This is a genomic window from Brevundimonas sp. (assembly GCF_029945885.1).
Lineage (GTDB): Bacteria > Pseudomonadota > Alphaproteobacteria > Caulobacterales > Caulobacteraceae > Brevundimonas.
The window spans coordinates 57,672-284,468 of the sequence record NZ_JAQSDK010000037.1; the positions used below are offsets into that span (position 1 = coordinate 57,672).

Here is a 226,797-nt window from a genome sequence, read left to right on the forward strand (position 1 = left end):
GCCGCGGATCAGTTCGGAAAAGAACTCGCCGTACAGGTCGGGCAGAATCACACCGACCGTCTGGGTGCGGCTGGTCGACAGACTGCGTGCGCCGCTGTGAGGGACGTATTCCAGCGCTGTCGTCGCCTCAAGCACCCGGGCCCGGGTGGCATCGGAAACCGGGTCCGCTCCGTTCAGAACGCGCGAAACCGAAGCCACGGACACGCCCGCGCGCTCGGCCACATCACGGATCGTGGCGGCCTTCACGGACACAGGTCCGCGCAATGAAAAGCGTCGCCGGCTGGCGTCAATGTCATCCTCCCGAACAGTGAAGGCAGTGCCGGCCCCCTTGTCGGAGATCCGTCCACCAAAACCGTGTAACCGATTACATGACACACTAGCCACAGGCCCTGCAAGTGCCGTAGTTTCGCCACACGGAGGCGGGTCTTACGTGATTTCCACCCTTCGTTGATCCGTTCCGCCACCGCCCAATGTCCGCCGCAGATTATGTTCGAGGCCCTCCACATGACCGCCAAGTATCAGTTTCCAGACAACTTTCTGTGGGGCGCGGCCACAGCGGCCTATCAGATCGAGGGCTCATCCATGGCCGACGGAGCCGGGGCGTCCATCTGGGACCGATTCAGCCACACACCGGGCATGATGAAAGATGGCGACACCGGAGACGTCGCCTGCGACCACTACAATCGCTGGCGCGAAGACATCGAGGTGATGAAGCAGCTCAAGCTGCAGGCCTACCGGTTCAGTGTCTCGTGGAGCCGGGTCATGCCGGACGGTCGCGGGGCCGTGAACGCCAAGGGCCTCGACTTCTATGACCGTTTGGTCGACGGCCTGCTCGAGGCCGGAATCGAACCCCTGTGCACCCTCTACCACTGGGACCTGCCGGCCGCCCTGGATGACCGTGGTGGCTGGCTGAACCCCGACATCGCCGACTGGTTCGCCGACTACGGCCAGGTGTTGTTCGACAAGCTGGACGGCCGGGTGAAGAAATGGGCGACGCTGAACGAGCCCTGGGTCGTGGTCGACGGCGGCTATCTGCACGGGGCCCTGGCACCGGGCCACAAGAGCGCCTTCGAGGCCGTGATCGCCTCGCACAATCTGTTGCGCAGCCACGGCGCGGCGGTGAAACGCTACCGCGAGGTCGGCCAGCACGAGATCGGCCTGGTCGTGAATATCGAGCCGAAATACCCGTCCAGTGACCGCCCCGAGGACGAGGCCGCGCGGATGCGGGCCGACGCCCAGATGAACCGCCAGTACCTCGATCCCGTCTTCAAGAAACGCTACCCCGTCGAACTGGCCGAAGTCTTCGGCGAGGCCTGGAAGGAATGGCCGGCAGAGGATTTCGACCTGATCGCCCAGCCGATCGATTTCGTCGGACTCAACTGGTACACGCGCTCGGTTCCGAAGAACGACCCCGACGCCTGGCCGGTTCGCGCCACGCCAGTCAAACAGGTCCAGCACGCCCACACCGAAACCGGCTGGGAGGTCTATCCGCCGGCCCTGACCGATACCCTGGTGTGGATGAAGGACACCTACGGCGACACACCGATCTACATCACCGAAAACGGCTCGGCCTGGTATGATCCGCCCCACGCCATCAACGGCCGCGTCCAGGATCCGCTACGGGCCGATTATCTGCAAAATCACCTGAAGGCCGTGCATGACGCCATCGGCAAGGGTGTCGATGTCCGCGGCTATATGGCCTGGTCCCTGCTGGACAATCTGGAATGGTCGCTGGGGTATTCGAAGCGGTTCGGTATTACCCATGTGAATTTCCTGACCCAGGAACGCACGATCAAGGACTCCGGCCGGCTCTACGCCGAGATCATCGCCTCCAACGGCAGCATCCTGGACACCCTGCCCCGGCCCTGACAGCCGGGGAGCCCGGCGCGGCCTACAGGTCGCGCCAGGCCCCGCCCGCCTGCCCGGACCAGGCGGTGGCGTGATAAACACCACGCGCGATGGCCCGGGCCAGGGTATCGGCGGCGACCGCCCCGATCCGGGCCACCTCCAGCTGGCGCATGGTGCCTTCGGGCAGGCCACGTTGCCCCGTCGACAGCACGAAGACGATGTCCCCGTCGAACGGCGAATGCGACGGGCGGATGGCCCGGCCCATCCCGTCCTGGGCCATGATGGCGATACGCTGGCATTCGACCCGTGTCAGGGTCACATCGGTGGCGACGCAGGCGATGGTGGTGTTCTCACGCGGGCGGGCGGCCACCTTGGCCAGGCCCCAGTCCTCAGCCGCGGCCGCCAGACCCGACGCTCCCAGACCGCCGAACTCGTCACCGATCTCGTAGGGGGCGGCCCAGAATGTCTTGCCGCCCGGAGCCACAACCGAGCCCACGCTGTTGACGGCGACGATGGCCCCGACCGTGGCCCCGCCCGTCATCAGGGTCGAGGCCGATCCGGTTCCGCCCTTCAGCGCCCCGGCCGTCGCGCCATAGCCGGCCCCGGTCGTGCCGAGGGCGAATTCGCTCCCGGCAGCCTCCGCCGCGGCAACAGCCAGCGCCCGGTAGGGCGGTTCGGTGCCCCAGGCCTTGTCGCCGCCGTTGGCGAGATCATAGAGACAGGCCGACGGCACGATCGGCGACAACGGCACGCCCGGGGCGGCCCCCATGCCGAACCCCCGCCCCTGCGCCCCCAGCCAGGCCGTGACCCCGTCGGCCGCCGCCAGGCCATAGACCGAGCCCCCGGACAGGACGACAGCATCCAGCTGCTGCACCAGGTTTTCGGGCTTCAAGGCATCGGTCTCACGGCTGGCCGGTCCGCCGCCGCGAACGTCGACCGCCGCAGTCGCCGGCGTGTCGGCCAGGATCACGGTCACGCCGGTGCGAACGGTCGGGGATTGAGCCTGGCCGACCCTCAGCCCGGGGACGTCGGTGATCAGATTCCGGGGGCCGGTCCGACCGCCCCCGTCAACCGGCTGCAGCGGGCTTCGGGCCGAGGCCCCGCCGCCGGCGGCCAGACTACCGAGGAGGCCGATCGAGCCCAGAACGGTTCTGCGGTTCATCACAAGGTCTCCACGGTGGGCAGGACACCATCCTGCGAACGGTCGGGAGCCAGACTATCGCGCAACAGGCGCGGCGTCGCGGCCAGAAGCGCGCGGGTGCGGGCGTGGGCCGGATTGGCAAAGATGTCCGCGGTCGCGCCCGACTCGACGATGCGCCCATTCTCCATCACCAGAACCCGGTCGCTGATTGCACGCACCATGGCCATATCGTGGGTAGCAAACAGATAGGACAGGCCCAGTCGGTCGGACAGGTCAGCCAGGAGCGCCAGAATCTGCGCCCGGGTCGACACATCCAGGGCGGACACCGCCTCGTCCAGCACCACAATCTCCGGACGGGTGATCAGGGCCCGCGCCAGCGCAATCCGCTGCCGCTGGCCACCGGAAAATTCATGCGGATGGCGATCCGCGTCGGGCGCGGCCAGCCCCACCTGTTCCAGCATCGCCTCAACGCGCCGGCGCCCTTCGCCCGCATCAGGCTGAACCTCCAGCAGGTGAAAATTCTCCGAGACCAGTTGTTCGACCCGCCACCGGGGATCGAAACTGCCATAGGGGTCCTGAAACACCATCTGGATGTGGCGACGCAGCCGCTTCTGTTCGCTTCGGCGGGCTCCGGTGAATGGCTCGCCCATAACCCGGACGGAGCCGGACGTCGGCCGGTCCAGCGCCAGAACGGTCCGCAGCAGGGTCGACTTGCCACAGCCTGACCCGCCGACCAGACCGACGCTCTCGCCGGCCCGGACGATGAGGCTGACATCATCCACGGCCCGGGTCGGCGGCGCTCGGCGAAACAGGCGCATGCTTCCCGGATAGTCGCGCACGATCCCGTCCACCTGCAGAACCGGCGGGCCCTCTCCCGCCCGAGCCTGTCGGCGCGGCAGATGAACGGCGTCCGCCAGAAGCCGTTGCGAGCGCGGATGGGCCATGCCGCTGGCGATCCGTCCGACCGGAGCCTGTTCGACGATCTCACAGGCGTCCATCACCGCGACCCGGTCCGCCGTATCGGCAACGACGGCCAGGTCATGGCTGATCAGGATCAGCGCCATGCCGTCCTCACGGACCAGCCGTTTCAGAAGGTCCAGGATCCGGGACTGGGTCGTGACGTCCAGAGAGGTGCTCGGCTCGTCGGCGATCAGCAGTCTGGGGGTCAGGGCAATGGCGACAGCGATGGCGACCCTCTGGCGCTGTCCGCCCGACAGCTCATGGGGATACCGGGTAAGCGGAAAGCGGTCTTCGGGAAGGTCGACCCGTGCCAGGGTGCGACGGGCCACCTCCAGCGCCTCGCGCTGGCTGACGGCGGTATGGAGCCGCACCGTCTCGGCCACCTGGTCGCCGATGGTCATCAGCGGGTTCAGGGCCGTCATCGGCTCCTGAAAGACGATGCCGATATCCCGCCCCCGGATCGCCTGCATGGCGGTATCGTCCGTAAGCGGCAGAGGCTGACCCTTCAGATCGATCGAGCCGCTGACCGTAGCCCCCTCGGGCAACAGGCCCATGATCGCCAGGGCGGTCATCGACTTGCCACAGCCGGACACACCGACGAGGCCGAGAATTTCTCCCGGCTCGATGGTCAAGGACAGGGCGGTCAGGATCGGCTTCCCGTCGATCGCCACGTTGAGCCGGTCAATCGCCAGAACACTCATTGCGAGCGCCCCTGCCGAAGGCGCGGATCCAGCCGCTCACCCAGACCGTCCCCGGCCAGGCTCAGGCCCAGGACGATGGTGACGACGGCCAGCCCCGGGAAGACGGCCAGCCAGGGCGCGAAACCGATCATCGTCTGCGCCTCGCTCAGCATCCGGCCCCAGCTGGGCATCGGCGGCTGGGCTCCCAGACCGACATAGGACAGGCCCGCCTCGGCCACGATACCAAGGGCGAACTGGATCGCGGCCTGGACCACCAGCAGGCTCAACAGATTGGGCAGGATGTGCTGCATCGAGATCAGGGTCCGCGACTTGCCCGCCGTCTGTGCCGCCAGAACATAGTCCCGGGTCCACAGGCTAAGGGCGGCACCGCGGGTGACCCGGGCAAAGACCGGGATGTTGAAAATGCCGATGGCAATGATCGCATTGATCGCTCCCGGCCCCGACACCGCCGTGATCATCACCGCCACCAACAGGGCCGGAAAGGCGAAGATCAGGTCGTTGACCCGCATCACGGCCTCATCGATCAAACCGCGTCGTGCCGCTGACAGCAGACCCAGCGGGACACCGAAACCGGCCCCGACGCCGACAGCCACCAGCGCCACCACCAGCGAGTTTCGGGACCCGGCCATGATCATCGACAGCACGTCGCGCCCGAAATGGTCGGTGCCCATCCAGTGCACCGGCGACGGCGGCTGCAGCCGGTCGGCGATCCGGATGGCCTCCACGTCCCACGGCGTCCACACCAGCGAGATCAGGGCCACAGCCACGATCAGCCCGGTCAGAGCGAGACCGACCACCAGCGCGGGTGACAGCCGCGATGCCGTCCGCCCTGGCCGGGTCATCAGGGGCGGACTCATGAGCGGCGTCCCCGCAGGCGTGGATCCACGGCCAGATAGGCCAGATCGATCAGGAAACCGACCGCGACCACGGCGAAGACCAGAACCATGACCGCCGCCTGCACCACGATCAGGTCGCGTTGGGTGATGGCCTGGAAGACCAGCCGCCCCAGCCCGGGCAGGGCAAAGACGTTCTCGATGATGATCCCGCCGGCCAGCAGGAAGGGAAACTGCAGCCCGAGAATGGTCAGCAGCGGGATCGCGGCATTGCGCAGTGCATGCCGCCACAGCGCCTGCGACCGGCTGAGCCCCTTGGCCCGTGCGGTGCGGACATAGTCACCGCCCATTGTCTCCAGCAGAGCGCTGCGCAGTACCCGCATCAGGATGGCAGCCTGCGGCACGGCCAGGGCGATCGCCGGAAGGATCAGGGCCTTCAGCGCGGGCCAGGCCCCCGCCTGCCAGCCCGGAAACCCGCCTGCGGGAAACCAGCCCAGCCCGACCGAAAGCCCGAGAATGAGCAGCATGCCGATCCAGAAATTGGGGATGGCGACCCCGACCTGACCGAGACCGCTGAAAATGACGTCGGCAGGCCGCCCTCGATACAGGGCCGCCGTCACCGCCATCGGAACTGCGACCGCCAGGGACAGGACCGTGGCCATCAGCGCCAGCGGCCCGGAGACCTGCAGCCGCTCCAGGATCAACTGCCCGACCGGGACCCGATAGGTGTAGCTGAGACCGAAGCGGCCGCTCAAAAGATCGCCGACCCAGCCGAAATAGCGGGCCAGGGCCGGGCCTTGAAGGCCCATCTGCTCGCGCAGGGCGGCGACGGCTTCCGGACTGGCGTTCAGCCCCATCATATACGCGGCGGGATCGCCGGGCAGAACCTGAAGCAGGACGAACACAACCACCGTGGCGGCCAGCAACGTCAGCGCATGCCCCCCCAGACGGCGGGCCAGATGACCGATCCCGACGCGGCTGGCGACGACGATCAGCAGGCCCAGGCCGGCGACCAGGACCATCGCCCCCCACGGCAGGCCCCGGCCCTGACGCCGCTCGCCAATGCCGGTTCCGGTCTTCGTCGCTCCCTCGAATCCGGCCCCCGCCACGACGTTGGCCGCGATCGGGGCATTGACCCAGAGTCCGTCGAGGTCTGCCTTCCAGATGCCGATCCGCGCCGACTGCAACAGGAAGCCGTTGACCGAGTCCGTTGCGATCCTGCGCTGCACAGCCCCCAGCAAGACCAGACGCGTGCGGTCGTCCGGGGCCGCGTTCAGCTGCGCCAGCAGGGCATCAAATCCAGCGTCGGCATAGCCGAAATAATAGTCCTTCCGGCCGTAGATATCGAAATCCATCGGTTCAACGTGCTCGACGATCGTCAGGTCGAAGGCATGGCGTTTGAACACCTGGTCCAGCCATTGAGCCCATTCCAGATTTTCGATCTTCACCCGGATCCCGACCTCGGCGAGCTGCGCCGCCAGCACCTCGCCGCCGCGCCGGGCATAGGGCCGCGGCGGCAGCCGCAGGGTCGTGCTGAAACCATCCGGATAGCCCGCCTCGGCGAGCAGCGCCCGGGCCCGCGCCGGATCGTGGGGATACAGGCCGGTCAGATCGAGATAACCGGGATCCTGACGTGTATAATGACTACCAATCGGCTGGCCGAAACCGAACATGGCCCCGTCGATGAGGGCCTGGCGGTCGATGGCATAGGCGATGGCCCGTCGCACCCGCACATCGTTGAACGGGGCGACCCGGTTGTTGATGCCAAGGATGACCTTTCCTTCCGAGGCCCCGATGACCACCCGGAAGCGAGGGTCGGTACGGAACTGGCTGACATTCTCGGGCGCCGGATAGTTGGGGAAGGCGTCAAGGTCGCCGGCGCTCATCGCCGCGAAGGCCGCGGTCGGATCGCTGATGAAGCGGAACACCACGGTCTTCAGGCGCGGGGCCGGCCCCCAATAGGTATCGTTCCGCGTCAGGGTCAGGGCATTGCCACGCTGCCAGTTGTCGAAGCGGAACGGACCGGTACCCACCGGTCGGGTGGCATTGGTGGCCGCTGACTCCGGGGCCACGATCACCGCATCCCCCCAGCCCAGCAGATAGGGCAGAGCACTGACCGGCCGGTCCAGCGTGATTCTGACGGTCAGGGGGTCGACCACCGTCACCGTGCGAATCGGCTGGAACAGGCCCGCCTGGGCATTGGCCGACCCGGGCGCGAGCATGCGGTCCAGCGAGAATTTCACGTCCTGCGCATCGAAGGTCGAGCCGTCGTGAAACCGCACCCCGGACCGCAGGTGGAAAACCCAGACCAGACCGTCGGGGGCTACCGTCCAGGACTCGGCCAGGGCCGGAGCTACGGTGCCGTTCTGCGAGATACGGGTCAGACCCTCAAAGACATTGCCGTAGACCACCTCGTCGACGGCAGCCGCCGCCCCGGCCGTCGGGTCGAGGTTGGGCGGTTCCAGCGGCAGGCCCAGCACCAGACGGTCGCGACCGGAATCGGGCCCGGCGTGCACAGGCCCGCCCATCGCCGCCGTCAGGGCGAGCGTCAGGGCCAGAATGAAGGCGCGCACCGGCCCGGGAATCCCGGGGCGTCGAATCGGGACGTTTCTGGAATTCATCCCGACCCTTCCTGACCTTCGACGGGCAACGGCGACCGGCGGCCGGCGTCAGTACTGATAGCCGAGGCGAATACCATAGGTCCGCGGACGACCGGGCTGGGCGATGTCGGCGCTGGTGAAGAAATTGCGCGTCAGATCGTACTCCTGATCGAACAGGTTACGGACAAAGCCGGTCACCGACCACCGTCCCACCGCCGGCGACACCGTCAGGCTGGCATTGGCCAGCCAGTAGGCCGGTACGTCGTAGCGCACGCCCAGCCAGGACGGATAGTCGTCCCGATAGCTGTAGTTGGCCTCAGCGGTCAGGTCGAAACCCTCCACGCCCCAGTCATAGGCGGCCGCGCCCCCGTAGCTGACGGCCGGAAACGGGATGTCCCGACCCGATTTGTCGACATAGACGGCCGTGCCCGCCGTGCGCGAGGCCGGCACATCGAGATCGAAGAAGTCGGTGTATTCGCCGTGCTTGTAGCTGAGCGACTGGCTGATCCTGAGGTTCGGCAGCGGCCGCCACACGCCCTCGAGTTCGGCACCATAGATGCGGGAGGCCGGCACATTGACGAACAGACCTACCGGTCCATTGGCACCGTAGACGGCCGACAGCACCTGCTGGTCCGTATAGTCATAGAGATAGGCGGCCCCGTTGATCTGCAACGACCGGCTCGGGTCGGCCTTGAAGCCGAGCTCATAGGCCAGGAGAATTTCCGGCCGGAACGGCTGGATCGCGCTGCTCTGGCCCGTGTTGTAGGTGGTGAAGCCCCCCGACTTGGCCCCGCGACTGAACGAGCCGTAGATCAGCAGGTCGTGGCTGGGCGCATATTCCAGGGCAACCTTGCCGGTCAGCGGTGTCATCCGGGTCGAGACCGAGGTCGGCGGCAGGGCCACCGCCCCGCCGAAGGCCGCGCCGAAACCCTGAAGGTCGCGGCTCTCGTCCTCATAGCGCAGGCCGCCGATCAGCTTGACCGTGTCGGAGAGCTGATACTCGGCCTGACCGAAGGCGCTGATCGACTCGACCTGCTGACGGTAGGTGACCTGGCCGTATGTGCCGTAGATGTCGATGAAGTCCGACGAATAGCGCTCGTCCAGATCCTGTTTCGAATAATAGACGCCGGCGACCCAGCTCAACGGACCGGCAGCATCCGACGCCAGACGCATTTCCTGGGAGAAGACCTTCACATCGGAGCCGAAGAAGGTGTCGGCCTCGACCGATGCCGACGAATCCCAGTCGCCGTATTCGCTGCGGTCCAGGGTCTCGTAGCTGGTGATGCCGGTCAGGCTGACGCCGTCCAGTTCCAGGACAGCCCTGATCGAGCTGCCCCAGGAGGAGTTGTCCCGACCCGGCCTGGCGTCGAGGCTGCGCCCGATCTCGGCAGCAAAGCGCGGCGACAGGCCCCAGCCGGTTGCCGCATGGTCGCGGTCGGCCGGAATGGTGACGCTGCCGGCCCCGCCGCCGCGGGTGACCAGCGGGTTCAGCAGATACAGGGCCTGGTTCTCGGAGCGGTCAACGCCGGCGTGAAGGTCCAGGGTCAGGTCCAGACGGTCGCCCGCCTGATAGGCCAGCAGGCCGCGCACGGCGCTGCGGTTGGCATCGCCGATCGATTCCCCGGTGTCGCGGTTATACTGCCAGGCCCCGCCCTGTTCGGTGGTCGCGGCCAACCGCCCCTGCAGCCGGTCCCCCAGCGGCCCCGAGACGAACCCTTCGACGCGCAGGGCGTCGAAGCGACTGTATTCAGCGGTCATGCCGAGAGCGGGCACGGCCGTGGGCTGCCGCGTGACAACGCTGATGGCCCCGCCGGTGGTATTGCGGCCGTACAGGGTGCCCTGGGGCCCGCGCAGCACCTCGACACGGTCGATGTCGAAAATCAGCCCCTGGGTCATGACCGGCACCGGATAGGCGACCTCGTTCACATAGACGCCGACGGTGGGCGAATTGTTCGAAGCATAGTCCTGGAAGCCGACGCCGCGCAGGCGGAACTGGGCCGCGCCACCGCCGAAGGCCGGTTCGATCTCGAGATTCGGGGTCGCCGTCTGTAGCGCATTGATATTGGTGATGCCGCGGTCGGTCAGGTCGGCACCGGACAGGACACTCAGCGCGATGCCGACGTCCTGGGCCGCCTGCTCGCGGCGCTGGGCGGTAACGATCACGTCGGAGACCGTGGACGCGCCGGGCTCAACGCCGGCCGTCGACGGGCTCTGGGCCGTCGCTCCGGTCGATGCCGACAGGGCCAGAAGGCTGACGGAGGCCGTCAGGAATACATGTCGCATGGTCACTCAAATCCAATTGAACAGCCCGGGCGGCTCTTCCCGCCGGTTCCTGTTCATTCATTGCTCTGTATCGGGCCCGTCACCGGCCATGGCAGCAGTCAAAGGGCGATCATCCGGAGTCGGATCAGGCCGGTTTGGACAGCAGAGGCCGCGCGGCCAATTCCATAGCGGGCAGGACACCCGGGTTATGTACGTCGGTCACGGCGGCCGCATTGCCCAGGCCGTGGACCGCCTCTTCCCCTGGGGCTCGAGGCTGCCAGCGCGTTCAATCAGATATCATCCTTATAGAGACCCGAAATCGGGAGTCCAACCGGGTAACCGGCCTTCCGACAGGATGGGAGGCACAGCAACCCGGAGGCCGGTCACCGGCCTGGACGAGCAGAAAAACGGCCCGTTGTGATCCGGACGCCTGCCAATGTGTTGTAGTTACGCGTGCCCCCTTCCCGCCCGTTTCGACCGGAGCCCCTGTTCATGCCGTCGCTGAAGCCGTCCTATCCGCTCTATCTGGCCAACCGGGCGATGACGCCGAACCAGGACCTGGTCGTCACTGACAAATTCACCGGCAAACCCGCCACCCGCGTCGCCCTGGCCGATCCGGCCATAATCGACGAGGCCATCGCCGCTGCCGTGCGGGCCACCGGCCCCATGGCCGCCATGGCCGCCTATGAGCGACAGGCGGTTCTCAGCCACTGTGTGACGCGGTTCCAGGAGCGGGCCGATGAACTGGCCCATGCCCTGTGTATCGAGGCGGGCAAGCCGATCCGCGACTCGCGTGGTGAGGTGACCCGGCTGATCGACACCTTCCGCATCGCCGCCGAGGAATCGGTTCGTATGACCGGCGAGGTCCAGCCCCTCGACATCTCGGCCCGGGCCAAGGGGTACCAGGGTATGTGGAAACGGGTGCCGATCGGTCCCTGCTCCTTCATCTCGCCGTTCAACTTCCCGCTCAACCTGGCCGCCCACAAGATCGCCCCGGCCATCGCCGTCGGCTGCCCCTTTGTGATGAAACCCGCCTCGCGCACACCACTGGGGGCCATCATCATCGGCGAGATCCTGGCCGAGACGGACCTGCCGGAAGGGGCCTTCTCGATCCTGCCGGCCAGCCGCGACGGGGCCGATCTGTTCACCACCGACGACCGGCTCAAACTGTTGTCCTTCACCGGTTCGCCCGAGGTGGGCTGGGCCCTCAAGGCAAAGTCCGGCAAGAAGAAGGTGGTGCTGGAACTGGGCGGCAACGCCGCCGTCATCGTCGATCGTGACAGCGATCTGGAAGACGCCGCCGAACGCATCATCTTCGGGGCCTTCTACCAGTCGGGCCAGTCCTGCATCGGGGTCCAGCGGATCCTGATCCATGAGGACATCTATGCGCCGCTGCGCGACCTGCTGGTGACGAAGGCCCGCGCCCTGGTCGCCGGAGACCCGCGCGAGGAGACCACCTTCATCGGTCCGATGATCGACGAATCCGAAGCCTCCCGGCTGGAAGGCTGGGTCAACGAGGCCCTGGCCGCGGGCGCGACCCTGCTGTGTGGCGGCGACCGCAAGGGGGCCATGCTGCAGGCGACCCTGATGGAGGGCGTCCCGCGCGGCCAGAAGGTTCGCGACGAGGAGGCCTTCGGCCCGGTGGCCATCCTGTCGTCCTTCTCCGATTTCGAGGCCGCCCTCGACGAGGTCAACGATTCCCGCTTTGGCCTGCAGGCCGGCATCTTTACCCGCGACATCCACAAGGCCATGGCCGCCTGGGACCGGCTGGAGGTCGGCGGTGTACTGATCGGCGACGTGCCCAGCTATCGCGTCGACAACATGCCCTATGGGGGGGTCAAGGACTCGGGCCTCGGTCGCGAAGGGGTCAAGTTCGCGATGGAGGACATGACCGAGATCCGCAATCTCGTGATCCGTCACCGACCGATCTAGCCGCCGGGCAAAACAGCCCGTTGCGGCCCTTAACGGCCGCACGGAGATAGCGACTGATACGCTTCCGATCCGGATGTGTATGAATCGGATCCTGTTCGCCGATCTCCCGGAACACCCGCAATGTCGACGCGCCTGCTACTCGTCTTCGTCCCGGATGAGGACATTCCGATCGCCCGGGAACTGGCGCGGCGCTGCGCCAGCCGGATCTGGGTGCGACCGGCCGAAGGGGAAATGGAAAGCCTGGCCTGTGTGGTTCAGGCCCGCTACGTCGAGCGGCTGGTCGATGCGCTGGAGCGGGAACTGGGGGAGCGACCCGGCTTCTGCACCATTATCCTGCCGACCGAGGCGGTCATTCCACCCCTCTATGAAACGGCCGCTACCGCCCATCCCCGGTCCGGAAACGATCGTCCCCCGAGTCGACTCGAGTCCTTCTTCAGTCGCGACCGGCTGAGCACCGAGGAGATGTATGACGACGTCGAGGAGACGGTACGAATTCGCTACAGCTTCCTGTTTACCGTGTTGATCTCGGCCCTGATCGCCGGCCTGGGTATGCGCAGCGGACAGACCGCGATCGTGATCGGGGCCATGGTCATCGCCCCCTTCCTCGGACCCTCGATCGGCATGGCCATGGCGGCGACCATCGGCGACCACAGGCTGGGCCGGAGATCCAGCCTTGCCCTGGCCTTCGGCGCGATCGCCTGTGTGACCTTCATGGCCCTGATCGGCCGCTTCATCACCATCGACCCGACCGTACCGGAACTGTTGAGCCGCACCCGGGTCAACCCTGCCGATGTCGTCCTGGCCCTGGCCAGTGGCGGGGCCGGGGTGATCGCTTTCAGCAAGGGCTCTTCCTCGTCCCTTATCGGCGTGATGATCGCGGTGGCCCTGGTGCCGCCGCTGGCGGCCGCCGGGCTGCTGTTCGGCTCGGGACACGGCCATCTCGCGCTGGGGGCCCTGATCCTGTTCGCCACCAACCTGGTCTGCATCAATGTCGCGGGGATATTGACCTTCCTGTTCCAGGGCCTGGCCCCGCGGAACTGGCGCGTGACCGCCGGCACCCTGATGGTCTGGGTGCTGCTGCTGGTCGCCCTGATGGGCCTGACCCTGCCCCGGTTCCTCGCCTGAACCCGACCGGTCAGCCGCCCTGGGGCTGAGGCCGGTTCTGCATGGCACCGGTCATCGGGATGAAGAAGACGCCGACATCGCGGCGCGAATGGACCCGCCCCTGGTCGTCCTTGGTATAGACGTACAGCACCTGACCGCGCCGGAAGGGCTGACCGATCGGGATGATCAGCTTGCCGCCCGGCTTGAGCTGGCGGAACAGTTCGGGCGGCGCGTATTGGGCGACGCAGGTCAGCATGATCGTATCAAAGCCGCCTTCGACCTCGGGCCAGCCGAAATAGCCGTCGCCGACGCGACCGTGCACATTGTCGTAGCCGAGCGGCGCGAAGATCCTGCCGACGGCCTGGCCGATCGGTTCGATGATCTCGATCGTGTAGGCGTCGCGAACCACCCGGGACAGAAGTGACGACTGGAACCCTGAGCCCGTGCCGATTTCCAGCGTGACATCGGTCGGTTTCGGGGCCGCAAGCTGGGTCATATAGGCCTGTCCCAGATAGTCGCTGAGCACGCTGCCGTGCCCGATGGCCCAGGGCTTGGGATTGCTCTCATAGGCATTGAAGGCGGTCGAGGCCGACTGGGCGTAGGCGTAGTGGAAATAGTCGCGCGGCACGCTCTCGAAGGCGGCCATGACCGCCGGGTCGGCCGAGCCGAACTTGCCCTCCAGATAGCTGTGTATCCGGGCCATGGCCGCGGGTTTGCGCGCCTGGATCTCGGCGAACTGCGCCGCCGTGATGGCTTGCGGACGATGCGAGCCGGCCATGGCCTCGCCGAACGCCTCGTAGGTCCAGGGGCGTTGCGGCGCACGAACGCCCGTCGCTACCGTGCCCTGAACGACCGGTGCCACAGGGGAGGGAGTAGCCCCCGCGGCGGCCGCCGGTGCCGCCGTACTGCCGGTCGCCGTCGGATTCATCCGGGCCTGGATCCGGTCGAGGCTCGCCCGGTCGCATCCGGCCAGCGGGGCCACGGCGAGACCCGCAGCGGCCGTGAGAAGCGTGCGTCGATCAAGGGTCATACGGACTGTTCCTGAAGGGAAATAGGATCGGGCTGGGGTCGCGCGGCATCGCCGGGCACCGGTTTCCGCGAGCCGGGCGGCAGGACCAGAAAGGCCAGGACATAGAGGCCGGCGGCGGCCCACAACAGGGACGAGAAGCCGATGTCCCGGCTCATCAGGTTGGCCAGGGGGGTGGCAACGACCGAAAAGGCACCGTTCAAACCCCAGGCCCAGGGCAGCATCCGTCCGTCCCCGACCTGGATCAGGCCAAGCGGGAACGGCAGGCCAAGCGCCAGGGAAACCGGGGCCGCGGCCAGGACGACAAGCCCGGCTCGCAGCCACCACGGCTGGTCCAGGGTGCGCATCACGAAATCCCCGGATCCGGCCAGCATTGCAGCGATCCACGCGATCACCACGATCAGACCCATCAGGGAAGCGACCTTGGGCATGTCCCCCAACCGTCCGGCGATCATACTGCCCAGCCCCGAGAAGATGAGCATGGACGTCAGCACCAGGCCGAAGGCCGACGAATAGTCGTTCAGATAGAAGGCGGCCCGGTCGATCAGCATGATCTCGATCAGCAGGAAGCCGAGGCCGAGGGCCGGAAAATACAGGATGGGCCACAGCCGGCGGGGCTCGGGCGCGCCGCCGGTCCGCCGCCGGAACAGGGCCGGGGCCAGCAACACCAGCAGGGCGATGATGATGGCCTGGCCGAGGACGGCGATATTCACCAGTCCCCCGATCTCGGCCTGGGGCAGGACCTCCAGCCGACGGACCAGGGTGTCGAGCTGCTCCAGCTTCAGGGACGCATAGAAGGCCGGCCGGTCGAGGGTCGCGGGCCGGATGTGGAAGGCTCCGGCCGAGGCCGGTAGCTGCCCGTTCAGGACCGTGCCCGCCTCATTGGCGATCGCGTCATTGGGCCCGTCCGAGGTGATCCGGCCACTGGCGAAGGAGACGGACGGCAGGTCGTTGAACAGGCCGGGCCGAGCCGCCGCGACGTCCATGCCGGGGACATAGGAAACATCGAACGACCGGATATCGCAGAAGGTCTTCAAGGCAACGACGTCCGACGGGGACCAGGGGGTCGGCGACACCAGTATCCGCGCGTTCCAGGCGGATCGATAGACCATCACATGGCTGGCCGGATCGGTGATCCCCGTGGCCAGCAGGGCCTGCCGCGCCGTGCTCAGCACCCTGAGGGAATAGACAGGAAAATCGCGGATCGAAACGGATATCGAGACCATACCCCCCGGCTTCAGCGCCGCGAGATAGGCTTGCAGCGCCTCGACCGTCAGGCCCGTGACATTGGCCGGGGCGGCATCGATGAAGTCAGCCGAAAGATCGATGATGTCATAGGCGGCGGGTCCCGCTCGCCAGGCCGCGGCGATCGGACCACCGTCCAGCAGCCGGACGCGGCTGTCCTGCGCCAGGGCAGGCGACCCGGCCAGGCCATGCACCAGCGCCTGATGCAGGACCGGCTCGCTCTCGACGCCGTCGACATGGCGCGCCCCCAGGGCCAGGGCCTCGGCCACCCGGTAGCCACCGGACAGGCCGACCGCCAGCACATCCGCATCGGGTCGCATCAGATAGGGGGCGGCGCTCAGGGCGCTGGGCGCATAGCCGGCATCCAGCGGTCCCGGCCTGGGCAGGGCGGCGATCCGGTTGCCGTCGCGATACAGGCCCCAGGTCTCCGGCGGCCCCGACACCCCCATCATGGCGGCATTGTTCGAGACGTCGGCATCGACCCGCTCGGTGAAATTCTCGAGCAGCAGATAGTGGCCACGCGGCTGGCGGCTTTCATGGACCACGCGGGCTCCGGGCGTGTTCAGCGGCGCATAGACCGCCTTGAACTCCGAGATCAGCGGGGCGGGTCCGAGGAACAGGATCGCCTCCCCCGCCACCAGGGCGGCCCCGGCCAGACCGGCCCCCAGCCAGTTCAGTCGTCCGGGCTGAAACAGCGTCGCCAGCGCCAGCGGTACCAGCAGGATCGGTGCCAGCAGAAAGGGGTGGACCACGAACATCAGGCCCAGCGCCAGGGCCGACCCCAGCCCGGCCCCGATCAGGTCATAGCCATAGACCCGCCCGATCTCGCGCGCGTTCATCACGAACATCAGCGCGATATAGAGGCCCGCCAAAAAGAAGAACGGCAGCAGGGCCGCATAATAGAGACCGATATTGCGCAGCTGATCCGGCCAGGTCGTCGGGTTCTGCAACTGCAGCGGATTGAACGGATTGGCGGTGATCAGCTGGTAGCCAACCGCCGCCGCGATCACCATCGCCGCCGGCAACAGGGTCCGCAGCAACACCCCGTGCTTCTGCACCGCGTCCCGGAACAGGGCCACCACCACGCCGCTCAGCGCGAAGCCCGCCATGACGATGGAGATGATCCAGTAGCCATACTCCGACCATTTCGCGACGGCGAAATAACGGGTCAGGGCGTTTTCGAAACCGACCACGCCCATGGCGATCAGAAACAGCGGAATCAGCGCCGCCCGGCTGTCCCTGCCGACGCCGCTCATGCCGGCACCTCCCAGCGGGCACGCTGGTCGAGAAAGTCGGTCAGCAGGGCATTGAACCGGTCAGGGTCATCAACGAACAGGGCGTGGCCGGCCTGTTCGAAGACCGCCATCCGGGCATCGGCATGCGTCGCCACCAGGGTCTCACCCTGGGCCCGCCAGCGGGGCCGCACCACATAGAGCACCGGCCGGTCCGTACTGTGCAGGGCAGCGCGCCAGAAGCGGCGCGGCACGTCATAGCGCAGCAGGGCCTGTTCCTGGGTCGGGCTCATATGCAGGGCATCCGCCGTCAGCCGCGCCCGGTAGTCCGCCCCCGGATCATGGGCGAACAGACCGGCGACAAAGGCCGCGCGACGAGTCGCCCGGCCGGCGGGATCAATCCGGGCGGGATCAGGCCGGCGACCGGGGCGCGCCGTGGGGGCGGGCTCCTCGCCGATGGAGTTGTCGATCAGCACCAGACCGGCAAGCTGCCCGTCGCCCTCGGCCGCGAGCATCGCCAGGCTGTCGAGAACACCGAGGGACCACCCCACCAGAACAACGCGATCCGTCCCCGACCGGTCGATCAGTTCGGCAATGTCGCGGCCCCGCCTCTGATAGGCGTAGCCATAGGGCGCGACCTCGCTCTGCCCCTGACCGCGCGGGTCGAGCGCCATCACATGAAAGCGCGTCTCGAGGGCCGCGATCTGGTGATCAAAGATCCATGCCGGCATCGTCCAGCCCGGCACGAAGACCACGGTCCGACCGTCCGCCGGGCCCGCCTCAAGATAGTGCAGCCGCGCGCCGTCCGAGGTGAGGAAGCTGCGGCTGTCTGCGGCCTGCCCGGTGCCCCCCGACACCAGACAGGCCGACAGCGCAAGAACGATTCCCCACAGGGGCATCCCGCCTCGTTCCCGCGAACTCATGGTTAACAAATACCTACCCCCGGCAGAGCCTCATCTGGCCCGGCGAACGGTGTATTGTCGACCGGCTTCCCCGGTGACGCGAGCGGACGATCAGGTCGCGCTGCCCCAGCGCTTCAGCGCCGGGCCGATACTGCCGCCCTGCACCACCACCGAGAACAGCACCACCATATAGGTCGCGGCCACCAGCACATCCTTCATCGGACCGGGCGGCAGGGACAGGGCCAGGGCGATCGAGATACCGCCACGCAGCCCGCCCCAGACCATGACCGGAAAGGCCAGTTTGAACGGCAGCAGGCTGCGCCAGAACAGCAACGGCACGCCGACGGACAGGGCCCGGGCCAGCAGCACCAGCGGTATGGTCAGCAGCCCCAGCCCCAGCAGACCAAGACGTTCGGCCAGCACCACGGCCTCGAGCCCGATCAGCAGGAACAGGACGGCGTTCAGTATCTCATCGACCAGCACCCAGAATTTCAGCAGATAGTCGCGGGTGTTGTCGCTCATCGCATAGCTGACGCCCTGGTTGCCGATGACCAGGCCGGCGACGGCCATGGCGACCGGGCCGCTGATGTGCAGGGCGTGGGCCAGGGAATAGCCGCCCATGACGACGGCCAGGGTGATCAGCACCTCAACCGAATATTCGTCGATCGCCTTCATCGCCCGATAGGCGACCCAGCCCACGGCCAGACCCAGGGCAGCGCCGCCGAGCGCCTCGACCAGGAACAGTTCCCCGGCGTGGATCAGGGAGAGTCCCTCGCCGCTGACGGCCGCCGCCAGCAGGATCGAGAAGACCACGACCCCGACCCCGTCGTTGAACAGGCTCTCGCCCGCGACCGTGGCCTGCAGCCGGGGCGGCACCTTGGTGGTCTTCAGCACCGACATGACCGCGACCGGATCGGTCGGGCTGATCAGGGCCCCGAACACGAAACACCAGGCCAGGGGCACGTCGATACCGACCAGCCGCGTCAGGGCCGCAAAGCCGGCCCCGACCAGCAGGGTCGAGAGCACGACCCCGAAGGTGCTGAGGATGCCGATCTGCCAGCTGCCGCGCTTCAGCTGGGCGAGGTCGACATGCATGGCCCCGGCGAACAGCAGGAACGACAGCATGCCGTTCATCAGGGTCTCGTGGAAATCGATATCGCCGAGGAATTCGCTGACCGATTCCGACAGCCGGCTCTGCGGCAGGACGGCGTCGATGGCGATGACGGCGATCGAGGCCAGGGCCCCCATCACCGTCAGGGCGACCGTCGTCGGCAGCTTCAGATAGCGATGATTGAGCCAGCCCAGGGTGGCCGACAGCACGATCAGTATGGCGGCGGCGTCGAACGGCGACAGGGCGCTGATCATGGGGTCTCCTGGAGGGGCGGGCCGGGTCCGGTACGAAGGCATAGCCCGCGTCTCCGGCCACGGCCAAGGCCATTCCGTGGCCACGTCCGCTGCGCTGCGGCAAAACCGGTCCGGTCGACGCAATTCGCATTGGACGACGGCGGGCCGGGCGCCCTAGGCTGAAACCCTCCCGCCATGAAATACATCAGCACCCGGGGCCAGGCGCCCACCGTCGATTTCGCCCAGGCGATGCTGTCCGGTCTTGCACCGGACGGCGGCCTGTATGTGCCCGAGACCTGGCCTGCGGCTGAGCCCGCCCTGGCCCGTCCGGGCATCCCCTATGCGACCGTCGCCCGGTCGGTGCTGACCACCTTTGCCGGGATGTCCCTTTCTGCCGGAGCGATCGATAGGGCGGTGACGCGGCTGGTCGAGCGCTTCCGCCACGAGGCGGTGACGCCGCTGGTTCAGCTGGATGCCAATCTGTGGCTGCTGGAGCTGTTCCACGGCCCGACAGCGGCGTTCAAGGACCTGGCCATGCAGCTGGCGGCCTCGCTGATGGACGCGGCCCTGGCCGGATCCGACAGCCGGCTGACCCTGGTCACGGCCACCAGCGGCGACACTGGAGCCGCGGCCGTGCGGGCCTTCGCCGGGGCCGAGCGCATCCGCCTGATCGTGCTGCACCCCGAAGGCCGGGTCTCGCCGGTCCAGCGGCTGCAGATGACCACGGTCGCGGCCGACAACATCACCAATCTGGCGGTACGCGGCGATTTCGACGACTGCCAGCGGCTGGTGAAGGGGCTGCTGACCGACGAGGGGCTGCGCGCACGCGGGGCGCTGAGCTCGGTCAATTCGATCAACTGGGCCCGGCTGGCGGGGCAGATCCCCTACTATGTGACGGCCGGGGCCGCCCTGGCCGGACCGGCTCCGCGCTTCGTGGTCCCGACCGGCAATTTCGGCGATGCCTTCGCCGGCTGGGCCGCGCGCCGCATGGGGGCGAATGTCGGCGGGCTGGTGGCGGCGGTGAACAGCAATGACGCCCTGGCCCGGGTGCTGACCGACGGGGTCTACAGCCGCCGCACCACGGTCGAGACCCACAGCGTCAGCATGGACGTGCAGGCCCCGTCCAATTTCGAACGGCTGGTGTTCGAGGCCACGGATCGCGACACCGACCGGACCCGCGCCCTGTTCGAAACCTTTGCCCGCGAGGGCACGGTGACCCTGGACGACGCCCTGCTGGCGCGGCTGCGGGCCGAGGTCTCGGCCGTTACGGTCAGCGAGGCCGAGACCCGGGCGGAGATCGCCCATGCCTGGTCGGCGTACGGCCAGGTGATCTGCCCGCATACGGCGGTGGCCGTGGCGGCGGCGCGACGGCTGGATCCGGCGGACGGACCCGTAGTGGCCCTGGCGACCGCCCATCCGGCCAAATTCCCCGCCGTGGTCGGCGAGGCCCTCGGCTTCGATCCTGTTCGGCCGGCGGTGCTGCAGGGGCTGGAGGGGCGACCCGAACACTATCGCAAGGTCGAGCCCACGCTTGCCGCTGTGCTGGCCATGCTCGACTGACGTTCCGAGGTCCCGCCTGTGCTGCCGGCTCACGAGAAACAGTCCCGGAGGGGCAGGCATCGGCGGGAAAAGGTCAAAAACCTCGCAGGATTTTCCGCCGGGATCCGCCGCATCCTGAGCCGGACGCCGCGCTGAAAAGCCTGATTGTCAAAGACCGGGCGGCAGGACCATCGATGCAGACCAGCCGTTGCCGGTCATTGTAACCTGCAACAGAATCCCGGCGGATTGTTCCGGAAGGCCGGTCGGACAAACCGGGCCGGGCGTCCCGCCTTTGTCCTCCCCCGACCCGGGATTATCTGTCCCCGGAGTCCTCCCTCAGACGGCGGCGGCGGCCACCGGGCGATCGGCCGCGCGCCAGTAGTCGAGACGGCGCAGGAAGGGGGCCGGGTCCTTGGCGGTGACCAGGGCGTCGGGCGCGGCCAGCAGCCGGTCGTGCAGCCGGGTCAGGGAGAACCGCACCACGGCCCGTGCGCCCAGATCCGGCAGGGCTGCCCGTTCGGCGCGGCTCAGGGGGCGGACGGATTCATAGCCGGCCAGGAAGGCGGCCAGGGCGGCCGGATCGGCCCTGCCCGAGGCGTCAAAGCCCCAGGCGTTGAGGGCGATGGCCAGGTCGTAGGCCAGGGTGTCGATACAGGCGAAATAGAAGTCGATGACGCCGCTGATCTCGCCGTTCAGGAACAGGACGTTGTCGGGAAAATAGTCGCCGTGGATCGGACCTTCGGGAAGGGCCTCCAGCGGTCGCCGGGCCATGTCGGCCAGTTCCTGTTCGAGACGCTCAAGCCGGTGCCGGTCCTCGCCTTCGGCGACCGGGGCGCAACGCTCGGCCAGCTCACGCCAGACCGCCGGACCGACCGGATTGATCCGCTGCCCGCCGTAGTCGGCCGAAGTCAGATGCAGGCCGGCCAGGGCGCGGCCGGCCGTGCGCTGATCGTCGAGGTCGGGGGTCCGGAGCCAGTCGCCCTCGCGCCATTCGATGATCGCCGCCGGACGGCCGTTCAGATAGCCGGTCCAGGCCCGCTCACGGTCGGGCATGGGTCGGGGGGCCGGATAGCCGCGACCGGCCAGATGGGCGGTCAGTCCGAGACAGAACGGCAGGGCGTCGGCGCGGGTGCGATATTCGAACAGGGTCAGGACGAAACGTCCGGCCGTGGTCTCCAGCCGGTAGTTGGTGTTCTCGACCCCCTCGGCAATCGGGGTCAGGCTGAGGAGTTCGCCCAGATCATAGGCCTGCAGATAGAGGCGGGCCTCGGCCTCGGAGACGGGGGTGAACACCGCCATGCGTCAAATACCCATCTGGCGGGCGCGGGCCCGCACGAGGTCGGCCACGTCGGCCAGCAGGCTTTCGCTCGTCGCCCAGCGACCCGCGCCGCGTCCGCGACAGGTCCAGATTGAGCCGTCCTCGCCATAGACCTTCAAGGCATTGCCCTCCCCGCGCAGGGACAGGAAGAGCGGATCAGACCCGTCGGCGTCAAGCCGAACCTCGGCCGCCAGTTCGCCGACGGCCCGGCGGCAGGATCCGATCTGCCGGGCTCCGGTCGGCGGTCGGTGATCGGCGACGAGGGCGGCGCGCGGGATGGCCGCATCGTCCGGAGCGGAACCGAAGGCTTCGAACGCCAGCAGCCGGATCTTGGCGGCCGCATCGTGGCCCTCGACGTCCGACGACGGATCCTCCTCGGCGAAACCGGCATCGCGGGCCTCGGTCAGGGCCTCGTCGAACGAGGCCCCGGCGTCGATCCGTTCCAGCATGAAGTTGACGGTGCCGTTCAGCACCGCCTCAAACCCGGTGACCGGACCGGCCGCCAGGGCCGCGCGCAGGGTCTCGATCATCGGCGCGCCACCGCCGACGGCCGCGGAATAGCAGAGGTGCGCCCCATGGGCCGCGGCCAGGGCCCTGAGCCCGGCGGGGTCCCGGCTGATGGCCTGTTTGTTGGCGCTGACCACGTCGATGCCCCGCTCCAGGGCCGCCCGGATCAGGGCGTGGCCGGCGTCGGCCTCGGACAGGATTTCCAGCACCATGTCCGGTCTGGCGGCGAGCAGCACCGCCGGATCAGCGGTGAACCGGTCGGCGATCACGGCAAAATCGATGCCGGGCACATCGCGAACCCGGTCCGGGGACCGAACCAGCACCCCGGTCACCTCGAAGCGCGGGTCCGGCAGCAACCGGCTGAGTACCCCCGCCCCGACCACGCCGCAGCCGGCGACCGCGACCCGGATGGGGGCCAGGGCCGTGGCCGGGACCGGCGGTTCGTAGCGGGCACCGATCCGCGTCGGACGAACACCACCGAGGCCGGCGATCTCGATTTCGACGCCGCGTTCCTCGCCCATGTCGATGGCGTCCAGCTGGACCAGCACCCCGCCGACCTCGCGCGCCACCGACCAGGAGGCGTGGCTGAAGCGCAGCGGTACCCCGGCCGCGCCGGACGGATCGCGGTCGTAGAGGCCATCGACATCCTTGACGAGGCGAACGTGATCCAGCCCCAGTTCAGCGGCGACGAACAGGGCCGTCAGATCAGACCCGCCTCGCCCGAGCAGGGCCGTGCGCCCATTCTCGAGCAAGGCCCCGAAGCCTGGCACGATCACGGCCTCGTGGACCTCCAGGGCGCGCAGCAGGGCAGCGGTGTCGAGGCTTTCCGGATGGGCGTGCTGGCTGGGCCCCGAAGCGCGGATGCCCAGTTCGCGCACCGACAGGGAGACGGCGTCGATGCCGATCCGGTCGCAGGCGATGGCGGTGAAGGCCGCCGCCGCCTCCTCGCCCTGGGCGACATAGGCGGGCAGCAGACCGTTGTCGTGATCGAGGCCGAGGGCGCGCGCCTCGGCCAGCAGCCGGTCGGTCTGGCCGGCGAAGGCCGAGACCACGGCCACGACCCGGCGGCCGGCCCGCACATGGCGATAGATCTCGGAGGCGACAGCCGGGGCCTGGGCCGGACCGCGCAGGACGGAACTGCCGAATTTGAGCACCACGACATCCTCGACGGCGGGACATCGTTCGGGCGCGAGGGCCGCGGGTTCAGGACGGGCAAGGACGGCGAGATGGGGCATGGCAGGGGTCCGGTCGGTCTGGGGAGGAAGGGAGCCGGGACAAGAAAAAACCCCGCCCGGGGATCCGGGCGGGGTTGGGTCTGAGCGGCTTGAAGTGAATGCGCGCTAGCCTGTCCCCGCCCTGGGCGTGGTCATGGTGATCATGGTGATGGTCATACCGAAGCCGCTGCGGGTCACACGACCGCACGCGCCCGAACGGGCGATGACGGCGCGGGCGGTGATCGGGGCGAAGGGCACGGGGCAAGGGTCCGGAAGCGGTATGAGACCGTAACGCTGCCCCCGCCAAACCCGAACCGTCAAGGGTCGACCGCACGAATATCGCCGCGCCAGTGCCATTCGCGTGTCGCAGGTGGTCATTTTTGTCACCCTCGCCCCCTTCGTCGGTCGGTTTGCCCTAGGCCCAATGCATCTGCACACGATGGGCCGCGGCCCAGTGAATGGCCCTGATGGCGTCGATGATGGCCCGGGCCGCGGCGCGGGTTCCCAGTTCACCGCCCAGGTCGGCGGTGGTCGCCCCCGCCGCCAGCACGGCCGCCACGGCCGCCTCGATCGAGTCCGCCTCGTCCTCCAGCTTCAGGCTGTGGCGCAGCATCAGGGCGGCCGACAGGACGGTACCGACCGGATTGGCCAGGTCCTGGCCGGCGATGTCGGGGGCCGAGCCGTGGATCGGCTCGAACAGGCCGGGCCCACCGGCCCCCAGCGAGGCCGAGGGCAGCAGGCCGATCGATCCGCCCAGCACCGAAATCTCGTCCGACAGGATGTCGCCGAACATGTTCTCGGTCAGGATGACGTCATAGTCGCGCGGCTTGCGGATCAGATGCATGGCCATGGAGTCGACCAGGGCGTGTTCCAGCGTGACCTGGGGGAATTCCTCGGCATGGATGCGGGTGACCACCTCGCGCCACAGCCGGCTGGTCTCCATCACATTGGCCTTGTCGACCGAGGTCACCTTGCCGCGCCGCTGCAGGGCGGTCTGGAAGGCGGCGCGGGCCACGCGCTCGATCTCGCCGACCGTATAGATACACAGGTCCGAGGCCATGGTGTCGGTGCGGGTCTTCTCGCCGAAATAGATACCGCCGGTCAGCTCACGGAAGACGATCAGGTCGACGCCCTCGACGATCTCGCGCTTCAGCGGCGAGCGGTGGGCCATGACCGGCGAGACCTGCAGCGGGCGCAGGTTGGCGTACAGGCCCATGGCCTTGCGCAGCCCCAGCAGCCCCTCCTCCGGCCGGCGCTTGCCGCCGTCCCACTGCGGACCACCGACGGCCCCCAGCAGCACGGCGTCGGCGGCGATACAGGCGTCGCGGGTCGCCTCGGGCAGGGGATCGCCGGTCGCGTCGATGGCGGCCCCGCCGATCAGATGTTCGGCGAAGTTGAAGGTGTGGCCGTAGAAGTCGCCGATCACGGTCAGGACCTCGACCGCGGCGGCGGTGACCTCGGGGCCGACGCCGTCACCGGGCAGGACGACGATGTTGAAGCGGCTGGGGGTGGTCATGCGACAGGTTCCGATACGGACTGATGTTCAAAGGCTTCGATGGCGGCCAGGTGTTTCTGCAGCCAGCCGAGGGGGTCGACGCCGTCCAGCAGGCACTGGCGGGCGAAGGGTTCGACGGTGAAGGGCACGGCCGCGTGGTTGCCGCGACGCAGCTCGCCGGCCTCGAGATCGAGGGTCACCGGCTGGTCCGGATTGGCGGCCAGATCCTCCCAGGTCGCGGCATCGACCTCGACCGGCAGCAGGCCGTTCTTCAGGGCGTTGGAGGTGAAGATGTCGGCGATACCGGTCGAGATCACCGCGCGGAAGCCATAGTCCAGCAGGGCCCAGGGGGCGTGTTCGCGCGAGGACCCACAGCCGAAATTGGCCCCGGCGACGAGGATACGCTGCTCGCTCGGATCGATGCGGTTCAACACCGCCTCGGGCCGCGGCGTGCCGTCGGTCTCATAGCGCCAGTCGTGAAAGGCATGGACGCCCAGCCCCTCGCGCGAGGTGGTGGTCAGGAAGCGTGCCGGGATGATCTGGTCGGTGTCGATATTGGTCTGGCTGAGCACCAGGGTGCGCGAGGTCAGGACCTTGAACGGATCAGACATTCTGGGCTCCTAACGGCGCGCGCGCGGCGCTCGCCTGCTTGAAGATGGCCGTCTCCTGCAGATAGACGCGCGGGTCGGTCAGGACTCCGGCGACGGCGCTGGCCGCCGCGGTGGCCGGGCTGGCCAGGATGGTGCGGGCCCCCTTGCCCTGACGGCCCTCGAAATTGCGGTTCGAGGTCGAGATGGCCAACTGGCCCGCGCCGACGACGTCACCGTTCATGGCGATACACATCGAACAGCCGGGAATGCGCCATTCGGCCCCGGCCGCGATGAAGACCGTGTCCAGACCCTCGGCCTCGGCCTCGCGGCGCACGGCCTCGGAACCGGGCACGACCAGCATGCGCACGCCCGGCTTGATCCGGCGGCCGCGCAGGACGGCGGCGGCGGCGCGCAGGTCCGGCAGGCGGCCGTTGGTGCAGCTGCCGATGAAGACGACATTGACCGGCTGGGTCGTGGTCGCCTCACCGGCGGTGAAGCCCATATAGGCCAGGGCCTTGCGGTCACTGTCCGAGCCGGGCTGCGGCACGGGCGATCCGATCGGTGCCCCGGCATCCGGCGTGGTGCCCCAGGTGGCCATAGGGGTGATGGCCGCCCCGTCCAGCCGGACCTCCCTGTCGAATACCGCGCCGGGGTCCGAGGCCAGGGTCAGCCAGTCGGCGGCCGCAGTCTCATAGGCTGCGCCTTCCGGCACATGGCGGCGACCGCGCAGCCATTCGATAGTGGTGGCGTCGGGGGCGATCATCCCGGCCCGGGCCCCGGCCTCGATCGACATGTTGCACAGGGTCATCCGCCCTTCCATGTCGAGGCCGCGCACCGCCTCGCCGGCATATTCGATGACGAAGCCGGTGCCGCCGCCGAAGCCGAGGGCGGCGATGACGGCCAGGGCCACATCCTTGCCCGAGACCCCGCGCTGCAGCGTTCCGTCGACCGTCACCCGCAGGGCCTTGGGCTTGCGCTGCATCAGACACTGGGTCGCCAGCACATGGCCGACCTCGGAGGTGCCGATGCCGAAGGCCAGCGCCCCGAAGGCCCCGTGGGTGGCCGTGTGGCTGTCGCCGCAGACCACGGTCATGCCCGGCCGGGTCAGGCCCAGTTCGGGGCCCATCACATGGACCACGCCGCGGTCATCACTGTCCCAACCGGCCAGAACGATGCCGTGACGGGCACAGTTCTGTTCCAGCCGGTGGACCTGGGCCTCGGCCTGGGCAGTCACATAGGGGCGGCTTCCGTCGGCCCCGGCCGGCAGGGTCGGGGTGGAATGGTCGAGGGTGGCGAAGGTCCGGTCGGGACGCCGCACCGTCAGGCCGCGCGCCTCGATGTCACTGAAGGCCTGGGGGCTGGTGACCTCATGGACCAGATGCAGGTCGACATAGAGGACGCCGGGCGTGGCCGGGGTCTCGGCCGCGACCTGATGGCGGTTCCAGACCTTGTCGAACAGGGTTTCAGGCCGGCTCATGCTGGCGCTCCCTGGCGGTCGGGGCCGGGGCGGCGAGGCTTTCCAGCCAGCCGAACCGGTCGGGTGTGGCCCCGGTGAACAGGCCCCGGAAGGCGGCGTTGAGGCCCCGGGTGACCGGACCGGGGCCGTTGGCGCGGGTGGCGATGCCGTCGATGGAACGCACCGGGGTGATCTCGGCCGCCGTGCCGGTCATGAAGACCTCGTCGGCGACATAGAGGGCCTCGCGCGGCAGGGTCTGTTCGACCACCTCGATCCCCTCGGCCCGGGCCAGTTTCAGCACGGTGTCGCGGGTGATGCCCATCAGGATGGACGAGGCCGCCGACGGGGTCAGGATGCGGCCGTCCTTGACGATGAACAGGTTCTCGCCGGCCCCTTCGGACAGGCGACCGTCGGTGCCCAGGGCGATGCCTTCGCCGAAACCGTTGGTGCGGGCCTCGCGGCCGATCAGATAGCTGGACAGATAGTTGCCGCCCGCCTTGGCCCCCGAGGGCACGGTATTCGGCGCGATGCGGGCCCAGCTGGAGACGCAGGCGTCGACGCCGTTCTCCAGCGCGTCCTCGCCCAGATAGGCCCCCCAGGGAAAGGCGGCGATGGCGACGTCGACGTTCATGGCACCCGGGGCCGGGGTCACACCCATGCCGCAGGACCCGAGGAAGGCGATCGGCCGCAGATAGGCGCTCTGCAGGCCGTTCGCCCGCACCACCGCCCCGCAGGCGGCGACCAGTTCGGCCTCGGTGAACGGCAGGGGGAAATGATACATCCGCGCGCTGTCGAACAGGCGGCGGATATGGTCGGTCAGGCGGAAGCCGCGCGGACCGTCCGGGGTGTCATAGACGCGGATGCCCTCGAACACCGAGGTGCCGTAGTGCAGGGCGTGGCTCATCACGTGAATCTTCGCGTCGGCCCAGGGCGTCAATTCGCCGTTGATCCAGATACTCTCAGCCAACGGCGGCATAGGCACGGTCCTCGTGATGGGCGGCGGGGCGCGAGGCCTCGACGATGGCCAGCAATTCCTGGTCGTTGATCTCGCCGATCTGGTCGGCGCGGTGTTTGAAGGCAGCGAAGGCACCGGCCAGATGCGGCCCGGCCAGCGGATGACCCAGGACCTCGGCGCGCTTGGCGAGGGCGTGACGGCCGGAGTGTTTGCCCAGCACGAAGAAGCTGCCCTCGAAGCCGACGTCCTCGGGTCGCATGATCTCATAGGTCCGGGCATCGGCCATCATGCCGTGCTGGTGAATGCCGGCCTCGTGGGCAAAGGCGTTGATGCCGACGATGGCCTTGTTGCGGACCACCGGCGTGTGGGTGACCTCGCTCAGCAGGCGGCTGGTGCGAACCAGCTGGGTGGCGTCGACCCCGGTGGTGACGCCGAAATGGTCGGCGCGGGTGCGCAGGGCCATCACCACCTCCTCGATCGAGGCATTGCCGGCCCGTTCGCCGATACCGTTGATGGCCCCCTCGAACTGACGCGCCCCGGCCTCGATGGCGGACAGGGTATTGGCCACGGCCAGTCCCAGGTCGTCATGGCAGTGGGCCGAAAACACCACGTCGGGAAAGCGCGGCCGCAGGGCGGCGATCAGGTCGGCGAAGCGGACGGTGACCTCGCCCGGCGTGGCATAGCCGACGGTGTCGGGCACATTCAGGGTCCCGGCCCCGGCCTCGGCGGCCGCCGACAGCACCTCGGCCAGGAAGGCCGGTTCGGTGCGGAAGGCGTCCTCGGCCGAGAATTCGACGTCGTCGAACCGGCTGCGGGCATAGGCGACCGCCCGGATCACCGCCGCCAGAACCTCGTCGGTGCTCATGCGCAATTTGGCCGAGCGATGGATCGGGCTGGTGCCCAGGAAGACATGGCAGCGGCGCGACGGCGCACTACGCAGGGCGCGCCAGGCGGCGTCGACATCGGCCTCGGACGAGCGGGCCAGCGAGCAGAAGGTGGGGCCCTCGACCTCACCGACGACGCGGCGCACGGCCTCCTCGTCACCGGGCGAGGCGGCGGCGAAACCGGCCTCGACCACATCGACCTTCAGGGCCGCCAGCACATGGCCCAGCCGCACCTTGTCGTCGGCCGACATGGAGAAGCCCGGGGCCTGTTCGCCGTCGCGCATCGTGGTGTCGAAGACGATGACGCGATCGGCGGCCCGGCCGGCTACGGCGGGTTCAGGGGATCCGGTCATGCCGCGACCTCGGTCTGGAAGGCCTGGACCGGGCACGCCGCGGCAACCCGGGTCGCCCCGATCATGCGGTCGATCTGCCGCCCCAGGATCTCGACGCAACGCCCGGAATCCCGCCCGCGAACCTGCAACTGCAGGCGGCGCATGGGCCCCTCGCCCGCCAGGGTCATGCCGTCGATATGAAAGCCGCGGCGCTCAACGAGACCGATCAGACGCTGCAGCGAACCATCGGCGTGGTCGATCTGGATATGCAGGGTGTCGGTCATCAGATTTCACCTTCAAAATTCATCGTGCCATGCATCATCTCGGCATTGCTGCGACCCGGAGGCACCAGCGGCCAGACGTTGGCCCCGGGGTCGATCAGGACGTGGGCGAGGCAGGGCCCGGGGGCGGCCAGCAGGCGCTGGATCCCGGCCGAGACGTCTTCGCGGCGGTCGATCCGGAAGGCCTCGATGCCGAAGGCCTGGGCCACGGCGACGAAGTCCGGATTGTCGGACAGGTCGACCTCGGAATAGTTCTGGTCGAAGAACAGCTCCTGCCACTGGCGCACCAGGCCCAGGGAGCTGTTGTCCAGCAGGACGATCTTCAGGGCGACGCCGTAGCGGCGCAGGGTCGCCAGCTCCTGGATGTTCATCATGAAGCTGCCGTCGCCGGAGACGGTGACGACGTGAGCCCCGGGATTGGCCATCTTGGCCCCCAGTCCGGCCGGCAGGCCGTAGCCCATCGCCCCCAGACCGCCCGAGCTCAGGTGCGCCTGCGGTCGCGAGAAGGCGCAGTGCTGGGCCACCCACATCTGGTGCTGGCCGACGTCGCAGGCGGCGATGAAGTCGTCCCCGGCGGCCAGCGACAGTTCGTTCAGCAGGGCCGGGGCATAGACCCCCTCGCCTGGTGCGTCGTAGCGGAAGGCGTGGCGACGGGCGTTGGAGGCGCAGCGGATCACCCAGGGGTCGATGGCCAGCGGGGCCGTGGCCATCCGCGCGGCCAGGGTCTCGATGCCTTCGCGCATCGGACCGACCACGGCGACATGGGCCGCCCGCAGCTTGCCGACCTCGGCCGGGTCGATGTCGAAATGGACGACCCGGGCGTGGGGGGCGAACTCGGTCAGCTTGCCGGTGGCCCGGTCATCGAAGCGCGCGCCCAGGACGATCAGCAGGTCGCTGTCCTGGACCGCCTCATTGGCGGCGCGGGTGCCGTGCATCCCCAGCATGCCCAGAAAGCCCGGCGCGTCCGTACGGATCGAGCCCAGGGCGTTCAGGGTTGAAACCGACGGGATGCCGGTGCGATCAGCGAACGCACGCAGGGCCTCGACCGCCCCGGCGATCTTCACCCCGCCACCGATATAGATCAGCGGCCGTTCGGCGGCGCGGATCATCGTCTCGGCGTCGGCGATGGCCGCGACGTCCAGCGGCGTGATGTCGTTCGGCGTGTTGAAGCCGAAATCACCAGACGTCAGGCCGACCTGGATATCCTTGGGCAGGTCGACCAGAACCGGCCCGGGCCGACCCGAGCGGGCGACATGGAAGGCTTCCTCGATCACGGCCGGAATATCGGCCGGATCACGGACGATCCAGCTGTGTTTCACCAGCGGCAGGGTGACACCCAGGATGTCGATTTCCTGGAAGGCGTCCGTGCCCATGACGGCGGTCGAGACATTGCCGGTGATACAGACCAGGGGCACGGAATCCATCATCGCATTGGCGATACCGGTGACCAGGTTGGTGGCCCCCGGTCCCGAGGTCGCCAGACAGACGCCCGGCTTGCCGGTGACCCGGGCCCAGGCGTCGGCGGCGAAGGCGGCCCCCTGTTCGTGACGGACCAGGATGTGCTTCAGCTTCGAGCCGGTCAGGGCGTCATAGACCGGCATGATGGCACCGCCCGGATAGCCGAACACCACATCAACCCCCAGCCGCTCCAGGGTGGAGACGAGCAGCTGCGCCCCGCTGCGGGGAGCGGGGGTCGTTGCGGCTTGCAGGGCGGGCGCGGCGGCGCTCATCATCTTGGTCCGGTCAACTCTCTGATCAGGCCGCTTCAGCGGCCTTGGGGGCGTGCAGCCAGGCCATGCGCTCGCGCAGGCCCGCGCCGACGATCTCGATGGGATGGTCGCTGTCGGCCTTGACCAGGGCGTCGTAGGTGCCCTTGCCGGCCTCATTCTCGGCGATCCATTCGCGGGCGAACTGGCCCGACTGGATCTCGCCCAGGATCTCCTTCATCCGGGCGCGGGTCTCGTCGTTGATCACGCGCGGGCCGGAGGCGACCGAGCCCCATTTGGCGGTCTCGGAAATGAATTCGTTCATCTTGGTGATGCCGCCCTCGTAGAACAGGTCGACGATCAGCTTCAGCTCGTGCAGGCATTCGAAATAGGCGATCTCGGGCTGGTAGCCGGCCTCGACCAGGGTGGTGAATCCGCCCATGACCAGCTCCTTGGCCCCGCCGCACAGGACCGCCTGTTCGCCGAACAGGTCGGTCTCGGTCTCTTCCCTGAAGCTGGTTTCCAACAGGCCGCCGGTCGCGCCGCCGATACCTTTGGCATAGCCCATGGCCCGGTCGCGGGCCTTGCCGGTGGCGTCCTGGCCAACGGCGAACAGGGCCGGAACGCCGCGACCGCGCGCGAACTCGCGGCGCACCAGATCACCCGGCCCCTTGGGGGCGACCAGGATGACGTCCATGTCCTCGCGCGGGGTGACGCGGTCGTACAGGATCGAGAATCCGTGGGCGAACAGGATGGCAGAACCTGGCTTGGCGTTCGGGGCGATCACGTCGCGATAGATATCGGCCTGGGCCATGTCCGGCGTCAGGATGGCGATGATGTCGGCACCCTTGACGGCCTCGGCCGGCTCGGCCGTGGCGATGCCGTCGGCGGTGGCGTTCTTCCAGCCCTTGCCGCCGTGACGAACGCCGGCGATCACGTCGTGACCGCTGTCCTTCAGGTTCTGCGCATGGGCCCGGCCCTGGGAGCCGTAGCCGATCACGGCGATGCGCTGGCCGGCGATGGCCCCGGGGCGGATGTCGGCGTTCGTATAGATCTGCATGTCAGGCGTCCTCATGGGCTTTGGTGTCGACCGGCATCGGGGTGTCCCGGGTCTGGGCCGGCGGTGGATTGGGAATGGTGACGGCCCCCTGGGCGGCCGAGGCGACCGAGGCGGCGTATTTGGCGAAGACGCCGTGTGCCGGGCGGGCACGGTTGGGGGCGAAGCCCGCCCGGCGGACCTCCAGATCGGCGCTGACGTCGATCCGGCGGTTGGTGACGTCGACCGTGATCCTGTCGCCATCGCGAACCAGGGCGATGGGACCGCCGACGGCGGCCTCGGGCGACACATGGCCGACGACGAAGCCGTAGCTGGCCCCGGAGAAGCGACCGTCGGTGATCAGGGCGACATCGTTGATGCCGCGCCCCTTCAGGGCAGCGGTGACCTGCAGCATTTCCCGCATCCCGGGACCGCCGCGCGGGCCCTCGTAGCGGATGACGATGACATCGCCCTCGCCGACCGACCCGTCCTGGACGGCGTGGAAGGCGTCCTCCTCGGAGTCGAACACACAGGCCGGACCCTCGAAGCGATCGACAGCGTGACCTGTCAGCTTGATGACCGCGCCGTCAGGGGCCAGGTCCCCGTAGATGACGGCAAAGGAGCCGCGCGGACTGACCGGGGCGGCCATCGGCGTCACGACCTGCTGGCCAGGGGCCTCTTCCGCCTCGGCGGCCTCGGCGAACAGGCTGCGGCCGCTGACGGTCGGGGCGTTGTGGATCTTGCCCGCCGCGGCCAGCCGCTGGGTCACCAGACGGGTGCCGCCGGCCGCGTACAGATGGCTGGCCAGGAAGCGGCCGCCCGGCTTCAGGTCGCAGATGACCGGGGTGGCCTCGCAGGCGGCGTTGCAGTCCTCGACCCCGAACGCGACCCCGGCCTCGGCGGCGATGGCGGTCAGATGCAGCACGGCATTGGTCGAGCCCCCGCTGGCCGAGACGGCGGCGGCGGCGTTCTGCAGCGAGCGGCGGGTGATATATTTGCAGGCATGGTCGCCGGCGAAGACGCGTTCGACCACCAGCCGGCCGCAGCGCTCGCCCTCGGCCGCCTTGCCCGGATCGACCGCGGGGACGTCATTGGCCCCCATCGGCGACAGGCCCATGACTGACAGGGCCATGGCCATGGTGTTGGCCGTGAACTGGCCGCCGCAGGCCCCGGCCCCGGGACAGGCGGCGCTCTCGACCGCCTTCAGACCGGCATCGTCCAAAGCGCCGGCGGCATGGGCCCCGATGGCCTCGAACACCTCCTGGATCGAGAACTCGCGCTCGCCGATCCGGCCGGGCATGATCGTGCCGCCGTAATAGACGAGGCCGGGGATATCCATCCGGGCCAGGGCCATGGCCGCCGCCGGAATGGTCTTGTCGCAGCCGACGATACAGATGACGCCGTCCAGCTGATGGCCCTCGATGGCCAGTTCGATCGAGTCGGCGATGACCTCGCGGCTGATCAGGGAGGCCTTCATTCCCTTGGTACCCATCGAGATGCCGTCGGTGACGACGATGGTGTTGAAATCGACCGGCCAGCCGCCTGCGGCGATGATGCCGGCGCGCACGTCTACGGCCAGCCGGTCCAGATGCATGTTGCACGGGGTGACCGTCGACCAGGTGTTGACGATACCGATCATCGGCTTGTCGAAATCAGCATCCGCCATGCCGGCGGCGCGCAGATAGCTGCGCGCCGCGGCCCGGCTGGGGCCGCGCGTGACGGCATGGCTGCGCCAGTCGGGCCGCGCGCTGTTCGGGGTGAAATCTTGCGTCATTGGGTCAGGTCGGTTCCGGTAGAAGTCCGGACCGCACGCATAAAAAACCCCGCTTCCTTGTCAGGAAGCGGGGGCTGCGAGCGATCCAGTCAGGTCTGGTCTCAGGTCGCGTTCAGCCACACCGCTCCGGAGAGCAGTACAAGGGTGAGCCCAAGAATAAGGGTGTGCAGGACCATGACCGTCTCGTCGGCGCGCGACAGCGCGACCGCCCCGGGGGCGGTCCTGCGATCAGCGATACGGGCGGCGTCGGTCAAGGGAGGGTTCCTGTCTGGTGATTCACTTAACCAGACTTTGCCGCGCCGCACAACAGGAATGGGATGATTTATGCCGTTAGACACCAAATAGAGCGCCGCACGGCAATATTTTGTCTCGCCAAAACGGGCCGTTCAGCGAGCGCCGGAAGCCGGAGCCAGGGCCCCCTCGACGGCGAGGGTCGCATCGGCATTCTCGACCACGGCCAGGCGGATGGTCTCGATCCCGTGGCTGGCCCTGAGGTCGGCGAGCCAGCCGAACAGGGCAGCGCTGGAGGCCGAGGACGCGCGGAATCCCAGGTCGCCGGAGGCGTCCATGGCCGTGGTCAGCGTGAGCCCGGCAGCCTCGGCGGTTTCGACAACGACAGGCTGGATGCCGGCGGGCGAGGTGACGACGACGGCCTCCGGGCTCGCCAGAAGGCGCACACCCGCCTCGACCCGAACCCGGTCGGATATCGCCTGCAGGCGGTGGTCGGCCGCGGCCGCGCGCCAGGTCCAGGCCGGACGCACCACACCCAGCCACAGCAACAGAGCCAGAAGGATGACCAGCATCACGGCCAGCAGCCCCTGTTCGCGACGGGTGCGTCCGTCCCACCACGGGCGAAGGGGAAGATGGAAGGCGGTCATGCCGGAGCTCCGATCAGGATTTCGCTGACGACGCGGCCGCCGTCGTCGACGGTGCTGGTATCGTCCAGTCGCATGCCGGCTGCAGCCATGGCGGCGCGCAGACTGTCCAGGTCCTGATAGGCCGGATAGCTGACGGTGGCGCGTACCCCGGTCTCGGGGTCGGCGACGAAACTATCGAGTTCGGCCCCCTCGACGCCCTCGACGGCGGTGAACAGGGCGGCGGCGGCGGCGGTAAGTCCGCCGGGCGGTGCCGCGACCTCGAGGCGACGGTTGATCTCGGCCACCGGATCGGTGCTCGCGGCCAGGTCCGGCAGGCGGGTGCGGATCAGGTCCCGGGTTCCAGCCTCGATCCGGCGGGCGGCCAGATCATCGCGGGCCGCCGTTGCCAGGGTCAGGACCAGGGGCGAGATCAGCAGCACCGCCGCCAGCAGTGCCGCCCGACGCCAGCCGCCGGCCCCCCGGCTCCCGTCGCGATCGACCCCCGCCAGAAGGTTGACCGGCGGATTGAGGGCGGCGGCGACCAGGGCGCGCTCGAGCGCGGGCTCGCTCTCGATCGGCTCGACCCGCCGGTCCCCCCGGACCAGGTCGAGCAGGTCCGGCTGGACGGCGACGGCGAACCGGTGGCCGCGCAGGGCCAGGCTGGGCCCGAAGGCGACCATGCTCAGGGCGTCATCGGCGGCGGGAACCGGCAGGGTCATCATGTCCGGAACCAGGACATCGGCACGGACTCCGAGGGCATCGAGATAGTCGGTCCAGGCCGACAGCAGGGCCTGGTTGACGACCAGGACCAGACGCGGCTCGCCGGCGGGTCCCGGGGGGGCGAGGGTGACGGACAGACGGTCGGCCGGAGCGGCGAGGCTGTCGCGCAGGGCCCAGAGGGCGGCGGCCCGTACCTGGGCGGGCCCGCCGGACGGCAGGTCGAGCCAGCGCGCCATTACATCGGTGCCCGGAACCACGGCGACGGTGTGAAGGGTCGGCGGGATCGCGGCGGCGTCCGGCAGCAGATGGCCGCGTTCGTGCACCGTGCCGCCGGCGTCGACGACCAGATAGGGGGCCGGCTCATTGCCGAGCGCGGGGATGAGGATCAGGCGGGTCAGGCTCATTCGTCGAGGGTCCAGCGTTGGATCACGGTCACCACCTCGCCCGAGGGACGGGCGTACAGGAGGGCCGTGCGAACCGCGTGTATGCCGCCATAGTCGACATCGACGCGCAGATTGAAGAAGCGGGTCAGGACGCCGACCTGCTCGACGGCCGCCGACGACGGGGTCACGCCGGACAGGGCCGACTGGCGCCAGAAGGCCGTGGCGTCGGTCCAGCCGTCGCGCGGACGGGCGAGGATGGCCGCGCGGGCCATGGCCGGGCTGATCCGCCCCTCCCCCAGCATTTCCAGCAGCGGAGCCTGGTCGACGGTCAGGGTATTCACATTGAGGACCGAGGGGCGGGTGGTCGGCAGGGCACACACCAGGGGCCGCAGCCGGCGGTAGAGGTCGGCATCGACGCCACGCACCGCGCGCAGCTCGCTGACCTCGGCCAGCATCACCCCGCCGGTGCGGTAGGGAACGGCCAGACCGGCATAGGCCCCGTCCTCGGCTCCGAGGGGGCCGGTGGTGGCGTCGGCGTCGAGCCAGTCGACCAGGGCGGCGGCGACGGGCCGCATCCGGCTTTCGGGCACGCCGACCGCCTGACCGAGGGCGACGAGACGGGCGGCCTGGTCGGGATTGGCGATCAGGTCCTCGCCAACCCCGTCGACGACGCTGTTCAGGTTGAAACAGGCCTGGCCGTCGCGGACCACGGCACTGAGGGTCCCGGCCTCGATCGGAAAACTCAGGATACGACCGTTCCACTGGGGATCGAGCGGCGTGCGCACCGGATCGGCCTGCAGCAGGCGGGTCACCTGGCGGCGGGCCAGCAGCTCGGCCCCGGCGGCGTACCAGCGGGCCTGGCTGCCGGTCTCGGCATTGGCCGCCCGGCGGACCGAGAACCGCACATCGTCCAGCACGGCCACAGCGATCACCGACATCACGGCGACCAGCAGCAGGACGGTCAGCAGGGCCATGCCCTCGCGGCGCGCGCGCGACCGGACGCGGCCGCTCATCGTCCACTCCCGACCAGGAAGATCTGGCTGACCGGGCCATAGCCGTCGAGCGTCATCGTCACCCGCACCGCGTCCGGCAGCGGCCGTTCAGCGGTGGTGATGAAGCCGGGCGCGTCCTGGCCGTTCTGGATGAAGGCGACGCTGAGGTCGCTCACCCCGCGATACAGGATCTGCGGCACACCGGCCCGGGCCCCGTCCAGGCGGGGCGAGACGCGACGCTCGAGACGCCCGTCCACGAGACTGTATTCGACCCGCTGCAGTGAGGCCCGCGCCTGTTGCCCCGGATTGCTCCAGCCGGCGCGCGTCAGGACCAGCACCGGCTCTCCGGGCACCAGGGCCCCGCTGATCGGTTGCGGGCGGGGGCGGCCGGTCGGGCCACGGGTGCGGCGCGCCGTGGCCTGGCCGAGATCGGCCTGCAGCAGGGCGCGGGTGCGCTGGAAGGCGGCGGTGCGGTCCGAGGCCGCCCGTATGGCGAAGCGATTGTCGATTGACAGGCTGAGCACCGCCGCCCCGGCGGCGGCGATCAGGGCAAAGATCAGCAGGGCGACCAGCACCTCGACCAGGGTGAAGCCGGGACGACGGGCGCGCATCAGCCGCGGGTCCGGAACAGGGTGCGGTCCGAGACCTGTCCCTCGTCGGTCGAGACCCGGACCTCGATCCGCTGCAGGCCGGGATCGTCGGTTCCGGTGACCACCCGGGTCCAGCGCCAGGTGCGACCGGCCATCCCGGTCTCACCCGCGGTCTCACCGTCGGCCAGCCCCGGGGCGATCACCGCCTCGATACCGACATTCTCGGCCACCACCCCGGCCAGGGTCCGGGTTTCGACCCGGGCGGCAGAGCGGGTGTTCTCGCCTGACAGGTTCAGCAGGGCCAGGGCCGCCAGGCTGAACACGGCCAGGGCGACGAGCACCTCGACCAGGGTGAAGCCGGGCCGGTCAGTCATGGATCACGACCTCGCCGGCCCCGTCGACCGTGACCACCACCGCGCGATCGGCACGACTGAGCGTGATCCGGGCCGGATCGGCGATACCGGTTGGATCGAACACCACCCGCACCGGGGTCATGCCCGCTGTCATGGTCGTACCGTCCCGCCAGGTCTCATCCCGAAACGGTCCCTCCGTCAGCGGCGACCAGTGCAGGCCGTCATAGGTCGAGAACTGATAGCCGGCGGCATCGGCCTCGACCGCCACGACCCGATTGGCCAGCACGGCCTCCTCGCGGGCGCGGGTCAGGCGGGCGGCGAACCGTTCCGCCTCGGCCCCGACCGGCGGCCGGGGATCGGGCACGGTCAGCATGACCGCCCCCGCCGCCAGACCGATGATGGCCACCGTCATCATCAGCTCAACGAGGGTGAAGCCGGCTCTTGTTTGGGCGCTATCGCGCCGCGCGCGGCGCGGCGCTGCATGAGCGCGATTGGTGCGCAGGCCCTCCCCCGCCGGTGGGCCCGGATTGGCACCCAGCGCGCTCAGGCAGCGAACCGCCGCGCGGCGAGCGCCAGCGCCCCAAAGACCCTCAATTCTGCCAGTTGCCGAGATCCGCGTCATTGTCCTCGCCCCCCTCCTTGCCGTCCGCCCCGTAGGAGAAGACGTCGAACTGACCGCCGTGGGCGCTCTGGCGCCGGTACTGGTAGGGATTGCCCCAGGGGTCCTCGGGCAGGCGCCGGACATAGCCACCCTGACGATAGCGTTCGGGCCGGGTCAGGCCGGCGGGTGCGGCGACGAGGGCCTGCAGGCCCTGGCGGTCGTCGGGGAAGACCAGATTGTCGAGACGATAGGTTTCCAGCGCCTGTTCCAGGGTCGAGATGTCGGCCCGGGCCTTGCCGACCATGGCCTTGTCCTGGCTGGGCAGGACATTCAGCGCCACGACGGTGGCCAGCAGGCCGATGATGACGATGACCACCATCAACTCGACCAGGGTGAAACCTTCTCGCCTCTGGGTCCTGACGTTCGCCGCGCGGCGGCTCACGGCTTGAGGACACGGTTGGGCGCTAGCGCTCGCGACGCGGTCGCGCGCTGCTTGAGCCCCATTCCGGGTGCGAACCCGTCGCGTCGAACGCAGGGAGGCACGTCCGGCGACGAGGCGGGCCGCCCTGACGCCGTGGGCCGCCACGCGGCGAACGATTGAGCTGAATGACATCACGTTGCTCCTCACCCCATCGCCAGGGTGTTGATCTGAAGAATGGGCAGCAGGATCGACAGGACGATCAGGGCGACCACCCCGCCCATGACCACGATGATCGCCGGCTCCAGCAGGCTGAGCATCACGGCGGTGAAGGTGGCGAACTCGCGGTCCAGATAGTCGGAAGCGCGTTCGAGCATCGGCTCCAGCCGACCGCTGCTCTCGCCCGAGGCGGTCATGTAGACGAGGATCGAGGGGAAGACATCGGCGCGGCGCATGGCCGCCGACAACCCGCCGCCCTCGCGCACGGCGTCGGCCATGGTCTCGGTCGCCTGGCGCAGGGCCCGGTTCGACACCGTGCGGGCCGTGATGGTCAGCCCCTCCAGAACCGGCAGGCCGGCCGCGATCATCGTCGCCAGGGTCCGGGCCATCTTCGCGCCGTGCAGGTCGCGCGTCAGACGGCCGACCAGCGGGAGGTTCAACAGCAGGGTGTCGGCCTTCAGCCGCGTCTTGGGATCGCGCAGGGCGGCGGCGGCGGCCAGACCGCCCAGCACCAGAACCACGGCCAGCAGCCAGCCCCAGTTCCGCATCAGGTCCGACAGGCCGATCACCAGCCGGGTCAGCAGCGGCAGGGTCTGGTGCATGCTGTCGAACTGGTCGACCACCTTGGGCACGACGAAGGTCATCAGGGCCCCGATCACCCCCAGGGCCACCACGGCGAGGACGATCGGATAGACCAGGGCGGTGACCACCTTGCCGCGCACCTGTTCATCGCGCTCAAGGCCGTCAGCCAGACGTTCGAGGATGGGGGCCAGGGCCCCCGAGGTCTCGCCGGCCGAGACCATGGCGCAGTACAGGGGCGGAAAGGCCGGCCCCTGGCGGGACATGGCCTCGGACAGGCGACGGCCTTCCATCACCCCCGCATGGACGGCGTTGAGAATGGCCCGGACCCGGGGACTGTCCGCCTGCAGGGCTATGGTGCGCAGCGCCTCCTCGATCGGGGCGACCGAGACGAGCGTAGCCAGTTGCCGGGTGGTCAGGGCCAGGGCCTTGGCGCTGAGGCGGCCGGGACGCAGGGCCAGTTCGGCGCGCTGGGCCGCGCCGCGCGCGGGAGTGATCTCGAGCGGCATCAGGCGCCGACGATCCAGCAACCCCCGCGCCGCGGCCTCGTCGGCGGCGGTCAGCACGCCGGACACCGTCCGCCCCGAGGCGTCGGCGGCGACATAGTCGAACGCCGCCATCAGGCCGGCACCCCGAGCCGGAGCGGCGCGGGCGCGTCCGGCACCTCGGCCGTCTCCTGCCGCGTGACCCGCACCGCCTCCTCGACCGAGGTGACGCCGTCCAGCACCAGGGTCCGGGCGCTGTGGGACAGGGTGTCGGCCTTGTCGAAGGCGACGGCGGCAATGGCCTGTTCATCCGCCTCGGCCGCGATCAGGCGGCGGATGCGGTCATCGACGCGGATGGCCTCATACAGGCCGACCCGGCCGACATAGCCGGTCTGGTTGCAACGGGCACAGCCGTGCGGCCGCCAGACGGTCGCGCCAACAGGGACCCCGACCATTCGGGCGGTGGCCGCGTCGGCGGGCTCGGGCCGACGGCAATCACCACACAGCCGTCGCACCAGCCGCTGGGCCACGATCAGCCGCAGGGTCGAGGCCAGCAGGAAGGGTTCGACCCCCATGTCGCGCAGCCGGGTCACGGCCCCGACGGCGTCATTGGTGTGGACGGTCGACAGCACCAGATGGCCGGTGAGGGCGGCCTGGACCGCGATGCGGGCCGTCTCGACGTCGCGGATCTCGCCGACCATGACCACGTCCGGATCCTGACGCAGGATGGCGCGCAGGCCGGCGGCGAAAGTCATGCCGACCCTGGTGTTGACCTGGGTCTGGCCGACGCCGTCGATCGCATATTCGACCGGGTCCTCGACCGTCAGGATATTGCGGGTGGCGTCGTTCAGCAGCGACAGGCCGGCATAGAGGCTGGTGGTCTTGCCCGAACCGGTCGGGCCGGTGACGAGGATGATGCCGTTCGGTTCGGACAGGGCGGCGCGGAAGGCGTCGAGCACGCCGGGGGCCATGCCCAGCTGCTCCAGCTTCAGGTCGGCCTGGTCCTTGTCGAGAATACGCAGCACCACCCGCTCGCCGGCGCGCGACGGCAGGGTCGAGACCCGCACGTCCAGCGACTTGCCACCGAGCGCCAGGGAGATACGGCCGTCCTGGGGAACCCGTTTCTCGGCGATGTCGAGGCGCGCCATGACCTTGATGCGCGACACCAGCAGCGGGGTGATACGCGGGTTGAGGCTCAGGGCCTCGCGCAGCACGCCGTCGACCCGCATACGCACGGTCAGGGCCCGGTCGAAGGGCTCAAGATGGATGTCCGAGGCCCCGGCGCGGACCGCCTCGGCGATGATGCCGTTGATCAGCCGGATCACCGGCGCGTCGTCGGCGGTGTCGAGCAGGTCGGCGGCGGCGGGCATGTCGTCGATCAGGCTGTCCAGACCGGACGGCATATCCAGATCGCCATCGCCGCCGGTCGCGTTCAGATGGTCGCCGGCATAGACCTCGGACAGGTGGCGATCGAACGCGGCCTGGCTGAGATGTTCGACGGTCAGCGGCCGCCCGAGCGCGCGCCGGGTCTCGACCAGGGCCCCCGCGTCGGCCCCGTCCCGCAGCCCGACCCGGGCCACCTCGCCGGCGTCCAGCAGCACGACGCCGTGTCGCTTGGCGAAGCCATAGGGCAGGGTTGGATTGACGAGGACGATCATGGTCTCAGTCCTGCGGCACGGGGGCGGCCACCGAGGACAGGGGCGTACCGTCGACAACGCCCGCTGGTGCGGTCACGGCCCGATCCGGAGCGACCGGGGGCTGGGTGCGCATATAGTCGCGCAGCATCTCGTCGAGGCTGGCCTCCTGGTCCGGCAGGGCGCTCTGCTGCTGCCGGCGCATATAGCCCCAGCGGTCGGCCGTCAGGGCCTGGGCGTCATCCGGGCTGCGGATGATGGTCGGGCGGATGAAGACCATCAGATTGGTGCGCCCGCGCTGGTGGCTGCTGGAGCGGAACAGCCCCCCGATGCCGGGCAGGTCGCCGAGCCCGGGCACCTTGTCGACCGAGAGCCTGTCGTTCTGGTCCAGCAGGCCGCCGGCCACGGCGATGTCGCCGTCGTCGACCACCAGGGTGGTTTCCAGTTCGCGCTTGTTCAGGACCAGATCATTGGCGCTGCCGCTGAGGATACCGTTGATGCTGGACACCTCCTGACGCAGGAACAGGGTGATCGAGCCGCCGGCATTGATCTGGGGCCGGACCACCAGCTTGACGCCGATGTCCTGGCGCTGGGTCGTACGGAAGGGGTTGGAGTTGCCGTCCAGCAGGGCCTCGCCGGTCGTGATCGGCACCTCCTGCCCGACGAGGATCGTGGCCTCCTCATTGTCGAGGGTCATCAGCGACGGGGTCTGCAGCAGGTTGGAGCCGGCATCCGTCTTGGCGGCATTGATGATGAAGCCGAACAGGCCGTTGCCGAGGCTGCCACCGCCGCCGCCGACGAAACCGTTGGCCCCCAGCAGGCTGTTGACCGCGAGACTCTGCAACTGTTCGCGCAGCGGATCATCGCTGGCCAGGGTGGTGGCCGCGGCCCCGCCGGCGACCGGCAGCAGGGGGGTGGCACTGTTGGAATAGTTGGTCAGGCCGATCGGGCTGCCGTCCTGGCCGGCCAGCAGCCACTGGACCCCCAGCTCGCGCACGGCGGTGTCGGACAGTTCGACGACGATGGCCTCGATGAGCACCTGCTGGCGGCGCTGATCCAGCTGCCGGATGACCTCGGCCAGCATGCGCTGGGTGTCGGCCGAGGCCGAGACCACCAGGGCATTGGCCCCGGGGAAACGGGCAATGGTGGCGCGCTGGCCGGGAACCGGATCAGCCGTGACGGCGGTGACCGGGGTCGCGACCTCGCCCCCCGGCGTGGCATGGGCGCTGGCGGCGGTGACCGGCTGGCCGACGATCTGCTGCAGCACGGGCAACAGCTGTTCGGCATTGGCATGCTGCAGGAAGATGACCTTGACGTCGTCGGCCGAGCGGGCCCGCTGGTCCAGGTCCTCGACCAGCGGACGCACGCGGGCTACCGCGGCCGGATCGCCGCGCAGGATGATGGAGTTGGAGCTGTCGACCGGCGTCACCGACACCATGCCCTGCCCCGGCTGGCCGCCGGGCGGGGCCAGCACCGACTGCAGGACGGCAGCGATCTCGCGGGCCGAGGAATTCTCGAGGGTGATGACCTCATAGCTGGCGCGATCGACATCGATTCGGCCGATCAGGGCGCGGATGCGCACCAGGTTGTCGGCGAAGTCCGCGACCACCAGGCTGTTGCCAGCCGGGTTGGGCAGGACCTGCCCCTGGGCCCCGACCAGCGGGCGGATGGTCTCGGCGGCAGAGGCGGCGTCGATGTTGCGCAGCTGGAAGACCTCGGTCGAGAACCGCTCATTGCCGACCGTCGACGGTCCCTGGGCTGCGCCCCCTGCCGGACTGATGCGATAGGCCCCCGAGCCGGTCGGGGTGACCACCAGGCCGTTGGCCCTCAGGGTCGACAGGAAGACCTCGAACAGTTCGGTGCGGCCCAGTGGCCGGTCGCTGGTCACGGTCACCGTGCCGCTGACGGCGGGGTCGACGATAAAGGTGCGGCCGGTGGTACGGGCCACGTCCTGGATAAAGGCGCGGATGTCAGCCCCCTGGACATTCAGGGTCTGGCGTCCGGCGGTCTGGGCCAGGACGCTGGCGGGGGCCATCAGGGCCGGTCCGGCGAGGGTCAGGGCCAGGACCGCGGAGACGGCGCATCGGGTCAATCGGTTCACGGGCCGGTCCTTATGGTCGTCGTCTGCACCGCCCCGTCCCGTTCGAAACGGATGCGGGCACTGGTGGCGCTGGAAAGCTGGCGGCGGAGGGTGGCGAGCTGGGCCGGGCCGGTCAGGTCGGTGTCATTGACGGACAGGATCACGTCCCCGGGCTGGAGGCCGGCGGCGGCGAGGGCCGAACGATCAGCCCCCTCGGCAATGGTGAAGCCATTCATGCCCAGCCCCTGCAGCCGGGGCCGCAAGGCCCCCATCAGCGGGCCGGGGTCGACGATCGGCCCGGTCGGGGCGACGACGGCGGTCGGGGTCGGGCTCACGACCTGGGGGCCCGGCGGCGGCGGCGGCGGCGGAGCGGCCCCCATCGGGGCCTCGGCGAAGTCCAGACGGGTGACCGAGGCACCACGCGCGAGGGTGACATGGTCCGGCCCCACGGACTGCAGGATCAGCCCAGGCTCGACCGGCTCGCCGAGACCGACCGAGATCTGATGGCCGTCGGCGAAACCGATGATGGCTGAGCCGCCCCCCGGCCCGCCGGCGCGGACCCCGAACAGCCGCATCTGACTGCTGCCGGCGGCGGTATCCTCAGCCAGGCTGCTGCGGCCGCCGGTGCGGAAGAAGGCGTCGAAACGCTGGAAGATGGAGACGTCGACGGCCGTGGCGGGCACGGCGACGACGGCGGCCGGCACGGCCGGACCGGGCTGGACCAGGGTCCAGACCAGTCGCCCGGACTGGACCAGCAGGGCCAGGGCCAGGGTCAGTTCAAGCGCTGTCCGCAGCTGCCGCGGGCGCGTACGGAGCGCACCCGATACCTGTCCCGCCGATAAATTGAGAGTGCGAAGAAAGCCGATCAAGGTGAACACGCCCGACACGACCCCAGGGGCCAGGGACGCTCTTAGACCAATCGTCCGGACCCGGCCTCACGGCCGCATGACACCCCGGACAAACTAAGAAGACAGTCCATCCGTTCACGGAGTAAACCGCTCAAAACCGGGGGCCGGTCGCTGGGACCGACCCCCGGCAGAGAGGGATCAGAAGCGGGCGGTCAGGCTGACCGAGGCGCTGGATCCGAGGTCGTAGTTGTTGATCAGGATCTTGTTGCCCAGCTCCTGATATTCGTCGAACCCGGTCTGCAGCAGGTTGCGCAGTTCGAGCGCGAAACCGAAGTCGCGGTCCATCGCGGTGAAATCCTTGCGATAGACGAAGTCGAGGAAGACACCCGGGTCTTGGATGTAGTCAGGCTCGCGGCTGCCCGCAGCCCCGGCACCCCGCGCCGTGATCCGTTCGCTGACGTAGTTGACGATGATCGTCGCCTGCGAGCGGGCCGTGTCGTCTTCCCAACCGAACTGGGCGTTGACCACATGTTCGGACTGGCCCTGGAGCCGGCTTCCGTCCGCGATGAAGAAGGACGCCTGTTCCGGCGTGCCGGCTCCACCCAGCGACAGGACGGTGTCGGCGACCCCAACCCGAACCTCGGAGTCCGACCATGTGTAGTTGGCCTGGATCAACCAGCGCTTGTTGGCGATGAAGGGCGACGGCGAGTCGATGAACTCGAAGAATTTCTTGAACTCGACCTCGGCTCCGAAAATCGTGGCCTGGGGCGCGTTCAGGAAGCTCTGCTGACGCTGGTTGCCGACGTCGGTGATGATCGACTCCACCGGCTTGTCGAGATCCTTGTAGAACAGACCCGCCGTCACATACTGCTGACGCGCGAAATACCATTCGTAGCGGGCATCGATGTTCAGGATCTCGGTGTCCACCAGATAGGGGTTGCCGATGAAGGTCCTGTCGCTGTCAGGATCCGTATAGGACTGGGGTGCCAGTTCGCGGAACTGGGGACGACCAATGGTCTGGGAGATGCCGAACCGGGCCTGCTGATCCTCGGCGAAATTCCAGGTCGCCGTAAACGACGGCAGATAGTACTGCTCCTCGATCCGGGTCGCCTGGTACGGCGCGGAGCCGCCGAACACGTCGCGCGGAACAACAGTCTGCTCGCCGTCCTCGAAGCGCAGACCGACCGTGGTCCGCACCAGCGGGACGATTTCGGCGTCGACCATCGCATAGAGGGCGTTGACCTTCAGGCTGGCGTCATAGGCGCTGGCCCCGTTGCCGCCGGTGACTTCTCGCAATTCCAGCGTCGTCGGGTTGATGTTGAAGTCCGAAAACAAATAGTCGACCCGCGATTCCCGCTGATCCACACTCAGGGAACCGACGGCCGCGAACTGCAGGTCGCGGCGTTCGGCGTCGCGGGTGTTGTCGAGGATGGCGAAGCCGGCGCTGAATACCGCTTCACGGAAATCCGACAGCGGCAGCGTATAGCTGACGTCCGCCCCGCCCGACAGGACGTCGTCGTTCAACTCACTGAACGAGATCAGATTGCCCTGGACGTTATGGATGAAGTTACCGCCGGCATCGACGCCATAGACGAAGCGGCTCTCATACGGCGCATCGCGCGAGGTCGTCGCGTAGGAGGCGCGCCAGTCGACCTGCAGGTCGCCATCCATCAGGGTGTGCGAGCCGGCCAGCTGGGTGGTGAACAGCTGACGGACAAACCATTCCGTATGGTCGTCGCGCACGACCGCGCCACCGGCGTCGAAGTCGGTACCGGCGCGCGAACGGGCTTCCTTGGTCGTGTTGCGAACGTAGAAATTCGTCCACTTCAGTTCGTTGTTTTCGCCCGAAATGGACAGGCCACCGAGGAAGTTCAGCTGGATGTCATTGCTGGTCGAATCCACGACCTTGTCGCTGACCGGAACCAGGACGGCCCCGGAAAACTGGCCTTCCTGCTGCACGGCCTGGCGGGTGTCCCAGCTGTTGCTGTAGCTGGCCACGCCGATCACACCGAGCGTGCCCAGACCGGTCTCATAGGCGTTGCCGCCCGAAACCTTGAAGCCGAGATCGGCGGGAATGGTGTCGCGCTGGAGCAGGCGCAGCGGCGCGTTGACCAGGGAATGCCCCATCTGCTGCAGTTCGGTGGCGGTGTAGTTGGCCCCGTTGATCTGCTCGCCCGAGGCGAAGGCGGCGGCGATCGAATCCGGCACATCGCGGGTGCCGTCGTCGAAGCCGGTGAAGTCGGTGCGCGATCCGAAATAGATCAGGCCGTCCTTGCCGGTCGTTTCCGTATTGCCGCCGGTCGAGGCCTCGATGTTGAGGAAGGGCGAGTTGGGTGCGTCGACGGTGCGCAGATCGATCACGCCACCGCCGAACTCGCCGGGCAGGTTGGCGGACCAGGTCTTCTGGACGGTGACACCGTCAAGGATGCTGGACGGGAACAGGTCCAGCGGCACGACCCGCTGCAGCGGCTCCGGACTGGGCAGGGGCGACCCGTTCAGCAGGGCCGACGAATAGCGTTCACCGAGACCGCGGACATAGACGAAACGGCCCTCGACCACGGACAGGCCGGTCACGCGCGTCAGGGCGGCGGCGGCGTTGCTGTCGCCCGTCCTCTGCAGGTCTTCATTGGTCAGGAAGGCCGCAACCTCGGAACTCTCGCGATTGGGCTCGGGGATGTAACGGCCGAGAACGACCACCTCATCGACAGTGGATGTCTGGTCTATCGGGGCCTCGGCCGCGGGAACCGCGTCCTGGGGCTGGGTCTGGGTCTGGGCCATGGCCGTGGCGGGCGCGATCAGCGCACTGCTGGCCAGAAGGACCCCGCTCAGGGTGAGGTAGGATTTGATCATGATCTGCGCCTTGAAGGGGTCAACGGGAAACGTGAAGGTCGGCGGCGGCCCCGAAGGGCCGCCGCCGTGCTCCCGTAATCAGCAGGTCTTTCCGGCGGTCAGGCCGCAGGTCCAGCCCTGGTACCAGGTGTCGGCGGCGTTCTGGACGGCACCGATATAGGTGGTCAGGACAAAGCCACCGTGGACGGCCGGCGCGTTAACCGGGGTGACTGCCGTCTCGTTGGCACCGTTAATGAAGGTCAGCACCGTATTGGTGAGGGTCACGCCCGTGGCCGGGGCCGTCAGGGTCGAGGTTCCCGCGGCGGTGTTGTTCGTGCCCGCCGTGAAGACGGTGGTGGAGGCCGCGACATTCGCCGGACGGTAGGAGATGCCGCAGGACATGAAGACCGAGTTGAACGTCGGGAAGCTGGTCAGGGTGTCGGCGTCGTTGATGGCCAGGCAACCCGAGGCCGAACCGGCGACGTTGGTGAAGACCGAGTTGATCACGGTCGGCTTGGTGCCGGTGTCGAAATGGGCGACCGTGTGGGCGTCCGTCGGCGAGTTGCGACCGACCAGGGTCCAGTTGGCGATCTTCGGCTGCGAGATGTAGCGCGAGGCCAGCGGCGTGGCCGCCGGAGCCGACGAGAACTCGAAGCCGGCGCTGCGGCTGGTGGAGTTCGGGGCCCGCTGGGTGACGATGCCGAACTGGGCACCCCCGCGCCAGCCGGTGTCGGTGTCCAGGCCGTCGTCGTCAGCACCGTTGATAACGATATGCTTCAGATTGACGAAGCCGCCGAAGATCTCGATGCCGTCGTCGGAGCTGTTGTAGGACTGGACATATTCAATGGTGGTGCCCGAGCCGACGCCGGCCAGGGTCAGAGCCTGGAGCTCGTTGCCGGTCGAGATCTCAAAGCCCGAATATTTGATCTGGACATACTTCAGGCGGCCCGAGCTGTCGGTCGGGGTGTTGCCGCCGAAGAAGGCGCTCGTGCCCTCGACCTGGCCGGTGCAGGTGACCGGGGCGGTCAGCTGGCAGTTGGCCTGCGGTGCGCGGCCGGCGAGAACGATGCCGCCCCACTGGCCCTGGGATTCCAGGGTGGTGGTGCCTTCGACGTTCTGCCGGCTGGTGAAGATGATCGGGGTGGTCGAGGTGCCCTCGGCGAACAGCTGCGAGCCACGGTTGACCAGCAGGTAGTCGCCGCCGCTCGAAGCGAAGACGGTGACGCCCGGCTCGACGGTCAGGATGCCCTGGGCGCTGCCGGCCAACGGCGCAGCCGGGTCGATACCGCGATCGGTGCCGACCTCGGTACGACCGCTGATCGAATAGATGGTGCCGGCCCGCAGCGGTACCGTCAGGTTGCCGAGGATCTGCTGCGGCAGCTGGCACACCCGCAGGGTGTTCGAGGCGATGGTGCCGACATTGGAGAAGCCGGTCGGGCAATCGACCGCCGCCGTTCCGGTGCCGCCACCGGTGCCGCCACCGGTGCCGCCACCGGTGCCGGTGCCGAAATCACCCTCGCCGGGCGAGGCAACCTCGGCGGACCCGCAGGCCGCAACAGTCAGGGCGCAGGCGGAAACCGCGAGCAGGGTTTTCAGTTTGAAGCCGGTCATCGTTTTCCACCGTGTTCTGGTCAAAGGAACTCACGACAGGTGGGACCGGAACGCTCGGTCCCGATCACGACGACATTCGCCCCCGCCCGTCCACGGCCTCACTAGAAGGCGGATGTGACATCGCAGCCGCCGAAAGGTGACGGTTCCGGCGCGCTTGTGTGAAGTTGTTTTCGCGGTTCGATGAAACACCATCCTGATACGGCGCAACCGTCATGAAACGGCGACGCCTGCCTGTCACCGGGGCCGGTTCAGGCCTTGCCTTGCCCGGCACCGCCGCCTAAGCGCGACCGACGAAAGGGCCGCCTGTGACGCCAGCGATCTCTGCATTCCTTCTCGGTGGGCTGGGTCTCATCTTCGGCAGTTTCATCGGCCTGGTCAGCCTGCGCCTGCCGCGCGGCGAAGGGATCGTGGCCGGACGGTCGCGCTGCGGCGGCTGTGGTCGTCCCCTGCCCCCGTGGCGTCTGGTTCCGCTGGTCAGCTGGCTGATCGCGCGCGGACGCTGCCAGGATTGCGGCGCGCCCATCCCGATCCGCTATCCGCTGATCGAGGCCGGATGTGGCCTGATCGGCATCGGCGCTGCGCTCAGCCAGCCGGACCTGACCACGGCGGCGATCACCGCCCTGCTGGGATGGCAGCTGCTGCTGATCGCCATCATCGACGGCGAGAATTTCTGGCTTCCCGATCAGGTGACGCTGCCGCTTCTGGTCAGCGGACTGGCCGCCCGTCTCTGGCTGGATCCGACGGGCTGGAGCGAACCTGTGATCGGGATCCTGGCCGGGTTCGGGGTCCTGTGGACTGTGGGGGCCGTCTATCGACGGCTGCGCCATCGCGAGGGCCTCGGCGGCGGCGATCCGATCCTGCTGGCCGCAGGCGGGGCCTGGGTCGGCTGGATCGGCCTGCCCAGTGTGTTGATCTGGGCCTCGGTCGGCGGCCTCAGCGTCGTCGTGGCGGGACTGCTGACCGGTCGCCGGATCGCCGGGACCGACCGGATGCCGTTCGGCGTCTATCTGACCATCGGCATCGCCCTGACCTGGCTGCTGGGTCCGCTGGGCCTGCGCGGCTGATCAGGCCGCGACGCGGGCCGCGACGCGGGCCAGGGTGCGGGCGGCCGTGGGGACGACCTCCCCGGTCAGGCCGCGGCCGATCCAGACCTGCAGATTGCGGGCGGCCACCACATCCCGTCCGTCCGAGCGCTCCCCGCCGAGGATGCTCTCGGCCAGGACCTCGGCGATCAGGACCGCCTCATGATCATTGCGCGGGCGATGTTCGAGGATCAGCTGTTCGGCGCGGTCATAGGCATCGTCGCCGGCACCCGGGTCTTCGGCATCGGCGAGATCCAGCCACAGGCGCGAGGCGGATTCAAAGCTCATCAGGGACATGGGGACGCTCCGTGGAAAGCCGGTCGGCGACCGGGATGAACTGGGACGGTGAAGGGGCGGGGTGAACCCGGCTCAGGCGAGCGAGCGGGTCCGCCACAGCTGGTACCGGCGGGCCATCGGGGCTTCGACCGCCCCCGCAACCAGGGCCAGCAGGATACCGGCGCTGATCAACCAGCGCAGCGTCACATAGGCGCGCCACAGGATGGAGGCGTCCAGCATGGCCGCAAAATGGGACAGGAAGCCCAGCAGGGCGAAGGCCGCCGCCGCCCGGACCCACCAGCGCGACCAGCGAAGGGCCAGCTGATAGAAGGCGGCGAACAGAAGCCCGTCGGCGGTCATCACCCCCCAGGTCACCCGGCCCCAGAAATACTGGTCGACCAGGCCACTGGCCACGAAATTGGCGAGGACCAGCAGGACGCCCGTGCGTTCGGGCCGGTCGCCACGCCACCAGACCAGACCGCAGATGACGTAGGTGATGCCCCAGTAGATCGCCTGAGCCGGCGTCTCGACCAGGGGCAGGATGTCTAGAAGCATGTGACAGTGGTCGGCGCATGCGACATCTCCGTCAAGCGACCCGGTGCAGCCGCTGGGGAAGCAGCGGCACATCGCCGTCGTCCGGCGGCGGCTTGGTCTCGGGGCCACCCCGGCAGTCGGTCCAGTCGATCCGCATGGCCCGGGCATCGCGGGTCAGGTTCCGGTGAGCCCGGACCAGCCGGTCGCGGCCCCGGGTGATCAGCGGCAGGGCAGCCATCACATCGGCCAGGGCAACCTGACCGACGACCGCGCTGATGCCGTGCTGAAGCCGCCCCCGAACCATGATCGCGCCAAGGTCGCACAGGGCGGCGACCGCGAGATCAACCGCGCGTTCCGCCGCATAGAGGCTGTCTGCGAGTTCGCGCCCGAACTGATCCTGATCCATGCTTCCGGCCTCCTGCGCCGGACGGGTCCGGCCGATACAAGGTCGGTGGCTCGGCCGCCTAAAGCAGACGGTAGCCGAACAGCAGGAGGAAGATCAGGATCACCAGTGCCCCCAGAACCGCGAAGGCCCCGATAATGGCCGACGTGTTCACACCGCCCGACGGGGGCGGCCGATAGAAGCCCGGCGGCTGATCCGGAACGTCTCCGGCACCGACCGGTCCAGCTGGACGCAAGGCCGGCCGATCCGCCATCGGGGGCGACACCCATAGGGGATTTTCCCCTAGCCTGACGCGGGCCGCCCGGCGGGAGCTGACGCCGAGGCGACGCATCGATTCCGAGATGTGCAGACTGACGGTCTTGGGCGAAATACCAAGGACGCGGGCCATCTCCTTGTCCGTCATATTGGCCGACAGACGCAGACATTCCTCCTGGCGCGGCGTCAGCGGCGATCGGCGGTCATCGTTCGACAGATCCCCGGTGTCCCCGACCGCCGGCTCCTCACCGGACAGTCCCGCCTCATACGACATTGCGCCAGCTCCCCCTGCCAGGCCGCCGCGTCCGCAGCCGGACCCGGCGCGTTGCGCCCGCCCCGACCATATATGAGTTCTTCCTTCCAGGTTGAGTCCCTGTTTGGCCGGTTGTCGTCCTGTCGGGAAAGCCGGTCAGGCCCGCTTCTGGGCCACGGCAACCTGGGTCTGCCGCGGCGATATCCGCGAAAACTGCAGCACAGACTGCGGCCAGCTCTCGAGCAATCGCCGGGCGAGCGGCGAGCGGGTCGCGGCGGCATGGGCCTCGACCAGGGCCCGCAGCCGGGCCGCGGCGGCCCCGACGACGGGGCCGGCCGCGACCGATTCGTCGTTCAGCCGGGCGTCGATCGGCGTGCCGGCGTGGAGGACAAAGGCCTCCCCCCCCGACATGCCGGCCCCGAAATTCCAGCCGATCCGGCCCAGGACCGCCACGGTGCCGCCGGTCATATATTCGCAGCCATGGGCACCACAGCCCTCGACCACGGCCGTGACACCGGAGTTGCGAACGGCAAAACGTTCACCGGCCGCCCCGGCCGCGAACAGGGTGCCCGAGGTGCCGCCGTACAGGCAGGTATTGCCGATCAGGGCTTCGCCCTCGACCCAGGCGGGCGGGCGCACGACGATGGTGGCACCGGACAGGCCCTTGCCGACATAGTCATTGGCCTCGCCGTCAAGTTCGATGCGCAGCCCCTTCATCCCCCAGGCGGCCAGCGACTGACCCGCTGCCCCGCGCAGGTTCAGGGTCAGCAGCCCCTCGGGCAGGCTGTCGCCGAACCGGCGCACGATATGGGACGACATACGGGTGCCGATGGCCCGCTGGGTGTTCCGCACCGCATAGGTCAGCTGCATCTTCTCGCGCCGATCGAGGAAGGGGGCGGCGTCCAGTTCGATGCGGGCGTCCAGCGAATCGGCCACGGCGTTGCGGGGGGCGGTGGCCGGGCGGCCGTTACCGGACTCGCCGACCCGGACCAGCAGCGGATTCAGGTCGAGGTCGTCCAGATGGGCCCCGCCGCGCGAGACCTGACGCAGCAGGTCGGTGCGACCGACGGCCTCGTCCAGCGAGCGCAGGCCGAGCGAGGCCAGGATCTCGCGGGTTTCCTCGGCGATGAAGCTGAACAGATTGACCACCTTCTCGGCCGTGCCGGTGAACAGGGCGCGCAGCCGCTCATCCTGGACGCAGACGCCGACCGGGCAGGTGTTGGAGTGGCACTGCCGCACCATCAGACAGCCGACCGCGACCAGGCTGGCGGTGCCGATACCGAACTCCTCGGCCCCCAGCAGGGCCCCGATGACCACGTCGCGACCGGTGCGGATGCCGCCGTCGGTGCGCAGCCGCACATGGCCACGCAATCCGTTGAGGCTGAGCACCTGATGGGCCTCGGACAGGCCGGTTTCCCACGGCATGCCCGCGTGTTTGATCGAGCCCAGGGTCGAGGCCCCGGTGCCGCCGTTGTGGCCGGAAATCAGGATGACATCGGCCTTGGCCTTGGCCACGCCGGCGGCCACCGCGCCGATGCCGGACGACGACACCAGTTTGACCGTCACCCGGGCGTCCGGATTGATCTGTTTCAGATCGTAGATCAGCTGGGCCAGATCCTCGATCGAATAGACGTCGTGGTGCGGCGGCGGCGAGATCAGGGCGACGCCGGGCGTCGAATGGCGCATCCGGGCGATGAATTCGGTGACCTTGAAGGCCGGCAGCTGACCGCCCTCGCCGGGCTTGGCTCCCTGGGCCACCTTGATCTCGATCTCGCGGCACTGGTTCAGATATTCGGCGGTGACGCCGAACCGGCCCGAGGCGATCTGTTTGATGGCGCTGTTGGGATTGTCGCCGTTCGGACGGGCCTTGTAGCGCTCCGGATCCTCGCCGCCCTCGCCCGAGACCGACCGGGCCCCAATGCGGTTCATCGCGATATTCAGGGTCTCGTGTGCCTCGGGCGACAGGGCCCCCAGCGACATGCCCGGCGTCAGGAACCGCTTGCGCAGCTCATTGACGCTCTCGACCTCCTCCATCGGGATCGGTGTCGCCTCGCGGAAGTCCAGCAGATCGCGCAGGGCGGTCGAGGGGATCTCGCGCGTACGGCGGCTGTAGGCCTTGTAGCGTTTGTAGTCGCCGCGCGTGGTGGCGTCCTGCAGCCGGTGAATCTGTTCGGCGTCCCAGCCGTGGGTCTCCTCCCCGGCCCGGATACGATGCGCCCCGCCGATCCGGAGACGGGGGGCCGGGGCGGCGAAGCCGCGCGCCGTCTTGCGCACGGCCTGGGCCTCGATCCCCGCCAGGCCGATGCCCGAGATCCGCGACGTCATGCCGGGGAAGAATTCAGCGGCCAGGGCCCGCGACAGGCCCAGGGCCTCGAACTCACAGGCCCCGCGATAGGCGGAAATGACGGAGATGCCCTTCTTGGCCAGGATCTTCATCAGTCCGGCCTCGGTCGCCGCCTTGTGGTTCAGACAGGCCTCACGCAACGACAGTCCGGGATAGCGGCCCCCGTCCAGACGTTCGAGGAAGCTTTCCTGCGCCAGCCAGGCGTTGACCGCCGTGGCCCCGCACCCGACCAGGACGGCGAAGGCATGGGCGTCGATGGCCTCGGCCGACCGCACGACAATCGAGACGACGGCACGCAGTCCCGCATCCACCAGCCGCGAATGCACCGCCGCCGTGGCCAGGATCATCGGGATCAACGGTCGCCCGGGTCCGGCCGCCACATCAGTCAGCACGACCAGGGCCGAGCCGCCGCGGACCGCGGCCACGGCCTCGTCGCGGATCCGGTCCAGCGCCGCCTTCAGGGTCTGTCCGGCCGGAACCCCGGCCGCCGGCACCGCGAAGGTGCAGTCGATCTCGGTGGTCGCGCCGGCCCCGACGACATCGAGCATCCGCTCGTACATGCCGGTGGTCAGGACCGGACTGTCGAGCACGAAGACCCGGGTCTGGGTCTCGTCCTGGGCCAGGATGTTGCCGAGGTTCTTGAACCGGGTGCGCAGACTCATGGCCCCGGCTTCACGCAGGGGATCGATCGGCGGATTGGTGACCTGGGCGAAGGCCTGGCGGAAATAGTGGCTGAAGGGCCGATCCTGGGTCGACAGCACCGCCGGCGGCGTATCGTCGCCCATCGAGGCGACAGGCTCCTTGCCCGAACCCGCCATCGGATCCAGCACGGTGTCGATATCTTCCTGGGTCCAGCCCACGGCCGCCTGGAACCGGGTCAGGGCCTCGCCCGTCAGTCGGCGGGGCTCATCCCCCGGACCGACCAGGGGATCAAGCTGCACCATGTTCGACAGCCAGTCGCGATACGGCAGGGCCGCCGCCAGCCGGTCGATGGTCTCGGCCTCATCGTAGAAGCGCCCGGCCTCGAGATCGATCGAGATCATCCGCCCCGGTCCGATGTGCAGCCGCCGGGCGATCCGTTCGTCATCGATGCCCGCCATACCGACCTCGGAACCGCAGATCAGCAGGCCGTCGACGGTCTCGGCCGCCCGCAGCGGACGCAGGCCGTTGCGGTCCTTGCCGGCGACGACCCAGCGGCCGTCGGTGGCGCAGATGGCGGCCGGTCCGTCCCAAGGCTCCATCACGGCATTGCAATAGGCATAGAGCGCCCGGTGATCATCGGAGATCACCCCGTCGACCGGGGCCTCGGGCATCAGCAGGGCCTTGACCATCGGGGCCGGACGCCCGGCACGGACCAGCACCTCAAAGACATTGTCCAGCGCGGCCGAGTCCGAACCACTGGACTGGATCACCGGCTTGACCGTCGCGTCATCGGCCCCGAAGGCCTCGGCCGTCATGCCGATCTCATGGCTGCGCATCCAGTTGGCATTGCCGCGCAGGGTGTTGATCTCGCCGTTGTGGGCCAGCATGCGGAACGGCTGGGCCAGCCGCCATTCGGGGAAGGTGTTGGTCGAATAGCGCTGGTGGAACAGGGCGACATTGGCCTCGACCCGCGGGTCGGTCAGGTCGGCGTAGAAATCGCCCAGGGCCTCGGCCAGCATCATGCCCTTGTAGATGACCGACCGGGCCGACAGGGAGCAGATGTAGAAGTCCGTCAGGCCGCGCACCTGGGTGCGTTTCTCGATGCGTCGCCGCAGGATGTAGAGGGCACGTTCAAGGGCTTCGCCGTCCAGCCCCTCGGGCGGACTGACCATGATCTGTTCGATCTCGGGACGGGTCGCGGCAGCGCGTTCGCCCAGGACCTCGGCCCGGTGCGGCACCTGGCGCCAGCCGTACAGATAGAAGCCGGCCGTCAGGACCTCGCTCTCGACAATGGTCCGGGCCCGCTCCTGGGCTCCCAGGTCGATACGCGGCAGGAAGACCATGCCGACGACAATCGGTCCCGGTCGGGGAGTCTGGCCCGCGTCGCGGACCTGTTGTTCGAAGAAGGCGCGCGGCAGGCCGATCAGGATGCCGGCCCCGTCGCCCGACTTGCCGTCCGCGTCGACCGCGCCGCGATGCCAGACCGCCTTCAGCGCCTTCAGCGCCAGTTCGACGACTTCCCGGCGGGGCTGGCCGTCGATCGCGGCCACCAGGCCGACGCCACAGGCATCGCGCTCGGACGCCGGATCATAGGCCTGGGCGTCGATCAGGCGCTGGCGCTCGGCCAGATAGTGTTGAGGATCGAAGGTCATGCCGCAGCCTGCTTCCGGCTGGTCAGCCATGTATCGATTTCCGCCGCGGCGTCCTGACCGTCGCGGACGGCCCAGACCACCAGCGACGCGCCCCGCACGATGTCGCCAGCGGCGAAGACGCCTTCGACAGTCGTCGCCTTGGTGGCCCCTGCCGTCCAGATCGTGCGCCAGTCGGTGACGGCCAGGTCCGGGGCCGAGAACCGGGCGGGAATGTCCTCGGCGTCAAAGCCCAGGGCCTCGATGACCATGTCCGCGGACAGGTCGAACTCACCGCCGGGCACCGGCTCGACACTCCAGCGCCCGTCGCCCCCCTGCACGGCCAGGGCCATGCGATTGGCCCGCACGCCGGTCACGCGACCGGCGTCGCCGAGCACGGCCCGGGGTGCGGCCAGCCATTCAAAGACCACGCCCTCTTCCTCGGCATTGGTCACCTCGCGGGCGCTGCCGGGCATGTTTTCGCGGTCGCGGCGATACAGGCAGGTGACCGAGGTCGCACCCTGGCGCACGGCCGTGCGCACACAGTCCATGGCCGTGTCCCCGCCGCCAATCACAACCACCCGTTTGCCCCCCGCATTGAGCGAACCGTCATCAAAGGCCGGAACAGCGTCACCCAGCCCCTTGCGGTTGGAGGCGATCAGATAGTCGAGTGCCGCCGTGACTCCGCCCGAGCCACAGCCGGGCACGGACAGGCGTTTGGCCTGGTAGACGCCGGTGGCGATCAGGACGGCGTCATGGCTCCCGCGCAGGTCGGCGAATTCCATGTCGGTGCCGATCTCGACCCCGAGCCGGAACTGGACCCCGCCCTCGACCAGCCGGTCGACGCGCCGCTGCACCACCGGCTTCTCCAGTTTGAAGCCGGGGATCCCGTAGGTCAGCAGGCCGCCGGCCCGATCATGACGGTCATAGACGGTGACTCCATAGCCGGCGCTGCGCAGCCGGTCGGCGGCGGCCAGACCGGCCGGTCCCGCGCCGACAATACCGACCGACAATCCGCGCTCGACGAGCGGCCGTACCGGCGTGACCCAGCCGTTCTCGAAGGCCAGGTCGCCCAGATATTTCTCGACCGAACCGATGGTCACGGTCTCCCAACCCGCCTGTTCCAGGGTGCAGGCCCCCTCGCACAGCCGGTCCTGCGGGCAGATGCGGCCACAGATCTCGGGCATGGTGCTGGTGGCCTCGGCCTGGTGCCAGGCCTCCTGTTCCCGCCCCTCGGCGGCCAGCCGCAACCAGTCGGGGATGTTGTTCTCCAGCGGGCAGCCCGACTGGCAGAAGGGGACGCCGCACTGGGCGCAGCGACTGGACTGCCCCTGGGCCGCGGCCTCCTGGAAGGCCGCATAGATCTCGCCGAAATCGCCCACGCGCTGCGCCGCCGGAACCTTGGCCGGCCCGGCATGGGCAACCACGACAAATTTCTGGTTGGCGTCGGCCAAGATCGACAATCCTACTGCAGTGCAAGGAAGGACCCTAGGCGACCTGAGCCAATCGCACAACAATTGTGCCAATTTTGCGCGTCACAATCCGAATACGGCAAGATTATTGCTGATTCTTGACGCGACCCCCTTGCCAAGCTCGCAAATGCGTTAAACATTTCGCAACTGCGAGATAACCAAGGGGGACCTCCACATGACCAAGATCTGGAACAGGCTACCGGGCATTGTCGCCCTCTGCCTTCTCACCGCCGCGCTGTTTGCGGCCGGGGGTGCCTTCGCCGCACCCAACAGCGCCGCCGTCGTCGCCGCCATGGAAACCGCCTCTCCAACGACCGCAGCACCCGCTGCGGTCGTTTCTGATTCTGCCGTCGAAACTCCCGTCGAGGCGGAGGTCGTGGCACCGTCGCCCGCCGAGGACGAGGGCGCTCCGACACTGCTGGCGCATCAGGCTCCGCTGGAGCTGGACGCCGCCGGCACAGCCTGGCTGGGGACATCGACGGCGCTGGTGCTGCTGATGACCCTGCCGGGCCTGGCCCTGTTCTACGGCGGCATGGTCCGGCGCAAGAACGTCATCGCCACCATCACCCAGTCGGTCGGCGTCTTCGCCGTGGTCTGTCTGGTCTGGTTCATCGCCGGCTATTCAATCGCCTTCGGGGCCAATCCGTCAGCGGAGCTCCAGCCCTATGTCGGCGGACTGGACATGCTGTTCCTGAACGGGGTGACGCTGGAAACGGCCAACGGCCTGCTGCCGGGCATTCCTGAATTCCTGTTCGTCGCCTTCCAGATGACCTTCGCCATCATCACCCCGGCGCTGATCACCGGGGCCTTTGCCGAGCGGTTCAAATATTCGGCCCTGTTGCTGTTCACGGCCCTCTGGTCGCTGCTGGTCTATGCGCCGATCTGCCACTGGGTCTGGGGCGGCGGCTTCCTCGGGGCCGCGGGCGTGCTGGATTTCGCCGGTGGTGCCGTCGTGCACGTCAACTCCGGTGTCGCGGGTCTGGTCTGCGCCCTGTTCCTGGGCAGCCGCAAAGGCTACGGTGTCGACACCATCACCGCCCACAATCCGGTGCTGACGATGATCGGGGCCTCGCTGCTGCTGGTCGGCTGGATCGGCTTCAACGCCGGCTCGGCCGGGGCTGCCGACGGCCTGATGGCCGTGGCCCTGCTGAACACCATCCTGGCCGCCGCCGCCGCCGCCCTGACCTGGAAGATCATCGAGTTCATCGAGAAGAAGAAGATGTCGCTGATCGGCATGTTGTCCGGTGTCGTCGCCGGTCTGGTGGCCATCACGCCGGCCGCCGGTTTCGTCGATCCCAAGGGGGCGGTGATCATCGGCCTGATCGCCGGTCCGGTCTGCTACATCGCCTCGATCTGGATCAAGAAACTGCTGCGCTATGACGACAGCCTGGACGCCTTCGGCATCCACGGCGCGGGCGGTCTGGCCGGGGCGCTTCTGACCGGGGTCTTCGCCACGACGATGATCAACGGGGCGTCGGAAGGGGCTCATGTCGCCACCCAGGCCCTCGGCCTGGCCTGGACCATCGCCTACAGCGCCGGCGGCACCTTCGTGATCCTGCTGATCTGCAAGTTCACGACCGGACTGCGGGTCACCGAGTCCCAGGAGGACGAAGGCCTCGACTCCCACCTGCACGGCGAGGTTCTCGACCACGCCTGATCCGAATTGCCCGGGCGGGGGCCTCCCCCCTCACCCGGGCAAACGCGGCACCTGCCGCACACGACCGTTTCAACCGACTTCAACCAAGACGAGGGGATCATCCAATGCGTATCTATCTTGCGAGTGCAGCCGCCGCCGCCCTGCTGCTGGCCGCCGGCGCGGCCTCGGCCCAGAGTGCCGAGGTTGCGTTCAACGCCACCGTCACCAGCGACTATGTGTTCCGCGGCTTCAGCCAGACGGATGAGGATCCGGCCTTCCAGCTGGGGGCCGACCTGACCGCCGGTGCCCTCTATGCCGGGGCCTGGGCGTCCAACGTCGATTTCGGCGATGACACCAAGGCCGAGTTCGACATCTACGGCGGTGTTCGCGGCGAAGCGGCCGGCTATGAATGGGACCTCGGCCTGGTCGGCTATTTCTACGCCGACGCGCCGTCCGGGGCCGACTATGACTACCTTGAGGTCAAGGCCGCCGCCTCCCGCGCGATCGGCCCGGCGACCCTGGGTCTGGCCGTCTACTACTCCCCCGACTTCTTCGGCGTCGACGAGACCGCCACCTATGTCGAACTGAACGGCGAATGGGCCGTGACCGACAAGATCAGCCTGTCCGGAGCCGTGGGTGAACAGTATCTGGACGTCAATGACGACTATGCGACCTGGAACCTGGGTGTCGGCTATGCGCTGAACGACGCCCTCGGCGTCGACCTTCGCTACCACGACACCGACGTGGACGGCGTGCTGTCGGAATCACGCTTCGTGGCCAGCCTTTCGCTGGGCTTCTAGACTCATTCCGGCCGGGGACGGCCGCCCGCGCAGGCGGGCGGCACGTCCTCAGTCCGGACCGTGACCGTGGCCGCCGCTTTCCGAACTGGCGGCTTCGGCACTCCAGGCCTCGCCGTCACTGCCCTCGAACCAGAAGGGGGCGCGCGGCAGCGACCGGCGACCGACCTCGTCCATACGGGCGTCATAGACCCGGCCATTGGCGACCGTATAGGCGATGGCCGTGGTGTTGCGCAGGCTGTCCAGCGGGTTGGCGTCCAGCACCACCATGTCAGCCAGCTTGCCGACCTCCAGCGAGCCGATGTCGCGATCCATGCCCAGGGCCCTGGCCCCGTTCAATGTGCCGAAGCGCAGGGCCTCCATCGGCGTTGAACCGCCCTGCTCCATCATCCACATCTCCCAGTGGGCGGCCAGGCCCTCGCGCTGGCCGTGGGCCCCCAGTTCGACATTGACGCCCTCGCGCGACAGCCGGGTCGCCTCGCGGGCGATGGCAATGTGGTTCAGTTCGTTTTCGGGCACCTGGACCGGGCGACGCGCCCGGCTGTCCAGCACCCGCCGCGGCACATATTGCTGCAGGCGGGCGTCGTCCCAGACCGGCGTGGTCTCGTACCAGTAGTTCTCGCCCCAGCTGCCGCCATAGGCCACGACCAGGGTCGGGGTGTAGGACACCTCGGTCTGACGCCACAGCTGGTGGACGTCGTCATACAGATTGGCCAGCGGGATCGAGTGTTCGATGGTCGTATGGCCGTCCACGATCATCGACATATTGTGCTGGAACAGCGAGCCGCCCTCGGGGACGACCATCATGCCCAGTTCGCGCGCGGCCGCGATGACCTGCTGGCGCTGGTCGCGGCGCGGCTGGTTGTAGCTCTTGACGCTGACGGCCCCGACGGCCTGCATGCGACGCAGGTTGGACAGGGCGTCGTCGAGGCTGTCGACCTGGGCCGTGAAGGCGGTCCGGGCCCCGTACAGGATGGTGCCGGTCGAGAAGATCCGCGGGGCCACGATGCGACCCGCCTTGGCCAGTTCGCTGTGGGCGAAGATCTCGCTGGTGTCGTTCGACGGATCGTGGATCGTCGTCACGCCAAAGGCCAGCGACGCATAGTCGATACGGCTCTGCTGCGGGATGATCTCGTCCGATCCCATCGAGCCGTGCCAGTGGGCGTCGACGATCCCGGGGATGATGGTCTTGCCGCTCATGTCCATGACCACCGCATCGGCGGGCACGGTGACCGAGCCGCGCGGTCCGATCGACTCGATACGATTGCCGTTGACGACGACCACCCCGTCCTCGATCACCTGCTCACCGTTCATCGTGATCAGGCGGGCCCCGGTCAGGGCCACCCGACCCGTGGGTCGGCCATAGTCGGCGGTGAAGCTGATATTGATCCCGGCCTCGGCCGGTTTCGGCAGGGTCTCGGGTGCCCCGTCGACGAAGGTGAAGGTCTGGTCGAGGTCGCGGGTGAACAGCTCGGGGCCCATCGACCACTGCAGACGACCGGAATCGCCCGACCAGTGCAGCCACTCGCCGGCGTCGCGGGTCACCCGGGTCTGCGGCAGGGCCTTGCCGTCGGCGCTCAGGCTGACCGGTCGGCCAGTGGCGACGAAGGGGGCGACATAGGCGTTGAACCGTTCGGTCCAGGCGATCCAGTGCTCGTCCGGCGACAGCACGAATTCGGCCGCATATTCGGACGTCAGATGGGTCCGTTCGTCGTGGCCGGTCAGGTCGACCGACTTGAACGCCCGGTTCTCGCCCTCGCGGCCGGTGAAGAAGATCCGGTCATTGGTCGCGCCGAACCGGGGGGTGACGCCGTCGTCCGTGACGAAGGTCGCCTCGCCGCCCGCCGTCGGAATCCGGTAGATGCCGGGGTTCTGGCTCCACAGGGCCGTGGTCAGATAGCCGTCGCTGGTGCTGCGATAGGCGATGGTGCGGCCGTCGGGCGAGAAGGTCGGCTCCAGATAGTGACCCGGCTGGCGGGTGACGACCCGGCCGGTGCCGCCCGAGGCCGGCACGACACGGACCGTGCCCAGATCGCCGTCGCTCCAGGTCGTGTAGACGATCGACCGGCCATCACGGGACCAGGACGGATACAGTTCAAAATGATCGGACTGGCGCGTCAGCCGGCGCGGCGTGCCGGTGGGCAGATCGCGGATCCACAGACTGCCGAGCGCCTCGTAGACGACCTTGCTGCCGTCGGGCGAGGTGGTGGCCCAGCGGATCATCTTCACATCGAAGCGGTCGGGCGCGACCTCGACCGGGAAACGCACGACGTCCTCGACCCGGCGCGTGTCGGCGACGTGGAAGGGAATCTCGGTGACCGCTTTCGAGGCCACGTCGACGCGGTGAATCTTGCCACCGGCCCAGAAGACGATGGCGGTGTTGTCCGGGGTCCAGCTGATGGCCGGATAGACGCCGTGAATGGCCCAGGTCTCCTGCAGGTCCCGATCCAGGCCATCATAGACCGGCGTCTCGCGGCCGGACTCGAGGTCCTTGACATAGAGGACGGACTGGCCGCGAACCCGGCGGATGAAGGCCAGCGAACGCCCGTCCGGCGACGGGGTCGGCCGGATCGAACCGCCCGGGCCCGAGACAAATTCATTGATCTCGCCGGTGTTCCGGTCGAGTCGCTGGATCACATAGATCTGGCCGTTCGGATCCTTGCTGTAGTCAAAGGTCTGGCCCGGCGTGGTGTCGTCGCTGAAATAGAGATACTGGCCGTCGGGCGAGAAGGCGGGCTCCCCGGTGTCCTTCTGCTGGGTGCGGCGCTCGGTCAGTTGCACCCCGCCACCGCCCGAACGGTGGTACATCCACATCTCGCCGGCCCCGAGCGAGCGGCCCGAGGTGAAATGTTTGCGGGCCACGATGAACTGCCCGTCCGGCGACCAGTCGGGCTGGTTCAGCAGGCGGAAGTCCTCGTCGCTGACCTGGGTCGGGTTCGACCCGTCACGGTTCATCACCCAGATGTTGTCGCCACCGCCGCGGTCCGAGGTGAAGGCGATCTGGCGACCGTCCGGCGAATATTTGGGCTGCATGTCCCAGGCGACGCCGCTGGCGATGACGCGGGCCTCGCCGCCGGCGATCGGCATCACATAGATGTCGCCCAGCAGGTCAAAGACGATTTCGCGGCCGTCGGGGCTGACGTCGAGCGACATCCAGGTGCCCTCGGTGACGTCCAGCGGGATGTCGCGCGACGGTCCCGCGGGGTTCTGCACATCCCATTTCGGCGTCTCCGCGGCCTCGGCCGCCACCGCCGCGTCAGCGGTCGCCACCGGAGCGGGCACCGGCATCGGGTCGAGGGCCGGCGCGGGCTGCGGCGGGGTCTGGGCCAGGGCCGGCGCGGCAAACACCAGCACGGCAACAGTCGTCAGCAAGGAACGTTTCATCAGCCCACCCCCGGAGCCCCGCCAATTTCGGGACCCGGACATCTAGCCGGTTGCGTCCCGGTTTGGCGACCCCGAATGACGGCCCGCCTGCGTTCGCCGACGCGCCTCTCCGGAGGGGATTGACGGCGGCGCGGTCCTTCGCCAACGTAATGGCACTCATCAAGACCGGCTGAGGGATAGGCCCTTTGACGCCGGGGCAACCTGCGCGTGGCTACCCGCCGCGCGAGATGGTGCCAACTCCTGCGGGGTTCTCCGGAGCCGCGAGAGATGAGTGAAGCGAAGACCCCGCCACAGGTGGGGTCCGACGTCTTCACGGGTCTGTCACTGCATGAGTCTCGATGACCGAGACCTGGAGTGACCCGTGCCGACCCCATCCCCGACGCCCCGCAACACCACCCACGGCCGTGATGTCCACGCCGTCATTCCGGCCGACTTCCGACTGGAGTCCGGCGAGCGTCTGCTGACCGGACGGGTCCAGGGGCGGCTCCACGGTCCGGACAATGGTCCGCTGGTCGCCGTTTCAGGCGGCATTTCCAGCGGCCGGTTTCCGTCGCTGGACGCGGCGGGCGAACCGGGCTGGTGGCCCTGGGTAGTCTGTCGCGGTGGCCCGGTCGACCTGGAGACCACCCGGGTTCTGGCCTTCGACTTCCTGCCCGGCGACGGCGAGACAATCGTGACCATTACCGCGACCGATCAGGCACGTCTGCTGGCCCTGCTGCTGGACGGGATCGGCGAGCCCCGCCTCGATGCCTTTGTCGGAGCCTCCTACGGCGGGGTCGTGGCCCTGGCCTTCGCCGCCGCCTTTCCGGACCGGATCGGGCGGCTGGTGGTGATCTCCGCCGCCCACCGAACCCATCCGATGGCCACAGCCTGGCGGGGACTGCAGCGCCGGATCCTCAGCTTCGCCCGCAAGGCCGGGCAGGAGGCGGAGGGGATCGCCCTGGCCCGTGAACTGGCCATGACCTCCTACCGGACACCCGAGGAATTCGGCCTGCGCTTCGCCTCGACCGCGCCGGCGGCGGCGGGCGAGTCCTACCCGGTGTGCGAGTATCTGACCGCGCGCGGCGCGGCCTACAGCCGTACCATGGGTGTGGATCGCTGGATCAGCCTGTCGGACTCCCTGGACCGTCATGAGGTGGCCCCCGAGCGGATCCTCGCCCCCCTCACCCTGGTCGGATTCACCTCGGACCGTCTGGTGCCGATCGACGACCTGCGTGATCTGGCCGCCCGGGTCCCGAGCCTGGCGCAGTTCGTCGAGGCCCCCTCGATCTTCGGCCATGACGGCTTTCTCAAGGAGCGTGAGCTGATCGGCCGCGCCCTGACCGACGCCCTCCTCCCCCTGTCCGCCCGGTACCGTGAGATCGCCGCATGACCTGTCCCCCCGCCCAGCATCCCGCCACCCTGGCCGCGCGCCACGGTGTCAACGCCGACAGCGCCCACGGGGCCGTGATGCCGCCGCTCTATCTGTCGAGCAATTTCAGCTTCGACGGCCTCGATGGCAAGCGCCGCTATGACTATACGCGCTCGGGCAACCCGACCCGCGACGTCCTGGCCGAGACCCTGGCCGAACTGGAGGGCGGGGCCGGGGCCGTCATTACCGCAACCGGCATGGCTGCGGTCGACCTGGCCCTGTGTTCACTGGAACCCGGCGACCTGTTGATCGCCCCGCACGACTGTTACGGCGGTACCCACCGACTGCTGACGGCCCGGGCCCGGCGCAATCATTTCAGCGTGGAATTCGTGGACCAGGGGGACGTCGCCGCCTTTGACGCAGCCCTGATCCGGCGGCCGAAACTGATCCTGATCGAGACCCCCTCCAACCCGCTGATGCGCATCGTCGATGTCGCTGACCTGTGCCGACGTGCCCATGCGGTCGGGGCCAGGGTCGCCGTCGACAACACCTTCCTGTCCCCGGCCCTGCAGCAGCCGATCGCGCTCGGTGCCGATCTGGTGATCCACTCGACCACCAAATATATCAACGGCCATTCGGACGTGGTCGGCGGGGCCGTGATCGCCGCCGACCAGGCCGATCATGAACAGCTGGCCTGGTGGGCCAACTGCCTCGGCGTCACCGGGTCGCCGTTCGACGCCTATATGACGCTGCGCGGGGTGCGCACCCTGTTCGCCCGCATCGAGCGCCAGCAGCAGACCGCCCAGCAGGTGGCCGAATGGCTGGTGCGCCAGCCTGCGGTGCGGGTCGTCCACTATCCCGGCATGGCCAGCCATCCCGGCCATGCCATCGCCGCCCGGCAGCAGGCCGGCTTCGGGGCCATGCTGAGCTTCGAGCTGCACGGCGGGCTCGATGCCGTCCGCAGCTTCGTTGACGGCCTGGCGGTCTTCACCCTGGCGGAATCCCTGGGCGGCGTGGAAAGCCTGGTCGCCCACCCCGGGCTGATGACCCATGCGGCGATGACGCCCGAGGCGCGCCGGACGGCGGGAATTACTGACGGCCTGCTGCGCCTGTCGATCGGACTGGAGCATGGCGATGATCTGGTGGCCGACCTGGCGCGCGCCCTCGAGGCGGTGCCGGCGGCAGCAGAGGCGGCCTGAGCCTGACTCCCGTCAGGGCCGGGTCCCGGACAGGTCCGGCCCCGGCCGCATGATCCTGTCGAGACGAGGCTTCAAGGTCTTCATCACGACGAAGGCCACAGAGACGCCGATGAAATCGGCGAGAAAGTCTCCCCAGCTGGCATCGCGTCCGGTGCCCCCCTGGATCAGTTCGACCAGTCCGCCGATGACGAGCGCCATCAGGCAGGACAGCAGCACGGTGCCGCGCCAGATCAGGACCTCGATACAGCCCGCGATCAGGAAGAAGGCGGCCACATGGGCCAGTTTGTCGGACACCCGGGCCGTCTGCTCGATTTCGAGGACAGGGCCCAGCATCAGGGACAGGAGCACCACGATCACGGCGGCGGCGATCAGTCTGATAGCGGTCTTCATCGGTCATCCTCGCTGGGTGTATCCGTCCTAGCAGGCCCGCCCCGTCCTGCCACCCGGGTAACGCAGGGCGGATACACAACCTCTGATTACATTCAATGACGCGGACGTTATACAGGGGGGCCGGCGCGGGTTCCTTTCTCCCGTCCCCGACCCGAAAGGAGTTGCCGTTGTCGGTTCCTGAAAGCTAAGGCGTTGTCGTGGCTCTCTATCCTGTAATCATGTGCGGCGGCGCGGGGACCCGGTTGTGGCCGGCGTCCAGGCCGTCCCGGCCGAAACAATTCCTGTCCCTGACGGGTAGCCGCTCGCTGTTTCAGGACACGGTTTCCCGGGTTGTGCCGCTTGTGCAGACCGGCGGCGAACTGATTGTGGTCGCAGGCGTCGCCCACCGGCACTGGATCGCCGAACAGCTGGACGAACTCGGTGTGACGGCCCGGATTCTTCTGGAACCCGACGGGCGGGGATCGGCCGCAGCCATGGCCGCGGCAGCCATCCGGATCCACGCGCTGGATCCTGACGGCATCGCGGCCTTTGTGGCCTCCGATCACCATATTCCCGATCATGCCGCCTTCCGGGCCGCCCTGATCCAGGCCGTTGACGGCGCACGCGACGGGCGCATCGTCACCCTGGGCGTACGCCCGACCAGCCCCTCCGAAGCCTATGGCTATATCAAGCCCGCCGGCCGCGGCCTGTCTGCGGTCGAGGCCTTTGTCGAAAAGCCCGACGCGCCGACCGCCGCCCGCCACATCGAGAATGGCTATCTTTGGAACAGCGGCAATTTCATCGCCGCAGCGCGGACGCTGATCGCCGAGATGCAGGCCCTGGCCCCCGAGGTCGAGCGCGCGGCCCGGGCTGCGGTCCCCACCGATCCCGGGGCGTTTCGCCAGACCCTGACGGAGGCCTTCCTCGCCGCCCCCGACATTTCGATCGACTATGCGGTGATGGAGAAGACCCGGCTCGCTTCCGTTCTGGAAGTGGATTTCGCCTGGTCCGACCTCGGTGCCTGGGATGCGATCTTTGCCGCGGGAACCGGCAATTCCGGCGACCACGTGCTGGAGGACTCCTCAGACTGCCTGATCCGGGCGGCCGAGGGCACGCTGGTCGCTGCCGTGGGCGTCAGCAACCTGGCCATCATCGTCGAGGCTGACGCCGTTCTGGTCTGCGATCTATCCAGGGCCCAGGCGGTCAAGCCGCTGGTCGACACCCTGCGCAGCCGTGCGCCCCGACATCTGGACTTCCCGACCGCCCCCCCGGAAGCCCTGGCCCCGGGCGGTCGCCGGTTCGCCGACTGGCTGCGTCTGCGCGCCCTGCCCACCTGGTCGACCCTGGGCCAGACCGGCAACGGCCTGTTCGTCGAGGCCCTGTCGCTTGACGGTCGGGACACAGGCCGTCCGCACCGGGCCCGGGTCCAGGCCCGTCAGATCTTCGTCTATGCGGAAGCTGGGCGGCTGGGCTGGATCGGTCCCTGGCAGCGTATCGTCTCCACCGCGCTTGCCCGCATCCAGGCGGACTACCTGCGTGACGACGGCCTGAGCCGGACCCTGATCTCGGCCAGTGGCGCCGCACTCGACGACACCCCCAGACTCTATGATCAGGCCTTTGTCCTGCTGGCCCTCGCCACGGTGCATGCCGCGGGTCACGAGGATGCGGCGCTGGAAGACACCGCCGTGCGCCTGCGCGAGGCCCTGCTGCGGCAGGTCCTGCCAAACGGCGGCTTCGCCGAGGCCGGCGACCACCCCTACCAGGCCAATGCCCATATGCATCTGCTCGAAGCCTGCCTGGCCTGGGAGTCGGCCGGCGGCGACCCGGGCTGGTCGACCCTGGCGGACGATCTGGTGGCGCTGGCCCTGGACGCCTTCATCGCTCCGGACGGCGGCTTTCTGCGCGAATTCTTCCGCGCCGACTGGACCCCGGCCGAGGGTGAGGACGGGACCCTGGTGGAACCCGGCCATCAGTTCGAATGGGCATGGCTTCTGACCCGCTACGGTCAAGGCCGCGGCGATGCGCGCGCCCTCACCGCCGCATCCGACCTCTATGCCGCCGGGCGGCGGGGCGTGACTGACCGGCCCGAGATCGTCATCGACGCCCTGAACGCCGACGGTTCGGTGCGCAGCCGGCAGGCGCGGCTGTGGCCCCAGACCGAATGGCTGAAGGCGGCCCTGATCCTGGCGGAAACCGCAGAGCCGGACACGCGGGCCATCCTGCTTGAGGACGCGGCTACGGCCCTGCGGGCGCTGTGGCTATATCTGACGCCCGACGGCCTGTGGCACGACAAACATCTGCCCGGCGGCGGCTTTGTCCCGGAACCGGCCCCGGCCAGTTCCCTCTATCATATCATGGCGGGCTTCCAGCAGCTGGCGGCGTCCTGGCCGGCGCTGGTGAGCAACGGCGGCGCGCCGCTGTCGCTGGACTAGGCCGGACGGTTCAGGCCGGAACCGGAGCCGTCCAGGGACGCACCACGATCTCGCCATCGGCTCGTTGCACGGCCTGCAGGAAACCGTGCCCCAGCCCCTCGAGCCGCACCGCAGTCAGGACGCCGGACTCATAGGCCCGGGTGTCGATCCCTATGCGACGGTGATCGATATAGGGTTCGTCGGCCGGCGTATGACCGTGCACGACCATACGCTCGAACCGTGCCTCGCTGTTGAGAAAGGACCCGCGAACCCACATCAGGTCGTGGTCGGCCTGGTCGTCCAGCGCCACGCCTGGACGGGCCCCGGCATGGGCGAAGAAATAGCCGCCGATAGTGACGCTGTATTTCAGGGACTCAAGGAAGGTTCGCTGGCCCGTCGTCAGTCGGTGGGCGAGGTCGGAGGACAGTGCAGCCCAGCCCTCGGGGCGATGTTTGAGCACGGGAACCTTGAGGCCGAACGACTCCAGGGCCTGGGCCCCGCCGTAATCGCACCAGGCCGCACCGACGGTGGAGTCCTCGAGGAACTCCAGCATCTTGTCCTCATGATTGCCCATGAGAAAATGCGTTTCGAACGCCGGATCGTCGGCCAGGACCACCAGCCGGTCGATCACGCCACAGGACTGGGCCCCCCGGTCGATATAGTCACCGAGGAAGACCAGAACCGGTCGATGTCCATCGTCCGGCGTGTCGCTGTCGATGATGGCCGACAGCAGCCGGTCCAGAAGATCCAGCCGCCCGTGGATGTCACCGATCGCCCAGACCACCGTGCCCGCGGGCACACCGGCGGGAACCGGCAGGGGCGCGGCCGGGACCGCCTTGGGCGCACGATTGAACAGACGACGAAGCATGCCGGTCTCATGCACGACAGGGAGGCCGCTGTTCAACCAAAGTTTACGCTGCGTTGCCTCCGCTCCTGCAATAGCGGAAGCCGAAGCCTGTCACGGATCAGGATGAAGACTGGAATTCGACGACCGGCTGGTGTCCCCTGCCCGCGAGTCCAAACCGTGAGGTCCAGTATGAGCGATTCCGAACTCTATCCCGTCCCCGCCGGCTGGGCCGCGCGCGCCCACATGGACCGGGCCGGCTATGAGACGGCCCGGATCGCCGCCCGTGAGACCCCCGACGCCTTCTGGGCCGAACAGGCGAAACGGCTGGACTGGATCACCCCGCCGACGGTCATCAAGGACGTCTCGTTCAACAAGGCAGACTTCCGCATCCGCTGGTTCGCCGACGGGGTGCTGAACGTGGCCTGGAACTGTATCGACCGGCACCTGGCTGCGCGCGGTGACCAGACCGCCATCCTGTGGGAGGGCGATGATCCGGCATGGTCAGGCGGCATGACCTATCGCGAGCTGCACCGCGAGGTCAGCCACATGGCCAATGTGCTCAAGGCGCTCGGTGTGGTGAAGGGCGACCGGGTCACCCTGTATCTGCCGATGATCCCCGCCGCCGCCGTGGCCATGCTGGCCTGCGCCCGCATCGGGGCCGTCCATTCGGTGGTGTTCGGCGGTTTCTCGCCCGACAGCCTGGCCGGGCGGATCGAGGACTGCGGCTCGAAGATCGTCATCACCGCCGACGAGGGATTGCGCGCCGGCAAGCGCATCCCGCTGAAGGCCAATGTCGACGCGGCGCTGGAGAAGGTCAGCGTCGACACCGTTCTGGTCCTGACCCACACCCGGGCCGAGGTGCCGATCGTGGCCGGTCGCGACGTGCGCTATGACGACATCCGCCAGACGGTCGGCGACGACTGTCCGTGCGAGCCGATGAATGCCGAGGACCCGCTGTTCATCCTCTATACCTCGGGCTCGACCGGCAAACCCAAGGGCGTGCTGCACACCACGGGCGGCTATCTGTTCTGGGCCGCCTGGACCCATGAGCTGGTGTTCGACTACCGCCCCGGCGAGGTCTTCTGGTGCACGGCCGACGTCGGCTGGGTCACCGGCCACACCTATGTGGTCTATGGGGCCCTGGCCAATGCCGCCACGACCCTGATGTTCGAGGGCGTGCCCAACTATCCCGACAACGGCCGCTTCTGGCAGGTGGTCGACAAACACCAGGTCGAGATCTTCTACACCGCCCCCACCGCCCTGCGCGCCCTGATGCGAGACGGCGACGCCCCGGTGAAGGCCTCGTCCCGCAAGAGTCTGCGCCTGCTCGGCACGGTCGGCGAACCGATCAACCCCGAGGCCTGGCGCTGGTATCATGAGGTGGTCGGCGACGGGAAACTGCCGATCATCGACACCTGGTGGCAGACCGAGACCGGCGGAGCCCTGATCGCCCCCCTGCCCGGCGCGACAGACCTCAAGCCCGGCTCGGCCACCAAACCCCTGCCCGGGGTCGCGCTGGAACTGGTCGATGCCGAGGGTCTGGTTCTGGACGGGGCCGCCAGCGGCAACCTGTGCATCACCGACAGCTGGCCCGGCCAGATGCGCACTGTCTGGGGCGACCACGAACGCTTCTTCGACACCTATTTCAGCACCTATCCGGGCAAATATTTCACCGGCGACGGCTGTCGTCGCGACGCGGACGGCTACTACTGGATCACCGGCCGGGTCGACGATGTGATCAATGTCTCGGGCCACCGGATGGGTACGGCCGAGGTCGAGAGCGCCCTGGTGCTGCACCCGCATGTGGCCGAGGCCGCCGTGGTCGGCTTCCCCCACGACATCAAGGGCCAGGGCATCTACGCCTATGTGACCCTGAACGCCGGGATCGAGCCGCACGACGACCTGAAACGCGCCCTGGTCGCCCACGTCCGCAAGGAGATCGGCCCGATCGCCGCCCCCGACGCCATCCACTGGGCCCCGGGCCTGCCCAAGACCCGCTCGGGCAAGATCATGCGGCGGATATTGCGCAAGATCGCCGAGGGCGAGGTCGACAGCCTGGGGGATACGTCAACGCTGGCGGATCCGGGTGTGGTGGAGGCGCTGGTCAAGGGACGGGGCTGAGCAGCAACGGCCCGGCGGCGGCAGGGGCATGGATATTGCCCCGAAACCTCGCATCGTGACAGCGTCTTCAAAGCAGACCGACTAGCGTTACTTGATCGCGGCAGTATCTGACGCCCTCGGGCAGAACGACCGTTTCCGCACACCACCACCGGACCCGCCTAGACTTTTTTGGTGAATAGTGTAGCACCCCGCTAAAATAAATTCGGCGAACTATGTCCCTAAAATTTGTCTGGATACTCTCAGGCCTGGCATTGCTGGCAGCCCTTTGGCTCGTTGGCGGGCTTGTCTATTTTCGTGACATTCCCTACGGGGCCGTTCCTATTGAGGAGCAGATCAATCTTGCCGTGATGGCCGCCCTGTCCAGTGCAACGGCCATTCGGGCCGCGACCGTCCGGGGCTCCGCCGAGGACAAGCTGAACCAGGTGATCATCACCGGGGTCGTGCTGTTCGGAACCTACGCCCTGATCATACTGATGGGCCGCTACTTCTTTTCACGCCTGGTACTGTCCACGGCCATTCCCTCCACGTTGTTGCTCAGCGTGCTGATCATCTGGCTGCGCCATCGCAGCGGCGGGGTCTCGGTGGCCGTCATCGCCCCGCTGGTTAAGCCCCGCGAGAGCAAGGTCGACGGGGCCGTCGTCCTGCACAATCCGGACTCCGATTTCCGGTCGTTTGATCTGCTGCTGGTCGACCTGCACGAACCGGTGAGCGGTGAATGGGCGCGGGCCCTGTCACGGGCCATGCTGTCGGGCTGCCGGGTCCGTCACATCCAGGACCATCTCGAGGAATTGAGCGGGGCGGTTTCGATCAAGGATTTCGAACTCGAGCACCTGCCGTCGACCAATCAGGAATCCTACATCGAGATCAAGCGGCTGATGGATATCGCCGGGGTCATCGTCCTGACGCCCCTCGCCCTTGTCCTGATCGCCCTGGCCTCGCTGGCCATCGTCGTCACCAGCGGATGGCCCGTCTTCTTCATCCAGCAGCGGGTCGGCCTGGGTGGCCGCCCGTTCCGCATGTGGAAGCTGCGCACGATGCGCCCCTGTGCTGACGGGGCCAAACATGCCGCCGCGGTGCCGGGGGATAATCGCATCACCTGGATCGGCGGCATCCTGCGCCGGACCCGGATCGATGAACTGCCGCAGCTGTGGAATGTGCTGAAGGGTGAGATGAGTCTGATCGGCCCGAGACCCGAGGCTCATGCCTTTCACAACGACTATACGGAAGTGCATCCCAAATTCGCCTACCGCTGCCTGGTCCGCCCGGGCATCACGGGCTGGGCCCAGGTCAATGTCCCGCCGTCGGCCAATGCCGACGAGGCGCTGACGAAATTGCGATACGATCTCTATTATGTGAAACGTCAGTCGATCGGTCTGGACCTGCGGATCGCGCTGCGAACCGTCTGGACCATCACCCATGGATCCGGCGTGCGCTAGGGCGTCCGATCCACCCGCCGCCTCCGGTCCTCACACCGCCACGCCTGAACCAGACGGACTCCCCATGCGATATCTCATCACCGGCACGGCCGGATTCATCGGTTTCCATCTGGCACGTCGACTTCTGTCCGACGGGCACGAGGTCGTCGGCGTCGACAATTTCTCCACCTACTATGACGTGGCCCTGAAGGAGGCGCGCAACGCCATCCTGGAGACGCACGGTGACGCCTTCCGCGTCTACCGTATCGACCTGGAAGATGCCGCTGCCCTGGACAAGGCCTGGGGCGAGGCCCGCCCGGACGTGGTCATCCACCTCGCCGCCCAGGCCGGCGTCCGCTACAGCATCGACCACCCCGAGACCTATGTGTCGTCGAACCTGATCGGCACCTTCAACGTGCTGGAAGCCGCCCGGAAATATCAGCCCAGACACCTGATGGCCGCCTCAACCAGTTCAGCCTATGGGGCCAATACCGAAATGCCGTTCCGGGAATCCGACCGGGCCGTCCATCCGCTGACCCTCTATGCGGCGACCAAGGGGGCGACCGAGCTGATGGGACACAGCTACGCCAACCTGTTTCGCATCCCGACGACCTTCTTCCGCTTCTTCACCGTCTACGGTCCGTGGGGCCGGCCGGACATGGCCCTGTTCAAATTCGCCAGGGCGATCCTCGATGATGAGCCGATCGACGTCTATGGCAACGGCGACATGTCGCGCGACTTCACCTTCGTCAGCGACCTCGTCGAAAGCATTGTCCGACTGTCCGCCACCATTCCGGGCGACACGCCGGTTGAGGGCGACAGCCTGTCTCCGGTGGCCCCCTATCGCCTGGTCAATATCGGCGGCGGCACGCCCAGCAGCCTGATGGACTATATCGGCGAGCTGGAGCGGACGCTGGGGCGCGAGGCGAAGAAGAATTTCCTGCCGATGCAGGATGGTGATGTGCGTTCGACCGTCGCCGCCCCCGACCTGCTGGTGGCCCTGACGGGCTACAAGCCGGCCACACCGATCTCGGTCGGGGTTCCGGCCTTCGTCGAATGGTATCTCGACCATCGCGGCCGGTGACCCGCTGATGGGCGCGGCACCGCAGAGGACGATCCTGTTTCTCGGCGCCGACGCCGCCTATCTCCATGCCTTCCGCGGTCCGTTGATGCGATGGTTCCAGGCCAGGGGCTACAGGGTCGTGGCTGTCGCCGCCGTCCTCGACGGGTTCGATCCCGCCGTGTTCGCCGCCGGCGGCGTGACCTTTCATGCCTGGCCCCTGAAGAAGGCCTCGCTCGATCCGATCGGCGACCTGACCCCGTTGATGACCCTGTGGCGCGTCCTGCGGCGCGAGCAGCCCGACCTGCTGTTCGCCCACACGATCAAGCCGGTCATCTATGGGGTGATCCTGAGCGCCCTGGCCGGGGTCAAACGCCGCAGCGTGATGATCCCGGGCCTCGGCTATGCCTTTACCGAAGGGACCGGGCTGAAACGCCGCCTGGTCGGCTGGCTCGCCCGCCACGGCTACCGGACCGCCCTGGCGCGCGCCCATATGGCCATCTTCCAGAACCCCGACGATGTCGCGGCCCTGCGGCAAACGGGTGCCCTGCCGGCGGCGACCCCGACCGGACTGGTCAACGGGTCGGGTGTCGACATGGATCACTACGTCCCGGGCCCATGGCCGGACGGTCCGCCGCGCTTTCTGATGGTCGCCCGACTGTTGAGGGACAAGGGCGTGGTGGAGTTCATCGAGGCGGCCCGTCACGTGCGACGCCGCCTGCCCGACGCCCGCTTCGTGCTGGTCGGCGGCACGGATCCCAATCCCGCCGCCATCGCCCAGGCGGAGATCGACGCCTGGGTGGCCGAAGGCCTGATCGAGGCCCCGGGCCAGACCGGCGATCCCCGGCCCTACTATGCGGACTGCCATGTGTTCGTCCTGCCCTCCTACCGGGAAGGCACGCCCCGGACCAATCTGGAGGCGATGGCCATGGCCCGGCCGATCATCACCACCGACGTGCCCGGCTGCCGGCAGACGGTCATCCACGGTGAGAACGGCCTGATGGTCCCCGCCCGGGACGGACGCGCCCTCGGCGAGGCCATGCTGGCCCTGGCCGGGGATATGGAAGCGGCACGACGGATGGGGCTGGCGGGTCTGCGGATGTGCCGGGAACGGTTCGAACTCGCCGCGGTCACCGCCGAAACGGGCGCGCTGATTATAGGAAATCAGCTCCCTAACTCGTAGGTCAGCGTCAAATGCGGATCTCCGCGACCGCGATAACTCGTTTTTCATTAAGTCTTTCGAGCACACACCATCCTGCGATCTGGATGGGCGAACCCGCCGAAAACCGGCCGTCTTCAACTCGATCACCGCTTGCCAACATACTCTTGGCGGACATTCTGAATGCCGGTTTACGCTGATGACAGCACCGCTGAACGTAGCTTGGCGGCAAAACGCCTAGCCAATTCCAAATTCACTCAGGCCGATTTCGAGTACTGGGCTACTTTGTATAAATCGCCTCAATGCTCGACCCTAGACCTAGGCCGATGAGAGCTCCATTGACTGCCTTCTTGGCCAGAACAAGCCCCGGGTTGCCTGCGACAGCGGCCTGCACGCGATCAGACCCGGCCTCCGCTGACAAACTCTCTCCAATGCCGCGCTTCTGAAGCGCCTGCAGAATTCGAAAAGGGCTGACCCCCTGGGCTTTAAGGCTGGCTCGACTCAGGCCCACATTTTTCATCGCTTGATCAATATGTCGCGGCGTCCAATAGGTAATATGCTCCGGAAACAATATCATACCCCAGTCCTGCCCAAGCAACCTTCGCTCGAGTGAGTCAAAATTTGGCGTCGTCACATACAAAGCGCCGCCCGGACGAAGCAAATTCGCTATATTTGCAAGTACAGGAATTGGATTATTGATGTGCTCAATGACTTCCGTAAATATTACGACATCAAAACTTTCAGCAGGAAGATCCGGGAATAAACCACCCTCATGAGCCTTAATCCCTTTTGATCGCAAATATCTAAGGCGCTCTTCATTGAATTCAGTCGCGTGAGGCTCGAAGCCAAGCTCTCCAAGCTGAAGCAGCAAACGCCCTGCACCAGCCGCGACATCCACTACTCGTCCCAATTTTAGATAAGGCGCAAGCCTGTTCGCAACGGCTCGTTCATTGGCACGATTGACTTCGGTCTGACGGGCGTCCTCCGCTGCGTAGTCATAGCCCTCGCCGTATACCGCTTCATACTCTTCAGCTGTCGGAATACGCTCGGAGAAGTTAAACCCGCAGGCCTCACATCGCACGATATGATCGCGAACGAACGCGGGAAGCCGGCGAAAACTGGCGGCTGCGCAGAGTGGGCAGGCATCGAGCAGTAGCTGTGCTTGGGACATTCCTCCCGGATAGCCGGTGTGAAATCGTGTGGCTAGAGTAACTTTATGCTCGATTTATCCTGGACACGGTCTGGAGGGTCTTGGGTTCTGATGAAATTCCCTCTGCGAGATGATGGCTGCATCGACGAGCTTGGCCTTGCAGGTAAACTCCCGATCCGGCGCACGCGGCGATTGACGATGGGCATTCTATGGAGCGACAACAATACAGGCCCTCAATGAACCTTACCAATGAGCTGATATAAAAGCACTTTCCATAAATGGACATCTTGCAACCGGCACCACGCAGGACCTGTCGTCAGTCGTGACTATCGCCACCGGCGCAACGACGGGAATAGAAGGACTTTGGACGCAATGTCACGACCACGCGCCTGACCACTACTGCCCGACGGCCTTCGGGCCGGCTCACCGCCGGCCACCCTGACCCCGCTGGAGCCTCTGTCAGTCGATCGACCGCAACCAGACCTGGAGCATCAGCACCGACCAGAGTGAGGTCGACCAGTCATGGCGACCGGCGAGATGCTCCCGCCAGCGCATCCGCACCGGAACCGGATCCAGCAGGTCACTGTCCCTGAGGCTCTGCTCTGACAGCAGGTCCTCGGCCCAGTCGCGCAGTTCGTGCCGCAGCCACTTCCCGACCGGGATACCGAACCCGGCCTTGGGCCGTTCGATCAATTCCGGCGGCACGTGCTGGTACAGGATACGCCGGAGAATATTCTTGCTCGGTCGTCCCGTCGCGCCCCGGTCCGGGATCCGCCAGGCCGATGCCACCAGGCGGTGATCCAGCATCGGCACCCGGGTCTCCAGACCGACACTCATCGCCGCCCGGTCCACCTTGCACAGGATGTCGGCCGGCAGATAGGAGGTCGCGTCCCAGTAGAGCATGGACTCGAACGCCCCCGGCGACAGGCCGGGATCTTCCGGCTGGGCCCGGCGGTCGTCCAGGCCGCCGGCACCGGGGACGATCGCCTTCACGGCCGCCCACTCGTCCAGATACAGGAAATAGACGTCTTCCAGGGAATTGCAGGTCTTCAGCAGGTGGGCCAGCTTGGCGGCCGGATTGCCCGCCGCCCGACGCTGTGACCGCACCCCGTGCAGTGCCAGATTGGCCAGGCCGGACGGCATCGCGTCCAGAAGCCCGCCCGCCGCGTGCCGCAGGGGGGCGGGGATCGCTGACAGACGGTTCCATCGCCCGAACGCCCCCGCATAGCGGTCATAGCCGCCGAACAGTTCGTCGCCGCCGTCTCCGGACAGGGACACGGTCACACTCTGCCGCGCCAGGTTCGAGACGATCGCCGTCGGGATCTGCGAGGAATCGGCGAACGGCTCGGAATAGATCTGCGGCAGGCGGCTGATCGTGTCGACGACATCAGCCGGCCGGATGATCAACTCCTGATGCTCGGTTCCCAGATGGTCCGCGACGGCCCGCGCAAAGCGGGACTCATCCATGGCCTGGTCCTCGAAGCCGATGGTGAAGGTCTTTACCCGACTGCCGACCACCTGGCTCATCAGGGCGACCACGGTCGAGGAATCGACCCCGCCGGACAGAAAGGCCCCGACCGGGACGTCCGCCACCGACTGCAGGCGAAGGGCGTCCACCAGGTTTTCCTGGATGGTTTCGAACGCCTGCTCCTCGTCGTCGAACGGATTGCGGCGTCCCGCCTCCGCCACCTCGGCCAGCGACCAGAAGCGCTCCAGCTTCATCCCCGGTCCCGTCGTCGGGGCGAAAGGCGCGCTGGCCGGACGGTGCTCCAGCACCCCGGCGTTGACCGTCATCATGCAGCCGGGCTGCAATTTGTAGATGTCGCGAAAGATCGAATACGGCGGCGACAGATAGTTGCGGCGCAGATACAGGGCCACCGCGTCCCGGTCGATCCGTTTCTCGAAACCGGGATGGCGGCGCAGGGCGTGGATCTCGGACCCGAAGACGAGGTCGCCGCCGATCCAGCCATAGTAGAGCGGCTTTTCGCCGAGACGATCACGGACCAGGGTCAGCTGGCGATCCTGCCGGTCCCACAGGGCGATGACGAACATGCCGACGGCCCTGGCCAGGGTAGCCTTTACGCCCCAGCGCGCGAAGGCCGCCAGCAGGGTCTCGGTATCCGACCGCCCCTGCCAGGGGATGGTCCCCGTGCTTTCGAGTTCCCTGCGGATCTCGAGATGATTGTAGATTTCACCGTTGAAGCTCAGCTGATAGCGGCCGCAGTGCGAGGCCATGGGCTGGGCCCCGGCCGGCGAGAGCTCGAGGACCGCCAGACGCCGGTGGCCGAGACCGATCCCTGCGTCGGAATCGATCCAGACCCCTTCGGCATCGGGACCGCGATGTTCCAGGCTGTTCGCCATGGACCGGACCAGGCGCTCGTCAACGGGCCGCGCGCTGAGAATGCCGACAACACCGCACATCTGGGAAGGCTACCGGAATTCTTCAGGGGAAGGGACGCGCACCGAAGAAACTTCGATTCCTGAATCGAAGGCCAGCCTCCTCAAGCGCACGAATCCCGTACAACAAGTTTTTTGACTTGGCAATTCGGCAATTTTCTTTCCCTACACCCCTGTTATTGAAGATATATTGCGGAGATCGCCCAAGTAAAAGTTGTGGCGACCTAGCGGACATCACGTCAACCCCGGGTTCCGCAGGCGACCCAATACGGCACGCCAACGCTGAACCGCACATCCACCAGGCCGGCATCGGCCATCATGGCGGCAATCCGGGCGCGACTGAAGCGTTGCTCAAGGCGGGTCCCGAAGCGGTCGAGGGCATCGGTCTTCATGCTGTAGAAGCTGTTGTGACGATAGGCGCTCAGCGGCAATCCCTCGACACGGATCCCCAGCCGTTCGGCCAGGGCCGCTCCGCGAGCCAGGGGCCAGTAGACGAGGACGGCGATTCCGGTGGTGACCGCCCGGCGCAATCCGAACGGAAGGCGCGAGATGACGACCCGGCCCAGGTCAGTGACGCGCCAGAGCGCGCGGAACCAGCCGGGACGATTGTCGAAGGCATAGTAGACATAGACCAGCAACGGCGCCCCCGGCTTCAGCTTGCGAACGCAGTCACGCATCGCCGCCGCCGCATCGGGAATGTGGTGCAGGACCCCGAGCGCGTAGCCCAGCGCCCTGAACCGCAGCCAAGATCAAACCCCTCCGCCGTGGCCGGCAGGGCGTCGAACGGAAATATCGAAAAATAGCGATCAAACATCGCCTGCCATTCCGGCTCGCCCAGCTCCGTCTGATCGTAGGCGTCCCATTCCTCGCCGAAGGCCGCGACGGTTTTCGGGTCGATATTCCCGGGTCGACCAGGCCCCTCCCCGCACGGCTGAACACTGCGGGCCTGATCTGGATCCGCAGGTCTGCGGGTCCACACGGCCCTAGGTGAATCCGTCAAGGTCAGACAACTGGTTGAGCGAAATCAGATCGAGGTCAGTCGCGACCGGGAGGGCCTCGACCGGCAGGCCTGCCGCAGACAGGTGGCGGACAATATACAGAAAGCCATGCTCGAGACCGCGCCCGCCAAGCCGGTCCGGCAGGGGTTGCCGTAACAGGTCGAACACGGGTGCCTTGTCGAACACGAACACGCCGATATCCCGCTCACCGACCGTCGGCTCGAGTCCGGCCTCACGGGTTTCAACCAGGTCGGTCACCCGCCCCGCCGGATCACGCGTGACCCTTGTATAGGCCCGGTCGACACAACGGGTCGGGAAGGCCAGCGTCGCCCCGCCTTCGGCGGCCCGCACCGTGGCGGCCAGGGTCTCCGGCTGGATGAATGGCAGATCGCCCCAGATCAGGATCAGCCGATCGACCTCCGAGGCTCCCGGCGCGGTATCGAATCTCAAAACCGCATCGCCCATACCGCGGGGCTCGTCCTGCTCGATCAGATTGGCCCGCCGTCCGGCCCCGGACAGGCAGGCCTCGATCAGCGGCCGCCCCGACGGACTCACCACCACAGTCGGTTCCGGATCATAGGGGGCCAGCAGGTCGAGAATCCGCAACAGGATGGGTCGTCCCTGCACCGGATGAAGCGTTTTGGGATAGGGCAGGCCGGCGCGGGTGCCCGCCCCGGCCGCCACGACCAGCGCCTTGCATCTAGACATGAAGATCATCCCCGACCTGTCCGCGGAAACCACGCGCGATCGCCTTCCACAACACCCGTCGTTGCGCGCCGACGGTCATGGAAAACAGGCTCTTCCAGCCGCTGCGTGCCCGAAGCCGCGCCAGGCCCACTCCGACGGTCAGGATGCTCCTGAGCAGCGGTTTGTTGAAATACAGCCGGTTCAGGATGAGGGTATTCTTCACATAGTAGTAGAGCCGGAATTCGTTGATCGGCCGCCGCGTGACGTCCGGGTGGTAGTGTTTCGCGTCCAGGTGGGACACGACCGGCCCCCAGGCGGACAGCCGCATGAAATAGTCGACCTCGTCGCCAAAGAAGAAATAGCGGGTCTCGACATTGCCCACGGCCCGCGCCGCGACACAGGATACCAGCGCCCCGTTGAACAGATGGGCGAACGGATAGATGCCGTCCTTCGCCTGCGCCTGCAGCCCGGCCAGGGTGGGGGTCTTGCGTGGCCAGGCGAAGATCGCCGGCTGCCCGTCCCGGTCCAGCCGCGGAAAGGGAAAGACGAAATGGGTCGGACGATCCTCCTGCAGGACCACCGAAGAAATGCAGGCCCTGTCCGGGGTAAGGTTGTCGGCAAGAATCGCCAGCGCACCGGGGTCCGGACAACCGTCATCATCCATGAGCCAGACCGCGTCGAACCCGTTCTCGAGCGCATGGGCGATGGCGCGGCTCCAGCCTCCGGCGGAGCCGACATTGTCCTGGGTCAGGACATCGACGTTCCGGGCGGCGAGGCGCGCGACGGTGTCGTCGGTGCTGCCGTTGTTGATCACCAGCAGGGCGTCGACCGGCCGGGATTGCGCACGAACGCCGTCGACACACCGCTCCAGCAGGTCGATCCGGTTGTAGGTGACGATACAGGCCAGGACTTTCAGGCGACCGTCTCCTTCAGCGAGCGAACCAGGGCAGGCCAGGCGCAGACCGCGAGGGCGTCCGCATCCAGGGCCACGCCCTGCGCTTCCGGGTCAATGCGGATCGCGTCGATCCCCGCCGCGCGGGCCGAGGCCAGTCCGCTGGGGGAGTCTTCGAAGATCAGGGCGTCGACGGGGGTGACCCCCGCCAGGTCCAGCACCCGCAGGAAGGGCTCCGGCTCCGGCTTGCCGCGCGTGACATCCTCGCCGCAGACGACCGGATCGAACCTGTCCGCCAGGGCCATGGTGCGCAGCGACTGGTTCACCGTGCCCCTGGATCCTGATGAGCAGACAGCCAAACGGGCCCAGGAAACCGAATCCAGGAAGGCGACCAGTCCCGGAAAGGGTGACAGGTCCCGCGACAGGATCTCACGGGCGATCACCCGCTTGCGCCGGGCAAGGTCGTCCATCACCACCGCGTCGAGTTGCGTCTGGTTGGCGGCAACGATCCGGGCCAGGGCCGCCTCGGTGGTCATTCCGGCGATGTCGGCATAGCGGAACGCCAGACCCAGCGGGTCGAGAACCTCGGCAAAGGCCCGCTCATGGGCGGTGCCGGTATCAGCCAGGGTGCCGTCCAGATCGAAGATCAACAGCCGCCGCGAACGCAGGGATTGCGCCAGCCCTGCAGGCGTCATCGGCTGAAGCCGCCTTCATCATACAGGGCCAGGATGGTGCCGGTGACCCGACTGCCGTCGTGTTTGCCTGGCGACGCCTCGGACTCGAAGGCGTCGACGATGCGGCGCACGGGGATGTCGGCGAAACGGTCGACGTCATCCTCGACATAGCTCTCGTCGGCCTTCAGGCGGCTCTTGTTGATGAGCACGGCGGAGAAGAGATCGCGCATCGGATAGTCCCGGCTGTCCGGCCGGCACAGATGGCGGTGCGCGCCGAGAATATAGTCCGACGACAGGTAGCTGGGGGTCTCGTAATCAGCCCCGATATTGGTCACGAACACCTTCAGAGCCGTACGGTTGGCCGCGATGGTCTCGGCCACGCCCCGGGACATATAGGTCGGATACAGGGAACTGTGCTGGGTGCCGGCGGAATAGATGATGATATCCGCCTGCTGCAGCGCCAGGACGACGCCGGGCGAGGCCATCACCGCGGTGTGGTGACGGTCCAGGAAATGCTTTTTCTCATCCAGCGACAGGCGTTCGAACGCGGTGCGGTCCAGGGTTCCATCGAGCAGATAGAGGCCGTCGATCCGGACATTCGATCGCAGTTCGACAATCTCGGCCTCCGAGTAGAGCATTTCGCCATTGGCGCGCAGCGCCGTCAGCCACTTGTTCTCGACGCTGTTGGGCAGGACGGTGCCGCGCAGGCGGAACAGTCGATCGAAGGCCCGGGTCGTGACCTCCATATCCCGGCCACAGGCGAGAAAGGCACCGGCGTAAAGACAGTTCATCAGGGCGCAGTCGCCGAACTCGAACGTCAGTCCCCGTGCCTTCTGGATGACCTCCAGGCCGTCGACGAACTCGCCCACGAATCGCTGCAGCGCGCTGCGCACCGCGCCACTCTCGATCTCGATACCGGCGATCGTGTCCCCGCCGGTCGCGAACCGGCGCATATCGGCCAGGCAGGCGGCCGCATCCTGGCCGACCGGGTAGCGGTAGGCGAACAGGGCCTGGCTGGCGTCCCGGTGCGGGTCGTCCACGGGCAGCATCAGTTCCTGCACCTTGCGCAGGTCCGACGGGCCGAGCATGTCGAACACGCGGCGGATTTCCCCGGTCGACTTTCCGTCGTCATAGGCATTGACGACCGAGGTGACCGACAGCCCCTGACGATCCAGCAGCGCCGGGATCAGCGAGGCGGCCCCGCGACCTCCATTGATGACGACAACGTTCAACATCGCTCAATTCCACCCAGGATCGCCGTCTGCAGACGAACGTGACAACAGGCCGGATCGGGCCATGATTCCCGAGCGTTGACGCGCATAGCGACAAGGGCGGAATTGGTCAGTCGCGACGACGACGTCCCGGACCCTCACTGCACACGCCACGCTCGTCAGACGCTCGCCGGCACCTCACCGAGGGCATCATAGACAGCCTGATAGCGTTTCACACCCTCTTCCAGAGAGTAACCCCAACTCGCATCCCTGATCCTGCCGTCTTCGCGGCCGTCGCGCCGTTCCAGGACCGAGACAAGCGCCGCCCGGAGCGTCGCCGGCTCGAAATCCTCGACCACCACCGAGCCGTTGGCATCCGGCGACAACAGGATGTCCAGATCACCGACTCCCGTGTTGGCGACAACCGGCACATTGCAGGCCAGAAGCTCCGCCAGCTTGGTCGGCGAACACCCTTCCTTGTGCACAGGATTGATGAAGACCACCGACAGGCTGGCCAGCGCGATATAGGCCGGCACGTCGTCGCGTCCCGAGTTGGCAAACCGGATGCTGTCGGCGGGCAGGCCGGCGGCCGTGGCGGCATCCCGGACCAGCGGCTCACCGTTGTTGGAGAGGAACAGCATCACCGCATCCGGCCGAAGCGCCCGCAGCTGACCGAACAGGGCGATCATCCGGTTCAGCAGATAGTCCGGACCCAGACTTCCGAGGTAGAGCAGGACCGTGCTCCCGGCCGGCATGGCCAGTCCGGTGCGCAGGACCGCGGACCGGGCCGTCACGGCCTCGTCGACCCGAAAATGCGCGAAATCCGCGCAACAGGGGATCACGGTATAGACATTGTGGCCGCGTGCGGCGGTTTCAGGATAGCGCGCCTGCAGCAGCTCAACGGCTCGCCGGGTCAGGGCGACGATCTGATCGGACTGCCGGATCAGGCCGGGCTCGAACCGCTTGAGAATTCGATACACCCAGGGGAAGCGTCCCCGGTCGATGCGGACGTCAAGCCAGAAGTCGCGGAAATCCAGCAGCAGGCGGGCCCCGAACCGGTGCTTGAGCCTTTGACCGACGAACCCGGCCAGATGTCCGCGGCAATGGAGGACGGACACCGGTTCCCGGCGCACGATCTGCCCGGCCGCCCGGTAGAGCAGCCACAGGACCCAGGCCGTCGAGATGACCGGCGGCCGGTTGTAATAGGGCACGATGGTCCAGCGCACCCCGGCCTGGTCGAACAGAGTCCGGTAGCGTGAGATCAATGCCTCCCGGCCCGGCTTTTCGGCACTCAGGACATGGATGTCATGACCCAGGTCCGCGAGCCCCAGGATGTAGGGCGCGAGTTGCGACTGACCAATGTGGTCAGTGATGCCGTCCTGGGTGATGTGAAGTACCGTCATTCACTCTCGTCTCGTCAGCGGGGGAACGGGCGCTTTCAGGCGCGAGGTTCGGGAAAGAGCAGATCAAGATAGCGGGCCGCCGCGATGGCGGGGGTGAAGTCGCCTGCGCGTCGGATCCGGCTTTCGCGATCCCCGGGGGCGTCCAGGGTGCTGATCATCGCCGCGGCCAGCGCCTCGGCGTCGCCGCACGGACACAGGGTGCCGAACCGGCCATGGTCGAGGATTTCGGCGGGGCCGCTGGGACAGTCGGTGCTGACCACGGGCAGTCCGTGCCCGAGCGCCTCGACCACCACATTGCCGAACCCCTCATAGTCGGACGAGAGCACGAACAGGTCAGCCGACTGGTACCAGGGGGCCGGGTCCGCCTGGAAACCCGCCAGGGTCACGCGATCCGTCAGCCCTTCAGACGCGATCAGGGCCTCGATCTCCGCCTGCATCGGCCCCTGGCCCAGCAGGACCAGATGGGCATCGCGCTGCCGGACCAGGCGAGCGAAGGCCCGGATCAACAGCAGGGGATTTTTCTGCGGCTTGAAGGAGCCCACGGACAGAATTCGCGATCGATCCGCCGGGCCCCAGTCCGGTCGCGGCGCGGTCTCGTCCGCCGCGCCGGGGCGGTGCACGCTGATCGGGTTGTAGATGACGTCGAACCGGTCGCGCGCCAGACCCGAAAGCCGGGCCGTATCATCGGCCACCCCGCTGGAAACGGCGACGCGACTGTCCGCCCACGGATAGCCCAGCCACAGGCTGGCCCGCATCACCATCCGATGCACAGGGCCGCGGCAGGCGTAGGCATTGGACAGGGTGATATGGTCGGTCAGCATCAGCCGCGGCCGTGTGCCGCTCATCAGCCTGGCCAGAACGGCATAGATGGTGAGCGGCCACATGAAGGCGACCAGGGCGTCGGGTCGGGCATCGCGAAAATAGCGGACCAGGGCCGGGAGGGTCTGAACCAGCCGTCGGGTCTTGAGGTCGACGACCGTGAAGGGGTGCGCCTCATCAATCAGGTCTCCGCTCGCCCACGCCAGGACGATATCGACCTCATGGCCCCGGTCGACCAGGGCCCCGGCCAGATCCAGCGCGACGCGCTCGGCCCCGCCGCCCCCCAGCGAGGGCAGGAAGAGGGCAAGATGACGACCCGACCCCGGTTTCGTGACCGGGGCAGCCGGCAAGAGCTGGGATTCAGGCAAGGCAAACGACTCCAGGTGAGGATGGGGTCCGCGAACAGACCCGATCCGGTCCGGACCGCCGCCCCCGCAGGTGCCGCCGTGCACGCTCGACCACCTCAGCCACGCGCGCGCAGAAGCCCGGGCAGTCGAACCAGCGAAAAGAGCGACAGATCAAATCCCTGACGAAAAGCATAGATGTTCATTATGACACCCCGGATGACATTGCCCATCAAATAGGCGAACGCCGCGCCGATGGCACCGACCCGGGGCACCAGGACGGCAGCCACGGCAATGCTGCAGACCACGGAAATCAAATAGCTGATGGCCACGATTCGTTCCCGGCCGATCATGGTCATCACCATGGCACTGGGACCAAAGAGACCGGCGACCAGCTGGGCCAGGCAAAGCACGATCAGCAGGGGCTGGGCCGCCGCAAACTCGGCACCGAAGAAGGTTCCGAGCGCCCAATGCCCAAAGACGGCAAACACCAGGACCACCCCCCCGGCACCGGCCGACATAAACACGGCTGCGCCGGTGACCAACAGTTGCAGCTGACGCCGGTCACCGCGCGCATAGAATTTGGCGACGAACGGTGAGATCACGAGATTGATCAGTGAAATCGGTGCCGTTGCCAGCGCCATGCTGGACAGGGCGACCCGGTACAGGCCGGCGTCGCTGGTCGTCGCCAGAGCCGCGACCAGCAAGACGCCATAGGTACCGTCCAGCTGACGCATGCCCTCGGTGAACATCATGGGCATGGCCGCGCGGAACCAGGCCTTGGGGCTGGAGCGGGACGGTCCCTTGCGAACCGCGGCCGGCAGCCGAAGCCAGATCAGAACCATGGTCACCGCCACGATGACGAAGACGGCGGCAGCCTGAAGACCCAGCGCCAGGGCCGGCGTCAGGGCCGTATGGGTCAGAAGCGGAACCAGAAACAAGACCAGCAGGAACAGGGCCGGCCGAAACAGGACCTCGACCGCCTGACCGAGAACCGTCCGTTCAAACCCCCGCAACCAGGCCCCGACCTGGGCACTGAAGGCAAACAGCGGCAGCAGCAGCAGCGCGATCAGCAGGGACCGGTGCAGACCCGGTGACAGCTGTCCCGGCCAGGCGGTGATCACGATCGCCGCAAGGATTCCCACGCAGACGGAACAGATCAGGGTCGTGGCCGAAAACGTTCTGAGGATTCCGCTCAACCGCGGCATATCGTTTGTGGCGTTAGCGGCCGCCACCTCGCGGGTTGTCAGATTGATCAAGCCGAACTGAGCCGGCACGCCGAGCAGGGTCACCACGGCCACGGCCACGCCATAAACCCCGTACCCTTCGGCCCCCAGATGGCGCGCGAGCTGGACCCCGATCAGGAAGGTCAGACAGGTTCCCACCAACCACAGCAGGCCGCTGCCAAAGGTCGCCCTCAACAGACTGCGTGCCGCCGATGCCGAGGTCAGCGAAAGGATGCGGCCCAGAGGTTTGGCAAAGACAGATACCCTCATGCGAGGCCGCGCCGGCCAACGCGTACACATTGGCCCCGGCCACCGACTGACCGCCGGGAGTCTGCCGGAAGGACCGCCGCCGCCCCCACCGCCGCTGGCACGCGATCATGGCTGGATTTCCGGCGATACACGGCAGTTACCGGACCGGTTCGCTCAGCGGGCCGAAGTCGGTGTTCCGGTTGATAGCGATCCGGTTGCGGCCATCCAGGCTGGTGACGTCAAAGCCCATGGCCTTCAGATGGTCAGGAACCTCGGGACTGCTATCCAGCTGTTCGAACAGGATCACCTTTACCTTCTGCAGGGCGGATCCAGCGCCGCGAAGGGCAGCAAGTTCCGCGCCTTCTATATCGATCTTAAGGACGGCTACCGTGGGCAGGTCCGCCAGAACATCAGCGAGAGTCGTGGTCTCCACCTGAACCTGACGCCCGCCGCCCTGCGTCGAAGCCAGGGCGATGGTGGCCTGTCCGAAATGCCCGTCCCGGACTGTCGCCTCAACATGGAGTCCCGCACGATCAGCCAGCGCACGTTCGATGACGGTCGCATTTTCCACGCCGTTCAACGCCAGATGTTCACGCAGGGCCACAGCGGTATCAGGCATCATCTCCACAGCGACAATACGTCCTGCCGCGCCGATACGGCGCACCGCGGCCACGGTGAAGAATCCAATGTTGGCGCCTGCATCCACGACAACATCTCCCGCACAGAGGTGCCGGTCCAGTGCCTCGAGGACCCGGAATTCTCGACGCGGCACTACGTGGTAGAGGTCGTCGGACCGGGCGCGAAGACGAAAAATCCCGATCCCCTCGACCTTGGCCGTCAAATCCGAAAGCAGGATTGGATCACACCAAACGTCGAGGTCACGGGCCGAATTGCGGAGCGCGGCGCGGCATGAGGCATTAAGGGCGCGCTGATCTGCGGCTGTCAGGCCCCGCACCGATGTCATGACCCAGGCCCAGGTCATCAGTCGCTGCACATAGGTCAGGGCGCGTCTCAGGGCCGTCCGCAACGGCCGCGGCGTCATCTTTTTGACGAAGGACCGGACGGTCACGATGATGAAATCCCTGGAGCTACGGCGTGGCCGGACGGCGGGGTTCTTCTAGGCGAAAGCTCATGGCCACCACAACATTTCTCTCCGGCACCAGACGGCGTCGACCAGGCCGGTTTCATTCCGGCGCGATGTGCGGCGTCCGGCCCTTCGCCTGATGAAACCGCTGCCGCAGATAGCGGCGCAGGTCGGCGGTGTGGCGCTCGGTCAACTGGGCGAAGAGCCAGGCGACCGCCAGAATCAGGATGATGATACCGACATAGCTGGCGATACCGACGGGATCCGTGGGCCGGAAACCCTCGCGATATCCGGCGATATTGGTCACGGAGCCGAGGACGGCGGTCGCAAAGATCAGGACCGGAAAATGCACGAGGTAGAGGCTGTAGGAAAAGTCGGCCATGAATTTGTTGAACGGTGCGAGCCATTCGAACACGACGATACGGCGCCCTCGCATCGACAGCAGGACCCAGCCGAACAGGATGGCGGTGACGTATTCCGTCGTCATGCGTAGCGCCAGATCGGCGTCAATCGCGGCGTCCTGGAAACGGCAGATGGCCAGCCAGAGGACGAGGGCAATCGTTGCCGAAACCGGCCGGGACAGACGCGGTGCATAGATCATCGCCACGGCCAGGCCGACCAGCCATTGGCCCAGATAGCTGACGAACATCCCGCCGAGCGCCGCGACCGCGACCAGGGCAAGGGCCAGACTGACGTAGCGGGTGCGTCCGCGCGCGATCGCGCCGGTCAGACAAAGACCGAACACCATGTAGAACCAGAACTCGGTTGAAAGCGTCCAGAGCGGCTGATTACTGCCCAGAACCGGCGTAAAATAGTATTGCAGCATGGTAATGTTGCCCAACACCACGCCACCGCTCAACAGGTCCTGAAACGCCAGGCCATGACTCTTGGCGATGACCATCGGATGGGTGCCGTCGTAGAGGCCCGTACCGCCGAAATAGTGCACCCCGATCCAGTCAAGACCGAAGGTCAGGGCCAGGGCCGGCAGGAAGGCGATGAACAGACGGGCGATGCGATCAATCGCATAGCCGCCCGACTCGAATCGCCCGTCCGCCGCCCGCGCCATCGACAGGCCGCCGACCAGGAATCCGGACAGGACAAAGAAGACCAGAACCGCCTGGGCATGGAATCCGGTGAGCCAGAACCAGGCCTGGACCCAGGGCCTCTGATCGCCGGCCGCGAGCTCGCCATAGCCGATGATCAACGGGTTTCGCGCATGGGCGAGCATGACCATCATCGCCGCCAGCCAACGCGCCATATCCACAAACGAGATCAACGTCGGCTCGCGCAGGGCCTTGGCTGTCTGGCGGGCGTCGATAATTTTGGAGGGCATCCCAGGCATTTCCCGTTGTCCGGCTTCGGTTCGCACCTTGGCATATCCGGAATGGGCGAGGAATGCGGATGAACCCGCCGGATTACCGGAACGAGGGGAGGTCCTGGCTGACCGGACGCCCGTTTGCGGCGGAAGTTGTGGCCCGGGCCGGCCTCTGGCCATTGTCTCCCGCGCCATTGGCGGCTACCGCAGGACAGAGCCTCAGGCGCGGGCACAGTCCCGCCGACCGGAGGGCCTGCATACGGAGACCGACCGACAACATGGCCCTCTACTGGATACTGTTGTTCCTCTGCGGCCTGTTCGCCCTGGTGGAGCATTCGCGGCCGCCCGCGCTGCGCAACATGATCGATGCGCCGTGGATCCTGATGATGGTGGTGGTCGCCTGCATGATCGGCCTGCGCTGGGAGACCGGCGGAGACTGGTTCGCCTATGTGGCCATGGTCGACAGCCTGAGCTGGACCAACCTCGAATACGCGCTTTCCAGACCTGATCCCGGATTCGGCCTCCTGACCTATTTTGCCGCCAACGGCGGGGGCGGCATGACTACCGTGACGATGTTCAGCGGAATCGCCATGGCCGTCGGCCTGACCGTCTTCTGTCGCAACCAGCCCCGGCCCTGGCTCGCCCTCACCGCCGCCTTCCCCTATATGATCGTGGTTCTGGGCATGGGCTATATCCGCCAGGGCATCGCCCTGTCGTTCATCATGATCGGCCTGATTGTCCTGCAACGCAGTTCGGTTCTGCGTTATGTGATGGTGATCGCCGTCGGGGCCGCCTTCCACTCCTCGGCAGCCCTGTTCGTGCCGATCGCGGCCCTCGCCCAGGCCAGGAACCGCCTCTGGACAATGGTCTGGGTCGGTATCTCCGCCGGGGCCGCCTTCTTCCTGTTCCTGCGCGAACAGGCCGACACCTTCATCACCAACTATGTCGAGGCCGAGTACAATTCGACCGGGGCACTGGTTCGGGTCCTGATGACCGTGCTGGCCGCCGGGGCCTTCCTGCTGTTTCGCCCGCGCTTCCAGCTCGACGAGCGGGAACGGACGCTCTGGACCTGGCTGTCGGTCATCGCCCTGGCCTTCCCGGTCCTGCTGGTTGTCCTGCCGTCCTCGACGGCCGTCGACCGGATCGCCCTCTACTGGTTGCCGCTGCAGCTGTTTGTCTTCTCGCGCCTGCCCGACGCCCTGGCCCCGGACATCAAGACCCAGCGGCTGATCACCCTCGCCATCTTCATCGCCTATGCCGTGACCTTCTATGTCTGGATCAATTTCGCAGACAACGCCTTCGGCTGGGTTCCGTACAAGTTCAAACCCCTGATGGAGACCTTTTACTGATGTGTGGCCTCGCCGGCTTTTTCAGCCCGCGTGGGATGGAACCGGGGGCCGAGGCCCGGCTGGTGAGCATGCGCGACGCCCTCGCCCATCGCGGTCCCGACGACGCCACCGCCTGGATCGACGAGGCCGCCGGCATCGCCCTGGGCCATCGGCGCCTGTCGATCCTCGACCTGAGCCAGGCCGGAGCCCAGCCGATGGCCTCGGCCAACGGGCGCTGGATGATCGCCTACAATGGGGAACTCTATAATCACCGGGCCCTGCGGGCCGAGCTGGAAGCCGCGGTCGGGACCATCGCCTGGCGTGGCCATTCCGATACCGAGGTCCTGATCGAGGCCATCGCCCACTGGGGCGTGGAGGCGGTTCTGCCGCGCCTGAACGGCATGTTCGCCATGGCCCTGTGGGACCGCCGCGACCGTCGCCTGACCCTGGCGCGCGACCCGTTCGGCGAGAAACCGCTCTACTACGGCTGGGTGGGCGCGAGCCTGGTGTTCGGCTCGGAACTCAAGGCCCTGAGGGTGGTACCCGGCTTCGACCATGCCCTGGACCCGGAAGGGCTGGCGGGATTCGTCCGCAATGGCGTCACCCCCGGCCACCGCTCGATCTACCGGTCCATCGGCAAGGTCGCGCCCGGGACTTCGATAAGCGTCTCCATCGACGCGGTTCCCGGTGCCGACATCGTCAGCGTGCCGTTCTGGTGTGCCGGGACCGCCGCGGACAGGGCCCGCGCCAATCCGTTCACGGGCGACCGGAATGCGGCGGCGGCGGCGCTCGACGAACTGTTGCGCGATGCCGTCAGCCTGCGCATGGAGGCCGACGTTCCGCTCGGGGCGATGCTGTCCGGGGGCATCGACAGCACCCTGGTCACGGCCCTGATGCAGGCGCGGAGCGACCGGCCGGTCCAGACCTTTACCATCGGCTTCAGGGAGTCGGGCTATGATGAGGCCGTCCACGCCCGGGCCATCGCCAGCCATCTGGGTACCGACCATCACGAGCTCTATCTGGACGCCGATGCCGCGCTGGATGTCGTGCCGGGCTTGCCGGCCATCTATGACGAGCCGTTCGCCGACAGCTCGCAGATTCCGACCCTTCTGGTTGCCCGGCTGGCGCGCCGGTCGGTCACCGTGGCCCTGTCCGGCGACGGCGGCGACGAACTGTTCGGTGGCTATAACCGCTATTTCTACGGGGCCCGGGTCGCCGGTACGATCGAGACGCTGCCCCTCGGGCTGCGTCGGCTGGCTGCCGCCGGCCTGACCCTGGTCCCGCCGTCGTTCTGGGATGACCTCGCCGGTGTCATGCGGATGCCGCGCGGTGCACGGACGGGGGAGAAGCTGCACAAGCTGGCCGGTGTGATCGGCGCGGCCGATCGGCCGGCCTTTCATCAGGCCCTGCTGTCAATCTGGCCGGACGCGGCCCATGTGCTGACTCAGCCGGGGGCGTTCGGGATCAACGTTGATTCCGGGGCCGGGCTGCTGGCCCAGGATTTCGCCGCCGGGGCCATGCTCCATGACACCCTGCATTACCTGCCCGACGACATCCTGACCAAGGTGGACCGGGCCACGATGAGCGTCAGCCTGGAAGGCCGCGTGCCCCTGCTCGACACCCGGGTTTTCGACTTCGCCTGGAGCCTGCCGATGGCCATGAAGGTCCAGGGCAACCAGGGCAAGCTGGTGCTCAAGGACGTGCTGGACCGCTATGTGCCGCGGGCCATGATGGAACGCCCCAAACAGGGCTTCGCCGTCCCGGTGGGCCAATGGTTGCGGACCCGGTTGCGCGATTGGGGCGAGGCCCTGCTCGACCCCCGGCGGCTGCGCGACGAGGGCATCTTCGACGTCCGGACCGTCCGGCAGGCCTGGGACGAGCACCAGAGCGGCCGCCGCAATCATGACGCCCGGCTCTGGACGGTGCTGATGTTCCAGGCCTGGCGCGACGAACAGGGGCGCTGAGGCCGGTCAGCCCGCCTCAGTCCCCCGGAATCCGGAATATGCCGTGGAACCGGTTGCCGAAGGTCATCCCGGCAAAGGCGCGGCCACCCAAGGCGATCGCGAGCGCGGCGACGGCCCCCTTGAGCGCGCCGCCTCCGACATAGGGCCACCCCATCTCGCTGATCTGCCAGTGAAGACATTCCAGGCCCGGCGCGGCGCGATCGATCATCAGCCTCTGCTGGCGGGCATCGACCCGGATAAGGTGGGTGGGCACACCCTCACCCACATGGTCCGGTCTCAAAACCCGCTTGAGCCGGCCGAAGGCCCGCGCGGTCCAGTAGACCGGACTGGGATTCTGCTCCAGCGGCCCCTCGATCGACAGCAGTCCGCCCGGCTTGATGAAGGGCAACAACGCCCGCAGCGTCTCGACCGGGGCCGGAAGATGTTCAAGCACGTCGCCGAAATGGATGGCGTCAAATGATGCCGGAGCGAAACTGGTCGCGAATTCAGCGACCGATACAGCCTTGCAGCCCGCCCGCTCGCCCGCATAGCGGGCGGCCTCCGGATCAAAGTCCACACCGCTTGGCGTCAATCCGGCCCGTCCCAGAGACGTCAGCAGGGCCCCCAGACCGCAGCCGTAATCGAGCACCGCCGCCCCCTCGGGCAGGAACTGTTTCAGCAGGGCGGCCGACCGGTCATAGTTCGGCGACTCACAGTCGAGGTAATGGGGGTCGTGGTAGGCTGACTTCTCGTACATCCGGCTGAACGTCGCATCGTCGGGAACCGGGTCGACGAAGACGCTGGCGCACGCGCCGCAACGGACATAGTCGAACGTCTGATCGTGAAACCGGATCGCATAGGGGAAGGCCACGCGCCCGTCGTGCGCAGCGCAAATCGGACAGGCCCGCCAGTCGCGATCATTCATCATCGGAATCGTCCCGGTTGCCAGTCTCCGTCTGCACCGAGACCGGATTTCTCGAAGAAGTATAATGAAATTGGCAGCCAACCCAAGTAGATCCAGGAACGGCAGACCGCGTATTGGAACGACCGAAATAATCCTGGCCGGATCACTCGCCGGACGTCTGCTGGTCAGCACCCTGGCGGAGCGCTGGTATGACCGGCCGGTGCGTCGTGTGCTGGATCAATGGACACGGTGGCGAACGCCCGCCGGCGGCTGACCGGCGTGCGAACGTCCGGCCTCAGGCCCGGACCACCCGCTCCATGTCCGCACCCGCCCGCACACAGGCGTTGCGGGTATCGATCACCAGCCGGGCGGTGCGCGCCAGGGCCGGATAGTCGACGCCGTCATGGTCGGTGGAAATCAGGACCGCGTCATAGGCGGCGATCGCCTCGAGGTTCCAGGCCACCCCCTCACGGAAATTGAGGGTCGGATGCTCACGGGTATTGTCGATCTGGGCCACGTGCGGATCGTAGAAATCGGCCTTGCCGCCGCGGGCCTCGATCAACTCCATCAGACGCAGCGACGGGCTCTCGCGGATATCCTCAATGTTCTTCTTGTAGGCGACGCCCAGAACCAGAATGCGTGCGCCGTTCAGACCGCGGCTGAAGCGACGGTCCAGCGCCTCGGCCATGACGGCGATGACCCGGTCCGGCATCGCCGAATTGATCTCGCCGGCCAGTTCGATGAAACGGGTGTGCTGATTATATTCCCGCGCCTTCCAGGTCAGGTAGAAGGGATCGATCGGGATGCAGTGCCCGCCCAGTCCCGGCCCCGGATAGAAGGGCATGAAGCCGAACGGCTTGGTCTTGGCGGCATCGATCACCTCCCAGATGTCGACGTCCATGGCCTCGAACACGACCTTCAGCTCGTTGACGAGGGCGATGTTCACGGCACGGAAGATGTTCTCGGTGATCTTGACCGCCTCGGCCGTCGCCGAGGACGACACCGGCACCGTGTGCGGCAGCGCCAGTCCGTAGAGGGTCGTCGCGATCTCCCGCGACGCCGGGTCATCGGCACCGACCACCTTGGGAATGCGGGCCGTCGAGAAATCGGGATTGCCCGGATCCTCGCGCTCCGGCGAATAGGCGATGAAGAAGTCGACGCCGGCCTTGAGACCGGTTGCCTCGAGCGCCGGGGTCATCACCTCGGTCGTCGTGCCGGGATAGGTGGTCGATTCGAGAATCACGATCTGGCCGCGGCGCAGGCAGCGGGCGATCATCTCGGTCGTCGACACCACATAGCTCAGGTCCGGCTCGAGATGACGGGTCAGAGGCGTCGGCACACAGATGAGCAGGGCGTCGGGCTCACCCAGCCGGGCCATGTCCGAGGTCGCCTCGAGCAGTCCGGCCGACTGCAGGGCCGCGACGCGCTCTCCGGCCACGTGTTTGATATAGCTGCGGCCGCCGTTCAGATCATCGGTCTTGGCCTGGTCGAGGTCGAATCCGAGAATTCGGCAACCGGCCTCACCGAAGGCGATCGCGAGCGGCAGACCGACGTAACCCATGCCGACGATGCCGATGGTGGCCGCGTTCGACTGGAGACGGGAAAGCAGCGTCGAATGGGCGGAACTGGTCATCGAATCCATCAATCAGCAGGCCGGTCCCCACGGTCCGACGTTGCGGTGGCCTATACAACCCGTTGACGTTTTCTCACAACCCACCCCCCTGGCGTCGCTCACCGGGATCCGAACAGGCGGGCACGCGTGCCGATTGCGTTGCCAAAGAAGAGGCCGTCTACCCCAGACAGTACCCTGTCGCGCAGACCGCAATGGTATTGACCCGGCGCATCAGCATCCGCAAGAATAGGCGACCGACGCTTGGCCTCTGTCGGTCGGGAGTCCGACACATCGGAACTCCGCCCCAAGAACCGCCCCCCGGCTGTGACTGACTACAGGATGATCTCGTTCATGCGCATCGTTTCGCTCTTGATTTCGGCTGTCGTTTTGACCGGCTGCGCGTCGAACGGATTGGGTTCGGGCCCTTCGTCTTTCGTCGATCCGATACAGCTGCAGGCGGCACAGGCCGTCCAGGTCGACCAGAATGCCAGGATCGGGTCCGGCGATTCCCTGCGGATCTCCGTCTTCCGCGTTCCTGAATTGTCGTTCGACAGTCTGAATGTCGATGCCGCAGGGAACATTGAAATGCCCCTGATCGGCACCCTGGCGGCCGAAGGGCGGTCTGCTCCGGAACTGGCGGAAGTGATCCAGACCGGGCTGGCGGCCCGCTATCTGCAGAACCCGCGCGTCACCGTCTCGGTAATCCAGTCCGCCAGCCAGAAGATCACGGTCGACGGTGCCGTCGGCAATCCCGGTGTCTATGTGATGCAGGGCCGGACGACCCTGCTCCAGGCCATCGCCATGGCCGAGGGGGCGAACCGCTCCGCCAACCTGGGTCGGGTTGCGGTGTTCCGCACCGTCGACAACCAGAGGATGGCGGCGCTGTTCGATGTCACGGCCATCCGTCGCGGGGAAGTCGAGGATCCGATCGTTTTGGGGCAGGACGTGGTCATCGTCGACACATCCCGTTTGAGCGCCGCCTTCCAGGACTTCCTGATGGCGGCACCGGCCTTCGCCCTGTTCCGGGCGTTCTAGCCTGGCTGTTCCTGAAATCCGGACTTCAGGATTCCTGCCCATCATACGGGAACCCGCGCCCCGGCTTCGAGTCGGGGCCAACCGGGCCAGAATGACCGGATAGCGCCAATGAATGGATTTGCCCCCGCCTCGACGACCTGCCATCAAACCGCTTCCCGGAACTGCGAACGGCCTCGATCGCTGTGCCCGGTTGCGGTAACTCTCACTGGTGACGACCGGATTTGCGGCTCGCATCGAACCGACTGAAATTGGGATTCACCACGTGGCCAACGGAAAGCCTTTGAAGAACAACGCATCATCTTTCGGCTGGTCGCTGTCCGATCGCGGATTCGGCCCGGTCAGTGAACCTCACAGCGCGGCGGGATCGGCGGAGACGGATTCGCTCGCCTCCGGGTTTGATCTGGCGACCTACTGGCGTCTGGCCGTCAAATGGCGATTGCTGATCCTGATTCTGACGGCGGCCTGCCTGGCCATCGGGCTGGCCGTCACCATGCTGACGCCGCCGATCTATCGGGCCTCGTCGGTCATCCAGATCGACCGTGAGACCCCCCAGGTTTTCCGGGACGGCGTCCCGACCGGCGACCGTGGCGGGTCCAGCCTGGAGTTCCTCTCGACCCAGTACGGCCTTCTGCACAGCCGCTCCCTCGCAGAACGGGTGGTCAACAGCCTCGACCTGGCCAATTCAGACACCTTCCTTGAACAGATGGGGCAACCGGCCGCGAAATCCGCCGGTGCCGACACGCCGGACGCAGTCAACCGCCGTCGCGACCGGGCGACCCGGATCGTCATGGCCAATCTGGACGTCGCGCCGGTCTCCAACTCGCGACTGGTTCGGGTCAGCTTCAAGAGTCCCTCGCCCCAGCTGTCTGCCCAGCTGGCCAATGCCATCTCGGAGAATTTCATCCAGGCGAACCTGGATCACAAATTCGAGTCGTCCGCCTATGTCCGCGAGTTTCTCGAAAAGCAGATCGAGGAGACCAAGCAGAAGCTGGAGGACACAGAGCGTGAACTGGTCGCCTACGCTTCCGGTCAGCAGATCATCAACATTACCGAGCCGAACAGCGACACCCAGGGGCAGTCCCTGACCACGACCAATCTGATCGCCCTGAACAATTCCCTGGTCGAGGCTCGCAGCCGGCGCGTGTCCGCCGAGGAAAAATGGCGTCAGGCCCAGTCCGCCGCCGTGATGAGCATCCCCGAAGTCGTCGACAGCGCCCCGATCCAGACCATGATCGCCGAACGGGCGCGTCTGGACGGCCAGTACCGGGAACAGCTGGAAATCTACAAGCCGGACTATCCGGCGATGCAGCAGTTGCGGGCGCAGATCGACGGAATCGACCGCCAGATCGCCTCGCTCGGCTCGAACATCAAACAGTCGATCCGCAACCAGTTTGTGATCGCCGCGAATGAGGAGCGCTCGCTGCAGGCCCAGGTGGACGGTCTGACCGGAAACGTGCTCGACCTGCGTCAGCGCAGCATCCAGTACAACATTCTGCAACGCGAGCTGGACACCAGCCGCGAGCTCTATGACGGTCTGCTGCAGCGCTACAAGGAAGTCGGCGTCACCGGCGGCGTCACGACCAACAACATCGCCATTATCGACCGCGCCCAGGCTCCCGGCCGGCCGTCCAGCCCCAACCTGCTGATCAACCTCGCGATCGCCCTGTTCGTCGGCCTCGGCCTGGGGGCGCTCTCGGCCTTCATCCTGGAAGCCCTGGATGAATCCCTGGCCACGCCGGAAGACGTCGAGACCAAGGTCGGCGTCCCGGTCCTGGGCGTGATTCCAAAACTCGGCGACGGCATCAATCCGATTGTGGCTCTGGACGATATCCGATCCGGCTTCTCCGAGGCCTATTATGCCCTGAGAACAGCCCTGCAGTTTTCAACCCCGCAGGGCGCGCCGGCCAGCATCCTGATCACCAGCTCCCGCCCCGGCGAGGGCAAGTCCACCACGGCCTTCGCCGTGGCGCATAACCTGGCCCGGGTCGGGCGCAGGGTCCTGCTCGTGGACGGCGATCTGCGACGCCCGTCCCTGCACCGGGTCGTCGGCGGTACCAACAACGTCGGGGTCAGCAATTTCCTTTCCGGCTCTGATGGTCTGGCGGACAAGGTGCAGCCCACCTCCCATCCCAACCTCGCGTTCATCGCCTGTGGCCCGATTCCGCCGAACCCGGCCGAACTCTGGGGCGGGGACCGGGCAACCGCCTTTGTCCAGGAAGCCCTGACCCAGTTTGACCATGTCATCATCGACGGGCCGCCCGTGCTGGGCTTCGCCGACGCGCCGATCCTCGCGGCCCAGGTGACCGGCTTCCTGTTTGTCGCCGAATCCCGCGGGGCGCGCCGCAGCCAGGTTCGGGGCGCGCTGCGGCGACTGGCCAGCGGCCACGCCCGTCTGCTGGGCGTCGTCCTGACCAAGTTCAACGCCCGCGCCGCGACAAGCTACGGCGGTTATGACTACGCCTACGACTATGATTACGCAGCAGATTCCACGGCCCGTCCCGGCGACAAGGGCCGGCGAGCCCCCCGTTGAGTCTGGCCGGCACAGTGCCCACCGCCCGCCCCGGCGGACGGGTCGGGCGCTATCTGCCGGTCCTCGTCGGGGCCCTGGCGGTCTGGCTGGGCTGGCAGATGGTCGTGCAGCTTCTCGTCGACCGGGCACCGGCGGAGATCGCCCTGCGCATAGCGCCGACCTCCCCGACCGCCCTCGCCCGGGCGGCGGAGGCCGAGCTGGCCGCCGGCCGCCTCGACAATGCGGCCTCCCTGGCCAGTAGCGGTCTGCGAAGCGACCCGTTCAATTTTCAGTCCCTGAAGGTGGCCGGCCTGACCCGGGACAAGGCCGGCGACACGGCGGGAGCCGACGCCCTGCTGACCCTGGCCGGAAACTGGAGCCTCCGCGACAGTGAGGTCCACGCCTGGCTGGTCAACCAGAGACTGAAGCGGGCCGACTATGCGTCGGCCTTTGCCCACGCCGGGACGCTGTTGCGCCGCCGGGTCGAATACACGGATCCGATCTTCGAGCTGTTTGAAACCGCCTATGTGGAGGATGCGCGCGCGCGCGCGCCCCTGCTGAAGAGGCTGGAAGCCCGCCCGCCCTGGCGGGGGCGGTTCCTGCAGACCCTGGCCCAGTCGGATCGCGGCAGCACTGTGATGCTCTCGATCGCGGCCTCGCTGAAGACGTCGGCCGCGTCACTGAGCGATGAGGAACTGGGGGTCCAGTACCGTACGGCCCTGGCCCGGCAGAAGCTTGCATTGATCCACCAGCTTCGAACCCTCGTGAACCGCCCGGCCCTGTCCGAGCCGGTCTTCGACGGCCACTTTACCGGGCGGAGCGGAATCACGCCTTTCGTCTGGACCTTCACCCAGGACAAGGGCCAGCGGATCAGCCTGTCGGCCGCAGACACCGATCGACCCTCCGCGCTGCGCGTTGAGTACGAAGGGTTCGGACCGGTCACCTTTGCCAGCCAGATGCTGACGCTTGATCCCGGTGCCTACACCCTTGCCGTCGACTATCGCCTCGAACCGGGGACCTCCACCTCCCGCGCCACATGGCAGGTTCGCTGTCTCGAGAGCGGCGAGCTGGTCACCAACCGCCCGGTCGCCGATTCGCCGGGCCAGACGCCGGGCCGTGTCGAGAGTCATTTCGTCGTTCCGGCAACGGGCTGCGCGGTCCAGTGGATCCGGCTGGTCACGACGCCCGGGGATCGCAGAATCGCCCTGTCAGCCTCGTTCCACGGGGTGGTAATCACTCCGGATTCCTGATCTGGTGGTGTTGGGGGATTGATGCAATCTCTGCGATTGTCGCGGCCCGAAACCGACTTGCCTCCGCAACCTCTCTGGGCTACGATCATTTCAGTTATACGGCTTTTCTGAAGCTGCCACTCGATAAGGGGATTTTCATGCGTAAAACTATCGCCGCAGTTTCACTCGGCCTGATGCTGGTCGCCGGCCAGGCGGCCGCTGCCAACTCCAACACTGCCGCTGCCCGCGTGGGCGACCGGGTCGGTGCCCAAGCCGGTGAATCCAGCGAATTCGTTGGCATCCCGCTTCCGGTTCTGCTCATCGGTACGGCTGTGATCATCGGTGTGATTTCGGTCGCCTCGAACGACGATTCGTCGGTTAGCCCGTAGGATTTGGGACCGAACGACGTAGCCATTTAGTGGTCGCCGTTCGTTTTCGAGATTTTGTACGACATTGGAACACCACAGCCTTCGCTGTGGTGTTCTTTGTCGTGGCGGCCTTCCTGTTCGGTGGGGCCAGCCAGCTGAACCAGTTGCGGCTCATGGTCGTGGAACTGGCCGCCCTGCCGGTTCTGGTTCTTGCCGCCGGCCACTACACCGACAGCGCGATATTCAAACGGCACGGCTTCCTGCTGGGACTACTGGCCGCAACCCTTGCCCTGCCGCTGATCCAGAGCGCGCCCCTGCCCCCCGGCCTGTGGTCGGGCCTGCCGGGTCGCGAGCCCATGGTGCAGGCCCTGACGGTGTCCGGTACGCCCCAGGGCTGGACCGCCCTGTCGATGACGCCGGAACTCACCTGGCGCGCCTTCCTTGCCCTCATTCCGCCGACGGCCATCCTGCTGTTCACCCTCGGCGCTGACGGCCGCCGACGCGACGGGCTTGTGACCCTGCTTGTCCTCGGTGCCCTCGCCAGCCTCGGCCTGGGGTTCGTCCAGATGATCGAGGGGTCCGGCCGCCTGTATCTGTGGTCCCACGAAGGCATGCGAACCATGGCCGGCTTCTTCTCCAACCGGAACCATCTCGCCACCCTGTGCCTGGTCGCCCTGCCGTTCGCGGCGACCCTGATCACCACAGCCGTACGGCGGGGTGAGCCGTTTCAGCGCCCGCGCTTCTGGCTTGGCGTCGTCTTTGTCCCGCTTGGCCTGATCGGCCTGGCCGCGATCCAGTCCCGAGCCGGCATCGCCCTGGCCCTGCCGGTTCTGGCGGCGACGCTGCTGGGGGCCTGGATTGCGGACGGTCGCCGTCGACCGAACCGGACGGTGACCATTTTGGCGGCGGTCATCGGCCTGCTGGTCGTCGTCATCGCCGTGATCGCGGCCCCGCCCATCATCGCCCGCTTTTCCGAAGCGGGATCCTATGACGCCCGCCTCCTGGCCTGGGGAGTCGTCAGCGAGGCGGCCCGGACCTATCTTCCTCTCGGCAGCGGAATCGGGTCCTTCGATGCGATCTATCGCTCGGTCGAGCCGCTCGCGACCCTCGACCCGCTGTATTTCAACCACGCCCACAACGAATTCCTCGAGATGTGGCTGGAGACGGGCTGGCCGGGGGCCGCTCTCCTGATCGCCTTCCTGGTCTGGTTCGGGCGGCGCAGCGTTCAGGCCTGGCGGGCCCCGGCCAATGATTCGCGCGATCTTCAGCGCGCCGCGTCCATCGCCGTGCTCGCCATGGTGCTGCATTCCGGCGTCGACTATCCGCTGCGGACCGAGACCATGGCGGTTCTGTTTGCCCTGTGTTGCGCGCTGCTCGAATTTGCCGGCCAGAATGTCGCCGCCGACGAGAACCCGGGCCGCAAACGTCGTCGGATTCGCGTCCGGACCGGTCGAACCCGCAGGCCGGTTTCCCTGGAAGATCGTCCGCGCCCGGCACGCCTCGGGACTTGACGCGCGAACCCGAACACTGAGCCATACTCGTCTGGACGAATCCCGTCGGCCCCGAGGTGGCTCCCGCCATGTTTGATGACAAGTCCATCCTGATCACCGGTGGATCCGGCTCGTTCGGCAAGATGTACATCCGCGCCATTCTCGCCCGGTTCAAGCCACGGCGACTGATCGTCTATTCGCGCGACGAGCTGAAACAGTTCGAGATGCAGCACGAGTTCACCGACCCGTGCATGCGCTTCTTCCTCGGTGATGTGCGCGACCGCGAGCGGTTGATCCAGGCGACGCGCGGTGTCGACTTCATCATCCACGCGGCGGCCATGAAACAGGTGCCGGCGTCCGAGTACAATCCGACCGAATGTATCCGCACCAACATCAGCGGGGCCGAGAACGTCATCGCCGCCGCCCTGGCCAATGACGTCGACCGGGTCATTGCCCTGTCGACCGACAAGGCCGCCAATCCGATCAATCTGTACGGCGCGACCAAGCTGGTGTCGGACAAATTGTTCGTCGCCGCCAACAACATGGCCGGCAGCCACAAGACCCGGTTTGCCGTCGTGCGCTACGGCAATGTCGTGGGCTCGCGCGGCTCGGTCCTGCCCTTCTTCCAGAAGCTGATCGCCGAAGGGGCCGCCTCCCTGCCGATCACCGACCCGCGCATGACGCGGTTCTGGATTTCCCTGGATCAGGGGGTCAAATTCGTCCTGACCAATTTCCAGCGGATGCAGGGTGGCGAGATCTTCATTCCCAAGATTCCGTCGGTCCGGATCGTCGATCTGGCCGAGGCCCTGGCCCCCGGCATGGCCACCCATGTGGTCGGCATCCGTCCGGGTGAGAAACTGCATGAGATCATGTGTCCGGGCGACGATTCCCACCTGACCTATGATTTCGCCGACCACTATGTGATCGCTCCGACCATCCGCTTCCACAATGTCGAGAGCGATTTCGCCCACAATGCGATGGGCGAGACCGGCGAGCGGGTCGAACCAGGCTTTGAATACAACTCGGGTTCCAACCCGCATTTCCTGTCGGTCGAGGAAACCCGGGCCTTCAACCGGTTCGCCGAAGCCTGAGCCCTACTCCACCAGGCCCCAGCGCATCGGCGTGCCGCGGGCGGCGTCGCGCGTGACCTTGCGGCCCAGCAGCTCGGCATAGTGGCGCGGGTGCAGGCCGTCGCCGGGCCGGACCGAGCGCAGGCTCCGGGCGGTCAGCACGTCTCCGGCCTTCACATCCTCGGCGATGAACAGCGAGCGGCCGAAGCGGCGATTGATCGCCGCCTGACCGGTCGGGCCGAACTGCATCGTGCCGAGGGCGGATTCGGCCACCCGCAGATGGCGCACCAGGGTCGCGAACTCGTCCGGGGTCAGGGAGAAGCTGGCGTCAGGGCCGCCGATGGCCCGGTCGAGAATGAAATGCTTCTCGACCACCCGCGCGCCCAGGGCCACGGCGGCGATGGCCACGACATCGCCCGTGGTGTGGTCCGACAGGCCGACGCGAACCCCGAAGGTCTCGGCCAGCTTCGGCAGGGTCACCAGATTGGCGTCGGCCGGATCGGCCGGATAGGCCGAGGTGCAGGTCAGCAGGGTGATGTCGTCATTGCCGACCCGGCGACAGGCGGCCACCGCCTCCTCGATCTCGGCCAGGCCGGCGATGCCGGTCGAGATGATCATCGGCCGACCCCGGGCCGCCGCATATTCGATCAGCGGGATGTCGACGATCTCGAACGAGGCGATCTTGTAGATCGGCACATCCATGGCCGCGAGGAAGTCGACAGCGGTGAAGTCGAACGGCGAGGAGAAGAAGACCAGGCCGTTGCGTTCGGCCTCGGCCTGGATCGGCGCATGCCATTCCCACGGCAGATACGCCTCACGATACAGGGCGTGCAGGGTGGTGCCGTCCCACAGGGTGCCGTCCCGGATCTGGAAACAGTCGCTGTCGCAGTCGAGGGTGATGGTGTCGGCGGTATAGGTCTGGACCTTGATCGCATCGGCCCCGGCCGCCGCCGCCGCCCGCACCGTCGCGAGGCAGGTGTCCAGCGAACCGCCGTGATTGGCCGACAGTTCGGCGACGATGAAGACCCGGTCGGGAAAGGTGAAGCTCATGCGGGCGGGCCTTCGAATACGGTGGCCATCAGGGCCGGGCGGTCCTCGGCCCAGCTGTCGGCGAACCGGGCCAGCAGGACCACGTCCTGCAACTGATCGTCCTTCAGCGCGTGTCGCACAAGACGGCCCTCCTCGACGAAGCCGAAGCGTTTGTGCAGGCGGACGACGGCCGCGTTGAAGGCGAAGACCTCGCAGCACAGCTTGCCGATGCCGAGATCACCGAACACCTGGTCGAGCGCCAGCAGTTCCATCGCCGCGCCCGAGCCGCGCGGCGCGTCGGCCTCGCCCAGGTAGAAGGCCCAGCTGCAGCGGTCATTGCGCCGGTCGATCCCGGTGAAGGAGACAAAGCCCATGGGCCGTCCCTGGTATTCATAGATCCGGTAGGCGGCCGCCGGGTTCGACAGGCTGCCGGCGAACCAGCGGGCGTGTTCGTCGGCCGCGATCAGATGGTCGCTGTACATGTTGGCGCGCACCCGGTCCTGGTTGCGCCAGGCCAGGGTGCGGGCTTCGTCCTCCGGTCCAAGGGGACGCAGGCGACAATCCTCGAAACGCAGTCCCGAGGACCGGGGTGTGCGTGGGGTTTCGGTCATGATCCGCCCTTCCTGGACCGGGTCTGGAGCCGCTCGAACAGCCGCCGCACCCCCTGCCCGTCCATGGTCGCCTCGGCCCGGTCGGTGATCGTGCGCCGGATCCGGGGGTCGCGCAGCCGGTCCAGACCGGCCCGTATCCGCCGGTCCCGGTCCACAGCGTCCCAACGCCCGGCATCGACGAAGCCACACAGGTCGGGCCAGTGGTCGAGATTGGGCTGCTGGTTGTCGGCGACGCCCAGCAGAACCGTCGGCACGCCGCAGCGGGCCAGTTCAAACGTCGTGGTTCCGGCGGCGCTGACGGCGAGGTCGGCCTCGAGCATCAGCGCGGCCATGGTCTGGTCCGACAGCCCGCGATGCACGACTACGCCCGGTCGCGGCGAGGGGCTGGCGTCGCCGGTGACCCAGTCGATCCGCGCCCCGGGGAAGGCATCCGCGACCTGGCCGACGATCGCCGCGCCCACATCATCAAGGTCGCTGCCGCCGAGGGTGACAAGGATGCGTTCGACCACCGGCCGGACCGGCCCCCGCAGAGCCACGCTCCAGAAGGCGGGGCGCAGTGGCTGCCACGACGGTCCGGTCAGCCATTCGGCACCGTCCGGCCGCAGGGGAGCCGGGTCCAGCGCCGGATGGACGACAAAGCCGCGCGGATAGGTCAGGCGCTGCAGATCGTCGATGAAGACCGGCGTCGTGGCCTGGTCGGCGATGGCGGCGACCACGGCGGGGCTCACCGTATAGGAATCGACAATGGCCACGTCCGGCCGCAGGTCCGGCAGGCTGGCGGGCTCGTCCTGCCACGGGCCGATCCGCACCTCGCCACAGTCCGCGGTCATGGCGGTCGCCCGCTCGTCACCGTCCAGCATCCATAATACGCGCCCGCCCTGCGCCATCCGGTAGCGGGCATAGGCGCTGCAGCGGCTGACATGGCCGAGCCCGCGCGCGCGCCCGCCCTCGGTGAAGATGACGAGCAGGCCCGGGCGGCTCATGCGCGGCTGTCCGGCACGCGTCCCAGCATCGCGAATTTCAGCTCGGCCAGACGCCAGTCGGTCGGGGTGTCGATGTCCTGGACCTCGGTCTCATCGACCTCGAAACTGCCGGCCCGGCCCGAGAAGGTCGGGGTCTTCGCCAGACAGGCCGCCGCGCTCATCCAGTAGAACTGGCCGGCGTCGTGATAGGCGGGCTCCAGGTCCTGGGACCGGCTGGCATAGTGTTCGGGAGCCAGCATGGCGGTATGGCCCGCCGCGTCGCGGCGCAGGGCGCGCTGGATCGGCGAGCCGAACCGCACCACCGGGAAGACGCTGTCGAAATCCCCGGACCGGAACAGTTGATGCCCGTGCTTCAGGCCCTCGGGGGTCACCAGGGCCGCGGTCGCCAGCAGGCAGCAGACGGTGTCGAAGCTCTGGCCCCGATCGCGATAGGTGGCGACCACCTCGGCCAGTACATCCAGCAGGGGGCTGTGGTCATCGGCGGTCGCCGGACTGCGCAGGAAGGGCACCTCGGCCCCGGCCGTGCGGGCGGCGTCGGCGATCTCGTCGTCGTCGGTCGAGACCATGATGGTATCGAACAGGCCGCTGTCGCGCGCGGCGGCAATCGGCCAGGCCAGGATCGGGCGACCGGCGAAGTCACGGATATTCTTGCGCGGGATGCGTTGGCTGCCGCCCCGGGCCGGGATGACGGCCAGCACGCTCACACCAGGCCCCGGACGGCGGTGATGACCTGTTCGACGTCGTCATCGCTCATGGCCGGAAACAGGGGCAGGCTGAGGGCACGGTCGTAATAGGCTTCCGCCGCCGGATACTGCCCAGCCGCCGTGCCGAAGCTCTGGCGGTACCAGGGCTGGAGATGGACGGGGATGTAGTGGACCTGGGTGCCCACCCCCTGGGCCAGCAGGGTGGCCATGACCTGGGGCCGGGTCCGGCCGATGGCGTCGAAATCGATCTGGACCACATACAGATGCTGGCAGACCGACTGGCCGGGCGTCTCCGGGGGACGGACCAGCCAGTTGAGACCGGCGAAGGCCTGATGGTAGCGGGCGACGATCGCCTGGCGGCGGGCCATGAAGTGATCGAGTTTGCGCAGCTGGCTGGCCCCCAGGGCCGCCTGGATCTCGGTCATCCGGTAGTTGAAGCCCAGGGCCTGCTGTTCGTACCACCAGGGACCGGGATTGTCGGCCAGCCGGGCGGGGTCGCGGGTGATGCCGTGCGAGCGCAACATCAGCAGCCGCTGATACAGGGCCTCGTCATTGGTGGTGATCGCCCCGCCTTCGCCGGCGGTGATGGTCTTGACCGGATGAAAGGAGAAGACGGTCGCGTCGGAATGGCGGCAGTTCCCGACCCGGCCGCCGCCGACATATTCGGAGCCGATGGCGTGGGAGGCGTCCTCGATGATGCGGATGTCCCGATCCGCGGCCATGGCCTGGAAGGCCGGCATGTCGGCGGGCAGGCCGGCGAAATGGACCGGGGCGATCAGCCGGGTCTGCGGCGTCAGGGCCGCCCGTGTGGCGGTCGGCGACAGGTTCAGCGTCGCCGGATCGATATCGGCGAAGACGGGGGTCAGGCCGACATAGGCCATGGCGTTCGAGGTGGCGACGAAGGTGTTGGGCGTGGTGATCCCCTCGCCCGCCTCCATCTCCAGCCCGGCCATGGCGATGTGCAGGGCCGCCGTGCCGTTGGCGACGGCGACGCAGTATTTCGCTCCGACATGGGCGGCCAGATCGGCCTCGAAGGCCGCCGTGGCCGGGCCCTGGGTCAGCAGGGGCGAACGCAGCACCGCCAGGACCGCCGCCTCGTCCTCGGCGTCGATCGACTGGCGGCCATAGGGGATGACCCTCACGGGCGGGGCTTCAGGCGGCATGACGTTGCGCGACCTCGGCCGACAGGGCGGTGGCGATCCGGTCCATGACCTCGGCCCATGCGCCGAGCACCGTAGTGCGGAACACCTCGACGGTCGGATAGCAGAGATAGCCGTTCGGGCCGAAGCCGGACCAGGCCTCGCCGGTCGAGGTCATCCAGACCGGGGCCCCGCAGGCGGCGGCGATATTGGTCGTGGCCGTCGCCGGGCCGATCACCAGGTCGAGCGCCGCGCACAGGGCGGCCAGGTCATCCAGATCGTCCTTCAGGTCGATGCCGGGCGGGGTCCAGATCTCGAGACCGGCGGCGCGGGCGGCCTCAAGCTCGGCGGTGGCGTCGCCATACTGCAGATTGACGAAACGCACCCCCGGGACGCTGAGCACCGGCCGCCACATCTCGAACGGCGAATAGACCCGCACGCGGGCCCCCTTCATGATCAGGCTCTTCCACAGCACGCCGACGTTCAGGCCCGGACCGGCCCCGGCCAGAACGGCGCGCCAGTGCGCGACCCGGTCGGAGTCGGGTGTCAGGAACCCCGGCGTCGTCGGGAAGGCCTCGGCCCGGGTGCGGAACTGGCGGAACAGGCTGGCCATCGGCGACCAAAGGTCGATGGCCGGGACCGGATCGGGCAGGTCGGCGGCCCGGTACAGCCGTCCCAGATGCCGCACACTGCGGTGCCGCACCACCCGGGCCTGCGGATAGCTGCGCTGGAACAGGGGCACCAGCCGGTGCTCGACGGCCAGGATCAGGGTGCCGTCCGGCCCCAGCGCCTCGGTCACATCAGCCAGAAGATTGGCGAACAGGATCTCGTCGCCCAGCCCCTGTTCGCCATAGACCAGCAACGTCCGCCCCTTGAGGTCGTCGCCCGGTGCCCAGCGTTCGCCACCGGGGGCAAAGGTGACGGCATCAGCCAGGGCCAGGTCGAGGCGGGCCTCATAGGTCTCGAAGGCCTGGTCCAGCTGGCCGACGGCCATCTGGGTCAGGGCCTTGGCCATCTTCATCGTGGCGATTTCGGTGGGAGCGGTGACCCCGGTCAGGGCCTCGTCGATGTCGGCGATGGCCAGCAGGGGCTCGCCCAGCCCCATGCGGACATTGGCCCGGTTGTAGCGCGCCTTGTAGAAGTCCGGCGCCAGCCGCAGCGCCTCGTCATAGAACGGCAGGGACTGGGCCGCGTCGCCTCGCTCGCTCAGCACCGTGCCGAGGGAGTTCCACAGGATCGGCTCGGCCGGATTCCCCCCCAGGGCATCCCGCAACAGGTTGATGGCCTCGTCATAGCGGTTCTGGTCGCGCAGGGCGCAGGCCAGGTTGTTGGTTGCCTCCACGTTTCCGGGGTGGCTGGCCAGATAGCGGCTCAGCAGTTTCTCCGCGATCTCCAGATAGCCGAGGCGATGCGCCAGCCGGCCCAGGTCGAACGCCACCATGGTCTCGTCGGCGGACAGCCGCACCGCCGCCTCATAGGCCGAAAAGGCCTGGGCCAGGTCGCCGCCCTTTTCCTGGGCGATGGCCAGGATATGCCAGGACAGGCCGTTGCGCTCATCCAGTTTCAAAGCCTTCAGCGCCAGCTGCGAGGCCTCGCCATAGGTCTCGGCCGCGATCGCCTTCAACGCGGCCTGAAGCAGCAGGACGATGCGCGACGAGGCCGGGGTCTTTCCGGTCTTCTTGCCGGCGGCCCGGCGCGCCGGGCGGGAGGCCCGCGACAGCCGGGACAGGGCTTCCGGCGAGGCCGAGTCGCCGACCAGGCCGTCCAGTGTGGGCCGTCCCGGGTCCGCGGCCGGCATGATTGGCGGGACGCTCATACCCGGCCCTTTCTGTGAGTCATCGGATTCACGTTCGCCACAGTATCATTAACGCCCCCTTTCGGCGGTCACCCCTGCGTCGGCGGGGGTTTCGCGCCGGGTCGGATCGGCCTCGACCGGAATGACCGCCGCCGCGGGATTGAGCGCCGCTGTCCCGGTCATGAAACCGTTGGGACTCAGGGTGTCCTCGTCTGCGGTCATCAGACCGGCCGCGCGGGCAATGTCAGCGATGAAATTGATGCAGTTCCGGCGCCACAGGCTGTAGGTCGAGCCCTCCGGGCTGCTCCAGTGCGCGATGCGCGCCATCACGGCCTCATACACCGCATCACTGAGCCTCAGCGTCAGATAGGCGCGGCCCTCGGACAGATAGAGGGCGTCGGGCCGTTCGACGACGCCAGCCCCGGAGAACAGCAGCAGCTGGGGCCCCGGAAATTTCGCCGTAAAACCGACGGCCTCATCGACAACCTCGCCAGTGGCATCGACCGTTCCCGTCAGGGTCACATAGGCATGAGGAAACAGCAGCCAGCCGCCGCGAATCTTGTTGCCGCTGTGGGCATAGAAGGTGACCGTGACCGCTGCCGTCGCGGGAGACCCCGCCAGCACGAAGGTCAGACACATCGCCACCAGAATTGTCAGTCGACGCATCACATCCCTCGACTTGCAGCTTCCGAACGGACGTACAGGCTATCAGCCTATCGTCGGCGGAGCAGCCGGAAGCGGCGACGGCCTCAGAAAAACAACGATCCTTGCAGCGCCAGGCCGGTTCCGCCCCGGAAGGCCCGGCCACCAGGGGCGTAACAGGGGCAATGATATTGTGCTCCGCACAATGAGGCAGCACGATCCATCCATAAACAGACTGGATTTTGAGCAATACATCAGCGTCAGCGGTCATATTGCACCGCACACGAAATGAATTGCCTGTACCGGCACCATGGTCTTTCATGGCCGACGTGGTGACGTCCCTCGTGCGGATTGGCCGCCACTCCTGCTCCTCACACCGGGTCCGCAGCCATGATTCGATCGAAACTCACCCCCGTCCTGACAGCGCTCGGCCTGGCCGGACTGGCCGGCCAGGCCGTGGCGGCGGTGCCGGCCCCGCTGCTGGCGCATCAGGCCCCGCTGGTGATTGACGGGGCGGCGACGGCCTGGATCCTGACCTCGACCGCCCTGGTGCTGCTGATGACCCTGCCGGGTCTGGCCCTGTTCTACGGCGGCATGGTCCGGCGCAAGAACGTCATCGCCACCATCGCCCATTCAACGGCCGCCCTGGCCATCGTCACCGTGCTCTGGTTCATCGTCGGCTACAGCCTGTCGTTCGGCACCGGCCCGGCCGCGATCAACGGTCTGGTCGGCGGGCTGCAGGCGGCCTTCCTCAACGGCGTGCGGATCGACACGGCCCACAGCCTGGCCCCGGCCCTGCCCGAATTCCTGTGGATCGCCTACCAGTTGACCTTCGCCATCATCACCCCGGCCCTGATCGCCGGGGCCTTTGCCGAGCGGATGAAATTCTCGGCCTCCCTGCTGTTCTTCGGCCTGTGGCACCTGATCGTCTATGCCCCGATCTGCCATCAGGTCTGGGGTGGCGGCTATCTGGGCGGACTGGGCGTGCTCGACTTCGCCGGCGGGGCCGTCGTGCACGTCAATGCCGGAGTCGCCGGTCTGGTCTGCGCCCTGGTGCTGGGCCCCCGCCACGGTTTCGGTCGCGACAACATGGCCCCGCACAACCTCGCCTATACGGCCATCGGCACGGGCCTGCTGTTCGTCGGCTGGCTGGGCTTCAATGCCGGTTCGGCCTGGGCCGCGGACGGAATCGCCGCCGTCGCTGCCCTGAACACCATCGTCGCCGCCGCGGCGGCCGCCCTGGGCTGGATGGCCGTCGAGTGGATCGAGCGCAAACGCCCCACCCTGCTGGGCCTGCTGTCCGGCCTGGTCGGTGGCCTGGTCGGAATCACCCCGGCGGCCGGTCTGGTCGACCCCAAGGGGGCGCTGATCATCGGCCTGATCTCGGGCCCGGCCTGCTATTTCGGCGCGGTCTGGCTCAAGCGTCTTTTCAGATATGACGACAGCCTCGACGCCTTCGGCATCCATGGGCTGGGCGGCATCGTCGGGGCCCTGCTGACCGGCCTGCTGGCGACCACGGCCATCAATCCGGCCGCCGCCGGAGCCAGTGTGCTGAAACAGGCGATCGGCCTGGCGGCGGTGATCGGCTGGAGCGCCGTCGGCACCTTCATCGTGCTGATGGTCTGCAAATACACCACCGGCCTGCGGGTGACCAAGGAGTCCGAGATCGAGGGTCTGGACTATGCCGAACACGGCGAGACCATTCACGGCTGAGCTCACGACCTCTGTGTCGCCGTGTCGACGGCTCTGGACAGGCCGTCCGCGCAGTAGTCTCGTAGGAGACTTACGGCCGCACGTCAGGGCCGCATCCGGATCCGAGGCAGGCCCCATGTCGACCCATCCCACCGGCTCTGACCAGTCGGGCACCGACGGCATCACCACGGTCGATCATCCCCTGGTCCAGCACAAGCTGACCCTGATGCGGAAGACCGACACCTCGACCGCCCAGTTCCGGCGGCTGCTGCACGAGATCTCGATCCTGCTCTGCTATGAGGTCACCCGCGACCTGCCGCTGGAACCGGTCGCGATCGAGACCCCGGTCGAGGCCACAACGGGGCAGCAGCTGAAGGGCAGGAAGCTGGTCTTCGTGCCGATCCTGCGCGCCGGCCTCGGACTGGTCGAGGGCATGCTGGAGATGGTTCCCGGTGCCCGTGTCGCTCACATCGGCCTGTACCGTGACCCCGCAACCCTGCAGCCGGTGGAATACTATTTCCGCGCGCCCGAGGACGTGGCCGAGCGACTGTGCATCGTCATCGATCCAATGCTGGCCACCGGCAATACGGCGGTCGCGGCCATCGACCGGCTCAAGGCGCGCGGTGTGACGCAACTGCGCTTCGTCTGTCTGGTCGCCTCGCCGGAGGGGCTGGAACGACTGCGGGCCTGCCATCCCGACGTGCCGATCTGGACGGCGGCGGTGGACCGCAGGCTGAACGACCATGGCTATATCCTGCCCGGACTGGGTGACGCAGGCGACAGGCTGTTCGGCACTCGCTAGGATCAGACCATGCGGAAAACGAGCCTGAACGGAGCGGCGGCCGGAGCGATGATTGTCGCGCTCGGCCTTGGTGCCGTCGCCTGTTCGACACCGGCCCCCGGCGGCGGCTCCGCCCTGTCGCCCAGCGATTCCCCCGCCGCGCGGCTCGAGGCGCTGGTGGCCCTGGACCGGCGTGTCGCCGCCGTCGGCTACCGCCTGACCACGGCCAGTGTCGACCTGTGCGCGTCGCGCCGCGACGTGGCCGGCTGGTCCCTGCACGCGGCCAACCAGTACAGCGACGCCCTGCGCCCCGTGGCCGAGGCCCGGTTCGGGCTCGACGGTGACCTGCCCGGCGTCCTGGCCGTCGCCGACGAGAGTCCGGCGGCACGGGCGGGGCTGAGCGCCGGCGACCTGCTGGTCCGGGTCAACGGCGAGGACCTCGAGGCGGGCCACGGTTCCGGGCCACCGTCCCATGACGGACTGGCGGCCAATCTGGCCCGTCTGGATCAGGCCCTGGCCGCGGGGCCGGTGCGGCTGGAGGTTCGTCGTGGCTCCACATTGCGGACCGTGGCCCTGCAACCCATCCAGGCCTGCAGCAGCTTTTTCCAGGTCGATCCGTCCGACGAATACAATGCCCGCGCCGACGGCCGGGGTGTCTTCATCAGCTCGACGATGGCCGCCTATGCCACCGATGATGACGACCTGGCCCTGATCCTGGGGCATGAGCTGGCGCACAATGTGCTGCAGCACCACCCGTCGCCCGAGCCCCTGGGCGACCCGGATCCGGTGCCGGAAACCGCCCTGGCTCGCGGCAATCACTGGACGCAGGAACGCGACGCCGACCGGGTCGGCCTGTATCTGATGGCCCGGGCCGGATTCGACACCGACCGGGCCCCCGGCTTCCTGCGGCGCTTCGGGGCAGACAGCTGGCGCGTCCGCTATGCCCAGATCGGCCACGCCTCGGCCGAGGCCCGCGCCCGGGCGCTGGAAGAGACCAATGCCGAAATCGCCGCCCAGCGCGCGGCTGGCCAGACCCTGCGCCCCTGAGGCCCGGCCGGACAGACTGCGGCGGTGAGCCCTAGTCGGTTGCGGGGCGGACGTTGTCGTCGGACTCGCGATCGATCCATCTGTTGTAGGGATCGACCCCGGCGTAGGTCGGCCGGGTCGCGGTCACGAAGCGGAAGGTCTGGGTCCCGCTGCGCAGCGGCCGGCGCTGCATCAGCAGCACATTGGCCGGTTCAAAGCCGGGCTTGCCCGGTTCGGCACTGAACAGACCGATGTCGAAGGTCTCGCTCAGCGGGGCCTCGGTCTCGACGCCCTGGCCGTCGGCGTACAGTTTGCGCGCCTCGACCACCAGGGTCACGTCCCAGCGACCGTCCGGACGTTCCGCCACCGTGGCCGAGGTCGCCTTGACATCATACAGGGTGATCTTCTCGAACAGGTCGGTGATCAGGGCCTGTTTGTCGGCCGGAGCCTCGGCCCGAAGGGCGGCGACCAGGTCCAGCGACCGGGGATAGGGCGCGGATTTGAAGGCATGGTCCGCGATCAGGCGGCGCAGCGCGCGATTGACCGCGTCCTCGCCGATCTGGTCGCGCAGCAGATACATGACCAGTCCGCCCTTCTGGTAGTGGATATACTGCTGGTTCTCGACCCGCTGCAGCGGCAGTTCTTCCAGCCGCTCCATGCCGCGCGAGCGCAGGTAGCGATCCAGTTCCAGCTTGAGGAAGTTCCGGATCTGGTCCGGGCCGTACATCTTCTCCATCACCATCAGGGCGGAGTACTGGGCCAGGGTCTCGGACAGCAGGGTCGACCCCTGCTGGGCCGAGCCGATCACCTGATGGGCCCACCATTGGTGCGCGAACTCGTGGGCCCCGATGTAGGTCACATAGTCGACCTTGGACGGGTCGGAGAGGTCGGCGATGAAGCCCAGCCCCTCACTCCAGGCGAAGGTGTTGGGGAAGGACTGGGCGTAGCCGGCATAGTCCGGATATTCGACGATCCGCGCCTGACGGAACTGGTAGGGGCCGAAGGCCGGCTGGAAATAGTCGAGCGACTGTTCGAGCGCGGTCATCATGCGATCGACATTGTGGGCACTGGGGTCGTGGTAGATTTCAAAGGTCACGCCGTCGTGCACCTGACGGGTCACCTCATAGCGGGCCGACTGGACCGAGAAGAACATCAGGATCGGGGCTTCGGTGACGAACCGGGCTGTCCGCCGGTCGCCACTGACCGAATCCGACACCCGGTAGCCGGGGGCCACCGCGATCTGGTCGGCCTCGGTCGTCACCGTGATGTCGGCATTGACCCAGTCCGCACCGATGTAGTTCTTCGACTGCGCGGACAGGTCTTCGAGCTTGGGCATGCGCAGTTCGGCCGGCAGGCCGTGCTTGCGCCGCTTGGCCCGGTCCTGCAGCAGGTTGTTGCGGTCCATGCCGATCGTGGGGGCGAATTCGCCGTTGGTGACGAAGGTGCCATTGTCGACCAGTCGGGTGGTGTTGCCGCTGTTCCTGAAGCCCCGCTGTTCCTTCAGCGTCTCGAAGGTGACCGTGCGGCTCTCGCCGGGCTGCATCGGGGTGGCGAACTGATAGATCCGGTACTGGAAATCCGGCCAGTCCCGGTCAGGCTTCGCGCCCTCGACGTCCAGCCGCACCATGTCGAGATCCTCGTCCCAGCGCAGGTGGATTTCGTTGAGCGGGGCGGCGGTCGTGTTGGTGATCACATAGGTGCCGCGCGTCGTCAGGCGCGGCGCGTGCGGATACAGGTCCAGCACCAGGGTAACGTCGGTGATGGCGGGCTGCGGCGTGTTCTCGAAGCCCAGCAGGGTTTTCTCATAGTTGACCATTCGCAGCTCGCGCGCGTCGCGGCTTTGGTAGTCATTCCAGACATTGGTGTTGACGAAGATGAAGGTCCCGAGGGCGACGAAGGCCACCAGGGCGGCCCCGCCGATCAGGCCCGCCGGCCCGGCCAGGCGCCGCGGCAGACGGCGCAGGCGCGGCAGCAGCCGGGTCTCCGTGCCCCGCCGCCACAGGCCGTAGGTGATGACCATCAGGAAAAGGGCGAAGGCGGACCAGTAGGCGTTGCCCCAGGCGGCGAAGGCGGCGAAATCGCCACGACCGTTCATGTCCGACAGCGGCACGCCGACGGTCTGGCCGTAGCGGTACAGCATGTGGTCGAAGCCGAGATTGCCCAGGACCAGGGTCGAGATCAGATAGACGACCATGACGGCCCAGCCGACGAATTTGTTGGGCGACAGGGCCTGAATGAAGATGGCCAGCACCGACAGCAGGATGAAATAGGTCGCGCCGGGCAGGACGTACCAGACAAGGTATTTGCCGAAATCATAGTCCGTGTAGCCCTTGATGGTCTGGACCAGCACGCCGGCCACCACCCCGACCAGCAGGGTCGAGATCAGGACCAGGGCCAGGGCCAGGGTCTTGGGCACCAGGAAGGTCCAGTCCGGAGTCGCCGTCGCGTCGATGATCTCGTGGACCTTGCGCTCACGATCGCGCCAGACCAGCTCGCCGGAATAGTAGATGGCGACGATGATCGCGATCAGGCCGAAGGCCCCGGTCACGGCCGTGATCACCACCCGCGTCACCAGCAGGACCGGCGTGCCGAAGATTTCGCCGGTGAACAGCAGGGTGATGATGCCGAAGGCCAGGGCCAGGGCGATCAACACCAGATAGGCCGGGCTGCGGAAGATCAGCGCCATCTCGAAGCGCGTGCGCGACAGCAGCTGGGCCAGGCCGCTGGCGAAGCCGTAACGGGGCTGCGGCAGGGCACCGGTCGGGACCGGCCCGGACTTCGTGGCGGGCGTGTCGGCCAGGGCGCGCAGCTTGTCGGCCTTGCCGGCCTTGGCCCCACGGATTGCGGGCCGGTACAGCAGCCAGGCCGAGGCCAGTATCAGGAAGGCCACGCCGGTCCACAGCAGCCGGTTGCCCAGCAGCACCCCGTCCAGAGGGGCGAGCAGCGTGTTCTTCTCGGCGACGGTCCAGTATTTGGTGACGAGGCCGAAGGCGGTGCCGCCGAACGGTTCGGCCCAGGCCGCCACGCCTTCCCACTCGGGCTTGTCGCCGACCACCGTCTCGGCGATCAGATACAGGATGAAGACCCCGACCACGCCGACATAGGTGGCCATCATCGAGCGCGTGACCGTGGCCAGGGCGAAGAACAGGGCCGAGGTCAGCAGCAGGCCCGGCAAGGCCAGGACCAGATAGGCATAGACATAGTCGACCGGCCGGAAGGCCCCGAGGGTTTCGGGATCGACCCACGGCATCAGGGTGCCGATCAGATTGCCCAGGCCGACGCTGGTGAAACACAGGGCCACGGCGGCGAAGGCCCCGAGGAAGCGGCCGTACAGATAGTCAAATTTGGACACACGGGTGGCGTGGATCAGCGGACCGAACCCGGTCGTTGTGTCCCGCACCACGACATTGGCGACGATGGCGGTCGAGGCCAGCATGAAGAAGATGGTGAAGACCAGATGGGCCATGGCCAGGGCGTAGGGGGCGTTCTTGTGAACATTGCCTCCGCCGCCCAGACTGATGTTTTCAGTAGCCACCGCGCCGAAGGCCAGCAGGCCGAAGACGATGGCAATCACCCAGAAGGCCGGCTGGCGCAGCTGGTAGCGGAACTCGAAGGCGGCGATCTTTGCAAACATGCGCCCGGCCTCAGGCTGCGTGACGCGCGGTATTGACGGACGCCATATAGACGTCTTCCAGCCCGCCCGGGGCCGGTTCGAATCCGTCGCCGGGATGGGCGTCCGACAGGACGTGGATCACCGTCTGGCCAGCGAACAGCCGGGTGGAGATGATATTGTAGGCGGAGCCGTGGCCCTCGAGTTCCGACTTGTCGATGACCTTGCGCCAGACGCGGCCGTTCAGGCTCTGCATCAGTTCGACCGGCGCGCCCTCCAGCTGAATCTTGCCACCGGCCAGGACCGCCATGCGCGGACACAGGTCCGAGACGTCCTCGACGATATGGGTCGACAGGATGATGACGACGTTCTCGCCGATCTCGGCCAGCAGGTTGAGGAAACGGTTGCGCTCTTCCGGATCCAGCCCGGCGGTCGGTTCGTCGACGATGATCAGTTCGGGGTTGCCGATCAGGGCCTGGGCGATGCCGAAGCGCTGGCGCATGCCGCCGGAAAAGCCCGCCAGGGCCTTCTTGCGCACCGACCACAGATTGGTCTGGTTCAGCAGGGACTCGACCGTCTCCTTGCGTTCACGCGCGCCGGCGATGCCCTTCAGCACCGCCATATGGTTCAGCATGTCGTAGCAGGACACGCGCGGGTAGACGCCGAAGTCCTGGGGCAGATAGCCCAGCACCCGGCGCAGTTTCTCGGGCTCGGCGATCACATCGATGTCGCCGAAGCGGATGCTGCCGGACGTCGGCGTCTGCAGGGTGGCGATCGAACGCATCAGCGTCGACTTGCCGGCCCCGTTCGGGCCGAGCAGGCCGAACATCCCCTTGGGAACGATCAGGCTGACGTCGTCCAGCGCCCTTGTGCCGTTGCCATACACATGGGTCAGGTTCTGGATGGTCAGCATGGCGTCCCCCTTGATATCCGCCCAAGCCTCGCGCGGCTGGCCCCGCAGGGCAAGTTACGGCTGGGACAGGTTCGATCCCGGGAGCCACCGGATCAGAACATGGCGGCGCGGATCATCCGGTATTCCGTGCCGTCGGCACCGACCCCGGTCCAGGCGTCCGGCGTCTCCGGCGCGAAGCTGATCAACGTCGCGCCGGCGGCGTCGACCAGGACGAAACCGGTCGGCGTTCTGCGCCAGTAATGGGCCCGGTTCGCGGCCTTCAGCTCGCAGGTCGCCATCACGACGGCGTGCCCGTCAGCGCGCGAGTCTTCACGCAGGGCCAGTCGGCACAGGCCGGACGCGGCCGCATCAACCGGGCGAATTTCCCAAAGGCCGATCGCGGGGGTCGCATCAGGAGCCGGGTGGGAAATCGGCATCGCATCGTTCCGGGCCTGACAGGCCGTGGCCAGGGTGAGGGCAAGGATCGCGGCGGCGACCGCGGGGACCGGGAACAGGCTCGACATCTGGCGTCTCCGTTTCGCCCCGCCCCCTTATCGCCCCCCGCAGGACCAGCGGGCAAGGCCGGCCAGGCCCCCCCGGGACAGAATCGTCTGTTCCGGCGCGCGCCATGACGATACAGTGTCCGCCTGTCCGTCGTGCAGATGTCGCCAGAAACGCCGCGTGTTCAAGAACCTGCTTCCCAGCCGCCCCGGCACTGAACCCCTCGCCGAGGCGCTGATCGCCTGCCGCACCCATTTCATCTGGGCCGCCGTGTTCAGCGCCCTGGTCAATCTGCTGTACCTGACCCCGACCCTGTACATGCTGCAGGTCTATGACCGGGTGGTGCCGACCGGCGGGCTGATGACCCTGGTCTTCGTCACCGGCGTGGTGATCTTCGCCCTGGCCACCCTGGCCGGTCTGGACTGGCTGAGGGCACGGTTGCTGCTGCGCGCCGGGCTCAGGCTGGACCGGATGCTGGCGGGCAAGGTGCTGGCCCGGGTCGTCGACCTGCAGACCAAGGCTCCCAACACCCAGGCCCTGCGCGAATTCGACAATGTGCGCGGGGCCCTGAGCGGTCAGGGCATGCTGGCGGTGCTGGATGCGCCGTGGACACCGATCTATCTGGCGGCCTGTTTCCTGCTGCACCCGGCCCTGGGTCTGCTGACCCTGGTCGGGGGCCTGCTACTGTTCGCCCTGGCCTGGCTGAATGAACGCGACAGCCGTCCGCGTCTGGCCAGGGCGATCCAGTCCAGCAACACCGCCTATGCCGCCCAGGAGAATATCGCCGGACAGACCGAGGTCGTGCGGGCGCTCGGCATGCGTCAGGCCAGTATCAATCGCCAGATCGAACAGCGCCGTCTGGCCACCGCCGGCCAGGCTGACGCCCAGTTCGCCGGGGGCCGCTACAGCGGGGCGATCAAATTCCTGCGGCTGACGCTGCAGTCCCTGTCGCTGGGCCTGGCGGCCTTCCTTGCCGTGCGCGGCCAGATCTCGGCCGGCGCGATCATCGCCGCCTCGGTCCTGCTGAGCCGGGCCGTGGCCCCGGTCGAGCTGCTGGTCGGGGCCTGGCCCGGCCTGATCCAGGCCCGGACCAGCTGGAAGGCGCTGAACGATCTGTTCGCCGGCACCGCGTCGCGGGACCTGCCGCGCACCACCCTGCCCCCGCCGGCCGGGGCCCTGTCGGTCGAGGGGATCACCGTACAATTCCCTGGCAGCGACGCCCCGCAGCTGCGCGCCGCCAGTTTCAAACTCAGTCCCGGCCAGACCCTGGGCGTGGTCGGGGCCAGCGGCTCGGGCAAGACCACCCTGGCCCGGGTCATCGCCGGGGCGCTGAAACCGGCCTCGGGCACGGTGCGGCTGGACGGGGCCGAATACGACGCCCGCGACGGCGACGACCTGGCCCGCTACATCGGCTATCTGCCCCAGGTCCCCAGCCTGTTCGCCGGCTCGATCAAGGACAATATCTCGCGCTTTGCCATCGCCGCCGGTGCCCCGGTCGAGTCCGTCGATCGCGGAGCGGTGGCGGCCGCCATGGCCGCCGGGGCCCACGAGATGATCCAGCGCCTGCCGCACGGCTATGACACGGTGCTGGGCCCGTTCGGCCAGGGGCTGTCGACCGGCCAGGCCCAGCGCATCGCCCTGGCCCGGGCCCTGTATGGCGATCCGGTTCTGCTGGTGCTGGACGAGCCCAATTCCAATCTCGACCAGGACGGGGAGTCGGCCCTGATGTCGGCCATCCTCGCCGCAGCCGCGCGCGGGGCCGCCGTGGTCATCATCGCCCATCGCGCCGGGGTTCTGGCCCGGGTCGACCGACTGCTGCTGATGCGCGACGGGGTGGTGCAGACCGAAGGGCCGCGTGAGGCAGTGCTCGAGACGATGCGGGCGGCCGTCCGTCCGGCCGAGGCGGTCAAGCAATGACCGGCGCACCGCCCCCCGCCGGCGCCGTGCCGATGCCGGTCCTGCCGGCACCGGTTCTGCCGCCGCCGGTCACCGACGCACCGCGCCGGGAACTGATCATCGGCGGCGTCATCATCGTCGCCTTCTTCGTTCTGTTTCTCGGCTGGGCCGCCTTCGTGCCGCTGGACGCCGGAGCCTATGCCCAGGGCCAGGTGGCCGTGTCTGGCAATCGCCAGGCCGTGCAGCATCGCGAGGGCGGGGTCGTCAGCGCCCTGCATGTGGTCGAGGGCGATACCGTGCGCCAGGGTCAGGTCCTGGTCGAGGTCTCGAGTGGCGAACTGGTCGCCAATGAGCGCGGCCTGACCGGTCAGGTCCTGGCCCTGCTGGCCCAGCGTTCGCGGCTCATCGCCGAGCGCGACCGCGCCCGCGCCATCGCCACCCCGGCCGAATTCGCCGGCCTGCCACCCGCCGACCAGGCCCTGGCCGAGGAGGCCCTGCGCCTGCAACGCCAGCAGTTCAGTGCCCGCCGCAGCGGCCGCTCCACCGAGAGCGGTGTGCTGCAGCAGCGTATCGAACAGCTGAATCAGCAGATGGAAGGTCTGCAGCGGCAGATCGAATCCAATGTCGAGCAGCGTCGCCTGATCGCCGAGGAACTGGCGGGTATCCGCTCACTCGCGGCCCAGGGCTATGCGCCGATGACCCGGGTGCGGGCGCTGGAACGGACCGAGGCGGCGCTGGACGGCGAGCTGGGCTCGCTGCGGGCCCAGGTGGCCCGGGCCCGCGAACAGGTCGGCGAGACCCGGCTGCAGATGCTGTCGGTCTCGACCGGGCTGAACGAGGACGTGGCCGAACAGCTGCGCACCATCGAGGTGCAGCTGAACGAACTGCGGCCGCGCCTGACCGAATACCGGGCCCAGATCGCCCGCAACCAGATCCGCGCGCCCGTGTCGGGCCAGGTCATGGGCCTGACCATCTTTACGCCGGGTGGGGTGATCCAGCCGGGCCAGACCCTGATGGATATCGTCCCGGCCGACGCCTCCCAGATCATCGTCGCCCGGATCCAGCCGACCGACGTCGACAATCTGAAGGTCGGTCAGGACACGGAGGTCAAATTCCCCGGCCTGCGCGAGGGCAATCCGCCGATCGTGCACGGGCGGGTCACGCGGATCTCGGGCGACAGCTTCACCGACGAGACCGACGGCAGCCGCTATTTCCGGGCCGAGATCGTGGTCCCCGCCGACCAGCTGGAACGGCTGGGCCGGCTGGGTCGCACCATCCGTCCGGGCAGCCCGGTCGAGGTCGTGGTCCTGCTGCGCAAGCGCACGGCGCTGGGCTATCTGATCGAACCCCTGACCAACAACCTGTGGCGCTCGGGCAGCGAACAGTAGGGTCTCAGCCTGGGGCCCTGACCCCGACTTTGGCCCTGGCGCGGAAGGCGTGCAGCACGGGTTCGGTATAGCCGTTGGGCTGGGCCTCGCCCTCGAACACCAGGGCCCGGGCCGCCTGGAAGGCGAGGCTGGCCTCGGGGTCCGGGGCCATCGGCCGATACAGGGGATCGCCGGCGTTCTGGGCATCGACCCGGGCCGCCATCCGCCGCAGCGCGGCCTCGACCTGTTCGGCGGTGCAGACCCCGTGCAACAGCCAGTTGGCCATATGCTGGGAGGAAATCCGCAACGTCGCGCGGTCCTCCATCAGACCGACGTCATGGATGTCGGGCACCTTGGAACAGCCGACGCCCTGATCGATCCAGCGCACCACATAGCCGAGGATACCCTGGGCGTTGTTGTCCAGCTCGTCGGTGATGTCCTGTTCCGACCAATTGGCCCCCTCGGCCAGCGGCGGGGTCAGCAGGCCGTCGAGACCGGGCACCGGCTGTTTCGCGACCTCGGCCTGGACCGCGAACACATCGACCGCATGATAGTGCAGCGCATGCAGGGTGGCCGCCGTCGGTGACGGGGTCCAGGCGGTATTGGCCCCGGTCTTGGGATGGCCGATCTTCTGCTCCAGCATCTCGGCCATGCGGTCGGGCGCGGCCCACATCCCCTTGCCGATCTGGGCCCGGCCGGACAGGCCGCAGGCCAGGCCGATGGCGACGTTGCGCGCCTCATAGGCGGTGATCCAGGCGCTGGTCTTCATCGCCGCCTTGCGCACCACCGGACCGGCCTGCATCGCCGTGTGGATCTCGTCGCCGGTGCGGTCGAGGAAGCCGGTGTTGATGAAGGCGATCCGGCCCTTCACCGCATGGATACAGGCGGCCAGATTGGCCGAGGTGCGACGCTCCTCGTCCATCACCCCGACCTTGATCGTGTGCCGCGCCAGACCCAGCAGGTCCTCGACCGCATCGAACAGCCGGTCGGTGAAGGCGCACTCCTCCGGCCCGTGCATCTTGGGTTTGACGATATAGACCGAGCCGGCGCGGCTGTTGCGGAACCGCCCCTGCCCCTTCAGGTCATGCAGGGCGATCAAACTGGTGACGATGGCGTCGAGGATGCCTTCGGGGGCGTCCGATCCGTCGGCCAGCCGCAGCGCCGGCGTCGTCATCAGATGGCCGACGTTGCGCACGAACAGCAGGGCCCGCCCCGGCAGGGTCAGGGTCGCGCCGTTGGGCGCGACATAGGCCCGGTCGGCTTCAAGCGTCCGGGTCAGGCTCTTGCCGCCCTTGTCGAATTGGGCCGACAGCTCGCCGGTCATCAGACCCAGCCAGTTGCGATAGGCGGCGACCTTGTCCTCCGCGTCGACGGCGGCGATCGAGTCCTCCAGATCGACGATGGTCGACAGGGCCGACTCCAGCACCACATCAGCCATGCCCGCCGGATCGGTCGCGCCGATCGGGTGGCTGCGGTCGATGACCAGTTCGATATGCAGGCCGTTGTGGCGCAGCAGGACGTATGTCGGGGCCTCGGCCGGGCCGGTGAAGCCGACGAACTGTTCGGGCCGGGCCAGGGCCGGCGACAGATTGCCGTTGATGATGCGCCAGCCGGTGACATCCGAATGCGACCCGGTCGCCATCGGCACAGCCTCGTCGAGGAAGGTCCGGGCCCGGGCCACGACCCGCGCGCCGCGCGCCGGATCATAGGGGCCGGGAGCCGGCAGGTCGCCGAGGGCGTCGGTGCCGTACAGGGCGTCATACAGACTGCCCCAGCGGGCATTGGCGGCATTCAGCAGGAAGCGGGCGTTCAGCACCGGCACGACCAGCTGCGGTCCGGCCATGCGCGCGATCTCGTCGTCGACCCGGGCGGTCGAGACGGCGAAGGGGGCCGGCTCGGTCACCAGATAGCCGATCTCGCGCAGGAAGGTCTCGGTCGCCAACGGATCATGGGGCTGGCCACGGCGGGACCGGTGCCAGGTGTCGATACGGGTCTGCAGCCCGTCGCGCACGGCCAGCAGGCTGCGGTTCTCGGGGGCGAAGCGGGCAAAGACAGCGGCGACGCCGGTCCAGAAGACGTCGGGTGCAAGATCCAGCCCGGGCAGAACATCGTCCTCGATCAGGGCGACCAGTTCCGGGGCGACTTCAAGGCCGGCGCGGGGTTCAAAAACGGACATCAGCGGCGTCTCCGGCGGCGATGCTGCAGTGCATCATCCAGACCTTGTAACATCCCGTGATCACGCAGGGGAAGTCGACCCCTTCCGGCCCAGAATTCGTGCGGCATAGGGGCCCAGGGCCGAGCCGCCGTCGTCATTGACGGATTCGACCGGGCTCCAGCCGGGGTCCGGCGTCCAGTCGACAGCGGCTCCGGTCGGGTTGAAGGCGCACAGCAGCCGGTCCTCGCCCGTGCCGCGCTCGAATACGATCAGGCCGTCCGGAACGCCGGCGACCATGTGCAACGCCCCTGTCTGCAGGACCGGGCGACTGCGGCGCAGGGCGATCAGCCGCCGGGTCAGGGCCAGGGTCGACGCCGGGTGGTCCGTCTGGCTGGCCACGGACAGCGGCAGGTGGCGGGCATCGACCGGCAGCCAGGGCTCGACGGTCGAGAAGCCGGCCCAGGGAGCCAGGTCGCGCCACGGCATCGGGGTACGCGCCCCGTCGCGGCCCAGGGTCTTCGGCCAGTTGGCAATGGCCTCGGGATCGACCAGCCGGTCGAACGGCACATCGCCCTGGGGCAGGCCCAGCTCCTCGCCCTGATAGAGAAAGACGGTGCCGCGCAGACTGACCAGCAGCAGCAGGGTCAGGGCCGCCATGGCCGCGCGATCGGACTCGGGAGCCCAGCGCGACACGGCGCGCGGCGCGTCATGGTTGGAGAAGGCCCAGGCCGGCCAGCCCTCGCCCGGCGCGCCGGTCCAGCGCCCCAGGGTCGTCGCGACCAGTTCGGGGGTCAGATGCGGGGCATAGAGGAATTCAAAGCCGTAGGAGGTGTTCAGCCGGGCCTGCCCTTCGGTCAGGAGGTGACGCTCCAGATCGACATCATCCCCGCCGACCTCGGCCACAGTGAAGCGGCCGCCATAACTGTCGGTCAGGGCCCGGATCCGTTCAGCGAAGGGGATGATGCCGGGCTGGGACTGGTTGTGAACCTTCAGCTGGAAGTCCAGCGGCCGGGTGCGCGGCCCCGGCGGGGCCGGCGGATTGTCGGTCAGGGCCGGATCGTGCGGCGCGAAATTGAACGCATCTAGCCGGAACCCGTCGACGCCCCGGTCCAGCCAGAAGCGCGCCACCGCCAGCAGGGCATCCTGCACCGCCGGCAGGTCGAGGTTCAGCTGCGGCTGCTCGGCCAGGAAATTGTGCAGATAGTACTGGCCGCGCCGCGCGTCCCAGGTCCAGGCCGGGCCACCGAACACCGACTGCCAGTTCGACGGCGGCGTGCCGTCCGGCTTCGCGTCCGCCCAGACATACCAGTCGGCCCGGGCATTGGTGCGGTTGGCGCGGCTCTCGGCAAACCAGGCATGACGGTCCGACGTATGGCAATAGACCTGGTCGATGATGACCTTCAGCCCCAGACCGTGGGCCCGGGCGATCAGGGCGTCGAAATCTTCCAGCGTGCCGAACACCGGATCGACGCCGCAATAGTCGGAGACGTCATAGCCGAAGTCAGCCATCGGCGACGGGAAGAAGGGCGACAGCCAGACCGCGTCCACGCCCAGCGAGGCGACATGGTCCAGATGGGCCATCACCCCCGGCAGATCCCCGACCCCGTCGCCGTTGCTGTCGGCGAAACTGCGCGGATAGATCTGGTAGATGACCCAGCCGCGCCAGTCGTCGCTCAGGCCCATATCCGCGCTCCGTGATCCCGTGTCCTTCTGTTCTAGACCGGGTTCGTCCGCCTTGTCCTGCACGACTGATGTTGATCGCCCCGGCGCTTGGGCCCCCCTCCGCCTTGACTTCGCCGCAGTCGTGGGCCATTTGCGCTGCGTCGCACAATTGCGATTACCGGTGCGCTCCAGCGCGTGTGGGTCTTCTTCCCTTACGAAGACCTGACTGTAGCAGCGGCCGGCCCTCAAGATTCATTCGCTGCCCGGACACGCGGGGCGGCGCCCGATCCACCCCGCCGGCCTCATCCAGAGGCTCGTTCGGGACTGGCGGTGCGCGGCCTTTTCGGCGTTGAGCCATGGCTGTTGCGCGTCGCCGCACGCGAAAGAAACCATTTTGACCACCCCTACATTTGAATCCTTCGGCCTCAACAAGGCGCTGCTCCAGGCGCTGGCAACCGAGGGCTATGTCACCCCCACCCCGATCCAGGCCCAGGCCATTCCCGACGTCATGCTGGGCAAGGACCTGCTGGGCATCGCCCAGACCGGCACCGGCAAGACGGCTGCCTTCGCCCTGCCGATCCTGCATCGCCTGGCCGAGAACCGCGTCGCCCCGCTGCCGCGCACCACGCGCTGCCTGATCCTGTCGCCGACGCGTGAACTGGCCAGCCAGATCGCCGAGAGCTTCAAGAGCTATGGCAAGCATCTGGGCTTCAAGGTCGCCGTCGTGTTCGGCGGCGTGAAATACGGCCCGCAGGAACGCGCCATCCAGGCCGGTCTCGACGTGCTGGTCGCCACCCCCGGCCGTCTGCTGGACCATATGCAGCAGAAGACCCTGGACCTGTCCTCGACCGAGATCTTCGTGCTCGACGAGGCCGACCAGATGCTGGACCTCGGCTTCGTCAAGCCGATCCGCCAGATCGTCAGCCGCATCCCGACCAAGCGCCAGAACCTGTTCTTCTCGGCCACCATGCCGAACGAGATCGGCAAGCTGGCCGGTGAGCTGCTCAAGGATCCGGTCAAGGTGTCGGTGACGCCCCAGGCCACCACGGTGCAGCGCATCAACCAGTCGGTCATCCACGTCGAACAGGGCCGCAAGCGCGCCCTGCTGACCGAGATGTTCGCCGACGACAACTATACGCGCTGCCTGGTCTTCACCAAGACCAAGCACGGGGCCGACAAGGTCGCCGCCTATCTGGAAGCCGGCGGCGTCCAGGCCGGGGCCATCCACGGCAACAAGAGCCAGCCGCAACGTGAACGCACCCTGGCGGCCTTCAAGGCCGGCAAGCTGCGCGTGCTGGTCGCCACCGACATCGCCGCCCGCGGCATCGACGTCGACGGCGTCTCGCACGTCGTGAATTTCGAACTGCCCTTCGTGCCGGAAGCCTATGTCCACCGCATCGGCCGGACGGCCCGTGCCGGGGCTGACGGCTCGGCCATCAGCTTCGTCGCCGGTGACGAGATGAAGCTGCTGCGCGACATCGAGAAGGTCACGCGCCAGAAGATCCCGGCCACCGACCGTCGCAACGACAAGTCGCTGGGCCTGCTGGACCAGTCGATCATGGCCGCCGGCGTCGGCACCAAGGCGACCATGCCCGACCGCGAGGATCGTCCGCGTGGCGAGGGCCGTGGCCGTGGCCGCAATCCGCACCGCGACGGCGTCAAGCCCGAGGGTGGCGGCCAGCCGCATCGCCAGCGCAAGCCGGCCCCGGGCCGCGACGCCCGTCCTGCCCCAGAGCGTCCGGCCTTTGATCCGATGGCGCGCGAGCGTCCCCGCTCGACCGGCAACAACGACCCGCGCGCCGCCGTGGCCGCCAAGCCCGAGGGTGAACTGAAGCGTCGTCCGCGCAGCCGCCGCCCGTCCAACGGCGGCAAGGGCTACGTCGCCCGCGCCTAGAAATCGGTTCAGGCGGCGGCGGTAATACCCGCCGCCGTCAGATCCGCCAGAAGACCCGAAGCCGCCGCATCCACGGCGGCTTCGTCACGTCCGCGGATCACCAGATTGGTGCCGACCTCGCCGACCGATCCGTGGCCGAACGGATAGCTGCCGAAACTGACCGCGCGCGTCGCCAGGGAGGCGGCGGTCAGGATCTCGGCGATATCGCCCTCGCCGACGCCACTGACCTTCAGGGTGCGGACATGGACCACGGCCCCGGTGCGCAGGCGCGGGGCCACGTCCTCAAGCATGGCGGTCATGATCCTGGGCACCCCGGCCATCACGAAGACATTGCCGATCTGGAAGCCGGGCGCGTCGGTGACCGGATTGGCGATCAGCGTCCCGCCTTCGGGGATCCGCGCCATGCGCCGCCGCGCCGCATTGAAGTCCGCTGCGCCATAGCGCCGCTCCAGGATGGCGACCGCCTCCGGATGTTCCGGCAGGGCCACGCCGAAGGCCCGGGCCACGCAGTCGGCGGTGATGTCATCATGGGTCGGGCCGATACCGCCGGTGGTGAAGACATAGTCGTGCCCGGCGCGCAGGGCGTTCAGGGCCTCGATGATCTGGTCCGCCCGGTCGCCGACCGTGCGCGCCTCCAGCAGGTCGATGCCCAGCGCCGCCAGAAAGCGGGCGATGGTGTTCAGGTTGGTGTCGCGGGTGCGGCCGGACAGGATCTCGTCCCCGATGATCAGGACGGCGGCGGTGGGGGCTGGAAGGGTCATGACCGATCCCTAGCCGCCCTTGCCGCATCCGTCATCCAATCCCATCTCTGGGACACGCCCTTTGGGCCCCGCCTCGAAAAAGACCGGCGTTCCGTGCTAGGCTCCAATTTGAGAGACCACCCGCCGGTATGCTCCTGCCCTGCCCCCTTCCCGAGACCCGATGATGTACGAAACGCCCGATCTTGATCCCGACGCCTATCTGCGCTCCAGCACCATCCGCCTCCACGATGAGGAAGGGTTCGAGGGTATGCGCAAGGCCGGGCGTCTGGTCGCCGAGGCGCTCGACATGATCACGCCCTTCGTCCAGCCCGGCGTCACCACCGGCGAGATCGACGACCGGATCCGCGAGTTCACCCTCGACCACGGGGCCCTGCCCGCCTGCCTCGGCTACAAGGGCTATACGAAGACCGTCTGCACCTCGATCAACCACGTCGTCTGCCACGGCATTCCCGGTGACAAGGTCCTGAAGGACGGCGACATCGTCAACATCGATCACACCGTCATCGTCGACGGCTGGCACGGCGATTCCAGCCGCATGTATCCGGTCGGCGAGATCAACGCCCGCGCCCGCAAGCTGATCGACGTCACCTATGAGGGCATCGAACTGGGTCTGGCCCAGGTCAAGCCGGGCAATACCTTCGGCGACATCGGCTATGCGATCCAGCGCCACGTCGAGGCCGCCCGGATGAGCGTGGTCCGCGACTTCTGCGGTCACGGCATCGGCCGGGTGTTCCACGACAATCCCAACGTCCTGCACTATGGCCGCAAGGGCGAGGGCGCGACGCTGAAGCCGGGCATGTTCTTCACCATCGAGCCGATGGTGAACCTGGGCAAGCCGGCGGTGAAGGTCCTGTCCGACGGCTGGACCGCCGTGACCCGCGACAAGTCGCTGTCGTCCCAGTGCGAGCACAGCATCGGCGTCACCGAGACCGGACTGGAGATCTTCAGCGCCAGTCCCATGGGTATCTTCCGACCCAAATTCGACTGATCCGGCTGGACGTTCGCCTTCTGTTCTGACATCGTTCCGGCCATTGAGCCGGAGGCCGCCATGTCCAGCGTGCTGCCCTTTCCGATCGCTTCCCCGCGGGGCCCCGATGCGGTGGCCCGGTCCGCGCGCGCACGAAAACCCCACCATACCGGCCACCGCGAACGTCTGCGTCAGCGCGCCCGCGACGCCGGACTGACCGCCCTGCCCGACTATGAGCTGCTGGAGCTGTTCCTGTTCCGCAGCCTGCCGCGCGGCGACGTCAAGCCGATCGCCAAGGCCCTGCTGGCCCGGTTCGGTTCCCTGGCGGCGGTGCTGGCCGCCCCGGTCGAGGCCATCGTCACCGTCAAGATCGAGGACAGTCGCGGCAAGGGCACCGGCCTCGGGGTCGAGACCGCCCTCGACCTGACCGCCCTGCACGAGGTGACCCGTCGCATCGCCCGCGAAGAACCGGCGAAACGGCCGGTGATCTCGTCCTGGACCGCGCTGCTGGCCTATGTCCGCCTGGCCCTGCAGCACGAGCCGCGCGAACAGTTCCGGGTCCTGTATCTGGACAACCGCAACCAGCTGATCCTCGACGAACTCCAGAATCGGGGCACGGTCGATCACGCCCCGGCCTATCCCCGCGAAGTGGTGCGCCGGGCTCTGGAACTGTCGGCCAGGGCCATGATCCTCGTGCACAACCATCCGTCGGGCGACCCGACCCCGTCGCGGGCCGATATCGAGATGACCCGCCAGGTCGTCGAGGCTGCCCGGGTTCTCGGCCTGGAGGTCCACGACCATCTGGTCGTCGGCCGCGACGGCGTGGCCAGCTTCAAACAGCTGGGGTTGATGTGAGCGGCACCCTCAACACTCATGCGCACGAAAGTACGCCAATAATGTAGACTCTCGGGATTTTTGGGCGCATATTTATGCGCATTAAGAGGCGCTCGTCTCAATGCTGGAAGTCAACCGCGCCAGGATCGTTCGGCGTCTGTCGAAAGAAGGGTGGACCCACGAAGGCGGCAAGAAACATGATGCCTATACCCATCCGGACTTCGATTATCCGGTGATCGTGCCACGGCACAGGGACCTGTCACCGGGCGTCGCCCGGGCCATTGCGAGGGTAGCGGGCTGGTAGCCCGTCGCCATTGAATCACATCACGGGAAGACCGGATTTTCCGGTCATCAGAGACCCATTCATGAGCCGATATACAGTTTTGATCGATGGAAACGCAGGGAACTACGGCGTCATCTTTCCAGACCTTCCAGGCTGCACCGCCATGGGAAAAACGATCGATGAAGCGCTCAACAACGCCGTGGAATCCCTGCGCCAGTGGGCTGAAATCGCCAGCGCCCGGGGCAAGGTGATTCCCGAACCCCGCTCGCCCGACGCGATCCGGGCCGATGCGCAGTTTGCTGAGGATTTTGCGACCGGTGCTACGCTTGGCAACGTAACCCTTGTCCGCAAACTTGGACGGACGGTGAAGGCCAATCTGTCGCTCGATTCCGGCATCCTCGCGGAGATCGACGCGACAGCGGGCCGTCTGGGCATTTCCCGGTCCGCAATGGTTGAGAAACTGGCCGAGGAAAGACTTCCCGCATTCGCCTGACGGGCGTGCCGTCCGCCGTCCGCCGTCCGTCCAGTCCCGAGCCACCGCCCCATGACCGTCCTGACCACCGAACGCCTGATCCTGAGCCCGGTCGCCGTGTCCGACTACGACGACCTGTGCGCGCTGTGGGCCAACCCGACCTTCACCCAGTACATCATGGGCCAGGGGCTTTCGGCCGAGGATGTCTGGTTCCGCCTGCTGCGCGACCTGGGACACTGGCAGGCCAAGGGCTACGGCAACTGGTCCGTCCGGCTCCGGGACGGCGGGGCCTATGTCGGCAGCGTCGGCGTGCTCGACTATCATCGGGACCTGGACCCGCCCTTTGATGCGCCCGAACTGGGCTGGGGGGTCGCCCCGGCCTTCCAGGGTCAGGGCTATGCGGCCGAGGCCCTGACGGCCGCCCTGGCCTGGGTCGATGACGAACTGAACGCCCCGCGCACCGTCTGCATGATCTCGCCGGACAATGCGGCCTCGCACCGGCTGGCGGCGCGCGTCGGCTACCGCCCCTATGCCGAGGGGGCCTACAAGGGGGGAACCGTCCAGCTGCTGGACCGGCGCGCGACCCGAGGGTCGACGTAGCGCCGCATTAAGGTTTTCGGTTCATCATCCTGCGCGAACGCTCCGGAGCCCAAGCCCACCATGCCCATGCCCGTCGAAAGCCTGCACGCGCATCTGGCCGAAGCCTTTCCCGGCGCCGAGATCGTCATCGACGATCTGGCCGGTGACGGGGACCATTATCGCGCCCGTATCGTCTCGACCGCCTTCGCCGGACTGCCCCGCGTGCGCCAGCACCAGCTGGTCTATGCCGCGCTCAAGGGCAAGATGGGCGGCGAACTGCATGCGCTGGCGCTCGAAACAGCCGCACCCGCGGCCGGAGACGCCTGATGCGGTACCGCCCCTTCGGACCGACCGGGGCCGCGGTCTCGGCCCTGACCCTCAGCCTCGGCCGTGACAATATCGCGCGGGGCCCGGCGGCCGCCTGTGATCTGATCTATGCGGCGCTGGAAGCGGGCATCAACAGCTATCGCCTCGAGACAGCCGACCCGGTCCTGGCCGAGGTCGTCGGCCAGGCCCTGCAACACATCGACCGCAAGCTGGTGACCGTCAGCCTGGCCCTGGGCCGGGGCGACGGACGCCGCGGTTCGGACCGCGACTTCACCGCCGAAGGCATGACCGCCTCGATCGACCGCGCCCTGAACGTATCCCGCCTGGGCTGGATCGACATGGTGCTGCTGGAAGAACCGGCCGACGACGAACTGCCGCAGAGCTCGCTGAACGCCCTGAAGGCCCTGCGCGCCACCAACCGGGTGCGGCTGCTGGGCGTGGCCGGGGACGGCGAGGTGATGGACGCCTATGTCTCGACCGGGGCGTTCGACGTGCTGGTCACCCCGTTCCACCTGAATTCGGGCTGGCAGGTTCGCTCCCGCGTTCGGGCCGCGCGCGAGCGCGACATGGCCATCTTCGCCTACGGCTATTTCCCCTCGGAACTGGACACGGAAAAGAAGGCGGCCACCCTGGACCAGCCGGTCAGGAAGGGCCTGTTCGGCCTTGGCGGTGGCGGACGCTCCAAACAGGATCCGCTGGCCGGAGCCGGAACCTTCGCCTTCCTGCACCGCACCCCCAACTGGAGCGCCGAGGCCATCTGCCTGGCCCATGGGCTGACCGATCCGTCGATCTGCAGCATCCTGATCCAGGCCAATGACGCCGAACGGCTGAACGCCCTGGCCCTGGTGCCCGAACGCGACATGCCGCCCGGCCTGGCCGCCCAGATCGAGATGGCGCGGGTCGCCGGTGCCGGCTCCGCCGCCGCCTGAATCGCCGCCGCCGCGCCGGTCACGATCGCACGACCGTCGGCCACTGCCCTTGACCCCCGGGTCCGGCATCCCTAGCTGACGGGCCTCAGTGAAAGGCCATTCCGTGACTGATCAAACGACCGCGACCCCGACCGACCCGATCCACGCCTTCATCGCGGGGACGGTGGCCGAACATGACGTGGTGCTGTTCATGAAGGGCACGCCCGACGCGCCGCGCTGCGGCTTCTCCTCGCTGGCGGTGCAGATCCTCGACCACCTGGGTGCGCCCTTCGTCGGCGTCGATGTGCTGCAGGACGCCGGACTGCGCGACGGCATCAAGGCCTTCACCGACTGGCCGACCATTCCCCAGCTGTATGTGAAGGGCGAGTTCGTCGGCGGTTCGGACATTGTGCGCGAGATGTTCGAAGCCGGCGAACTGATGACCCTGATGACCGAGAAGGGCGTCCCCCTGGGCGAAGCCTGATGGCCCGCGCGCCGCTCGCGCCGCGCGCCGATCGCGAGATCTTCACCATCCCGCTGGACATCCGGCCCGAGCACATCGACGACAACGGCCATGTGAACAATGTCGTCTATGTCGGCTGGCTGCAGGATGCGGGCATGGCCCACTGGAACGCCCGCTTCCCGGCCGCCGATCGGGCACGCTGGTCCTGGGTCGCCCTGCGCCACGAGATCGACTATCTGCGCGGCCTGCTGCCCGACTCCACGGCCACGGCCCGGACCTGGGTCGGTGACCCCCAGGGCCCGCGCTTCAACCGCTATGTGCGGATCGAGGACGGCGAGGGCCGGCTGTGCGCCCAGGGCGTGTCGGAATGGTGCCTGGTCGAGGCCGCGACCCTGCGGCCGACCCGGATTCCGGCCGAAATGCTGCCCACCTTCGAACGGCGTCAGGACGGAACCGTCCCGGACGCGACCGCATCCGGACCGGACTTTCGGTAAACGCGTCCGCGACTACAGCCGCAGCGGATTGGCGACGTGCGCCGCCTCGCCGGAGGTCAGCCCCAGTTCCGCATAGGTCCAGCTCAGCTCGACGCCGTCGGGCACGATGGCCTTGCACGGGTCCGGACGGGTGCGGGTCAGGGTGATGTCGACCGGCGTGCCCTCGGCGACCGAGACGGCGAAGTCGGCGGCCGTGGTGCAGCCGTTGGACTCGACCTGCGCGATCAGACGGCCGTCGGCGAAACGGACCGCCCGCAGGGTTTCGGCGGGGCCGGTGGTGGTGATCGCGGTGCCGGATTCCATCCGCACCATCGTGGTCTCGCCGGAGTCGTCGGCATAGATGACGCAACCGGTCAGCAGCGGCAGACAGGCCGCCGCCGCGACAAGGGCCCGCCTCATTCCGGAACGTCGGCGGGCGCGGTCTGGACGACGCGGGTGACCGGCTTGTCGGTGGCGATGATGATGCAGCCCGAAAGCAGCGGGGCTGTGATGGCGAGGGCGAGGATGAGACGCAACATGGCGGTGGCTCCAGAATGGCAAAAGCGTAGCCTTTGATGCCTTCGCGCCAGCGGGATGACACGTGAATAATTGGACAGGCTGATCTTGATCCAAATCGCAACCGGCATAGATGCGGTTCCGCCCCGCCGAAGGATCTGCCCATGAGTCCGCTGTTCTCGCCCTACGCCCTCGGCCCCCTGCCCCTCGCCAACCGGATCGTCATCGCCCCGATGTGCCAGTATTCGGCGATCGACGGCGTGCCCCAACCCTGGCACTGGCAGCATCTGGGCCGACTGGCGATTTCGGGCGCGGCGGCGGTGATCGTCGAGGCCACCGGGGTCGAGGCCGCGGGCCGCATTACCCCGGGCGACACCGGGCTCTGGAACGATGTTCAGGAGGCCGCCTTCGCCGGCCTGCTGGCCGACATCCGCACCTATGCCGACACCCCGATCGGCATCCAGCTGGCCCATGCCGGACGCAAGGCCTCGACCACCCCGCCCTGGGTCGACCGCGGCCGGGCCCTGACCGCCGCCGAAGGGGCCTGGCCGACGGTGGCCCCGTCAGCCGTCGCCTTCCGCGAGGACTGGCATACACCGACGGAACTGGATGAGGCCGGAATGGACCGGATCGTCGACGCCTTCGTCCAGGCCGCCGGTCGCGCCGACCGCGCCGGCTTCGACCTGGTCGAGCTGCACGCGGCCCATGGCTATCTGCTCAGTGAATTCCTGTCGCCCCTGTCGAACCACCGCACGGACGCCTTTGGCGGCTCGGCCGAGAACCGGATGCGGTTCCCGCTGCGGGTGGCCGAGGCCCTGCGCCAGGCCTGGCCGCGCACCAGGGCCCTGGGCGCGCGCTTCAACGGCTCCGACTGGGTCGAGGGCGGCGTGGCCCTCGAGGAGGTTCAGGCCTTCAGCCAGCGGCTTACCGCCATGGGCTATGACTATCTGCACCTGTCCAGCGGCGGCAATGTCGCCAGCGCGCAGATTCCCGGTGATCAACCCGGTTACCAGCTGCCCTTCGCCGAGGCCGTCAAGGTGGCGGTGCCGGAGACGACGGTGATGGCCGTGGGCATGATCGTGACGCCGCAGCAGGCCGAGGCGGTGATCACCTCAGGTCAGGCCGATCTGGTGGCCATCGCCCGGGCCGCGCTCGACGATCCGCACTGGGCGCATCACGCCGCCGTCGCCCTGGGCGAGCCCGAACAGCTGCCCGATCCCTATGCCCGGGCATCAGACAAGGCCTGGCCGGGTTACGGTCTGGCGCACGGGTCGACTCAGGTCGGCGGCCGCTCGTAGGAGTTGCCGACCCGGACGTCGGTTCCGGGCGGCAGGCCCATCTCCTCGAAGGTCCAGCGCACCTCAACCCCGCCGGGGACCGGCGCGTCACAGTCGTCCTCGCTGACGCGCCACAGGGTGATGGTGGCGGCACCGCGATACTGGCTGACCACGGGCATCAGATCGTCACGGGTGGTGCAGCCGTTGGACCCGACCCAGAACACCGCCTGACCCTGGCCGATGGCCGCGGCCTGGACCGACTCCTGGGTGCCGGGCACCGAGACGGCGGCCGGGCCGGGCCCGCCACCGGGCAGCATGGACTGGATACTGGCACAGCCGGTCAGCAGCGCGCCGGTCGCCGTCAGCGCCAGCAGCTTCCTGATCTCCCGCGCGCCCATGCCCATCCTCATTACAAGCTTCCCTTGCGTCATCGCTCAATTCGCGCCCGGGCGCATCCGTAAACTGACCGCCCCGCCGGATGATCCCCATATCCGGACCAGACGGAAACGACCGCAATGAGAAAAGGCCCCGGATCGCTCCGGGGCCTTTGAAGTCTCTGCACGGCGGACCGCGCGGCAGCCGAACTTACGAAGAGTAGTATTCGACGACCATGTTGGGTTCCATCTTGACCGGGAACGGCACGTCGGCCAGCTCCGGCACGCGCACGACGCGGGCCGAGAAGCCACGGTCGCCCAGCTCGATGTAATCCGGCACGTCCCGCTCCGACGACTGCTGGGCTTCAAGCACCAGCGCCATGTTGCGCGACTTTTCCTTGACCTCGACGACGTCGCCGATCTTCAGGCTGTAGGAGGCGATGTTGACCTTCTTGCCGTTGACCGTGACGTGACCGTGGTTGACGAACTGGCGCGCAGCCCACGGGGTCGGGACGAATTTGGCGCGATAGACGGTGGCGTCCAGACGGGCCTCCAGCAGACCGATCAGGGTCTCGGCGGTGTTACCCTTCCGGCGGGCGGCTTCGTCATAGGTCTTGCGGAACTGCTTCTCGGTCAGGTTGGCGTAGTAGCCTTTCAGCTTCTGCTTCGCCTTCAGCTGCAGACCGAAGTCCGAAACCTTCTGCTTGCGACGCTGGCCGTGCTGGCCGGGACCGTAGGCGCGCTTGTTGACCGGAGACTTGGCGCGACCCCACAGGTTTTCACCCATGGCACGGTCGATCTTGTATTTGGCGCTGTGGCGCTTGGACATAGTGTTCTCATCAACATGATGCGGCCCGGCGCTTCCGAGATTGGAAGCACGATCTCAACGGCGGTCCACGCATCGTCCGTAGTCAATTCGCGCGCAGGACGGGGTCCGGCGCGGGAAAGCGGGGCTTATGCCGGTCCGGCCGCCCCGGGTCAAGCCGGAGTCAGGCTTCCGGCACCCAGATGAAGCCGTCGCCCTCGCGCTTGATGTGGCCCAGGCCCGGGAAGGGGAAGTGGACGGCATACAGACGCAGGTTCTGCGACGCCGCCCGCTGCAGCAGGGCCTGGCGGCTGGCGATGGCGATCGTGGAGTCCCCGTCGAAGGCAATCGGCCATTCGGGACGCTGCACCGAAATCACCGAATGATGCATGGCGTCGCCGATATAGAGCAGCCGCTCGTCGCCGGAGGCGATCTCGAACCCGGTATGGCCCGCGGTGTGACCGGGGATGTCCACGGCCGTGATGTTCGGAGCCACGACCTCGCCCGGGGTGAAGGTCTTGACCCGGGGCGTGATGGCCCGGACCAGGGGCGCCATGGCCGGGTCCCCCTTCAGGGCCGTCCATTCCGCGGCGCTGATACGGATCGTGGCCGCGGGGAAGCGCAGCGCCCCGGCGACGTCGACCAGACCCCCGACATGGTCACCGTGGCCGTGCGAGATCAGGATGTCGGTGACCTGGCCCGGCTCGACCCCGGCCGAGGCCAGGGACTGCAGCAGCTTGCCTTCGGTGCCCATGGCCCCGCCCGCCCCGGTGTCGATCAGCACCGTATGGTCGCCGTCGCGCACCAGAAGCGGGTCGATGAACAGATGGATCGGATCGGCCGGCAGGGCGGCGGCGGTCAGGACAGCCGACACATCTTCCGGCGTGTGTCCCATGCCGAAGGTCTGGTTGTCGTTGCGGACGTCCAGCTCTCCGTCCTTCAGCGCCACCGCCTCGAGGGCACCGATCCGGAAATTGTAAATGTCAGCGACGGCCGGGACGCTCGGCGCGGCGGTCGCGGCCGCATCGGACTTGCTGTCTCCGGCCGGCGAGCAACCGGCCAGAACGGCGGCGAGGATCAGGCTCGCGGTGGCGAGTTTGGCATTGAAGGTCATGGGCGAAGTCCGACTGCGGGAGGATCTGCGGTGACGCTGAGATAGGGCGGTGCGCCGGGGGCACCAGACCGTCGGAAGGTGAAATTTTTCCGACGGTCCGGCCACGCGGGATCAGGCGGCGGCGAAGCGCGCGTTGACCGTGTTCCAGTTCACCACGGTCCAGAAGGCCTTGAGGAATTCGGGCCGGCGGTTCTGGTATTTCAGATAATAGGCGTGTTCCCAGACATCATTGACCAGCAGGGGCGTGCCCTTGTCCGGCGCGATGTCCATCAGCGAATTGTCCTGGTTCGGCGTGTTGATGATCTTCAGCTTGCCGTCCTGCACGATCAGCCAGGCCCAGCCCGAGCCGAACTGGGTCGCGCCGGCGCTTTCGAAGGCGGCCTTGAAGGCGTCCATGCCGCCCAGGTCGCGGTCGATGGCGGTGGCCAGCGCGGCCGACGGCGCGCCGGCCTCGGCGGTCGGGGCCATGCCGTCCCAGTAGAAATTGTGGTTCCAGTAGCCGCCGCCGTGGTTGCGGATGGCCTTGGGCAGGGTCGAGATGATGGCGAACAGTTCTTCCATCGTCTTGCCCTGGGCCCCGGGCTCGGCGTCCACGGCCTTGTTCAGGTTGTCGGTATAGGCCTGATGGTGTTTGTCGTGATGGATATGGAGGGTCTCCTTGTCGATCACGGGCTCCAGCGCGTCATAGGCATAGGGCAGCGGGGGCAGGGTGAAGGCCATGAAAAGGCTCCTTGAAGATCCGGACGGGGGACGCCTCATCTAGGAAGGCCTCCGGCCAAACCCAAGGCGGGACGGGTAGATTCGTTCCGGAATTGCCCCGGCCGGACCGGTTCAGGCCTGCGGCAGATTGGCCTTCAGACAGGCGCGCACCTGACGGCGCAGCTCGCCCGGCGACGAGGCCATGTCGATGCCCTCGGCCTCCAGCACCGCCTTGACCGCCGCGTCCAGCCCGTTGGGCAGGGCGGCGATGACCTTCACCTCGGCCCTGGGATGCAGGCACAGGCCCAGCTCCACGCACAGGGCCGAGAACATCGGGGTGTAGTCGGGGGCCGCTTCGGGGGTGGTGGTCATCAGCGGGCGGCCTCCAGCCGCCGGGCGTGAAACGCCACATGGTCGGCGATGAAGCTGGCCATGAAGAAATAGGAATGGTCGTAGCCGGGCTGCATCCGCAGGGTCAGGGTCTGGCCGACCGCGTCTGCCGCCGCCTGTAGCAGCTCCGGCTGCAATTGCTCGACCAGAAACGGATCGGCGTCGCCCTGGTCGATCAGGATGTCGTCAAAACAGCCCTCGCCCACCCCGGCCTCGATCAGGCGCGCCGCGTCATGGGCGTCCCACACGGTCCGGTCCGGACCCAGATAGGCGGTGAAGGCCTTTTCGCCCCACGGGCACCGCGTCGGCGAGGCGATCGGCGCGAAGGCCGACACCGACCGGAACAGGTGCGGATGCCGCAGCGCCAGGGTCAGGGCCCCGTGCCCGCCCATCGAATGGCCGCTGATCCCGCGCACCTTCGTGGTCGGGAACGCCGCGTCGATCAGCCCGATCAACTCGCCGGTGACATAGGATTCCATGCGGAAATGCTCCGCCCACGGCGTCTCGGTCGCGTCGACATAGAAGCCGGCCCCCTGCCCCAGGTCATAGGCCGGGTCGTCGGCCACCCCCTCACCGCGCGGCGAGGTATCGGGGGCGACGATGATCAGACCGTGCTCGGCCGCCGCGCGATAGGCCCCGGCCTTGGTGGTGAAATTGTCCTCGGTGCAGGTCAGGCCCGACAGCCAGATCAGCACTGGAAACGGCCCCGCCCCCGGCGGCACGAACACCGACAGGGTCATGGCCGTGCCGGTCACGGCGCTGTCGTGCGTCAGATAGCGCAGAGTGCCGCCATGGACGATGTGGGTCTTGGTAGTTTGCATCGATCGATCCTTGTCCCCTCTCCCGGCGGGAGAGGGGGGGGCCCGCCGCGCAGCGGTGGGAGGGTGAGGGCTTACGATGGGACCGGGGTCGCACCGTACCCCCTCACCCCTGCCCCTCTCCCCATGGGAGAGGGGTTTTACAGGTCACCCCACCCGGTGCAGGGCGCAGATCTTGTTGCCGGACGGGTCGCGCAGATAGGCGAGGTTCAGGGTGCCGAACGGGCCCACGCGCGGGCCGGGCGGGTCCTCAATGGCCGTGCCGCCGGCGGCGATCCCGGCGGCCTGGAAGGCGGCGACCGCCTCAAGGTCCGCGGCGGCGAAGCCGATGGTGCCGCCATTGGCGTGGCAGGCGGGTTCCCCGTCGATCGGCTTGCCGACGGCAAAGGCCCCGCGCGGCGTCCGCCACCAGTAGCGGCCCTTCGGGTCCGGGCCACTGGCCGGGTCGATGCCCAGCGCGCCGAGCGCCGCATCATAGAATTGGCGCGACGCCTCGATGTCATTCGCGCCGACGGTCACGTGGGTGAACATGGCTTTCCTTCCCTCTGTTTCAGGGTAGTTTTTTTAAACAACGAACTCGACAAGGCAAGCCTCAGAACACCACCACGCTGCGGATGCTCTCGCCCGCATGCATCAGGTCGAAGGCCTTGTTGATGTCTTCCAGCGGCATCGTGTGGGTGATCATCGGATCGATCTCGATCTTGCCGTCCATATACCAGTCGACGATCTTCGGCGTATCCGTCCGCCCGCGCGCGCCGCCGAAGGCCGAGCCGCGCCAGACGCGGCCGGTCACCAGCTGGAACGGGCGGGTCGAAATCTCCTTGCCGGCCTCGGCCACGCCGATGACGATGCTCTCGCCCCAGCCGCGGTGGCAGGCCTCCAGCGCCTGGCGCATCACCGTGGTGTTGCCGGTGCAGTCGAAGGTGTAGTCGGCCCCGCCGCCGGTCAGCTCGACCAGATGGGCGACCACGTCGCTGACCTCTTTCGGATTGACGAAATGGGTCATGCCGAATTTGCGGCCCCACGCCTCCTTGTCCGGATTGACGTCGACGCCGATGATCATGTCGGCCCCGACCATCTTCAGCCCCTGCAGCACATTCAGGCCGATCCCACCCAGACCGAACACCACGCAGTTGGCCCCCGGCTCCACCTTCGCCGTATTGACCACCGCGCCCACGCCCGTGGTCACGCCGCAGCCGACGTAGCAGGCCTTGTCGAACGGCGCGTCCTTGCGGATCTTCGCCACCGCGATCTCGGGCAGGACGGTGAAGTTCGAGAAGGTCGAACAGCCCATATAGTGGTGGATCGCCTGGCCCTTGTAGCTGAACCGGCTGGTGCCGTCGGGCATCAGCCCCTTGCCCTGCGTGCCGCGGATGGCAGTGCAGAGGTTGGTCTTGCGGCTGAGGCAGGACTTACACTGGCGGCATTCCGGCGTGTACAGCGGGATCACATGATCGCCGACCTCGACCGAGGTCACACCCGGTCCGACCTCGACCACCACCCCCGCGCCCTCGTGACCGAGGATGCTCGGGAAGATCCCCTCCGAGTCCAGCCCGTCCAGCGTATAGGCGTCGGTGTGGCAGATGCCGGTGGCCATGATCTGGACCAGCACCTCCCCGGCGCGCGGCCCCTCCAGATCGACCTCGACAATTTCCAGCGGACGTTTGGCCTCGAAGGCGACGGCGGCGCGGGTTTTCATGGGCGGGCTCCTCTGGCGTTCCCGCTCTTCTAGGCCAGACCCGGGATGCTATGAAACCGCATGGGTCACAGAAATCTCGTCATCCTGACCGGCGCGGGCATCTCGGCCGAGTCCGGCGTGCCGACCTTCCGCGCCGACGACGGCCTGTGGATGGGGCACCGGATCGCGGACGTGGCCACGCCCGAGGGGTTCGCCCGCGACCCGGCCCGGGTCCAGGCCTTCTACAACGACCGCCGCCGCCAGTTGCCGACCGTGCACCCGAACGCCGCCCATCAGGCCCTGGCCGATCTGGCCGCGCGCTGGGACGGCGCGATCCTGCTGGTCACCCAGAATGTCGACGACCTGCATGACCGGGCCCATGCCGCGATCCCGCCCCGGCCGGGGTTCGGTCTGATCCATATGCACGGCGAACTGCTGAAGGCGGCCTGTACCGTTACCGGCCGGGTCTGCGACTGGCCCGGCGATCTGGCCGCCGACGAGCCGTCACCGCATCACCCCCAGGGTCGGTTGCGCCCGCACATCGTCTGGTTCGGCGAAATGCCGCTGCAGATGGACCGGATCGAGACGGCCCTGGACCGCTGCGACCTGTTCGTCTCGATCGGGACCTCGGGCGCGGTGTTTCCGGCGGCGGGCTTTGTGCAGTTGGCGCGTCAGGCCGGCGCTCGGACGGTGGAGCTCAACCTTGAACCGACCCAGGGCGCGCGCCTGTTCGACGAGGGACACTATGGGCCCGCGACCGAGGTGGTGCCGGCCTTCGTGCAATCTCTGACCCGCTAGTTCCAATATCCCGTTCATCCCCGCGAAGGCGGGGACCCAGTCCTTACGCGAGGCACACTGCGAGGGATGAGCGTCTGCGTGAAACCGGCAACGCCGGATCGCCCAAAACACTGGGTCCCCGCCTTCGCGGGGATGAACAGATTTAGGGGGTCTCCGCCTTCTTCGCCGCCAGCTTGGCCAGCACCCGGCCGCGGCCCTTCGACAGGGCGGTGATCACGCCGCGGAAGGTCGCCGCCTCCTGATCCGTAAAGCTGGCACGACCCAGCATGACGCGCAGGTTCTGCACCATCGACGGCCGTTTCTCCGGCGGGTGGAAGAAGCCGCCGGCGTCCAGCTCCCGCTCCAGATGTTCGTACATCCCCAGCAGGGTTTCGCCGGTGGCCGGGGGCTCGCCCTCGCGGAAGCGCGGCGGCGGGGCATCGAGGATCAGGGTGCGCCACTCATAGGCATTGATGGCCACGGCCTGGGCCAGATTCAGACTCTGGTGGCGCGGATCGATCGGGATGGTGACAATGCCCTGGCACAGGGCGATGTCGCTGGTCTCCAGCCCGGCCCGCTCGCCGCCGAACAACAGGCCGATGCCCAGGCCCGAGGCGCGGTCGTCGTACAGCACCCGGGCCGTCTCGCGCGGGGTGCGCACCGGCTGGCGGGTGCCGCGCGACCGGGCCGTGGCGGCATAGACGGTATTCAGGTCGGCCACGGCCCCGGCCACGCTGTCGAAGACCTTGATGCCGTCCAGCACCCAGTCGGCCCCCGAGGCCATGGCCCAGGCCCGTTCCTGCGGCCAGCCGTCACGCGGCTGGACCAGACGCAGGTCGGTCAGGCCGAAATTGGCCATAACCCGCGCCACCGCGCCGATGTTCTCGGCCATCTGCGACTTGTCGAGGATGACGACGGGGGGAAGGGGATCGGACATGGGGCCTGACTAGCCCTTCGCCCATTTCGGGGGAAGGGTCGGCAAACCTGCGCCGCCGGATCAGTCCTCGCCGATCATCGACAGCCACGGATCGGCCGTGCCGGCCTCGACCTCGGCCACCTTGACCGTGGGCCAGCCGATCGAGTCATCGGCGGCGTCGCGCCAGGCCAGGACGGTCAGGTCACGCAGCTCGGCCGCGCCCGCCGCCAGCCGCGCGGTGGCGAAGGCCCCGCCGCGCGCGTCGCTGTCGACGAAGGCCCCGGCCTTCTCCAGCCGGTAGAAGGGGATGACCTCGGCCAGCGAGGTTTTCAGATAGGCGGGCACGCGCTGACGCAGGTCGGCATCGTCCAGTCGCGGCGCGGCCATGGCCGCCTCGACCGCGTCGAAGCGCACGGTGCGACGCACGAAGGCCCCCTCGAAGGTGCCGTGGGTCTGGCGCGAGTCGGTGAAGCCCTCGGGGTTCGGATAGCGGCCCCAGCCATTGTAGTGGATCGAGGTGTGCAGCGGCTGCGCCCCGTCGCCGACATAGTGGGACAGATAGCCCAGATCGCGCAGGATCAGCGCTTCGCGCCGCAGCCGGTCGGCCCGGTACCAGGCGCGCCGGGCCGGATCCTGTTCACGGGCCTCGGCCGCGTTCAGCACCCGCCAGGTGGCGAAGTCGCGCACCAGCTGCTGATAGCCGTCCCAGATGGCATAGGGCAGATAGCCCGCGTCATTGACGTCATGACCGGCGGCGATCAGGACCGCGTCATATTCGGATTTCAGGACCGGCAGGGCATCGATCGACGGCCCGCGTCCGTCCATCACATGGCCGGCCTCATCCATGTCGACGAAATGGGCGGTGTCGCGTTCGCGGTCATGGGGCTGGCCGCCGCCCTTGGTGCGGTCCGGCTCGCGCGACAGCTCGCCGACCTCGGCCACGGCCCCGGGCGTGCGCAGGAAGGCGGGCAGTTCGGCCGGCAGGGCGCGCACGGCGGCCATACCGACCATCCGGTGGCCGCTGCTGCCCCAGGCCGAAACCATGGCGGGCGTCGCCACGATGGCGGCGCCCAGGGTCAGGGCGGACAGGGCGAGGGCAATACGCTTCATCGGAAGGCTCCGGTCAGGACGACTGCGGTCGGGGTAAATCCGCGCCGCCGTCCCGTCCAGCGGATTGTTGTCGCAGCTTGACGTCGGGCGGTCACGCGGGCGAGGGATCGGCGGACATCCCGGAGATTGCCATGTTCCCGCGCCGCCTCATAATCGCCGCTGCTGCCCTGGCGCTGGTCGCCGCCCCGGCCCGGGCCCAGACGGCCCCGATCACCGTCGATCCGGCCTGGGTCGCGGCCCATCAGGCCTTCCTCGCCGGCGATGCCCTGCGCGGTCGCGGCAGCGCCACCCATGACGAGACCGTGGCCGCCGCCTATGTCGCGGCCCAGTTCCAGGGCTTCGGCCTGCAGCCGGCCCCCGGCATGGACGGCTTTACCCAGACCGCCGCCGTCATCCGCACTACGCCGTCGGGCAATGCCAGCCTCAGCATCGGCGGCGTGACCTTGTCGCAACGGGACGGACTGGGTCTGCTGTCGGGCGGTGCCACGGCGATGCGCGACCGGGTCGAGGTGGCCACCGGCGATGATCCCGCCGCCCTGCCGACAGCCGGGATCGTGATGATCGCCCCGCCCGAAGGTCCGGCCGTCGGCAGCTGGATCAATGCCGCCTTCGGCAAGGGCAGCCGACTGGTGATCCTGCGTGAGACCGCGACCCTGGGCGAGGCCGTGTCCCGGGCATCGCCCGGTCGGCCGGGCTTTGCCCTGGCCGGTGCCGAGCCGCGCTCCTCCCGCACCCTGGTGGTGGTCCCCGCCGCCATCTACGACCGGATGACCGCCATGGCCGGCACCGGCGCGGTCTGGGAGCCGGGCCCGGCGCAGGTCGAGGAGACCGTGACCACCAATGCCGTCGGCTGGCTGCCCGGTACGGATCCCGACGCCGGGGTCATCCTGATCGCTGCCCATCTGGATCACCTGGGCGTCCGGGCCGACGGCACCATCATGCACGGGGCCAATGACGACGCCTCGGGCACCACCGCCGTGCTGGAACTGGCCCGCGCCCTGTCCTCCGGTGAACCGCACCGGCGCGGCATCCTGTTCGTTGCCTATGGCAGCGAGGAGATCGGGGGTCTCGGGTCGAGCTGGTTCGGCGATCATCCCCCCGTGCCCCTGAGCGAGATCGTCGCCAATCTGGCGATCGAGATGATCGGAGCCCAGGACCCGCGGATGCCGGCCGGGGTGATGATGATGACCGGCTTCGACCGCTCCAATTTCGGCGCGGCCCTGCGCGACCAGGGGGCATTGATCGCGCCGGACCTCTATCCCGAGCAGAATTTCTTCGAACGGTCCGACAACTACCAGCTGGCCCTGCGCGGCGTGGTCGCGCACACCATCTCGGGCTGGGCCGTGACCCCGACCTATCATTCGGTCGAGGACACCAACGCCAATCTGGACATCCCCTTCATGACCCGGGCGATCCAGTCCCTGGTGGAGCCGCTGCGCTGGCTGGCCTCCAGCGACTTCGTCCCCGAGTGGGCCCCGGGCGGCCGGCCCGAGCAGCGCTAGGGACTCAGATCCAGGCCGCGATCGCCTCCAGCGGCTTCTTGTCCAGGGCCGCGACCGGCACGGTGGCATCAGCCGCCGGATGGCCCGCCACCAGCAGCAGGAAGGGCTTGTCCCCGGCCGGGCGGCCGCAGATCCCGGCCAGGAAGCTCATCGGGGCCGGGGTATGGGTCAGGGTCGCCAGACCGGCCTCGTGCAGGGCGGCGATCAGCAGGCCGGTGGCGATGCCGACGCTCTCGGTGACATAGTAGTTCTTCCTGTCGTCGCCCGGCCTGGGCCCGCCGCGCTTCTGGCCGAAGATGGCGATCAGCACCGGGGCGACCTCGAGGAAGCCCTTGTCCGGATCGGTGCCCAGCGGGGCCAGGGCGTCCAGCCATTCCTGCGGGGCCTTGTCGTTATAGAATTCCCGCTCCTCGGCCTCGGCCGCGGCGCGGATCCGGGCCCGGGCTTCGGGACTGTCGATGACGCTGAAGAACCACGGCTGGTGATTGGCCCCCGACGGAGCCGAGCCGGCGGTCAGCAGGGCCTGTTCGACCACGGCCCGCGGCACCGGCCGGTCGGAGAAGTCGCGCACCGTGCGCCGTGCCGCCATCAGGGCGCGAAAGGCCGAGACCCGCGCCAGACTGGTGGCGTCGTCCATCGCCACATAGCCGCTCAGGGGGACACAGGGATGGTCACGCATCGGTCAGGCTCCGCTGTGGACAGACTGTCTCGGCCGACGGCCTTGTCCGGGATTTGCCACAATTCGCATTGAAAAGCACCGCGTCGGTGCCGGTCGCCGAAGTTCTCGTGAGTCGGCTCATGCCGGAAACTGCCGCTGCCTTCGCCCTGATCCTGGCGCTGATGTTCCCCGTCTCGGGCGAACCGGCTCCCTATGAATCAGTGGTCGCCGCGGAAGCGGCGGCAGCGGAAACGACGTCCGGCGTCGAACTGGACGCCGAACAGATCGAGCTGATGGCCGGTGACCCCGACTGGCGCGCCTCGGCGCGGCTCTATCATGCCGGTGGTGGCGGGGCGACGGGCAACGATTCCCTCGGCTGCCGCCCGATCCCGATGCGCACCGTGGCCGTCGATCCGCGCGTCATTCCGCGCCGCACCCGGCTGTTCATCCGCGAGACCGTGGGCCTGCGCCTGGCCGACGGCACCGTCCATGATGGCTACTGGTATGCCTCCGACACCGGCGGCGCGATCAAGGGAGCCAAGGTCGACCTGTACACGGGCCACGGACGCGCCTCGATGCAGCCGGCCATGGGCCTGAACATGCGCACCCTGTCGATCGCCGAGGCCGGCCGTTTCGACGGCTGCCCGCCCGCCTGGGACAGTGCCTCAAACTAGAATTTCCGCCGGCCGCTGACCGTTTCGAAGAACAGCCGCCAGTCGCCCATCAGGCTCCACAGCGGATACTGGAAGGTGGCCGGGCGGTTCTTCTCGAAGAAGAAATGGCCGACCCAGGCGAAGCCGTAACCGACCAGCGGCATGGCCAGCAACCACCAGGCATTGGCCGTGACGATGGCCGTGACGAACACAGCAATGACCAGGGCCGTGCCCACCACGTGGATCCGCCGGCAGGTCCGGTTCGAATGCTGGTGCACATAGTAGGGATAGAAGGCGGTGAACGACGTGTAGCGCTCACCGGGCGCGGGCTGGCTCATACCGATGCGACCTCCTGGACCTTGGCCTTCCTGTGGCCGAAGCGGAAGACAAGATAGGCGATCAGCGCGCCGACGACCAGAATTCCGATCCCGACCAGCGGACGGAACACCATCCACGACAGGGCGATGGTAATCGAGCCGATGACCATCGCCAGGACAAACCCGACCAGACCCGTGCCCATGCGGATGATGGTCCCGAACAACGGCAAGACGTCGCCCAGCACCCCAAGCGGCGCGAACAGCATGCTGAAGCCCGTCATCATGGCCACGATGCCCGCGACGCGAATGAGCCAGGTGATGATCTGGTTGGTGGTCTGGGCCCCGGCGAACATGTCGGCAGCCGGGACATTGCCGTCGTCAACGAGCAACATCTCCTCCCCGTTGGTCGCGCGATAGGGCAGGAAGCCGTCACCGCTCTGGCGGGCGACCACACTGATCACGGCGGCGGGCGTCAGTTCGAAGGCGATACGGACGTCGCCGACCTGTGGCGTAAGCGCCGACTGGCTCACGGGCGCGGCCGGCGCGGCGACGGGGCCGCCTGCCGTGGCCGTGTCATTGGCGACCGGGGCCGGGACCGGTGTCGGTGTCGGCACCTGTACCTGTACCGGTGCCCCCGGCTGACCCAGATAGATGTGGTTCTGCGAAATCCGGACCGGACGATCATCGCCGACAGCCATGATGATCGACTCACGCTGGGCCGGGGTGATCGGCAGGGTCGTGGCCCCGCCGATACCGTCGATGACATTCTCGCTCAGCCTGAAGTCCCCCAGGGTCGCGTCCTGGGCCGTAACCGTCGCGCCCTCGATGTCGAACGGGGGATTCTCGTGGCCGGCCTGTTGGGCAAAGGCGCTGGAATCGTTGCCGCCCCCGGACCAGTCCTTGGAATAGCTATAGGTGGTGACCGTCTCTTCGCCGCCGCCCAGCTTGGTGCGGGTCTCGCTCGTGGACGTTTCCTGCCACTGGTACATCTCGACATTACGGACCAGACGGACACCCGTCGCCGTCACGCCAAAAGCCTCGTCGGTCAGGGGCGTGGTGACGACCACCGGTCCGCTGACGTGGACCAGCGTCTGGTCACTGGCCGCATCAATGGGACGGATCGGGGCCTCAACGACCAGCCGCGCGCCTTCCTTCAGGCCCTTGATGGTCTTGATGGCACGGCCCTCGTTCCAGGACAGGGCACCGATACTGCCCAGGATCAGGATGAGGCCGAAGATGACCCCGCCAAAGGCGCTGCCCACGCGTGAAAACCACGAGGTGCTGCTGGTCGTGGTGAATTGGTCTGGCATGGGTCCCCCCGGACATGACGGCGCGCAAGGCATCGAAGCGTCACCGTAAATCACCGATACAATAAAGGTCCTGCGCCCGCATCACATGTTTGCGGCGGACAAGACCCTTCCCCATACCGCCCGGAACAGGGCGCGGCGGTGCCCACGCCGGGCCGGTGGGGGCGTGCGGACCGTCTAGACGGCCTCGGCGATATCCGCGACCGGCGCGCGTCCGGCGGAGACGCTGCTGATCGCCCCAAGCAGCGACGCCGGGGTGATCGGCTTCGACAGATGGGCGTCGGCCCCGGCCAGCCGTCCGGCCCTCACATGTTCGGGCATGGCGTTGGCCGTCAGCATGATGATCGGGGTGCGTGGGCCGCCCGTCCGGGCCTCGGCGGCGCGGATTTGTGCGACCGCGGTCATGCCGTCCATGACCGGCATCTGCATGTCCATCAGGATCATGTCATAGGCCCCGACGGCGTGGGCCTGCACCGCCTCGAGACCATTCACGACCGAGGTCACCTCGATACCGGCACCTCTCAGAATTATCTCGACGACGCGAAGGTTGGTCGGGTGGTCGTCGGCGGCCAGAACCCGCATCGCCGACATCGACGGGGGCGAGGGCTCGGCCTCGGCCATCAGTCCAGGCGCGTCAGCGACCGGCAGGGACACCGCGAACCAGAAGACCGAGCCGGTGCCGGGGGTGCTGTCGCAATCCAGCACGCCGCCCATCATCTCGGCCAGGTGTTTCGAGATCGACAGACCCAGGCCACTGCCGCCGAAGCGACGGGTGATCGAGCCGTCGGCCTGCTGGAACCGGTCGAACAGCCGCGCCTTGACTGCCGGATCGAAGCCTTCGCCCGTGTCGGCGACATCGAAACACAACTGACCCTCGGCCCCGGTCTTCAGCGCCAGTCGCACCTCGCCCGTGGTCGTGAATTTCACCGCATTGGACACCAGGTTGAGGACCACCTGCCGGACGCGGACCGCGTCGCCGAGATAGGTCCGGTCGGCTGACGGATCGATCTCGACCGTGATCGGCAGGCCCTTCTCATCGGCCTTGGGCCGGCTCAGGGCCGCGACACTTCGGACCAGGTCGCCCGCCTGGAAGGGGGCCGCCTCGATCTCCAGCTGACCGGCCTCGACCTTGGCCAGATCAAGAATGTCGGACAACAGCCGCTCCAGCATCTCGCCCGAGGCACAGATCAGGCGCGTCGCCTCCTGCTCACGCGGCGGCAGGTCGGCGTCGTTCAGCACATGGGCCATGGCCAGAACCCCGTTCAGGGGGGTGCGGATTTCATGGCTCATATTGGCCAGGAACTCCGACTTGGCGACGCTGGCCGCCTCGGCCTCATGCTGTTTGTCGAGCAGGGCCTGGTTCGTCACAAGCAACGCCCGGTGCAGTTTCCAGGCGTTGACCCCCGAGCTGACGGCAAAGGCGACCAGCAGGGCCATCGACCAGATCAGGCCCACCTCCCGGGTGAAATTCGGGACGGTGAACGGCAGGGCCAGCAACATCACCGCCGGCGGCAGTCCGGTGGTCGCCATCTGGATCAGTGACCGATGGCAGCCGCGCACGACATACAGCAGCACGCCGCTGAGCAGGGCCACCGCCACGACCCGGCCGGTCTCCCCCGGCGTCCACCACCACAGCCAGCCGATCGTCACCCAGGCGCTGGTCGACACGCCGGTGGCGAACAGCCGCAAGCTGCGAAAGACCAGCGGTCGGCGCGCCTGCCGTCGCGGATCGGTGGAGGCCCACAAGGCACCGTCGCCGACCAGATAGATCGCCGCCCAAACCAGCAGCGCGTTCAGCGGAATGGCGGTCAGGCCGGTCAGAAACACCAGAACGCCGATAACGATGCGGGAGCCGGCCTGGTTGCGGGTCTCGACGGCGGTCTGATCGAACGCCGCATCGAAACCGAGTACGGAAAGATTCATCACAATCCTCAGCTGCCCCTGTCATGCGCCACGGGCAGTGAAGCCATGATTAAGACGCTTCCGCCGCCCCGGCGGGCAGCAGACTCAGACCTCGCGCACCGGCTCCGGCCCCAGCAGGCGGCGCAGCAGCGGCCACAGCTTCACCCAGGCCGAGACCACCCCGACCACCGAGGCCACGCCCTGGAAGAAGGCCCAGACCGTATCGACCAGCGCCCCGCCCAGGATCCAGCCGGTCAGCGGCATCAGCAGCCGGGAAATGCCGATCTGGACCGCGGCATAGGTCTGCGAATATTCGATCGACCGGTCCAGCACGAAGGCAAGGACCACCGCCGCCGACATCGGTCCCCACAGCAGCGGCAGGACCAGCAACAGGGCCAGGACCGCCAGGATCAGCTTGGTCCCCGGCGTCTCGCCCGAGATCAGGCTCAGCACCAGACCCGCCCCCATCGTCAGCAGCACCGCCGTCAGGGTCGCGGGCAGGACCATGTCCACCGCCACCATCAGGTCGGTGAAGACCAGCCCCGCCAGCACCGCCGCGCCGGTCAGCAGAAACCCGCCGACCCACAGGGCGGCATACTGGCCCAGACGGCGTTTCAGATGGCCCAGGCTGATCATGGCGGCACTCCCCGACGGCGTTGCCGTCAGGATGCCGTGCCGTGCCGCGCGAGTCCATTCGCCGAACGGCGCTCGCCCGTTCACCAAGCCTGTTGGCACCCTGTTCAGTCCGCCTCGGCCACAGTGGACGTCACGACACCGGGAGCCGCATCATGCAGTCCTTCGCCATCGCCGCCGGCGGTATCGCCGCCGCCACCGCCCGTTTCGACGCCAGCGCCCGCCGCACGGCGGCCGCCCCGCTCGACAACCTTGCCGAAGAGATCGTCGACCGCCTCCAGTCCGAGGTCGCGCTCAAGGCCAATGTCGCCGTGCTCAAGACAGCCGACGCCATGACCGGCACCCTGCTCGACATGCTGGCCTGATCCGTCGGGCGTCAGCCCTCGGTCAGACCGGCCGCCCCGGCGTCCAGCGTGTACGATTTGAGCGTCCGCAGGTCATAGGGCCGGGACAATATGGTCGAGACGGCCATCAGCTCGGCCCGCGCCGCCGCGGGCGTCAGGGTCAGCAGCACGAAGCCCTTGGCGGTCTGGTCGCAGAAGACCACCTCCGGATTGGTCCCCGCCAGGGCGGCCCCCAGCGGAAATTCTCCCAGCGCATCCCCGGGTGACGGGCTGGAGATACCGCTGGTGCCGAACTCCACGGCCCGCGCCTCACCGGCGGCGTCCTTCAGCTCATTGACCCAGAAGGCGTGGCTGTCGCCGGCCAGAACGATCGGCCGGACCCGGGCCGCCTTGAAGGTCTGGTACAGGCGTTCGCGACCGGCCGGATAACCGTCCCAGCTGTCGAGGTTGAATGGCAGGCCGTGGCTGAACAGCACCGCCGCCTGTTCGACCTGGGCGCGGATCTCGGGCGACAGGCCGGCCAGCATCCCGGCCACGGCCTCCGGCGTCGCCATGGCGGCGATGTCGGGGCCGGCGACGCGCGCCATCACCACCTGGTTGCCCAGCACCTGCCACGGCCGACCGGCGGCCTTCGAGGTGGCCAGCTCGCGCCCCAGCCACTCCCGCTGCGCCGGGCCCAGCAGGTCGCGGTCCTCCGCCTGACGCAGCGTCTCGAACGCCGCGACGTCCGGCACCGGCCGACCGTCCGGACCGGCGCTGAAGCCCATGTCCGCGCCATAGCTCAGCTGCCGCATCCGGCCCTGCAGCCGGGTCTCGACCATCATCAGACTGGCCAGGTCGCCGAAATGGAAGGTCCGCTGGATCGCCTCGCCCATGGTGCCGGGCAGGGGCTCGCGGATCGGCATCCATTCGAAATAGGCGCGCAGGGCCGCGGCCTTGCGGGTGACGAACTCACCCTCGGTGTCCGGCTGGTGGTTCTGTGCCCCGGTATTCCAGGTGTCATTGGCCAGTTCGTGGTCGTCCCACACGCAGATGAACGGGGCCCGGGCGTGCGCCGCCTGCAGGTCGGGGTCGCTCTTGTACTGGGCGTGGCGGCGTCGATAGTCGTCCAGGCTGACGATCTCGTGCGGCGGATCGGGGAGACGGTTCAACGCCGCCCCGGTCTCCATGCCATAGTCGTCCGGCCCGGCCCCGTACTCATAGATGTAGTCGCCCAGATGGACGACCGCATCGACCTGCTCCAGCCGGGCGATCGCGTCATAGGCATTGTACAGCCCGCCCGGATACAGCTGGCACGACACCACCGCCAGCCGGGCCTCGGCCAGCGCCCCGAGCGCCAGCGTCCGGGTCCGGCCGACCGGCGAGGTCACGCCGTTGGCGATGAAGCGGTAGTGATAGTCCGTCCCCGGCTCCAGCCCCTGGCCGTCCAGGTCGTGCTTGACGGTGAAGTCCCGCCCGGCCCGGGCCCGCAGGCCGCTGGAGCGGTGCACGATCCGGCTGAAGTCCGCGTCGGTCGCGACCTCCAGCACCACCTCGATGTCTCCGGCGGCGGGGTCCGCCGGCGTGACCCGGGTCCAGAACACCACCGACCGGGGCATGGGGTCGCCGCTGGCGACCCCGTGTGCGAAGCTGACGCCGGACGGGTTGGTCCCGGCCGCGACCGGCCCGGCCATCGAGCCGGCGGCCCCGGCCCCGAACCATCCCAGCAGGCTGCGGCGATCGAGGGTCATCCGGTCTGTCCTAGTAGCGCAGGCTGAGGTTGAGGCCGTACATCCGCGGCGCGCCGGCGATGAAGGTCGGCAGGCCCAGGCCGTCCCCGGTATTGCCGGCGTCCTTGAAATAGGTCTCGTCGGTCAGGTTGTCGGCGAAGGCCTCGACCGCCCAGTTCTGGCTGCCCGGCGCATAGCGGACCCGCAGGTTCAGCAGGCCGTAGGCCTCCTGCACCTCGTCCACCGCGGCGTCGGCGACGAAATTTCGGGTCTGCAGATCGGTGCGGTCGTTGTTGTCATCGAAGAAGACCTCCGACTGCCAGGTGTAGGTCGGCTGGATCTCGAAGGCCCCGCCGCCCACCGGGATGGTCCAGACCAGGCCGACCGAGGCCCGGTTGTCGGGCGACAGCCGGAAATGGTTGCCCTCATAGATGCCGGCCTTGAAGCGCGAGTGGTTGTAGCCATAGGTGCCGAACAGCTCGAACCAGTCATTGACCGACCAGTTGGCCTGGCCCTCGAAGCCGTAGGACTCGGCCTTGCCGGCATTGGTGGTGACGAAGACCGTGCCCTGCTGCACCGTGGTCTGGAAATTCTCGTAGGTATAGGCATAGACCGCGCCGTCCAGCCGCAGGCGGCGATCCAGCAGGGCCGCCTTGGCCCCGACCTCATAGCTGTCGACCTGTTCGGCATCGACCTCGGTGAAGCGCGGCGCGGCGAACGGGGCGGCGGGGGCACTGGCGGCCAGCACCTTGGGCCGGCGACCGCGGGCATAGTTGGCATAGACGCTGGCGTCGTCCGACAGCGCATAGCGGGCCGTGGCCCGCCAGGTGAAGCCGTCGTCCTCAAGGTCCCGCGTGACCGTCGATCCGTTCCCGGCCGTCGGCTGGAAGGTCAGGCCGAACAGGGGGAAGGCGGCGGTCACCGGGGCATTGGCCGCCCCCGGCGTGGCCAGGGCGGTCAGATAGGCCAGCTGCCCCGCCGGCGGGATGGCCCCCAGCGCCAGCAGCGAGCCCAGCACCGAACGACCGTTGTCGATACTGGCCGCATAGCCGGACGTCTTGTCGTCGTGGGTATAGCGGACGCCCGCGGCCAGCTCGAGCCGGTCGGTGACCCGGAAGGTCACATCCCCGAACAGGTCAAAGGATTCCAGCTCGCTGGCGTTGGTCGCGGTCTCGATGTGGCTGGGCTTCAGATTGGCGGCGATCCCCGGGATGAACGGGGCGGGCACGCCGAACCCGGCCAGCAGCGGATACAGCAGGGCCGGACTGCCGTAGGCGGCCAGCGGCAGGGTGGTGTTCAGGCTCGCGGGCGACCCGTCCAGATAGCCGGCGAACTGGGCCAGGGCGACGCGCTCGTCGAACTCGACCGGAACCCGCTGCGCCCCCTCTTCCCTGAAATACCCCGCCCCGACGAAGGCCGAGACCCGGCCGCCGCTGTCATAGTTGAGGCGGAGCTCCTGGCTCCACTGTTCGCCCTCGGCGTCCTCGGCCGCGGTCAGCAGCGGCAGCGAAATCCCGTCGGCGTCGAAGGTCTCATACGAGTCAAACCGCCGCCAGGCCGTGGTCGCGTTCAGCGTCAGGCTGTCCGACAGATCATACCGCACCAGGCCGGTCACCCCATAGACCTCACGGTCCAGGCCCAGGCTCTTGCCGCCGTCGAAATTCCCGCCCGGCGTCAGGGCCGCCCCGGTCCAGGGCTCCGACGTCCCCAGCACCGCCCCGGTCGTCGCGTCCTGCGGCAGATAGGCCCGCGACTTGAACGAGGTGCCGGCGCTGGCGTCGGCCTGGTAGTTGCCGATGATGTCGATGCGCAGGGCGTCGTTCGGTTCGAACGCCCCCGACAGCCGGTAGGCCCGGGTGTCGACGCTGTCATGGTCCGGCCCGCCGGTCAGATTGTCGACATAGCCGTCGCGCGTCTTCATCCGCGTGGCGAAGCGGATCGCCGCGCCGTCGCCGATCGGGGCGTTCAGCATCAGCTCGACCATCCGGTAGTCCTCGCTGCCGAACCCGGCCCGGGCCGCGGCGTCCAGCCCGTCGATGTCGGCGCGGTTCTGGATGATGTTGACCGCCCCGATCAGGGCCCCGCGTCCGTACAGGGTCGACTGCGGCCCCTTGGCCACCTCGACCCGCTCGATGTCGAACAGCTCGACGAACGAGCCGCGCGATTTCGAGATCGACACCCCGTCCTGGAACACCGACACCCGCGGCTCCACCGTCGAGTCACCCGAGTCCGAGGTGATGCCGCGCATCACAAAGCCCGGATTGTTCGGCGACTGGTTCTGCACCAGGAAGCCGGGCACGAAGGCCGACAGCTGTTCGAAATCCTGCACGCCCAGATCGGCCAGGAACGACCCGCTGTAGGCGGTCAGGGCGAACGGCACCTCGATCGGGTCCTGGGCGCGCAGCTGGGCCGTGACCACGATGTCGTCAACCGACGTCGCGGCCTGGGCGTCGCGGGCGTCCTGGGCCATCGCCCCCGTCGCGCCGGCACAGGCCGCCACCAGGGCGGTCGCGCCCAGAAGAGTCATCCGGAAATTGCGTCGGTCAGCCATGATATCCCCCACTCCACTGTAGAGGCCGGACCTAGCGTCGCCGTATGCCGCTACAGCGACACTCCGACGACCCCCGGATGAACTTCCGTTTCCGCTTCAATGACATTTGGTCAGGGTACGTCCAGGCCGCGTCGGGTCGACAAGGCGGAGCCTTGTGACCGCGGCCCAACAGGAATGCCCCCCCGGCCAGTCGTCTTGACGGCCGCGCCGGCCGGGGTCTGAATATCCCGGCCAACCGCCGCCGAACCCGCCCCGCGCTCAAGCCGCGAGCGACCGCGCCCCAAGGAGAGACCCCCGATGCCCTTCCTCGACATCACCGTCATCCCCGTGCCCACGGCCAACCGGGACGCGTATCTGGACCATTCCCGCGCCTCGACGATCGTCTTCAAGGACCATGGCGCGACCCGCGTCACCGAGACCTGGGGCGAGGACATCCCCGACGGCAAGCTCACCGACTTCAACAAGGCGGTCCAGCTCCAGCCCGGCGAAACCGTCGCCGTCGGCTGGATCACCTGGCCCGACAAGGCCACCCGCGACGCCGGCTGGGAAAAGGTGATGGCCGACCCCCGCCTGTCCTCAACCGAGATGCCGTTCGACGGCAAACGCATGATCTACGGCGGCTTCGAGGTGCTGATCGACGGCTGACAGCGCTTCCTTCTCCCCTTGAGGGAGAAGGGTCACGAGACGGCAACCGTCCCCGTCTCCTCCCCATCTCCGATGGGGAGGGGGACCGCGCAGCGGTGGAGGGGAAGGTCCTGGCGCGCTCGCCCGGTGTGCACCGGCATGACCGGAGGGCCGGGCGCGTTCGGCTCCTGACTCACGGCGGACCTTGGGACAGTCCGCGTTTCGGCATCAAGGGGGCGGGCTCACCGGGTCGCCCGAAAGCAGACACGCCTGGAGTCCGCTATGGGGGGTTAGCGGACGTAGCCGATACCAGATGGACTGCTTAATCCGGCGGTCCGCTGTGGCGATACGCGATGACAAGAAAGCCCACGACAATGACTGGAAGCAGGGCGTAACCCACCAGTCCAAGCAACGGAAACACCAAACCTGCCAGCCCCGCCATCGAGTTCGCTTTGATTAGCCAACCACATCCGTAGGGAAGGCCAAGCAAAGCCGCCACGACCCCCAGAAGGAGCGCGAGGCCCTCAAGCGTGGACGGATAATAGCTAAAGCTGCCGAAGTAGCGTCTGAACCAGATTGAACGGCCTGATTTGTTTTTCATAATTTCGCTAACCGGTGGCATCGGCCACCATCTGCAGCTTCTCACTGACCCTTAAGGTCCGCAATGGGTCGGGAGCCGACCTTCGCCTGAGGGGCTTTAGCGGACGTTGGCTGATAGCGAGACAGCCGCTACTGTTTGCCGAACTTGGGCGGCATGGAAGCGTATGCTGCCGAAGCCCCGAACGGGTTGGACCGAGGAAGTTCATGACGTTTCAGCCCTTTGGCTATCCGTTCGACATAAGGTCCTCCCTGCCACCTTCTGAGCTGAAAAAATTGATCCGCTCCCGGAGCAAGGATTGGTTCGATATGAAGGACGGCGCGAGAGGCTGGGTGGTCGGCCCTGTCGTCTGCTTATGGTTCAGCGCATTTGATCGGCATGGCCCGATGCTACTCGGCTGGATTTCCCGGAGCACTTGGGGGACCCGCATCGCGGGGCGGGCAGGGTCAGACCTGAATGGCGTGTTGCTGCTGGTGGCACTGACGCCGTTCATGGTCTTCTGCCTGTCCATGATGCCCTTAACTGGCGGCGTTGCGTTCGTTGCGGGGTTTTGGGTCCTCATTTGCGTGATTGTTTTGTGGGCAAAGCACGTGCTCCGCCGTGAAGCGGAACCCCTCGTCCGTTTTCTCAAAGAGGTCGCAACGAAATCGGACCAGTCTCGCCGAGCGCAACCAGCCGCAGCAGCCGACTTCTCAGGATTGGTCCTTACGGTAAACGGTGAAGATCATGCGGGCGGCGTAACGCCGGACGTCATTCACGAAGCCCTGCTTGGGATTGGCCCGGACGGGTTCGCCGTGCTGGCATCGGCTCCCGAAACCTACCTACAGACCGCATGGGAGGATGGGGGCTTCATCATTGAAATGCGCGATGGAGATGAAGGTCTTCACTTCCGCGCAGCGAGGTCCGAACGACCGGTCGAACCCAAGGACCGGTCACGTCTGACATTCACCTTCGAAGAGGTTCTGGCGGTGTTCACCACCTATGCCTCCGGGACGCCCATGCCAGCGTCGGTCGCGTGGGAAACAATGCGATAGCAAAGGTCCGCTATGGGTCGGGAGCGGACGGTCGCTTGGGGGGTCAGTGTTCGTAGCAGAAGGACGGGCCGAGCCGCTCAGCCGAGATCGTTCGGTGCACCGTCACCTCTGAACGCCACAAGCCCATGTGGCCCGCGCCGCCAAGAGGGTAGTTCGTCCGGTGACCGACGAAGGTCACCAAGATCGGCTGCACCACATGGCAGTCTCGATCTTCGGTGCTCTCTTCCAGAAGTTCTTCCAGACGCGACTGGTCAACGGGCCAGCCCAGCCAGTCCGTCTTTTCATAAGGTGGACGGTGCGCAGGTATTTCGGTTGCACCTTCGACAAAGGTCGAGCCTTCGAACTCGTAGAGCCAGACACCTGAAAACTGCCGAGTGGAGCCATCAAAGCGGGGGGCCGCGCACGACGAAAGTGTCAGGCAAAGCGCGATCAAGCTGATCCATCGGATGGCCATGATTGATCTAACCACGTTTCTGGATGTCCGCTAAGGGTCGGAAGCGGCCAAAGGCATCGAACCGGAAAGCGGACCTTCCCAGGCTCAGACGGCATGGCTGACTGTCGTGTTTCCGGCGCTCAGTGAATGACCGCTTATGGCGCGGAACGGACACGGCCCAGCCTGTCCCCGGCCTGCCGGCTACTGGTGCCCGGGAGCCGGGGCAAAGGCCGATCGCCTTACGCGCAGCCACCCGTTCCCTGGATGCGGGCCCGCCTTCCCTGTCGCCAAAGCGCACGTCGCGATGTCTGACCGCCGTCGCCCGGTCAGTCGGTATTGCCGGGCGACGCCGGCAGATCGGCCAGGGTCGCCAACTCATCGTAGATCGCGTCGGCCGTGCGGCTCCCGGCGTTTCGCCACGTCGTTGCGGTCGTCGGGTTCACCAGAGCGCCGTCATGCGTGAGCACAAGCACGTTCGGCGAGCCCGGCAATTCCGGAACCCCGAAGCGGCGCGCGACCCCCACATTGGGTCTGTCCGGGCCCGGCATCCCGATGTCCACATAGACCAGTTCGTATTGGCGTTCGATCAGGTCAACGAACCGGTCGGTGGCCAGCCAACCGGCGAGAACGCGGCTGTCGCTGCACCAGTTCGCCCCCATCACCAGTAAAACCCGTTTGCCCGACTGTCGGGCGCGCGCCAGCGCCGCGTCCACCTCGGCCGAGGCGGTGTCGCTCTCCTGATAGGGGCGGGCCTCTGGCCCGGGTGCCGGCGCAGGGGCCGGGACGGACGCGCAAGCCGTCACGGCCAGCACCGCCGCGACGATCAACAAGACCTGTTTCACCTGGCAATCTCCCCCGGACGGTGTGGTCGGCGACAAGCGTTCGCCCGATGCCCCGTGCCGAACGCTTCTTCGCCCCGGACTCCCTGGCGGGTCAAGCGGCCGCGCCCGCCGGACCCTCGATCCGCAGGGAAACGGCAGGCCGCATGTCTGACATCGGCGGCCATGCCGATGACCGCTGCCGGCGCAGGGTGCCCCCTGCGCCCGCCCCCGCGCCTTCGGCTCCAGCGCACCCCGGCTCGCCCCGCCCCCGGGTCAGCCCGGTGACTCCTCCCCTTCCCCCTCCGCCTCCCAGTCCCGCGGCGGCCATTCCCAGTCCCCGCCCCCCTCATCGTCCCCCGCCACCCCCCGGCACAGCCGCAGATGCTGGCGCACCATCCGCGGGTCGGGGGCCGGCGGCACCGGGTCCTGGGGGATCAACCGGCCTTCGGCGTCCCAGTAGCGGCTGGCCCAGCCGCCCTGGAGGCCCCGGGCATAGTCGGCCAGGGCCACCGCCGGGCCCAGCACCCGCGCCCGCCAGCGGAAGGCGAAGGCGCTGTAGACGGCCCGGGGCGGGCCCTCGTCGGTCAGCAGGTCCAGCGCCAGCTGGCCGGCGCGTTCGATGGCGATCTGATCGATGTGGTCGGATATCTGCCGCAGCACCTCTTCCGCGTCCGCGTCCGCCTCCGGCGTGTCGGCCCCGGGCGTGAGCCCGCCGGCCTCGCCCCCGCCGGCCCGCCCCAGGGCCTCGGCGGCTCTCAGGATGGCGCTGGCCTCCAGGGCGCGGCCCTCGCCCAGCAGGGCGGCGGCATGGGCGACGGCGGCGTCCCGGGCCCGGGCCAGGTCGATCGGGGCCGTGGGGCCCTCTTCACAGGCGCGCTGAATGGCTTTGGCGTGGGCGGCGTGGGTCCAGCCGCAGCGGCTGGCGCGTTTGCGGATCGTATTGACCGACATATTCAGGCGCCGGCCGATCGACTCGGCGGTCTCCCCGCCCAGATAGGCGTCGCGCACGACCGCCCAGGTCTCGGCCGGGAAGTTTCTGCGGGTGCGAACCGTGTCCTGGGTCATGCGCGCAGGATGCCATCCGCCCACGTCGGCAACGGTCGCATCTGTCCCGGTCTGGCCCGGTTTGTCACGCCGGGACCGGTACGATCCGGGACTCAGGCGGTACAGGGCGAGGGAGGACAATCCTCAACAGCGAGCGCCGGTCCTTGTCATCCCGGAAGCGCCGCAGGCGCTATCCGGGACGCGTCGAGACGCTCCCTGACCCTCCCGGACAGCCCGCAGGGCTGAGCCGGGAGCAGGGTGGCCGCCCGCACAACGCTGGAAATCAAAAGAACTGAGGGCCGCCCTGCCTGTCTCCCGGACACCCGCTGCGCGGCTTCCGGGAGAGGGGTGGGGGGACTGTCCCGTCCCGGCTCTCCGCTTCGCGTCGGCCGGGATGACAAGGGACCATCGCCCCAAGCCCTAAGCCCTACTCCCTACCGCCTACGAATCCAGGAACGACCGCAGCTTCCGGCTCCGGCTCGGATGCTTCAGCTTGCGCAGGGCCTTGGCCTCGATCTGGCGGATGCGTTCGCGGGTGACCGAGAACTGCTGGCCGACCTCTTCCAGGGTGTGGTCGGTGTTCATGCCGATGCCGAACCGCATGCGCAGGACCCGTTCCTCGCGCGGCGTCAGCGACGCGAGCACGCGGGTCGTGGTCTCGCGCAGGTTGGACTGGATGGCCGCGTCGATCGGCAGGATGGCGTTCTTGTCCTCGATGAAGTCGCCCAGGTGGCTGTCCTCCTCGTCGCCGATCGGGGTCTCGAGGCTGATCGGCTCCTTGGCGATCTTCAGGACCTTGCGCACCTTCTCCAGCGGCATGGCCAGTTTTTCCGACAGCTCTTCCGGGGTCGGCTCGCGGCCGATCTCGTGCAGCATCTGGCGGCTGGTGCGGACGATCTTGTTGATCGTCTCGATCATATGCACCGGGATGCGGATGGTCCGCGCCTGGTCGGCGATCGAGCGGGTGATGGCCTGACGGATCCACCAGGTGGCGTAGGTGCTGAATTTGTAGCCGCGGCGGTATTCGAACTTGTCGACCGCCTTCATCAGGCCGATGTTGCCTTCCTGGATCAGGTCCAGGAACTGCAGGCCGCGATTGGTGTATTTCTTGGCGATGGAGATGACCAGGCGCAGGTTGGCCTCGACCATTTCCTTCTTGGCCTGACGGGCCTCGCGCTCGCCCTTCTGCACGGTCTGGACGATGCGGCGGTAGTCGTCGATCGGCAGGCCGGCCTCGCTGGCCACGGCGGCGATGTCGCCGCGGATGCGGGCGATCTGGGCCACTTCCTTGTCCGCGAACTTGGTCCAGCGCACGCCCATGTCGCGCACGTTTTCGGTCCAGTTGGGGTCCAGCTCGGCCCCGAAATAGGCCTTGAGGAATTCCGGGCGCGAGATGCCGTAGCCGTCGGCCAGGCGCAGCAGCCGGCCTTCCAGCCCCATCAGCCGCTTGTTGATCGCATACAGCTGCTCGACCAGGGCCTCGATGCGGTTGTTGTTCAGCTTCATCGTCTTCAGACGATCGGAGATGGCCTTGGTCAGGCCGACATAGGCCTTCTGGTCCTTGGCCGAGAGCATCTCGCCCTTGAGGCGGGCCTCGACCAGCTTGTCCTGCAGCTTGCGGAAGCCGCCGAAATCGCCGGCCACGGCGTCGAGGACCTCCATGACCCCGTCGCGCAGTTCGGCCTCGAGCGCCGAGATCGACAGGCCGCCGCCGTCGTCGAAATCGTCGTCGTCGTCGTCATCGCTCTCGGGCTTTTCAGCCTCACCCTCGGCCTTTTCGGCCTCGGGCTTCTCTTCCGGCTCGGGCTGGGCCGCGCCGGGCAGGGACGAGGGGTTGATCACGCCATAGGTGGCGTCGAGGTCGATGACCTCGCGCAGCAGGATGCGGTTGTTGGCCAGCTCGTCGCGCCAGACCATGATGGCCTCGAACGTCAGGGCGCTCTCGCACAGGCCCGAGATCATCGCGTCGCGCCCGGCCTCGATCCGCTTGGCGATCGCGATCTCGCCCTCGCGGCTCAGCAGCTCCACCGACCCCATCTCGCGCAGATACATCCGCACGGGATCGTCGGTGCGGTCATAGGCGGACTTGGCAGGGGCCTCGGCGACGGCGGTGCCGGCGGCGGCGGCGACGTCGGTGCTCTGCGGCTCGGCGGCGTCTTCTTCTGCCTCGACGACGTTGACGCCCATCTCCGACAGCATGGCCAGGGTGTCCTCGATCGCGTCGGGGGTCACCTCATCGGACGGGAGGACCTTGTTCAGCTCCTCCATCGTCACATAGCCCTTGGTCTTGGCCTGTTTGATGAATTTCTTGACGCCGGCGTCAGTCAGATCGAGCAGCGGCCCGTCGGTGGCGGCTTCGGTTTCCTGCGTCTCGGTCTGAGCAGTCATTTAGTTCTGTCTCCGCGCCGGTCGGGGTGATCAATCCCGTCGGCAAAAATACAACGCGTCACGAGTTCGTTGGTTACGAACCCGCGTCGTCTTCCCATATCGTCCCGGCTTTGATCGCACGGCGCAAAGCATCGCGCTCGGCCTTTAGCCGGCGGAAAGCCTCATCCTGTCCCGGCACAGCACGTGCCGAAACCAAGGCGTCCTCCAACGCCGCTACGCGGGTCAGAGCGTCGAACGCCTGCGACCACCGGGTCCGTGCTTCGGCGAGGGGCGCATTCGCGGCCAGGAAAGGCGCGCCGGACTTTGCCGCCGCCTTCTCGACCTCGCGCACTAAAGCATCGTGACCCGAGTTGGCCAGATGGCGTCGCACGGCCGCACTGTCAAGGGTTTGACCGTTTTCCTGATGGGCAAACCGCAGCCGGACCAGCGCCTGGGCCAGGCCGTCAAGGGCCGGTTCGCCGAAGCCGTGGGCCGAGATCGCCTCCAGATAATCGTCCATCCGCTCGGGGTCATCGATGGCTCCGTGGGCCAGGGCGGCGGCGACCGGTTCGATCGACCGCGACAGGGAATGCATGGCCTGGGCCCCCTCGGCGGTCTGGCCCAGCTTGGGCGGGGGCCCCGGCTTCCAGCGCCCGCCGACCGACTGGCCCCGCGACGGCGAGGCCTGGGACCGAGCCGGAAACAGGGCATCGAAACGGTCGAACAGTTCGCGGCGATACTGTTCGGCCAGGTCCTTGTCCTGAATGGCCGCGGCGGCTTGGCGCAGACGCCCCTTCATGCCGGCGCGGCGCTCGGGCGTATCGAGGGCCTCGACTTCGACCTCGCGCTTGAACAGAACCTCCGCGAAGGGCCGGGTATCGTCCAGCGCCTGACGCAGGGCCGGAGCCCCCTTCTCGCGCAGGATGTCGTCGGGGTCCTGTCCGCCTTCCAGCAGGGCGAAGCGGAACGACCGTCCCGACTTCAGCAGGGGCAGGGCCCGCTCGATGGACCGGTAGGCAGCGCGCTGACCGGCCCCGTCCCCGTCGAAACACAGCACCGGCTCGGACGAGACCCGCCACAGCACGGCCATCTGCTCCTCGGTCAGGGCTGTGCCCATCGGAGCCACGGCCGGGATGCCAGCCCGCTGGCAGGCGATCACATCCATATAGCCCTCGACCACCACGATCGCCCGGTCGGACCGGCTCTCGGCCCCGAGGATGCGGCGCGCCTCGGGCAGGCCGTACAGGGTCGAGCCCTTGTGAAACAGCGGGCTCTCGGGCCCGTTCAGATATTTGGCCCGGTCATCGGGGTTCATCGCCCGCCCGCCGAAGCTGACAATCCGGCCGCGCGCATCGAGGATCGGGAACATCAGCCGGTCGCGGAACCGGTCATAGGGCTGGCCGCCGCCCTCGGGCGCGATCAGCAACCCGGCCTCGACCAGTTCGGCCGGTCGCGCCCCGCGCTGAACCAGGGCGTCCTTGAGCCCGCCCCGGGTTTCCGGCGCATAGCCCAGCCCGAACCGTTCCCACTGGTCCTCGGGCAGACCGCGTTTCTCCAGCACCTCGCGCGCCGCCTTGCCGGCCGAGCGGCGCAGGTTGGCGGCGAACCATTTTTGGGCCAGGTCCATCCAGTCGGTCAGGCCCTGGCGGCGCTGCTCGCGCTCGGCCGCCTGCGGGTCCTCGGCCGGCATCTGCATCCCGGCCTCGGCGGCCAGTCGCTCGACCGCCTCGGGAAAGCTGAGCCGTTCAGTCTCCTGCAGAAAGCTGATCACGTCGCCATGCTTGCCCGACGAGAAGTCGTGGAAGAAGCCCTTGTCGTCATTGACGAAAAACGACGGTGACTTCTCCTTGGTAAAGGGCGACAGGCCGACGAATTCACGCCCCTGGCGCTTGAGCTTCACCGACCGCCCGATGACATCGGACGGTCGAAGGCGGGCCTTCAGTTCTTCAAGGAAACGGTCATCAAAACGCACCGCGCCTCTATAGCGCGGAAACGGCGGCGGCGGCAGGCACTCCCGCATTAAGGTTTCGCTAACCATCTTGTCCGGATCGTGTCTGTAACCGCCTGATTTATAGCGTATTTTTTTATCATACAGGGAACGATTCACACCGCTGTGGATTAAACAGATGTTCCGCGCCAGAAGGCGGCGGGTCCCGGTGACGCCAGCGCGAAGACGCCGGGCGCGCCAGCCAGAAAGATCCGACCGCCATGTTCATCGCCATCGCCCGTCCGGCGGTGGAGCCCACCGGCCCCGATGCTGTCGCCGTTCCCGGTTCCCCCGCCGTCGCCCCGATCACGCCCCGCGCCCTGCACGCCCGTCTGCTCGACAATGCCGCCGCGCGACGGATGCGGGCCCACGAGCGCCGCCTGGCCCACCGAGAGGACGACGCCCTCTACTGGTTCGCTGCTGCTCCGCTGGCGATCCGCAAGGCCGGTGAATTGCGCCGCGAGAACCGCAGCTTCGCCCCCCTGCCCTGAAAAACCGGCGCGACCCTAGCGCCAGATCGATCCGTCGAGGGCTCCGGCCCGGCCGACGTCATAGACGCCCTGCATCGCCTCGATGCTGAAATCCAGCGGATCGGCGACGCTGTCATCCGGCAGGGCGGCATAGTGGAATTCCAGCCCGTTGCGCTCGGCAAAGGCCCGGTTGCCGGCCAGGGTGCTGGCAATGGAGGTCCGCATCATAATGTCGAGGCTGCGCGACAATACCGTGCCCAGGCTGTCGCGGGTGATCTTGAAGCCGGCCCCGGTACGCCCGTTGACGATCACATGGATGCGGCCGCCCCTCAGCTCCCCCCTGTCGTCCTCGAAAGACCAGAAGGTTTCAGGCAGGGCGAGGAAGGGCGTGGCCACACCGCCGTCGACGTGCATTTCCTCGAAATGGTGACCGCCGCCCTCTGACGGGATCAATACCGGCGGAAAGGCCCCCGGCACGCTGGCCGAGGCGACCAGCACGAGCCGGAACAGGGCCAGGGCCTCGGGCCCGCCCTGACTGGCGATCGCCCCCATGTCCCAGACCACGCCACGCTGGGAGTCGAGATCGGTCGTCGCGACCAGCAGTATCCGGCCGGTGGCCGCCTCGGCCGCCACAGCCTGCAGCACCCGGCCATCGATATAGTGGTCGATCAGGGCGCGCAGCGGCTCGCCCTTGTAGATGCCAGATCCGAAGAAGGCCCCAAGACCCTGGGACTGCAGCAACTGGCTGGCCGCGCCGCCGATATAGGCCTCGGTCAGTTCGTCGTCCCAGTCCGGGCCGAGAAAGACGAAGGAGGCGGCCAGGGCCCCGGTCGAGACTCCGGTCACTACCTCCATGTCCGGGCGGGAACCCGAGGCGGTCCAGCCGGTCATCAGCCCGGCCGCGAAGGCCCCGTTGGACCCGCCGCCCGACAGGGCCACCAGGTCGCGGTGTCCGTCGGGCCCGATCGGCATGCCGGCGTTCAGCCGCGCCTCGAACACCTCAACCTGGGCGGGGTCATCGAGATAGAAGCGATAGGGTTGATGGCCCGGCGCAACCACGCCCATCGGGGCCGCGCTGAGGCGGTCTTCGGTGCCAAAGCTGGATCGGGCTCCGGCGACGCAGCCCGTCGTCGTCAGCAGCAGACAGAACAGGATCAACGCCCGGGCCATCACGGTCCCTCCGCATCCATCGGATCAAAGCCGGAGGGTGACCCGCCGGCGCACATTCGTCTAGCTGCGAGGGCCCATCAGATCGCGGAAGCGGTCGAACAGATACAGGCTGTCGGTCGGGCCCGGCGAGGCCTCGGGGTGGTGCTGCACGCTGAACACCGGCCGGTCCTTAAGGGCAATGCCGCAGTTGGTGCCATCGAACAGGCTGACGTGGGTCTCGACCACCGCGTCCGGCAGGCTGTCGCGATCGACGGTGAAGCCGTGGTTCATTGACACGATCTCGACCTTGCCCGTGGTCAGGTCCTTGACCGGGTGATTGGCTCCGTGGTGGCCCTGGTCCATCTTGATGGTCCTGGCCCCCAGGGCCAGGGCCAGCATCTGGTGGCCGAGACAGATACCGAACACCGGCTTGCCGCTGTCGACCAGCTTCCGAATCTCGGGCACAGCATAGACGCCGGTCGCGGCCGGATCGCCCGGACCGTTCGACAGGACAATGCCGTCGGGATTACGCGCCAGAATCTCTTCGGCCGAAGTCGTGGCCGGGACCACGGTGATCTTCGCCCCGGTCGAGGCCAGGGCCCGCAGGATGTTGCGCTTGACCCCATAGTCGATGACCACCACCGACTTGCCGGCAGCGTCGACGCGGGGATAGCCCTCGGGCCAGTCCCACAGGCCCTCGTCCCAGTCGAACGACTGCAGGGTCGAGGCGTCCTTGGCCAGGTCGAGACCGACAAGACCCGTCCAGGCCTTCGCCTCGGCCACCAGGGCCTCGAGATCGAAATTGCCTTCCGGATCATGGGCGATCACCGCATGGGGGGCACCGCCGTCGCGGATGCGCGCGGTCAGAGCCCGGGTGTCGACGCCCGACAGCCCGACCACACCGCGCCGCTTCATCCAGCCGTCGAGGTCCGCGTCGGCGCGCCAGTTGGCCGGATCCGTCGGCAGGTCGCGGAAGACCGCACCGCGGGCCGCGGTTTCCGAACTGCCGCCGATCTGCTCGACATCCTCGAGGTTCACCCCGGTATTGCCGACGTGGGGGAAGGTGAAGGCCAGGATCTGACTCATGTAGGACGGATCGGTCAGGATCTCCTGATAGCCGGTCATCGCGGTGTTGAAGACCACCTCGCCCAGGGCCGTGCCGGTCGCGCCGACGCCGATCCCCTGCAGGACCGTGCCATCGGCGAGGACGAGGACGCCGGTAGCGCCTGGAAGAATCTGGGTCATGGCGTGTTCCTTACACCGAATCCGGGCGGGCAAACGGCGGCGTGACTAAAGATGCCGGGCGGCGCGGTCAACGTCCGACTTCAGCCCCGCCCGGTTCCGCCGGCCTCAGGCATCGGATCCCGCCGGTTCCGGCGGACCCGAAGCCAGGCCAGGCTGGTCAGGGCGAAGAAGGCCAGGGTCGGCAGGATATAGCCCGGAGCCGCCGCCGCGACCGCGGCCACGCTGAAGGCCAGACCCAGGATGGCCACCACACGGTCGCGCGGGCGACCCGCGAGGCGAAACAGGGCCACGGCGCAGACGCCGTAGATGGCGAGGCTGAGCACCGAGGTCAGGCCGACCAGGGCCCCGAACTGTCCGCCCAGGGTCGGCTGGTTCGAGATCACCGCCACCACCGACATGACCGCCCCGCCCAGCAGCGGATTGGCGATGGGCGTCCGGTCCCCGTGGCCGAAGCCGGACGGCAGGAACCCCTGTTTGGCGGCGGCCCGCGCCGTCTCGCCCCCCAGCATGACCCAGCCGCTGAGCGTGCCCATGGCCTTGATCACCATGGCGACCGCCGCCACCCCGCCGATCGAGGCCCCGAACACCCGGGCGATCAGATCGGCATAGGGGCTGGATGACTGGGCCAGGACTCCGGCCGGAATAACCCCGAACACCGCCACCGAGGCGGCGATATAGACCCCCGCGGCCAGCAGAACGCCGGCGATGGTCGCCCGGCCCACGTCGCGTACCGGGTCCTTGACCCGCGCCGACAGGGCGGCGGCGCTCTCAATGCCGATGAAGGCCCAGAAAATGATGGCCAGAGAGGCCGGAACGCTGCGGGCCAGGGGCGCGCCCGACGGGCTCCAAGAGTTGGCGAAGGTGGCCGGGTCAAAGGCGATGGCTCCCGCCACCACGGCGACAACGATCGGGGCCAGACCAATGATCAGGGCCAGGGCGGCGAAGCGGGCGGCCGTGCGCGCGCCGATGATATAGGCCACTGTCGTCAGCCAGATCAGGGCCAGATTGCTGAAGACTGCCCCGACCGGGGTCGCCAGCACCGGAAAGAAATAGCCGAGGTAGCCGGTCGCGGCGACGGCGATGGCGACATTGCCGACCAGGCAGGCCGTCCAAAAGGCCAGGGCCGTCTGGAAGGCGAAAAACCGGCCCAGGCCACGCTCGGCGAAACCGGACAGACCGTCGGCGTCCGGCTGCAGCCGGCCAAGGGCCGCGAAGACCATGGCCAGGACCAAGGCACCCGCCGCCGCTACGACCCAGCCGACGATGCTGGAGCTGCCGGTCGGGGCCAGGGTGGCGGGCAGCAGATACAGGCCCGAGCCGATCATATTGCCGGCCACCACCAGGGCAGCCAGGCCCCAGCCCAGCTGGCGGGCGGATACGGTCGGGGTCGGGGTCGTCATGGATGCACCTTCTCCAGCCGTGCCTGAAACCAGACCACCGCCGCCTCATGCCGCGGACTCAGCCCGCCGCGATCATAGCGGCCTGCCTGCAGATTGCACGGCACCCCCACGCCGGAGGCCGCCCTGCCGTGGAGGAAGCGCCTCCGGATCAGCCGATCCTTGAACCCGGGGGCCAGCCCAGCTTGCGTTGAGCATGCACGCCTTCCCGGCGGTGCGCTCGTCAGGGCGTTGGATGCAGCGCCGCGATCCGGTCCTGGAACCACCCGACGGCGCGCTCGTGTTGTCCGCTTAGCACGCCCCGATCGTATTGCCCCGCCGAGAGATTGGCCTGCACCGCCTCGCAGATGGCGGCGTCCTCGGCCGTCAGGCGATCCGAGGCCGCCAGGATCTCGGTCAGGGCCTCGGGTCCATTGTCGCCGAGAAACAGATAGTCGAGCCGGACCCGACCCGGCCCGGTCGGGGTGATCCGCTCGATCATGGCACTGTCGCGATAGACGTTGATTCCGAGATTGGGCCACAGCCAGCCCCAGACCCCCGCCTGTGGCCCGTCGTTGACGCCAACGGCCTGCTGCACCACCAGATCACCGTCGATGCTGATGCGGTAGTCGGCCCGCGGGCCCAGTTCCTCGGCCAGCAGGGGATGGACGGCGTCGATGTGATAGCCTTCGAGATAGTTCTCGGCATAGACCTTCCAGTCACAGGCGAGGTCGTGGGTCCGCCGCAACAGGGGCGGGCTGATGTCGAGCCCTCGAGCCGTCAGCAACCGCTCCAGCGGGGCGACGAACTCCGCCAGGGGGGCGGCCTCCGGGTCCAGAACCACGAAGACCAGTCCACGCCAGATCTCCAGCCGCAGGGCGAACAGTCCGAAGTCCCGGGGATCAAAGCCTTCGGCGGTGCCGAAACCCGTGGCCGCCCGCAGCCGCCCGTCCAGCGCATAGCGCCAGCCATGATAGCCGCAGACCAGTTCACCGTCGCAATGCCCGCGTGTGCCCGAGACCAGCGGTCCGGCCCGATGGCGACAGACATTGTGGAACGCCCTCAGGACCCCATCCCTGCCCCGAACCGCCAGCAGCCGATAGCCGGCAACGTCACCGGCGATCCAGTCGCCGGGGGCCGCCGCCTCGGCCTCGTGGCCGATGAACAGCCAGGCACGCCCGAACACCTCCTTGCGCTCGCGCGCCCAGGCGTCCGGATCACCATAGAAATGGGCAGGAAGGGTTGTCTTCATACCCCACAAGGCCCGCCCGAACCGGCCGCGTCAACGGGTCAGACGGTCCGGGCAGTCATCTGGGCAAAGACGGCATGGGTCGCTCCGACGGCGACCGCCGCCCGGGCCCATTCGGGTCGAAGATTCAGCAGCAGCAGGCGCGGCGCGGCTTCCCGGGCCATGGTGATCAGGGCCTCGGCCGCCGCCCAGGAGCGACTGCTGTCATGGTCAACGCCGGCGAAATCGATCGCCAGACAGCCGGCCCGGGCCTCGGCCAGGCGGCGGGCCAGATCGATATCCGGGGCCATATGCAGGACGACGCCCAGCCTCTGGGTCTCGAAATGGGCGATGGTCTCGGCCAGGGCTTCCGGCGCGGCCGTCTCGGGTCCGCCCATCACCTCGATCAGCAGGGTTCCGCGTCGCCCGTCGAACGGGAGGCCGGCATAGGCCAGGGCAAACCGCCCCTGGGTGGTGGCCACCGTGCGCCAGAAGGCGGGCAGGACAACGGTCTCGTCGATCGTCGGATGCAGCAGTTCCAGTCCGTGGCCCATGGTCTGCAGGTCGATCCGCTTCAGATCGGCCGCCTCCAGGGTCCGGTTGCCCATGGCCACCAGCGCCGCCTCGCCGCCGCGGTGACGCACGATGCGTCTGAGCCGGCGGCCGACCGGCGCGAACTGTTCCAGATCATAGACCGGCTGCACCGCCAGGGTGACCGACAGTTCGCGTCGCGCCTGGGTGACGAAGGGAAAGGTCAGGCTCTCGCAGGCGGAGCCATAGGCATGACGGGCGGGCAGCCCCTTGGCCGATTGGGACGCGTCGAACAAAACCTTGGCCGGTTCTCTCGGTCCGGCCCCCGAGGAATAGGCCATGACGACCTCCTGTGTTGGGACCACGCAATACTACCTATGGACGATGCGCGCCATTTACCAAGAGATCACCAACAGACACGGTCAATGCGACTTTACCATCAGCAAAAGCCCGCCACTACGGCCCCTCACCAAGCTTCCCGCCGCCAGAACGCCCGATGCCGGAGATTGTAATGGTTAAGCTTGTCGCCGCACGCCGCTCAGCGACGACCGGCAAGAATACCGGTCAGGAGGCGGTGGATTCCGGGACCCGGCCGGCGCTCGTGGCCGCCCCGGACGGGGCCGTCGAAGAGAGGGCCTTGCGACGGCGACGGTCCTCAATGGATCGGCTGCCGCGGGTCTCGGCCATGCTCGCCAGCGGCGCGTTCTCCTCACCGACCGGGGTAATCGCAACATCGCATAGGCGTAGCGGTCCGGGTCCTTCAGACCTTCTGGGCGAAACGCCGGAGCCGCCAGTAGGTCCAGCCGATGCCCGTCACCGCGCGCATCTGGTGCCCGGCGTATCGGGCGTAGAAGATGAGAGGGTTTTCCAGCGACAGTCCCGACCGGCGCTGACGGCGGCTCTTGATGCGGAAAAGCCCCCCTCCAGCCTGGCCACGCCCTCAAGCAGCACCATCTCGCGATAGCCGGTCAGCAGTTTGGCCTTGGTCATTCGCTTGTTCGAGCCCAGCGCCACCTGGCTCCGGTTCAAATGCGCGAAATACCGGACCGTCCCCGTCCCGACCCTGGCCCGACAGTTCCCCCTTCGCAAAACGCCGCGCGCCGGGGGGGGGCACCGGGCGTCACCGTTCACGGCACGATCCGCGCGCCGTCCCAGGCAAAGACACCGCCACTGTCGGCCGGCGCAAGGTCTGCGATCACCCGCAACAGGCAGTCGGCGGACTCGTCCGGCGTGAACAATTTGTCCGGTGCCACCCCACCCTGGAACGGCGCGCTGAGAGCCGTGTCGACCGTGCCCGGATGCAGGCCGGCGACGACGGCCAACGGATGGCTGCGCCCCAGCTCGATCGCCAGGTTGCGCAGGATCATGTTCAGGGCGGCCTTCGACGCTCGGTAGCTGTGCCAGCCGCCCAGCCGGTTGTCCCCGATCGAGCCGACCCGGGCCGACAGGGCCGCAAAGACCGCCCGGCGGTCCTTCGGCAGCAAGGGCAGGAAATGCCTGGCGACCAGCGCCGGGCCGATCGCATTGATACGGTAGTCCCGCATCAGATGATCCGGCTCCAGCGATCGCCAGCTGCGTTCGGGCGCATGGCCGTGATGCAGCACCCCCGTGGCCACAAAGACCAGGGTCGGGGCCGGGCCGGCCCGCACCAACGCCGCCGCCCGCGCGATGGAGTCCTCATCTTCCAGATCCAGACCGGCCGCGCCCGCGCCGGTGCGGCTGAATCCGTGAACGACCTCGAATCGTCCCGACTCGCGAAGCCGGGACGCCACAGCGCCGCCGACCCCGCCGGACACACCGACCACCACTGCCGATTCACCGGTCATTGCGTTCTCCCCGAGCGTGACCTGACGATACACCGGTGCGGGCCCGCCGGTGGCGATCCCGATGCGGCTGATTGACCCTGACCCCGGTTTCCGGTCAGGGACGGCCAGCAAAGGATCCGCGTGATGACCATAACCACGGTCGGCCTCGATGCCGACGACACCCTCTGGCACAACGAGACCATCTTCCGCCTGACCCAGGCGCGGTTTCTCGACCTGCTGACCGACCACGACAATGACGCGATCGCCGCGCGTCTGGCCGAGGTCGAGCGCCGCAACCTGCGGCTCTACGGCTACGGGGTGAAGGGCTTCACCCTGTCGATGATCGAGACGGCGATGGAGCTGTGCGACGGCGATCCGCCGCCGCGCGCCCTGCGTGAAATCCTGGCCGCCGGACGCGAGATGCTGGCCCATCCGGTCGAGACCCTGCCCGGGGTGGCCGAGACCCTGGCCGGCCTGGCCGAGCGCTACCGGCTGGTGCTGATCACCAAGGGCGACCTGATGGACCAGGAGCGCAAGCTGGCCGCCTCGGGCCTGGGCGAACTGTTCAGCGGGGTCGAGATCGTCTCGGAAAAGGATCGCCTCACCTATGATCGCGCCTTCACCCGCCACGGCACCGGGGCGGGCCAGGCGGTGATGGCCGGCAATTCGATGAAGTCCGACGTCCTGCCGGCGCTCGAGGCCGGAGCCTTCGCCGTGCATATTCCGTATCACGTCACCTGGGCCCACGAGTTGGCCGACGCGCCCGAGAACCATCCGCGCTTCGCCCTGCTGGACACCATCGCCGCTCTTCCGGCGTGGATCGATGCGCGCACGGACCGATAAGCGCTTGTCGCGCGGCGACCACGTCTCTAAACGGACCGCTTAACCGACAACCAGTACGCCAACGGCGCGCGCCGCGCGCCGTCGGACGTCCGCGCGCGAGGATCCGAGGCCCTGTCCGACGCCCTGACCAGCCACGAAGACCGGGATGCGATGATCCGCGCCTCGCTCGCGTCGCATGGGGATTCGGGCGTCACGCCGCGGCATACGCTGTTCTATTTCTATGGCGAGGGTGACCACGACGACCTGAACGAGGTGGCGCGACGCGCCGGCTTCCTGACCCGGGGCGAGGACGACTGCACCATTCTCGAGACCACGATGGCGGTGGACGAGGCCTCGTTCGCGCCCGTTTCCTCCATGATGCAATCCTGGGCCGCGGCCTTCCAGCTGGACTATGACGGCTGGGAGTGCGCGGTCGTGACGAACTGAAGACCCAAGAAGAAGAGCCTCAGGCCCATGCCCAAACGTACAGACTTGAAATCCATACTGATTATCGGCGCGGGGCCGATCGTGATCGGGCAGGCGTGCGAGTTCGATTATTCGGGGGTTCAGGCCTGCAAGGCGCTGAAGGCGGAGGGATACCGGGTCATTCTGGTCAATTCGAACCCCGCCACCATCATGACCGACCCGGAGGTGGCCGACGCTACCTATATCGAGCCGATCACCCCGGAGTTCGTCGAGCGGATCATCGCGAAAGAGCGGCCCGACGCCCTGCTGCCGACCATGGGCGGCCAGACGGCGCTGAACACCGCCCTGGCGCTGGACGCCTCGGGCGCGCTGAAAAAATGGGGCGTCGAGATGATCGGCGCGAAAGCCGATGTCATCGACAAGGCCGAGGATCGGCAGAAATTCCGCAATGCCATGGACAAGCTGGGGCTGGAATCGCCCCGCTCCAAGGCCATCCACACCATCGCCGAGGCGGATGACGCCCTGGCCTTCGTCGGCCTGCCGGCCATCGTCCGCCCCAGCTTCACCCTGGCCGGAACCGGTGGCGGCATCGCCTACAATATCGAGGAATATTACGAGATCGTAGCCCACGGCCTCGACCTGTCGCCGACCACCGAGGTGCTGGTCGAGGAGTCGGTGCTGGGCTGGAAGGAGTACGAGATGGAGGTGGTCCGCGACACGGCGGACAACTGCATCATCATCTGCTCGATCGAGAATATCGATCCGATGGGGGTCCACACCGGCGACTCCATCACCGTCGCCCCCGCCCTGACGCTGACCGACAAGGAATATCAGCGGATGCGCACGGGCTCGATCAATGTGCTGCGCGAGATCGGCGTCGAGACCGGCGGTTCGAACGTGCAGTGGGCCATCAACCCGGCCGACGGCCGGATGGTGGTGATCGAGATGAATCCGCGCGTGTCGCGGTCATCCGCCCTGGCCTCCAAGGCCACCGGCTTCCCGATCGCCAAGGTCGCCGCCCGCCTGGCCGTCGGCTACACCCTGGATGAGCTGACCAACGACATCACCAAGGTGACGCCGGCCTCGTTCGAGCCGTCGATCGACTATGTCGTGACCAAGATCCCGCGCTTCGCCTTCGAGAAATACCCGGGGGCCGAGGCGACCCTGTCGACCTCGATGAAGTCGGTCGGCGAGGTCATGGCCATCGGCCGGACCTTCCAGGAGTCGATGCAGAAAGCCCTGCGCGGGCTCGAGACCGGGCTGACCGGTTTCAACGAGATCGAGATCGACGGCGTCGTCGGGGCCGAGGACGACGCGGGGGCCCGCGCCGCCGTGGTCCGGGCCCTGGGCCAGCCGACGCCGGACCGGATCCTGGTCATCGCCCAGGCCTTCCGCCACGGCCTGTCGGTCGAGGAGATCCACGCCGCCTGTTCGTATGAGCCGTGGTTCCTGAGGCAGATCGCCGACATCGTGCGCACCGAGGGCCACGTCCGCGTCCAGGGCCTGCCGACGGTCGACACCGACTTCCGTCGCCTGAAGGCCAAGGGCTTCTCCGACGCCCGCCTGGCCCAGCTGACCGGCACGACCGAGGCCTGGGTCCGCAAGGCCCGTCGCGGCCTCAACGTCCGCCCCGTGTTCAAGCGGATCGACACCTGCGCCGCCGAGTTCGCCTCGGCCACCGCCTACATGTATTCGACCTATGAGACCGGGGCCCTGGGCCAGGTGCCGCAGTGCGAATCCGCGCCAACCGACAGAAAAAAGGCGATTATTCTGGGTGGCGGGCCGAACCGGATCGGGCAGGGCATCGAGTTCGATTACTGCTGCTGCCACGCGGCCTTTGCCTTCGCCGACATCGGCGTCGAAAGCATCATGGTCAACTGCAATCCCGAGACCGTCTCGACCGACTATGACACCTCGGACCGGCTGTATTTCGAGCCGCTGACGGCCGAGGATGTGCTGGAGCTGATCGACGTCGAGCGGTCCAACGGCACCCTGCTCGGGGTGGTCGTGCAGTTCGGTGGCCAGACCCCGCTGAAACTGGCCCATGCATTGCAGGCGGACGGGGTGCCGATCCTGGGCACCAGTGTCGACTCCATCGACCTGGCCGAGGACCGCGAGCGCTTCCAGAAGATGCTCAACGACATCGGCCTGATGCAGCCGCCCAACGGCCTGGCCCGCAGCGCCGAGGAGGCCGCGCAGAAGGCCGATGAGGTCGGCTATCCGGTCGTGCTGCGCCCCTCCTATGTGCTGGGCGGGCGCGGCATGGTCATCGTCCATGACCGCGAACAGCTGGACCGTTATGTCGGTGAGGCCATGCGGGTCTCGGGCGACGATCCGGTGCTGATCGACCACTATCTGAACCGCGCCACCGAGGTCGATGTCGACGCCCTGTGTGATGACGAGACCGTCTTCGTCGCCGGGGTGCTGGAACATATCGAGGAGGCCGGGGTCCATTCCGGCGACAGCGCCTGTTCGATGCCGCCCTTCTCCCTGACCCCGGCCATCATCGCCGAGCTGAAGCGCCAGACCGAGGCCATGGCCCGGGCCCTGAAGGTGCGCGGTCTGATGAATGTGCAGTTCGCCATCGAGGAGCCGCACAGCGCCGAACCCCGCATCTTCGTGCTGGAGGTCAATCCGCGCGCCAGCCGCACCGTGCCCTTCGTGGCCAAGACCATCGGCCATCCGGTCGCCGCCATCGCCGCCAAGGTCATGGCCGGCGTGCCGCTGAAATCCTTCGGCCTGACCGACCGGCCCTATGACCATATCGCGGTCAAGGAGGCCGTCTTCCCGTTCGCCCGTTTCGCCGGGGTCGACACCATCCTGGGCCCGGAGATGCGCTCGACCGGCGAGGTCATGGGTCTGGACTGGAAGCGCGACGGCGAGGCCGACATGGCCCCCGCCTTCGCCCGCGCCTTCGCCAAGTCGCAGATCGGCGGCGGCACCACATTGCCCACCTCCGGCTGCGCCTTCGTCTCGGTCAAGGACGCCGACAAACCCTTCATCATCGAGGCGGTCAAGACCCTGATCGCCGAGGGTTTTTCCATCCTCGCCACCGGCGGCACCCATACCTATCTGGTCGAGCAGGGGCTGGAGGTCGGGCACGTCAAGAAGGTGCTGGAAGGCCGCCCCCATATCGTCGATGCGATGAAGAACGGCGAGGTCCAGCTGGTGTTCAACACCACCGAGGGCAAACAGTCGTTGCAGGACAGCTTCAGCCTGCGCCGCACCGCCCTGATGATGAAGATCCCCTATTACACCACGGCCGCGGGGGCGCTGGCGGCCGCCCAGGCCATCGGGGCGATCAAGGCCGGCGAGCTGGATGTGCGGCCGATCCAGGACTATGCGCACTGAGCCACCGGGACCGGTCAGTTCGTGACCATTTCGACCAGTCGCATGGGGCGGGATCCGGACAGTCCGGCCCGTCCGGTCAGGGACATCCCCCTACAAACCGGGACAATTCTGTCGTGGTTGTGGCCGGACAACAGGGACGGAACCGAGACAAAACCGGGACAAACCGGCCAGACCTGACCGGGACAACCGGGACAACCGGGACAGCGGGACGGCGGACCGGTCGGCGGCCGGGGGCGCGGCCTGCGCCCGTTCCTGACGCAGACAGGGTGCATCCTGCCGGCATGGACCACCACCGTCTGCGCAAATATCGCGGCCCGGAGACCTGGGCCCGGGTCAGGGCCGCCTATGTGGCGGGCGAGTCGGCCCCGTCGGTGGCGCGGCGTTTCGACGTCGGCCTGTCCAATCTGCGGCGACGGGCGATGGCCGAGGGCTGGACCCGCAACCGGATCGCGGAGACCCTGGACCTGAAGCCGGTGCGCGGCGCGGCCGACGATCCGGGCCCGGGGCTGGCCCCCCTGCCCGTCTCGACCTCGCCCGCCGACGCGGAGGACCCGCCGTGGATCGATCCGGATATGGCGGTGACGCGCGCCGTCCGCCGCGCCGCCTGGCTGGTCAGCGCGGGCCGGGCGGCCGAGGCCCGGGCCCTGATCCAGGCGGCGGACGCCCTGATCCGGCTGGACGGACAGCGCCGGGGCTGAGGCCGGCGGGCCGCCAAAGCCTTCGCTCGCGTCTCGTGGGCCTGCCTCTCTCCGGTTTCCGGCATCCGGACGGCGACCGGCCGCTGGCGGCGGACGGATGGGGAGCCTTGCCCGGGCTTTTGCGCTAGGAACGCCGCCCCACCGCCAGGAGATTCGTGCATGACCCCTGCGATCGCGCCCACGGTCGGCATCGATTTCGGCACCACCAACACCGTCGTGGCCATCGCCGGTCCGGACGGCGAGGCGGCGGTCCTGCGTTTCGAGGCCCCGGCGGGCGAGGTGACGGCGTTTCGGTCGACGCTGAGCTTCCAGATCCGCCAGGCGACCGCCGGCCAGGAGCCCGAACGGCTCGTCGAGGCGGGGCCGTGGGCGATCGACGCCTATGTCGAGGACGCGCTGGAGACCCGGTTCGTCCAGTCGTTCAAAACCTTCGCCGCCAGCGCCGCCTTCACCGACACGGTGATCGACAACCGGCGCTACCGGTTCGAGGACCTGCTGGGGGCCTTTCTGCTGCGGCTGCGGGACCACGGCGGCGACGGGATGGCTGACCTGCCGGCGCGGGTGATCGTCGGCCGGCCGGTGACCTTCGCCGGCGGCCGGCCGGACGAGGCCCTGGCCCTGGCCCGCTATGAGGCCGCGTTCGCCCGGCTGGGCTTCACCGACATCCGCTATGCCTATGAGCCGATCGGGGCGGCCTTCTTCTTCGCCCGGACCCTGCAGACCGATGCGACCGTTCTGGTCGCCGACTTCGGCGGCGGGACCAGCGACTTCTCCATTGTCCGCTTCGAACGCGCGGCCGGGGGCCTGCGGTCGACGGCCCTGGCCCGGTCCGGCGTGGGGGTGGCGGGCGACGCCTTCGACTACCGGATCATCGACCAGCTGGTATCGCCGGAACTGGGCAAGGGCGGGGAATACCGCACCTTCGGCAAGACGCTGCCGATCCCGCAGCGCTACTATGCCGCCTTCGCGCGGTGGGATCAGCTGGCGCTGCTGAGAGCGTCGAAGGACATGCGCGACATCCGCGCCCTGGCCCGCACGGCGACCGAGCCCGAAAAGCTGGACCGGTTGATCGAGATCCTCGACGACAACCACGGCTATGCGCTGTACCGGGCCGTTTCGGCGCTGAAGATGGATCTGTCGCGGCACACGGAGGCGACCTTTTCCTTCGTCGCCGGATCGATCCGGATCGAGGCCCCTGTCAGCCGGTCCATGTTTGAGGGCTGGATCGCGCCCGAGCTGGCGGCCATCGAGGCCGCCGTCGACCAGGCGATCGCCCGGTCCGGGCTGGCGGCCGGGCAGATCGACCGGATCTTCCTGACCGGCGGCACCTCCTTCGTTCCGGCGGTGCGGGACATCTTCCATCGCCGCTTCGGCCCGGACCGGATCGAGACCGGCGGCGAGTTCGAATCCATCGCCTCGGGCCTGGCCCTGATCGGGCGGGAGCCGGATCTGGATGTGTGGAGCGCGCCGCGGGCGGCGGCGGGCTGAGCCCCGGCCCGGACTTCCCGCCCCGCCGGTTTCGCGCCAGGGTGGGGTCTGATTGTCGAAGGAAGCGGCACCCATGACCGGACTGTCCATCAGCGCGGGCGTCGTGCACGCCCTGCCCGGGGACCTGCGGGCGCGCCTCGTTGCCGACCCGGCGGCGCGGGCGGCCTGGGAGGACATCACCCCGCTGGCGCGCAATGAATGGATCTGTTGGATCGAGTCGGTGAAACGACCCGAGACCCGCCGTCAGCATGTCGAGCGGGCGGGTTCCGACCTCAAGGCCGGCCAGCGCCGCCCCTGCTGCTGGCCCGGCTGTCCGCATCGCGAGAAGGGGGCGGGATCGCGGGGGGCGTGAGGGTGTCCGGGTCGTCACGGACTGGCAGCGGGAAGAGTCATCCTCCTTCGGACCGCGCGATTGTGCCGTTGTCATCCCGGACACCGCGCAGCGGTGATCCGGGACGCAGGACCGAAAGACATTGATCCTCCCGGAAGCGGCGTCAGCCGCTGTCCGGGAGACAGGTCAGGATCCCGCCTGGCGGCACCCGTCTCCCGGATAATCGCGCCGCGATTTCCGGGAGGTCTGGTTCTGTGGGAGCGCGCCGTCCCGGATCGCCGCATTCGCGGCGTCCGGGATGACAAGGGGTCCGGCCTTTGTCGAATGTGGATTGAACCTGGCCTGATCCGCATTGGGGCTTTGCAGGCGTCCGCTCTTCGCCTTCAGGCGACTGGCTGCTTTCGACTCTTAGGCGACCTTGAAGCCCGCGTTGGATGGCACGTCGTCCCCACGAGGTTCGAGCGGGAATATGCGGATGAAGTCGCTTCTGACCCCAGCCAGATCGACCGGCGGCATGGGGGTGAAGGCCACTATGGGAGTGTATCTCGATCCGTCGTGATCCACGGCTAACTCATCCAGCAATCGAGCATAGGCGAGGGAGTAAGCCAACGTCGCGGGACTGTTTCGGTTCTGCACTCCCTTTGCTTGACCGACGATAGCCGCGAGAGAAGCCCGCAACAGTTCCGGCTGTCCGGTCCAGTAAGCTAAGGTAGCCAGAAGCAGATTTGCACGAAGAGGCGCGTCCGTGCTGGGGGCCGGGAGATTTCTCAGCCTATAGACCTTCATCAGCGGCGGGATGGCCTTGTCGTGCTCCCGCGCCTCGTAATGCCTCACGGCGGTAAGCCATGCGGCGGTGTTTCGCGCGGCTTTCAACAGCCTAAGGAACATGACTGATCTCACCCCTGACGGCCAATCCACCCGGGTGGATTAGCAGATCAGAGACCGATCAGCAGAGTCCGCTTCCCACCCTTGGCAGGCACCGGCACCGTCCGGACTGCGCCGGTGCGCCGGTGTCCTCCTAGCCCCCGCGCAGCGGCGATCCGCAACCACAACGGCTGAGGCCAGGGTCCGCGTCCTGTACCTTGCGGACGTTCCTCGTTAGGTCGTCTACGATTGCCGGAGGAGAAACGCGCATGTCCATAGACGTCATCCGGGCCGACTACACCGACCCCCGCCATGCAACGGCAATCATAGACCTGCTGGACGCCTATGCGCGCGATCCGATGGGCGGAAATCATCCGTTGAGCGCAGCCGTGCGGGAAGGCCTGGTCCCGGCCCTGGCGGCGCGATCGGACGCCGTGTCGATCCTGGCCTTCGTCGACGGCGTGCCTGCCGGACTGGTCAATATGTTCGAGGGGTTTTCGACCTTCAAATGCAAGCCGTTGATGAACATCCACGACGTCACCGTGCTTGCGGACTTCCGGGGTCTGGGACTGGCCCGGCGGATGCTGGCCATGGCAGAAGCCATCGCGATTGAGCGGGGCTGCTGCAAGCTGACCCTCGAGGTGCTGGACGGCAATCATACGGCAAAAGCCCTCTACCATTCGCTCGGATTCGCCGGCTACGCGCTGGACCCGGCGACGGGACAGGCCGTGTTCTGGGAGAAGCCTGTCCAGGCCTGAACCTTCGTATCGACCGCCTTCAGCGGCGGCTCACGGTCTGCTTTCCTCGCCCACCATCCCCGCGATCGCCGCCGCCGCCCGCGTCTGATCGTCCGCGTCCAGCGTGGTCAGGGCCACCGCGCCCAGGGCGGTGCGGTCGCGGCGGTCGCTGGTGCGGGCATAGGCGGGGTCGTAGTGAGCCTCCATCAGCCGGGCCGCCAGGGGCTCGATCTCGCCGCGCGTGGCCATGGCCCGCCACTCGGTGATGGTCGCCTTCGCGTGATGGCGCGGCAGGCGGCTCAAGGCCCGGTCAAGACGGTCCGGGTCGGCGGCGATCTCGATATAGGTCTCGACGATATGGCGGGCGCGGGCCGCCAGCGGGGCCGACAGGGTGATGACCCGGGCCGTGCCCATGGACGCCCACAGGCCGGGCGGCACGGTGCGTTCGCCGACGCGGCTGCTTTCGGCCTCGACCACGACAGGCCGGGTCGGGTCCAGCCGCTGGATCGCGTCGAACAGCCGGCTCTCGAACGCCTTTTGCGACGGCTGGCCGCCCGGCATGGCCCCGAACAGCGAGCCGCGATGATTGGCCAGGCCCTCGAGGTCCAGGGTCTGGATGCCGTGAGCCGACAGCCGTTTCAGGATCTCGGTCTTGCCGCAGCCGGTCGGGCCGTCGATCAGCACGATGCGCAGGGTCGGGGGCGCGTCATACAGGCCCGCCACCACCTGTCGCCGCCAGGTCTGGTAGCCGCCCTCCAGCATGGTCACCGGCCAGCCGACCTGGTCCATCACCGTGACCATGGCCCCGGAGCGCTGACCGCCGCGCCAGCAATAGACCAGGGGCTGGAAACTGCCGTCGCGGTCGGCCAGCGCGCCTTCCAGATGGTCGGCGATATTGCGGGCGACCATGGCCGCGCCGGCACGACGGGCGAGGAATTTGGAGGTCTGGATATAGGTGGTGCCGACCATGGCGCGCTGGGCGTCGTCCAGCACCGGCAGGTTGATGGCCCCGGGGATGTGGTCCTCGGCGAACTCGGCCGGGCTGCGCACATCGATGATGGCGTCGAAGGCCTCACGCGCGGCCGGGCCCAGATCGGTGGTGCGCCGGATCATTCAGCCGATGACCCGGACCACGGCCGGGCCCGCGACCACCCGGCCGACCACCGCGGCGCGTTCGAAACCGTCGGCCCGCAGCAGATCCAGCACCGCCCCGGCCCGGTCCGCGGCCACGGCGATCAGCAGACCGCCGCTGGTCTGGGGGTCGGTCAGCAGGTCACGCCGCCAGGCGTCAAAGCCTTCCGGCAGGACCACGCCCTCGCCGTAGCTGGCCCAGTTGCGGCCCGAGGCCCCGGTGCGCATGCCGTCGCGGGCCAGGGTCTCGACCCCGTCCAGCAGCGGGGCGGCGGCGGCCTCGATCTCGACCGTCAGGTTTGCGCCGCGCGCCATCTCCAGCCCGTGACCCAGCAGGCCGAAGCCGGTGACGTCGGTGACCGCGTGGACCCCGGCCATGCCGGCCAGTTTCGCGCCGGGGGTGTTCAGCCGGGTGGTCGAACCGATCAGGGCGGCATAGCCGGCGTCGCTCAACACTTCCTGTTTGAAGGCGGCGCTGAGGATGCCGACGCCCAGTCCCTTGGTCAGGATCAGCACGTCGCCGGCCCGGGCCCCGCGATTGGTCAGGACCTGATCCGGATGCACCAGTCCCAGGGCGACGAGGCCGTAGATCGGCTCGACACTGTCGATCGAGTGACCACCGGCCACGGGGATTCCGGCCGCGGCGCAGACACTGGCCCCGCCGGCGAGAATTTTGCCGATGGTCCCGGTCGACAGGGTGGCCACCGGCATCCCCACCAGGGCCAGGGCGAAGATCGGCGTCGCCCCCATGGCATAGACGTCGGACAGGGCATTGGTCGCGGCGATCCGGCCGAAGTCGAACGGGTCGTCGACCACCGGCATGAAGAAGTCCGTGGTCGCGACCAGGGCCTGCTGATCGTTCAGCCGCCACACCGCCGCATCGTCGCTGGTCTCGGTCCCGACCATCAGATTGGCGAACACCGCCGCCTGGGGCATGCCCGCCAGAATGTCGCGCAGCACGGCCGGGGCCAGTTTGCAGCCGCAGCCGCCGCCATGGGCCAGGGAGGTCAGTCGGGGTTCGGGGGTGCTCATGGACGCAGCCATAGCCGACCCGGGCCCGGGGCCAAAGTCCGGGGGCGTTTGACCGCCGCCCGGCGATGGGCAACGGTGGCCGGATAATTCACTGGCGGGGGCTGAACCATGCGATTGCGGACCACTCTGGCGGCGGCGAGCGCCGTGCTTGCCCTGGCCACCGGACTGCCGGCCGCGGCCCAGGACAGTGAACTGAAGGCGGCGGTGCAGCAGGACTATACCGCCAACCTCGCCGCCCTGTTCGACGACTTTCACCGCCACCCGGAGCTGTCGGGGCTGGAAGTCCGCACCGCCGGCATCATGGCGGCCCAGCTGACCGCCCTCGGCTATGACGTCACGACGGGCGTCGGCGGCACCGGCGTGGTCGCGGTGCTGCGCAACGGCGAGGGTCCCACGGTGATGATCCGCGCCGACATGGACGGCCTGCCGCTGCAGGAGGCGACCGGCCTGGCCAATGCCTCGACCGTGCGTCAGGTCGACAGCGACGGGGTCGAGAAGCCGGTCATGCACGCCTGCGGCCACGATGTGCATATCACCGCCCTGATCGGTACCGCCCGCCAGCTGATGACCCGGCGTGGCGACTGGTCCGGCACCCTGGTGCTGGTGGCCCAGCCGGCCGAGGAGCGGATCTTCGGGGCCCGGGCCATGGTCGAGGACGGCCTCTACACCCGCTTTCCCAAGCCGGACTATGCCCTGGCCTTCCACGTGTCGGCCGGCGTGCCCGCGGGGCGGATCTCGGTGCCCCTGGCCATCCATTCCTCCAGCTCGGACAGTGTCGACATCGCCGTCCACGGCGTCGGCACCCACGGGGCCTATCCGCATCTGGGCGTCGACCCGGTGCTGGTCGCCTCGACCATCGTCGTCAATCTGCAGTCGCTGCGCAGCCGCACCGTCAACCCGCTGGAAGGGGCGGTGGTCAGCGTCGGCGCCATCCACGGCGGCATCAAGCACAACATCATCTCCGACCGGGTCGACCTGCAGCTGACCGTCCGGGCCGACAGCCCCGAGGTGCGCACCCTGCTGCTGGACGGTATCGACCGCGTCGCCCGTGGCACCGCCATCGCCCTGGGCGTGCCCGAGGACCGGATGCCGACCGTGGTGCGCTCGACCGTCGAGACCACGCCGCCGACCCTGAATGACACCCCGACCGCGACCCGGGTCCGCGCCGCCATCGCCGGGGCCATGGGCGAGGCCCGGATGATCGACGAGCCGCGCGGCGGCATGGGGGCCGAGGATTTCGCCTATTTCGTCACGCCCGAAAGCGGGGTGAAGGGGGTCTATTTCGATGTCGGCGGCACACCCGTGTCGGACCTGGCCACCGCCGCCGGCCACCATTCGCCCCTGTTCCGGATCGCGCCCGAACCCTCGGTCACCGCCGGGGTCGAGGCCATGGTGGTGGCGGCCGAGAGCCTGATGCCGAAAACCTGAAGACGCTTGCCGGACGTCGCGTCACCCGCCCATGGTGGCGCGACAGTCCGGAGCGCCACCATGATCATCGTCCATCACCTGAACGACTCCCGCTCGCAGCGGGTGCTGTGGCTGCTCGAGGAGCTGGGCCTCCCGTATGAGGTGAAACGCTATCAGCGCGACCCGAAGACCAGCCTGGCTCCGGCGGCGCTGAAGGCCATCCACCCACTGGGCAAGTCGCCGGTGATCGAGGACGGTGACATTCGCGTGGCCGAGACCGGGGCCATCATCGACTACCTGCTGGAGGCCCACGGCAACGGGCGGCTGAAACCGGCCGCCGGTACGGAGGCGGCGCGGCAATTCACCTACTGGCTGCACTATGCCGAGGGCTCGGCCATGACGCCCCTGCTGATGAAACTGGTGTTCAGCCAGCTGCCGAAACGCTCGCCCCTGCTGATCCGTGGGATCGTCAAGGCCGTCGCCGGCAAGGTGCAGCAGACCTTCATCGATCCGCAGGTCGCCACCCACATAAGCTACTGGGAAGATGAACTGGGCCGGACCGGCTGGTTCGCCGGGGATGCGTTCAGCGCCGCCGACATCATGATGAGCTTCCCGCTGGAAGCCGCCGGCAGCCGGGTGCCCTTCGGCGCGGACAGGCCGCGCATCAAGGCCTTCCTCGAGCGGATTCACGCCCGCCCCGCCTGGCAGAGGGCGCTCGAGCGCGGGGGTCCCTACAGCTACGGCTGAGCCAACACCGGTCTGCAACCGGTCGCGGGGACCCGCGTTAGTCCGGCATGCGCCTTCAAACCCCCCATGTCGTCGCCGGACTGATTGCCGCAGTCGCCTTCTGCCTGGCCTTCATCTCCGCCGGTCTGGTAATCCTGTCGGCGGTCTTCATGGGCGTGGGCCTGATCGCCATCGCCTGGCTGGCCTGGAGCCTGATCCGTCAGGTCCGTTCAGATTCAGGTAACCAGGTGACTTGAGTCTTGGGCAGCGGCGCCCTACCCTCTTTGGCCGGTCGCTAGCGCCCAGCGACTATCTGTGCCGAACAAGTCTCTCAGTCGGGCGAAGCAAGAAACTCACGACACTATGGAAAAAGTGCCTATGACGGGCGAGGGCTACCGTGTCCTCGACGATCAACTCCGACAATTGAAGTCGGTCGAACGGCCGAGCGTCATCGCGGCGATTTCCGAGGCGCGCGCGCACGGCGACCTGTCCGAAAACGCTGAATACCATGCCGCCAAGGAGCGGCAGGGCTGGATCGAGGGGCAGATCGCCGACATCGAGGACAAGATCAGCCGCGCCCAGGTGATCGACGTGTCCAAGCTTTCCGGATCCACGGTCAAATTCGGTGCCACGGTCACCGTGGTCGACGAGGACACCGAGGAAGAGGGGCGCTACCAGATCGTCGGCGAACACGAGGCCGATGTGAAGGAGGGGCGGATTTCCGTCTCCTCGCCGATCGCCCGCGCCATGATCTCGAAAGAGGTCGGCGACGTGGTCGAGGTCAACACCCCCGGCGGCGTCAAGGCCTACGAAATCCTCAAGGTCGAGTGGAAATAGGTTACCCTGACCGACCGCTCGCGGTCTGGGTCGTCTCCGACGGCCGGGCCGGTATCGAGAATCAGGCGCTGGGACTGGCCGAGGCCGTCCAGCGCCTGACTCCGGCTGAAATCACCATAAAACACGTCCACTGGCGGCCCCGGGCCGACAAATTGCCGGTCTTCCTCAAGTCCCCGGCCCTGCTGGACCCGTCGTCCGACGCGGTCGTGCCGGGCCCCGGCGAGGCCTGGCCCGATCTATGGATCGCCACCGGCCGCGCCACCCTGCCCCTGTCCCTGGCCGCCCGCCGCCGTTCCGGCGGCCGCACCTTCGTGGTCCAGACCCAGGATCCGCGCCTGTCCCCATCGCGCTTCGACATGGTCGTGGCCCCGGCCCATGACGAGCTGGCGGGAGACAATGTGTTCCGCATCACCGGCTCGCCCCACCGTGTCACCCCGGCGCGGATCGCCGCCGCCGCCGCTGCCATGGCCGACCGGATCGCCCCCCTGCCCCGTCCGCGCGTCGCCGTCCTGATCGGTGGTCGCTCTGCGGCCTTCGACCTGACCGAGGCCCACGCCGCCGACCTGGCGGACCGGATCGCCCGCGCCGTGCGGACCGCCGGCGGGTCGCTGCTGCTGACCTTCTCGCGCCGCACCCCGGCTGCGGCCCGGGCCGTGATGATCGACCGGCTCGGCAAATTGCCCGGCCTGATCTGGGACGAGCGCGGTCCCAATCCCTATTTCGCCTTCCTCGGGGCGGCCGATCATGTGCTGGTCACCGAGGACAGCGCCAACATGGCGGCCGAGGCCGCTGCGACCGGACGACCGGTCCATGTCCTGCCGATGCTGGCGCGCAAGCCGGGGGGCAAATTCGCCCGTCTGCATGCCGATCTGGAAGACCGGGGCGCGACCCGCCCGTTTACGGCTGACCTGCCGGTCTGGACCTATCCGCCGCTCGCAGAGACCGATCTGGCCGCCCGCGCCGTGCTCGAGGCCATGGCTGCGCGCTGACCCCCGGCTCGCCTGAACCGGGAGGACGCTGTCCTATTCGGGTCCAGCCCGTGTAGCATGGGCCGACGTCCGCGACCGGGCGACGACGGAGATATCCATGCTCGGCCTCGTGACCGCCCTGTCCCTCGCCCTGGTGGCGACGCCCGATCCCACCACCCCGTCCGCGATTCAGCCGACCCCGGCGGTGCAGAGCGACACCCAGATCCTGGCCTCGATCCGCGAGACCGTCGCCGGTACCGAGACCGGCAGTGTTCTGGCGGTGCTGGCCACCGGCTTTCCCGAGGACTATGCGGCGTTCGAGCAGCGGATGCTGGCCCGCGCCCGCACCGGGACGCTGGATGCCGCGGCCATGGACAGTATGGCGGCCGAGTTCGCCTCGATGATGATGACCCGTCACCTGAGCCGCGTGGTCGAGGCCCGGACCGAGGATCTGGTCGCCCTGTCGTCCGTCCGTCTGGAGATGATGAAGGCCCTGCAACAGGGCCATGCCGCGGCCTGCCACGAGTTCGTCGAGGCCGGCCTGTCGCCGGACCGGATCGCCGAACTCGGCCTTGGTGCCAGCCAAGGTCTCGAGACCTTGTCGCGGGCGGTCATCGCCCTCATCGCCCAGCCGCCCCGCGGCGTGACCCATTCCGAACCCCCGATCGCGGCCTGGGAAACGATCGGCCGCCGCTATGCGGAACTGGGCGGAAATTCCGCCTGGGTCGCGGCCCTGTTCGGGGATCGCAACTATGCGGGCCAGAGCCATGGCGAACGCTGCGCCAGCGCCGTTCTCTGGGAGACCGCCGTCAGCGAGGCCGCCCCCGAGGTCCGCGCCTATTACATCAGCGCCCTCTATGTCGCGCCGCCGGCCGAACCCGCCGCCGTCACGCCCTAGCCCGGGGCGCACCGTCGCGCGGGGCCGGGGGCCGCGCCCGTCATGGCCGGTGATCCGTCAGTCGCGGCCACGACGGCGGTCGAGGCGGTCCAGCAGCAGGCCGGCGACGATTCCGCCGGCCGTGCCGACGGCCAGGCCGATGATCAGCTGGCCCAGCATGAGGCCGAGTCCGGCCCCGACGGCCAGGCCGAGCGCCAGACCGATTCCGATGAAACTGCGTCCGTCCACGACGATCTCCCGTGCTTTGCGACTTCGGTGCCATCCTAGCATCGCGTCCGGGGGAATCAGCGCCTAAATAGAGGGTATGAACACTCCCCGCACCGTCCGCGTCGCCATCATCGGTTCCGGCCCCGCCGGCTGGACCGCCGCCATCTATGCCGCCCGCGCCATGCTGAACCCGGTGATCATCGCCGGTCTCCAGCCCGGCGGCCAGCTGACCATCACCACCGAGGTCGAGAACTATCCCGGTTTCGCCGAGGTCATCCAGGGCCCGTGGCTGATGGAGCAGATGCGCGGCCAGGCCGAACACGTCGGCACCGAGGTGATCGAGGACATAGTGGTCTCGGCCGACCTGTCGGCGCGGCCGTTCCGGCTCAAGCTGGATTCCGGTGCCGAGCTGCTGGCCGAAACCGTGATCATCTCGACCGGGGCCCAGGCCAAATGGCTGGGCCTGGAGAGCGAGAAGACCTATCAGGGCTTCGGCGTATCGGCCTGCGCCACCTGCGACGGCTTCTTCTATCGCGGCAAGGACGTCATCGTCGTCGGCGGCGGCAATACCGCGGTCGAGGAGGCGCTGTTCCTGACCAATTTCGCCGCCAAGGTGACCGTGGTCCACCGCAAGAATGAGTTCCGCGCCGAACGCATCCTGCAGGAACGGCTGTTCGCCAACCCCAAGGTCGAGGTGATCTGGGATCATCAGGTCGACGAGATTCTCGGCGTCACGGCCGACGGCGGCAGCAATGTCACCGGGGTGCGGCTGGAAAACGCGAAGACGGGCGAAATGCGCGAGGTTCCGGCCGACGGGGTCTTCATCGCCATCGGGCACGCGCCGTCTTCGGAACTGTTCGCGGGCCAGCTTGAAACCAAGGCCGGCGGCTATCTGGTGGTCAAGCCGGGCACCACGGCCACGGCGATCGAGGGCGTCTGGGCCGCCGGCGACGTCACCGACGACGTCTATCGTCAGGCAGTCACGGCGGCGGGCATGGGCTGTATGGCGGCGCTGGAGGCCGTTCGCTTCCTCGCCGAGGAAGATCACAAGGCAGCCCATCATCCGATCAGCCACCATGAGGCGGAAAAGATCGGCGTCTGGTGACGCCACACGCCCGGGTGCGGATTGTCGCCTAGACGAACAGGCGCAGTTCGGGCGGGGCGTATTCGATGGGCCGTCCGGCGCGACGACCCAGGACATAGTCGACCGCCGTCTGCACCGCGCGTTCGTCACTGGGTTTCGACAACACCCCGACCGTGCCGGCCACGCCGTCACGCACCATGCCCGGGTTGGCCGTCATGAACAGGACGGTGACCCCGTGATCCTGACCCAGTTCCCGGCCGAGGGCGACGCCGGTCGGCCCGTCGGACAGGTGAATATCGACCAGGGCCAGGTCGATATCGGTCTCGGCCGCCAGGGCCCGCGCCGACTTCGCGTCCGCCGCCGTGCCGACAACCTCATGGCCGAGGTCCTCCAGCACGAAGCGGAGTTCCATCGCCACCAGGGCTTCGTCCTCGATGATCAGGATGCGGGCGGCCATGGCGTTGGGGTCAAAACTCCAGTGGGTTCAAAATATTGTCTGCTTACACAACGCCGACAGGCGTGCGGGGTTTCGCCCTATGTCGTCGCTGCGACATTCTGTGCCGCGCGGCGGCGGGACAGGGCGGTCGCGGGCAGGTCCACGGTCAGGCGCAAACCGTCCGGCGTCCAGTCCCGTTCCAGCCTGCCGCCCAGCTGCCCCTCGACCGACAGGGTGGCCAGGGACGAGCCGAAACCGGTGCGCTCGGGCGCGCCCGCGACCGGCGGCCCGCCGTGTTCGGCCCAGGTCAGGGTGAACCGGTCGCCCTCGGCGCGGGTGACGAGGTCGACATGGCCGCCCTCCAGCGACAGGGCCCCGTATTTGGCGGCATTGGTCGCCAGCTCGTGGAACAGCAGGGCCACCGAGGTCGCCGCCTGGTCGTCGAAGGTCGCGTCATCGCCCGAGATCCGGATGCGGGCCGCGCCGGTGCCGTCGGCATAGGCCTGGAACAGGGACTGCAGGAAGGCGTGCAGGGTCATCGTCCCGACCGTCGGGCGCGAGACATCGGTGTGGGGGCGCACGAACTCATGGGCGCGGGCCAGGGCGTTGATGCGCGTCCGCAGCGAGGCGGCAAACACCTTGGCCTCGGGGAATTGGCGCGCCGAAAGCGCCACCAGGGCCGAGACCACGGCGAAGATGTTCTTGATGCGGTGGCTCAGTTCCTGGCTCAGCAGTTCCCTGGCCTGGTCCATCCGCTTCAGCTCGTCGATGTCGGTGCAGGTGCCGAACCAGCGCACGATATCGCCGGACTCGTCCCGGATCGGCATGGCCCGTCCCAGGGTCCAGCGATAGGCCCCGTCGTGCCGTCGCAGCCGGTACTCAATCTCATACGGCTCGCCGCTCTCCAGCGACTGCTGCCAGCGCCCCAGGGCCCGGTCCTGGTCGTCGGGATGGAACATGCCGTTCCAGGACTCGCCGTCGGTGGACCCCGGCTCCATGCCGGTGAACTCGTACCAGCGGGCATTATAATAGTCGTGGAAGCCGTCCGACCGGGTCGCCCACACCATCTGCGGCAGGGAGTCGGCGATGGCCCGGAACCGGGCCTCGCTGGCGGCCAGGGCGGTGACCGCATCCGCCAGTTCAGCCTCGCGGGCCTTGCGATCGGTGATGTCGACCACCACCCCGGACAGGCGGTTGGGTGTGCCGTCATGGTCTCGATAGACCTGGCCGCGCACCAGCAACCAGCGCAACGGCCGTCCGGGCACGACCAGACGGTATTCGCTGACATAGAGGTCGCCGCTTTCAAGGACGGCACGGACTTCGGCCTGGTTCCGCTCGGCATCGTCAGGGTGCACGGCACCGACAAACAGACTCCTCGGTGCCCCCGCCAGGCCGACCATCGGGTCGACACCGTACATTTCGGAAAACCGCTCGTCGGCCACCACCCGGTCCGTGACCACGTCCCAGTCCCAGGCCCCGACATATTCGGAGGCCGCCAGCGCGCGGCGCGTCGTCTGCTCACTCTCGTCGCGCGCCTTCAGGGCCCGGCGCAGTTCCAGCAGGCTCATCGCCTGCCGCGACAGCACGGCCAGCGCCTGGGTCTGAAACGCCGTCAGCCCCTCGGGCCGCGGCCGGGTATCGAGCACGCACAGACTGCCCAGCGGCAGCCCCTCGGCATTGACCAGCGGGGCCCCGGCATAGAACCGGACATGGGGCGGACCGGTGACCAGGGCATTGTCACGGAATTGCGGGTCGGTCGTGGTGTCAGGGATGACCATGACCCGGTCGCCGAGCATGGCATGGGCGCAGAAGGAGACATCCCGCCCGGTCTGGGCCGTTTCCAGCCCGACGCGGGCCTTGAACCACTGCCGGTCTTCGGCGACCAGGCTGACCAGGGCGGTGGGAGCGTCGCAAATCCTGGCCGCCAGGGTCGCGAGATCATCGAACTCGGCCTCGGCCGCGGTGTCGAGAACATCATAGCTCCGCAACGCCGCCATGCGCTGGGTCTCGGTCCAGGACCTGCTGATTGTGACCTTGTCTGTCGACACCGGGCGTCCTTGCAGAGGCGCGCGGCGCCGGGGAGTGAGGAAATAATGCAGAACGCACCCGACCGTTGCAGTCAGGACGACAGAACCGCCAATCAGGCGGCGGGGCGACCCACTTCCTCAACGGCCATCACGGTCACCCCGGGCGGCGGCGGCGCGACGTCCCGGGCCGGTGCCTCAAACGCGGCCAGACGGGCGTTGATCGCGGCGATCTCGGCCTTGTCCGGCTGACGGCGGCCGCCCAGGGAGGCGACCCCCACGACACGTGGATGGCCGTCGACCATCACCGTGGCGGGCGCAGCGGACAGGTCGTCGGCCGGGCCGCTCTCAATGCTGACATCCAGCAGACGCGGACGGGCCAGCCGGACCTCGTCGATCTTCGGCTCCCGACCGGCATAGGTCTGGCTGAAGGCGGCCGTCTCGCCGGCCGGGCCCTTCCAGCGATAGAAGATATGGCTGCCGACCTGGGTCAGCTTGTTCAGGCTCGGGGCCCACCAGGGATGAACATAGTCGGCATGGTAATGGGTCGCCGTGCCCACGCGGGCGGCCACATGGCCATCCAGCGCGCGTTCGGCCACCGCCCGTGACCGGTTCCAGGCCCAGGCGATCGGCGTCCGGGCCAGGGCCCCGTCGCAGGTGAAGCTGAACTGGCAGCCGGTCAGACGCTCGGCCCCCTCGAACACGACACCGCACACCGTATTGGCATAGTTGCGGTCCCGCACCCGGTTCAGGACCACCTGGGCCACGGCGGCCTGGCCCTCGTCGGATTCCAGCGCCGCCTCGTAATAGACCGCCTGGGTCAGACAACGCAGCGCACGGCTGCGGTCATCGCCGGTGGCGGCCCGAAACACAAAGGGCCGCGCCGGAACCAGCAGGCCGGCAAGGCCGGGCGTGGCGGCATTGAGCCGTTGCGCCTCGACACCCGAGGCCCCGAAGACGAGCGACGGCTTGCCGGCCAGGGTCAGGCTTTCCCAACCCGGGGTCAAACCCAGGGGGGTGGCGCGGGGCGCGTTCGGATCATGGCGGATGGCCAGTGCCAGGGCCGCCGGATCCATCAAAGAGGCCAGGGCGGCCAGACCCGCGGGCCCCGGATCCCCGCCGGTGATCCGGGCCACCGCCTCGACCCGCAGGTCGAGTTCGGGCCGCGGCGTCGAACTGGCCGCCATGGCCACGCCGAACACCGCCAGCGCAACGGGCGCGGCGGCGGTGAGCCGGCGCGTCAGTCGCAACGTCGATGTCCAGTCAATCCTGGCCAAATCGGTTCCCGTGGCAGGCCCATCCCTGTCCAGCCCGAAGCCTGACAGGTCTTGGCGGCGTTTTTCAGGCGGAACGCGCCCCGTCAAACCCCGTCAACGACTGCCGAGGGTCGATCGCAGCATCCAGGCCGCCTTTTCATGCGAAGCGAGGCGGGTCGTCAACAGGTCGACCGAGACATCGTCCCCGTCAGAATCCGCCGACTTCAGTGCCGCCCGGGTGGTGGCGATCAGGGTCTCGTGGTCGGTCATCAATTCCTTGAGCATGGCCTGGGCGTCCTTCTCGGGATCGCCGTCCTTGATCGCGGTCAGATTGGCGAAGGTGGCATAGCCCTGGGGCGCGAACTCGCCCAGCGCCCGGATGCGTTCCGCGATGGTGTCCAGCGCCTCCCAGATCTCGCGATACTGGGTTTCCAGCAGGGTATGCAGGGCGAAAAACTCGGGGCCGCGAATGTTCCAGTGATATCCGTGGGTCTTCAGATAGACGGCATAGCTGTCGGCCAGAACCTTGGTCAGTTCACGCGCCACATCAGTACGTTCGGTCTTGGTCAGGCCTGTGTCGATGGTCGTGGTCATGTTCGCTCCCGGGGGCTGATTTAGGTGATATTGCAGCCCTTCAGTTGGGGTCTTGCGGCGTGATCGCCAAGGGCGGTCGCTCAGATATCCGACGCGGGAACCCGAGTACGGTCTGAAGCGTTGGAAGACGTCGCCAGGCGACGGGCGGGGGCCATATGAACGCAACAGCGTTGTTCAAACGCGTGACGGACACGGATGCCGCCATGGTGTGGCTGGCCCGGGTGCGCCCCAAATCCTTTGGTCTCAACCTTCTGATCGGCGTTGGCGCCGCCCTGGTCATGCTGGCCGTCCGCTGGGCGTTCTCGGCCTTCTATGGTGACATCACCGGTTTCATGATCCTGCTGCCGGCCGTCATCCTCGCGGCCCTGGCCGGGGGACGCACGGCGGGATTCGCGGCCACGCTCACGGCCCTTGTCGGCGGCTGGCTGCTGGTCGGGCCGAACGGGGCCGGACTGAATCTGAACAGCCAGCTGGGCCGGGTCGCGACTGTGAATTTCGTGCTCGTCGGTCTCTTCACGGCCATGGTTGCCGCCGCCCTGCGCCGGACCCTGATGCGGCTCGACTACTCGATCGAGGCCCTGCGCGATTCAGATGCCCGCATCGACGACGGCGAACGTCGACTGGAGATGATCAACGAACATGCGCCGGTGATGCTGTGGATGAGCAGTCCGACGGGAGACTGCATCTATCTGAACCGGGCCCAGCGTGAGTTCTGGAACGTGACCGACTCGATCGAGAGTTTCGACGTGATCGAGACCGCCCATCCGGATGATCGCGACTCGCTGCGCCGGATTGCCGCCGACGCCCACGTCCGTCAGGTCCCGTTTGCCTCCGAGGCGCGCTTTCGCCGCCAGGACGGCAGCTGGCGCGTGCTGCGCACCGAAGCCCGCCCGCACCACCGCAGCAACGGCGAGTTCCACGGCATGATCGGCGTCAATGTCGACGTCACGGAGATGCGCGAGGCCGAACTGGCCCTGCGCGAGAGCGAGGAACGGTTCCGTCTGCTCGCGGACACGGCCCCCTCGCCGGTCTGGCTCACCGGGACCGACGGCCAGGTCGAGTTCGTCAATCAGGCGCTGATCAAATTCTACGGCCGTCCGGCCATCGAAATCCTCGGCAACGTCTGGCGTGAGACCCTCCACCCCGAGGACGTGGCCGCGGTCCAGTCGGCCCAGGACGCCGCACGGCCAACCGGCAGTCCCTATGAGTTCGAGGCCCGGTTCGCCCACGCCGACGGCTCATGGCGATGGATGCGGGTCGCGGTCAATCCCCGGCTGGATTCCCGGGGCGGGTTCCTCGGCTATGCCGGTATGTCGTTCGACATCACCGATATCCGCGAGTCCAACGCCCGCCTCGCCGCCAGCGCGGCCGAACGCGACGCCATCCTCGGACAGCTGGCTGAAGGCGTCATCGTCACCGACCCCGAGGGCCGTGTCGTCTTCATCAATGAGGCGGCGAAGCGACAGCATGGCATCGAGACCCTCGGCGTCGGTCCCGATGACTACACCCAGACCTACCAGCTGTTCACCGAGGACGGACGCCCCTACCCGACCGACCAGCTGCCCCTCGCCCGGGCGGTACGCCACGGCGAGACGGTCACCGACGCCCGCTGGCGCATCCGCCGTGCGGATGGCAGCGAAGTGGTCGCGGTCGGCAACTCCCGGCCCGTCATCGGGCCCGACAGCGCCCGGATCGGGGCCGTGCTCACACTTCGGGACGAGACGGCCCGGGTCCAGGCCGAAAATCGCCTGACCGAATCCGAGGCCCGCTTCCGCACCGTCGCCGACAGCGCCCCGGTCTTCATCTGGATGACCGACCCGGAGACCCGGATCACCTTCGCCAACCGCCATTACCGGACGGTCTTCGGGGTCGATGTCGGCGAACTGATAGGTTCGCGCTGGAAGAAGCTGGCCCACCCCGATGACATCGGCCCCTTCTCCGAGGCCTTTATGACGGCGGTGAACGCCCGCGACCGGTTCGAGGGCATTCTGCGCATGGATCACGGAACCCTGGGACTGCGCTGGCTGCGCTGCGAGAGCACGCCCCGGTTCGACGCCGCCGGGGTGTTCCAGGGCTATATCGGGGCCAGCATCGACGTCACCGAAGCCAAACGCGCCGAGGACGATCTCAAACGCATCAATGAATTGCTGGAGGAACGGGTCGGCGCGGCCCTGGCTGAAAAGGCCGAGGCCGAGGCCAATCTGATGCATGCGCAGCGGATGGAGGCGGTCGGTCGCCTGACCGGCGGCGTGGCCCACGACTTCAACAATCTGCTGACCGTGGTCATCGGCGCGCTCGACATCATCCTGCGGTCGCCTGACGATGCGGCCAAGCGCAAGAAGCTGGGCGAGGCCGCCCTGGCGGCCGCCCGACGGGGCGAGGGCCTGACCCACCAGCTGCTGGCCTTCTCGCGCCGCCAGACCCTGCGGCCGGAACCGACCGACCTGAATGCCCTGATCCGCCAGAGCGACCCGTTGCTGCGCCGGGCTGTCGGCGAGGCCATCGAGTTCAGGCTGAAACTGCGCCGCGGCGGAGTCCGTGTCAGCGTCGACCCCGGTCAGTTCGAGGCGGCCCTGCTCAATCTCGTGGTCAATGCCCGCGACGCCCTCGGCGACACGGGCAAGGTCCTGATCCAGACCCGGACCCGAAAGGTCACGACCGGCGAGGTCCATGAGCTGCCGCCCGGCGAATACGTCTGTGTCACCGTCTCGGATACCGGGACCGGCATGGCCCCCGAGGTCATCAACCGGGTGTTCGAGCCGTTCTTCACCACCAAGGCGATCGGCAAGGGCACGGGCCTGGGCCTGAGCCAGGTCTACGGATTCGCTCGCCAGAGCGGCGGCGCGGCGCATGTGGTCTCCACAGTCGGCGAAGGCACGGAGATTCACATCTATCTGCCGCCGCTGGCGCGCGACAGCCGCCCCACCGATGAACCGGCGGCGACCCCGTCCCGCCAGCTTGTCGCCGGTCGGCGCCTGTTGCTGGTCGAGGATGACGTCCGCGTGGCCGATGTGGCCGTGGAACTGCTCAGGGGACTGGGGCTCGAGGTCCGGGCCGTCGAGACCGGTCCCGCGGCCCTGGCGGCGCTCAAGACCGATCGGTTCGACATCATGCTCAGCGATGTGGTGATGCCGGGGGGGATGACGGGGATCGAACTGGCGCGGACCTGCAGCCGTACCCATCCCGACATGCGGATCGTCCTGACCTCGGGCTATGCCGGCGACGATGTCGATGCGGCCCTGTCGGACGCGCCCTGGCCCTTCCTGCGCAAACCCTATTCGGTCGAGCAGCTGGGCCGGGTTCTGGGCGACCTCGCCCCGGTCGACGCCGGGGCGCCGCCGGACTGAGGCCGTCACCGGGGGCCCTGGCCCCCGGGCAATAATCTAGCGCTGGCGGGCCTTGCGGGCGGCGTAGCGGGCGTCGCGGGCGGCCTTCTGGTCAGCCTTGGAAACCGCCTTGCGCTCCTTGCGGGCACCGCGCTTCTCGGCCTCGACGGCCTCTTCGGCATCACGTTCGGCGGCCAGACGGACGGCCTCCTTCTCGGCGCGCTCACGCCGTTGCTCGGCCTTCTCCAGCTCGTGCTGCTGGCGCAGGGCTTCCTTCTCGGCGGCGCGCTTGGCCGCCAGCTTGTCAAATTCAGGGTCCGGGGCCGCCGCCTTGGGCTTGAAGCGGGCGAGCAAGGCCTTCTTGGCCTCCTGCTGGGTGGCAATCCGGTCGGTGAAGGCGGTCTGTTTCAGATCTCTCATGCGGAGGTCGGTAATTCCCAAATAGCGATAGGCGGCAAAAGGACCGCGAACGGGCGAGCGACGCTCAGCCCGGCGGCGTGCCTAAGCGGAAACCGTGGCGAAAATCAAGGTTGGGGCAAAAGAATCCGCCCTGCCACCATCCCGCCCGGGGGACCGGAAACGCCGCTTCAGGGCGTTTCCGGCCGCTGTCCTGACGGCCTATTGCGGTTTGTCATTACGGGCGATGACGGCCCCTGCCGCGCCACCGACCGCGGCTCCGACCGGTCCGGCGACCAGGGCACCGGCCACGGCACCGGTCGCGGCCTTCTGTTCCATCGTCGTTCCGCACCCGCACAGGGCCAGGCCGAGGACGGCCAGGGTGACGACGGGGATGGCGGAGGCGGGGAGACGAATCATGAGGCTGTTCCTGTGAATTCAGTACCGACGCAACGTACCGGTCGGCTCGGGGGTTCCCGCCCACAGAAATCACGGGCCCGACGCCGCACATGAAAGTCACGAATGGCAACAAACCGTGCAACGCACCATCACCCCGGCCCGCCCGTTAAGCTCAATGCGAGCAGATCATCCTGACGTAATACAGTATTGGTATCGTTCACTTCGTTCGTGAGTCTGCGCGAGAGGGGCATTGCACGACTCAACTCACAGGGGAGCGACACAATGTTGCACCGCACCCAAAACTTGCGAATCGAACACATTGAGGCCATAAACGACTGGCTTAAGGCGCGTCCCCGACAGTCCGCTCGTTCGCCGACTGTCGATATCCGGTGCTGGATCGCGACTTGCTTGCGTGAGTCGACCAGTACCGAATGAAGATTTTCAGGGGCGGCATTGCGCCCTGCGGAACAGGATTGAGCCTTTGTCGCATCCCTCGCACCAGCGTGTGTCCCTGCACATCGATCGCGCGGCCCGTATTCGGCCCGTGACGGCAGCAGTGGCCTTTGGTGCATTGGTGGGATTGACGGTCGGCTGTGCCTATGTGGGCGGTTCGGCCGCCAGAGCGACGACGGTGCGCGCCCAGGCGGAGCGTATCGAGGGGGCCACGGCCGCCGGATTCACTGAAGAAGCCCTGTCGGCCGCTGCCGGGGGCCTCGACGCCAGCGCCCTCTCCATCGCCCGTCGTCATGACCCCTATACGGTCGCCGGCGGTGCCCAGCGCGATCGCCAGGCCGAACTGCTGACCGCCCGGCTCGAACAACTCCGCAACCAGCCCGGCTCCGGCCTGCGCCAGGTCAGCCTGACCTCGGCCGTCTCGGCCGCCCGTCCCTTCCGTCTCGGCAATGCCCTCGACGAGTCGCGTGACCTCGAATGCCTGACCCAGGCCGTCTATTACGAAGCTCGCGGCGAAGGTCGTGACGGTATGAAGGCCGTGGCCCAGGTCGTGCTCAACCGCGCCCGCCACCCCGCCTTCCCCAACAGTGTCTGCGGCGTCGTCTTCCAGGGGGCCGCTCGCCGCACCGGCTGCCAGTTCAGCTTCACCTGCAACGGTTCGATGCGGCGCGGCGTCAATCCCGTCGCCTGGGACCGGGCCCGCGACGTAGCCTCCAAGGCCCTGTCCGGCAGCGTCTTCGCCAGCGTTGGCAATGCCACCCATTTCCACACCACCGGCGTCGCGCCCGGCTGGCGCAACTCCCTGGTGCGGGTCAACCAGGTCGGCAGCCACCTGTTCTACCGCTTCGGCGGCCGTTCAGGCTCCAGCGCGGCCTTCAACTACGCCACCCGCCCCTCGTCCGATGCGGACCAGCCGCGTCTGATCCAGGCCAGTATGGATCCGGCCGCCTCGGTGCGTCAGGCCGGTCAGGCCGTCGCCTACAGCCTGGTCCTGGCCCAGGAAGGTCTGGCCGGTGCCGACCGTGCCGAGACCGCACCCGTCGCGCCCGTCGCCCGCCCGGCCGCCACGCCGGCCCCGGCTCCGGTCACGGCAACCGCCACCCCCGTCGCCGCCGCAGCCTCGGCCTCGACGACCGGTGCCCCGCGCCCGGCAGCCACTGTCCCGGCCGCCGTGACCGCCACCACCCCGGCCGCCCAGCCCAAGGCCTGATCGCCCCGACGCGATCCTCCGACTGCCGCGACAGGACTCCCGTGACCGTCTGAGCGGCACCGGGTTTGCACCTGCGAGTCCGCCCCGTCCCGCTCCGGGACGTCCGGTTCGTTGAGTACATGTCCGCAGCTTCGCCCATCCCCGCCCCTGCCGTCCCGAACGTGCGCGCCGTCCGTGGCGGTGCCCTCGACGGCCTGCGCTTCCTCGCCGCCCTGTTCGTGGTCGTGTTTCATTTCGGCGATGAGGCCCCGGTCGCCATCGCCTCCCTGCACGAGAGCCTGGGTCGAGGCTATCTGGCCACCGACTTCTTCCTGATGCTGTCAGGCTTCGTCCTGGCCCGCGCCTATGGCGCGCCCATCATCGCCGGGACGGTCTCGCCGGGACGCTTCTGGTGGAAGCGGTTCACCCGCTGCTATCCGACCCATCTGATCACCCTCGGCCTGCTGACCGCCATGGTCGCCATCGCCGCCCTGCTGGGCGTTGCCGCCAACCATCCCGAAAACTTCCCCTGGTCAGGCGTACCGGCCCAGATCCTGTTGCTGCACGTCTTCGGCCAGGGCGGCGGCCAGTGGAACATCCCCAGCTGGACGATCTCCGCCCTGCTGGTCTGCTATGCCGCCTTTCCGTGGCTGTGGCGGCGAATGCTGTATGTCCGACGCCCGCTGACGGCCCTCGGCCTGGGCCTGCTGATCCTGGTCGGGGCCGACCTGGCCAGCCTCGCCCTGCTGGGCGCGGAACAGTTCAGCCTGCCGTTCCAGTGGGCCATCGTGCGCGCCGCCCCCCTCTTCCTCGTCGGCCTGACCCTGGCCCGGATCGTCCAGACCGGCACCTGGAGTCCGGGATCGGCGCGGCTGACCGGTTTCGCCGGCGTCGTCCTGCTGCTCGGCAATGCCGCCCTGTCCGGGCCGGACCTGGTCAATGTCCTGGCCATCGCCACCGTGATCGTCGGCAGCGGGGCCGCCCCGGTGACCCGACCCCTGCCCGGGGCAGAATGGGGCGCGCGGGTCAGCTTCAGCCTGTTCATGACCCACACCCTGACCGGGGCCGTCTGGTTCGGCCTGGTCGTGCCGCAGCTGGTGCGACGCCTGCCCGCGCTCGAGACGGTCGCCTGGCAGGGCTGGATGCTGTGGCTGGGGGCCGGGGTCGCCGCCCTGGTGGTCGCCGACCTCTACAACCGGCTGATCGACGCCCCGATCCAGCGCTGGCTCAACGCCCGTCTGTTCGCACCCGGAGCGCGGTCGCCGTTCAGCCGGTGGTCGCGTCCAGCCCGATATCCAGCGCCGGAGCCGAGTGCGTAAGCGCCCCGACCGAGATGACATCGACTCCGGTGCGGGCGATCGCCGCCACCGTCTCCAGATTGACGCCGCCCGAGGCCTCGAGGATCACCGCCCCGAACGGGCTGGTCTTGCGCCGCCGCACGGCCTCGGTCAGGTCCGCGAGGCTGAAATTATCCAGCATGATCACGTCCGGTGTCTCGGCCAGGGCCTGATCCAGCTGCTCCAGACTGTCGACCTCGACCTCGATCTTCATCAGATGGCCGACCGCCGCCCGGGCGCGGCGCACCGCCGTCGAGACCCCGCCGCACACGGCCACATGGTTGTCCTTGATCAGGATGGCGTCATCCAGACCGAAACGATGGTTGGCACCGCCGCCGCAGACCACGGCGTGCTTCTCCAGCGCCCGCAGGCCCGGGGTGGTCTTGCGGGTGTCGGCGATGCGCGCCCGCGTGCCCTTGATGGCCTCGACATAGGCCCGGGTCAGGGTGGCGATGCCGCACAGCCGCCCCAGCAGGTTCAGCGCCGTGCGCTCGGCCGCCAGAAAGGCCCGGGCGTCGGCCTCGACCTCGGCCAGCACGTCTCCGGCCGCGAAGGCCTCGCCGTCCCGCATCTTCAGGGTGATGGTCGCCTGCGGATCCATGGCCAGCACCGCCAGCCGCACACAGTCGATCCCGGCCAGAACGCCCGGCTTGCGCGCGGCGAACACGGCCCGCATCCGCGCGCCCTCGGGGATACAGGCCTGGCCGGTCACGTCCCCGCCCCGGCCCAGGTCCTCGGCCAGGGCCATCCGCACCACCGGATCGATCATCAGGTCGGGAAGCTGACGGATCATGAGACGACCTCGATCTGTGGCGGGGTCACGGCCCCGGTCTTGCGCCGGATCCGCGTATGGCGGGCCGGTGCCGCGGTTTCAGGATAGTCCGAGCGCCAGTGACCGCCCCGGCTCTCGTGCCGGGCCAGGGCCGCCTCGGCGATCAACCGCGCCGCCGTCACCGGCGCGGCCCCGGGCCACCGGGCATCCAGCCGGTCGATCAGGACGACCAGGGCCGTCAGCCCCGCCGCGTCCCGCACCACCCCGGCCCCGTCGCTCATACCCTGCCTCAGCTCGGCCAGGGCCGCCGCCGGCAGGTCAACACCGGCGCGCACCGGCAGCAGCGCCCCCTGGCCACCGAACTCGCTGGCCGCGGCCTGGCCGGTCCGCCGCCCGAAGGCGGCCGCTTCCAGCAGGGAGTTGGAGGCCAGCCGATTGGCACCATGCACCCCCGTCGCCGCGCATTCGCCGACCGCATAGAGGCCCGGCAGACTGGTGCGCCCGTCGGTGCCGGCGGCGATGCCGCCCATATGATAATGGGCCGCGGCCGCGACCGGAATCGGTGTCTCGCGCGGGTCCAGCCCGGCCCGCATACAGGCGGAAAACACGGCCGGGAATTCCTCGGGGAATTTCGCGCCGATGGCGGTGCGACAGTCGAGGAAGGCTCCGCGTCCCGCGACCCGCGCCGCATGGACGGCCCGGGCCACGACGTCGCGCGACTGCAGGTCGGCTCCCGGTTCGTCGCCGAGCAGGAACCGGCCGTCACGATCAAGCAGTCGCGCCCCCTCACCACGCAGGGCCTCGGTGGCCAGCGGCATGGGGTCGAGACCGACATCGATGGCGGTCGGGTGGAACTGCACGAATTCGGGGTCGAGGATTTCCGCGCCCGCTTGCCAGGCCAGGGCCATGCCCTCGCCCAGCAGGGCCGCAGGGGTGGTGGTGGCCGCGAACAGCCCGCCCACGCCGCCGGTGGCCAGCACCACGGCCGGGGCCAGCACCTCGACCTGCCGGTCGCCGCGCGTCACCAGCACGCCCCGCACCCGTCCGGTGGTGTCCTGGATCAGGCTCTTCAGCCGGCCGTCCTCCCAGACCTCGATATGATCGGCGGCGCGCACCGCCGTGACCAGGGCCGACAGGATGGCGCGCCCGGCCCCGTCGCCGCCGACCCGGGCCACCCGGGCCCGCGAATGGGCCGCTTCCAGACTGACCTCGAACCCGCCGTCCGCGTCGCGGTCGAACGGCGCGCCCAGCTTCGCCAGCCATTCCACCGTCGCCCGACCGTCGCCGGTCAGGGTGCGGGTCGCCTCGGCCTCGACCAGACCGGCTCCCGCCGCCGTCGTGTCGGCCGCATGCAGGGCCGGGGCGTCACCGGCCGACAGGGCCGCCGCCACCCCGCCCTGGGCCCAGGCTGAGGAACAGGCCTGCAGCAGGGGGGCGGGGGTGATCACCAGCACCTTGCGCGGAGCCGCCTCCAGCGCCGCCGACAGACCGGCCAGGCCGCCGCCGACGATGACCGGACCGTCGTGATGGATCCGGCTCACCGGCCGAAGTCCAGATAGTTGCGACCGATGGCCAGTCCTCCCGAAAGGGTGCCGTCACCCAGCGGGATCAGGGCCGCCAGCGCCACCCCGACACAGGCCACGGCGGCCAGCACGAACAGACCGACGCTGTAGCCGGCTTCGGCGGCGCTCAGCGGCCGGCCTTCGGGACGCCAGGCCCCGCGGCGAAGATGGCCGAACAGGGCCAGGGCGAGGAAGCCGGCGAAGATATAGCTGCCGTTGGAGATGCCCCAGAGCACGACCAGCGCCCCCATGGCGATCATCGCCCCCTTCTCGACCATCGGATGAATCCGGGCGAGCACAGGACCGAGGGCCCGCGAGCCGTCCAGCGGCGGGGCCGGAGCCAGATTGACCAGATTGATCGCCGCGATCACCGCCGCGCCCAGCAGCCAGACCTTGCCGCCCAGCACGAGGAACAGGATGAAGAAGGGTATGGCGGCCAGCAGGCCGAAGGCCGGTCCGGCCAGTGAGACCTTGACCCCCTCCCATTCGCTGTCGGGCAGGCGCTGGCCCCGGGCCATCCCGCCGAGGAAGGGGATGATGTAGATCTTCGCCGGGCCCATGCCGTAACGGTTCATCGCCAGAACATGGCCGTACTCATGCACCAGCAGGCCCCAGATGGCGGCCACGGCCACCACCCAGCTGCCGCTGAAATACCAGAGGAAGGCCCCCAGCAGGGCCGTCGAGACCAGGGCCCAGACCAGCGACTGGCCGGCGACCTCGGGCGCGGCACCGCCGGAACGGGCCGCCGGCACCGCCGGGGCCGCGGGTGTGGTGGCCGGGGCGTCCCAGGGACCGCGCCGGACGGGGGGGGTGTCGTCGCTCATGAGGTCGCCGCCGGGCGTCCCGCGGCCAGCCAGGAGACCAGCAGGGCCATCAGCTTCAGGGTCTTCGGCTCCACCGTGGCGACGAGCCGGACAGGGGCAACATAGTGCATCAGATCAGCTCCACGGCGACATGGTGACGGGCCTTGATCATGTCATAGCGCGCCGGAACCGCCGGCGGCGGCAGGTCGATCATCCGCTGCACCGCACGCTGCGCCGGGGCGATCATGGCCTCGGGCACGGTGACCTCGAACTGCATGTTGACCAGGCAGTCGCGGATATTCTCCAGCGTGATCCGCTTCATATAGGGGCACAGGTTGCAGGGGCCGATGAATTGGACCCCGGGGACGTCCCCGGCGATGTTGGCGGCCATCGAACATTCGGTCAGCAGCACCACCTGTTTCGGCCGGCGCGCGGTGACATGGTCGATCAGGGCCGCCGTCGATCCGGCGAAGTCCGAGGCGGCCAGCACCTCTTCCGGGCATTCCGGATGGGCCAGGATCTCGGCGTCGGGATAGGCCGCGCGCATCTCGGCGATGTCGGCCGCGGTGAAGCGTTCGTGGACGATGCAGCGGCCCTTCCAGGCGATGATGCCGACATGGGTCTGGGCGGCGACGTTGCGGGCGAGGAATTCGTCGGGGATCAGGATGACCTTGTCGACGCCCCATTCCCGGGCCGCCCATTCGACCACCTGCACCGCATTGGCGCTGGTGCAACAGATGTCGGTCTCGGCCTTCACGTCGGCGGTGGTGTTCACATAGGTGACCACCGGCAGGCCCGGATGGCGCTGTTTGATCAGCCGCACGTCGGCCCCGGTGATCGACTCGGCCAGCGAACAGCCGGCCTTCAGGTCGGGGATCAGCACCGTCTTGTCGGGGCTCAGAATCTTCGAGGTCTCGGCCATGAAATGCACGCCGGCCTGGACGATGACCTTCGCCTTCGACCGGGCCGCCTCCTTGGCCAGGCCCAGGCTGTCCCCGACATAGTCGCCGACCCCGTGGAAGATCTCGGGCGTCATATAGTTGTGGGCCAGGATGACGGCGTCGCGCTCGCGCTTGAGCCGGTTGATCTCGACGATCAGCTCGGCCTGGGCCGGCCACTCCATCGGGGTGACGAAATCCTTGACCTTGTCCCAGACCGGCGCGGTCTCGCGCGCCGTGCTCTCCGACAAACCGAACATGCCGTTCGCCATCACCATTCCTCCACCTTATGCTCAGAAGTAGCATAAGTGCAGTCAATGTAGGCCCCCGCCCCCGGAATGCAAGGGCCGTATCGACAGACCGTATCGGGAAAACCGGTCCGTCCCCGGGCCGGATCCGCCACGGGCCGCAGAGGAACCCCGGCCATTTAACGGCGACTTTTGATCCAGAAGCCCTACAAGGGCGGATAAACCCACCCCGAAACCTCCACCAGCACTCCTTCCCATGCAAGAAACTATCCGTCGCATCCTGACCGCGCGCGTCTATGACGTCGCCATCGAGACCCCGCTCGATCCGCTGCCGCGCCTGTCCGCACGACTGGGGCGACCGGTGCGGCTCAAGCGCGAGGATCTGCAGCCGGTCTTTTCGTTCAAGATCCGGGGGGCCTGGAACAAGATCGCCGGCCTCAGTCCCGAGGCCCTGTCGCGCGGCGTCATCTGCGCCTCGGCCGGCAACCATGCCCAGGGCGTGGCCCTGGCCGCGACCCGGCGCGGGGCCAAATCGACCATCGTCATGCCGGTGACCACCCCGGCCATCAAGGTCGCCGCCGTCCGGGCCCGGGGTGGTCAGGTCGTGCTGCACGGCGACAGTTTCGACGACGCCTATGCCGAGGCCCGCCGCCTCGAGGCCGAGACCGGCGCGGCCTTCATCCACCCGTTCGACGATCCCGAGGTGATCGCCGGCCAGGGCACGGTCGGGCTGGAGATCGTCCGCCAGCATTCGGACCCCATCGAGGCGGTCTTCGTGCCGATCGGCGGCGGCGGACTGGCGGCCGGGGTCGCCGCCATCGTCCGCTTCCTGCGCCCGGAGACGAAGATCATCGGCGTCGAACCGGTCGATGCCCCGACCATGAAGGCCGCCATCGATGCGGGCCAACTGGTCACCCTCGACCAGGTCGGCCTGTTCGCCGACGGCGTCGCCGTGCGCCGCGCCGGAACCGAGACCTTCCGCCTGTGCCGCGACCTGCTGGATGAGATCGTCCTCGTCGACACCGACGCCATCTGCGCCGCGATCAAGGACATCTTCGATGACAGCCGCGCCGTCGCCGAACCGTCCGGGGCCCTTGCCCTGGCCGGGCTCAAGACCTGGTCGGCGGCCCATCCGGGCTCCGGCTCCCTCGTCGCCGTCAACTCGGGGGCCAACGTCAATTTCGACCGTCTGCGCCACATCGCCGAACGGGCCGAGATCGGCGAGGGGGCCGAGGCCCTGCTGGCCGTGGCCATGGCCGATGACCGCGACGCCTACAGCCGCTTCCTGCGCACCCTCGACGGCCGGTCGGTCACCGAGTTCAACTACCGCTGGTCCGGTGAGGGCGTGGCCCACATCTTCGTCGGCGTGGCCCTGCGCTCCGGCCCGCACGAGAAGGATGACCTGATCGCCGCCCTGCGCGGCGGCGGCTATGTGGTCGAGGACATGAGCGACAACGAGACCGCCAAGCTGCACGTCCGCTACATGGTCGGCGGCCGCGCCTCGGGCCTGCCGGGCGAACGCATCCTGCGCTTCCAATTTCCCGAAAGGCCGGGGGCCTTCCTCGGCTTCCTGAACAGTCTTCAGCCCGCCTGGAACCTGACCCTGTTCCACTATCGCAACCACGGCGATGATATCGGCCGGGTCCTGGCCGGCATTTCCGCCCCACCGGCTGAACTCGACGCCCTCCACGCCGCCCTGGACCGGCTGGGCTATCCCTATGTCGATGAGACCGACAACCCGGCCACGCGGCTGTTTCTCGACGGGACCTGAGTTCAGGCCCGCGCCTCGTGCGCCAGCAGCCATTTCTTGCGCTCCAGCCCCCCGGCATAGCCGGTCAGGGATCCATTGGTGCCGATGACCCGGTGGCAGGGCACGATGATCCCGACCGGATTGGCGCCATTGGCCAGGCCCACGGCCCGCACTGCCTTCGGCCGGTCGATGGACGCGGCCAACTGGCCATAGCTGCGTGTCTCGCCCGCCGGGATGGCGCGCAGGGCGGCCCAGACCTGACGCTGGAATTCGGTGCCGCCGGTGCGCACCGCGATGCCGTCCAGCGCCTGCCGGTCACCGGCGAAATAGGCGGCGATGGCGGCCCGTACCGGGGCCGGACTCGCGCCCGGGCTCAGAACCACCGGCCCGTAGTGACGCGCCAGCAGCCGCAGCATACGGGGCTCATAGTCGTCGAAATCCAGCGCCCGCACGGCCCCCTCGCCGTCGGTAACCAGCAGCACCGTCCCCACCGGGGTGGAAATCCGCTCCAGCGTCCAGTGTTCAGGCTGCCTGACGGTCATCGGTCTTCTCCATCTGATCCAGATCGGTTTCACTGATGCCGGCGACCGCCAGGTGCAGCGCCCCATAGGCCCGCCACGGTCGCCAGCGCTGCGCCCGCCGCGTCAGGGCCGGTCCGGCCCCCGCCAGCCGGTCGCTGGGCGCGTCCTCGCCCGTGTCGATCCAGGCCCCCGGCAGCCGCAGCCCCGGCCGCTTCGCCACCAGCGGGGCCAGCAGCGGATCGGCCGACAGGTCGCGGGCGATCGCATCCGGGTCGGCGGACAGGTCGAACACCCGCCGGACCCGGGCCAGAACCCCGGGCAGGACCTTCAGGTCTCCAGCCTCGATCGCCACCGCCAGCCGTCCGGGCCCGGTCAGGCTCACCGTCACCCGGCCCGCCGCACCGTCGACGCCCGGCGTCAGCGGTCGCGTCCAGCGCCCGTCCCCGACCGTGTCACCCCGCGCCGCCAGGGCGCCCATCAACCCGCCAAGGTCACAGGGCTCCCGGTACGACAGGCTCAGCCGCACCCCGCCGTCCGAGGGCCGTTCGGCGCGGCGGCGCAGGGCCGAGGGCGGGCGGTCGTACAGGGTCTGGAAGGTCTCGTTGAAGCGCCGCACACTGCCGAAGCCGGCGGCATGGGCCACCTCGGCCATGGTCAGGTCGGTCTCGTGCAGCAGGGCCTTGGCCAGCAGCACCCGCCGGGTCTGGGCCACACTGACCGGGGCCACCCCCAGATGCTGGCGGAACAGCCGCCGCAGCTGGCGCTCGCCGACCCCCAGCCGTCCGGCCAGGGCGTCGACGTCGGCCGCATCCATCGCTCCCGCCTCGATCAGGGCCAGGGCCCGGCTGACGGTGTTGGAGGTGCCGCGCCACGCGCCCAGATCGGGGGCCGTCTCGGGTCGACAGCGCAGGCAGGCGCGAAAGCCCGCCGCCTCGGCCGCCGCCGCCGTGGCCACGAAGGTCATGTTCTCACGCCGGGGCGTCCGCGCCGGACAGACCGGCCGGCAATAGATCCCGGTCGTCTTCACACAGCCGAAGAACCGCCCGTCAAAGCGAACGTCGCGCGTGACGACGGCGCGATAGCAGGCATCCTGATCGAGGGGCGGCGGCGTTTCCATGGCCGCAGAGTGAACCCAAGCCCCGCCCCTGTCTCGCGGTTTTCGGACATGGATGGATCAGGCCGCGTCGGGTCGACAGGGCGGATCCCTGTGACCGCGGCCCAAACAGAAAGCCGCGTCGGGTCGACAGGGCGGAGCCCTGTGACCGCGGCCCAAACCTAAAGCGGCCAGAACAGCAGGATCAGCGGCGGACCCGCCAGCAGCACCAGCAGGCTCAGCGGCGCGCCCAGCCGGGCATAGTCACCGAAGCGATAGCCCCCGGGGCCCATGACCAGCGTATTGCACTGGTGCCCGACCGGGGTCAGGAAGTCGCACGCTGCCCCGACCGCCACCGCCATCAGGAAGGCGTCCGGCACAAAGCCCAGCCGCGTCGCCAGCGTCGCCCCGATCGGGGCCAGGATCAGCACGGTGGCGGCATTGTTCAGGAACGGTGTCACCGCCATGGCCGCGACCATCAGGGCCGCCACCGCCGCCAGTCCGGGCATCCCCTGGAACAGCCCGCCCAGGGCATTGGCGATCAGGTCGGATCCACCGGTCGTCTGGATCGCCGCCGACACCGGAATCAGGGCTGCGATCAGGACGAGCAGCGGTCCGTCCAGCGCCTGATAGGCCTCCTTCATCTTCAGCCCGCCCAGCATCAATATGGTCACCGCCGCCCCGAAGAAGGCGGGGGCCACCGGCACGACCTGGAAGCCGACCAGCAGCATGGCCACGGTCAGGACCACCGCCGGCATGAACCGCTTGCGCACCCCGCCCAGACCGACGCTGCGCTCGGCCAGCGGCAGCAGGTCCAGCGCCCCCAGGGCCTCGGGCAGGCTGTTCTCGCTGCCCTGCAGCAGGATAATGTCGCCCTGGCGCAGCCGGGCGTTGCGCAGTCTCTGGGTCAGTGGATAGCCGGCGCGCGACACCCCCAGCAGATTGATCCCGTACTGGCCGTGCAGGTCCGAGGCCGCCAGGGTCTGGCCCAGCAGCGGCGAGTTCAGACCCACCACCGCCTCGATCACACGGATGTCCTCGGTCGGGGCCTGGCGGGGGATCGGCCGGTGATCCCCCGCCAGGGTCAGGCCCGAACGTCTGACGAACGCATCCAGCGCCTCGGCCTCGCCGTCCAGCACGATCAGGTCACTGGCCCGCACGACCACATTGCCACGCGGCCGCGCCATGCGCCGCCCGTCCCGGATCACCGCGAGAATACGCACCGCCCCGCCCGCGCTGATCACCAGTTCGGTGACCGTCCGCTTGCCGGGGGCCCAGTCGTCGGGCACCCGCACCTCGGTCGTATAGGCATTGGTCGCCAGCGAGTCCGACAGGCTGGCCACCCGCTGCCGGTCCTTCGGCAGCAGCCGGTAGCCGAAGGCCAGAAAGGCCAGGGCGATGGCGGTCAGGGCCAGGCCGACCGGCGCATAGTCGAACATGGCGAAGGGCTGGCCCAGCATGTCCTGGCGCACCCCGGCGACGATGATATTGGGCGCGGTCCCGACCAGGGTCACCATCCCCCCGGCCATGGCCCCGAAGGCCATCGGCATCAGCAGTCGCGACGGCGAACTGCCGGTCTTGCGACTGACCGACAGGGCCACCGGCAGCATGATGGCCAGGGCCCCGACATTCTTGGTCACCATCGACAGCAGGGTCACCGCCCCGGTCAGCACCGGCACCTGGCTCTTCTCGGTCTTCAGCAGCGGCAGCAGCCGTCGCAGCGCCAGTTCGACGATGCCCGAGCGCGAGAAGGCCGCCGACACGACCAGGGCGGCGGCGATGATGATGGTGATGTCGTTGCGAAAGCCGTCGAAGGCGGCCTCGGTCGGGACCACGCCCACCACCATGCCGACGACCAGGGCCGCGAGGGCGATCAGGTCATAGCGGAACCGGCCCCAGACGAAGCCGGCGATGGTCAGTCCCACCAGCCCGAAGGCCAGTCCCTGTTGCAGTGTCACGCCTGTGCCTCAGCCCCGACGGCTGGAGTGCCGCCGGGGCTGAACGCACCGCATCGATTATCGCTCCGTCGCCGGGTCAGCCGCGAACCAGACGCCAGGCGGCGGTCAGTATTTCCCAGATCAGGCCCAGGACGATCAGGGCCAGACCCCAGCTCAGGACCATGGCCAGATCCTGGCTCATGTCGGCCAGGCTGCGGCCGTGCAGGCCCAGCCAGGCCAGACCTTCGCGGTCCCAGATGATCGGCACATAGCCCTCGATCCGCGCACTCTCGCCGCCCAGGGTCAGGGTGAACCAGTGACGGGCCTGAAAGATCAGTTGGGCCAGCCACAGGCCGCCCGCGGCCACGGCGATCTGCGCCACCGCCAGCAGCCGGACCGCCTGGGGCCGCAGCAGGCCGAACAGGTCGGCCGCCATCCGCGCCAGCACATAGACCAGGATGGTGGTGTGCAACGCCGCCCATATCGGGCCACCCGCGACCACAGCCTCGGCACCGTCGACACTGATCAGCGACAGGCCGGGTGCGTGGATCAGCCCGGTCCACCAGGCCGCAAACAGGCCGTTGGCAACCAGCGACAGCAGATGCTCGCTGCCGGGCCATGCGCGTTTGCCCTGTCCCGACCAGTCGAGACCGGATCCGGACCAGGCGGACTTGCGACCGACGCTGTCCGCATCCGCGGTACCGCTGTCTTCCTTGCCCATGCCGCCGCCCATGCCGCCCATGGCCGCACGCCAGCGCGACGGGTCGGCCAGGCCGAAGGCGTCCAGATCCTTGACCCGCCACTGGGTCAGCCATTTCGGCCTCAGGCCGTAGTGTTCGATCACCGCCGCCACCACCGTGGCCACGCCGACCAGGGTCAGGCCGCTGCCGATCAGGCCATTGATACTGTGACCCAGGGCCTGACCGAGCGCCTCCGAGCCCGCCAGAACCCGCACCAGCAGGGCCAGCGCCTGCACGGCCAGCAGGATCAGCAGCCCCGCCTTGACCCCGAACAGCCAGTAGGGGAACAACTCGGGCCCGACCAGGGCCTGGGGGCCCTTGCGGTAGCGGCCGGCCACGACCAACGGATGACCGATCTCGTGCAGGATGTCCTCCTGCTCGTCCCCGGTCAGGGGCCGGCCCAGCGCCTCTTCCTTCGCCTCGAACCGGCTCAGGATCAGGTCGCGCAGTTCGGCGATGATGTCGGCGCGCTCCCCGGCGGGTAGCTGCGCGGCGACGGCGTTCAGATAGCGGTCGATCATATCCATGTCGGGTCCCCCGGCTTGCGGATGTCAGTGTTCAGAGAATTTTTTCGAGCGAGACATTGATGCCCCGCCATTCGTCGATCAGGGCCGCCAGCATGGCCGTGCCCATCGGCGACAGGACGTAGAAGCGTTTCTTGCGCTTCTCCTCCTCGCGCCATTCGCTGCTCAGCAGCCCCTGGCTCTCCAGCCGGCGCAGCAGCGGATAGAGGGTGCTCTCCTCCATCTCCAGCCCGTCGGCGGCCAGGGCCTGGCGCAGCGTATAGCCGTAGCGTTCGGTCCTGAGGCAGGCCAGGACGGCCAGCACCAGCGAGCCGCGCCGCAGCTCCAGTCGCATCGATTCAAACAGGTCAGGATCGACGGTCATGCTGGTCCCCACTCACGTCACATAGTGTGTGATACACAGTGTATGCCGCATACTGTGCGAGCGAGTCAAGTCGCTACGCCGCGCGCGCTGTGGTGACAGGAAACCCGGTGGCGGGTCGGCTCAGGCGGGCAGGCTCAACCCGCCTCCGCCGCCTCGCCCTGGCTGACGATCCGCGTCACCGTCAGGTCGGCGGTGACATTGCCGACGGTGCGGAAGATGTCGGGGATGACCTCGACCGCCAGCAGCAGGGGCAGCATCTCCAGCGGCACCCCCATGGCGATGCAGATCGGGGCAACACTGGCGAAGAAGCTGATCTGGCCGGGCAGGCCGACCGAGCCGATACTGATCAGTATGGCCGTCAGCATGGCCGCGCCGATCTGGCCCAGCGACGGCTCCAGCCCGAACAGATGGGCGCAATAGATGACCACGGCCAGGTTGGCGACCGGACTGGTCATCCGGAACAGGGCGACCGCCAGCGGCAGCACGAGGCCGGCGGTCTGGCGGCTGACCTCCAGCTCGTCGACAGCGCGCTCGACCATGACCGGTAGACTGGCCAGGGACGACTGGGTCGAAACCGCCACCACCTGGGCCGGGGCCACGGCGCGGGCAAATCTGGCCAGGCCGACCCGGCCGAACCCCACCGCCAGCGGATAGCAGAGCAGGATCATGCCGATCACGCTCAGCGACACGATGGCCACATAGTGGGCCAGGGTCCCGGCCGCCGACACACCGGCGGTCAGCCCAACCCCCATGGCCAGGGCGAACACCCCCACGGGTGCCGCCAGCAGCACCCAGCGGACGATGACGATCATCGCCTCGCTGACTGCCTCGAACAGGGTCACCAGCGGCACCTTCAGCCGGTCGGGCAACCGCGTCAGGGCAAAGCCGAAGAAGGCGGCGAACACCACCAGGCCGAGGATGGCATCCTCGGCCGCGGCCCGCAGCACATTGGACGGGGCGATGGTCTTGACGAATTCCGAAAAGGGGGCGACCGCACCGATATTGTCCGGGGCCGGCGGAACGCCCGCCAGCAGCCGCGCCCCGCCCTCGGGATCGATCGGCCACAGGGCCAGCAGCCCATAGGCCGCCAGCACCGCATAGACACAGGCCGCCGAGATCAGCACCAGGAACCAGACCAGCGCCCGCCGCGCCAGCCGCCCGGTGTGGGCCGCGTCCGAGATCGAGGCGATACCGACCACCAGCAGGGCGAACACCAGCGGCACGATGGTCATGCGCAGGGCGTTCAGCCACAGCTGGCCGATCGCGTCGATCATCCCCGTGGTCCCGGTCCCGCCGGGAATGCCCCGGACCTCGGCCACCGCCCCCGCCGCCAACCCCAGGGCCAGGGCCGCCAGCACCCGCACACTCAGCGACGACAGCAGGGCGCGCATACGGTTCGGCGGCGGGGCGTGAACGGGAGTCTGGGTCATGGAACGACGCTAGCGGGGCCGGGTGCCGACGGGAACCGGAAAAGCGGGGAGCACGCCTCTTCCCGCAACCTTCCCCGCCCACTGCCGTTCTCCCGGTAACCCCGTTCACCGGAAAGACCCGCCATGACCGTTTCCAACCGCACCCTGACCGCCCTCGCCGCCGGGGCCCTGGCCCTGTCGGCCGCCGGCACCGCCTCGGCCCAGACTGGCTACACCCCCTATGGCAGCCAGAACCGTCCGGTGCCGTCGTCGTGTCGCAATGTCGAGACCATGGCCAACGGCTATGTCTCGGCCGAATGCCAGACCCAGGGCGGCTGGCGCTGGAGCGCGATCCGCGTCGTCGACTGCCGCTCGGACCTTATCAACCGCGGCGGCGTGCTGAGCTGCACCGGGGCCACGGCGACGACCGGCCCCCTGTATCCGGATGACGGCAACTATGGCGGCCAGACCACGACCGGACCGGTCGAGGGCGGGGTGATCGGGGCCCTGCTGGGCGCGGTGTTCGGCAATGGCTATGGCTCGAACCAGCAGATGGACGACGCCTATCAGCAGGGGCGTCGGCCGCTGAACGAACAGCGGGTGGCGCTGGAGGCCCGGATCGACGCCGGGGTGCGCGACGGCTCCCTGACCCGGACCGAGGCGTCGCGCCTGCGCAACGACTATGACGGCCTGGTGCAGCTGGAGACCCGCTATGCCGCCGACGGCCGGCTGACCACCGACGAACGCAACGACCTGCGCCAGCGCTACAATGCCCTGTCGCAGCGCGTCGACGACCAGCGCGCCGACGGCCAGACCTGGGGCTGGGAGCCGTTGAGCCAGCAACGCAACCAGTTCATGGCCCGGGTCGACACGGCCGAGCGCAATCGCACCGTCAGTCGCTACGAGGCCGTGCGGCTGCGGGCGGATTTCGACGCCCTGGTGCGGATCGAGGACGGCTATCGTCGGGACGGCATCAGCGACCGCGAACAGCAGGACCTGAGCAACCGCCTGGCCGAGCTGAACCGCCGCGTCGGCGACGGCTATGACAGCGGCTACGGCAACAGCTATGGAAACGATCCGCGCGCGGCCCGGATCGAGGCCAATATCAGCGCCGGCGAGCGCAACGGCCGCATCAGCCGCAGCGAGGCCATCCGCCTGCGTGCCGAGCTGAGCGACCTGACCCGCCGCTGGTCCGACCTGGAGAACCGCGTCGACCAGGCGCGCCGCTGACGCACGGTCGCGGGCGGGGGTGCCCCCCGCCCTTGACGCCCCCGCCCGGGGCCTCACACTGGACCGATGCTGCCTGACCTGACCGCCCTCGAGGATACCCGGCTGATCAAGCTGGGCCATATCTCCCTGACCCTGGGCGGGGTTGTCAGCGCCCTGATCGTGGTCGGGGTGGCGATTGCCCTGGCCTGGCTGGTGACACGCGGCATCCGGCGGTTGCGGGTGAGGGCGCGGCGGGCCACCGGGGCCCTGTATCTGCTGGAGAAGCTGGCCGGCTACGGCATCATCGTCACCGGGGTGATGATGGCCCTGTCGACGGCCGGGCTGAACCTGTCGTCGCTGGCGGTGTTCGCCGGGGCCATCGGCATCGGCCTGGGGCTCGGCCTGCAGGGGGTGGTCAAGGAGTTCGTCTCGGGCCTGTTCATCATCTTCGACGGGATGGTTTCGGTCGGCGACTATGTCGAGCTGGAGGGCGCGCGCGGCATCATCGCCGAGATCGGCCCGCGCGCGACCCGGATCCGCAACAACGACAATATCGACGTCGTCGTGCCCAATTCGAAACTGATCGAGGGCACGGTCACCAACTGGACGCTGAAGGGCGACACCCGCCGCATCCACATCCCCTTCGGCGTCGCCTACGGATCGGACCGGGCGGCCGTGCGCGATGCCGTGCTGGCCGCGGCCCGCGCCAGCCCCTTCACCCTGCCCGAGACCGAGACGCGCAAGAGTCAGGTCTGGCTGATCGGTTTCGGCGACTCCAGCCTCAATTTCGAACTGCTGGTCTGGCCGACCCTGGATGCGGTCAAACGCCCGGCGGCCATGCACGCGGCCTATACCTGGGCCATCGCCGACGCCCTGGACGCCGCCGGCATCGAAATCCCCTTCCCCCAGACCGACCTGCACCTGCGCAGCGTATTCGGCCATGCCGGCGACGACGGGCTGGACGTGATGGGGCTGAAACACCCGCGTCCCGCCCCGCGCCCGGCCACCGCCCAGACCCCGACCGCCAACGACGCCGCCGAGGAACTGGCCCAGCCGGCCGCGGACCCCACGCCCGAGGGCGAGGCGGAGAAGCCGGACGCGGACTGAGGCCGGACCATGACGGGCGTGGCCGCGACCGGTCAGCCGCTAAAGTTCGGGACTCCGGCGCAGGTCTTCCCGCAGGGCCGGATCGGCCAGCAGACGGTCGCGGATGTCGCGATTGGCCAGCAGGTCCTCGAGCGCGACGCGATCACTGACCTGTTCGCCGATCCGGTCGCCCGCCGCCAGGGCCTCCGGCGTCAGGGCCCCGACCAGGGACCGGACCGGCACCTGACCGGCCGGAGGCGGCACCACGGCCGCGACCACCGCGGCACCGGCCTGGGCCTGGACCCAGCTGGCCGGATACTGGGTCACGGCGATGGTCACCACCTGATAGGGCACGACCGCCGAGGCATTGCGGGTGTAGTCGCCGCTGGCCGTGGCGATCCACAGCCCCTCGGGCAGGCCGAACACGACCCGCTTCTTGTCATAGGTCTCATAGCGCACGTTCCACACCGAGGCCCCGGTGATCACGCACCAGTGGCCATAGCCCGCCGGCAGGGTGCCGGTCAGGTCGTTCAGGAACCGGAGATGCGCCCGGCTCAGCGCGCCCTGGGCGTCCGCGGTGTTGATCGACAGCCGCACGGCCTCGGTGATGTCCAGCCGGGTCAGCTTGTCGGCACTGGCCTCGGCGGTGACCGGCCCGGCCCCGACCTTTCCCTGCAGCACCCCCTGGGCAAGGATCGTCAGCGGCTCCTGTCGAGAGGTGGCATCGGCGACATAGCGGGTGCCCTCGGGCATCGGATAGGCGGTGCCAGGGGCCATCGTATAGGTGGCGTCGGCCCCGGCCCGGCACGGCATGGCGCGGCCGATCAGCCGGTCGGGATTGGACTCGCCCAGCCGGGCGATGCTGGATCCGTTGCTGGTGATATAGGCCTGGGCCGCCGAATCCAGCTGGGTGATCGGCAGCATCGGCGGGGCCTGGGCCACGGCCGCGGTCACCGCCCCGGTCAGGGCCAGACCACTGGCCAAAAGCACGGTCACCGTCGCGCGCCGGACGGTCGTCATCGTGTACGCTCGCATCGCTCGTCCTCCGTTCTTGACCCGCGACAGGATCACAAAACGCCGGTATATTCAACCTTAGGGGGAAACCCGCCGCGGCATCTGATCGCCCCCGCCCCACTGGCACCGGAGCCGCCGGGACACTAGGTTCTGTTCATGAACCGTTCCTCGACCCCCAAGGCCCCCGACTCCGGTGATGCCCCCGGCGACACCGGGCTGAAGAAGCCGGTCCACACCCCGGCGAAGAAGGGCGCGGCCATGCCGATGTTCGCCCCGGTCACCGGCCCGCGCCTGGTGCCGGAAGAGCCGCCCGCGGCCCCCGGCGACTGGGCCCCGCACCGCCCGACCCGGCCCGAGGCCCGCGTCCGCACCCCGTTCCGGCTCGAGACCAAATACACCCCCGCCGGTGACCAGCCCGCCGCCATCGCCGAACTGGTGGCCCAGGCGGAGGCCGGCGAGCGCGATCAGGTGCTGCTGGGCGTGACCGGATCGGGCAAGACCTTCACCATGGCCAAGATGATCGAGGCCACCCAGCGCCCGGCCCTTATACTTGCGCCAAACAAAACATTGGCTGCGCAACTATACTCAGAGTTCAAGTCGTTCTTCCCGGATAACGCGGTCGAATACTTTGTATCGTACTACGATTATTACCAACCGGAAGCTTATGTTCCTCGTACTGATACTTATATTGAAAAAGATAGCAGTATAAACGAACAGATCGACCGGATGCGGCATTCGGCGACGCGGTCGATTCTGGAGCGGGACGATGTGATCGTGGTGGCCTCGGTCAGCTGTATCTACGGCATCGGCTCGGTCGAGACCTATACGGCCATGACCTTCAGCCTCAAGGTCGGGGGCCAGATCGACGAGGCCAAATTGCGGGCCGACCTGATCGCCCTGCAGTACAAGCGCAACGACCTGAATTTCGACCGCGGCATGTTCCGCAAGCGCGGCGACACCATCGAGATCTTCCCCGTCCACCAGGAGGACCGCGCCTGGCGCGTCAGCCTGTTCGGCGACGAGATCGAGTCGATCCATGAGTTCGACCCCCTGACCGGGGCCAAGACCGCCGACCTGACCGAGATCACCGTCTATGCCGCCAGCCACTATGTGACGCCGCGGCCGACGCTGAACCAGGCCACCCACGGCATCAAGGCCGAGCTGAAGGAGACGCTCGACTGGATGCTGGAGAACGGCAAGCTGCTCGAGGCCCAGCGGCTGGAACAGCGTACCCGGTTCGACCTGGAGATGATGGAGGCCACCGGCTCCTGCGCCGGGATCGAGAACTATTCCCGCTGGCTGACCGGCCGCGCCCCGGGCGAGCCGCCGCCCACCTTCTTCGAATACATCCCCGACGACGCCCTGCTGTTCGTCGACGAGAGCCATGTCACCGTCGGCCAGATCAACGGCATGTTCCGCGGCGACTACCGCCGCAAATCCACCCTGGCGGAATACGGCTTCCGCCTGCCCAGCTGTATCGACAACCGGCCGCTGAAATTCGAGGAATGGGACGCCATGCGCCCCCAGACCGTCTTCGTCAGCGCCACCCCCGGCCCGTGGGAGATGGACCGCACCGACGGCGTCTTCGTCGAACAGGTGATCCGCCCGACCGGCCTGATCGACCCGCCCGTTGAAATTCGTCCGGTGACCGGCGCGACCCGCAACCAGGTCGATGACGTGATCGACGAGGTCAAGGCCGTGGCCCGCGCCGGCTATCGCAGCCTGGTCACCGTCCTGACCAAGAAGATGGCCGAGGACCTGACGGAGTACATGCACGAACAGGGGGTGCGCGTCCGCTACATGCACTCCGACGTCGACACCCTGGAGCGGATCGAGATCATCCGCGACCTGCGGCTGGGGGCCTTCGACGTGCTGATCGGCATCAACCTGCTGCGTGAGGGGCTGGACATCCCCGAATGCGGCCTGGTCGCCATCCTCGACGCCGACAAGGAGGGTTTCCTGCGCTCCGAGACCGCCCTGATCCAGACCATCGGCCGGGCCGCCCGCAACGTCGACGGCCGCGTCATCCTGTACGCCGACCGCGTCACCGGCAGTATGGAACGCGCCATCGCCGAGACCGACCGCCGCCGCGAACGCCAGAGCGCCTACAATCTGGAACACGGCATCACGCCCGAGAGCGTCAAGCGCGACATCAAGGAGATCCTGGCCAGCCCCTATGAGAAGGACCGCGTCCTGGTCCCGACCACGGTGGCCGAAGAGGCCCGCCCCTTCACCGGCGCGAATTTCCAGACCGCCCTGCGCGACCTGGAAGGCCGGATGCGCGAGGCCGCCTCAAACCTCGAGTTCGAGGAGGCCGGCCGCCTGCGCGACGAGATCAAGCGGATGAAGATGCTGGACCTGGAGTTCGCCAATGAGGTGATGACCGGGGCCGGGGAAGCGGTGGATCGGTCGGCGCCGAAGAAATGGCGGGCGGATGCGGCGGCGGAGGCGCAGGAGCGGTTCCGGAAGGGACGGCTGTAGGGGGCTTCACCCCATCGCGTGCGACGGAGTTGGGGGACCGTGCCTTTAAAATCCGAGGGGGTGGAGGGGCTGCGCACGCCCCGCCACCATGCTATAGTTGGCCCATGGCTGACGCCGCCCTCACCCTGCCGCCGGCCCTCGACGCCTTCGTCGACGAACAGGTCCGGTCCGGAGCCTACCGCGACCGGCAGGCGGTGATCACGGACGCCGTCGAACGGCTACGAGAGCGCGCCAACGAAACCGAGGACGACGACGCCAAACGGGCCCAGTTGAATGCCCGACTGCAGGCCGCGACCGACAGTCTGGACCGGGGCGAAGGCACCGTCGTCAAGGACATCGGGGCCTTTTTTGACGGCATTCAGCGAGAGATCGACGGGGAGACCGCCGACCGACCGGTGTGAGACAGATCGTCGTCGCGCCCCAGGCGCGTCGCGACTTCAAATCTCTTCTGGCCCACAGCCGGGTCCGGTTCGGCCCAGAGCGCGAACAACGATATCGTGCGCTGTGCGTTCGCGCCTTCGTCGACCTGCGCGACGCGCCCGACCGTCGCGGCGCGAAAGCCATCGGCGACGGCCGCTATCTCTACCCCCTGCGCTTCAGTCGAAACGCCATGGCCGGGTCGGACCGCGTCGCTCGCCCGCGACACGTGATCGTCTATCGTTTCGATGACGCCCAACTCCAGATTCTCGCCCTCCTGCACGAGGCCATGGACCTGCCGACCCGGCTGCGGTGACGGCAGCCCCTCTTACTATTGTAATCGTGCGTCCCTTCTCCCGTTGGCAGAAGGCGACCCGCAGGGCCGGATGAGGGGCGGATGGTGCCGATGGGGCGCGGGAGAGCCCCTCACCCTTGAGCGCAAGGACGACGGCTGCGCCGCCGTGCGCTCAAGCCCTCTCCCGCCGGGAGAGGGGGGCGGTGCGGCCTAAACCAGCTCCACCTTCAGCCCCCGCCCCAGCACTTTCGCGGCGCGGCTCAACGTCTCCAGCGTCACATTGAACGCTTCCGGGTCCAGCACCCGGTTCAGCTGGGCCCGGCTGGTGTCCATCTCAACCGCCATGGCCGACAGGGTCATCCTTCGCTCGGTCATGGCCTGCCGCAGCTGCAGGGCGATCACGCTCTTGACCGCGCGCAGGGTGACCGCCTCGCGAATACCCTCCTCGTCGAGGAAGTCGTCCAGGGTGGCCAGGTCGGACGGGTCGCGGACGGTCGGTTCGGTCATGGGTAGATTGTATCATAGATGGTTCGGAGCGTGCCTCCCCCCGGCTGTCGTCATCCTTCGGCGAGCGCCCGCGCTTGCGGGCGGGAGACCGGAGGACCCAGCGGCGCGCGGCGGCGCGATCTGTCCCCGGCACGGGCGGTGGGGCAGAGATCGCGATCGCTGACGCGACCGCGCCGCTGGGTCCCTCGGTCTCGGCCTCGCTCCGCGAGGGCTCGCCGGAGGATGACGACAGGTTGGGTCCGTTTCCGCCCCCCGGCGGCACACCCCTTGCAGAACCCGGGTCGACCGCCGGATCCCCGGTTCGGTCAGGAACGGAGCTTCCCCATGGCCAAGTCGGCCTCAACCCGGGTGACGACGCCCCGCAAGATCGCGTCGACCAAGCCAGACCTGCGTCTGGTCGCGGCCAGCGCCGATCGGGCGGCTGCGGTCGAGGCCGCAGTGCTGGCGTCGGAGCCGCAAGAGACTGCGCCGGTCCTGAAACGTAGCGGTGGCGGGACGACGCTCGGCACGGCGGCCCGGGTGCGCAGCCTGTTGCAGGAGGCGCGCGCCCTGGCCTTGGACCAGGTGCAGGCGCTGGAAACCGCCCTGCAGGACGCCGCCGACCTGGCGCGCGAGATCGCCGACGGCGGCGACGCCTATCCGGTCGGCACGCGGGAAATGGCCTCGCGGCTGGCGTCAGACCTGCCGGCCAAGGCCGAGGCCATCCGTGCCATTGTGAAACGCCTGCACTAGGAGCGGGACGCTATGACGCCAGCACGTCGCCCTGGTCCGGGTTGCGTTTGAACCAGGCCACCGCATAGCTGCAGCGCGGGGCCAGGCTCAGGCCCTCGGCGCGGGCATGGTCGGCCAGGGCCTGCATGAACCGCCCGGCCGCGCCGCTGCCGCGCAGGGCGGGATCGGCCTCGACATGCAGCAGGCTGCGGGTGCTGCCCTGCACCGCATAGTCGGCCCAGACCATGGCCCCGGTGCCGTCGGGCGCGGTGACGGCCTGTTCGAAACGCATGGCCCCGGGCCGGTCGATCAGGTCAGACATGGCGGGAACCTCGCTCAGAGGATGGTGATCAGGGGGCCTTGTCCTGCAGCAGCCGCAGCAGGCCGAACAGGCTCTTGACCGTGAACCAGACCGTGATCACGAACCACAGGATGACGGAGACGAACAGGAAGGGGATGCCGATCAGGGCCAGGGAGGCCACGGCGCTGACGGCGATGGCGATCCAGCAGGCGATGGTCCACCAGAACACCGACCAGAACAGCGCGATCTGGGCCTCGATATGGGCCCGGCCGATGCCGGTGGCAGTGTCGCGTCCGGCATAGGCCACGACCAGGCCGACCAGCACCAGGATGTTGGCGCTGGGCAGGGACAGCAGGAACAGCACCCAGGCGACCAGGGCGGCGACCTTGCCCTCGGACCCGTCGGGAGTGCCGGCGCGGACGGACGATTCGGGGGGAACGGCGGACATGGTCGTCTCCTAGATCAGCCAGCTGTGGGGATGGGGGATGGATTCGCCGGCCTTCAGCCGCCACAGGCCGGCCGCGCCGCGCACCGGCACCCAGATGGCCACGGCGAACAGGATGAAGACGCCGACGCCGACGACGATCAGGATCGCCCCCAGCAGGGCCACCACGGCGGCGGCCCACAGGGTGCGCTGCTGATAGATGGCATGGCTGCGCGCCAGGGCGTCGTCAGGCAGGGGGCGGCCGGTCACCGCCAGCAGGCCGAGCGCGGCGGCGACGCCGAAGGTCGGGACGGCGAACAGGATCAGGGCATAGACGGTGAACAGTCCGCTGTCGCCGACAATGGCCGCCGGCTCCCGGCGGCGGCGGCTGACCGGCTGAGACAGGGCGAAGGTCGAGCCCGCGTCGACCGCCGGGGCGACCACGACGGGCTCGCGGCCGGGGTCGGGCTCCGACACGGCCACCGGGGCAGGTTCCGGTTCCGGCTCCACCGACCGGGTCTGGCCGACCAGCGAGGCCGCCGAGGCGAAGCCGACATGGGCGTCGTCGTCATGCAGGGCCGCGACCGGGCTCATGACCGCAGGCTCGGGCTCGGGCTCGGGCTCGGGCTCGGGCTCGGGCTGAGGGTCGGGTTCAGCGATCGCCAGGTCCTCAACCGGCGGGGCCGCAGGCGGCTCCGGCTCGGGCGTGACGACGGGCTCGGGGTCGGGATGATGGGGATCGCCGGGTTCGGCCAACGGTTGGTCCTCTGGTCTGGGGCCGACAATGCCGCTCCGGCCTGCGCCGCGCAACCGTCAGCGGCTGAAGGCGAGCGCGCAGCCGGCGGCCTCGGCCCCCTCGAGGGCCCCGGGCTTCTCGATCCGGACGGCCACGCGCCGCACCCGGGGGTCGTCCAGGCAGGCCACGGCCAGCCGTTCGGCATAGGTCTCGACCAGGCCGACATGGCCCGCCGCCGCAATGGCCCGGGCCGCGGCCGCCACGGTCTCATAGTTGATCGTGTCGGCCAGATGCTCGACCGCGACGGGCCCCATCTCCAGCGTCACGTCGATGACCAGGGTCTGCAACCGGCCCTGTTCGTGGTCATAGACGCCGATGCCGACGTCGAGCCGAAGGCCGCGCACGAAGACGCTCAGACCTTCGCGCTGGAAGGCCTGGCCGAGCGGAAACGGGGTGACGGTCGGGGCGGCCATGCGGCGCTACTCCAGAATGTCGGGGGTGCGCCACGCCAGGTGCTGCCCCCCGTCGACGGCGATCATCTGGCCGGTGACCATGTCGGCGTCCAGCAGCCAGCACACGGCGGCGGCCACCGCCTCCGGACTGCCCGGCTTCTGCAGCAGGGTCGCCCCGGCCTCGGCCGCGAACTCGGTGTCGGTCTGGTGCACCGACGGCAGGGTCGGGCCCGGCCCGACGCCATTGACGCGGATGGCCGGGGCCAGGGCCTGGGCCAGGGTCCGGGTCGCCCACCACAGGGCGTTGCGCGACAGGCTGTAGGAGAAGAAGCGCGGATCCGGCTTCAGCACCCGCTGGTCCAGCAGGTTGACGATGGCCGATCCGTCCGGGGCCTGGGCGGCGAAGGCCTCGGCCAGCACGATCGGGGCGCGCAGATTGGTGTCCAGATGCCGGTCCCAGACGGCGCGGTCCAGCGACCCGACCCGGTCGTCCTCGAACACCGAGGCATTGTTGACCAGGGCCGTGAGGGGGCCCAGCGCCGCGACCGCGTCCGGCACCAGCGAGCGGGTGGCGGTTTCGTCCGTCAGGTCGGCGGCCAGCACCACAGCGCGCCGGTCCAGGGCGCGCACGGCACGGGCGACCGCCTCGGCCTCGGCCTCCGAGTCGCGATGATGAATCGCCACGTCATAGCCGGCCGCGGCCAGCGCAAGGCAGATCGCCCGGCCGATCCGTTTCGACCCACCGGTGACGAGCGCCGCGCCGCGACTGGCGCGGGTATCAGTCAACCCGGCCGAACTCGATCAGGTTGAAGATCGCGAGGACGGCGATGAAGCCGAAGATGACGCCGAGAGCCAGCATGGAAACACTCCTGTTCGTGCGCCGCAATAAAGCCCCCGGCCCGCCTGTTCAAGCGCAACCGACGCGGCCTATCCTCGCGGCGACATGATCAACTGGCGAACCCGCGTCGAACCCTTCTCCCGCCCGCTGTTCTTCGCCTGGTCGCGAATGACGCGCGGCATGACCCTGGGCGTGCGCGGCCTGGCCGTCGACGGCGAGGGCCGGGTGCTGCTGGTCCGGCATACCTATCTGCACGGCTGGTGGCTGCCCGGCGGCGGCGTCGATCGCGGCGAGACCCCGGAACAGGCCGTGATCCGTGAGATGCGCGAGGAGACCGGCCTGGTCGTCGCGGGGCGGCCACGACTGGTCAGTGCCCATTCGAACGAGCGGTTCTTTCCCGGCGATCACGTGCTGGTCTATCGTATCGACGCCTTCACCCTGACCGCCCGAGCCCCCGACGGCGAGATCGCCGAGACCGGCTGGTTTCACCCGGACAACCTGCCAGCGGACACGCACCGCGCCACGCGGGCGCGGCTGGCGGAGGCGCTGGGCGGCGAAACCACCGATCCGGACTGGTAAGCCCCGCCTTTCAACGCTAGCGAACCCCCATGAACCCCACGCTCTTCGCCATGATCGCCGTCGTGTTCGGCGGGGCCGCCACGGCCCTTCAGGCTCCGACCAATGCCAGGATGATGACGGCGGTCGGCTCGCCGGTGAATGCGGCCTTCGTCTCCTTCGCCATCGGCACGGCCGCGCTCGGCATCCTGGCGGTCATCCTGCAGACCAGGCCGGACATGGCCGCCTCGCGGGCCCTGCCCTGGTATGCCTGGGTCGGGGGTCTGTACGGGGCCATCTTCGTCGTCGCTGCGGCCTGGGGTGTGCCCAAGCTGGGCGTGGCCACCACCATCACCCTGATGGTCGCCGGCCAGCTGCTGCTCAGCCTGGTACTGGACCATTTCGGTGCCATGGGCGTGCCGAAACAGCCGCTGAATCTCGGCCGCGTCGCCGGTGTCGCCCTGGTTCTGGCCGGCGTCCTTCTGGTGCGGCGTTCCTGAGCCTATATCGGAGCGGATGACCGAGCCGAGCCCCACAGACACGCCTGCCGAGGCCGCCGCGCTCACCGCCGCCGATCTGATTCGCGACGAGGCCCGGCGCGCGCCGGACAGGCCCGGCGTCTACCGGATGTATGGCGAGGACGGCACCTGCCTGTATGTCGGCAAGGCCGGCAGTCTGAAGAAGCGTATCCTGCAATACGCCCAGGGCCGGTTCCACACCCAGCGCATCGGGCTGATGGTGTCCCTGACCCGGTCAATGGAGCTGGTGGTCACCGCTTCCGAGACCGAGGCCCTGCTGCTGGAATCCAATTTCATCAAGCGGCTGAAGCCCCGGTTCAACGTCCTGCTGCGCGACGACAAATCCTTTGCCGAACTGATGATCCGCAAGGACCACCGCGCGCCCCAGGTGAAGAAGCATCGCGGGGCCCACACCACGCCCGGTGACTATTTCGGCCCCTTCGCCTCGACCTGGGCAGTGAATCGCACCCTGACCACCCTGCAGCGGGCCTTCCTGCTGCGCACCTGTTCCGACAGCGTCTATGAGGGGCGTACCCGCCCCTGCATGCTGCACCAGATCAAGCGCTGTTCGGCCCCGTGCACCGGCCTGATCTCGCTGGAAGACTATGGCGCGCTGGTCGAGGAGGCCTCGGCCTTTCTCAAGGGGCGGTCCCGCGCCGTCATCACCCGCCTGTCGGACGAGATGACCGCCGCCGCCGAGATTCAGGACTACGAACAGGCCGCCCGCATCCGCGACCGGATCCGGGCCCTGTCGACCATCGCCATGGAAAATTCGGTCAGCGCCGACGGCATCGCCGAGGCTGATGTCTTCGCCCTGTTCAGCGACGGCGGCCAGGCCTGTGTGCAGGTCTTCTTCTACCGGGCCGGCCAGAACTGGGGTGGCCGGGCCTATTTCCCGCGCGTCGACCGCAGCGACACCGACCCGGAAATCCTCGCGGCCTTTCTGGGCCAGTTCTACGAGGACAAGCCGGTGCC

General features: G+C 68.1%; 204 protein-coding genes and 1 riboswitch (2 of these 205 running past the window's edge). Of the genes, 72 read left to right on the top strand and 132 right to left on the bottom strand.

Going from position 1 to position 226,797, the window contains the following annotated elements:
• A protein-coding gene (locus PSV00_RS13330; protein ID WP_300448057.1) for a LacI family DNA-binding transcriptional regulator crosses the window boundary here: on the bottom strand, positions 1-246 show its 5' end (the start). The gene continues 840 nt to the left of window position 1, outside the view; only the first 246 of its 1,086 coding nucleotides appear in the window; it begins with the start codon at positions 244-246; its stop codon lies off the left edge, out of view.
• Between the two features lie 258 nt (positions 247-504).
• On the opposite strand from PSV00_RS13330, the gene PSV00_RS13335 reads away from it, so the two are divergent.
• Entirely contained in the window at positions 505-1,869 is a 1,365-nt protein-coding gene (locus PSV00_RS13335; RefSeq protein ID WP_300448058.1) for a GH1 family beta-glucosidase, read from the top strand.
• A 22-nt stretch (positions 1,870-1,891) separates the two neighbouring features.
• On the opposite strand, the gene PSV00_RS13340 is transcribed toward PSV00_RS13335, so the two are convergent.
• From PSV00_RS13340 to PSV00_RS13360, 5 genes are read right to left on the bottom strand one after another with little or no spacing between them, the layout of a single operon-like run.
• Positions 1,892-3,010, bottom strand: coding sequence for a P1 family peptidase (locus PSV00_RS13340; RefSeq protein WP_300448060.1), 1,119 nt, complete (start codon positions 3,008-3,010; stop codon positions 1,892-1,894).
• On the bottom strand, positions 3,010-4,650 hold the full coding sequence (locus PSV00_RS13345; protein WP_300448062.1) for an ABC transporter ATP-binding protein: 1,641 nt from the start codon (positions 4,648-4,650) through the stop codon (positions 3,010-3,012). The genes PSV00_RS13340 and PSV00_RS13345 overlap by 1 nt, the downstream gene beginning before the upstream one ends.
• Positions 4,647-5,507, bottom strand: coding sequence for an ABC transporter permease (locus PSV00_RS13350; RefSeq protein WP_300448064.1), 861 nt, complete (start codon positions 5,505-5,507; stop codon positions 4,647-4,649). Before PSV00_RS13350 ends, PSV00_RS13345 begins: the two co-directional genes overlap by 4 nt.
• The gene (locus PSV00_RS13355) at positions 5,504-8,104 is read right to left on the bottom strand and encodes an ABC transporter substrate-binding protein (protein ID WP_300448066.1); all 2,601 of its coding nucleotides are present in this window, start codon (positions 8,102-8,104) and stop codon (positions 5,504-5,506) included. Before PSV00_RS13355 ends, PSV00_RS13350 begins: the two co-directional genes overlap by 4 nt.
• Positions 8,105-8,152: 48 nt before the next feature.
• Positions 8,153-10,366 carry a TonB-dependent receptor gene (locus PSV00_RS13360; RefSeq protein ID WP_300448068.1) on the bottom strand — a complete coding sequence of 738 codons (2,214 nt, stop codon included), beginning with the start codon at positions 10,364-10,366 and terminating at the stop codon, positions 8,153-8,155.
• Between the two features lie 471 nt (positions 10,367-10,837).
• Between PSV00_RS13360 and PSV00_RS13365 the strand changes: the two genes are divergently transcribed.
• Positions 10,838-12,277 (top strand): aldehyde dehydrogenase family protein, encoded by a 1,440-nt coding sequence (locus PSV00_RS13365; protein ID WP_300448070.1) that lies wholly within the window; start codon positions 10,838-10,840, stop codon positions 12,275-12,277.
• A 120-nt stretch (positions 12,278-12,397) separates the two neighbouring features.
• Positions 12,398-13,402: a TIGR00341 family protein gene (locus PSV00_RS13370; protein WP_300448072.1), complete on the top strand. Its 1,005-nt coding sequence runs from the start codon at positions 12,398-12,400 to the stop codon at positions 13,400-13,402.
• A gap of 10 nt (positions 13,403-13,412) precedes the next feature.
• On the opposite strand, the gene PSV00_RS13375 is transcribed toward PSV00_RS13370, so the two are convergent.
• From PSV00_RS13375 to PSV00_RS13390, 4 genes are all read right to left on the bottom strand, one after another.
• Positions 13,413-14,411: a protein-L-isoaspartate O-methyltransferase gene (locus tag PSV00_RS13375; protein ID WP_300448074.1), complete on the bottom strand. Its 999-nt coding sequence runs from the start codon at positions 14,409-14,411 to the stop codon at positions 13,413-13,415.
• On the bottom strand, positions 14,408-16,909 hold the full coding sequence (locus PSV00_RS13380; protein WP_300448076.1) for a hypothetical protein: 2,502 nt from the start codon (positions 16,907-16,909) through the stop codon (positions 14,408-14,410). Before PSV00_RS13380 ends, PSV00_RS13375 begins: the two co-directional genes overlap by 4 nt.
• Positions 16,906-17,784, bottom strand: a complete 879-nt coding sequence (locus PSV00_RS13385; protein WP_300448078.1) for an alpha/beta hydrolase — start codon at positions 17,782-17,784, stop codon at positions 16,906-16,908. Before PSV00_RS13385 ends, PSV00_RS13380 begins: the two co-directional genes overlap by 4 nt.
• A 114-nt stretch (positions 17,785-17,898) precedes the next feature.
• Entirely contained in the window at positions 17,899-19,152 is a 1,254-nt protein-coding gene (locus PSV00_RS13390; protein ID WP_300448080.1) for a sodium:proton antiporter, read from the bottom strand.
• Between the two features lie 174 nt (positions 19,153-19,326).
• On the opposite strand from PSV00_RS13390, the gene thrC reads away from it, so the two are divergent.
• Positions 19,327-20,691, top strand: a complete 1,365-nt coding sequence (gene thrC, locus PSV00_RS13395; RefSeq protein WP_300448082.1) for a threonine synthase — start codon at positions 19,327-19,329, stop codon at positions 20,689-20,691.
• A gap of 315 nt (positions 20,692-21,006) precedes the next feature.
• Here the strand turns inward: thrC and PSV00_RS13400 are convergent, their stop codons facing one another.
• The 26 genes from PSV00_RS13400 to PSV00_RS13525 form a co-directional block, all read right to left on the bottom strand.
• Positions 21,007-21,969, bottom strand: coding sequence for a homoserine kinase (locus tag PSV00_RS13400; protein ID WP_300448083.1), 963 nt, complete (start codon positions 21,967-21,969; stop codon positions 21,007-21,009).
• A gap of 3 nt (positions 21,970-21,972) precedes the next feature.
• Entirely contained in the window at positions 21,973-23,730 is a 1,758-nt protein-coding gene (locus PSV00_RS13405) for a homoserine dehydrogenase (protein WP_300448085.1), read from the bottom strand.
• A gap of 105 nt (positions 23,731-23,835) precedes the next feature.
• Complete coding sequence (locus PSV00_RS13410) at positions 23,836-23,967, bottom strand: hypothetical protein (RefSeq protein ID WP_300448087.1); 132 nt, start codon at positions 23,965-23,967, stop codon at positions 23,836-23,838.
• A gap of 157 nt (positions 23,968-24,124) precedes the next feature.
• Positions 24,125-25,225 carry a 3-isopropylmalate dehydrogenase gene (gene leuB / locus PSV00_RS13415; RefSeq protein WP_300448089.1) on the bottom strand — a complete coding sequence of 367 codons (1,101 nt, stop codon included), beginning with the start codon at positions 25,223-25,225 and terminating at the stop codon, positions 24,125-24,127.
• Positions 25,222-25,815: a 3-isopropylmalate dehydratase small subunit gene (leuD, locus tag PSV00_RS13420; protein WP_300448091.1), complete on the bottom strand. Its 594-nt coding sequence runs from the start codon at positions 25,813-25,815 to the stop codon at positions 25,222-25,224. Before leuD ends, leuB begins: the two co-directional genes overlap by 4 nt.
• Complete coding sequence (leuC, locus tag PSV00_RS13425) at positions 25,808-27,271, bottom strand: 3-isopropylmalate dehydratase large subunit (protein WP_300448093.1); 1,464 nt, start codon at positions 27,269-27,271, stop codon at positions 25,808-25,810. The genes leuD and leuC overlap by 8 nt, the downstream gene beginning before the upstream one ends.
• Positions 27,258-28,226, bottom strand: a complete 969-nt coding sequence (locus PSV00_RS13430; protein WP_300448096.1) for a branched-chain amino acid transaminase — start codon at positions 28,224-28,226, stop codon at positions 27,258-27,260. The genes leuC and PSV00_RS13430 overlap by 14 nt, the downstream gene beginning before the upstream one ends.
• Positions 28,210-29,442 carry a 2-isopropylmalate synthase gene (locus tag PSV00_RS13435; protein ID WP_300448099.1) on the bottom strand — a complete coding sequence of 411 codons (1,233 nt, stop codon included), beginning with the start codon at positions 29,440-29,442 and terminating at the stop codon, positions 28,210-28,212. Before PSV00_RS13435 ends, PSV00_RS13430 begins: the two co-directional genes overlap by 17 nt.
• Positions 29,439-29,705 carry an ACT domain-containing protein gene (locus tag PSV00_RS13440; RefSeq protein WP_300448102.1) on the bottom strand — a complete coding sequence of 89 codons (267 nt, stop codon included), beginning with the start codon at positions 29,703-29,705 and terminating at the stop codon, positions 29,439-29,441. Before PSV00_RS13440 ends, PSV00_RS13435 begins: the two co-directional genes overlap by 4 nt.
• Positions 29,705-31,432: an acetolactate synthase 2 catalytic subunit gene (gene ilvG, locus PSV00_RS13445; protein WP_300448105.1), complete on the bottom strand. Its 1,728-nt coding sequence runs from the start codon at positions 31,430-31,432 to the stop codon at positions 29,705-29,707. Before ilvG ends, PSV00_RS13440 begins: the two co-directional genes overlap by 1 nt.
• 25 nt (positions 31,433-31,457) lie before the next feature.
• Positions 31,458-32,468, bottom strand: coding sequence for a ketol-acid reductoisomerase (ilvC, locus tag PSV00_RS13450; protein ID WP_300448108.1), 1,011 nt, complete (start codon positions 32,466-32,468; stop codon positions 31,458-31,460).
• A 1-nt stretch (position 32,469) separates the two neighbouring features.
• Entirely contained in the window at positions 32,470-34,218 is a 1,749-nt protein-coding gene (locus PSV00_RS13455; RefSeq protein WP_300448111.1) for a dihydroxy-acid dehydratase, read from the bottom strand.
• Positions 34,219-34,319: 101 nt separating this feature from the next.
• Positions 34,320-34,472 carry a hypothetical protein gene (locus PSV00_RS13460; RefSeq protein WP_300448113.1) on the bottom strand — a complete coding sequence of 51 codons (153 nt, stop codon included), beginning with the start codon at positions 34,470-34,472 and terminating at the stop codon, positions 34,320-34,322.
• A gap of 132 nt (positions 34,473-34,604) precedes the next feature.
• Positions 34,605-35,096 (bottom strand): type II secretion system protein GspM, encoded by a 492-nt coding sequence (gene gspM, locus PSV00_RS13465; RefSeq protein WP_300448116.1) that lies wholly within the window; start codon positions 35,094-35,096, stop codon positions 34,605-34,607.
• Positions 35,093-36,199: a type II secretion system protein GspL gene (gspL, locus tag PSV00_RS13470; RefSeq protein WP_300448119.1), complete on the bottom strand. Its 1,107-nt coding sequence runs from the start codon at positions 36,197-36,199 to the stop codon at positions 35,093-35,095. The genes gspM and gspL overlap by 4 nt, the downstream gene beginning before the upstream one ends.
• A complete protein-coding gene (gspK, locus tag PSV00_RS13475) occupies positions 36,196-37,191 on the bottom strand; it encodes a type II secretion system minor pseudopilin GspK (RefSeq protein WP_300448122.1) in 996 nt (331 codons plus the stop codon). Before gspK ends, gspL begins: the two co-directional genes overlap by 4 nt.
• On the bottom strand, positions 37,188-37,781 hold the full coding sequence (gene gspJ, locus PSV00_RS13480) for a type II secretion system minor pseudopilin GspJ (RefSeq protein ID WP_300448125.1): 594 nt from the start codon (positions 37,779-37,781) through the stop codon (positions 37,188-37,190). Before gspJ ends, gspK begins: the two co-directional genes overlap by 4 nt.
• Complete coding sequence (gene gspI, locus PSV00_RS13485) at positions 37,781-38,134, bottom strand: type II secretion system minor pseudopilin GspI (RefSeq protein WP_300448128.1); 354 nt, start codon at positions 38,132-38,134, stop codon at positions 37,781-37,783. The genes gspJ and gspI overlap by 1 nt, the downstream gene beginning before the upstream one ends.
• Complete coding sequence (locus PSV00_RS13490; protein ID WP_300448130.1) at positions 38,127-38,735, bottom strand: GspH/FimT family pseudopilin; 609 nt, start codon at positions 38,733-38,735, stop codon at positions 38,127-38,129. The genes gspI and PSV00_RS13490 overlap by 8 nt, the downstream gene beginning before the upstream one ends.
• A complete protein-coding gene (gene gspG, locus PSV00_RS13495) occupies positions 38,704-39,156 on the bottom strand; it encodes a type II secretion system major pseudopilin GspG (RefSeq protein ID WP_300448132.1) in 453 nt (150 codons plus the stop codon). The genes PSV00_RS13490 and gspG overlap by 32 nt, the downstream gene beginning before the upstream one ends.
• A 182-nt stretch (positions 39,157-39,338) precedes the next feature.
• Positions 39,339-40,550 (bottom strand): type II secretion system inner membrane protein GspF, encoded by a 1,212-nt coding sequence (gene gspF, locus PSV00_RS13500; protein WP_300448135.1) that lies wholly within the window; start codon positions 40,548-40,550, stop codon positions 39,339-39,341.
• Positions 40,550-42,073 (bottom strand): type II secretion system ATPase GspE, encoded by a 1,524-nt coding sequence (gene gspE, locus PSV00_RS13505; RefSeq protein ID WP_300448138.1) that lies wholly within the window; start codon positions 42,071-42,073, stop codon positions 40,550-40,552. Before gspE ends, gspF begins: the two co-directional genes overlap by 1 nt.
• Before the next feature lie 4 nt (positions 42,074-42,077).
• Complete coding sequence (gspD, locus tag PSV00_RS13510; RefSeq protein WP_300448140.1) at positions 42,078-44,150, bottom strand: type II secretion system secretin GspD; 2,073 nt, start codon at positions 44,148-44,150, stop codon at positions 42,078-42,080.
• Complete coding sequence (locus PSV00_RS13515; RefSeq protein ID WP_300448142.1) at positions 44,147-45,007, bottom strand: type II secretion system protein N; 861 nt, start codon at positions 45,005-45,007, stop codon at positions 44,147-44,149. Before PSV00_RS13515 ends, gspD begins: the two co-directional genes overlap by 4 nt.
• A 168-nt stretch (positions 45,008-45,175) precedes the next feature.
• Entirely contained in the window at positions 45,176-47,827 is a 2,652-nt protein-coding gene (locus PSV00_RS13520; protein WP_300448144.1) for a TonB-dependent receptor, read from the bottom strand.
• A 78-nt stretch (positions 47,828-47,905) separates the two neighbouring features.
• Complete coding sequence (locus PSV00_RS13525) at positions 47,906-49,417, bottom strand: hypothetical protein (protein ID WP_300448145.1); 1,512 nt, start codon at positions 49,415-49,417, stop codon at positions 47,906-47,908.
• Positions 49,418-49,722: 305 nt separating this feature from the next.
• Between PSV00_RS13525 and PSV00_RS13530 the strand changes: the two genes are divergently transcribed.
• Entirely contained in the window at positions 49,723-50,481 is a 759-nt protein-coding gene (locus PSV00_RS13530; protein WP_300448146.1) for an A24 family peptidase, read from the top strand.
• Here the strand turns inward: PSV00_RS13530 and PSV00_RS13535 are convergent, their stop codons facing one another.
• The 6 genes from PSV00_RS13535 to PSV00_RS13560 form a co-directional block, all read right to left on the bottom strand.
• Positions 50,482-50,796 (bottom strand): hypothetical protein, encoded by a 315-nt coding sequence (locus PSV00_RS13535; RefSeq protein WP_300448147.1) that lies wholly within the window; start codon positions 50,794-50,796, stop codon positions 50,482-50,484.
• Between the two features lie 72 nt (positions 50,797-50,868).
• Positions 50,869-51,330 (bottom strand): hypothetical protein, encoded by a 462-nt coding sequence (locus tag PSV00_RS13540; protein ID WP_300448148.1) that lies wholly within the window; start codon positions 51,328-51,330, stop codon positions 50,869-50,871.
• A gap of 31 nt (positions 51,331-51,361) precedes the next feature.
• A complete protein-coding gene (locus tag PSV00_RS13545; protein WP_300448149.1) occupies positions 51,362-51,715 on the bottom strand; it encodes a hypothetical protein in 354 nt (117 codons plus the stop codon).
• Positions 51,716-51,773: 58 nt separating this feature from the next.
• Positions 51,774-52,241, bottom strand: a complete 468-nt coding sequence (locus PSV00_RS13550; RefSeq protein ID WP_300448151.1) for a helix-turn-helix transcriptional regulator — start codon at positions 52,239-52,241, stop codon at positions 51,774-51,776.
• A gap of 135 nt (positions 52,242-52,376) precedes the next feature.
• Positions 52,377-56,858: a glutamate synthase large subunit gene (gene gltB, locus PSV00_RS13555; protein ID WP_300448959.1), complete on the bottom strand. Its 4,482-nt coding sequence runs from the start codon at positions 56,856-56,858 to the stop codon at positions 52,377-52,379.
• Positions 56,855-58,288, bottom strand: a complete 1,434-nt coding sequence (locus PSV00_RS13560) for an NAD(P)-dependent oxidoreductase (protein WP_300448153.1) — start codon at positions 58,286-58,288, stop codon at positions 56,855-56,857. Before PSV00_RS13560 ends, gltB begins: the two co-directional genes overlap by 4 nt.
• Positions 58,289-58,481: 193 nt before the next feature.
• On the opposite strand from PSV00_RS13560, the gene PSV00_RS13565 reads away from it, so the two are divergent.
• The gene (locus PSV00_RS13565; RefSeq protein WP_300448155.1) at positions 58,482-59,963 is read left to right on the top strand and encodes an ammonium transporter; all 1,482 of its coding nucleotides are present in this window, start codon (positions 58,482-58,484) and stop codon (positions 59,961-59,963) included.
• A 104-nt stretch (positions 59,964-60,067) separates the two neighbouring features.
• Positions 60,068-60,742: a TorF family putative porin gene (locus PSV00_RS13570; RefSeq protein WP_300448159.1), complete on the top strand. Its 675-nt coding sequence runs from the start codon at positions 60,068-60,070 to the stop codon at positions 60,740-60,742.
• A 48-nt stretch (positions 60,743-60,790) separates the two neighbouring features.
• On the opposite strand, the gene PSV00_RS13575 is transcribed toward PSV00_RS13570, so the two are convergent.
• The gene (locus tag PSV00_RS13575) at positions 60,791-64,123 is read right to left on the bottom strand and encodes an amidohydrolase family protein (protein WP_300448162.1); all 3,333 of its coding nucleotides are present in this window, start codon (positions 64,121-64,123) and stop codon (positions 60,791-60,793) included.
• A 153-nt stretch (positions 64,124-64,276) separates the two neighbouring features.
• A riboswitch (SAM riboswitch) is annotated at positions 64,277-64,397 on the top strand.
• 87 nt (positions 64,398-64,484) lie between these two features.
• On the opposite strand from PSV00_RS13575, the gene PSV00_RS13580 reads away from it, so the two are divergent.
• On the top strand, positions 64,485-65,495 hold the full coding sequence (locus tag PSV00_RS13580; protein ID WP_300448165.1) for a homoserine O-succinyltransferase: 1,011 nt from the start codon (positions 64,485-64,487) through the stop codon (positions 65,493-65,495).
• Positions 65,492-66,673 (top strand): cystathionine gamma-synthase, encoded by a 1,182-nt coding sequence (gene metB / locus PSV00_RS13585; RefSeq protein ID WP_300448168.1) that lies wholly within the window; start codon positions 65,492-65,494, stop codon positions 66,671-66,673. Before PSV00_RS13580 ends, metB begins: the two co-directional genes overlap by 4 nt.
• Before the next feature lie 12 nt (positions 66,674-66,685).
• Here metB and PSV00_RS13590 read toward each other — a convergent pair whose 3' ends face one another.
• Positions 66,686-67,063 carry a VanZ family protein gene (locus PSV00_RS13590; RefSeq protein WP_300448171.1) on the bottom strand — a complete coding sequence of 126 codons (378 nt, stop codon included), beginning with the start codon at positions 67,061-67,063 and terminating at the stop codon, positions 66,686-66,688.
• Positions 67,064-67,281: 218 nt separating this feature from the next.
• Here PSV00_RS13590 and PSV00_RS13595 point away from each other — a divergent pair, with 218 nt between their 5' ends.
• A complete protein-coding gene (locus PSV00_RS13595; RefSeq protein WP_300448961.1) occupies positions 67,282-69,474 on the top strand; it encodes an AGE family epimerase/isomerase in 2,193 nt (730 codons plus the stop codon).
• Between the two features lie 10 nt (positions 69,475-69,484).
• Here PSV00_RS13595 and PSV00_RS13600 read toward each other — a convergent pair whose 3' ends face one another.
• Entirely contained in the window at positions 69,485-70,321 is an 837-nt protein-coding gene (locus PSV00_RS13600) for a metallophosphoesterase (protein ID WP_300448173.1), read from the bottom strand.
• Positions 70,322-70,489: 168 nt separating this feature from the next.
• On the opposite strand from PSV00_RS13600, the gene acs reads away from it, so the two are divergent.
• The 4 genes from acs to PSV00_RS13620 all read left to right on the top strand — a co-directional run bounded on the left by acs (position 70,490) and on the right by PSV00_RS13620 (position 76,079).
• A complete protein-coding gene (gene acs / locus PSV00_RS13605; protein WP_300448176.1) occupies positions 70,490-72,421 on the top strand; it encodes an acetate--CoA ligase in 1,932 nt (643 codons plus the stop codon).
• A 251-nt stretch (positions 72,422-72,672) separates the two neighbouring features.
• The gene (locus tag PSV00_RS13610) at positions 72,673-73,857 is read left to right on the top strand and encodes a sugar transferase (protein WP_300448179.1); all 1,185 of its coding nucleotides are present in this window, start codon (positions 72,673-72,675) and stop codon (positions 73,855-73,857) included.
• A 64-nt stretch (positions 73,858-73,921) separates the two neighbouring features.
• A complete protein-coding gene (locus PSV00_RS13615; RefSeq protein WP_300448181.1) occupies positions 73,922-74,920 on the top strand; it encodes an SDR family NAD(P)-dependent oxidoreductase in 999 nt (332 codons plus the stop codon).
• A gap of 7 nt (positions 74,921-74,927) precedes the next feature.
• On the top strand, positions 74,928-76,079 hold the full coding sequence (locus tag PSV00_RS13620) for a glycosyltransferase family 4 protein (protein ID WP_300448184.1): 1,152 nt from the start codon (positions 74,928-74,930) through the stop codon (positions 76,077-76,079).
• Between the two features lie 256 nt (positions 76,080-76,335).
• On the opposite strand, the gene PSV00_RS13625 is transcribed toward PSV00_RS13620, so the two are convergent.
• The 12 genes from PSV00_RS13625 to PSV00_RS13680 all read right to left on the bottom strand — a co-directional run bounded on the left by PSV00_RS13625 (position 76,336) and on the right by PSV00_RS13680 (position 90,522).
• The gene (locus PSV00_RS13625; protein ID WP_300448186.1) at positions 76,336-77,226 is read right to left on the bottom strand and encodes a class I SAM-dependent methyltransferase; all 891 of its coding nucleotides are present in this window, start codon (positions 77,224-77,226) and stop codon (positions 76,336-76,338) included.
• A gap of 438 nt (positions 77,227-77,664) precedes the next feature.
• Entirely contained in the window at positions 77,665-79,626 is a 1,962-nt protein-coding gene (gene asnB / locus PSV00_RS13630) for an asparagine synthase (glutamine-hydrolyzing) (RefSeq protein WP_300448189.1), read from the bottom strand.
• 215 nt (positions 79,627-79,841) lie between these two features.
• Positions 79,842-80,279 carry a hypothetical protein gene (locus PSV00_RS13635; RefSeq protein WP_300448192.1) on the bottom strand — a complete coding sequence of 146 codons (438 nt, stop codon included), beginning with the start codon at positions 80,277-80,279 and terminating at the stop codon, positions 79,842-79,844.
• Positions 80,280-80,585: 306 nt separating this feature from the next.
• Positions 80,586-81,308 carry an NTP transferase domain-containing protein gene (locus PSV00_RS13640; RefSeq protein WP_300448195.1) on the bottom strand — a complete coding sequence of 241 codons (723 nt, stop codon included), beginning with the start codon at positions 81,306-81,308 and terminating at the stop codon, positions 80,586-80,588.
• The gene (locus PSV00_RS13645; protein ID WP_366944677.1) at positions 81,301-82,248 is read right to left on the bottom strand and encodes a glycosyltransferase; all 948 of its coding nucleotides are present in this window, start codon (positions 82,246-82,248) and stop codon (positions 81,301-81,303) included. Before PSV00_RS13645 ends, PSV00_RS13640 begins: the two co-directional genes overlap by 8 nt.
• Entirely contained in the window at positions 82,200-82,874 is a 675-nt protein-coding gene (locus PSV00_RS13650; RefSeq protein WP_300448198.1) for an HAD-IA family hydrolase, read from the bottom strand. Before PSV00_RS13650 ends, PSV00_RS13645 begins: the two co-directional genes overlap by 49 nt.
• On the bottom strand, positions 82,871-84,088 hold the full coding sequence (locus PSV00_RS13655) for a 2-phospho-L-lactate transferase CofD family protein (protein ID WP_300448200.1): 1,218 nt from the start codon (positions 84,086-84,088) through the stop codon (positions 82,871-82,873). Before PSV00_RS13655 ends, PSV00_RS13650 begins: the two co-directional genes overlap by 4 nt.
• Positions 84,089-84,243: 155 nt before the next feature.
• A complete protein-coding gene (locus PSV00_RS13660; protein ID WP_300448203.1) occupies positions 84,244-85,467 on the bottom strand; it encodes a glycosyltransferase in 1,224 nt (407 codons plus the stop codon).
• 35 nt (positions 85,468-85,502) lie between these two features.
• Complete coding sequence (locus PSV00_RS13665; RefSeq protein WP_300448206.1) at positions 85,503-86,654, bottom strand: glycosyltransferase; 1,152 nt, start codon at positions 86,652-86,654, stop codon at positions 85,503-85,505.
• Between the two features lie 95 nt (positions 86,655-86,749).
• Positions 86,750-88,126, bottom strand: a complete 1,377-nt coding sequence (locus PSV00_RS13670; protein WP_300448209.1) for an oligosaccharide flippase family protein — start codon at positions 88,124-88,126, stop codon at positions 86,750-86,752.
• A gap of 136 nt (positions 88,127-88,262) precedes the next feature.
• Complete coding sequence (locus PSV00_RS13675) at positions 88,263-89,174, bottom strand: FkbM family methyltransferase (protein ID WP_300448211.1); 912 nt, start codon at positions 89,172-89,174, stop codon at positions 88,263-88,265.
• Between the two features lie 115 nt (positions 89,175-89,289).
• On the bottom strand, positions 89,290-90,522 hold the full coding sequence (locus PSV00_RS13680) for an acyltransferase (protein WP_300448214.1): 1,233 nt from the start codon (positions 90,520-90,522) through the stop codon (positions 89,290-89,292).
• Between the two features lie 260 nt (positions 90,523-90,782).
• Here PSV00_RS13680 and PSV00_RS13685 point away from each other — a divergent pair, with 260 nt between their 5' ends.
• Together PSV00_RS13685 and asnB (PSV00_RS13690) are read left to right on the top strand one after the other, a co-directional pair.
• Positions 90,783-91,853 (top strand): EpsG family protein, encoded by a 1,071-nt coding sequence (locus tag PSV00_RS13685; protein WP_300448216.1) that lies wholly within the window; start codon positions 90,783-90,785, stop codon positions 91,851-91,853.
• Complete coding sequence (gene asnB, locus PSV00_RS13690; protein ID WP_300448219.1) at positions 91,853-93,796, top strand: asparagine synthase (glutamine-hydrolyzing); 1,944 nt, start codon at positions 91,853-91,855, stop codon at positions 93,794-93,796. The genes PSV00_RS13685 and asnB (PSV00_RS13690) overlap by 1 nt, the downstream gene beginning before the upstream one ends.
• A gap of 16 nt (positions 93,797-93,812) precedes the next feature.
• On the opposite strand, the gene PSV00_RS13695 is transcribed toward asnB (PSV00_RS13690), so the two are convergent.
• The 3 genes from PSV00_RS13695 to PSV00_RS13705 form a co-directional block, all read right to left on the bottom strand.
• Positions 93,813-94,703 (bottom strand): methyltransferase domain-containing protein, encoded by an 891-nt coding sequence (locus tag PSV00_RS13695; RefSeq protein ID WP_300448222.1) that lies wholly within the window; start codon positions 94,701-94,703, stop codon positions 93,813-93,815.
• Positions 94,704-94,974: 271 nt separating this feature from the next.
• Entirely contained in the window at positions 94,975-96,312 is a 1,338-nt protein-coding gene (locus PSV00_RS13700; protein WP_300448225.1) for a nucleotide sugar dehydrogenase, read from the bottom strand.
• A gap of 311 nt (positions 96,313-96,623) precedes the next feature.
• Entirely contained in the window at positions 96,624-96,872 is a 249-nt protein-coding gene (locus PSV00_RS13705; RefSeq protein ID WP_300448979.1) for a hypothetical protein, read from the bottom strand.
• On the opposite strand from PSV00_RS13705, the gene PSV00_RS13710 reads away from it, so the two are divergent.
• The 6 genes from PSV00_RS13710 to pseB all read left to right on the top strand — a co-directional run bounded on the left by PSV00_RS13710 (position 96,808) and on the right by pseB (position 104,013).
• Positions 96,808-97,326, top strand: a complete 519-nt coding sequence (locus PSV00_RS13710; RefSeq protein ID WP_300448965.1) for a polysaccharide biosynthesis/export family protein — start codon at positions 96,808-96,810, stop codon at positions 97,324-97,326. The genes PSV00_RS13705 and PSV00_RS13710 overlap by 65 nt on opposite strands.
• A gap of 280 nt (positions 97,327-97,606) precedes the next feature.
• Positions 97,607-99,856: a polysaccharide biosynthesis tyrosine autokinase gene (locus PSV00_RS13715; RefSeq protein WP_300448227.1), complete on the top strand. Its 2,250-nt coding sequence runs from the start codon at positions 97,607-97,609 to the stop codon at positions 99,854-99,856.
• A 14-nt stretch (positions 99,857-99,870) separates the two neighbouring features.
• On the top strand, positions 99,871-101,085 hold the full coding sequence (locus tag PSV00_RS13720; protein ID WP_300448230.1) for a hypothetical protein: 1,215 nt from the start codon (positions 99,871-99,873) through the stop codon (positions 101,083-101,085).
• 137 nt (positions 101,086-101,222) lie between these two features.
• A complete protein-coding gene (locus PSV00_RS13725; RefSeq protein ID WP_300448233.1) occupies positions 101,223-101,453 on the top strand; it encodes a hypothetical protein in 231 nt (76 codons plus the stop codon).
• Positions 101,454-101,539: 86 nt separating this feature from the next.
• The gene (locus PSV00_RS13730; RefSeq protein WP_300448235.1) at positions 101,540-102,943 is read left to right on the top strand and encodes an O-antigen ligase family protein; all 1,404 of its coding nucleotides are present in this window, start codon (positions 101,540-101,542) and stop codon (positions 102,941-102,943) included.
• Between the two features lie 68 nt (positions 102,944-103,011).
• Positions 103,012-104,013 (top strand): UDP-N-acetylglucosamine 4,6-dehydratase (inverting), encoded by a 1,002-nt coding sequence (pseB, locus tag PSV00_RS13735; RefSeq protein ID WP_300448238.1) that lies wholly within the window; start codon positions 103,012-103,014, stop codon positions 104,011-104,013.
• Between the two features lie 3 nt (positions 104,014-104,016).
• On the opposite strand, the gene pseI is transcribed toward pseB, so the two are convergent.
• Genes pseI through PSV00_RS13770 form a run of 7 tightly spaced genes read right to left on the bottom strand, consistent with a single transcriptional unit; the run spans position 104,017 to position 110,919 of the window.
• On the bottom strand, positions 104,017-105,042 hold the full coding sequence (gene pseI, locus PSV00_RS13740) for a pseudaminic acid synthase (protein WP_300448241.1): 1,026 nt from the start codon (positions 105,040-105,042) through the stop codon (positions 104,017-104,019).
• On the bottom strand, positions 105,039-105,632 hold the full coding sequence (gene pseH / locus PSV00_RS13745) for a UDP-4-amino-4,6-dideoxy-N-acetyl-beta-L-altrosamine N-acetyltransferase (RefSeq protein WP_300448242.1): 594 nt from the start codon (positions 105,630-105,632) through the stop codon (positions 105,039-105,041). Before pseH ends, pseI begins: the two co-directional genes overlap by 4 nt.
• Entirely contained in the window at positions 105,629-106,615 is a 987-nt protein-coding gene (locus PSV00_RS13750; RefSeq protein WP_300448245.1) for a hypothetical protein, read from the bottom strand. The genes pseH and PSV00_RS13750 overlap by 4 nt, the downstream gene beginning before the upstream one ends.
• Positions 106,612-107,319 carry a pseudaminic acid cytidylyltransferase gene (pseF, locus tag PSV00_RS13755; RefSeq protein WP_300448248.1) on the bottom strand — a complete coding sequence of 236 codons (708 nt, stop codon included), beginning with the start codon at positions 107,317-107,319 and terminating at the stop codon, positions 106,612-106,614. The genes PSV00_RS13750 and pseF overlap by 4 nt, the downstream gene beginning before the upstream one ends.
• Complete coding sequence (gene pseC, locus PSV00_RS13760) at positions 107,316-108,461, bottom strand: UDP-4-amino-4,6-dideoxy-N-acetyl-beta-L-altrosamine transaminase (RefSeq protein WP_300448251.1); 1,146 nt, start codon at positions 108,459-108,461, stop codon at positions 107,316-107,318. The genes pseF and pseC overlap by 4 nt, the downstream gene beginning before the upstream one ends.
• A gap of 10 nt (positions 108,462-108,471) precedes the next feature.
• Positions 108,472-110,274 (bottom strand): tetratricopeptide repeat protein, encoded by a 1,803-nt coding sequence (locus tag PSV00_RS13765; RefSeq protein WP_300448254.1) that lies wholly within the window; start codon positions 110,272-110,274, stop codon positions 108,472-108,474.
• 48 nt (positions 110,275-110,322) lie between these two features.
• The gene (locus PSV00_RS13770; protein WP_300448256.1) at positions 110,323-110,919 is read right to left on the bottom strand and encodes a hypothetical protein; all 597 of its coding nucleotides are present in this window, start codon (positions 110,917-110,919) and stop codon (positions 110,323-110,325) included.
• A gap of 366 nt (positions 110,920-111,285) precedes the next feature.
• Between PSV00_RS13770 and PSV00_RS13775 the strand changes: the two genes are divergently transcribed.
• The 3 genes from PSV00_RS13775 (at position 111,286) to PSV00_RS13785 (ending at position 114,415) form a co-directional block, all read left to right on the top strand.
• A complete protein-coding gene (locus PSV00_RS13775) occupies positions 111,286-112,608 on the top strand; it encodes an ammonium transporter (protein WP_300448259.1) in 1,323 nt (440 codons plus the stop codon).
• A 115-nt stretch (positions 112,609-112,723) separates the two neighbouring features.
• On the top strand, positions 112,724-113,389 hold the full coding sequence (gene upp / locus PSV00_RS13780; protein WP_300448262.1) for a uracil phosphoribosyltransferase: 666 nt from the start codon (positions 112,724-112,726) through the stop codon (positions 113,387-113,389).
• Between the two features lie 9 nt (positions 113,390-113,398).
• Positions 113,399-114,415, top strand: a complete 1,017-nt coding sequence (locus tag PSV00_RS13785; RefSeq protein ID WP_300448265.1) for a M48 family metallopeptidase — start codon at positions 113,399-113,401, stop codon at positions 114,413-114,415.
• A 31-nt stretch (positions 114,416-114,446) separates the two neighbouring features.
• Here PSV00_RS13785 and PSV00_RS13790 read toward each other — a convergent pair whose 3' ends face one another.
• The 3 genes from PSV00_RS13790 to PSV00_RS13800 all read right to left on the bottom strand — a co-directional run bounded on the left by PSV00_RS13790 (position 114,447) and on the right by PSV00_RS13800 (position 119,420).
• Positions 114,447-118,028 carry a M1 family aminopeptidase gene (locus PSV00_RS13790; protein ID WP_300448268.1) on the bottom strand — a complete coding sequence of 1,194 codons (3,582 nt, stop codon included), beginning with the start codon at positions 118,026-118,028 and terminating at the stop codon, positions 114,447-114,449.
• 10 nt (positions 118,029-118,038) lie between these two features.
• A complete protein-coding gene (locus tag PSV00_RS13795; RefSeq protein WP_300448271.1) occupies positions 118,039-118,917 on the bottom strand; it encodes an ABC transporter ATP-binding protein in 879 nt (292 codons plus the stop codon).
• 92 nt (positions 118,918-119,009) lie between these two features.
• A complete protein-coding gene (locus tag PSV00_RS13800) occupies positions 119,010-119,420 on the bottom strand; it encodes an AprI/Inh family metalloprotease inhibitor (RefSeq protein ID WP_300448274.1) in 411 nt (136 codons plus the stop codon).
• A gap of 157 nt (positions 119,421-119,577) precedes the next feature.
• On the opposite strand from PSV00_RS13800, the gene PSV00_RS13805 reads away from it, so the two are divergent.
• Positions 119,578-121,314, top strand: coding sequence for a type I secretion system permease/ATPase (locus tag PSV00_RS13805; protein ID WP_300448276.1), 1,737 nt, complete (start codon positions 119,578-119,580; stop codon positions 121,312-121,314).
• Positions 121,311-122,681 carry an HlyD family type I secretion periplasmic adaptor subunit gene (locus tag PSV00_RS13810; protein ID WP_300448279.1) on the top strand — a complete coding sequence of 457 codons (1,371 nt, stop codon included), beginning with the start codon at positions 121,311-121,313 and terminating at the stop codon, positions 122,679-122,681. The genes PSV00_RS13805 and PSV00_RS13810 overlap by 4 nt, the downstream gene beginning before the upstream one ends.
• A gap of 4 nt (positions 122,682-122,685) precedes the next feature.
• Here PSV00_RS13810 and PSV00_RS13815 read toward each other — a convergent pair whose 3' ends face one another.
• Complete coding sequence (locus tag PSV00_RS13815) at positions 122,686-124,836, bottom strand: malate synthase G (RefSeq protein ID WP_300448281.1); 2,151 nt, start codon at positions 124,834-124,836, stop codon at positions 122,686-122,688.
• Between the two features lie 60 nt (positions 124,837-124,896).
• On the bottom strand, positions 124,897-126,498 hold the full coding sequence (locus PSV00_RS13820; RefSeq protein ID WP_300448283.1) for an alpha-amylase family glycosyl hydrolase: 1,602 nt from the start codon (positions 126,496-126,498) through the stop codon (positions 124,897-124,899).
• A gap of 373 nt (positions 126,499-126,871) precedes the next feature.
• Here PSV00_RS13820 and PSV00_RS13825 point away from each other — a divergent pair, with 373 nt between their 5' ends.
• On the top strand, positions 126,872-128,371 hold the full coding sequence (locus PSV00_RS13825) for a DEAD/DEAH box helicase (RefSeq protein ID WP_300448285.1): 1,500 nt from the start codon (positions 126,872-126,874) through the stop codon (positions 128,369-128,371).
• Between the two features lie 8 nt (positions 128,372-128,379).
• Here PSV00_RS13825 and PSV00_RS13830 read toward each other — a convergent pair whose 3' ends face one another.
• On the bottom strand, positions 128,380-129,132 hold the full coding sequence (locus PSV00_RS13830) for a competence/damage-inducible protein A (protein ID WP_300448286.1): 753 nt from the start codon (positions 129,130-129,132) through the stop codon (positions 128,380-128,382).
• 163 nt (positions 129,133-129,295) lie between these two features.
• On the opposite strand from PSV00_RS13830, the gene map reads away from it, so the two are divergent.
• The 9 genes from map (at position 129,296) to PSV00_RS13875 (ending at position 134,459) form a co-directional block, all read left to right on the top strand.
• Positions 129,296-130,120 carry a type I methionyl aminopeptidase gene (map, locus tag PSV00_RS13835; RefSeq protein WP_300448967.1) on the top strand — a complete coding sequence of 275 codons (825 nt, stop codon included), beginning with the start codon at positions 129,296-129,298 and terminating at the stop codon, positions 130,118-130,120.
• A gap of 60 nt (positions 130,121-130,180) precedes the next feature.
• Positions 130,181-130,954 carry a DNA repair protein RadC gene (gene radC / locus PSV00_RS13840; RefSeq protein WP_300448288.1) on the top strand — a complete coding sequence of 258 codons (774 nt, stop codon included), beginning with the start codon at positions 130,181-130,183 and terminating at the stop codon, positions 130,952-130,954.
• A 100-nt stretch (positions 130,955-131,054) separates the two neighbouring features.
• Positions 131,055-131,237 (top strand): type II toxin-antitoxin system HicA family toxin, encoded by a 183-nt coding sequence (locus PSV00_RS13845; RefSeq protein ID WP_300448290.1) that lies wholly within the window; start codon positions 131,055-131,057, stop codon positions 131,235-131,237.
• A 61-nt stretch (positions 131,238-131,298) separates the two neighbouring features.
• Positions 131,299-131,709 carry a type II toxin-antitoxin system HicB family antitoxin gene (locus PSV00_RS13850; RefSeq protein ID WP_300448292.1) on the top strand — a complete coding sequence of 137 codons (411 nt, stop codon included), beginning with the start codon at positions 131,299-131,301 and terminating at the stop codon, positions 131,707-131,709.
• A 51-nt stretch (positions 131,710-131,760) separates the two neighbouring features.
• Entirely contained in the window at positions 131,761-132,288 is a 528-nt protein-coding gene (locus tag PSV00_RS13855) for a GNAT family N-acetyltransferase (RefSeq protein ID WP_300448294.1), read from the top strand.
• A gap of 60 nt (positions 132,289-132,348) precedes the next feature.
• Positions 132,349-132,594 (top strand): BolA family transcriptional regulator, encoded by a 246-nt coding sequence (locus tag PSV00_RS13860; protein ID WP_300448296.1) that lies wholly within the window; start codon positions 132,349-132,351, stop codon positions 132,592-132,594.
• Positions 132,594-133,523 (top strand): oxidoreductase, encoded by a 930-nt coding sequence (locus tag PSV00_RS13865; protein WP_300448297.1) that lies wholly within the window; start codon positions 132,594-132,596, stop codon positions 133,521-133,523. The genes PSV00_RS13860 and PSV00_RS13865 overlap by 1 nt, the downstream gene beginning before the upstream one ends.
• Positions 133,524-133,662: 139 nt before the next feature.
• Positions 133,663-133,986 (top strand): Grx4 family monothiol glutaredoxin, encoded by a 324-nt coding sequence (gene grxD, locus PSV00_RS13870; protein WP_300448969.1) that lies wholly within the window; start codon positions 133,663-133,665, stop codon positions 133,984-133,986.
• Positions 133,986-134,459, top strand: coding sequence for a thioesterase family protein (locus PSV00_RS13875; protein WP_300448298.1), 474 nt, complete (start codon positions 133,986-133,988; stop codon positions 134,457-134,459). Before grxD ends, PSV00_RS13875 begins: the two co-directional genes overlap by 1 nt.
• A 12-nt stretch (positions 134,460-134,471) precedes the next feature.
• Here the strand turns inward: PSV00_RS13875 and PSV00_RS13880 are convergent, their stop codons facing one another.
• On the bottom strand, positions 134,472-134,858 hold the full coding sequence (locus PSV00_RS13880) for a hypothetical protein (RefSeq protein ID WP_300448300.1): 387 nt from the start codon (positions 134,856-134,858) through the stop codon (positions 134,472-134,474).
• On the bottom strand, positions 134,855-134,977 hold the full coding sequence (locus PSV00_RS13885; protein ID WP_300448301.1) for a hypothetical protein: 123 nt from the start codon (positions 134,975-134,977) through the stop codon (positions 134,855-134,857). The genes PSV00_RS13880 and PSV00_RS13885 overlap by 4 nt, the downstream gene beginning before the upstream one ends.
• Before the next feature lie 141 nt (positions 134,978-135,118).
• Between PSV00_RS13885 and PSV00_RS13890 the strand changes: the two genes are divergently transcribed.
• Positions 135,119-136,252, top strand: coding sequence for an NADH:flavin oxidoreductase/NADH oxidase (locus tag PSV00_RS13890; protein ID WP_300448303.1), 1,134 nt, complete (start codon positions 135,119-135,121; stop codon positions 136,250-136,252).
• On the opposite strand, the gene PSV00_RS13895 is transcribed toward PSV00_RS13890, so the two are convergent.
• The 8 genes from PSV00_RS13895 to PSV00_RS13930 form a co-directional block, all read right to left on the bottom strand.
• Complete coding sequence (locus PSV00_RS13895; RefSeq protein ID WP_300448304.1) at positions 136,231-136,641, bottom strand: hypothetical protein; 411 nt, start codon at positions 136,639-136,641, stop codon at positions 136,231-136,233. The genes PSV00_RS13890 and PSV00_RS13895 overlap by 22 nt on opposite strands.
• 175 nt (positions 136,642-136,816) lie before the next feature.
• Positions 136,817-137,434, bottom strand: a complete 618-nt coding sequence (gene rpsD, locus PSV00_RS13900) for a 30S ribosomal protein S4 (protein WP_300448306.1) — start codon at positions 137,432-137,434, stop codon at positions 136,817-136,819.
• Between the two features lie 160 nt (positions 137,435-137,594).
• Entirely contained in the window at positions 137,595-138,524 is a 930-nt protein-coding gene (locus PSV00_RS13905) for an MBL fold metallo-hydrolase (protein ID WP_300448308.1), read from the bottom strand.
• A gap of 111 nt (positions 138,525-138,635) precedes the next feature.
• The gene (locus PSV00_RS13910; protein WP_300448309.1) at positions 138,636-139,244 is read right to left on the bottom strand and encodes a superoxide dismutase; all 609 of its coding nucleotides are present in this window, start codon (positions 139,242-139,244) and stop codon (positions 138,636-138,638) included.
• A 111-nt stretch (positions 139,245-139,355) separates the two neighbouring features.
• Positions 139,356-139,595 (bottom strand): hypothetical protein, encoded by a 240-nt coding sequence (locus PSV00_RS13915; RefSeq protein WP_300448311.1) that lies wholly within the window; start codon positions 139,593-139,595, stop codon positions 139,356-139,358.
• Positions 139,595-140,434, bottom strand: coding sequence for an S-formylglutathione hydrolase (gene fghA, locus PSV00_RS13920; protein ID WP_300448313.1), 840 nt, complete (start codon positions 140,432-140,434; stop codon positions 139,595-139,597). Before fghA ends, PSV00_RS13915 begins: the two co-directional genes overlap by 1 nt.
• 144 nt (positions 140,435-140,578) lie before the next feature.
• Positions 140,579-140,962, bottom strand: coding sequence for a VOC family protein (locus PSV00_RS13925; protein ID WP_300448315.1), 384 nt, complete (start codon positions 140,960-140,962; stop codon positions 140,579-140,581).
• A 61-nt stretch (positions 140,963-141,023) separates the two neighbouring features.
• On the bottom strand, positions 141,024-142,130 hold the full coding sequence (locus tag PSV00_RS13930) for an S-(hydroxymethyl)glutathione dehydrogenase/class III alcohol dehydrogenase (RefSeq protein WP_300448317.1): 1,107 nt from the start codon (positions 142,128-142,130) through the stop codon (positions 141,024-141,026).
• Positions 142,131-142,190: 60 nt separating this feature from the next.
• Here PSV00_RS13930 and PSV00_RS13935 point away from each other — a divergent pair, with 60 nt between their 5' ends.
• Entirely contained in the window at positions 142,191-142,907 is a 717-nt protein-coding gene (locus PSV00_RS13935) for an NAD-dependent deacylase (protein ID WP_300448319.1), read from the top strand.
• 142 nt (positions 142,908-143,049) lie between these two features.
• Here PSV00_RS13935 and PSV00_RS13940 read toward each other — a convergent pair whose 3' ends face one another.
• Positions 143,050-143,823 carry an RNA methyltransferase gene (locus tag PSV00_RS13940; RefSeq protein ID WP_300448321.1) on the bottom strand — a complete coding sequence of 258 codons (774 nt, stop codon included), beginning with the start codon at positions 143,821-143,823 and terminating at the stop codon, positions 143,050-143,052.
• Between the two features lie 60 nt (positions 143,824-143,883).
• Positions 143,884-144,912, bottom strand: coding sequence for a S1/P1 Nuclease (locus PSV00_RS13945; RefSeq protein ID WP_300448323.1), 1,029 nt, complete (start codon positions 144,910-144,912; stop codon positions 143,884-143,886).
• Positions 144,913-145,043: 131 nt separating this feature from the next.
• Here PSV00_RS13945 and PSV00_RS13950 point away from each other — a divergent pair, with 131 nt between their 5' ends.
• Complete coding sequence (locus tag PSV00_RS13950; protein ID WP_300448325.1) at positions 145,044-146,414, top strand: M28 family peptidase; 1,371 nt, start codon at positions 145,044-145,046, stop codon at positions 146,412-146,414.
• Positions 146,415-146,418: 4 nt separating this feature from the next.
• On the opposite strand, the gene PSV00_RS13955 is transcribed toward PSV00_RS13950, so the two are convergent.
• Entirely contained in the window at positions 146,419-147,093 is a 675-nt protein-coding gene (locus PSV00_RS13955; protein WP_300448327.1) for a nitroreductase family protein, read from the bottom strand.
• 119 nt (positions 147,094-147,212) lie between these two features.
• Here PSV00_RS13955 and PSV00_RS13960 point away from each other — a divergent pair, with 119 nt between their 5' ends.
• Positions 147,213-147,746 (top strand): 3D domain-containing protein, encoded by a 534-nt coding sequence (locus tag PSV00_RS13960; protein WP_300448329.1) that lies wholly within the window; start codon positions 147,213-147,215, stop codon positions 147,744-147,746.
• Here PSV00_RS13960 and PSV00_RS13965 read toward each other — a convergent pair.
• From PSV00_RS13965 to PSV00_RS13980, 4 genes are all read right to left on the bottom strand, one after another.
• Complete coding sequence (locus PSV00_RS13965) at positions 147,743-148,063, bottom strand: Mpo1-like protein (protein ID WP_300448331.1); 321 nt, start codon at positions 148,061-148,063, stop codon at positions 147,743-147,745. The two genes, PSV00_RS13960 and PSV00_RS13965, sit on opposite strands and share 4 nt — an antisense overlap.
• Positions 148,060-149,352, bottom strand: a complete 1,293-nt coding sequence (locus tag PSV00_RS13970) for a TMEM43 family protein (RefSeq protein ID WP_300448333.1) — start codon at positions 149,350-149,352, stop codon at positions 148,060-148,062. The genes PSV00_RS13965 and PSV00_RS13970 overlap by 4 nt, the downstream gene beginning before the upstream one ends.
• Positions 149,353-149,526: 174 nt before the next feature.
• Positions 149,527-151,272 carry an ATP-binding protein gene (locus PSV00_RS13975; protein ID WP_300448336.1) on the bottom strand — a complete coding sequence of 582 codons (1,746 nt, stop codon included), beginning with the start codon at positions 151,270-151,272 and terminating at the stop codon, positions 149,527-149,529.
• A gap of 84 nt (positions 151,273-151,356) precedes the next feature.
• Positions 151,357-151,887 carry a hypothetical protein gene (locus PSV00_RS13980; protein WP_300448338.1) on the bottom strand — a complete coding sequence of 177 codons (531 nt, stop codon included), beginning with the start codon at positions 151,885-151,887 and terminating at the stop codon, positions 151,357-151,359.
• A 152-nt stretch (positions 151,888-152,039) separates the two neighbouring features.
• Between PSV00_RS13980 and PSV00_RS13985 the strand changes: the two genes are divergently transcribed.
• Positions 152,040-152,249, top strand: a complete 210-nt coding sequence (locus tag PSV00_RS13985; protein ID WP_300448341.1) for a flagellar hook protein FlgE — start codon at positions 152,040-152,042, stop codon at positions 152,247-152,249.
• An 11-nt stretch (positions 152,250-152,260) separates the two neighbouring features.
• Here the strand turns inward: PSV00_RS13985 and PSV00_RS13990 are convergent, their stop codons facing one another.
• Together PSV00_RS13990 and PSV00_RS13995 are read right to left on the bottom strand one after the other, a co-directional pair.
• A complete protein-coding gene (locus tag PSV00_RS13990; RefSeq protein WP_300448343.1) occupies positions 152,261-153,958 on the bottom strand; it encodes an alkaline phosphatase D family protein in 1,698 nt (565 codons plus the stop codon).
• 10 nt (positions 153,959-153,968) lie between these two features.
• On the bottom strand, positions 153,969-156,488 hold the full coding sequence (locus PSV00_RS13995) for a TonB-dependent receptor (RefSeq protein ID WP_300448345.1): 2,520 nt from the start codon (positions 156,486-156,488) through the stop codon (positions 153,969-153,971).
• Between the two features lie 297 nt (positions 156,489-156,785).
• Between PSV00_RS13995 and PSV00_RS14000 the strand changes: the two genes are divergently transcribed.
• Complete coding sequence (locus PSV00_RS14000; protein WP_300448348.1) at positions 156,786-157,133, top strand: DUF1428 domain-containing protein; 348 nt, start codon at positions 156,786-156,788, stop codon at positions 157,131-157,133.
• Between the two features lie 301 nt (positions 157,134-157,434).
• On the opposite strand, the gene PSV00_RS14005 is transcribed toward PSV00_RS14000, so the two are convergent.
• Complete coding sequence (locus tag PSV00_RS14005; protein ID WP_300448351.1) at positions 157,435-157,713, bottom strand: hypothetical protein; 279 nt, start codon at positions 157,711-157,713, stop codon at positions 157,435-157,437.
• Between the two features lie 203 nt (positions 157,714-157,916).
• On the opposite strand from PSV00_RS14005, the gene PSV00_RS14010 reads away from it, so the two are divergent.
• Positions 157,917-158,744, top strand: a complete 828-nt coding sequence (locus PSV00_RS14010; protein WP_300448354.1) for a hypothetical protein — start codon at positions 157,917-157,919, stop codon at positions 158,742-158,744.
• 43 nt (positions 158,745-158,787) lie between these two features.
• On the opposite strand, the gene PSV00_RS14015 is transcribed toward PSV00_RS14010, so the two are convergent.
• From PSV00_RS14015 to dnaG, 5 genes are all read right to left on the bottom strand, one after another.
• Positions 158,788-159,198, bottom strand: a complete 411-nt coding sequence (locus tag PSV00_RS14015; RefSeq protein WP_300448357.1) for a hypothetical protein — start codon at positions 159,196-159,198, stop codon at positions 158,788-158,790.
• 305 nt (positions 159,199-159,503) lie between these two features.
• The gene (locus PSV00_RS14020) at positions 159,504-160,019 is read right to left on the bottom strand and encodes a thioredoxin family protein (RefSeq protein WP_300448361.1); all 516 of its coding nucleotides are present in this window, start codon (positions 160,017-160,019) and stop codon (positions 159,504-159,506) included.
• Positions 160,020-160,271: 252 nt separating this feature from the next.
• Positions 160,272-161,063, bottom strand: a complete 792-nt coding sequence (locus PSV00_RS14025) for a hypothetical protein (protein WP_300448364.1) — start codon at positions 161,061-161,063, stop codon at positions 160,272-160,274.
• A gap of 420 nt (positions 161,064-161,483) precedes the next feature.
• Positions 161,484-163,430 (bottom strand): RNA polymerase sigma factor RpoD, encoded by a 1,947-nt coding sequence (gene rpoD, locus PSV00_RS14030; RefSeq protein WP_300448367.1) that lies wholly within the window; start codon positions 163,428-163,430, stop codon positions 161,484-161,486.
• Positions 163,431-163,503: 73 nt separating this feature from the next.
• On the bottom strand, positions 163,504-165,381 hold the full coding sequence (dnaG, locus tag PSV00_RS14035) for a DNA primase (protein WP_300448370.1): 1,878 nt from the start codon (positions 165,379-165,381) through the stop codon (positions 163,504-163,506).
• 236 nt (positions 165,382-165,617) lie between these two features.
• Here dnaG and PSV00_RS14040 point away from each other — a divergent pair, with 236 nt between their 5' ends.
• Positions 165,618-165,887, top strand: a complete 270-nt coding sequence (locus tag PSV00_RS14040) for a hypothetical protein (protein WP_300448373.1) — start codon at positions 165,618-165,620, stop codon at positions 165,885-165,887.
• 15 nt (positions 165,888-165,902) lie between these two features.
• On the opposite strand, the gene PSV00_RS14045 is transcribed toward PSV00_RS14040, so the two are convergent.
• From PSV00_RS14045 to PSV00_RS14075, 7 genes are all read right to left on the bottom strand, one after another.
• The gene (locus PSV00_RS14045; RefSeq protein ID WP_300448376.1) at positions 165,903-167,036 is read right to left on the bottom strand and encodes a patatin-like phospholipase family protein; all 1,134 of its coding nucleotides are present in this window, start codon (positions 167,034-167,036) and stop codon (positions 165,903-165,905) included.
• Between the two features lie 60 nt (positions 167,037-167,096).
• The gene (carA, locus tag PSV00_RS14050) at positions 167,097-168,260 is read right to left on the bottom strand and encodes a glutamine-hydrolyzing carbamoyl-phosphate synthase small subunit (RefSeq protein ID WP_300448379.1); all 1,164 of its coding nucleotides are present in this window, start codon (positions 168,258-168,260) and stop codon (positions 167,097-167,099) included.
• Positions 168,261-168,340: 80 nt separating this feature from the next.
• Positions 168,341-169,660, bottom strand: coding sequence for an amino acid permease (locus PSV00_RS14055; RefSeq protein WP_300448382.1), 1,320 nt, complete (start codon positions 169,658-169,660; stop codon positions 168,341-168,343).
• A gap of 220 nt (positions 169,661-169,880) precedes the next feature.
• Positions 169,881-170,888 carry an aromatic ring-hydroxylating dioxygenase subunit alpha gene (locus PSV00_RS14060; protein ID WP_300448385.1) on the bottom strand — a complete coding sequence of 336 codons (1,008 nt, stop codon included), beginning with the start codon at positions 170,886-170,888 and terminating at the stop codon, positions 169,881-169,883.
• 38 nt (positions 170,889-170,926) lie between these two features.
• Positions 170,927-171,736 (bottom strand): hypothetical protein, encoded by an 810-nt coding sequence (locus tag PSV00_RS14065; protein WP_300448388.1) that lies wholly within the window; start codon positions 171,734-171,736, stop codon positions 170,927-170,929.
• Positions 171,737-172,208: 472 nt separating this feature from the next.
• Positions 172,209-172,385: a hypothetical protein gene (locus PSV00_RS14070; protein WP_300448390.1), complete on the bottom strand. Its 177-nt coding sequence runs from the start codon at positions 172,383-172,385 to the stop codon at positions 172,209-172,211.
• 137 nt (positions 172,386-172,522) lie between these two features.
• Positions 172,523-173,221, bottom strand: coding sequence for an SDR family NAD(P)-dependent oxidoreductase (locus PSV00_RS14075; RefSeq protein WP_300448393.1), 699 nt, complete (start codon positions 173,219-173,221; stop codon positions 172,523-172,525).
• Between the two features lie 123 nt (positions 173,222-173,344).
• On the opposite strand from PSV00_RS14075, the gene PSV00_RS14080 reads away from it, so the two are divergent.
• The 6 genes from PSV00_RS14080 to PSV00_RS14105 all read left to right on the top strand — a co-directional run bounded on the left by PSV00_RS14080 (position 173,345) and on the right by PSV00_RS14105 (position 180,337).
• Entirely contained in the window at positions 173,345-174,043 is a 699-nt protein-coding gene (locus PSV00_RS14080; RefSeq protein ID WP_300448396.1) for an HAD family hydrolase, read from the top strand.
• 150 nt (positions 174,044-174,193) lie between these two features.
• On the top strand, positions 174,194-174,469 hold the full coding sequence (locus PSV00_RS14085) for a ribonuclease E inhibitor RraB (RefSeq protein ID WP_300448398.1): 276 nt from the start codon (positions 174,194-174,196) through the stop codon (positions 174,467-174,469).
• A gap of 27 nt (positions 174,470-174,496) precedes the next feature.
• On the top strand, positions 174,497-177,799 hold the full coding sequence (gene carB, locus PSV00_RS14090; RefSeq protein ID WP_300448401.1) for a carbamoyl-phosphate synthase large subunit: 3,303 nt from the start codon (positions 174,497-174,499) through the stop codon (positions 177,797-177,799).
• A gap of 281 nt (positions 177,800-178,080) precedes the next feature.
• Entirely contained in the window at positions 178,081-178,497 is a 417-nt protein-coding gene (locus PSV00_RS14095) for a hypothetical protein (protein WP_300448404.1), read from the top strand.
• A 159-nt stretch (positions 178,498-178,656) separates the two neighbouring features.
• Positions 178,657-179,985: an Hsp70 family protein gene (locus PSV00_RS14100; protein WP_300448407.1), complete on the top strand. Its 1,329-nt coding sequence runs from the start codon at positions 178,657-178,659 to the stop codon at positions 179,983-179,985.
• Positions 179,986-180,058: 73 nt separating this feature from the next.
• On the top strand, positions 180,059-180,337 hold the full coding sequence (locus PSV00_RS14105; RefSeq protein WP_300448410.1) for a YdeI/OmpD-associated family protein: 279 nt from the start codon (positions 180,059-180,061) through the stop codon (positions 180,335-180,337).
• A gap of 387 nt (positions 180,338-180,724) precedes the next feature.
• Here PSV00_RS14105 and PSV00_RS14110 read toward each other — a convergent pair whose 3' ends face one another.
• The gene (locus PSV00_RS14110) at positions 180,725-181,204 is read right to left on the bottom strand and encodes a hypothetical protein (protein ID WP_300448413.1); all 480 of its coding nucleotides are present in this window, start codon (positions 181,202-181,204) and stop codon (positions 180,725-180,727) included.
• A gap of 245 nt (positions 181,205-181,449) precedes the next feature.
• On the opposite strand from PSV00_RS14110, the gene PSV00_RS14115 reads away from it, so the two are divergent.
• Positions 181,450-181,938, top strand: coding sequence for a GNAT family N-acetyltransferase (locus tag PSV00_RS14115; protein ID WP_300448416.1), 489 nt, complete (start codon positions 181,450-181,452; stop codon positions 181,936-181,938).
• A gap of 30 nt (positions 181,939-181,968) precedes the next feature.
• Here the strand turns inward: PSV00_RS14115 and mnmH are convergent, their stop codons facing one another.
• Both mnmH and selD read right to left on the bottom strand, forming a co-directional pair.
• Positions 181,969-183,030, bottom strand: coding sequence for a tRNA 2-selenouridine(34) synthase MnmH (gene mnmH / locus PSV00_RS14120; protein ID WP_300448419.1), 1,062 nt, complete (start codon positions 183,028-183,030; stop codon positions 181,969-181,971).
• Positions 183,031-184,080 carry a selenide, water dikinase SelD gene (gene selD / locus PSV00_RS14125; protein WP_300448421.1) on the bottom strand — a complete coding sequence of 350 codons (1,050 nt, stop codon included), beginning with the start codon at positions 184,078-184,080 and terminating at the stop codon, positions 183,031-183,033.
• A 108-nt stretch (positions 184,081-184,188) separates the two neighbouring features.
• On the opposite strand from selD, the gene PSV00_RS14130 reads away from it, so the two are divergent.
• The 6 genes from PSV00_RS14130 (at position 184,189) to PSV00_RS14155 (ending at position 188,916) form a co-directional block, all read left to right on the top strand.
• On the top strand, positions 184,189-185,508 hold the full coding sequence (locus PSV00_RS14130; protein WP_300448423.1) for an amidohydrolase: 1,320 nt from the start codon (positions 184,189-184,191) through the stop codon (positions 185,506-185,508).
• A 60-nt stretch (positions 185,509-185,568) separates the two neighbouring features.
• Complete coding sequence (locus PSV00_RS14135) at positions 185,569-186,234, top strand: glutathione S-transferase (protein ID WP_300448425.1); 666 nt, start codon at positions 185,569-185,571, stop codon at positions 186,232-186,234.
• A gap of 47 nt (positions 186,235-186,281) precedes the next feature.
• Positions 186,282-186,470 carry a hypothetical protein gene (locus PSV00_RS14140; RefSeq protein ID WP_300448427.1) on the top strand — a complete coding sequence of 63 codons (189 nt, stop codon included), beginning with the start codon at positions 186,282-186,284 and terminating at the stop codon, positions 186,468-186,470.
• Positions 186,471-186,576: 106 nt separating this feature from the next.
• On the top strand, positions 186,577-187,050 hold the full coding sequence (gene greA, locus PSV00_RS14145; RefSeq protein ID WP_300448429.1) for a transcription elongation factor GreA: 474 nt from the start codon (positions 186,577-186,579) through the stop codon (positions 187,048-187,050).
• Complete coding sequence (locus tag PSV00_RS14150; protein WP_300448431.1) at positions 187,041-188,039, top strand: mitochondrial fission ELM1 family protein; 999 nt, start codon at positions 187,041-187,043, stop codon at positions 188,037-188,039. The genes greA and PSV00_RS14150 overlap by 10 nt, the downstream gene beginning before the upstream one ends.
• Positions 188,040-188,136: 97 nt before the next feature.
• Entirely contained in the window at positions 188,137-188,916 is a 780-nt protein-coding gene (locus PSV00_RS14155) for a hypothetical protein (RefSeq protein WP_300448433.1), read from the top strand.
• Between the two features lie 57 nt (positions 188,917-188,973).
• On the opposite strand, the gene PSV00_RS14160 is transcribed toward PSV00_RS14155, so the two are convergent.
• The gene (locus PSV00_RS14160; protein WP_300448435.1) at positions 188,974-189,144 is read right to left on the bottom strand and encodes a hypothetical protein; all 171 of its coding nucleotides are present in this window, start codon (positions 189,142-189,144) and stop codon (positions 188,974-188,976) included.
• 76 nt (positions 189,145-189,220) lie between these two features.
• Here PSV00_RS14160 and trxB point away from each other — a divergent pair, with 76 nt between their 5' ends.
• A complete protein-coding gene (trxB, locus tag PSV00_RS14165; RefSeq protein WP_300448438.1) occupies positions 189,221-190,228 on the top strand; it encodes a thioredoxin-disulfide reductase in 1,008 nt (335 codons plus the stop codon).
• Positions 190,229-190,256: 28 nt separating this feature from the next.
• Here the strand turns inward: trxB and PSV00_RS14170 are convergent, their stop codons facing one another.
• From PSV00_RS14170 to PSV00_RS14185, 4 genes are all read right to left on the bottom strand, one after another.
• Complete coding sequence (locus tag PSV00_RS14170; protein WP_300448440.1) at positions 190,257-190,664, bottom strand: response regulator; 408 nt, start codon at positions 190,662-190,664, stop codon at positions 190,257-190,259.
• 77 nt (positions 190,665-190,741) lie between these two features.
• On the bottom strand, positions 190,742-192,691 hold the full coding sequence (locus PSV00_RS14175) for a PAS domain-containing protein (protein ID WP_300448442.1): 1,950 nt from the start codon (positions 192,689-192,691) through the stop codon (positions 190,742-190,744).
• Between the two features lie 92 nt (positions 192,692-192,783).
• The gene (locus PSV00_RS14180; RefSeq protein ID WP_300448444.1) at positions 192,784-193,917 is read right to left on the bottom strand and encodes a cell wall hydrolase; all 1,134 of its coding nucleotides are present in this window, start codon (positions 193,915-193,917) and stop codon (positions 192,784-192,786) included.
• A gap of 120 nt (positions 193,918-194,037) precedes the next feature.
• The gene (locus tag PSV00_RS14185; RefSeq protein WP_300448446.1) at positions 194,038-194,517 is read right to left on the bottom strand and encodes a Dps family protein; all 480 of its coding nucleotides are present in this window, start codon (positions 194,515-194,517) and stop codon (positions 194,038-194,040) included.
• Positions 194,518-194,672: 155 nt separating this feature from the next.
• Here PSV00_RS14185 and PSV00_RS14190 point away from each other — a divergent pair, with 155 nt between their 5' ends.
• Positions 194,673-197,864 (top strand): PAS domain S-box protein, encoded by a 3,192-nt coding sequence (locus PSV00_RS14190; protein WP_300448448.1) that lies wholly within the window; start codon positions 194,673-194,675, stop codon positions 197,862-197,864.
• A gap of 36 nt (positions 197,865-197,900) precedes the next feature.
• Here PSV00_RS14190 and PSV00_RS14195 read toward each other — a convergent pair whose 3' ends face one another.
• A complete protein-coding gene (locus PSV00_RS14195; protein ID WP_300448449.1) occupies positions 197,901-198,263 on the bottom strand; it encodes a DUF6481 family protein in 363 nt (120 codons plus the stop codon).
• Positions 198,264-198,461: 198 nt separating this feature from the next.
• Complete coding sequence (locus PSV00_RS14200; RefSeq protein WP_300448451.1) at positions 198,462-198,659, bottom strand: hypothetical protein; 198 nt, start codon at positions 198,657-198,659, stop codon at positions 198,462-198,464.
• Positions 198,660-199,119: 460 nt separating this feature from the next.
• Here PSV00_RS14200 and PSV00_RS14205 point away from each other — a divergent pair, with 460 nt between their 5' ends.
• On the top strand, positions 199,120-200,301 hold the full coding sequence (locus PSV00_RS14205; protein ID WP_300448454.1) for a cell wall hydrolase: 1,182 nt from the start codon (positions 199,120-199,122) through the stop codon (positions 200,299-200,301).
• Positions 200,302-200,420: 119 nt separating this feature from the next.
• Complete coding sequence (locus tag PSV00_RS14210) at positions 200,421-201,599, top strand: acyltransferase (protein WP_300448457.1); 1,179 nt, start codon at positions 200,421-200,423, stop codon at positions 201,597-201,599.
• Here PSV00_RS14210 and nadC read toward each other — a convergent pair.
• The 4 genes from nadC to nadA all read right to left on the bottom strand — a co-directional run bounded on the left by nadC (position 201,547) and on the right by nadA (position 205,970).
• A complete protein-coding gene (gene nadC / locus PSV00_RS14215; protein WP_300448459.1) occupies positions 201,547-202,410 on the bottom strand; it encodes a carboxylating nicotinate-nucleotide diphosphorylase in 864 nt (287 codons plus the stop codon). The genes PSV00_RS14210 and nadC overlap by 53 nt on opposite strands.
• Positions 202,407-203,930 (bottom strand): L-aspartate oxidase, encoded by a 1,524-nt coding sequence (locus PSV00_RS14220; RefSeq protein WP_300448462.1) that lies wholly within the window; start codon positions 203,928-203,930, stop codon positions 202,407-202,409. The genes nadC and PSV00_RS14220 overlap by 4 nt, the downstream gene beginning before the upstream one ends.
• Positions 203,927-204,775 (bottom strand): site-2 protease family protein, encoded by an 849-nt coding sequence (locus PSV00_RS14225; RefSeq protein WP_300448465.1) that lies wholly within the window; start codon positions 204,773-204,775, stop codon positions 203,927-203,929. Before PSV00_RS14225 ends, PSV00_RS14220 begins: the two co-directional genes overlap by 4 nt.
• A 109-nt stretch (positions 204,776-204,884) precedes the next feature.
• On the bottom strand, positions 204,885-205,970 hold the full coding sequence (gene nadA / locus PSV00_RS14230) for a quinolinate synthase NadA (protein ID WP_300448468.1): 1,086 nt from the start codon (positions 205,968-205,970) through the stop codon (positions 204,885-204,887).
• A 226-nt stretch (positions 205,971-206,196) separates the two neighbouring features.
• Here nadA and ilvA point away from each other — a divergent pair, with 226 nt between their 5' ends.
• A complete protein-coding gene (ilvA, locus tag PSV00_RS14235; RefSeq protein WP_300448470.1) occupies positions 206,197-207,711 on the top strand; it encodes a threonine ammonia-lyase, biosynthetic in 1,515 nt (504 codons plus the stop codon).
• 2 nt (positions 207,712-207,713) lie between these two features.
• On the opposite strand, the gene PSV00_RS14240 is transcribed toward ilvA, so the two are convergent.
• The 6 genes from PSV00_RS14240 to PSV00_RS14265 form a co-directional block, all read right to left on the bottom strand.
• Positions 207,714-208,232, bottom strand: coding sequence for a methylated-DNA--[protein]-cysteine S-methyltransferase (locus PSV00_RS14240; protein ID WP_300448473.1), 519 nt, complete (start codon positions 208,230-208,232; stop codon positions 207,714-207,716).
• Positions 208,213-209,328: an Ada metal-binding domain-containing protein gene (locus tag PSV00_RS14245; RefSeq protein WP_300448476.1), complete on the bottom strand. Its 1,116-nt coding sequence runs from the start codon at positions 209,326-209,328 to the stop codon at positions 208,213-208,215. The genes PSV00_RS14240 and PSV00_RS14245 overlap by 20 nt, the downstream gene beginning before the upstream one ends.
• A gap of 158 nt (positions 209,329-209,486) precedes the next feature.
• Positions 209,487-211,262, bottom strand: coding sequence for an SLC13 family permease (locus PSV00_RS14250; RefSeq protein WP_300448479.1), 1,776 nt, complete (start codon positions 211,260-211,262; stop codon positions 209,487-209,489).
• A 76-nt stretch (positions 211,263-211,338) separates the two neighbouring features.
• Positions 211,339-212,508 carry a hypothetical protein gene (locus tag PSV00_RS14255; protein WP_300448482.1) on the bottom strand — a complete coding sequence of 390 codons (1,170 nt, stop codon included), beginning with the start codon at positions 212,506-212,508 and terminating at the stop codon, positions 211,339-211,341.
• Positions 212,509-212,539: 31 nt separating this feature from the next.
• Positions 212,540-212,869, bottom strand: a complete 330-nt coding sequence (locus PSV00_RS14260; RefSeq protein WP_300448485.1) for a PadR family transcriptional regulator — start codon at positions 212,867-212,869, stop codon at positions 212,540-212,542.
• A 134-nt stretch (positions 212,870-213,003) separates the two neighbouring features.
• Entirely contained in the window at positions 213,004-214,299 is a 1,296-nt protein-coding gene (locus tag PSV00_RS14265) for a dicarboxylate/amino acid:cation symporter (protein WP_300448488.1), read from the bottom strand.
• 123 nt (positions 214,300-214,422) lie between these two features.
• On the opposite strand from PSV00_RS14265, the gene PSV00_RS14270 reads away from it, so the two are divergent.
• Positions 214,423-215,508, top strand: a complete 1,086-nt coding sequence (locus PSV00_RS14270; RefSeq protein WP_300448491.1) for a hypothetical protein — start codon at positions 214,423-214,425, stop codon at positions 215,506-215,508.
• A gap of 66 nt (positions 215,509-215,574) precedes the next feature.
• Positions 215,575-216,594, top strand: a complete 1,020-nt coding sequence (locus PSV00_RS14275) for a mechanosensitive ion channel domain-containing protein (protein WP_300448494.1) — start codon at positions 215,575-215,577, stop codon at positions 216,592-216,594.
• A 39-nt stretch (positions 216,595-216,633) separates the two neighbouring features.
• On the opposite strand, the gene PSV00_RS14280 is transcribed toward PSV00_RS14275, so the two are convergent.
• The gene (locus PSV00_RS14280; RefSeq protein ID WP_300448496.1) at positions 216,634-217,608 is read right to left on the bottom strand and encodes a hypothetical protein; all 975 of its coding nucleotides are present in this window, start codon (positions 217,606-217,608) and stop codon (positions 216,634-216,636) included.
• Between the two features lie 237 nt (positions 217,609-217,845).
• Between PSV00_RS14280 and uvrB the strand changes: the two genes are divergently transcribed.
• The 3 genes from uvrB (at position 217,846) to PSV00_RS14295 (ending at position 220,801) form a co-directional block, all read left to right on the top strand.
• Entirely contained in the window at positions 217,846-220,068 is a 2,223-nt protein-coding gene (gene uvrB, locus PSV00_RS14285; protein WP_300448971.1) for an excinuclease ABC subunit UvrB, read from the top strand.
• A 104-nt stretch (positions 220,069-220,172) separates the two neighbouring features.
• Positions 220,173-220,469: a hypothetical protein gene (locus PSV00_RS14290; protein WP_300448498.1), complete on the top strand. Its 297-nt coding sequence runs from the start codon at positions 220,173-220,175 to the stop codon at positions 220,467-220,469.
• Complete coding sequence (locus tag PSV00_RS14295) at positions 220,466-220,801, top strand: type II toxin-antitoxin system RelE/ParE family toxin (RefSeq protein ID WP_300448501.1); 336 nt, start codon at positions 220,466-220,468, stop codon at positions 220,799-220,801. Before PSV00_RS14290 ends, PSV00_RS14295 begins: the two co-directional genes overlap by 4 nt.
• A gap of 189 nt (positions 220,802-220,990) precedes the next feature.
• Here the strand turns inward: PSV00_RS14295 and PSV00_RS14300 are convergent, their stop codons facing one another.
• Positions 220,991-221,287 (bottom strand): helix-turn-helix transcriptional regulator, encoded by a 297-nt coding sequence (locus PSV00_RS14300; RefSeq protein ID WP_300448503.1) that lies wholly within the window; start codon positions 221,285-221,287, stop codon positions 220,991-220,993.
• A gap of 324 nt (positions 221,288-221,611) precedes the next feature.
• Here PSV00_RS14300 and PSV00_RS14305 point away from each other — a divergent pair, with 324 nt between their 5' ends.
• Positions 221,612-222,019, top strand: a complete 408-nt coding sequence (locus tag PSV00_RS14305; RefSeq protein WP_300448505.1) for a hypothetical protein — start codon at positions 221,612-221,614, stop codon at positions 222,017-222,019.
• A gap of 10 nt (positions 222,020-222,029) precedes the next feature.
• Here PSV00_RS14305 and PSV00_RS14310 read toward each other — a convergent pair whose 3' ends face one another.
• Genes PSV00_RS14310 through PSV00_RS14330 form a run of 5 tightly spaced genes read right to left on the bottom strand, consistent with a single transcriptional unit; the run spans position 222,030 to position 224,697 of the window.
• On the bottom strand, positions 222,030-222,320 hold the full coding sequence (locus PSV00_RS14310; RefSeq protein ID WP_300448507.1) for a GNAT family N-acetyltransferase: 291 nt from the start codon (positions 222,318-222,320) through the stop codon (positions 222,030-222,032).
• 28 nt (positions 222,321-222,348) lie between these two features.
• Complete coding sequence (locus PSV00_RS14315; RefSeq protein WP_300448509.1) at positions 222,349-222,747, bottom strand: hypothetical protein; 399 nt, start codon at positions 222,745-222,747, stop codon at positions 222,349-222,351.
• A gap of 9 nt (positions 222,748-222,756) precedes the next feature.
• Entirely contained in the window at positions 222,757-223,479 is a 723-nt protein-coding gene (locus PSV00_RS14320; RefSeq protein ID WP_300448511.1) for a hypothetical protein, read from the bottom strand.
• A gap of 57 nt (positions 223,480-223,536) precedes the next feature.
• Entirely contained in the window at positions 223,537-223,932 is a 396-nt protein-coding gene (gene folB, locus PSV00_RS14325) for a dihydroneopterin aldolase (RefSeq protein WP_300448513.1), read from the bottom strand.
• A 6-nt stretch (positions 223,933-223,938) separates the two neighbouring features.
• Positions 223,939-224,697: an SDR family oxidoreductase gene (locus PSV00_RS14330; protein WP_300448515.1), complete on the bottom strand. Its 759-nt coding sequence runs from the start codon at positions 224,695-224,697 to the stop codon at positions 223,939-223,941.
• A gap of 157 nt (positions 224,698-224,854) precedes the next feature.
• On the opposite strand from PSV00_RS14330, the gene PSV00_RS14335 reads away from it, so the two are divergent.
• The 3 genes in view from PSV00_RS14335 to uvrC are tightly spaced (at most 29 nt apart) and all read left to right on the top strand, a layout consistent with a single transcriptional unit that may run on beyond the window.
• The gene (locus PSV00_RS14335) at positions 224,855-225,328 is read left to right on the top strand and encodes an NUDIX domain-containing protein (RefSeq protein WP_300448518.1); all 474 of its coding nucleotides are present in this window, start codon (positions 224,855-224,857) and stop codon (positions 225,326-225,328) included.
• Between the two features lie 29 nt (positions 225,329-225,357).
• Entirely contained in the window at positions 225,358-225,804 is a 447-nt protein-coding gene (locus PSV00_RS14340; protein ID WP_300448520.1) for a DMT family transporter, read from the top strand.
• Between the two features lie 16 nt (positions 225,805-225,820).
• Positions 225,821-226,797, top strand: the 5' portion of a protein-coding gene (gene uvrC, locus PSV00_RS14345) for an excinuclease ABC subunit UvrC (RefSeq protein WP_300448522.1). Its footprint extends 907 nt past the window's final position; 977 of the gene's 1,884 nt are visible here — the first part of the coding sequence; it begins with the start codon at positions 225,821-225,823; its stop codon lies off the right edge, out of view.

What these genes read in the sequence shown, in the direction of transcription:
- PSV00_RS14015 (WP_300448357.1), bottom strand. Translation starts at nt 159,198, where the DNA reads ATGGCCATCCGATGGATCAGCTTGATCGCGCTTTGCCTGACACTTTCG.
- gspE (WP_300448138.1), bottom strand. Translation starts at nt 42,073, where the DNA reads ATGATCGTCCTCGTCAATCCAACCCTGCCCTATGGCTTCGCCAAGCGA.
- PSV00_RS13640 (WP_300448195.1), bottom strand. Translation starts at nt 81,308, where the DNA reads ATGTCTAGATGCAAGGCGCTGGTCGTGGCGGCCGGGGCGGGCACCCGC.
- PSV00_RS14225 (WP_300448465.1), bottom strand. Translation starts at nt 204,775, where the DNA reads ATGAGCGACGACACCCCCCCCGTCCGGCGCGGTCCCTGGGACGCCCCG.
- PSV00_RS13995 (WP_300448345.1), bottom strand. Translation starts at nt 156,488, where the DNA reads ATGGCTGACCGACGCAATTTCCGGATGACTCTTCTGGGCGCGACCGCC.
- PSV00_RS13680 (WP_300448214.1), bottom strand. Translation starts at nt 90,522, where the DNA reads ATGCCCTCCAAAATTATCGACGCCCGCCAGACAGCCAAGGCCCTGCGC.
- leuB (WP_300448089.1), bottom strand. Translation starts at nt 25,225, where the DNA reads ATGACCACCCCCAGCCGCTTCAACATCGTCGTCCTGCCCGGTGACGGC.
- nadA (WP_300448468.1), bottom strand. Translation starts at nt 205,970, where the DNA reads ATGGTGATGGCGAACGGCATGTTCGGTTTGTCGGAGAGCACGGCGCGC.
- PSV00_RS13655 (WP_300448200.1), bottom strand. Translation starts at nt 84,088, where the DNA reads ATGTTGAACGTTGTCGTCATCAATGGAGGTCGCGGGGCCGCCTCGCTG.
- PSV00_RS13975 (WP_300448336.1), bottom strand. Translation starts at nt 151,272, where the DNA reads ATGAATCTTTCCGTACTCGGTTTCGATGCGGCGTTCGATCAGACCGCC.
- PSV00_RS13595 (WP_300448961.1), top strand. Translation starts at nt 67,282, where the DNA reads ATGTGCGGCGGCGCGGGGACCCGGTTGTGGCCGGCGTCCAGGCCGTCC.
- PSV00_RS14190 (WP_300448448.1), top strand. Translation starts at nt 194,673, where the DNA reads ATGAACGCAACAGCGTTGTTCAAACGCGTGACGGACACGGATGCCGCC.
- PSV00_RS13700 (WP_300448225.1), bottom strand. Translation starts at nt 96,312, where the DNA reads ATGACCAGTTCCGCCCATTCGACGCTGCTTTCCCGTCTCCAGTCGAAC.
- PSV00_RS13865 (WP_300448297.1), top strand. Translation starts at nt 132,594, where the DNA reads ATGCGGTACCGCCCCTTCGGACCGACCGGGGCCGCGGTCTCGGCCCTG.
- PSV00_RS13375 (WP_300448074.1), bottom strand. Translation starts at nt 14,411, where the DNA reads ATGACCCTTGATCGACGCACGCTTCTCACGGCCGCTGCGGGTCTCGCC.
- PSV00_RS13570 (WP_300448159.1), top strand. Translation starts at nt 60,068, where the DNA reads ATGCGTATCTATCTTGCGAGTGCAGCCGCCGCCGCCCTGCTGCTGGCC.
- PSV00_RS13390 (WP_300448080.1), bottom strand. Translation starts at nt 19,152, where the DNA reads ATGATCAGCGCCCTGTCGCCGTTCGACGCCGCCGCCATACTGATCGTG.
- PSV00_RS14065 (WP_300448388.1), bottom strand. Translation starts at nt 171,736, where the DNA reads ATGGCCTATTCCTCGGGGGCCGGACCGAGAGAACCGGCCAAGGTTTTG.
- PSV00_RS14070 (WP_300448390.1), bottom strand. Translation starts at nt 172,385, where the DNA reads ATGACCAAGGCCAAACTGCTGACCGGCTATCGCGAGATGGTGCTGCTT.
- PSV00_RS13435 (WP_300448099.1), bottom strand. Translation starts at nt 29,442, where the DNA reads ATGACCGGATCCCCTGAACCCGCCGTAGCCGGCCGGGCCGCCGATCGC.
- PSV00_RS13440 (WP_300448102.1), bottom strand. Translation starts at nt 29,705, where the DNA reads ATGACCGACACCCTGCATATCCAGATCGACCACGCCGATGGTTCGCTG.
- PSV00_RS13925 (WP_300448315.1), bottom strand. Translation starts at nt 140,962, where the DNA reads ATGTTCACCCACGTGACCGTCGGCGCGAATGACATCGAGGCGTCGCGC.
- PSV00_RS14000 (WP_300448348.1), top strand. Translation starts at nt 156,786, where the DNA reads ATGCCCTTCCTCGACATCACCGTCATCCCCGTGCCCACGGCCAACCGG.
- PSV00_RS13945 (WP_300448323.1), bottom strand. Translation starts at nt 144,912, where the DNA reads ATGAAGCGTATTGCCCTCGCCCTGTCCGCCCTGACCCTGGGCGCCGCC.
- PSV00_RS14280 (WP_300448496.1), bottom strand. Translation starts at nt 217,608, where the DNA reads ATGCGAGCGTACACGATGACGACCGTCCGGCGCGCGACGGTGACCGTG.
- PSV00_RS13875 (WP_300448298.1), top strand. Translation starts at nt 133,986, where the DNA reads ATGGCCCGCGCGCCGCTCGCGCCGCGCGCCGATCGCGAGATCTTCACC.
- PSV00_RS13950 (WP_300448325.1), top strand. Translation starts at nt 145,044, where the DNA reads ATGTTCCCGCGCCGCCTCATAATCGCCGCTGCTGCCCTGGCGCTGGTC.
- PSV00_RS13430 (WP_300448096.1), bottom strand. Translation starts at nt 28,226, where the DNA reads ATGCCGCCGTTGGCTGAGAGTATCTGGATCAACGGCGAATTGACGCCC.
- PSV00_RS13790 (WP_300448268.1), bottom strand. Translation starts at nt 118,028, where the DNA reads ATGTTTGCAAAGATCGCCGCCTTCGAGTTCCGCTACCAGCTGCGCCAG.
- mnmH (WP_300448419.1), bottom strand. Translation starts at nt 183,030, where the DNA reads ATGATCCGGCGCACCACCGATCTGGGCCCGGCCGCGCGTGAGGCCTTC.
- asnB (WP_300448219.1), top strand. Translation starts at nt 91,853, where the DNA reads ATGTGTGGCCTCGCCGGCTTTTTCAGCCCGCGTGGGATGGAACCGGGG.
- PSV00_RS14055 (WP_300448382.1), bottom strand. Translation starts at nt 169,660, where the DNA reads ATGACGACCCCGACCCCGACCGTATCCGCCCGCCAGCTGGGCTGGGGC.
- PSV00_RS13660 (WP_300448203.1), bottom strand. Translation starts at nt 85,467, where the DNA reads ATGACGGTACTTCACATCACCCAGGACGGCATCACTGACCACATTGGT.
- PSV00_RS13890 (WP_300448303.1), top strand. Translation starts at nt 135,119, where the DNA reads ATGAGTCCGCTGTTCTCGCCCTACGCCCTCGGCCCCCTGCCCCTCGCC.
- selD (WP_300448421.1), bottom strand. Translation starts at nt 184,080, where the DNA reads ATGAGCACCCCCGAACCCCGACTGACCTCCCTGGCCCATGGCGGCGGC.
- gspF (WP_300448135.1), bottom strand. Translation starts at nt 40,550, where the DNA reads ATGGCGGCGTTCGACTATGTCGCCGCCGACGCCTCGGGGCGGACGGTG.
- folB (WP_300448513.1), bottom strand. Translation starts at nt 223,932, where the DNA reads ATGGCCGCCCCGACCGTCACCCCGTTTCCGCTCGGCCAGGCCTTCCAG.
- PSV00_RS14110 (WP_300448413.1), bottom strand. Translation starts at nt 181,204, where the DNA reads ATGTTCCTTAGGCTGTTGAAAGCCGCGCGAAACACCGCCGCATGGCTT.
- PSV00_RS13345 (WP_300448062.1), bottom strand. Translation starts at nt 4,650, where the DNA reads ATGAGTGTTCTGGCGATTGACCGGCTCAACGTGGCGATCGACGGGAAG.
- PSV00_RS13370 (WP_300448072.1), top strand. Translation starts at nt 12,398, where the DNA reads ATGTCGACGCGCCTGCTACTCGTCTTCGTCCCGGATGAGGACATTCCG.
- pseI (WP_300448241.1), bottom strand. Translation starts at nt 105,042, where the DNA reads ATGAGCTTCACCTTTCCCGACCGGGTCTTCATCGTCGCCGAACTGTCG.
- PSV00_RS13910 (WP_300448309.1), bottom strand. Translation starts at nt 139,244, where the DNA reads ATGGCCTTCACCCTGCCCCCGCTGCCCTATGCCTATGACGCGCTGGAG.
- PSV00_RS14005 (WP_300448351.1), bottom strand. Translation starts at nt 157,713, where the DNA reads ATGAAAAACAAATCAGGCCGTTCAATCTGGTTCAGACGCTACTTCGGC.
- PSV00_RS13845 (WP_300448290.1), top strand. Translation starts at nt 131,055, where the DNA reads ATGCTGGAAGTCAACCGCGCCAGGATCGTTCGGCGTCTGTCGAAAGAA.
- pseB (WP_300448238.1), top strand. Translation starts at nt 103,012, where the DNA reads ATGTTTGATGACAAGTCCATCCTGATCACCGGTGGATCCGGCTCGTTC.
- gspI (WP_300448128.1), bottom strand. Translation starts at nt 38,134, where the DNA reads ATGACTGACCGGCCCGGCTTCACCCTGGTCGAGGTGCTCGTCGCCCTG.
- PSV00_RS14155 (WP_300448433.1), top strand. Translation starts at nt 188,137, where the DNA reads ATGCTCGGCCTCGTGACCGCCCTGTCCCTCGCCCTGGTGGCGACGCCC.
- thrC (WP_300448082.1), top strand. Translation starts at nt 19,327, where the DNA reads ATGAAATACATCAGCACCCGGGGCCAGGCGCCCACCGTCGATTTCGCC.
- PSV00_RS14040 (WP_300448373.1), top strand. Translation starts at nt 165,618, where the DNA reads ATGTTCATCGCCATCGCCCGTCCGGCGGTGGAGCCCACCGGCCCCGAT.
- map (WP_300448967.1), top strand. Translation starts at nt 129,296, where the DNA reads ATGTACGAAACGCCCGATCTTGATCCCGACGCCTATCTGCGCTCCAGC.
- ilvA (WP_300448470.1), top strand. Translation starts at nt 206,197, where the DNA reads ATGCAAGAAACTATCCGTCGCATCCTGACCGCGCGCGTCTATGACGTC.
- PSV00_RS14195 (WP_300448449.1), bottom strand. Translation starts at nt 198,263, where the DNA reads ATGAGAGATCTGAAACAGACCGCCTTCACCGACCGGATTGCCACCCAG.
- PSV00_RS14340 (WP_300448520.1), top strand. Translation starts at nt 225,358, where the DNA reads ATGAACCCCACGCTCTTCGCCATGATCGCCGTCGTGTTCGGCGGGGCC.
- PSV00_RS14310 (WP_300448507.1), bottom strand. Translation starts at nt 222,320, where the DNA reads ATGTCTGACCTGATCGACCGGCCCGGGGCCATGCGTTTCGAACAGGCC.
- PSV00_RS13705 (WP_300448979.1), bottom strand. Translation starts at nt 96,872, where the DNA reads ATGTTCCCTGCGGCATCGACATTCAGACTGTCGAACGACAATTCAGGA.
- PSV00_RS13915 (WP_300448311.1), bottom strand. Translation starts at nt 139,595, where the DNA reads ATGACCACCACCCCCGAAGCGGCCCCCGACTACACCCCGATGTTCTCG.
- PSV00_RS14100 (WP_300448407.1), top strand. Translation starts at nt 178,657, where the DNA reads ATGACCCCTGCGATCGCGCCCACGGTCGGCATCGATTTCGGCACCACC.
- ilvG (WP_300448105.1), bottom strand. Translation starts at nt 31,432, where the DNA reads ATGAGCGCCGCCGCGCCCGCCCTGCAAGCCGCAACGACCCCCGCTCCC.
- carB (WP_300448401.1), top strand. Translation starts at nt 174,497, where the DNA reads ATGCCCAAACGTACAGACTTGAAATCCATACTGATTATCGGCGCGGGG.
- PSV00_RS14130 (WP_300448423.1), top strand. Translation starts at nt 184,189, where the DNA reads ATGCGATTGCGGACCACTCTGGCGGCGGCGAGCGCCGTGCTTGCCCTG.
- PSV00_RS13535 (WP_300448147.1), bottom strand. Translation starts at nt 50,796, where the DNA reads ATGTCCCTGATGAGCTTTGAATCCGCCTCGCGCCTGTGGCTGGATCTC.
- PSV00_RS13575 (WP_300448162.1), bottom strand. Translation starts at nt 64,123, where the DNA reads ATGAAACGTTCCTTGCTGACGACTGTTGCCGTGCTGGTGTTTGCCGCG.
- PSV00_RS14315 (WP_300448509.1), bottom strand. Translation starts at nt 222,747, where the DNA reads ATGTCCGCCGTTCCCCCCGAATCGTCCGTCCGCGCCGGCACTCCCGAC.
- upp (WP_300448262.1), top strand. Translation starts at nt 112,724, where the DNA reads ATGTCGACCCATCCCACCGGCTCTGACCAGTCGGGCACCGACGGCATC.
- PSV00_RS13360 (WP_300448068.1), bottom strand. Translation starts at nt 10,366, where the DNA reads ATGCGACATGTATTCCTGACGGCCTCCGTCAGCCTTCTGGCCCTGTCG.
- PSV00_RS13545 (WP_300448149.1), bottom strand. Translation starts at nt 51,715, where the DNA reads ATGGATCAGGATCAGTTCGGGCGCGAACTCGCAGACAGCCTCTATGCG.
- PSV00_RS13520 (WP_300448144.1), bottom strand. Translation starts at nt 47,827, where the DNA reads ATGATCAAATCCTACCTCACCCTGAGCGGGGTCCTTCTGGCCAGCAGT.
- PSV00_RS14200 (WP_300448451.1), bottom strand. Translation starts at nt 198,659, where the DNA reads ATGATTCGTCTCCCCGCCTCCGCCATCCCCGTCGTCACCCTGGCCGTC.
- gspL (WP_300448119.1), bottom strand. Translation starts at nt 36,199, where the DNA reads ATGAGCCTGACCCGCCTGATCCTCATCCCCGCGCTCGGCAATGAGCCG.
- PSV00_RS13880 (WP_300448300.1), bottom strand. Translation starts at nt 134,858, where the DNA reads ATGAGGCGGGCCCTTGTCGCGGCGGCGGCCTGTCTGCCGCTGCTGACC.
- PSV00_RS13955 (WP_300448327.1), bottom strand. Translation starts at nt 147,093, where the DNA reads ATGCGTGACCATCCCTGTGTCCCCCTGAGCGGCTATGTGGCGATGGAC.
- PSV00_RS13980 (WP_300448338.1), bottom strand. Translation starts at nt 151,887, where the DNA reads ATGATCAGCCTGGGCCATCTGAAACGCCGTCTGGGCCAGTATGCCGCC.
- PSV00_RS14275 (WP_300448494.1), top strand. Translation starts at nt 215,575, where the DNA reads ATGCTGCCTGACCTGACCGCCCTCGAGGATACCCGGCTGATCAAGCTG.
- PSV00_RS13810 (WP_300448279.1), top strand. Translation starts at nt 121,311, where the DNA reads ATGACCGGCGCACCGCCCCCCGCCGGCGCCGTGCCGATGCCGGTCCTG.
- PSV00_RS14240 (WP_300448473.1), bottom strand. Translation starts at nt 208,232, where the DNA reads ATGACCGTCAGGCAGCCTGAACACTGGACGCTGGAGCGGATTTCCACC.
- PSV00_RS13355 (WP_300448066.1), bottom strand. Translation starts at nt 8,104, where the DNA reads ATGAATTCCAGAAACGTCCCGATTCGACGCCCCGGGATTCCCGGGCCG.
- PSV00_RS14135 (WP_300448425.1), top strand. Translation starts at nt 185,569, where the DNA reads ATGATCATCGTCCATCACCTGAACGACTCCCGCTCGCAGCGGGTGCTG.
- PSV00_RS14270 (WP_300448491.1), top strand. Translation starts at nt 214,423, where the DNA reads ATGACCGTTTCCAACCGCACCCTGACCGCCCTCGCCGCCGGGGCCCTG.
- carA (WP_300448379.1), bottom strand. Translation starts at nt 168,260, where the DNA reads ATGACCCAGATTCTTCCAGGCGCTACCGGCGTCCTCGTCCTCGCCGAT.
- PSV00_RS13400 (WP_300448083.1), bottom strand. Translation starts at nt 21,969, where the DNA reads ATGGCGGTGTTCACCCCCGTCTCCGAGGCCGAGGCCCGCCTCTATCTG.
- PSV00_RS13990 (WP_300448343.1), bottom strand. Translation starts at nt 153,958, where the DNA reads ATGACCCTCGATCGCCGCAGCCTGCTGGGATGGTTCGGGGCCGGGGCC.
- PSV00_RS13750 (WP_300448245.1), bottom strand. Translation starts at nt 106,615, where the DNA reads ATGAGCCGCCCGGGCCTGCTCGTCATCTTCACCGAGGGCGGGCGCGCG.
- PSV00_RS13335 (WP_300448058.1), top strand. Translation starts at nt 505, where the DNA reads ATGACCGCCAAGTATCAGTTTCCAGACAACTTTCTGTGGGGCGCGGCC.
- PSV00_RS13985 (WP_300448341.1), top strand. Translation starts at nt 152,040, where the DNA reads ATGCAGTCCTTCGCCATCGCCGCCGGCGGTATCGCCGCCGCCACCGCC.
- gspK (WP_300448122.1), bottom strand. Translation starts at nt 37,191, where the DNA reads ATGAGCGGCCGCGTCCGGTCGCGCGCGCGCCGCGAGGGCATGGCCCTG.
- PSV00_RS13725 (WP_300448233.1), top strand. Translation starts at nt 101,223, where the DNA reads ATGCGTAAAACTATCGCCGCAGTTTCACTCGGCCTGATGCTGGTCGCC.
- PSV00_RS14060 (WP_300448385.1), bottom strand. Translation starts at nt 170,888, where the DNA reads ATGAAGACAACCCTTCCTGCCCATTTCTATGGTGATCCGGACGCCTGG.
- PSV00_RS14255 (WP_300448482.1), bottom strand. Translation starts at nt 212,508, where the DNA reads ATGGATATGATCGACCGCTATCTGAACGCCGTCGCCGCGCAGCTACCC.
- leuD (WP_300448091.1), bottom strand. Translation starts at nt 25,815, where the DNA reads ATGTCTGATCCGTTCAAGGTCCTGACCTCGCGCACCCTGGTGCTCAGC.
- PSV00_RS13770 (WP_300448256.1), bottom strand. Translation starts at nt 110,919, where the DNA reads ATGCGTCGACTGACAATTCTGGTGGCGATGTGTCTGACCTTCGTGCTG.
- asnB (WP_300448189.1), bottom strand. Translation starts at nt 79,626, where the DNA reads ATGTGCGGTGTTGTCGGCATTCTCAGCGCGCGGCCCGTTGACGAGCGC.
- PSV00_RS13405 (WP_300448085.1), bottom strand. Translation starts at nt 23,730, where the DNA reads ATGCCCCATCTCGCCGTCCTTGCCCGTCCTGAACCCGCGGCCCTCGCG.
- PSV00_RS13600 (WP_300448173.1), bottom strand. Translation starts at nt 70,321, where the DNA reads ATGCTTCGTCGTCTGTTCAATCGTGCGCCCAAGGCGGTCCCGGCCGCG.
- PSV00_RS14185 (WP_300448446.1), bottom strand. Translation starts at nt 194,517, where the DNA reads ATGACCACGACCATCGACACAGGCCTGACCAAGACCGAACGTACTGAT.
- rpoD (WP_300448367.1), bottom strand. Translation starts at nt 163,430, where the DNA reads ATGACTGCTCAGACCGAGACGCAGGAAACCGAAGCCGCCACCGACGGG.
- PSV00_RS13800 (WP_300448274.1), bottom strand. Translation starts at nt 119,420, where the DNA reads ATGTCGAGCCTGTTCCCGGTCCCCGCGGTCGCCGCCGCGATCCTTGCC.
- PSV00_RS14265 (WP_300448488.1), bottom strand. Translation starts at nt 214,299, where the DNA reads ATGACCCAGACTCCCGTTCACGCCCCGCCGCCGAACCGTATGCGCGCC.
- PSV00_RS13765 (WP_300448254.1), bottom strand. Translation starts at nt 110,274, where the DNA reads ATGAGCGTCCCGCCAATCATGCCGGCCGCGGACCCGGGACGGCCCACA.
- PSV00_RS14085 (WP_300448398.1), top strand. Translation starts at nt 174,194, where the DNA reads ATGATCCGCGCCTCGCTCGCGTCGCATGGGGATTCGGGCGTCACGCCG.
- gltB (WP_300448959.1), bottom strand. Translation starts at nt 56,858, where the DNA reads ATGACCTTCGATCCTCAACACTATCTGGCCGAGCGCCAGCGCCTGATC.
- PSV00_RS14095 (WP_300448404.1), top strand. Translation starts at nt 178,081, where the DNA reads ATGGACCACCACCGTCTGCGCAAATATCGCGGCCCGGAGACCTGGGCC.
- PSV00_RS13820 (WP_300448283.1), bottom strand. Translation starts at nt 126,498, where the DNA reads ATGGGCCTGAGCGACGACTGGCGCGGCTGGGTCATCTACCAGATCTAT.
- PSV00_RS13455 (WP_300448111.1), bottom strand. Translation starts at nt 34,218, where the DNA reads ATGACGCAAGATTTCACCCCGAACAGCGCGCGGCCCGACTGGCGCAGC.
- PSV00_RS14260 (WP_300448485.1), bottom strand. Translation starts at nt 212,869, where the DNA reads ATGACCGTCGATCCTGACCTGTTTGAATCGATGCGACTGGAGCTGCGG.
- PSV00_RS13365 (WP_300448070.1), top strand. Translation starts at nt 10,838, where the DNA reads ATGCCGTCGCTGAAGCCGTCCTATCCGCTCTATCTGGCCAACCGGGCG.
- PSV00_RS13540 (WP_300448148.1), bottom strand. Translation starts at nt 51,330, where the DNA reads ATGCTTCTAGACATCCTGCCCCTGGTCGAGACGCCGGCTCAGGCGATC.
- PSV00_RS14210 (WP_300448457.1), top strand. Translation starts at nt 200,421, where the DNA reads ATGTCCGCAGCTTCGCCCATCCCCGCCCCTGCCGTCCCGAACGTGCGC.
- PSV00_RS13795 (WP_300448271.1), bottom strand. Translation starts at nt 118,917, where the DNA reads ATGCTGACCATCCAGAACCTGACCCATGTGTATGGCAACGGCACAAGG.
- radC (WP_300448288.1), top strand. Translation starts at nt 130,181, where the DNA reads ATGTCCAGCGTGCTGCCCTTTCCGATCGCTTCCCCGCGGGGCCCCGAT.
- PSV00_RS14045 (WP_300448376.1), bottom strand. Translation starts at nt 167,036, where the DNA reads ATGGCCCGGGCGTTGATCCTGTTCTGTCTGCTGCTGACGACGACGGGC.
- PSV00_RS13670 (WP_300448209.1), bottom strand. Translation starts at nt 88,126, where the DNA reads ATGAGGGTATCTGTCTTTGCCAAACCTCTGGGCCGCATCCTTTCGCTG.
- PSV00_RS14140 (WP_300448427.1), top strand. Translation starts at nt 186,282, where the DNA reads ATGCGCCTTCAAACCCCCCATGTCGTCGCCGGACTGATTGCCGCAGTC.
- PSV00_RS14025 (WP_300448364.1), bottom strand. Translation starts at nt 161,063, where the DNA reads ATGACCCAGGACACGGTTCGCACCCGCAGAAACTTCCCGGCCGAGACC.
- PSV00_RS13695 (WP_300448222.1), bottom strand. Translation starts at nt 94,703, where the DNA reads ATGATGAATGATCGCGACTGGCGGGCCTGTCCGATTTGCGCTGCGCAC.
- PSV00_RS13590 (WP_300448171.1), bottom strand. Translation starts at nt 67,063, where the DNA reads ATGAAGACCGCTATCAGACTGATCGCCGCCGCCGTGATCGTGGTGCTC.
- PSV00_RS13855 (WP_300448294.1), top strand. Translation starts at nt 131,761, where the DNA reads ATGACCGTCCTGACCACCGAACGCCTGATCCTGAGCCCGGTCGCCGTG.
- PSV00_RS13380 (WP_300448076.1), bottom strand. Translation starts at nt 16,909, where the DNA reads ATGAGCGGCGTCGGCAGGGACAGCCGGGCGGCGCTGATTCCGCTGTTT.
- PSV00_RS13625 (WP_300448186.1), bottom strand. Translation starts at nt 77,226, where the DNA reads ATGTCCCAAGCACAGCTACTGCTCGATGCCTGCCCACTCTGCGCAGCC.
- PSV00_RS14300 (WP_300448503.1), bottom strand. Translation starts at nt 221,287, where the DNA reads ATGACCGAACCGACCGTCCGCGACCCGTCCGACCTGGCCACCCTGGAC.
- PSV00_RS13685 (WP_300448216.1), top strand. Translation starts at nt 90,783, where the DNA reads ATGGCCCTCTACTGGATACTGTTGTTCCTCTGCGGCCTGTTCGCCCTG.
- trxB (WP_300448438.1), top strand. Translation starts at nt 189,221, where the DNA reads ATGAACACTCCCCGCACCGTCCGCGTCGCCATCATCGGTTCCGGCCCC.
- pseH (WP_300448242.1), bottom strand. Translation starts at nt 105,632, where the DNA reads ATGACCGAAACCCCACGCACACCCCGGTCCTCGGGACTGCGTTTCGAG.
- uvrB (WP_300448971.1), top strand. Translation starts at nt 217,846, where the DNA reads ATGCCGATGTTCGCCCCGGTCACCGGCCCGCGCCTGGTGCCGGAAGAG.
- PSV00_RS14075 (WP_300448393.1), bottom strand. Translation starts at nt 173,221, where the DNA reads ATGACCGGTGAATCGGCAGTGGTGGTCGGTGTGTCCGGCGGGGTCGGC.
- PSV00_RS13350 (WP_300448064.1), bottom strand. Translation starts at nt 5,507, where the DNA reads ATGAGTCCGCCCCTGATGACCCGGCCAGGGCGGACGGCATCGCGGCTG.
- fghA (WP_300448313.1), bottom strand. Translation starts at nt 140,434, where the DNA reads ATGCAAACTACCAAGACCCACATCGTCCATGGCGGCACTCTGCGCTAT.
- PSV00_RS13905 (WP_300448308.1), bottom strand. Translation starts at nt 138,524, where the DNA reads ATGACCTTCAATGCCAAACTCGCCACCGCGAGCCTGATCCTCGCCGCC.
- PSV00_RS13965 (WP_300448331.1), bottom strand. Translation starts at nt 148,063, where the DNA reads ATGAGCCAGCCCGCGCCCGGTGAGCGCTACACGTCGTTCACCGCCTTC.
- PSV00_RS13525 (WP_300448145.1), bottom strand. Translation starts at nt 49,417, where the DNA reads ATGACCGGCTTCAAACTGAAAACCCTGCTCGCGGTTTCCGCCTGCGCC.
- PSV00_RS13930 (WP_300448317.1), bottom strand. Translation starts at nt 142,130, where the DNA reads ATGAAAACCCGCGCCGCCGTCGCCTTCGAGGCCAAACGTCCGCTGGAA.
- PSV00_RS13860 (WP_300448296.1), top strand. Translation starts at nt 132,349, where the DNA reads ATGCCCATGCCCGTCGAAAGCCTGCACGCGCATCTGGCCGAAGCCTTT.
- PSV00_RS13635 (WP_300448192.1), bottom strand. Translation starts at nt 80,279, where the DNA reads ATGCGTGACTGCGTTCGCAAGCTGAAGCCGGGGGCGCCGTTGCTGGTC.
- nadC (WP_300448459.1), bottom strand. Translation starts at nt 202,410, where the DNA reads ATGATCCGTCAGCTTCCCGACCTGATGATCGATCCGGTGGTGCGGATG.
- PSV00_RS14305 (WP_300448505.1), top strand. Translation starts at nt 221,612, where the DNA reads ATGGCCAAGTCGGCCTCAACCCGGGTGACGACGCCCCGCAAGATCGCG.
- PSV00_RS13620 (WP_300448184.1), top strand. Translation starts at nt 74,928, where the DNA reads ATGGGCGCGGCACCGCAGAGGACGATCCTGTTTCTCGGCGCCGACGCC.
- PSV00_RS14115 (WP_300448416.1), top strand. Translation starts at nt 181,450, where the DNA reads ATGTCCATAGACGTCATCCGGGCCGACTACACCGACCCCCGCCATGCA.
- acs (WP_300448176.1), top strand. Translation starts at nt 70,490, where the DNA reads ATGAGCGATTCCGAACTCTATCCCGTCCCCGCCGGCTGGGCCGCGCGC.
- PSV00_RS13565 (WP_300448155.1), top strand. Translation starts at nt 58,482, where the DNA reads ATGACCAAGATCTGGAACAGGCTACCGGGCATTGTCGCCCTCTGCCTT.
- PSV00_RS13785 (WP_300448265.1), top strand. Translation starts at nt 113,399, where the DNA reads ATGCGGAAAACGAGCCTGAACGGAGCGGCGGCCGGAGCGATGATTGTC.
- PSV00_RS14080 (WP_300448396.1), top strand. Translation starts at nt 173,345, where the DNA reads ATGACCATAACCACGGTCGGCCTCGATGCCGACGACACCCTCTGGCAC.
- PSV00_RS13815 (WP_300448281.1), bottom strand. Translation starts at nt 124,836, where the DNA reads ATGTCCGTTTTTGAACCCCGCGCCGGCCTTGAAGTCGCCCCGGAACTG.
- PSV00_RS13650 (WP_300448198.1), bottom strand. Translation starts at nt 82,874, where the DNA reads ATGACGCCTGCAGGGCTGGCGCAATCCCTGCGTTCGCGGCGGCTGTTG.
- PSV00_RS14105 (WP_300448410.1), top strand. Translation starts at nt 180,059, where the DNA reads ATGACCGGACTGTCCATCAGCGCGGGCGTCGTGCACGCCCTGCCCGGG.
- metB (WP_300448168.1), top strand. Translation starts at nt 65,492, where the DNA reads ATGACCTGTCCCCCCGCCCAGCATCCCGCCACCCTGGCCGCGCGCCAC.
- PSV00_RS13850 (WP_300448292.1), top strand. Translation starts at nt 131,299, where the DNA reads ATGAGCCGATATACAGTTTTGATCGATGGAAACGCAGGGAACTACGGC.
- PSV00_RS13970 (WP_300448333.1), bottom strand. Translation starts at nt 149,352, where the DNA reads ATGCCAGACCAATTCACCACGACCAGCAGCACCTCGTGGTTTTCACGC.
- greA (WP_300448429.1), top strand. Translation starts at nt 186,577, where the DNA reads ATGGAAAAAGTGCCTATGACGGGCGAGGGCTACCGTGTCCTCGACGAT.
- rpsD (WP_300448306.1), bottom strand. Translation starts at nt 137,434, where the DNA reads ATGTCCAAGCGCCACAGCGCCAAATACAAGATCGACCGTGCCATGGGT.
- PSV00_RS13775 (WP_300448259.1), top strand. Translation starts at nt 111,286, where the DNA reads ATGATTCGATCGAAACTCACCCCCGTCCTGACAGCGCTCGGCCTGGCC.
- PSV00_RS13895 (WP_300448304.1), bottom strand. Translation starts at nt 136,641, where the DNA reads ATGAGGATGGGCATGGGCGCGCGGGAGATCAGGAAGCTGCTGGCGCTG.
- PSV00_RS14010 (WP_300448354.1), top strand. Translation starts at nt 157,917, where the DNA reads ATGACGTTTCAGCCCTTTGGCTATCCGTTCGACATAAGGTCCTCCCTG.
- PSV00_RS13385 (WP_300448078.1), bottom strand. Translation starts at nt 17,784, where the DNA reads ATGCCCCTGTGGGGAATCGTTCTTGCGCTGTCGGCCTGTCTGGTGTCG.
- PSV00_RS14290 (WP_300448498.1), top strand. Translation starts at nt 220,173, where the DNA reads ATGGCTGACGCCGCCCTCACCCTGCCGCCGGCCCTCGACGCCTTCGTC.
- PSV00_RS13615 (WP_300448181.1), top strand. Translation starts at nt 73,922, where the DNA reads ATGCGATATCTCATCACCGGCACGGCCGGATTCATCGGTTTCCATCTG.
- PSV00_RS13940 (WP_300448321.1), bottom strand. Translation starts at nt 143,823, where the DNA reads ATGTCCGATCCCCTTCCCCCCGTCGTCATCCTCGACAAGTCGCAGATG.
- PSV00_RS13340 (WP_300448060.1), bottom strand. Translation starts at nt 3,010, where the DNA reads ATGAACCGCAGAACCGTTCTGGGCTCGATCGGCCTCCTCGGTAGTCTG.
- PSV00_RS14245 (WP_300448476.1), bottom strand. Translation starts at nt 209,328, where the DNA reads ATGGAAACGCCGCCGCCCCTCGATCAGGATGCCTGCTATCGCGCCGTC.
- PSV00_RS13550 (WP_300448151.1), bottom strand. Translation starts at nt 52,241, where the DNA reads ATGTCGTATGAGGCGGGACTGTCCGGTGAGGAGCCGGCGGTCGGGGAC.
- gspM (WP_300448116.1), bottom strand. Translation starts at nt 35,096, where the DNA reads ATGACCGCCTTCCATCTTCCCCTTCGCCCGTGGTGGGACGGACGCACC.
- gspJ (WP_300448125.1), bottom strand. Translation starts at nt 37,781, where the DNA reads ATGCGCGCCCGTCGTCCCGGCTTCACCCTGGTCGAGGTGCTGGTCGCC.
- PSV00_RS14170 (WP_300448440.1), bottom strand. Translation starts at nt 190,664, where the DNA reads ATGGCCGCCCGCATCCTGATCATCGAGGACGAAGCCCTGGTGGCGATG.
- ilvC (WP_300448108.1), bottom strand. Translation starts at nt 32,468, where the DNA reads ATGCAGATCTATACGAACGCCGACATCCGCCCCGGGGCCATCGCCGGC.
- leuC (WP_300448093.1), bottom strand. Translation starts at nt 27,271, where the DNA reads ATGAGCCGGCCTGAAACCCTGTTCGACAAGGTCTGGAACCGCCATCAG.
- PSV00_RS13885 (WP_300448301.1), bottom strand. Translation starts at nt 134,977, where the DNA reads ATGTTGCGTCTCATCCTCGCCCTCGCCATCACAGCCCCGCTGCTTTCG.
- PSV00_RS14335 (WP_300448518.1), top strand. Translation starts at nt 224,855, where the DNA reads ATGATCAACTGGCGAACCCGCGTCGAACCCTTCTCCCGCCCGCTGTTC.
- PSV00_RS13830 (WP_300448286.1), bottom strand. Translation starts at nt 129,132, where the DNA reads ATGACCCTTCCAGCCCCCACCGCCGCCGTCCTGATCATCGGGGACGAG.
- PSV00_RS13935 (WP_300448319.1), top strand. Translation starts at nt 142,191, where the DNA reads ATGGGTCACAGAAATCTCGTCATCCTGACCGGCGCGGGCATCTCGGCC.
- PSV00_RS13490 (WP_300448130.1), bottom strand. Translation starts at nt 38,735, where the DNA reads ATGACGCGGATCTCGGCAACTGGCAGAATTGAGGGTCTTTGGGGCGCT.
- PSV00_RS13960 (WP_300448329.1), top strand. Translation starts at nt 147,213, where the DNA reads ATGCCGGAAACTGCCGCTGCCTTCGCCCTGATCCTGGCGCTGATGTTC.